Consider the following 230686-nt stretch of genomic DNA (forward strand, 5'->3'; position numbering starts at 1 on the left):
CCCTACGAGCGCGGCACCGTGTCCCTGCCTGCTGCCTTGTGTGACGGGGCCTGGCGGTCATCCACCGGCCGGCCCTGCCCCTGCTACCACCGGCGGCCCATCCCCGACGACCCCCACCTCGGGCAGCACCGTCTCCACGGACACTGACGCGGCAATCCCGTGGGTAAGGCGTCCCACCGGCTTGTTCGGAGGGGCACCTACCGGACGTCGAACCCGGAGCTCCGCGAACGAGAAGCCACGCAGGCGGCGTGCCCTGGAGTTCGAAAACGAATGTTCCAGGGGGTATCGGGTTCACCAGAACTCCACGAGGCGGAGGGTCGCGGACGCGCGACGTGGGACCGGGGATTCTGGGAGGCCGAAGAAGGCACCCCACTTCCTCATCGAGGGGCATGTCTTCGACTGCTACGCGCCCACTGATCCTGTGCAAGCGCGCGCTGTCTGGAGCGCAGTGGCCAAGAAGATCGAGACGGAGCAGACCCAACGTGTCAGGTTGAACCTCCACGACTGGCGGGAGACCTCGCCGTGTCCGGACACCGCGCGCGCCGGACCAGCGGCGCGCCAAGGAACCTGTCGAAACTTCCTAGCATCCGGTGCGAATCGTCGTTACTCCGTGGCGGCGAAACGCTCGACGTTGTCGACGGGGCCGACGACGAGGATGAGATCGCCGTAGCTGAGGGTGGTGTCGGGGGTGGCGTGGGTGAAACCCGGCGTATGGCCCCCGATGCCCGCCTGCGGCTTGACCGCCACCACGGTCACACCCCATCTGCTGCGCAGCCGGGAGTCGCGTAGCGGCATGCCGACCACGTCTCGTGGTGGCGTGGTTTTGATCACGGCGAAGTCCGCGTCCACTTCGACGTAGTCGAGGATGCGGCCGGTGAGCAGGTGGGCGGTGCGTTCGCCCATGTCGTGTTCGGGGGCGATGACGTGATGGGCGCCGACACGCGTGAGGATGTTGCGGTGCTGTCCGCTGATGGCTTTGGCCCAGATGTCGGGGATGCCGAGTTCGGACAGTAGGGACGTGGTGAGGATGCTGGCCTGGATGTCGGTGCCGATCGCCACCACGGCGCGGTGGAAGTCCCCGACGCTGAGTTGCCGCAGCGCTTCGATGTCCGTCGAGTCTGCGGTGATCACGTGCGGAATCTGTCCGACCAGTCCCTGCACGATCTTCGGGCGGTGGTCGATGCCGAGGACTTCGGTGCCCCGCTTGACCAGTTCCAGGGCCAGGGCGGTGCCGAAGCGGCCCAGACCGATCACGACCACCGGTTCGCTGCGGATGTCAGCCAACGATCGTCCTCTCCTCGGGTAGCTCGAAACGTCGGTTGCGGTCGCGTAGGGCCAGGGCGGAGGCCAAGGTGAGGGGCCCGATGCGGCCCGCGAACATCAGCAGCACGAGCAGGATGTCGGCCTGCGGGGGCAGGTTGCCGGTGATGCCGGTGGACAAGCCGACGGTACCGAAGGCGGAGACGACCTCGAACAGCACCGCGTCGAGCCGGTACGGGGTGATGGCCAGCAGGATGAAGGTCGCGACGACCACCGCACCGACGCTGAGCAACACGACGGCGAGGGCTTGCCGCTGGTTGCTGGCGGGAATCCTGCGGTGACCGACGTTGACGTGGGTCTCGCCGCGCATCTCCGACCACAGGACGAAGGCGAGCAGTCCGAAGGTCGTCACCTTGATGCCGCCGGCGGTGCCGGCGCTGCCGCCGCCGATGAACATCAACACGTCGCTCGCGAGCAGGCTCTCCGGGCGCAGGGCGCCGATGTCGACGCTGTTGAAGCCGGCGGTGCGGGTCATCGCCGAGGCGAAGAAGCCGGCGAGCAGTTTCTGCGGCCCGTCGAGCGGACCGAATGTTCTCGGGTTCGAGTACTCGGCGAACGTGAACACGACGGTGCCAGCGGCCAGGAGGGCGAGGGTGAGCGCGATGGTGATGCGGGTCGTGACCGACCAGAACGCAGGACGTCGCCAGTTCCGGGTGAGCTCGAACACGACCGGGAAGCCCAGGCCGCCGAGAATGACCGCGGCCGCGACGGTGAGGGTGATCCACGGGTCGGCCACGTACCTCACCAGGCTGTCGGCGCGGGTGGAGAAACCGGCGTTGTTGAACGCGGAGATGGCGTGGAACACGCCGTCATACAGGGCCGACGCGACCGGCTGCTGGTACGTGGTGGCGAATCGGATCGTGAGCAGGCCGGCGACGACGGCCTCGCTGAGCAGGCTGAACAGCACGATGCGACGTACCACGCCGCGCACGTCGCTGAGATTCAGGCTCTTGGTCTCCGCCTGTGCGAGGAAGCGGGCCCGTAACCCGAGCCGACGTGACAGCAGTACGGTGAACAGGGTGGCCAGTGTCATGATCCCCAGGCCACCGGCCTGGATGAGCAGGAGGATGACGACCTGCCCGAAGCCGGACCAGTAGCTGCCGGTGTCGACGGTGATCAGGCCGGTGACGCAGACCGCCGAGGTGGCTGTGAACAGTGCGTCCACGAACTCGGCACGGTGGCCGGAGCGGGTCGCCACCGGCAGCGAGAGCAGGCCCGTACCGACCGTGACGGCAGCGGCGAACCCTGCGGTGATGACCTGCGCCGGGTGCCGGAACCGGTCGCCACCACGCTGCCAGGCCGGCCGACGGGTCAGCAACCGCACCATCCGACGCCAGGCCCCCTGGCGCGGCGTCGCCGGCTCCCGGGGAAGCGTGCCAGGGCGGTCGGCCGGGCCCGAATCCACCCGCGCGTCCGGAGGCCGATGCCCCGCAGGCTGCTGGTGGTCAACACGGTGCGCATCCTGCCATGCCTGCTGCTGGTACGCAGGTGGAACTCCGGCGTCCGGCAGGGTGTTGCGGGGCGATTGAACAAGCGTTTAATCTGGTGTCGTGGACTCGGCGGGCGTGGGATCTGCGGGTGACGGGGGGCAGTTGGCCACCGTGAGCCGGATCCGTGACGCCGCCGTCGCGCGGTTCGCCCGCGACGGATTCCGGGCTGGGCTGCGGACCATCGCCGCTGACGCCGGCGTGACCGCCGGTCTCGTCGTCCACCACTTCGGTTCGAAGGACGGGCTTCGTCGCGCCTGTGACGAGCATGTCCTCGCGGTGATGCGCGAGGAGAAGACCAAGGCGCTGACCGACGGCACGGGAACGATGCTGCTGGCGCAGATGGCGGCGGTGGAGCGGTTCGCGCCGATGGTGCGGTACCTGCTGCGCAGCATGCAGGCCGGTGGTGAGTTGGCACTGAAGCTGGTCGAGCACATGATCGCCGACGCGGAGGAGTACCTGTCGGCGGGCGAGACCGCCGGGGTGATCCGGCCCAGCCGGGACAGGGCGGCCCGCACACGGTATCTGGCCTATCAGGCGACGGGCAGCATGGTGCTGTGGTTCACGCTGCATGGCGCCGACGCCGAGCCGGCGGAGTTCGCCGCCCTGTTCCGCCGGTACGTCGAGGGCCTCGCACCGCCTGCCCTGGAGTTGTTCACGCAGGGTCTGCTCGTCGACCGATCGATGCTCGACGAGTACCTGATGTACGTGCCGGACCCGCCGGCGGCAGCTGACGTCGACAGCACTGCGAGCTAGTGCCACCACGCCCCCTGCTGGGCTTTCCCTGCCGCGAACGCGCGTGATCGACCACACCAGAACCCCGTATCGCCCGGAGTTCTCCTTCTGACGAGGTCCATGACGATGACCGCTGCCATCGATATCCGTCACATCGACAAGTCCTTCGGCCGGGTCAAGGCCCTCGACGGGCTCGACCTGCGTGTCGAAACCGGCACCGTGCACGGCTTCCTCGGCCCCAACGGCGCCGGCAAGTCCACCACCATCCGGATCCTGCTCGGTCTGCTGCGCGCCGACGCCGGCCAGGCCCGCCTGCTCGGCGGCGACCCGTGGACGGACGCGGTGACGCTGCACCGCCGACTCGCCTACGTGCCCGGCGACGTCGAGCTGTGGCCGAACCTCACCGGCGGTGAGGCGATCGACCTGTTCGCCCGGCTACGCGGCGGCACCGATCCGGTCCGCCGCGACGAGCTGTGCCAGCGCTTCGACCTCGACCCGCGCAAGAAGGGTCGCACCTATTCGAAGGGCAACCGGCAGAAGGTGGCCCTGATCGCGGCGCTGGCCAGCGATGTGGAGCTACTCCTGCTCGACGAACCGACTGCTGGGTTGGACCCGCTCATGGAGGCGGTGTTCCAGGAGTGCATCCGTGAGGCCAAGGAGGCCGGCCGCACCGTGCTGCTGTCCAGCCACATCCTCGCCCAGGTCGAGGTGCTCGCCGACCAGATCTCGATCATTCGCCACGGCACCATCGTCGAGACCGGCTCGCTGACCGACCTGCGGCATCTGACCCGGACTTCGGTCGACGCGATCACCGACCGGCCGGCCGGTGCCTTGGCCGGCATGGCCGGCGTGCACGGCCTGCGGTCGGAGAACGGCCATGTCCGCTTCGAGGTTGACGGCGACCACCTCGCCGCCGTGGTCCGCCGGCTCGGCGACCTCGACGTGCAGGGCCTGACCGTCCGTCCGCCGACGCTGGAGCAGTTGCTGTTGCGCCACTACGGCGACGAGCTCGCCCGTCACGGTGCGGCGGAGGCGGCGTGATGACGACGGCAACGGTCGGCCACCCGGTGCACGTCGGTGTCGGCGGGGGCAGCGCCATTACCGGAACCGGCACGATGCTGCGGTTCATGCTGCGCCGCGACCGGATCCGCTTTCCCGCGTGGACGCTCGGTCTGACACTGCTGATGACGTACTTCGTCACTGCGCTGGACACGCTCGTCGAGCGCCCGGAAGACCTGGAGGGCCTGACCGCGTTCTCCCGCAGCCCGGCCGGTGCGCTGTTCGGCGGACCGGGTTTCGGCTTCGATGAGCTGACCATCGAACGGTTCCTCGCCGGCCAGTACGGGCTCTACGTGGCCATCGGTGCTGGCCTGATGGGCCTGCTCACCGTGGTGCGGCACACCCGGGCCGAGGAGCGTTCCGGCCGGGCCGAACTGATCCGCGCCAACGTGGTGGGTCGGCACGCCCAGCTCACCGCCGCGCTGATCCTCGCAGCCACGATGGCGGTGTTGGTCGCTCTGCTGATCGGTGCGATGCTGACCGGCCGCGGCTTCGACGCGGGCGGGTCCCTGCTGTTCGGTGCCTCTGTCGGCGCGGTGGCCCTGCCCTTCGCCGGTATCGCTGCGGTCGCCGTGCAGGTGTCGGAGTATCCGCGAGTGACCTCCGGGATGGTCGGTGCCGCGCTCGGCGCCGCGTTCGTCCTTCGTGGACTGGGTGACATGGCCGCGGTACAGGGCAGCGGGCCGTTCTGGCTGTCCTGGCTTTCACCTGTTGGTTGGTCCCAGCAGACCGCGGCGTACGTTCACAACCGCTGGTGGCCTCTTGCTGTCTCGCTGGCCTTCTCGGTGGTGGCCGTCACCGCCGGTTACGTTCTGTCGGCGCGGCGGGATCTTGGCGCCGGCCTGATGCCACCCCGGCCGGGACCGTCGCGGGCCGCGACCTGGCTGGCCAGCCCGTTCGCGCTCGCGTTCCGGCTGCATCGGGCCAGTCTGCTCGGGTGGACCACGGCCCTGCTGGCTGCGGGTCTGGCCTATGGATCATTCACGCAGCCGCTGCTCGACGGTTTCGAGAACGCACCCGAGGACCTGCTCGCCGTCATGGGCGGATCGGAGGATCTGCTCGCCGGCTACCTCGGCATGATGGGGCTGACCATGGCCCTCGCTGTCGGCGTCTACGTGGTGCTCGCCGTTCAAACGCTCCGCGCGGAGGAGACTGAGGGTCGCGCCGAATCTGTGCTCGCCACCTCGGTCAGCCGGCCCGCCTGGCTCGGCAGCCACGTCGCCGTCGCGGCCCTCGGCGTACCGTGGCTGCTGCTCGTCGCCGGTCTCGGTGTGGGCGTGGGGGCGGCGGTGAGCACCGGCGACGCCGAGGTGGTCGGCGACCTGCTGATCGGGCACGTCGCGCACACCCCAGCGGTCTGGCTGGTCCTCGCCGTCGCCGCGCTGCTGTACGCGGTGGCCCCCAGGGTGCAGCCGGCGGTCTGGGTCGTGGTCGGCTACGGGCTGGTCGCAGGCTACTTCGCTCCGATCCTCGACATCCCCGACGCCGCGCTGCGCCTGTCACCGTTCGAACACGTCGGTGACTACCCCCGGGAGGACGTCAGCGCCGTCGCGGTCGTGGTGGTGACCCTGCTCGCTGGCGTGCTGCTCCGGGCCGCCATGATCGTGTTCCGCCGTCGCGACATGGCCAGCGGCAGTTGACAGTTCCGGTGCCGCCGAGGAGCCGGCGCGGGGATATGTGGCTGCGCTGGGCGTCGGGCGACGGCCACCGTGTGGTCCTCCGGGACGACCAGGTCGTGAAGGACCACGCGGTGGCCGCATCTGGTCCGCGCCGGGGCGAGCGACACTCCCCGGCGTCGTCGGCCTGGATCTGGTGGGGGGTGGCCCGGCAGCCACCGGCGGGGACGGCAGGGCAGGTCCGCGCGGCGGTGCGGCAGAGACCGGTGTGGGGCGGGCGCTCGGGGCGACGCCCCGGGGCCCGAGGACGACGAGGTCGGGTCGTCCTCCGTACCACGCCGAGGGGTTGTTACCGCGGCGTGGTCAGGTGGCAGTCGGCGTGACCGCACTTCGTCGACGCGCCAGGACGACCAGCAAGGCCCCGACGACCAGGAGCACCGCCCCGGTGCCGGCGGCGGTCACCACCCACCCCGTGCCGGTGCGCGGCAGCGGTCCGCCGCCGCTGTTGTTGCCGTCCACACCGTCGTCTCCGCCGGTTGAGCCGTTGTCACCACCACCGAAGCCGCTGTCCGGATCGGTGCTGTCACCCACCGCGATGGTCAGCTTCTTCGTGTCGCTCACCGGATCACCGCCCGTGGTGCTGCCGCTCATCTGCACCGTGAGTCGGTAGAGGCCCGGCTCGCTGAATGCCCAGTTGCCGTGGGCGTGGGTGTTCGGCGCGATGTCGATCTGCTGCGGGAAGGGCTTTGCGGAGTCGAAGAGCACCTCGGGTGTGCCGAAGGCGCCGGTCAGGAACAGCGCGTAGCGTCCGGGTCCGTCCACTCCCCTGAGGGTCCAGGTGACATTGCCCCTCGTGCCGGAGGTGACGGACTGGTGCTGCGTGTTCCAGCCGGGCCAGACGATGCCGGCCTGCTGGGACTGGGGCAACATCCAGACGGTGTCACCGGGCTTGCCGAGGAAGTCGACCCCGGCCGGAACATCGATTTTCGCGTTGTCCTTCACCTGGAGCACCACGTCGGCCATGTCCCGCCATACCGCCGGGCTGACCGTGTCGTCCTTGATCCGGATGACGAAGCGGCCGCGTTCGAGCTGGGGTCCCATGTCGACGTGCCCGTCGGAGATCACCTTCCGGGCACCCGTACGGGCGGTGGAGGGAGCCGCTCCGGAGGACACCTGTGGGGCGGCCATGACCTGCGGGGCCGCCGACGACGGCTGGGTGGCCGCTTGCTTCCGTGGGGGGATCGGCACGGCAGCCACCGCGGGCGGTGCGGGCGGGGGTGCCGCCGAGGACACGACGATCGGAGGGACGACGATCCGGTAGGTCTGCTCGGTGGAGGCGGTGCGGCCCTCGCGGAGAGCAACCGAGGCGGTGAGGGTCAGCCGGTGTTCTCCCGGCGCGTCGAACATCCACACGGTGGGACCGGTGCGGGCCGCGGCGGGTAGCCGCACGGCTTTCGGTGCCTCGGGTGCGCTGCCGAGCAGCAGGGTGGGGGCACCGAGCGGCGAGAGGCCGTGGACAGTGACCCGGCCTGGCCCCTCGGCTGACCGTAGGGAGATCCGCACCGTGTCGTCGACGGTCGCCGTGGCGGGTACCCCGGTGGCGTCCAGCAGGGGAAAGCCGTGCGATCCGTTGGTCAGTGACCACACGGCGTGACCGGGTTCGCCGAGGAAGGCGAAGGTCTCCCCGGCCGGGACGCGGGCGGCCGTCCCCGTGCTGGTATCGATTTCGACCTCTTCCGGCTCGCGACCGGTGACGCCCTGGTTCGCCTGCACCGCGTCACGGATCCGCAGCGAGAGGTCGCCGTCGTCGAGGGACACCGACAGCAGGTCCGCGCCCGCCGGTGAGACGGTCGGCGCGGCGGTCGGCGCGGCGGCGGCGGGGGTAGCGGCCGGCAGTGCGAGGAGCCCGAGAACGAGGACGGCGCAGATTCCTCGGTGTTTCATGCTTTCCTCTCCTCCCGGCCGCGGAACTGTCTCGGCGGGGAATCTGTCGTGAGGTGACTGTGGACGGTGTGGGTGCCGGCAGCGGTGTCCGGTCCCGTTCGGTGACGGTGCTGCGCCCGGTTCCGGTGGCGGACGTCAGACGGGGTCGCCGACGGGGGTCGCCGACGAAGGCACCCGCAGTCTGCGTCGACACCCCGGTGGCGATCGCCGCAGCCGCCCGGTTGTCGCGGCTCGCCAGAGCGGGGCTCCACGGGCGGCGCGGATGGCGGCGTCTCACGGCTCCTCTTCGTCCGTGCGGTGCCCGGCGGCCGGGTCGCTCCGCGCCGGGGACGCGGCAGCGACCGGCGTGGCGGACGCCGGGTCGCCGGCGGCCTCGGCCCGGCCCGCGGCACGGGCCTGCTCGATCGCGAGGGAGATGCGTCGTCGTTGCCGACGGCGCACCGTGACCGCGGCCCATCCGGTGAGCGCCAGGAGCAGGAGCAGGATCAGGTGGGGCCAGGGTGGGGCCCAGAAGTGGCTCTGTGCGGTGGCGGTGGCCGGGAAGGGATCGAGCACCTCCTCGCCGACCGGCTGGGGGCGGACGGAGGTGAGGGCGGCCATGCGTCCCAGGGGTGACGCCCCGGTCAGCCGGACGGTGGTGCGCAGGGAGTCGCCTGGCAGGATCTCTGGCAGGACGCCGGTCTCGGTGCTCCGGGGGAGGAGGCCGAAGGGGCCGGTCACCCGCAGCGAGGGCACGCCCTGGAGACGGACGTTGCCGGTGTTGCGCACCGTGAAGGTCGCGGTGACCGCGCCTCCGACGAGGGGGTTGAGCGACCCGGTGTGTCGGACGTCCAGGTCCTCGACGCTCAGGGCGGGGGCCAGCTCACCGGTCACCCGCAGGTAGATGCGGGAGCCGACCCGGTGGTCGACGGTGACCTGGTTGCCGTCGGCGTCGCTGCTGGTGCCGGCGAGGGTGGCGACGATGCCGCCCGCGTGGTCACCGGGGGTGGCGTTGGTCGGGACGGTCAGCGTGAAGGGGATGTCCAGGCGGGAGGTCGACGGGATGGTCACCGTCCGCTGGGGCAGCCGTACCCAGGCGCCGACGTGGGTCGGTTCGCGGTCGGCGGGCAGTAGGTCGTATCCGCCCTGTGCCGTGGTGAAGGCGTCGCTGGCGTACACGGCGACGGTGACCGGGCGGGTCGAGTGGTTGACCACCCCGACGTGGTCGGTGACGGTGGCGCCCGGGTCGAGCTTGTAGGTGAAGTTCGAGCGGCCGTTGGGGCCCTTCGCGGTCGACGGCGCCACCCCGATGGTCACGACCCCCGGGGGGACGTCCGCCGAGGGGGTGGCGCGGGTCGGGGGTGGGGAGGGGGACGGCGCAGCCGCGAGTCGGGAGGTGGCCGGGGCCGCGGGTGGTGACTGCGCGGCGGGCGCGGACGGTGTACCGGCGAGGACGAGGGTTGCGGCGACGGCCGCGAGCGCGCGCATGCGGTCGGTTTTCCGTTCCAGGGGCAGGAGGGCATGACGGGTCCCGGGGTGGGACCGGTGCGGGTCCCACCCCGGGAGACATCAGATGGCGGTGAGGGTCAGGGTCGCGGTGTAGGTGCCCGGAGTGGTCTCCGTCGGCAGGCTCAGCCGCAGCCCGGCGCCGAGCTTCGCCGTGCCCCGACCCGCTCCGTCGGGAGCGGTTCCGAGGACAGCGCTGTTGCCCAGGCCCCCGCCGGCACCAACGACGTACGGTGCGACCGCCGGCCCGGCAGTGACGCCTTGGCCGGTGCCCTGGCTGAGTACCTGGGGCGTCCAGCCGAGGTAGCCGGCGCTGAAGCTGGCACCGTCCTCGGCGACGAAGTCCTGCGGGATCTGGCCCGAGGCGCTCCAGCCGGGGCTGGCGGAGCGGGTGTCGGTGACCGTCACCGGCCGCAGCTCGCCCTGGCTCTCCCATCGCTCGCCGCTCGGGTTGAGCTGCGCGGGCGGAAGGACTACGGCGCGGTCGTCGGGGTTCACGCTGATGGTGAGCGAGCCCGCGGTGGCGTCGATCGCGGCGGTGATGGTCTGGGAGGCTCCGTCACCCCCTGGAGGGAACGCCACCCACAACGACACCGGCTCGCTGGTCGCGACGACGCCGTGGTTGTCGTCGTAGAGCTTGGCCACGTACTCGCAGGCGTTCAGCTCCCGGGTGGCGGTGAAGGTGTAGCTCGGGCCGGCCTCGCCCGGGATCACCGCGAACTCGTCGCGGCCCGGGCACCTGCTGAACCAGTGGTAGTGGTCCAGGTCGGTCTGGGGCGTCTGCACCGTGTGGAGGGTGACGGTGTCGCCGGGCTGGTACTCGTCGGCCATGCCGGTGACCCGCAGGGACACGTCCGGATCGCTCACCGCGTCGCCGACGAGGAAGGAGTACTCCACGGGGCCGGTGCTGACCTTGGTGCCGTTGGCGAGGGTGCCGTCGGCCTGGAAGGTCAGGGTGTAGCTGCCCAGGGCGGTGAACGCCCAGTTGGCGTGCGCGTGGGTGCCGACCGGCACGTCGAGGGCGTCCGGCAGACCGTCGTCGCTGCGGAACTTGACCAGCGGGCCGCCGAACGCGTCCTGCATGAACAGGGTGACGTCGCCCGGGCCCGACACGTCGACCAGCGAGAGTCTCACCTGGTTGCCGGCGAGTACGCCGGAGGCGAGCCGGGTGGTGTTCCAGCCGGGCCACAGCAGGTCGGGGTTCTGCGTCATGGGCAGCAGCCAGACCTGTGAACCGGCCGGGCCCAGGAACGCGAACCGCGGGTCGTTCGGCACCGGGGTGGCCGCCTGGGGCAGCACCTGGAAGGTGACGTCCGCGGGGTCGCGGGTGACGGCCGGGCTGACGGTGTCGTCGTGCACCTTCAGGATCAGTTTCCCGTCGGTGTAGTGGACGTCGACCGCGTCGGTGTGTCCCTTGGACAGCACCACGCGGTCGGCAGCCGACGCCGTGGCCGGTGCCAGCACCACGCCGGCGGCGACCACCGCCCCGGCGATCAGGGCCGCGATTCCTCGCGGCCGGGTAGTGATACTCATTTCTCCCCTTCCAGGGCCCACACCGGTCGGTGGGGCCGACGTCGCACTCCCGGTGACCCGCCGGTCGGCGCGGTCACCAGGACGCCTTGCGGATGCCCGGCAGTTCTCCGCGCAGGGCCATATCGCGGAACCGGACCCGGGACAGTCCGAAGCGGGTCAGGACCCCGCGCGGGCGGCCGTCGACGACGTCGCGGCTGCGCAGCCGTACCCGGCTGGAGTCCCGGGGCAGGCGGGCCAGCCGCCGGACGGCGGCGTCGCGGGTTGCCGGATCGGTGTCCGGGTGGGCGATGGTCCGCTTGAGTTCGGCGCGGCGGTCGGCGTGCCGGGCGACGAGGGCGGCCCGGCGGGCCTGCCGGTTGACCAGGCTCGTGCGCGCCATGTCAGCGGGCCTCGCGGAACTCGACGTGCCGGCGCGCGATCGGGTCGTACTTGCGCAGCGTCAGGCGGTCCGGGTCGTTGCGGCGGTTCTTGCGGGTGACGTACGTGTAGCCGGTGCCGGCGGTGCTGCGCAGCCGCACGATCGGGCGTAGTTCGGTCTGCCGGGCCATCAGATGCGCACCCCACGGCCGCGGAGCTGGGCGACGACCGCCTCGATGCCCTTGCGGTCCACGGTCTTGAGCGCCTTGGCGGTCAGGGTCAGCCGCACCCAGCGCCGCTCGGAGGGCAGCCAGTAGCGGTGGTTCTGGATGTTGGGGTTCCAGCGACGGCGGGTGCGCCGGTGCGAGTGGGACACGGCGTTGCCGAAGCTCGGCTTCGCCCCGGTGACGTCACAGCGTCGGGACACGGGTCACTCCTTCGGTCGAGTTGAACAGTAACGACAATCATTTTCATTTCTACATCGTCTGATCGGGCAGCCTTCATCCGGGGCCACCCTCCACCTGCACGAGCACCGCCGGATCGAGCCGGTACCCGACGCCCCGCACGGTGCAGATCACCGGCAGGTCGGCGCCGACCTTCGCCCGCACCCGGCCCACATGGACGTCGACGTTGCGGGCGCCGACGCAGGGATGACCCCAGACCCGGTCGAGCAGTTGCGCCCGGGTGAACACCCGGCGCGGGTGCTCGACGAGGTGCCACAACAGATCGAACTCGCGCCGGGTGAGCACGACCTCCCGGTCGCCGCGGTAGACCACCCGCGCCTGCGGAAGCACCCGCAGCCCCTCCCACCGCCCGACGGCCGGAGGGCCGGGTTCGGCGGCGTCACCCGGCCGGGCGGCGAACTGGTCCACCAGCCGGAGCAGGCGGGTCACGTCAGCGTCGGCCGCGCCCGCCACCAGGGGCACCCGGACCGCGATCACCACCCCACCCCCATCGCCCACCAGCCCCGCAACGCCACCGGGAGCAGCACTCGCCTGACCCTCGTCATCGACCACGTGTTTATAATGACAATCGTTTTCAACAAGTGTCGAGAGGTTTGTGATGTCGACGTCCCCGCTCGCACCGGCCGGCCCCGGCGTCCCGGCGGCCGACCTCCGCCCGTCGCTGACCGTGCTCAGCGGCTTCTGGCCGTCCGCGACGTACGCCCTCGCCCGCGCGCTGCTCGTGGCGGACCCGTCGCTCGTCCTCGTCCGCCACGAGCTGGCGGACCTCGACGACGGGATCGTGCACCGCACCGTGCGCGACGGTGCGGGCGTGCTCGAGGACGAACGGATCACCCTGGCGCACGGGTGCGTCTCCTGCACGCTGCGCGAGGACGTGCTGCCCACCCTCGCCCGCCTGGCCCGCGCGGACCGCGACCGCGACCTGCTGTTGATGCTGCCCGAGGTGGTCGAACCCGAGGCGGTCGCCGCCGTGTGCGCCCACTGCCTCGTCGACGGCGCGCCGATCACCGATCTGCTGCACGTCGACTCCTACGTCACCGTGGTCGACGCCGAACACCTGCTGGACGGCCTGGCCAGCACCGACGACCTGAGGACCCTCAACATCCAGGCCGCCGGCAACGACGATCGGGCGCTCGCCGACGTCGTCGTCCGGCAGATCGAGCACGCCGACACCCTCGTGCTGTGGGGGCAGTCCCGCGAGGGGGCCTACGACACCACCCGACTGTCCGTCCTCCTCGATCGGATGGCCCCGTGGGCGACCCAGGTCCGCGTCGACGCCGACCTCGTCGACGCCCACGCGCTGACCCGCCAGCTCCGCCGTACCCGCCGGCACCACCCCGAGAACCCCGGCGTCCTGACCCGAGGGCTGGAGGGCCACGCCCTCGGCGTGCACGAGCCGGAGCCGGACTGTGGCGTGGTCTCGGTCGTGTTCCGCGCCCGCCGCCCGTTTCACCCCCGGCGGCTGCACGACGTCCTCGAGGAGGTCAACGCCGAGGTCATCCGCTCACGGGGGCACATCTGGCTGGCCAGCCAACCCGACACGGTCATCGCCTGGGAGTTCGCCGGCGGCGGTCTCGGCCTCGGCTCCCTCGGCCGGTGGCTGACCGCTCTGCCCGACCCCCGGTGGGATGAGGTCTCCGACAACCGCCGGCTCGCCGCCGCCCTGGACTGGGACCCCTACTACGGCGACCGGCACCAGCACCTCGTCCTGATCGGCCTGGACCTCGACCCCGTCGAGACGCACCGCACCCTCGCCGGCTGCCTGCTCACCGACGCCGAACTCGCCGACGGCGAGGCCGTCTGGCGGACCTACGACGACCCGTTCACCGACTGCTTCCCGCTCGCCGAACCCGGCAGCACCGACACCGAAGGAGAACCAGCATGAAGCCCGGCATCCACCCCGAGTACCGGCCCGTGGTCTACCGCGACCGGGCGGCCGACTTCGCCTTTCTCACCCGATCCACCGCCACCAGCGAGCAGACCGTCGAGTGGACCGACGGCCACACCTACCCTGTCATCGACGTGCAGATCTCCTCCGCCAGCCATCCCTTCTGGACGGGCAGGCAGCGCCTGCTCGACACCGAGGGCCGGGTCGAGAAGTTCCGCGCCAAGTACGCCCGCCACGCTTCCCGGCGGTCGTGACGACCAGGGCCCGCGTCGGCTGAGCGGGTCACCGGGCGCCACCCCGGCGGTCGGCGGCGGTGCGGCACCGGGGCCTGTGCGCCGGGATGCCGCACCGTCGGCGCCGACGCGTCGATCGCCGGGACGAACTCGACCGGCAGCCGGTCACCGGGGGAGGCAGGCGGCGCAGGTACCCATGATCTCCAGGGTGTGGTTCACGTCGGTGAACCCGTGCCGGCCGGCGACGCGGCGGGTCCATGCCTCGACCGTGGGGCCGGTGACCTCGACCGTGCGCGCACAGTGCCGACAGACCAGGTGGTGATGGTGGGTACGGCTGCATCGGCGGAACAACTGTTCCCCCGAGGGCAGGCGCATGGTGTCCACCTCGCCCGCCTCGACCAGGCTCTGCAGGGTGCGGTAGACGGTGGTGAGCCCGACCGTCACACCCTGCTCACGAAGGTCGGCGTGCAGGCGTTGCGCGCTGCGGAACCCGTCGCAGCGGTTCAGCAGCTCGATGACCTCCGCCCGCTGCCGGGTGTTGCGAGCCGCACCCGGCAGCGGCCCGACGGTCACCGGCCGCCCCCGTCCGGTCCGGCCGCCGGCTGGGCCGACCCGTCGGCCCGGAGGGCGGCGACGGTGACGCGCACCGCGGTGGTCAGGGACAGTCCACCGTCGTCGACACGGGCCGGCTTCAGCGCCCGCGCCGCGTCGGCGGTGGCCGCCTCGAGGCGGTCGGCGGGTACGTGCCGGAGCAGCGCCCGCCCGCCGTGCGACCACATCCACTCCATCCAGTGGTCCACGTCGCGGAACCGGCTCTCGACCCGGTGCTCACTGATGGCGGTGACCGCGAGGCCCGCCTCGGTCATGGTCGCCCGGATCGTCCGCTCGTCGGCGAACGGATCGGCCTTCGGCACCGGCCATGGCTGGTCTGCGGGCAGGTGCGTGGCGAGCGCCTCGACGGCGGCCACGTGGGCCGGGTCCGGGGCGGCGAAGGTGCTCACCGCCAGGCGGCCCGGCGGCCGCAGCAGCCGCGCGTACGCCCGCAGCGCCCGCTCGGGCTCCGGCAGCAGGAAGACGACCATTCCGGCCAGGACGACATCGAAGCCGCCCGGCGGAAGGTCCGGCTGCTGGGCGTCACCGATCCGGACGTCGACGTGGGTCAGGCCGGCGCGGGTGACGTCCTGCGCGGTGAGCGACACCATCGCCGGGGCGAGATCGATGGCCGTGACGTGCCCGGTCGGCCCGGTGGCCTGGGCCGCCGGAAAGAGGACGGCTCCCCGGCCGGAGCCGACGTCGAGAACACGCTCACCCGGCCGGATCCCGGCACAGCGCACCAGCTCGGTGCCGAGCGGCCCGAAGAACGACACGCCGGTGCGGTCGTAGTGCGGGGCAGCCTGCTCGAACGCCTCGACCGTCGGGTTCGGCCATCCACGGCTCGTCATCGACGCTCCCTTCCCGCCCGCCTGTTCGCCGTCGGTAGCGATCCGACCGCAGGTGGGTCGCCCACGACGACGCGCTATTTGGTAATGAAAATCCTAACCGATAAGTCGCCCCGCCGGCCACGAGCACGTCGACGGCTCAGCATTCCGGCAGCTCGGACGGGATGAGGTCGACGACCGCCCGCAGGTGCCGCAGTTCCTCGACCGGGCCCATCGACATCCCCCGTCCGCCCACCGGCTCGACACCGCAGCAGGAGCGGGGCCGGGGCACGCTCGCTTGCCCCGGGCACGCTGCCCGGACCAGGACGCACTCCGGCTGGACCGCACCGCCGCCCGGGGTGACCGGGCCTGATCCGCCGCCACCGGGTGACCTCGTCGAGGGTGGGGTGACGGGCCTGGTCAGACCCGAGCCGATTCGGCGTGGCCCCGGTCGTGGTCGTGCAGGTCACCGAGGTCCCAGGCGGGGAACGGGTCGGGCAGGTCCCGCCACCCGGACTCCCCCACGGCGATCTCGGCGTCGGTGAGCAGGCAGGTGGTCAGGGCGGCCCGAAGGCCCTCCCCGTCCAGTCCGACACCGATGAGGACCAGTTCCTGCTGCCGGTCCCCGAAGACCGGATGCCAGCGCCCCTCCAGCTCCGCCCGCTCGTCGGGATCCTGCGGCCACTGCCCGGACACGGCGACCGGGATCCCGACCGGGTCGCAGCGCCCGGACGGGCCGGCCTGCGACCAGAGGGCCTGCACGTCCGGGCGGCTGGCCAGCCAGAGGAATCCCTTGGACCGCACCACACCGAACGCGTCGAGCCCATCGGCGAGCAGATCCCACAGCCGCCGCGGGTGGAACGGCCGGTGGTCGCGGAAGACGACGCTGGAGATGCCGTACTCCTCGGTCTCCGGCACGTGCTCGCCGTTGAGCTCGGCGACCCAGCCGGGTGCGCTCTCCGCCCGCTCCAGGTCGAACCGGCCGGTGTGGAGGATCTCCACCGGTGGCACCCGCCCGTGGACGGCACGGATCTGCCGCGCGGCCGGATTCAGACGGGTCAGCAGCGCCTCCACCAGTGCCACGTCCGCGGGGGCGACCAGATCGGTCTTGTTGACCACCAGCACGTCGGCGAACTCGATCTGGTCGACCAGCAGGTCGGCGATGCCGCGGTCGTCCCCCTCGTAGGCGGCCAGCCCGCGCGCCTGCAGCGTCTCCCCCGCCTCGATGTGGGCCAGCAGGGCCGCCGTGTCCACCACCGTCACGGTCGTGTCCAGGCGAGCGAGGTCGTCGAGCACCTGCCCGTCCTCCACGCCGAAGGCGAACGTGGCGGCCACCGGCATCGGCTCGGAGATGCCGCTGGACTCGATCAGCAGATAGTCGAAGCGGCCCAGTCGGGCGAGCCGGGCCACCTCGTCGAGCAGGTCGTCCCGCAGGGTGCAGCAGATGCAGCCGTTGGTCAACGCGACCAGGCGCTCCTCGGTCCGCGACAGGGCGCCCCCGTCGCGGACCAGCGCGGCGTCGATGTTCACCTCGCTCATGTCGTTGACGATCACCGCCACCCGCAGCCCGTCCCGGTTGGCCAGGACATGGTTGAGCAGGCTGGTCTTTCCCGCCCCGAGGAAGCCGGAGAGGACCGTCACCGGCAGCCGGCCGGTCACCCCTCCCCCACCACCTGGCGCCCCTTGTACAGGCCGCAGTGCGCGCAGGCCCGGTGCGGCACCACCATCTCCTTGCGGGGGCACGGGCAGGGGGTCAACGTCGGCGTGCTCGCCTTCCACCGCGCCCGTCGGTGCCGCGTGTTCGACCGCGACATCTTCCGCTTCGGTACGGCCATGGGGGTCTCCTTTCCGAGGGGGTCCACCCAGCATAACGAAACTGGTTTTCGTTTTCAGATTCGCCCCGCACCGGACCGGGGGAGGACGAACACCGAGGTGAGCCGTCCAATCGACGGTCGGCGCCTGGAACCTCAGCCCACCACCTGGTCGGGGACCTCCGCGGCGGGGGCGACCCGTGGCGCTCCGGTGCCGCCGCGGGCGCGTACCCCGCGCCACCGCCCGGGTACGAGACCGTGCCGGGGGGCGAACAGCCAGGCCAGGACGAAGGCGGCGGTGGCGACCAGCACGACGGTGCCGCCGACCGGCAGGTCGTAGCTCCACGACAGGTAGAGCCCCACCAGGGCCGACCCGCCACCGATGACGGGGGCGAGCAGCATCATCACCGCCAGCCGGTCGGTGAGCAGCCGGGCGGTGGCGGCGGGGGTGATCAGCAGCGCGAGGACCAGGATGTTGCCGATCGTCTGCAGGGAGATCACCACGGCGAGGGTGACCAGCACGTAGAGCGCGATGTCCAGCCAGAACACCCGCAGACCGATCGAGCGGGCCATCTCCCGGTCCAGGCAGACCGCGACCAGCTCCTTGTGCAGCACAAACGCCACCGCGAGGATCGCCAGGCCGGTGAACCCGACGGTGTACAGGTCCCGGTCCGGGATGCCGGTGATCGAGCCGAAGAGGAACTGTTGCAGGGACCCGGCGTACCCGGGCGCCCGGGAGATGATCACGATGCCGAGGGCGAAGGCGGCCACGAAGAACACCCCGATGAGGGAGTCCTCCCGGATCCTGCGGTGCTGGGCGAACACGGCGATCAGCAGCGCCGTCACGATGCCGGCGACCGCGCCGCCGAGGACCAGGCTGCCCTGCAGCACGAAGGCGACCGCCAGGCCGGGGAAGACCGCGTGGGCCACGGCGTCGCCGATGAAGGCCATCCCCCGCAGCACCACGTAGCAGCCGATGACCCCGCAGACGATGCTGGACATGACGGCGATCGCCAGGGCCTTGGGCAGGAAGGCCAGGTCTGGGTTGAGGAGATCGTTGAGGAAGTCGGTGATCGGCATCAGTGGGCCCGGACCATCCTCAGCAGCGGAGAGCGGTCGCTGACCCCGAAGGTGCGCATCCACACCTGCGGGTCCTGCAGCTCCGTCGGTTTCCCCTCCGCGACGATCCGCTGGTTGAGCAGGATCAGGCGGGTGCAGGACGACATCGCACCGATGAGGTCGTGGGTGGTCATCAACAGCGCTTTTCCTTCTGCTGCGAGGCCGGTGAACAGGTCACCGAGCAGTTCCTGGGTGGGCAGGTCGAGCCCGGTGAACGGTTCGTCGAGCAGCAGCAGCTCGGGTTCCAGGGCCAGGGCCCGCGCCACCAGCACCCGTTGCCGCTGGCCGCCGGAGAGTTCGGCGACCGGCCGGCGGCGCAGGTCACCGAGGCGTACCCGGTCGATGGCCTCGGCGGCGGCCCGCCAGTCGGCCACCCCGGGGCGGCGCAGCAGACCGATGCGTCGGGTGCGGCCGGTGAGCACGGCCTGCTCGACCGAGATGGGGAACTCCCAGGCGAACTCGTGCCGCTGCGGCACGTACCCCACGGCGGAGCGGCCCGGCCGGCTGGGTACGCCCGCGACCAGGACCTGCCCGGCCCTCGGGCGCAGCAGCGCGAGCACCGACCGCAGCAGCGTCGTCTTGCCGGCGCCGTTGGGCCCGATCAGGCCCACCAGTTCACCGGATTCGACCCGCAGGTCCACGCCGCGCAACACGGGCCGGCCACCGAGGTCGACGTCGAGGCCGTTCACCACCAGCGCACTCACGTCAGCTCCCGCTGCCGCTCGGCGCTCCGCCGGGCCGCCCGGCCACGGAGCAGGACCACGAGCAGGGCCACCGTCAGACCGACGGCGGTCACCGCCAGGGCGGCGACGAGCCAGGTGGCGGTGTTCCCGTCCGCCTCCTCCGCGCTGGTCGCGGCGGCCTCCGACGAGGAGGGGGCCGGCACCGTGGGGGGTACGACGGCGAGGGCGGCGTCGCTGCTGGTGGCGTCGCCGACGGCGAAGCGGAGATGTCTCGTGGCGGTGACCTGCTCGCCGCTGACCAACGTCGCGCTGACCCGTACCGCGACCAGGTAGACGCCGGGTGCGGTGAACACCCAGTTGGCGTGGGTGTGGGTGTTCACCTCCACCCACATCGGCTGCCCGGGAGGCTCGGTGGAGCGCCACAGCACCTGCGGTTCGCTGAAGGTGCCGGACTGCACGTACATGGTGACCGTGCCGGGGCCCTCGACCCCGGCCAGTTCGAGGGTCACGCCCCGGTCGATGGTCCGCATGACCCGGGGGTCCTGGGTGTTCCAGCCCACCCACACCACCTCGGGGTGCTGCACCTGCGGGACGACGTGCACCGGGGTGCCGGCCGCGACGCCGAGGAACTCGTACGCCGGATCGTCCGGTACGGGCTGGATCGCCGCGTCGGTGACCCGCAGCACGGTGCGGTCGGGATCGCGCCACACGGCCTCGACCGCGTCGTCGTGGATGAGCAGGGTCCACTGGTCGTCGACGTAGCGGGGGCCGATGTCGACGTGACCGGCGGAGAGCACCGCAGGCTCGGGGGAGATCGGCTGGTCGGGCGCGATCGACTGGTCCAGGGCCGCATCCGGTGACGCGGGTGCGGGTGCCGCGGCGGCGGCGCCGCTCGGCCCGGCCAGCGCCAGCAGGACCACCGGTACCACCGTCAGCAGACGACGGGCTCTCACTCGTTCCTCCTTCATGTCGCCAGGCAGTCCCGCAGCGACTCGGCGTTGAAGCGCATCATCTGCGCGTAGGTGGTCACCCGGTCGTCGAAGGTGTCGCCGTAGATCTCGCACACCCGCACGTCGAGGGCCCGGGCGACCTCGGTGAGGGTCGAGGAGCGGGCCCGGAGGTTGGGTTCCAGGAACACCGCCGGTACCCGCAGGTTGCGGATCGTCTCGGTGAGGCGGCGGCGGTCGGCCAGGCTCGGTTCGGCGGCCGGGTGCGGGGTCACGAAGCCGGAGATCTGCACGTCGTAGGCGGCGCCCAGGTAACCGAAGGCGTCGTGGGTGGTGATCAGGTGCCGGCGGTGGGGCGGGATCTGCGCCAGCGTGGTGCGGACGTAGGAGTCGAGGGTCTCCAGCTCCGCGGCGTAGGCGGCGGCGTTGTCCCGGTACGCCGTCGCGCCGGCCGGATCCACTCCGATGAGGGTGTCCCGGATGAGTTCCACGTAGGCGATGACGTTGCGGACGTTCTGCCACAGGTGGGGGTCGATCTCACCGTGGACGTGCTTGCCGAGGACCGCCTGCGGAAGTTGGTGGATCTGGGTGCCGGGACGGCCGAGGAAGCGGAAGGCCCGGTCGGCCGGTACCGGAGCCAGGGCCTTGTTCGGCACCTCGATCACGGTTCGGGCGGGATCGTGGATCCGCTGGTGGGCGTCGCCGCCGCCGTGGGGATCGGCGAGCAGGTAGAGGGCCGGTCGGCCGGTCGCGGCGGCGTCCAGGTCGACGGTCACGTCGGCGTGCCCGGAGCGCAGCACGGTGGCTCCGGTCATGCCCGGCACGGTGTGCGGGTCGATTCCGACGGCGAAGGTGAAGGTCTGCTCGCCGAGCGGGACCGGGCGCGAATCCGGAGTGACCGCCAGCCGCGCCGACATCGACAGCCGGTACACCCCTGGCTCGGCGAAGACCCAGCTCATGTGGGTGTGGGCGTCCGGGGGCAGGATGGCCGTGTCGTCCCGGTACCCGGTGGCGGGGTCGAAGCCGTCCGCCGAGTTGAGGTAGAAGGTCGGGTTGCCGAACGACTCGGTGAGGTAAGCGGCCATGACGGCCGGGCCGTCCACGGCGGTGGCGTTGAGCAGGACGTCCGAGGTGCGGTTGGCGCCGTAGGCGGCACCGGCGCCACGAACCCGCATACCGAGCCAGATCGTGTCCAAGCCGGCGTCCTCCACCAGCGGGATGATCTCGGCCGCGTACTTGACCGCCCCCTCGGCGAGGGAGACGTTCGGCACCCCCTCGCGGAGATTGGCGTCGAGCGCCTTGATGACGGCGTGCTCCTCCAACAGCAGGTAGTTGCTGAAGGCCAGATCGGCGTAGACGACGTTGCGCACGTCCCGCAGGGACGGTTCGTAGGAGTGCGGGTCGGCCCTGTCGGGCACCAGGGAACTGACCGCGACCCGGTCGCCGCCGACATTGGCGACCAGGTCCCGCAGGATCCCGGTCGTCGTCACGACCTGGACACGACCATCGCGGTCACTGAGCACCTCGCCCGAAGAGCAACCGGCCAGGCCGACCGCCAACAGCACCAGCAGGACCAGCCCGCGCGCGTTCGGCACCTGTTCACCCCTTCGACGATCCGCAGGCCCGCACGCTACCACGCTAACGGAAACGATTATCATGTGTATAAGCAGGCACCGTGGGTGCGACGGACCGCGCCCGACCCCGGGTGGGATCGGGCGCGGCGCAGACGCGGCCGGGAGAGTCAGCCGACCTGGAAGGTGAACTGCTTCGTGGTGCTCACGGCCTGGCCGTCGGCGGCCCGCACGCCACTGACCTGGAAGGTCACCAGGTAGGTACCCGCGACGTCGAAGCCCCAGTTGACGTGGGCGTGCGCGTTGCGGTTGACGTTGAGGCTGTCCGGCAGTCCGTCACCGCTGTCGAACAGCACCGTCGGGGTGCCGCCGGAGGCGGTGTAGACGCTGAAACCACCCGGCCCCTGCACATGGGTCAGCCGGAACACGACCCGGTTGTTCTGCAGGGCGCCACTGGCCACCTGGGTCGTGTTCCAACCCGCCCAGAGCAACCCGCTGGTGTTGGCCTGGGGCAGGACGTACGCGTGGCCACCGCTGCCGAGGAACGACCAGGCCGGACCCGACGGCACGGCGCTGTAGGCCGCCGGGGGGACCTTGAAGACGACGGTGGCCGGGTCCCGCTCCACCGGGACCGAGCCGGTGTCGTCACGAACGCTGACCACGATCGGTCCGCCAGCGGTGTGGTTCACGTCGATGACATCGACGTGCCCGCTGGTCAACTCGACGATGGCCGCCCTCGCCGGGGTGGCTACCGTGAGCGACGACACTCCCGCCAGAACGGCCGACACGGCCCCGGCGAGCCACCGGCCATACCGGATTCTGATCACGTCCATCCTCCTGGTGTCCGGGGCCGTCAGGGCAGAACGACGAAGCGCAGGTAGACCGAGTCGGACCCGATCACGGTTCCGGTGCCGGCCAGGGTGGCACCGACCTTCGCTTTGAGCAGGTAGATGCCGGGCTTGCTGAAGGCCCAGTTGGCGTGCAGGTGGTCCCCCACCGGCAGCTCGACGACGTCCGGCAGTCCGTCACGGCTGTTGGCCAGCACCGTCGGCTGCCCGAACTGGTCCTCGGTGTAGATGGCCACCTGCCCCGAGCTGGGCGCGCTGATCAGCTGCTGCACCGTCAGGTCGACCGAGTCGGCCTCGAAGACACCCTCCTCGAGTTCCTCGGTGGCGATCCCGGCCCAGAGCAGGTCCTCGTTCTGCGCCTGCGGCAGGACCCATACCGGCGAGCCGGCACGCCCCAGGAAGCCGAAGGCCGGGTCACCGGGAACCGAGGTCCTGGCCTGCGACGTGACGACGAAGATGACGTCGGAGTGGTGGCGGTGCACGCCGGGCTCGACGGTGTCGTCATGCACCCCGAGCTCGAGCACGCCGTCCTCGTACTCCACCTCGATCACGTCGACGTGGCCGGCGGAGAGAACCACCGGCGCTCCGACGCCGTCGGCCCGCGCCGGTGCGGCGGTGGCTCCGAGCACCGCGACAATCGCGGCACCGGCGACCAGGACCTTCCCGACCCGAGGGCGGATTGCGGTCAACACGAGACGACCTCCTTCACGGTGGCCAGCCCCAAGCAGGCCACGTGATGACAATGATATTCGTTTTCATCGAGGCGCGATAGAGGGCCGGCGCGACACACGACCCACCACCCCTGCGCCGTTGACACGGAGCCGAGGTCACCCTGCGGGTTCGTGGGCGCGGTGTTGACGTCGATGCCGATGTACCGATGTGCGCTGGTATCGCTCCAGCACCCCGGGAACCTGTTCCCGGAAGGTCTGCCGGCAGCCGCGCGTGGGGCACACCGGACGCCGCACCCGCACGCGGACCACCACCCGGCGCTCGTCAACCGGCACACCGGCCACCGTCCGGTCCACACCCTCGAACGCGACCCCGTCTCCAACTGAGTTCTCGGCTAACCGGAACCCTCCGTCACCACCGTCCGTAGGACACCGCCGGTTCCGGGCAGGCCCCTGGAACCTGCCCTGCGCCACGGCGCCGCGCCGAGCCTGCCCGACCTCCACAACCAGGCCATCGACGGGATCGCCACCGGCGAGGGTGTGGGCTCCTGCGGCACCGCCGCCCACCGGCGGGAGCCGGTCATCGTCACCGACATCGCCACCGACCCGTCTGGGACGACTTCCGGAGCCTCGCCGACAGGGCCGGGCTGGGTGCCTGCTGGTCGATGCCGAATCTGGCCCGTGACGGCAGCCTGTTGGGGACTCTCGCCATGTACCACCGCGCGCCCCGTGCCCGCAGGACACCGACCTCGCCCTGATTTGGGAATTCACCGGCACGGCGGCCCTGGCCATCGAGAAACCACCACATCGAGCAGGCGAAGACGGCCGCCGAGGCCCCGCGCCAGAGCCGCTCCCGACGAGTTGGCCAAGGCGGTACGCGCCGAGCAGAAACTGCGCGCCGAGGCCGAGCAGCGTGCCGCCGCGGCACTCGCCGCCCGGATGCGGTCTGCTGCCGCCGCGCAAGCCGCCCGGCCCCGCCCCGGAAGCTGTCAGGTCGGCGGTGCGGTGCCGAAGGATGCACCGCGGCGGCCGAGATCACATCGCCGACTCGTGGGGTGACTCAGCGTGGGGTTGCCCCGTCCACACCGAGAAGGCCATCCTCAACGTCCGGTCGGTGTTCATCGCCGCTGATGGTCAGCTGGGATTCGGGCAGCGGTGCGATGCGGATGTCGGTGTTCTCGGCGTGGGCGAACAGTACGGCAAGGGCGGCGCTGTCGAGGTCGTCGATCTGGGTGAGATCGACCGCCAGCGGGCGACGGTCGGGTTCGACGGTCTTGGCGAGTGTCTGTCTGAAGGTGCCGGCGTTACTGGGGTCGGTTTCCCGACGGCGGTCACCATCGGGCGTGCCGTCGGATGTATGGCCAGTCGTCAGGCGCAGGAAGGTGGTCATGAGGTGATCCCTGTCGACATGTCGACGGTGGTGCCCGTCACGTCGTGCGGTGGCGATGCTCATCACGGACAACACTCCGCCAGTGTCAGGCACTGGTCTAGCGTGTCGCTGTGGCGCTCGAACTTCGTCCCCTCACACTCGATGACGTCGCCGCTGTCCACGACTGGGCCCGTCTACCGGAGTCGTGCCGGTATCAGGTGTGGGGACCGAACACCTATGAACAGACGCAGGCATACGTGCGGGCCGCGGTCGCGGCGGTGCCGGGCCGGATGGTGTTCGGGGTGCTCGTCGATGGCGAGGTCGTGGGCACCGCAGAGCTGAGACTGCACGGGCCGAGCACCGGCGAGGTCGCGTACGCCGTGCATCCGCGACTGTGGGGGCGGGGCATCGCGACGGCCGCGGCGCGGCTGCTGCTGCGCAGGGGGTTCCACGAGCACGGGCGTCACCGCATCTTTGGCACGTGCGACCCACGTAACGTTGCCTCCGCAGCGGTGCTCCGCAACATCGGTATGCAGTACGAGGGCCGGATGCGCGGCACCGCGTACGTTCGGGATGGCTGGCGCGACTCGGACCTCTACGCGATCCTCGCCGACGACTGACCTCCGATGGCACGACAGGTTTTCACCTGCGCAACACGATCGGGTACATGGCTGCCGTGACCAGGCCCCACGCCGCGAAGACGGCCCATGGAGCCCAGCCCGGGAGCCCGCCTCCGAGGTCGAGCAGCCAGCCACCGCCGAGGTTGCCGGCCAGCCCGCCGACCGCCAGGGCGAAGCCGTTGGCGCCGAAGTAGGAGGCGACCGCCCCGGGCGGGGCGAGCCGGGAGATGGTGCCGTTGAGGGTGGGCAGGAGCAGCACCTGGCCGAGAGTGAAGACGATGACGCCGGTAACGACGCCGGCCGGCCCGGGCAGCAGGCCCAGCAGCAGCAAACCGATCGCGAGTGCACTCGTGCCCAGGGCGAGGGTGTGCCCCGTACGCAGGTGCCGCTCGGTGAGCCGGGTCAACGGGACAGTGGCGCCCACCATGACGACCGCCGCCGCCGTGTAGACCAGGCCCAGCGACGCCGTCCCCGGTAGTACCTGCCCCACCCGGACCGGCACGGCGAGGTAGAGCTGGCTGAACAGCGCCCAGGTGACGGCGCTGACCAGCGTGAACCGCCGGAAATGGGCGTCTCGGGCAACGGTGCGCAGCAGGTGCAGCGGCGAGGTGCGGACGGCGGCGCCGGCTCCGGACCGGCCTGGGCGCAGACCGAGCCAGGTGATGACCCCGGCGAGCAGGAACAGACCCGCCGCGACGAGGCACAGCACAGTGAAGTTGGTGCTGGCCAGGACACCACCGATCGCCGGGCCGAGAACGAACGCAACGTTGCTGGCCATCTCTCGCACCGCGTAGGCACGGGTGCGGTGCGGCTCGGGAGTCAGCTCGGCGTACAGGGCGTAGCTGGCCGGATGGAACAGGGATCCGCCGAGCCCGGCCAGGACTGAGGCCACCGCGAGGCCGGGCACCGAGTCGACGACGCCGAACGCGGCGAAACCGGCGGCCCGCAGCAGCACACCCAGGCAGATCGCCCGGCGATGACCGATCCCGTCGGCGAGCACTCCGGACCAGAGCATCATGCCCTGCTGGCTGGCCGACCGTATGCCAGCGAGCAGACCGGTGAGCGCGATGCTGAGCCCGACGTCGTGCAGCAGGTGGTATGCCAGCAGCGGAACCAGGGCGTAGAAGCCGAGTCCCATGAGGAAGGTGTCAGCCACCATGATCCGCAGGTCGGGCGACCACCAGGTGCGGCCCGGCTCTGGGGCGTCCCCCGGCGCGGGAGTCAGATCCTCGCGCCGGGGGTTCGCGCCGGTCTGCCGGGTGGGCTTCAGCGCCGTACCCGTGCGCCGGATCCGGCGGTGAGCGCCTCGACCTCCGCCAGACTGGCCATCGAGGTGTCCCCCGGCGTGGTCATCGCCAGGGCGCCGTGGGCGGCACCGAACTCGACCCCGGTCCGCAGGTCCTCGCGCTCCATCAGACCGTAGATCAGCCCGGAGGCGAAGCTGTCCCCTCCGCCGACGCGGTCCAGGATCTCCAGACCCGGCCGAAGGGTCGCGGTGACGAATCCGGTCTTGGCGGACCAGCCGACGGCACCCCAGTCGTTGACCGTGGCGGTCCGGACCGTTCGCAAGGTGGTCGCCACCACCGCGAATTGGGGATACGCCTGGGTGACCTGGTCGATCATCTTCTGGAAGTTGTCCACCTCCAGGTGGGACAGATCCGCGTCGGTATCCGGCACCTCGAAGCCGAGGGCGGCGGTGAAGTCCTCCTCATTGCCGATCATGACGTCGACCATCCGGGCCAGCCGTTGGTTGACGTGTCGTGCGCGCTCCTGCCCTCCGGCATCACGCCACAGGCTGGGCCGGTAGTTGAGGTCGTACGAGATGACCGTTCCATGTCGGCGGGCGGCGGCCATCGCCACCGCCGCGGTCTCTGCGGACACCTCGGACAGGCCGGCGTAGATGCCGCCGGTGTGCAGCCAACGCACGCCGAGGTTGCCGAACAGGTGCTCCCAGTCGACATCGCCCGGGCCGAGTTGGCTGGCGGCGGTGTGCCCCCGGTCGGACGTGCCGACCGCCCCGCGTACCCCGTGCCCGCGTTCCGTGAAGTTGAGCCCGTTGCGGGTGGTGCGGCCGATCCCGTCGTAGGGCGTCCACTGCACCAGAGATGTGTCCACTCCGCCCTGAAGCATCAGATCCTCGACGAGCCGGCCGACCTCGTTGTCGGCCAGGGCGGTGACGACAGCGGTGCGCAGGCCGAAGCAGCGGCGCAGCCCGCGCGCGACGTTGTACTCGCCGCCGCCCTCCCAGACCCGGAAGGTACGGGCGGTGCGTACCCGGCCCTCCCCGGGGTCGAGGCGCAGCATCACCTCGCCGAGGGAGACCAGGTCGTAGCGGCACTCTGCGGCGGGGCGGACGTTCAGCGTCATCGGTCACCTTCTCGGGCGGCGGCCAGGGCCGCGGCGGTCAGCGTCGTCACGTCGTCCCACCGGCCGGCGGTCAGCAGCCCGGCGGCGACCATCCAGGTGCCCCCGACGGCGAGCACCGAGGGGTGGTCGAGGTAGCCGCGGAGGTTGGCGGTGGTGATCCCACCGGTGGGAACGAAACGCAGGCCGGGGTAGGGTGCGGCCAGCGCCTCGAGCATCGGAAGGCCGCCGAGTCGCTCGGCGGGGAAGAACTTGAGCACCGAGAGCCCGGCGTCGAGGGCCATCTGAATCTCTGTGGGGGTGGCCACGCCGGGGATGACCGGCACCCCGTGTTTCTGGCATCGCCGCACCACGGCTGCGGAGAAGCCGGGACAGACGACGAAGCGGGCACCGGCGTCGACCACCTGGTCGACCTGGTCGGCACTGGTGACCGTACCCGCGCCGACCACCAGGGCGGTGTGATCGGCCAGTGCATGGATCGCTGCGACAGCCGCCGGGGTGCGTAGGGTCACCTCGACCGAACGCAGGCCGCCGGCCACCAGCGCCGCACCGAGCCGTGGTGCGACTTCGGCGTCGTCGAGGACGACCACCGGCAGGAGGCGGTCGCCGGCGATGACGTCCAGGACGGTGGTGCCCGCCTCTGCGGAGGCCAGAGGTCCCGTCATCGGTTGCTCCCGCAGCGGGTGGCCGGGGCGAAGAGGTCGCCGTAGTCGCCGACGCTGTCGCCGCCGGCGTTGCCGTACATCAGGTTCCCGCAGACCCGCCCCTGCGGGTTCGCCTGGAATTTGATCCCGCCGTAGGTGTTGTTGGTGAGCACGTTGCCGTAGGCGTCGTTGTTCGTGCCGTCGGTCGGGGTGTCGCCGCCGAAGCGGATGCCCGCGCCGAGGTTGCCGGTAGCCACGTTGTAGCGGAAGGTGTTGCCGGACCCACGAGCGTCGTACGCCGCCGACTTGTCGTCGAGCTGCCCGGTGCACCAGTTGAACTCGACCAGGTTGGCGGTCGAGTTCTCCTTGATGTCGACGCACTCGTTACCCTGGGTGTCAATTCTGTTGTGATGGATATGGTTGTATCGACTGACGTCGGGCCGAGCGTCCGGCGCGCCGTTGAGGCCCTGCTGCTCGGGGGCGGTGCCGAGGTAGATCGCCTCGCCGTTCTTGCCGCCGCCGTTGAACACGAAGTCGTCCACCCCGCACGGGCCGATGTCGTTGTGCGACACGTCGGCCTTTGTGATCAGGTAGCGCATCCGCAGGCATTCACCACCCGCGTTGGTCAGGCGCATGCCGCGAACCCGCAGCCCGTCGACCCCGTCACCGGCGGTCGTGCTGATGACGTAGATCAGTTTGTCGCGGTAGCCGTCGCGGCTGTCCGCCGCGCCGTGCAGGCCGTCCACGGTGAACCCGGAGAGGTTGGTGCGGTCGTGCTGCACCTGGAGGATCCGGGCCCCGCCGCCGCCCTTGACCACCGCGCTGCGCGGCCCGGTGATGGTGACGCCGGGCCGCCGGGTCACCGCATCCTGCAGGTAGGTGCCGGCCGCGAGGTGCACGGTCGCGCCGGTCGGTGCGACGTCCAGCGCGTGCTGGATTGTCGCGAACGGCGTTGCTCGGGAACCGGGCCCGGTATCGTCCCCGCCTGGGCTCACCCACAGGTGGCCCACCGGCGCGGCGGTGGCGGCGGTCGGGAGCGCCGCCATGGCGGTTCCGATGGCCAGCGCGAGGGCGGTGCCGGCAAGTCGTCGTGTCGTCATGGCTTCCTCTTCCGGTCGGGCGGGGTGCAGGGTCGTGGACGGTCGGCGAGCCGCAGGCCGACCAGCAGTGGAAGGGTGCCGCCGAGGAGCAGCGGGCCGAACGCCAGCGGGGCGGTCAGCACCGGCGCCGCGACCGCCACGCCGAGCAGCCCCAGGCCTCGGCGGGGCGAGGCGAAGGCGAACAGCAGGGCGCCGCGGGACCAGCGCCGCACGTCGCCGCCTGGGTTTCGGGCAGCGGTCACCGCCAGCGCCAGGTGGTACGGCACCGCGGCGAGCACCAGCCCGATCTGGAGGGCCAGCAGGGCGAGGGCCGCGGCGCCGGTGCGGGTGGCGAGGAAGACGACATTGGCCGCCAGCACGGCACCGGCGACGGTCGACAGCAGCGCGTGCCGCCACAGCCGCCGCCAGTAGCGCCCGAAGGCTTCCAGCGTGCCGAGGAAGGGCCGGCCCCGCCCGTCGTCGCGCCACTGTTGCAGTGCGTATGCGGCGGCGGCCAGCGCCGGTAGCCAGGTCACCACGCCCAGGCAGAGCAGGAGCAGGGCGCAGCCGGCCAGCGCCGGGTACGCGACGAACTCCAGCATCCGCAGGGCTGTGTCCTCCCAGCCGGTCCGCCGCTCCCCGACCGGATGGCGCCGGCCCGGCGTGGACCGGCTGATCCGCGTGCCGGCGGTCAGGCTGGCCACGGCAGCATCCGGGTCACCGGCTCCGCGCCGTCCAGCAGGACCCGGCCGGCCAGTTCGACGTGGGTGGCACCGACCACCCCCACCCGGGCGGGGTGACCGTCGGCCGCCGGCACCAGGATCACGGCAGCGGCATCGGCCCATACGTCGGCGTTCTCGATCCGCCGCCCGGTCGGCGCGAGCAGTACCGTCTCACCGTCACCGAACCGGATCCCGGTCCCCGCTGCGCAGCCCGCCGTCTCGGCGGTGGCTGGTGTCGGGGTCAGCGCGGTGGTCGGCTCGATGGTGGTGAGGATCCGGGTGCGCGGCGTGGGCGCGACCCTGACGCGGACGGTGTGCAAGGTACGGACGATCCGCAGGCTCGGGGTGCTGGCGGTGGGATTGGCCTCGATCTCGGTCGTGCCCTGACTGACCGTGGCGTCGTCCGGGGCGAACCGGCGCACCTGGGCCTGCGCCGGGCCGGAGCGCAACACGACGTCGCCGTCGATGAACTCGGCCGGCCAGTCCGAGTGCAGCAGAAACGTCCACTCCCGTGGCTGCTCTGCGTCGAGTTCGTCGAGGATCACCAGCCGGCCGGACGGGGTGAAGACCAGTGTCCGGTCGACCCGCCGGACGCCGAGGGCCGGATCGAACATCGCGGCCGACTCGGCGGTCGCGTGCACCAGGCCGCCGTCGGCGAGCACATCGCGCAGCCGGGCCTGCCGCCCGTACGGCAGGTCCTTGTAGACGTGGTAGCGGTCCTCGCCGGCCCAGCCCTGGCCGTCGACGAGGACGAGATTGTGGTGGGCGGCCCGCTTGCGGTTGCAGTAGCCGTCGTCCACGGCGAGGAACGCGCCGTGCGCGCCGAACACGAACGATCCGGCGTCGGGGTGGTGGTGCCCGGCGTTGAGGGTCTCCCAGCCCTTGTCGCGGCGGAACCGGTCGGCGGTCTCCCAGGCGGTGTGCCCGCCGCCGGGCGCCGACTTGAAGCTGACGAAGGCCGCGCCGTCGTGCCAGCCGGTACGGGCGGTCACCTGGCCGAGGTCGGGGAAGTGCGCGGTGGTCGGCACCGTCTCCGCCGGGTCCACGGCGGGCACCTGCGGGTCGTACCAGAGCAGTTCGTAGCCGGCCTCGGGCATCACCCCGGGCCGCACCCCGGAGGCGTACGCCTCCCGCCAGTAGTGCCGCTCGGCGACATGGTCGGCGAGCCAGCGGGCCCGGCCGTCCCGGTAGGCGGCGGCGAGCTTGTGGTAGAGCGCCACGCTGTGTCCTGACCGGCGGTCGTGGCAGTCACCGTGGTCGACGTTTTCCTCGAACCCGGGGGCACACTGGTGCAGCCGCCATTCGAAGGTGTGCCGCAGGAAGCCGCCACGCTCCCACCAGTCGACGCCCTCGGCGTGCTGGAGCAGGTCGAGGTGGACAGCCAGCCACGGCACGCCGTACCGCCAGTAGACGACGCCCTCGGAGTCGGACCCGTCCGCGGGCATCAGGTCCAGCACGGTGCCGAGGTTGTCGCGGGCCCGGTCACTCCACTGTGGCTGGTCGAGGACGTAGCCGGCGGCGGCCAGCCCGGTGTAGCAGATCCAGTTGTGGTTCTGCCAGTAGCTCGACGACCACCAGCTTCCCTCGGTCTGCACCGCGAAGTCGTACATCCGCTCACCCTGGAGCAGCAGCTTGGCGCGCAGCGCGTCGGCCTCATCGCCGGGCAGGTCGTCGCGGAGCCAGGAGTACGCCAGTGACAGCCCGTGCAACAGCCATCCGGCGTCGAGGTCGTGGTCGGGCAGCTTCGCCTTCCCCCAGTGCGGGAAGGACACGGCAATGCTGGTCCACCGTCGGGCCTCCGCCAGGTAGCCGGGCTGCCCGGTCAGGCGGTAGGCCAGGGCGAGGTTCATCGCGGCCGGACCGAAGTAGGTGATGCTGGCGGTCGGATGCTCGGTGGGCGGGCTCTGTCCGCGGTACCAGTCGCACTGCTCGTACAGTCGCCGCCACTGGGCGGCGTGGGTGGTGGTGAGCGCGGCCCGCAGTTCGTCGAGCCGATCGCCGATCAGCAGGGGTTGCATCAGGTCCCCATCCGGTAGACGGAACGGAAGGTCACAGCGGTGGCGTCCGGCACGGTCCAGTCGACCCAGGTGCGAACCCGCTGCGGGTCGTTCGCCGGCCCGGGGCCGGGCCGACAGAGCACGTCGGCCGGCACCGAGGCCGCGTGCGCCCCGAGCAGCTTCTGCCGGCCGGCCCAGTCCGTCTCCAGCGCGCCACCGGCGCTGGGCCAGACGGTGAGGTCGACGTCCGGACGCAGGTGGGCGACGACCAGGCGGGGCCGGTCCGTCTCGACGGTGAGTTCGTCCACCAGCGCGCCGTCACGCAGGGCCAGCTCCCGGCGGGCCGTCACCCCCGGATAGGCCGTGTCGCAGCCGACAGCTACCGACCGGTTGTCGTGCCCGATCAGGTATCCGGCGCACTCAGCCTGGTCCGACCCATCGACGCTGAACGTCGGGTGCGCGGCGGTCGAGGCGTAGTGGCGACGCCACCCCCGGTGCGCGTACGGCACCTGGCCGGGGTCGGGCTGCCAGGGGGTGTCCGCGCCGTAGAGGTACAGCGCCAGCTTGTCCAGGTGTCCGTGCGAACCGCCGTGCGGGCCGAAGTCCACCACGGCGTGCAACCCCGCGCCGCGCAGCACCGCGTAACCGGCGTCCCGGTGCAGCGTGACCGGCTCCGTCGTGGTGGGCAGCGCACCGAGCAACGGCAGCAGCTCCCTCAGCTCGGTCAGCTCGTACGCCGCCGACGGGCGGTCGTACGGGCCGTCGTGCAGGGCGGGCAGCAGACCGCCCAGAGTGGTGAGGGATTCCAGCACCCCGGCCATCGCGGTGAGTCGGTCCCGTACCTCGCCGGGGACCTCGACGTGCCGCACCGCGTGCAGCGCCAGCAGGTACGCGCGCAACACGAAGCCGTGGTAGTAGGTCGACCCCTCCCACTCCCATCCGTCCGGCCGGACCGCTACCGGGACGTGGGCGTACAGGCCTTGCGGCCCGGTCAGCCACTCCGGCCGGCCGGAGCAGACCGCCCCGGCGGCGATGAGCCAGGCGGTGTAGTTCGAGTCGAAACGGCCGGCACGGATCAGGGCGTCGCGTGCCTGCCCGGCCGCCGCGACGAGCGCGCGCAGGAACTCCGTCACCTCGGCGGGCAGGGGGTGCCCGGCCTCGCGCAGTGCCCGGGCGGCCTGCCCGATGGTCACCGCCCAGATGGCCTCGGTGAGCGCCTGGTGGAACAGCCGGCCCCGCAGCATCCACTCGGCGGCACCCTCGTGGGGGGCCGCGCCGAGTGCCGCGTACTGCCGGGCGTATCCGGTCAGCAGGTCGATGGCGGTGTGGCGGTCGGCGGCGTGCGGGGACCTGGCGAGCGCCCGGATCTGCCGGGCGCAGGCCTGGTGGGCCAGCACGGTCCAGGCCCCCCGTACCGCGGGCTCGTCGACCCGGCAGCCGTGCCGGCAGCGGGCTCCAGCATCGGGGAAGGCACCGGAGAGCAGCCCCTCGTGTTCGAGTTCCACACCGTGCACCGGGCAGACGTAGGCGTGCCACCAGCCGCCCCGCTCCGCCGGCGGCACCGGCCGGATGGTGGACGGTGGAGCGGTGCCGGTCACCGGAACCACGCGCCACCGTCGATGTCGATGGTGGCCCCGGTGACGTAGGAGGCGGCGTCGGAGGCGAGCCAGACGACCGCGCCGGCCACGTCGTCCGGGGTGCCGCCCCGCCCGAGCGGCACCCCGCCGATGATCGCCTCCTGAGTGGCCCGAGCGGTGAATGTGTTGTGGAAGTTGGTACCACCGATGAAGCCCGGAGCGACCGCGTTGACGGTCGCTCCACTGGTCGCCAATTCCTTTGCCAGGCCCTTGGTCAGTGCCCGCACTCCCGCCTTCGCCGCCGCGTAGACGGCCGAGCCGGCGCCCCCACCGTTCTGCGCCGCCAGCGAGGACATGGTGATCACCCGCCCCTGAGCGCCGGCCGACCGCAGGTGCGGGATCACAGCACGGACGGTGCGGAACGTGCTGCCCAGGTTGAGGTCGACGACCGCGGCGTAGTGCTCGTCGGTCATCTCCGCCACCGGGCTGCGGCCGACCATGCCACCGGCGTTGCAGACCAGGATCTCCAGTCCGCCGAGGAAGCTGGTGACGTCGTCGACGAGGTCGCCGACCTCGCCGGTCCTGGTGAGGTCGGCCTGCCGGACGACGGTCTTGCGGCCCAGCGCCTCGATGGCGGACGCCACCTCGCCGGCCGGGCCGGCCGAGTGCCTGTGGTGTACGGCGACGTCCGCCCCGGCCTTGGCCAGCCCCACGGCGATGGCCGCGCCGATCCCGTGGCCGGCGCCGGTGACGAGAGCCCGGCGTCCGGTCAGGTCGAAAGTCATCAAGGTGCTCCTTATTTACTTGATTCCGGCGGTGGCGAAGCCCTGCACGAAGTACCGCTGGGCGATCAGGAACAGCACGATCATCGGCACGGTGGCCAGCGTCGAGCCGGCCATCAGATAGGACCACTCGGTCCGCTCGGCCTGCTGGAAGGCGGCTAGGCCGACCTGGATCACCCTCAGGTCGTCACGCGTGGTGACCAGCAACGGCCAGAGGAAGTTGTTCCAGCTGTTCTCGAAGGTGACCAGAGCGACGGTGGCGATCGCGGGTTTCACCAGCGGGGTCATCACCCGGGCGAAGATCCCGAACTCACCCATCCCGTCGATGCGGGCCGCTTCTTCCAACTCCCTTGGCAGCGACAGGTAGAACTGCCGGAACAGGAAGATCGCGAACGGGGTCAGCGCTCCCGGGACGATCAGGACCCACCACGAGTCGAGCCAGCCGTAGCCACCCCGCCCGAGGTAGTCGTTGCCGCCGAAGAACGGCATGCCCTTGGCGATCAGATACTGCGGGACGATCTTCGTGTAGGTCGGGATCATCATCATCGCCAGTACGGCCATGAACACGACGGTCCGGCCCCGGAACGGCACCCGGGCGAGGGCGTACCCGGCCATCGTCGCCAGCATCAGGTTGATCACCGTGTGCCCGATGGCGATCAGCAGGCTGTTGCGGAAGTACGTCCCGAACGGGGCGTAGTCCAGCGCGGCCTGGTAGTTGCTCCACACCCACTCGTCGGGCAGCAGGTTCGGCGGATAGGCGGCGATGTCGGCGCGGCTCTTGAGCGACGTCAGGATCATCCAGACGAATGGCACGATCATGACCAGGGCGCCGCCGCCGAGCAGCAGGTGCAGTACCAGGCGGGGAGCGAGCTTAGGCTTCATCGGCTTCCTTCCCGGTCAGCCGGCGGCCGATCACCGTCAGGACGAGCAGGAAGGCGAAGAGCACCAGGCTCTGCGCGCAGGCGGCCGAGATGTCGAACTCGCCGAATGCGGTCCGGTATATCTCGTACGTCATCACGGTGGTCGAGTTCGCCGGACCGCCGTCGGGAGTCAGCACGTACACCTGGTCGAAGACCTGGAAGGCGTCGATCATGGAGACGATGAAGACGAAGAACGTGGCGGGTTTCAGCAGAGGCAGGGTGATCGCGAAGAACCGGCGGAGGCCCGAGGCGCCGTCGAGGTCCGCCGCCTCGTAGAGGTCGTGCGGGATGTTCTGCAGGGCCGCCAGATAGATCAGCATCTTGAGGCCGATGCCCTTCCAGATGCTGACCAGGATCACGGCCGGCATCGCCCAGTCGGGGTCGGACAGCCAGGCCGGCCCGTTCACCCCGACGCGCTCCAACAGCAGGTTGAACAGCCCGAGGGTGGGCTCGAACATCCACATCCAGACCAGCGCGATCGCGACGGTGGCGGTGATGTGCGGCATGAAGAACGCCGCGCGGTACCAGGCCCGCGCCCTGATCTGCTGGTTCAGCAGCACCGCGATGAACACCGCGATCGCCATCGCCACCGGCACCGTGAAGAAGGTGAAGACGATCGTGTGCCAGATCGACCGGTTCCAGATGTCGTCGGCGAAGATCTCCCGGAAGTTGTCCAGACCGGCCCACTGGATGGTGCCGGCGATCACGTCGTAGTCGGTGAAGGCCAGGCCGAAGGTCGCCACCACCGGCAGGCCGATCCACCAGACCAGGTGGATCACCGATGGGGCCAGCATCAGGTAGGCCGCGCGGCGGCGGTCGGCGCCCAGCCGGCGGCGGCGGGGCGGGCGTGGCGTCCGGCTCGCGGACGCCACGCTCACGGATTCCAGGGTGGAGGTCATGTCAGCCCTTGGCGATCGCTGCCTGCGCCTTGGCGGTCAACTCGTCGAGCGCCTGCTGCGGGGTCTTCTGACCCAGCAACGCGGCCTCGATGGCCGCTTTGAAGTCACCCCGGATCTCCAGCCAGGCCGGCACGCCGCCCTCGGAGAACGCGGCGTCGAGGTTCTCCATCGCGAACTGCGCGGCCTTGTTGCTCTTCACGTACTCGGAGTCGGCGAGGCTGTTGAGCGCCGGGACGTTGCCCCGCTGCTCGTTCGCGGCGAGCGATGCCTGCTCGTCGGTGAGGAAGCTGACCAGCGCCTTGGCCGCCGCGGGGTGCGAGGACTTGGCGGAGACGGTGGCGAGGGTGCCGCCCTGGAACATCGCGGGCCGCTCATTTCTGATCATGAAAAAGCCGATCTTGTCGTCCTTGATCAGCTCCGGTTCCTGCTCCTCGATCGCCAGCAGGTGGTTGTTGTGCCCCACCATCATGGCCGCCCGCCCCTGTGCCAGCGGAAGACCGGTGGCGCCCGGTTGGGTGAAGCCGAAGTCCTCGGACTTGTCGGTGCGGATGATGTCGGTCATCAACTGCAACGCGCCCACAGCCTGCGGGCTGTTGAAGGCCGGTTTCCCGTCAGCGGTCCACAGCTCGCCACCGTTGGCCCACATCAGCGGAAGGAACGTCTGCCGCAGGTCGTTGGAGAGGATGTCCACGCCGGCACGGGTGAGCTTGCCGCTGCTGTCGCGCACGGTCAGCTTCCGACCGATCTCCCGCAACTCGTCGAAGGTGCTCGGCGGAGCGCTGATGCCCGCCTCAGCGAAGATGTCCTTGCGGTACAGCCCGAAGCGGGTATCCAGCATGATCGGGAGGCCGTAGACCTTGCCCTGGTAGATGCCGGGCTCGACCACGCGCTCGTTGTACCGCTTGGTCAGGTCCTGCTTGCTCTCGTCCAACTCGGCCAAGGCGCCCTTGGCCGCGAACGGCGGGATCCACCCGACTCCCATGAGCATCACGTCGTACGGCCGGCCGCCGGCGATTGAGGTGGTGAGCTTCTCGTTGAGCTTGCCGTACGAGGTGTAGTCGACCTCGACCGCGACATCGGGGTACTTGCTCTTGAAGTCGGCGAGCTGCTTGTCGAGCACCGCCTTCCCGTCTGCGCCCTCGAAGATCGGCGTCAGCAGGCGCACGGTCCCGCTGACCTTGCCGTCGTCGTCCTCGCTGGGGGCCGGTCCGCCACAACCTGCGGCGAGCAGCGCCGCCGTCAGTACCGCTATCACGGGGCGCATCCGGCTCCGCCTGGTTCCTGTCATCATCTCGTCCCTTCCGCGGCGCGAAGGCGCCGCCTGGGTCACTGCGACGTCACGGGCTCGGTAGCCGTTTGATGCATCGATTTACTGGTGGAACGATGCAGCAAGGCTAGGAGCGAGGTGCAGGCATGTCAATGGGTGGACACAAGCCAGCAACACGCGCTTAACTAAGCAGGTACGGAACCGCCACGAGACGGTAAACCCATACACTCCTTGCGTTCCGGTCCCCCGCGCAGCACAGGAGAGCCACGGTATGGCTGGTGTGACGATCTACCAGGTCGCAAGGGAGGCTGGGGTATCCCCCAGCACCGTGTCGAACTTCCTCAACGGGCGCCCGGGACGGATGCTCCCACAGACCCGCGCCCGGGTGGAGGCGGCGATCGAACAGTTGGGATACCGGCCGAACCGGGCGGCCCGCCAACTCCGTACCGGCCGGATCCAGGTGATCGGCCTGGTGGTCCCGTCGGTGGCAAACCCCTTCTGGGGCAACTTCGCCCGCTACCTGGAACGGTCGGCCCTGGCCAACGGTTACCACGTCCTACTCTGCAACAGCGAGCGGGAGCCCGACCGGGAGCTGCGGTACCTCGAAGAACTGTGGGGCGACGGCATCCGCGGCGTCGTGCTCTGTTCCTCACTACCCTCGCTGGAGCACGTCCTGCCCCTGGTCGAACGCGGTCTCGGCCTGGTCGCGTTCGACCGCACCGCCCAGGCCGGCGACCCCGCGGCGCTGGTGAACATCAGCGTCGACAACGTCGTCGGTGCCCACCTCGCCACGGCCCACCTGCTAGAACTCGGGCACCGGCGGATCGCCTTCGTCTCCGGTTCGCTGCGCAGCATCAACCGCCGGGAACGCTTTCGCGGGTTCACGAACGCCTTCGAGCATGCTGGCCTCGATCCGACCGAGGCGATCATCTGGTCGGGCAACGCCGAGCACGAACCGTACGGGGACCTCGACGCCGCCGGCCTCGGCCGATCCGCGGCCCGCGACCTGCTGCACGGCCAGGAACGACCGACGGCCATCGTGGCGATCAACGACATGTGCGCGCTCGGGGTCAGCGCCGGAATCCGCGACGCCGACCTGCAGGTCGGTCGGGACGTCTCGGTGGTCGGCTTCGACGACATCGTGCTCGCCGACCTCGCCGCGCCGCCGCTGACGACCGTCCGGCAGCCCATCGCGGACATGGCGGCGACGGCGTTCCGACACCTCCTCGCGCGCATCGAGGACCCGGACGGCGGGCCGAGCCAGTCCCTGCTACTGCGCCCGGAACTGGTCGTCCGCGCGTCCACCGGGCCCGCACCCAACCCCCTGGAGTGAGGAACGACCATGACGACAGGCGGCGGCGTCACGCGGGTCAAATCGGCGGACCGGACAGTGGAACTGCTGGAGCTGCTTGCCGCATCGCCCGACCGACGCACGCTCGTGGACCTTGCCCGGGATCTCGGCATCCCGAAGAGCAGTATGCACGGGCTGCTCCGTACCCTCGTGCAGCGCGGCTGGGTGGAGACCGACTCCGCCGGCCTGCGATACGGCCTCGGCGTGCAGGCCCTTAGGACCGGATCCGCCTACCTGCGCACCGACCGGTCGATCCGACGCCTGACCCCGGTGGTGGACCGGCTGCATCGCGAACTCGACGCCACCGTGCAACTCGGCCGGGTCACCGGTGGTCAGGTCGTCTGCCTGGTCAGCAGGGAGAAATTTGGCGCGACGCCGGCGATCGCGGCGGGCCGGCACGCACCGGCCCACGCCACCGCGCTGGGCCGGGCGGTGCTGGCCCGACTCGCAGCCCCCACCCCGTCCCGCCCCATGGACGCCCCGGGGAACAGCCACCATCTCGACGACCTCGCCCGCACCGCGAAGCGCGGCTACGCCGTCGACTGGCATCCGGACGGGGCGACGACCTGCTCCTGCGTCGCGGTGGCGGCCCCACCGAAACTCGGCCCGTACGACGCCATCGGCGTCTGCGTGGCGGGTGGCCGGCTGACCGAGGGACGGGCGAGCCAGATCGCGGGAGCCATCGAATCGGCGATCACCGCAGCACTGACCGGCAGAACGCCCGCCGGCAACCGATTCGAAATCCCCCGTTGACGTCACAGTCATCACCTTCTATGGTCACCCGGCACTAGTGCCGCATAGTTCACATACGGGAACTACCACCAGAAGGATCAAGTAATGCGACGAATCGGAATCCTCGCCCTACCCGTCCTGCTCGCCGGTGTCAGCGCCGGCCTGCTCGCCACCCCGGCCCAGGCCGCCACGGCCCTGCCGGTGACGGCGGTGACGGCCAGCTCGAACGACGGAAACGTGCCGGCGAACACCCTCGACAACAACCTCGGTACCCGGTGGTCCGCCCAGGGTGACGGATCCTGGATCCGTTTCGACCTCGGGTCGAGCGTCCAGGTCGGTTCGGTGGCAATCGCCTGGTACCAGGGCAACCAGCGCGCGAGCAGCTTCGCCGTGCAGACGTCGACCAACGCCAGCACGTGGACCACTGCCGTCAGCCAGCGCCAGAGCAGCGGCAGCACCCTTCAGCTCGAGACGTACGACTTCACCGACCGGAGCGCGCGCTACGTACGGGTGGTGGGCTACGGCAACACCGTCAACACGTGGAACAGCATCACCGAGGTCGGGGTCTACGGAGCCGACGGTGGCAGTGGCCCCTCCTGCGCCGTGCCTGCTGACGTGCTCAACCTGACCAACTGGAAGGTCACGCTGCCGACCGGATCCTCCGGCAGCCCCACCGAGATCAAGCAACCGGCGCTGGACAGCTACCAGGTGTCCCCGTACTTCGTGACCACGGACTCGTGCAAGGCGGTCCAGTTCCGCGCCCCGGTCAACGGCGTCACCACCAGCGGATCGAGCTACCCCCGTAGCGAGCTGCGGGAGATGGCGAACAACGGCACGAGCAACGCGAGCTGGTCGTCGACCTCCGGCACCCACACCCTGGTCGTCGACGAGGCCTTCACCGCGCTGCCCTCCACCAAGCCGCACGTGGTCGGGGCCCAGATCCACGACGCCGACGACGACGTGACCGTGTTCCGGCTGGAGGGCACCAGCCTCTACATCACCAACGACAACGACACCCACTACAAGCTGGTCACCAGTAACTACCAGCTCGGCACCCGGTTCCAGGCCAAGTTCGTGGTCAGCGGCGGCCAGATCAAGGCCTACTACAACGGTGTCCTGCAGACCACCATCACGAAGAGCTTCTCCGGCGGCTACTTCAAGGCCGGCGGCTACACCCAGGCCAACTGCTCCAACTCGTCGCCCTGCTCGAGCTCGAACTACGGCGAGGTCAAGATCTACGGCCTGACCGTCACCCACTCCTGACGAGCGTTCCGCCCGGGGGTTCAGGCCCCCGGGCGGGATCCCCGCGCGACCCGTCGGATGGACGTCGCAGCTCCGCACCTGGCCGCCACCACCTCCCCAGCTGCGACATGACTGCTGAGCTACAACTCCCCGTCCCGCTTGGAGAACCTCATGAGCAGCACAAGACTCGGCGCGCGCGGCACGATCGTGGTCACGGCGCTCACCGGTAGCGCCCTCATCGCGATCCCGGCCCTCGCTGCCACCGGCAACCATGGTTCACTCGCCGGCCGGGCAGGGCTGCAGATCGCATCTCCCCTGCCCATCTGCGCGACCAGCGCGAGCAGCGACGACGGCAACGTTCCGGCGAACACCCTCGACGGCAGCCTCGACACCCGCTGGTCCGCCAACGGCGACGGTGTCTGGATCCGCTACGACCTGTGTTCCACCGTCACGGTCGGCACGGTCACCATCGCCTGGCACCAGGGCGACCAACGACAGACCACCTTCACGGTCCAGACCTCGACCAACGGCTCGACCTGGACGACCGTGGTACCCGCCCGGAACAGCTCGGGAACGACGCTGCAACCGGAGACATACGACGTCACCGACCTCGCTGCCCGTCACCTGCGGATCCTGGGCTACGGCAACACCGTCAACGCCTGGACCTCGATCACCGAGACCGCCGTCCTCGGGGCTGGTGCCGCTCCGACGGTGACCCCCACCGCCTCCCCGACCGCCAACCCCACCACCCCGCCGCCCGGCGGCACCGTCGTACACGTCTCCTCGACGGCGCAGCTGACCGCCGCGATGGCCGACGCCGCGCCTGGACACACGATCGTCCTCGCCGACGGCAACTACTCGATCGGAAAGTTGAACGCCAGGAACGGCACGGCCGCCGCGCCCATCACGATCACGGCGGCCAACCAGGGCAGGGCCGTCATAACCGGCGGTCAGCTCGAGGTACTCAGCTCGTCGTACGTGACGGTCTCCGGGCTGAAGTGGACGAATTCCCACACGCTGAAGATCACCAGCTCGCACCACATCCGGGTGACCCGCAGCCACTTCCGACTGACCGAGTCGAGCTCGTTGAAGTGGATCATCATCCAGGGGGCCCCCAGCCATCACAACCGGATCGACCACAACCTGTTCGAGGAGAAGCACCAGCTCGGCAACTTCATCACCATCGACGGGTCGTCCAACCAGCAGTCCCAGTACGACCTCATCGACCACAACCACTTCCGCAACATCGGGCCGCGGGCCACCAACGAGATGGAGGCGATCCGGGTCGGCTGGAGCGCGATCTCCCAGTCGAACGGGTTCACCACCATCGAGCACAACCTGTTCGAGAACTGCGACGGGGACCCGGAGATCGTCTCCGTGAAGAGCAACGACAACACGGTGCGGTACAACACCTTCCGGACGTCGCAGGGCACTCTGTCGCTGCGCCACGGCAACCGCAGCCAGGTGCACGGCAACTTCTTCCTCGGCGGCGGCAAGGCCGGCACCGGCGGGGTCCGGGTCTACGGTCAGGACCACAAGATCTACAACAACTACTTCGAGGGACTGACCGGTACCGGGTACGACGCGGCGCTCCAGCTCGACGGCGGTGACGTGGACACGTCCGGCGCGCTCTCCTCGCACTGGCGGGTGTACCGCGCGACGGCCGTCAACAACACCTTCGTCAACAACGTCTCGAACATCGAGATCGGGGCGAACTACAACCTCGCCCCGGTGGACAGCGTGGTGGCCAACAACATCGTCGTCGGCTCCCAGGGCAAGCTCATCAACGAGCTGAAGAGCCCCAAGAACATGACGTACGCCGGCAACATCGCCTGGCCGACGGGTGCTGCCGTCATCGGCGTGGCCGGCAGCGTCACCATCGCCAACCCGCTGCTGGTGGCGCAGGACGAGGTGAGCCGGATCGGCGCGGGAAGCCCGGCGATCGACGCGGCCGTCGGCGGCTACGCCTTCGTCACCGAGGACATGGACCGACAACCGCGCAGCGGCACCGCCGATGTCGGTGCCGATGAACGGTCGACCGCCCCGGTGACGAACAAGCCGCTGCTACCGGCCGACGTCGGCGTCGGCGCCCCCTGACCGACCCGCAAGGTGACCGGTCAGGGCCGCGCGGAGCGGCAGGTCTGCCGCTGCTCGCCGAGCCCCTCGATCCACGCACTCATCACGTCCCCCTCGGCGAGGTAGGGGAATCGGCCGGACATCGCGACGCCCTCGGGCGTTCCGGTGTTCACCACGTCGCCCGGCTCCAGCGCCAGGTACTGACTCAGATACCAGACCAGGTATCGCACGTCGAAAACCATGTCCGAGGTGCTGGACGCCTGCCGTTGCTCGCCGTTGACACAGCTGCTCAGCGCGAGGTTCTGCGGGTCGTCCACCTCGTCGGCGGTGACCAGCCATGGCCCCAACGGGTTGAACGACTCGCAGCTCTTGCCCTTGGCCCACTGCCCGCCGGTGTCATCCGTCTGAAACCCCCGCTCCGACAGGTCGTTGGAGACGGCGTACCCGGCGATGACGTCCGCGGCATCGGCGGGTGATTCGAGGTAGTGGGCGCTGCGACCGATGACGACCGCGAGCTCGACCTCCCAGTCGGTCTTCGCCGCCCCCTCGGGAGCACGATGTCGTCGTACGGGCCGACCACGGTGTTGGACGCCTTGAGGAAAACGACCGGCTGTACGGGTGGGGTAACGCCGGACTCTGCAGCGTGTCGGACGTAGTTAAGCCCGATGCATGCCACCGTGCCCGGTCGGGCGATCGGCGCCCCGACCCGCAGGCCGGAGGTGTCGATCTCCGGTAGCTGACCGGCGTCCAGCGCGGCCCGTGCCCGCTGGATGCCGTCGCCGGCCAGGAATGCGCCATCGATGTCACCGGTCAGCCCGGCCAGATCAAGGTGACGGCCGTCCTCGGTGAGCAGGAACGGTCGTTCACCACCTCTCGGACCAACACGCACCATTCTCATGCGTGGAGCCCCGTCGCTTGGGCGACGCCGCCGAACCGGGCGAGACAGCGCGGGGGCCTGCGGAGCTGAGGGTGCTCTCCTCAGGATTGCCCGGTGGAGGGCGTCGTAGCGAAGTCTTCGTTCTGGTGGTGACGCCGACGGCGGCGAGTGCGCAGCAGGTGGCTACGGCGGTGATCAGGGGCGTAGCCGTCGACGGTGTGCAGGAACCCGGCGGCGGCCATTGGTGCGGTGCTTTGGCGACGGTGACGGGGGTGGCGAGGTTTCCGGCGATGGTGGATCAGGCGTTGGTGCCGTACCGGGCGGTGAGCAGGTGGAGGTGGCGAGGCTGATGTTGCCGAAGCCGACCACTCTGACGATCGCGCCGGCTGCCGTGGCTGCTCGACGCGCAGCCGGGCACGGTGCCCAACCTCAACGTGGCCGACATGCCGGCCAATGATGTGGCCGGGCTGTGCCAGGCGACCCTCGCGCCGTCCGGCCAGGTACAGACGCCCGTTGCCGAGAGCGTCCACGGCTACGTGCGCACGGCCATCGAGGAACCAGGCACCCGCCAGTTTGCCCGGCAGCGACCTGGCATTCCTGGCCGACGGCCTCGCCGCCGTCACCGCCATCCGAGCCCTCGGCGACCGACCGGACGTACGGGTGCCGACGGCAGCAACTCCCACCTTCGGGAATCGAGCGCCGAAGGCGACAAGACGTAGTGTGGTGTTGACACTCACGGCGAGAGCCTGTGGAAGAGCGGGGCCGCCCGCCGGTGGTTCGCGGCGAGCCGCCCCGATCCGGACGCGACAGCCCATTGACAGCACGACCGCCCACGCTGGGCCGTCCCACGAGGGACGGCCGACGTGGGCGGGGCCGGTGTGACGTCGGGCAGCTACCGCTCATCGTCGCGGACGTCTGACAGGCTGCTGCCGTCACCGAGTTGGCTGCGTGGAATCACGCTGAGACTTCCGTCGGTCTCCAGCACCACGGCCGCGAGGTCGGCAAGGTCGCCGGCCCCCTGGCTGCGGGCGGCCTGCCGCATCTCACTTTCCGTAACCCGTGCACGGCGCATGGTCTGCTCGCGCAGGTGTCCGTCGCGCAGCAGCATGGTCGGCCGGGCCTTGAGCAGCCGCTGTGACAGTGGCCAGCGCACAGCGAGCAGAGCGACGACGTACTGCAGCGCCACCAGCAGCGCAAGCGCGAGGATTCCCTCCACCAGGGAGACGTCGCGGGACAGCAGGATCGTCGCCAACGTCGAGCCCAGCGCCACGGTGACAACGAGGTCGAACGCGTTGAGCTTGGACAGCGTCCGCTTCCCCGAGACCCGCAGGATCATCACGAGCGCCGGGTAGACGAGCGCGGCGACGACCAACACGCGCAGCAGATCGCCCGGATTCTTCCACACCATCACCGACCCGTACCCACGGGCCGCGTCCCTAAGCAACGGCTGCCAACCGAACGGGCCGTCCGACCGAGCACACGTCACCGCTGCGACATGAGTCCCTACAGCTGCGGATCATCCGGGAACGACGGGACGCCGCCGGCAGGGAGGTCACCGGCCCTGCGGCTCCGGCCGTGCCTGTGTCCACCGACGGCGGCGTCCTCGCGGACGCCATCTCGGTTGCGACTACCTGCCGCGGGCCTCGCGGGTGCTGCCGCTGTTGGCCTCGCGGATGGCCTTGACGAGGTCGGCCTTGTTCATTCGTGACCGGCCACGGATGTCGAGCTTACTCGCCAGGTCCATCAGGTGTTCCTTGCTGGCAGTGGCGTCGACCTCACCGGCGGTCCTGCCGGACCTGCGGCCGCTGGCGGCCATCCTGTCGCTCGGTCCCTCCCTGCCCTTGGCCTCCCGGTGGTCGCCCACCTTGTCGAAGGAGTGCTCGACGGCCGCGAACGCCGTCCGGTGGGCGCGCTCACTCTCGCCGTACGAGTCGACTGCCGAGTCGTGCGCCTTGGCGTAGGCGTCCTGTGCCTTCTTCGGTGATCGCTGTAGGGTGCCGGGCACGTCCCTGCCTGCCGGCATCACCGCTCTCCATCCCGTCGGCTCCTGCCGATGACGTGCCCGCACGGTCGCCGCACCAATCACGCGCTCGCGTAGTAGGTGTAGAACGCCTCGCAGTGCTGGCGGGCGTGCTGGATCGACCCGAACCGGTCCGGGAACGTTGGGTCGTACTTGAGCGTCTTGGAGCTGGCCTCGATGTACGGGTTGTCGTTGGAGGTCTTAAGCCGGCTGTGACTGCGGCTGATCCTCAGATCGGTCAGCAGTTGGGTGACGGTCTTGCTGGTCATCGCCGCGCCGCGGTCGGCGTGCACGATCAGCTGGTCCGGGTTCACGCGTTCCCGGTCGAGCTCCCGGGCCCACACCTGCGCGGGCGCCAGATCGGCGAATTCGGGCCGGTCCAGCAGCTGCAGCACCTGCTCACGTTCGGCTTGCGACAGTGCCGGCGGCGGCTTGCGCGGTGCCCGAGGCCGGTTACCAGCGGTGGAGCATGGCGGCGATACAGCGTGGCCCGGGAGACGCCGGTCAGCCGGCAAGCCGGCGCGATACCCCACAACGGGGTCAGCGCCGCCTGCGCCTCGGCGAGGACGGGCTCGACATCGCCGCGGTGTCCGCGCTCTCGGAGAGCAGTTCCCGGGCCTGCGGCACCCGTTCAGGGCACCCGGGCGTTGACCTGCTTCTACCAGGCCCTGATGGTGCTGATCTGGTTTCGGCAAGGGTGAGGACATGACCCTCCTGGCCGCCGGATTCGGCATCTCCCGGGCGACCGCCTACCGCTACCGCGACGAGGGCGTCACGGTCCTCGCCGCCCAGGCGACCGACCTGCATACCGCGCTGCGTCGGGCCGCCGCCGACGGCTGGTCGCACGTGATCCTCGACAGCAGAGTGTTCGACTGCGACTGGGTCGCCGGGACGGCCCTGATGCGAGCAGGTCACGCATTGCACCAATTGCCCGCCTCTGTGGTTTTTGGTCTATAAAGTCGGTTTGCCTTCTCGATGGTCGAGAAGGGCTGAATGAGCAGAGGCGAGAACGTGAGACTAACCCGGCGAATCTCCGCCACCGGAGCGATGGCGATCGCCGTCGGTGCCGTAGCACTTTCCAGTGCGGCCCCGGCGCTCGCCGCGCCCGGCGACGCCAGCGCCCGCGGCGTCGTGATCGACCTGTCCGCAGCCGTGGCCGGCATTCCGGTCATCACGGCCGACGTGGTCATAGGCAGCGCGACCGCACCGGCCGGCGGCGGCACGGACACCGACACCGCTCTGGCGATCACCATCCCGGGCGCCCTAGGCGTGACGGCCACGGGCACGGTGGTCGAGGTGAGTGCCACCCGGGGCGAGACGGCTTCATCGGCCAACGCCGAGATCGCCGACCTGACCCTGGCCATCCTCGGCACACCCGTCATCGACGCCGAGGTAATCACCGCGGCGGTCAACTGCCCACAGACCGGCGCACAAACAGCGGACACCACCTTTACAGGGCTCGAACTGTTCGGCGAGCCGGTAACCCTGGTGCCGAACTCCCCCGGCGTCACTGCCAGCGCAGCGGTCACGGTCCCGGGCCTCACCGGCGCCGCGCTGAACGCCACGCTCACCAACGTCGAAACCGTGACTGAAGACGGTGCTGTCGCCATCGCTGTGCAGGCGACCCTACGGTTGACAGGCTCCGTCGTCGGCGGGCCACTGCTGGACATCCCCGTCGGCACCGTCATCCTCGCCGAGGCGCGCTGCGAGCGTCCGCTCGGCCCGACGCCTACGCCGACGCCGACGCCGACGCAGCCCACGCCTTCGCCGACCCAGCCGACCGCGCCGCCCACGGATGACCCGACCCAACCGCCGACGGCCAGCCCCACCCCGATCCTTCCCGTGACCGGCGCGGACGCCACCGGGCTGTGGTGGCTGTTCGGCATCGGCACCGCGATGGTAACCCTCGGCGGCACCATCTCGCTGATTCTGCGGCGGCGCCGCATGTCACCTAGTGCGTGACGTCAGCCCTCTGAAGTAGGTCACCGCGAGGGGTTTCCGGCCTGCCGGCTGGAAACCCCTCGCTGCGTGTCTCCCGGCCGCAGGGCCGATCCGCGTGGACGGGAGATTCGAACCCGGGCGATGGGCATTCCAACCCTCGGCTTCAATCAGGCCGTGGGCCCCCTGCCCCATCAGCGAGGTAGTCACCTGGACTGCGGGTCGAAGCGGTAGGGCTGTGATCGAGGATCGGCGTACCTACACGGACGTGACACGAGATTTCGGGCTGGTCGCCGGAACCGTGTGCAATTGAATGGATGGCCGAAAGGAAGCAGAATCCGGGAACAAGCGACAAGGCGCGTGAGGCAATCGACCGGGCCCGCGTGTCGGAGATCAAGCGGGCGGTGAGAGCTCGATCGTGGATACGGTCGGAGCCGCCCGAACCAAGGGCACCCGGGTCCGGAGACCGATGCCGCGCGTCACGGTGTTCAACGGCGAGCAGTGGGTCATCGCGTCGCACTGCCGGCGCGGTCCGGCGCCCGGGTGGCTGGAGGCCGCTGCGCCCCTCTCTTCTCTCTCGTTGACGTCCGTGGCGCCATCAACCGCCCCTGCCGGTCTGACGATCCAGCACACGAGGTTGTTTGGGGCTTGTACCGCGGGTATCCGGGGCGAGTTCGGGTGACTGCGCAGGCCGCAGACGGCGTAGTGCGGGGGCAGAGGTTGACGACGGGAGCGACATGGGTAGACGGCAGCAGGACATCCAGGTGGCGGTGGTCACCGGTGCCAGCGCGGGAGTGGGCCGGGCCACCGTGCGGCTTCTGGCCCGACGTAGGATCGCCATCGCGCTGCTGGCCCGCGGACGCCTCGGGCTCCACGCCGCCGCCGAGGAGGTGCGGGCCGCCGGCAGCCGGGCCCTGCCGATCGAGGTGGACATGGCCGACCATGACCAGGTCATCGACGCCGGGCGACGCATCGAGGATCAGCTGGGCCCCATCGAACTGTGGATCAACAGTGCGTTCAGTTCCGTCTTCGCGCCGTTCCAGCAGGTCCGGCCGGAGGAGTTCCGCCGCGCCACGGAGGTTACCTACCTGGGCTACGTGCACGGCACCCGCGTCGCGTTGTCCCACATGACGCCCCGCGATCGGGGTACCATTGTACAAGTCGGCTCCGCGCTGGCGTACCGGGGCATTCCGCTGCAGGCGGCTTACTGCGGGGCGAAGCACGCCATCGTCGGGTTCACCGAATCGCTGCGGTGCGAGCTGCTCCACGAGCGCAGCAAGGTCAAGGTGACGATGGTGCACCTGCCGGCGGTGAACACGCCGCAGTTCGATTGGCTGTTGTCCCGGCTGCCGCGGCACGCCGAGCCGGTACCGCCGATCTACGAGCCGGAGGTAGCCGCCCGCGCCGTCGTTGGAGCCGCGGACCAGCCGCACAGGCGCGAGTACTGGGTCGGCACGTCCACCGCGCTGACGATTCTCGGCAACCGCGTCGCACCGGGGCTGCTCGACCGGTATCTGGCCCGCACCGGCTACAAGTCGCAGCAGACGGGTCGCCCTGCGGACCACAACCGGCCGAACAACCTCTGGTACCCGCTCGACGGGCCAAGAGGGCACGACTACGGCGCGCGGGGTGTCTTCTCCTCGCGGGCGCACGGCCGCAGCCCGCAGGCATGGCTGTCCCGGCACCGGGTGGCGTCTGCGGTCGGCCTGCTCGGCACGGCAGCCGGCGTTCTTGTCTGGCGCCGAAAGTAGCCGAACCAAGCTTGGCCACCGCCGGTCTCCCAGGATCGCCGACCGCGCCGCTGCGGATCGCCGCACGTCGATGGTGTCTGGCTCTCCCCTCCTTTTTGAGGTGTTTGCCGGTCGGTCGCCGTCGGCTTGGCTGAAGATTTCATCAGCCGCTCCGGCCGCAGCCTCTGCGGGTCAGGGTGCCCCGGCGTCGAGGCGGCGGCGTGGGTCCGTTCTTCGAGGGTGAGGTGCTGGTGAGGTCTGGAGAGCCGGCTGAGTCACCCCGCGGGGACGGGCACCACGCCATGTCCTGCCACGAGGTGGTGCTCCTGCTGGGGACGGATCCGCGCGGTGGTTTGAGCCGGGAGGAGGCCGCGCGTCGCCTGGAGCGGTACGGACGCAATGTGCTTTCTGCCGCCGGTGGCGGTGGTGTCCTGCGGCGGGTGCTGCGACAGTTCCACCATCCGCTCATCTACGTGCTGGTCGCGGCTGCGGTGATCACGGCGGTCCTCGACGAGTACGTCGACTCGGCGGTGATCCTCGGCGTCGTGCTGGTCAACGCGGCGATCGGGTATGTGCAGGAGTCCAGGGCGGAGGGCGCGTTGGACAGCCTGCGGTCGATGGTGCGCACCGAGGCGCGGGTGGTGCGCGACGGGCAGGAGCTGATGATCTCCTCGGACGAACTTGTTCCCGGCGATCTGGTCGTGCTGGAGGCGGGCGACAAGGTGCCGGTCGATCTGCGCCTGGTTCGCCTGGCCGAGTTGCGGGTGGACGAGTCGGCGCTCACCGGTGAGTCGGTTCCGGTGACGAAGGACGAGGCGGAGCTGCCGCACGTCACCGAGGTGGCGGACCGGCGCAACATGGTCTACTCGGGCACCCTGGTGACGGCGGGCAGTGGTGCCGGCGTCGCGGTCGCCACCGGCGCCGGGACGGAGTTGGGGCAGATCCACCGGCTGGTGGGTGCAGCCGAGACCCTGGCCACCCCGCTGACCCGCAAGCTGGCCCGGTTCAGCAAGGTGCTGACGGTGGCCATCCTCGTCCTGGCGGCGGTGACCTTCGGTGTGGGTGTGCTGCGTGGCCAGGATGCCGCTGAGACCTTCACCGCGGCCATCGCTCTGGCGGTGGGGGCGATCCCCGAAGGGCTTCCGGCGGCCGTCACCATCACGTTGGCCATCGGGGTGACCCGGATGGCGCGGCGGCGGGCGGTGATCCGTCGCCTGCCGGCGATCGAGACGTTGGGTAGCACCACGGTCATCTGCTCCGACAAGACGGGCACCTTGACCGAGAACCAGATGACGGTGCGAGCGGTGTGGACGCCCGACGGTGAGTTCACCGTCACCGGTTCGGGCTACCGGCCCGAGGGGGAGATCCGTGACGCATCGGGCGCCCCGGCCAGCGAGGCCACCAGTACGGCACTGCACTGGTCTCTGCTCGCGGGTGCGGGCTGCAACGACGCTCGGATACGCGAGGAGGACGGTGCGTGGATCCTTGCCGGCGACCCGACCGAGGGCGCGATGCTGGTGGTCGCGGGGAAGGGCGGCATCGACCGTGAACGGTTCGAAGGCGGCTGTCCGCGTACCGCCACCATCCCCTTCAGCTCTGAGCGGCAGTACATGGCCACCCTGCACGGCGACCGCGACTCCGGACGCGAGGTCGTGCTGGTCAAGGGCAGCGTGGAGCGGGTCGTGTCGATGTGTCGGACCGAGATGGGCGCTGACGGGGACAGCCGCCCGTTGGACGCCGGGGCGGCCCTCCGCTCGGCGGAAGAGCTGGCCGGCCGCGGGCTTCGGGTGCTCGCGACGGCCGTCCGTCCGGGTGACGGCTCCGCCGGCTTCGGTGAACAGGATCTGCCCGGCACCCTGACCCTGACCGGCCTGCAGGCCATGCTGGACCCGCCGAGGAGCGCCGCCGCGCCTGCTGTGCGCGCCTGTCACACCGCCGGGATCGGCGTGAAGATGATCACCGGGGATCACGCGGCGACGGCGACCGCCATCGCCGCCCACCTCGCCGTACTCGGCGACGATCACGAAGGGCAGGTGCTCACCGGAAGGGATCTGGAAGCACTGCCCGCCGAGCGGTCTCCGGAGGCGGTGGACCGCGCTGCGGTGTTCGCCCGGGTGTCACCGGAGCAGAAGCTGCGTTTGGTCGAGACACTTCAGCAGCGAGGCCACGTGGTCGCGGTGACCGGTGACGGGGTCAATGACGCCCCGGCCCTGCGCCAGGCGGACATCGGGATAGCCATGGCGCGCAGTGGGACCGAGGTGGCCAAGGAGGCCGCCGACATGGTGCTCACCGACGATGACTTCGCCACCATCGAGGCCGCGGTCGAGGAGGGCCGCGGGGTGTTCGACAACCTCACCAAGTTCATCGTCTGGACGCTGCCGACGAACCTCGGTGAAGGGCTGGTCATCTTCGTGGCCGTCGTCCTCGGTGCCACCCTGCCGCTGTTACCGACGCAGATCCTGTGGATCAACATGACCACCGCTGTCCTGCTCGGCCTGATGCTCGCCTTCGAGCCGAAGGAGGCCGGCATCATGCGACGACCGCCCCGCGATCCCCGTCGACCGCTGCTGACCGGCGCTCTCGTGGTCCGGATCGGGCTGGTGGCTGGGCTGCTCGTTGCCGGCACCTGGTGGCTGTTCCAGTGGGAACAGGACCGCGGCGCCGGTGTGGCCGAGGCACGAACCGCGGCACTCAACCTCTTCGTCGTGGTGGAGACGTTCTATCTGTTCAGCTGCCGTTCCCTGGTCCACTCGGTCTGGCACGTCGGTCTCTTCTCCAACCGGTGGCTTCTGGCCGGCGTGGCGCTCCAGGCCGTCGCCCAGTGCGCCATCACCTACCTGCCGGTCATGAACCGCGTCTTCGACACCGCGCCCGTCGGCGGCGATGTCTGGCTGCGCATCCTCGCGGTAGGGGCCGCAGCCGCCGCCGTGGTCGCGGTCGACAAGCGACTACGAAGGCACCTGTTGTGACCTCGCGGGAGCCGACGAGGGCTGAACATCCATGTGGCCTGTGCCGCCTGCCCGAGGACGAGTGGCTGCTGCGCTACGAGGGCTTCGACGCCGCCGATGAGGGCACTCGGGAGGCGTTGCTGGCGCTGGGCAACGGCTATCAGGTGACCCGCGGCGCGGCGACCGAGTCCACCGCCGACGGCGTGCACTATCCCGCCACCTACCTCGCCGGGCTCTACAACCGGCTGACCTCCGACGTCGACGGCCGTCGCCGGGTCGACGAGAGCCTGGTCAACGTGCCCAACTGGTTGCCGTTGACGTTCCGCCACCCGGACGGGCCCTGGTTCTCCCGCGCGGTGTTCCACGTCGCGCACCACCACGTGGCGCTCAACCTGCGACAGGGCACGGAACAGCGGGACATCACGGTCCGGGACCCTCATGGTCGGCGCACGCGCATCGTCCAGGAGCGGATCGTGTCGATGGATCGTCCGCACGTGGCCTGTCTCCGAACGACCATCACCGCCCTGGACTGGTCCGGAGCGCTGCACGTCCGTAGCCTTCTGGACGCCCGCGTCACCAACGACAACGTCGCCGAGTACGGCGCGTTCGCCCGGCACCACCTGACGGGTTGTGCCACCGGGTACCAGGGGGACACCTGCTGGTTGACCGTACGGACCACGCAATCCCACGTCCGGATTGCCCAGGCCGCCCGTACCGTGCTCCACCAGCGTGACGAGCCGGTCACCTACCGACAGCTCAGCGACTCCGGATACGTCGGGCACGAGATCCACCTGACCATGACCGCGGGAACGCCGGTCGTGGTCGACAAGATCGTGGCCGTGTACTCGTCCCAGGACCGGGCCATCTCCGAACCGCTGGACGCCGCGTTGGGCGAGATCACCACCGCGCCGTCGTTCCCCGCCCTACGGGACGCGCACCTCCTGGCGTGGGAACAGCTCTGGCGGCGCTTCCACCTCCGCATCGGCGGCCACGACCTGCTCCGGGAACAGCGGGCCCTCAACGTGCACCTGTTCCACGTCGCGCAGACCCTGTCCGGGTACACCGCGGACGCCGACGCGGGCGTGCCCGCCCGCGGATGGCATGGCGAAGGCTACCGGGGACACGTCTTCTGGGACGAGTTGTTCGTCTTTCCACTGCTCAATTTGCGTACCCCCGAGCTGACCCGGGCCCTGCTCCTCTATCGGCACCGCCGGTTGCCCCAGGCCCGCAGACTCGCCCGCGCGCACGGTCTGGCCGGTGCCCTGTTTCCGTGGCAGAGCGGCAGTGACGGCCGTGAGGAGACACCTGAGTGGTTCCACAACCCACTCTCACAGCGATGGATGCCCGACAACTCCCGTCGGCAACACCACGTCAACCTTGCCGTGGCCTACAACGTCTGGCAGTACCACCAGGTCACCGACGACATCGACTTCCTCGCCACCTACGGTGCCGAACTTCTCGTGGAGATCGCCCGGTTCTGGGCAGCCATCGTCGACTACGACCCTCGGGACGACCGCTACCACATCCGGGCAGTGATGGGCCCGGACGAGTTCCACGACGGCTATCCCGACCGCCCGGGGTCAGGTATCGACGACAACGCCTACGTCAACGTCATGACCGCCTGGACGCTCACCCGGGCGGCCGACGCCTACCGCATCCTCGGTGGGCACCACACCGACGACCTGTGGCGGCGCCTGGGGGTCGAGGACTCAGAGGTCGCCCGCTGGGACGACCTCAGCCGGCGCCTGTACGTCCCGTTCCTGCCCAACGGCCTGATCAGCCAGTTCGAGGGCTTCGCCGACCTCGACGAACTGGACCTTGACGCCTATCGCGACCGGTACGGCGACGTCGGCCGCCTCGACCTCATCCTGGAGGCCGAGGGCGACCACACCAACCGCTACCAGACGTCGAAGCAGGCGGACGTCCTGATGCTCTTCTACCTGCTCAGCGCGGAAGAAGTCACCGCGCTTCTGCAAAGACTCGGCTACGACTTCGACCCCGCGACCATCCCGGCCACCGTCCACCACTACCTCACCCGGACCACCCACGGGTCGACCCTCAGCCGGGTGGTGCACTCCTGGGTCCTCGCCCGCTCCGCCCGCTCCCAGTCCTGGCATCTCCTCCGTGACGCACTCACCACCGACCTCTCCGACACCCCGGACGGCACCACCCGTCAGGGCATCCACCTCGGCGCGATGGCTGGCACCGCCGACATCCTCCAGCGCTGCTACACCGGCCTGGAAACCCGCGACGACGCACTCCACCTCCACCCACAGCTACCGGACACCCTCACCCACCTCGACTTCGACCTGCGCTACCGGGGACACTGGCTGCGCATCCACTGCAGCCACCACGTCGTGTCTGTGCGCGCGCTCCCCACCGCCGCCCCGCCCGTGACCGTCATCATCAACGGCCAGGCGTACCCGCTCACCGGCGAAGGCTACGTGCGCCAGGAGCTCGCGACCCGGCAGCCACGCCCGTAGGTGATCGTGGTCCACCCCCGCGCGCCCACCACCGCGACGGCCGGGGCGGACGCCACGACCGGGATCCCGGTGCCGCACCGCGACTGAACGCCGATCGGCACCGATCACGCCCCGGTCGTCGCCGGTGCCGACGGCTGCGCAGGAGCGGACCGCGCGGTGCGCCAGCCCACCCGGGGGGCGGGCTGGCGGGTTCTGGGGAGGGTCCACGCCTTCATCTGGCCACAAGGTGCCGCTGCACCGGCCGAGGCTGGAAGATCGGCCCCAGCTGCCTCTTCGGGACCGGCGACTGGAAACGCCCGTTCCATGGTTGAACGGTGCGGCAGCATTTCCCCATGGCACGACGGTCACCACGAGACGGCGAACAGCTACCTGCCGGGCATTATCCGGGCAGGTGTCGCCACACTGGCGGCACCGTGTCATGAAGGTCGGAGAGCTGATCGGGTGAGTGCGTCCACCCGGGGACCACGGAACAGGTCGACGCCGCACGGGCGGCATCGGGAGCGGCGAGCCCGGCGGTGGCACGTGGAGGTCCCGCATGGGCTCGCGGGCGCCGAGGTGCTGGCCCGCCTTGACGTCGACCCGGAATGCGGTCTCGCCTCGGATGAGGTCGATCGGCGACGGTCTGTGGTAGGGCGCAACGCGCTGGCCCTGTCCACGCAGCGATCAAGCTGGCGAATCCTGCTCGATCAGGTCCGCAGTGTGGTGGTCGTGCTTCTCGCCGCCGCGGTCGTGGCGGGCCTGGTCATCGGTGAGACGGTGGAGGCCGCTGCCGTCGCGGTGGTCATCATCGTCAACACCATCGTCGGCTTCGTCACCGAGTTGCGGGCCCTGCGCTCGATGGAGGCGCTCCGCCACCTCACTGCGGCCCGAGCCGACGTCGAACGTCAGAACCGCCGCGAGGAGATCGACGCGGCGGAACTGGTGCCGGGCGACCTCGTTTCGGTCGAGGCAGGTGACCAGGCGCCGGCCGACATACGCATCCTGGAGGCCGAAGACCTCACCGTCGAGGAGTCCGCCCTCACCGGCGAGAGCGAGGCCGTGGTCAAGAACGTCGACCCGGTGCGGCCGGACACCCCGCTTGCCGACCGCACGAACATGCTGTACAGCGGCACCACGGTCCGCGCCGGTCGTGGTCGGGGAGTCGTGGTCGCCACCGGGCCGGCGACGGAGGTCGGCCGTATTGCCGACCTGGCGGCGTCGACGGAGACCGTGCAGGCGCCGCTGAAGGCCGGCCTGGAACAGCTGGGCCGAATACTCTCGCTGGTCGTCGTCGGCCTGGCCGCCGCCCTCGCCGGTCTGGGCCTGGTACGCGGTCTGGACGTTGAGGAGGTCGTCGAGGTCGCGATCGCTCTGGCCGTCGCCGTCGTCCCCGAGGGCCTGCCCGCCGTGGCCACGCTCACCCTCACCGTCGGGATGCGCCGCATGGCCCGCGAACACGCTCTCGTCCGCCGGCTACCCACCGTGGAGACCCTCGGCAGCACCAATGTCATCGCCGCGGACAAGACCGGCACCCTCACCGCCAACGAGATGCAGGTGGTGGAGGTCGCGCTCGCCGACGGCGTCGACGAGCGGGTGCTGTGGGAGAGCGCGGTGATCTGCAACGACGCGGACGTCGCCCCCGATGGCACTCCGGTCGGTGATCCCACGGAGCTTGCCCTCCTTCTCGGCGCGCAAGCCAGCGGACTCGACTGGCGCACACTTCGCGCCGAGCACACCCGTCGCGCCGAGGTTCCGTTCGACCCGTCCACCAAGCGCATGGCCGTCGTCACCGACGGTGCCGTGCACGCCAAAGGTGCCGCAGAGGTGCTGCTCGACCCACAGCAGCACGCCGCACTCCTCGCCCGGGTGGACGACATGAGCGGCCGGGCACTGCGTACCCTGGCCATCGGTGCCGGCCGTCCGCCCGCTGACAGCGCCAGCGACGACGAGCTGTTCGGCGCGGTCGGCCCGCTCGGCGTGCTCGGCATGATCGACCCTCCCCGCCCAGCAGCGGTCGACGCGGTCACGACCTGCCACCGGGCCGGTATCCGAGTGATCATGATCACCGGCGACCAACCGCGCACCGCCGCCGCCATCGCCCGCGAGGTGGGGCTGCGCGCCGGGAAAGCCGTCACCGGCGCCGAGCTCGACCGGCTCGACAACGACGCGCTCGCCCACGAGATCAGGAACAGCGACGTGTTCGCCCGGGTTGCGCCGGAGCAGAAGCTACGCCTCGTCCGCGCCTTGCAGGCCGCTGGCGGGATCGTCGCCGTCACCGGCGACGGAGTCAACGACGCACCCGCCCTCCGCCAGGCCGACGTCGGCATCGCCATGGGCCGCACCGGCACCGACGTCGCCCGCGAAGCCGCCGACATCGTCCTGACGACCGATGATTTCAGCACCATCGAGAGAGCCATTCAAGAAGGCCGGCGCATCTTCGCCAACGTCCGCCGCTTCGGCCAGTTCCTGTTCTCCTGGCACCTTTCCGTGGTACTCGTCGTCACCGCCGCGCTCGCCCTGGGCCTCGACGCCCCCCTCGTCGGGCTCATGATCCTCTGGAACAACCTCATCATCGACGTGATCCCCTCGTTCGCCCTGGCCCTCGAGCCCAGCAGTGACGAGGCCATGCGCGAACCGCCGCGCCCCAAGGGTGAACCCGTGCTGGGCGCGGGTACCGTGCGCCGCATCCTCATCCACGGCTCACTCGTCGGTGCCGTCGCCTTCACCGCCTACCTGCTCGCCACCAAGGTCATGAACCTTGACCTCGACCAGGCCCGCACCATGACGTTCGTCACCCTCACGTTCGCGCAACTACTCGCAGTATTCAACGCCCGCACCGATACCGGCTCCGGCCTCCGCGGCGCCACCAGGAATCCCTACCTGTGGGGAGCTCTCGCGCTGACCGTCGCACTCGAATCGCTGGCCCTCGGCGTGCCGGCCATGCGGGACCTGCTCGGCCTCACGACTCTCCACGCCCGCGACTGGGCCGTCGCGCTGTCCCTCGCCGCGATCCCGGTCGTCCTCGTCCAGACCGTGCGTGTCATCCGCGCCAGGCCGACCTCCGACTCCGCGGTGTGATCGAGTCGTCAGCAAACGTCTGGCTCGCACTCGCACGGTTTCGTCGGGCCAGGCCGGGTAGGTGAACGGCGGACGCGAGGGCCGACGACTACACGTCGCTCGCCGATGGGGTGCTGTTGGTTGCGGTGATCACCGGTTGAGCGTACGTGCTCGTTGGAGCTGGCCCACATTGTCCCGCAGCCGCCCCGGACCGACCATCCGGGGCTCCCTGATGCTGGTGCGAAACAGCCGTCTCCTGCGTCGCGACAGCACCCCCGGGTTGGAGGCGACGAGGGGGAGAACGGGCGGAGTTGTACAGCCAGCTCCGCCGACAGGGCGTCGAGGCCTGCTCAGGACGTCAAGGAGGTTCGGATGGAGTCTGACTGTCAACGCCGGCTCAACCTTTTCAGGCGGAGCCGACACAGACTGACGACAGGGGGCGGGTGAACGCCAGCCCCTCGCTCTCACGGCGAGGTCGACATGGGTGACCGGGAGAAGCTGATGCCGCGAAGTCCGGCGAAGGGCTGCTCGTCCTCGGCACCGCTCCGTTCATCGGGGAAGGCTTCGACGCCCGCCCTCGACACTCTCTTCCTCGCCGGCCCGGTGGCGCTGGCCCACCCTCTGGCTGCCACCCCGGCTTCGCCAGCGCTGGGAGGAAGCCTTTCCCGAACTCGCCGCTACCCGTAGCAACACGACGTAGCCGTGGACCCCTTCCACGAACCGCCTCGCCGACGTGGCCCGCAGATCGAACATTAAATGACCGCGCACCGAACGCATCTGGTGCCGCAAACCGAAAGCCAAGGTCCTCGCAGATCGAAAATGCGGACGGTTACGATGACGCCGTGACCACAACGCATCTAATCCCCCGCCGCGCCGCCGCGCAGGTCAATGCCGCTCTGGCGGACACCCGCGTCGTCTTGATCAGCGGAGCACGCCAAGCAGGCAAGAGCACCTTGGTCCGCCTCGTCGCCGGCGATCGTCTAGCCGAGCGCCGCGATCTTGATCGGGCTCAGGACCGGGCGGCGGCGATCGCCGATCCCGTCGGGTTCGTGGACTCCTCCGAACTCCTGGTCATCGACGAGATCCAGCGCGCTCCGGAACTCCTGTTGGCCATCAAGGCTGCGGTCGACGAGGATCCCCGTCCTGGCCGGTACCTGCTCACCGGCTCGTCTCGCCTCTTCGGCATGGTGGCTGCCCCGGACGCGTTGCCCGGCAGGATGGAAACCGTCGAACTCTGGCCGTTCTCCCAGGGCGAACTCGACGCAGCGCCGGACGGATTCATCGACGCCGTCTTCGCGCTCGGCCCGGACCTGCGACACGAGTCGGACGTGACCCGCGCCGACTACGCGGCCCGCATCGTGCGTGGCGGCCTGCCCGAGGCGACTACCCGCACCGACCCACGCCGCCGCCAACGTTTCCTCGACGCCTACGTCCAGGCGCTCATCGACCGCGACGTCCGCCAACTGTCCGACATCCAGCACAAGGGCGAGCTACGCCGGCTGGTACGCCTCCTCTCGGCCAGATCCGCGACCATCATCGCCGCAAACTCCCTCGAATCCGCCCTCGGACTGAGCCGGCCGACGATCGCCCGCTACCTCCAGGCACTGGAGGAGACCTTTCTGATCAAACGGATCCCCGGCTGGTCCCGCAACCTGGGCACCCGCGCCACCGCCGCGCCGAAACTGATCTTCGTCGACTCGGGCATTGCCGCCAACGAGATCGCGATCGACGTCCGGGCACTGCTCCGGCCGGGCGCACCGTTCGGTCCGCTGCTCGAATCATTTGTCCTGTCCGAGCTGTCCCGGCAGCTCACCTGGTCCGAGCAGTTCGTCGACCTGTCCCACTACCGCGACCAGAGCAGGTACGAAGTCGACGCGGTGCTCGAGAACCGAGCTGGTCAGGTGGTCGGGATCGAAGTCAAAGCAGCCGCCACCGTCGGACCCGACGACTTCCGCGGGCTACGCCGGCTCGCCGAGCGCCTCGGCAATGACTTCGTCGCCGGCATCGTCCTCTATACCGGAACCTCCACGCTGCCGTTCGGCGACAGCCTCCGCGCCATGCCGGTCAGTGCCCTGTGGCAGACTCCCGCCCCGACAGCAGACTGACCTCGCCCGCAGGTCGCTCCTCAGCCGTCAGGGCCGCCGAGGACCGAAGGGCGTGGTCTGCTGACCTTCAGCAAGCGGTCGCGACTGGACCGCGCAGCGACCGGCACACGAGGCCAAGGAGCGAAGAGCCGCAGAGTATCGGCCTACGGACAGCGGCGGAGCGTCGGGTGAGGAAACCGATGCTCTATCCCCTGAGTTACGAGGGCGCGAGGGCCCAGTCTCGCGACTTGGGCGTTCACCTGGGATGGCAGGGAGTGGTCCACGTTCACCCCCGTCACCCGGACCCCCGTTGTCGCGGACCAGGACCACCACCCGAGCACCCGAGCACCGGTTTGCGACCAGCAGTCAGCCGCGGTGACCCGCGTTGGCACGGGGTTGGCATCCGCTGGGGAGCACACACCGCGCACATCATCGATGGTCATAATGCCACCGACTCTCGGTCGAGGAGTCGGCTGGGGAGTGGGCGCTGAGGCGGCAACCCTCCGCGAGCCTCGAACTCGCTTACGGCTGGAAGAACGTGGTAGTCAGGTACACCGAGATGCCCCCGATATTCCGGACGTCTGCGCGGAGCGGCATGGGAGGCTCTTGCGTCGGCGCACTGCGCCTCGCCCCAGTGTCCGGGGCGGTTTGGCGGTAGCGGACGTGCGTGCGCTCGCCCGGAACCGGCCGGCCGTTGGTGACCCGGACGGGAGGGCCGGGCCGCGGCTACCGTAGCCGGTGCACAGCGGCCCCGCCGCGGGGTCCGGTGGGTGGTCACCGTCCGTCTCACCTCCCCACCGTCGGCGTGCCGAGGCGACTCGGCCACGCGTTGCTGACGTTCCGATCTGGCTCTGCGCGGCTCACAGCAGCGTGGTCAGCACACCTCCGTCGACGCGCATAGCCGATCCGTTGATCGCGGAGGCGAGGGGACTGGCGAGGAAGGTCACCGCGTTCGCGATCTCTTCCGGTTCGATGAACCGCCCCAGCAGGGAAGTCTCGTTGGCACCGATGACCGCCGCCTTCATCTGCTCCTCGGGGATGGACTGCGCGTCGGCCAGCGCCTTGACCGTCCCGGCGACGCCGTCGGAGTACGTCGGGCCGCCCAGCACCGAGTTGACGGTCACCGCGGTGCCCTTCGTGAGCTTCGCCAGTCCGTTGCCCACCGAGAGCATCGCCGTCTTGGAGGTGCCGTAGTGGATCATGTTGGCGGGGATGTTGACGCCCGATTCGCTGCTGACGAAGACGATCCGTCCCCAGTCCTGCTCGAGCATCGTCGGCAGGAGCCGCCGGGCGAGCCGGACGCCGCTGAGGACGTTGACCTCGAAATAGCGCCGCCAGTCGTCGTCGGAGATCAGCTCGAAGGGCTTGAGCTCGAAGAGCCCGACGTTGTTGACCAGGATGTCGACGCTCGGGATCTGCTCGCACAGCCGGTCCACGTCGGCGGTGACCGCGAAGTCGGCGGGCAGGCCGGTGACGGACACGCCGGGCACCTCGCCGCGCAACGCTGCCACGGCCCTGTCCAGCTTCACCGCATCGCGGCCGTTGAGGATCACGTCGCAGCCCTCGGCGGCCAGGGCCCTGGCCGTCGCGTAGCCGATGCCCTGACTCGATCCGCTGATGAACGCGGTCTTGCCCTTGATTCGCAGGTCCATGTGTTCGTTCCCCTCGGGAATGGCCGCCGACCGGAGCCGGGACCTCGTCACCCCGCCGGATCTCGGCAGCGGCAGGTCCGATGCTGTCAGCGGCCGATGAGCATGCGATGAGCGAACAGAGCAGGATGGGTTCCCGAGGCGGCCCACGCCTGCTCAGCACCTGATCACGCGCGATCCGGCCGGGCCCCGGCGCCACGATCCCGGCCTTCGGCCGTGTTCAGGGCCGGTACCGGGCGATCATGGTCTCCACCGCTTCCGCCACGGCCCGCTCGATCGCGGAGGGTTCGGGCGCCCAGTCGGTCAGCAGGAGGGTGGGCCAGAAGACGAAGTTGGAGATCATGCCGAGAAACTGGGTCGCCGCGAGGGTGGGGTCCTCGACCGTCGCGGAGCCGGCGACGTGTGCGGCGGCCAGGTACCGGCTGACCGACTCGAAGTAGGGCAGCTTTCCCTGGCTGAACTGGGCTTCGCCGAGTTCGGGGAAGCGCGGCAGCTCGGCGATGACGATGCGGAACAGTGCGGTCATTCCGGGGCGGGTGAGCAGTTCGACGTACCGGTGACCGATCGCGGTCAGGCCGGCCCGCAGGTCCTCGGCGGACGGGTCCGGGGCCCCGGAGTCCTCGACCCTCCAGGATTCGGTCACGATGGCGTCGAAGAGAGCCGCCTTCGTGGGGAACTGCTTGAAGAGGGTCGCCTTCGAGACCCCCGCCGCCTCCGCGATCCTGGCGAGCGAGGTGCTGTCGTAGCCGGAGGCCAGGAACAGGCCGGTGGCGGCCGCGAGGATGGCCGCGCGCTTCTCTTCTGCCACGCGTCGGTGGTACGCCGAGGGTTCGGTGCGCATGGGTTCCAGTATGCCCGATGGCGAGGTGAGTCACTTGACTCACCTCCACCCGGTCAGTAGCGTTCGATGGTGAGGTGAGTCGGTCAGCTCACTTACTGATCCATTGAAGGGGTACCCATGACACGCTTCACCCACCAGACCGCCCTGATCACCGGCGGCACCGGCGGACTCGGCGAGAGCCACGTACGGGCGTACCACGCCGAAGGCGCGAAGGTCGTCATCGGCAGCACGGCGGGCGGTCTGAGCAGGGCCACGCAGCTCGCTACGGAACTGGGCGACCGCGCCCTCGCGGTCCGCCTCGACGTCACCAGCGAGGACGACTGGGCCGCTGCGGTCACCGCCACCGAGCAGGCCTTCGGCACGCTGACGATCCTGGTCAACAACGCGGGCGTCCAGAACTCCGCCACCACGATCGAAGCCACCGACCAGGCCCGCTGGGACCGCGCTCTCGCGATCAACGTGACCGGCCAGTTCCTCGGTATCAAGACCGTCACCCCGGCGATGCGGCGCGCCGGCGGCGGTTCCATCGTCAACATCGGATCGACCATGGGGTACGGGGGAACCGCACTCTACGCCTCGTACGTCGCCAGCAAATGGGCGGTCAGGGGCCTGACGCTGAGCGCCGCCCTCGAGTTGGGCCGCGACAACATCCGGGTGAACGCCATCCACCCCGGTGTCATCTCGACCAGGCTGATCCACGAACCGGCCGCACCCGGTGAGCGGCCCATCTCGGACTTCTACGACCCGGAGCCGTTCGCGATCCCCCGACTCGGCGCCCCGGCGGACGTGAGCGCGGCACTGCTCTACCTGACCTCACCGGAGGCATCGTTCGCGACCGGCACCGAGCTGGTGCTCGACGGCGGCCTGCTGCTCGGCCCGGCGCTGCCGGCGGGGGTCGCCGAAGCCGCCTGACCTCCTCGATCCCGCTGCGGTCGCCTCTGAGGAGAGGCCACCGCGCCAGGCGAGGTCCCGCCCCGGGCCCCGGTCCGCCACTCGGAACCGAGGGCGGCGTGCGGGTCGGCCTGGTACACCCGGAGGCACGCGACAGCTCGACCGCTGCCGGTCGGCGACGATCGCAGCTACCCCACCCCCTACCGGCGTACCACGTCAGGGTCGCTACCCCGGTGTGATGCCCCACCCCGTACCGCTTCCCTACCTTCTCCTCGTCACCACGGACGAGACAGAGGGAGACGGACGGATGCGCCGCTTCGGGACGTTGCTGACCACCGCGGTAGTGACCACCCTGGTGATCGGCGGCACGCCCGGCACCGCCTCGGCGACCAGCGGGAGCGCGCCGGACGGTCCGCTCCCGGGCACCGCCGCCTGGCTGGCCGACGACTCACTCGGCAGGCAGCTACCGGACCCGGCCACGGCCAGCCCGCCGGAGGTGGCGGCCTTCTTCGCCGGCCTCACCGACGCGCAGCGGCAGCGGCTCGTCGAGGAACACCCCACCGTGGTGGGCAACCTCGACGGCGCACCCGTGGAGCTCCGGTACGAGGCCAACGCCGGCGTCGGCGACCAGGTGCTGGCGTACGATCCGCGTGGCCGTGGGCTGATCACGCAGGTCGTGGGTGACCTGAGGCGCGCCGCCCACGTGGCGGTGGTCGTCCCCGGCGCGGACGTCGACGCGGCGAGGTTCGACCGTACGGTACGGCAGGCCGCCGACCTCCAGGCGGAGGCGGGCGACGACACCGCCGTCATCGCCTGGGCCGGCTACCGCACCCCCTCCGGCGTCGGCCTCGACCTGGCGACGGGCCGGCTCGCCGCGACCGGCGCCGAACGCCTCGCCCGTTTCGTCGACGGCCTGGACGCGGCCGGCCTCCCCGACCCCGTCCTGTTCTGCCACAGTTACGGCTCGGTGGTCTGCGGCCTCGCCGCCGCCGGCACCGACGCGAGCGACATCGTCGTCCTGGGCTCGCCCGGCCTGCGCGTCGACGACGCCGCCGCACTGGGCACCGGGGCGCGCGTCTGGGCGGCGAAGTCCCCGCGGGACTGGATCGACCGGGTGCCCAACGTCGAGTTCCTGGGTCTGGGCCACGGCGCGGACCCCACCTCGCCCGGTTTCGGCGCGACCGTCCTGCCCGCCGACGACGTCCCCGCGCACGACGCGTACTTCACTCCCGGCACCGCCACCCTGACCGCCTTCGCGGAGATCGCGGGTGGAGGCCGGCGATGAGGGTTCCCACCACGTGCGCGACGCTCGCCGCCACGGTCGACGCCCGGACCCCCGCCCACCGCGACCGCGCCGTCGACGGGCTGCGCGCGCTGGCGCTCCTGGCCGTCCCGACCGGCCACTGGCTGGTCGGGGGCTTCACCCTCGACGCCGGCGGGGGACTGCACAACGCCAGCCCGCTGGCCACGTTCGGGGCGCTCGCCCCGGCGAGCTGGATCCTCCAGATGCTGGGCATCTTCTTCCTGGTCGGCGGCTACTCCTCGTACCTCTCCTACCAGCGCCGCGCGGGCTCGGTCCGCGAGTGGACGCTCGGCCGTCTGCGGCGCCTGGGCCGTCCGGTCCTCGGGGTCACCGCCGGGTGGGCGTTGCTGCTCCCGATCCTGTACTACGGCTTCGGCTTTCCTACCGTCACGCTGCACACCGCGTCGACCCTGGTCGTCCAGCCCCTGTGGTTCGTCGGCGTCTACGCGGTGATCACCGCCCTCACGCCGTACTGCGTCGGCGCCTCCCGGCGGCTGGGCTTCTGGGCCGCCGCCCCGCTGCTCGGCTCCGTCGCGGTGGTCGACCTCCTGCGGTACGGGCCGTACGCGGACGCGGTGCCGTCCTGGCTGGGTCTGCTGAATCTGCTCGCCGGCTGGATGTTCGCCTACCAGTTGGGGGTGTCCTGGGCGGACAAGCGGCTCAGTCGCCGCCAGGCGTGGCTGCTGCTGGCGGGTGGCGCGGTCCTGTTCGCCACGCTGCTGCTCGCCTTCCGGTACCCGGTGTCGATGGTGGGCGTGCCCGGCGCGGTCCGTACCAATTCCCATCCGCCGTCCCTGCTGGTGCTGGCGCTCGCGGCCACCCAGTCCGGTGCGGCGGTCCTGCTGCGCGACAGGCTGGCGCGCCTGCTGAGCCGCCCCGCCCTGTGGGCCCCGGTGGTGGTCATCAACCTGCTGGCGATGACGATCCTGTGCTGGCACCAGACCGCGATGCTCGCCGTCGCGCTCCCCGCCTCGTCCGTCGGCGAGATCGCCGGTCTGACCGAGGCGCCGGAGACGGCCGGGTGGCTGCTGGCGCGGCTGGCCTGGATGCCGCTCTTCGCGGGGCTGTTCGTGGCGATCGCGAAGGTCGCCCGGCCCCTGGACGCCCCGTGGGAGCGTACCGGCATGGCCCGCCGCGTGGCGGTGGGCGTGCTGGCGGCGGGCTTCGGCTACTTCGCGTTGGCGGCGTGAGCGATGGACCCGCGCCCCACCTCCACCCGATCCACCGAACGAAGGAGTACACCCATGTCCTCGGCCGTCGACACCGTTGCGCCGCAGCCCGGCAGCACCCCCGCCGGAGCACTCCCCCGCAGCCCCGGCAGTGAGTTCACGCCGCTGTTGCGCGCCGTCAAGGAACGGGGACTGCTCGGTCGGCGCACCGGCTGGTACGCCCGCACCATCGTGACCAATGCTCTCGGCCTGGCCGCCGTCGTCACCGGTATGGCGCTCGTCGGCGGCTCGTGGTGGGTCCTGGTGTTGGCCCCCGTCCTCGCCGTCCTGTCCGCCCGCACGGCGTTCATCGGCCACGACGCCGGGCACGCCCAGATCAGCGAGAACCGCGCCACCAATCGTCGGATCGGGCTCATCCACGGCAACCTGCTGCTCGGCATGAGTTACGCGTGGTGGAACGACAAGCACAACCGCCATCACGCCAACCCCAACCACATCGACAAGGATCCCGACGTCGCCGCCGACATCCTGGTCCTCACCAGCGGGCAGGCCGCCACGCGCACGGGCCTGCGCGGCTGGCTCACCCGTCACCAGGCCTGGCTGTTCTTCCCCCTCACCCTCCTGGAGGGGATCGCCCTGAAGGTGTCCGGACTCCGGTACCTGCGCCGCCAGACCGGCCGTGCGCGGCTGGTGGAGGGCGCGCTCCTGGCCGCCCATGCCGCCGGTTACGTCACCCTGCTCCTGGCCACCCTGCCGCTGGCCCACGCGATCGTCTTCACCGCGATCCACCAGGCCCTCTTCGGGCTGCACCTGGGGATGGCCTTCGCACCCAACCACAAGGGGATGGAGATGCCCGACCCCGACGGCGAGAAATGGGGGCACCTGCGGCGTCAGGTCCTGACCTCCCGCAACGTCCGGGGCGGGGTCCTCACCGACTGGTTCCTCGGCGGGCTCAACTACCAGATCGAGCACCACCTGTTCCCCGGCATGCCCCGCCCCCACCTGAGGCTCGCCCAGCCCATGGTCCGGGCCCACTGCCGTGACCTCGGCATCCCCTACGCGGAGACCAGCCTCGTCGACTCCTACCGCCAGGGCCTGCGACACCTGCACGCGGTGGGAGAACCGCTGCGTGCCGACCTCACGCCGACGCCCCGCGCCTAGGGTGGTGGCCATGACCGCAGCGCAGGAGGACGACCCGCGGGCGCTCCTCGCGGATGCCCCCCGTCGGTGGGTACGGCTGCTGCCGTGGGGGGTGGCGCTCGTGCTCTGCGTCGTCCTGCTGCCCACCACCATCGGGGTGCTCACCGCCACCTACGGACTCGGCGGCGGCATCGCGAGCGCGCTGGCCGTCGCGCAGACGGTACCGCTGCTGCTCGCCGTCCTCCACCCACTGCGGGCCTGGTACGTGGTCTTCGTCGCCGACGTGGCGGGGGCGCTCGTCCTGCTCGGTGCCGGCTTCGAGGCGGGGCTCCCGTGGCCGTTCCCGCCCATGGAGATCGTCGGGTACGTCGGCCTCTGCCTCGCCCTCGGCCTGCGCGAGCGGCGCCGGACGCTGCTGCGGGTGTGGCTGGCGACGGCGGGCGCGGGCGTCGCCCTGGCGTTCCTCGCGCCCGACGGGACGAGCGGTAACGGCGTCCTGCTCACCATTCTCAGCGGGGTGGCCCTGCTGCTCGCCGGTGCGCTCCGCGAGTGGCACGAGGTGCGGCGCAGACTGGTCGTGCAGGAGACGATCAGCGAGGCGGAGCGGGGCCGGCGGACGCTGCTGGAGGAACGCGCCCGCATCGCGCGTGAGCTGCACGACGTGGTGGCGCACCACATGTCCGTCATCACGGTGCAGGCGGGCACCGCGGAGTACCGTCTCGACGGGCTGACGCCGCAGGCGAAGGAGGAGTTCACGGCCATCGCGGCGACCGCGCGGGAGTCGCTCGGCGAGATGCGCCGGCTCCTCGGCGTGTTGCGCAGCGAGGAGACGCACGGCGAGCTCGTGCCCCAGCCGGGCCTGCAGCAGGTCGGGCACCTGGTGGAGGCGACAGCGAGGGCCGGCGGACCGGTGGAGTTCACCCCCTGCGACGCCGACGTTCCCGAGGCGGTGGGCCTCTCGGCGTACCGTATCGTCCAGGAGGCGCTCGCGAACGTCGTGCGGCACGCGCCGGGCGCCTCGACCCTGGTGTCGCTGTCCCTGTCCGAGGACGGGGAGCAGCTCACCGTCCTGGTCGTCAACGACGCGCCGCCGGTGCCGCCCACCGTGCCGCTGGAGGTGAACGGCACCGGGCACGGCCTGGTCGGCATGCGGGAGCGGGTACGGCTGCTCGGCGGCAGCCTCGACGCGGGGCCGCTGCCGGACGGCGGCTTCCGGGTGGCCGCCCGGCTTCCCCTGACGGAGAGGGACTGACGTGACGACGCGGGTCATCATCGTCGACGACCAGGCCATGGTGCGGGCCGGTTTCGCCGCGCTGCTCGGCGCCCAGAGCGACATCGACGTGGTGGGCGAGGCCGCCAACGGTGCGCAGGGCGTCGCGCTGAGCCGCCGTACCCGCCCCGACGTCGTGCTGATGGACGTCCGCATGCCCGAGATGGACGGCCTGGAGGCTGCCCGCCAGATGCTCACGCCGTCACCCGGTGTGGCGCACCGGCCGCGCGTCCTGATGCTCACCACGTTCGACGTCGACGACTACGTGTACGAAGCGCTCCGGGCGGGCGCGAGCGGCTTCCTGCTGAAGGACGCCCCGCCGGCCGACCTCATCGCGGCGGTACGCGTCGTGGCCTCGGGTGACGCGCTTCTCGCTCCTTCCGTGACGCGCCGTCTCATCGCGGACTTCGCCAGGCAGCGTCCCGTCGCGAGGGGCAGGCCCGCGCTGCGGCTCAAGGGTCTGACGGAACGCGAGACCGAGGTGCTCACCCTGGTCGCCCGGGGCCGCTCCAACGCGGAGATCGCGAGCACGCTGGTACTGGCCGAGCAGACGGTGAAGACCCACGTGAGCCGTGTCCTCACCAAGCTCGACCTGCGCGACCGGGCCCAGGCGGTCGTCTTCGCCTACGAAGCGGGCCTGGTGACCCCGGGCGAATAGCACACCCCCTACGCCAGAGACCGGACCTGGACCCCTGGTTCCGCCGCCTCCGCACCCGCTGGGAGATCCGTGACGGCATCGATGCCTTCCGCGCCCTCGCCTGCGCCGTCATCTGCTGGCGTGGACCCCAACGCTCGAAGAGTCAGGAGCTGTCAGCCGATATCGTGCCCGCCAATCAAATCGCGTCGCTGACGTGGCCACACTGCGGAGGAGAGCGAGCGTGCCGGGATCGCTGCCGTAGACGAGCAGGTGCTGGCCGCTCGTTTCGGGAACGGCGAAACTGTGGTGGGTGAGCACGATCCGGCCGATCGCCGGGTGGTGGAGGGCCTTGTCGCCGGGCGGTTTGCCGGCCACCGTGTACACCCCTAGCCGTGGGTGGCGAACAGGGTCGCAGGGCCGAACCTCCAGTCTTCGACCGCTTCCACACCCCAGTGCGGGACGGTTCCTGCTCGCTGGAGCAAGTTCAGCGGCAGGTGTGGGGGTCGGCGGCCAGGTGAGGGTGTCGAGGTGGCAGACGAGGCACCGCCCGCAGGGCATCGCCCTGTCCAGTCGGGCGTCCCCGACGTGACGCGCGACCGTGGCCGGGGACGGTGGCGTGACGGCCTGGCCGGTGACCTCTGGAAACAGCAGTGCCATACCGATGACCATGAGCAAGAGAGAGCGCGCCTTCCGTGGGACATGACGACTGGCGTCGGCGGCCGGTCAGTCGGCCGGTGGCGGTGGTCGGGGTGCCGGTTGTGTCTGGTCGCGGACTGGCGAGACCGCCGCTGTGACTCGACCGGCCGTCTATCGGTGGCAGGTGTGTTGGAGGCGGCAGGCGGTTTCGTCGGCGATGCGGCGGTGCAGGTCGGCGAGTTGCTGGTCGGTCATGCGGGTGAGGTCCCTGTCGTTCGGGGCGGATGACGGGCTAGGGCGTTCGCCTGGGCTGGGTGCGCGGTCGGGTGCGTAGTGGAGGCCGGGGCCGTTGCCGTGGGTGTTGGCGGTGCTGCCGCAGCGGAGGATGGTGCCGTCGGTGTGGTGGAGGCAGGTGGGTGTGTCGCCGGTGAGGGTGCCGGTGCCGGTGGCGCGGTAGAGGATGGTTTGTCCGGTTCCGAGGGTGGCGGTCCACCGGTCGCGGCCAGCAGGGATGACTTCGTAGATGGTGATGGTGTGCCAGTTGGGGAGGTCCTGGTAGTCGGCGCGGATCCGGTCGACGATGGCCGTCGGGGACACCCAGGCGGGGTCGAGGCGGTGGACGGTCAGCGGCGCGAGGCGGAGGCCGGGGTGTCGGGCGGGCAGGGTGGTGATGGCGGAGATGGCGGTGGCGGATCCGCGTGCGGTCATCGGGGTGACGTAGGCCGGCCGACCGCTGCCGGTGGTGGTGAGGGTGTATTCGGCGGTGTTGGCGGAGTTGACGTCGTCGTCGGGGAGTTCCCATCCGGTGCGGCGGAACAGCCAGTCGGTGAAGGACCCGATGCCCGTGGTGGCGGCGCGTTGCTGCGCGGCGAGGCTCAACGGGTACGACGGGCCGGGTACTCCGGTGGTGTCGGTGGTGATGGTCAACTCGCCGGTCTTCCCGTCGTAGAGGGCCACGCCGGCGGGTTTCTCGGTGACGACGAGGATGCCGGTCTGCCGTTTCAACGGCACGACCACGACGGGCCGGTCGCGGTCGCAGTAGGCGTAGATGTCGTCGGCGGCGAAGCGGACCCACCGTTGGTGGGTGGAGATCTGGCGGCCGAGGTTGTGTGCGAACAGGCCGCCGGCGCGGGCGTCGGCCCGCTCGCGGTCGAATTCGCACTGCTCGGCGGTGCCCTGCCCGCCGATGGTGAGGACGGTGGAGTAGCCAGCGAGCATGCCTCGCCGGGTGATGAGGCTGGCGTGGCGGTCCTGGTCGGGTAGGTGGGCGTCGCTGACGATGTCACCCCCGTCCGGCAGGGAGGCGCGGGCCTGTGCCTGGGCGACCTGGAACGGGGTCCGGCCGGCGAGGTCCGGCACCGGGTCGGTGGTGACGGTCAGGGTGCCGGTGAGGGTGCGGTCCTGCTGGTACTGGGTGTGGGTGATCCACCCGACCGCCACGATCGCACCGATCAGGCAGCCGAGGAGGCCGAGGCCGATCATCGGCCGGTTGTCGTACTCGTCGAGGTGGGCGCCGAGGCTGCCGAGGCCGGCGGCGATGGCCAGGCCGACGGTGGCGGCGAGCGCGATCGGGAGGATGGGGCGGAGTTCCCACACGGCGATGGTCGTGTAGTAGGGGGCCATGCCGAAGCATCCGGCCGCGAGTAGGACGGGGCCGCCGAGCAGGAGCGCGGGCTTGAGGGTGCGGTTCACGCGGAGGCCTCGGCAACGGCTTCGGTGCTGGTGGTGGGGTGGGGTGTGGGGGGTCTGCGCAGGAGGTAGCGGATAGCCGAGGCCGTGACCGGGGGGAGCAGGCCGACGGTGTGCCACCGGGTGTCGGCGGGGTCGACGTGGTAGCCGTGGCCGGCGAGTTCGGCGGCGATGCCGGGTAGGTGTGCGGCGCCCCACACCATCACCACGTTCCCGTCGGTGGTGGTGGCGGTGTTCACGGCGAGGGCGGTGCGGGCGTCGAGCAACACCCGGTCCAGCGCCTCTTTCCGCGGGTCCGGGTGGGGGCGGGGTCCGTGGGGATCGTTCCCGTGGGCGGCGGCCCGCGCGATGTGGCGCACGCCGAGGGCGAGCAGGGCGTGGAAGCGGCAGTGCTGCCAGGGTTGGGTGTCGGGCCAGTCGAGGCGTTTCCGGGTGGTGGTGAGGTGGGCGCGCATGGTGTCGTGGCCGACGGCGCGGATGATGTCGAGGTCGGCCATGTCGACGGTGCGCCAGGTAGGGCGGTGCAGGACGGAATGTTGGGAGACCCAACCGAGCACGCTCATGCGCCGGGTGTCGAGGTCACGGCTGGCCGCGAGGTCGTTGAGGACGGTCTGCTCGTCGGCGGTCGGGGTGTCGGCGGGGGTGAGGTGCTGGGAGCCTTCGTGCTGCACCTGCCAGCCGTCCCGTTCGTGGGCGGTGATGTCGTCGAGCAGCGCCTGGTAGTAGCCGGGTTCTCCGAAGTGGAAGGTGGATGCCACCTGCAGCCGGTGTCCGGTGTCCGGGTTCCGGAAGCAGGTGACGGGGGTCTGGAAGGCGAGAGGGCGGCGGCGGCTGGTGGGCCGCACGCGGATGTGGGGCAGGGTCATGGTCCTCAACTCGGTAAACAGTCGGGGGTCGGTGCCCGAACCGTCGACCCCGGCCGGTGCCGGCGGGGGCGAGGCGAACGACGTGGCCGTTGCCGGAGGGTCGGCTGCGGTTCAGCGGGCAGGCGCGGGGTGGGCGGGCAGCGGGCGGCCGGTGCGGCGCAGCGGCCACAGCGCGGGCCCTGCGGGTAGGCGTAGGGGCAGGTCGGGGTGGTAGCCGCACGCGGTGAGGTGGTCCCGCAGGGCGGTGGTGGTGACGACCGTGTCGACCGGCAGCCCTTCCTCGTCGGCAATTTGGTGGCGGTGGTCGAGCAACTGCCGGCCGGCGCCCAGCCCGCGAAGGCTGGGGTGGATCCACAGGTAGGTGAGCCAGTGGTGGGGTGCCGCGGACCGGTAGCTGTCGACGGTCGTCTGGAGTTGCGCGGAGCGGACGGCCGCGCGTCCGGTGTCGGGGCCGAAGTGGTGTCGCGGGGGTGGGGTGGTGTCGGGGTGGGCGTGGTGGTGCCACACGGCGACGCCGGTCACGTCGTCGAGCACGTCCACATCCCCCAAGTCGACGGCGTGGGCGACCTCTGCGGCGAACAGGGGATGGAGCTGGTCGTAGCGGTCGCGGGGAGTGGCGTCACCGGGGAGCAGCCACCGGGTGAGGGGGTCGTGGACGGCGGCGGCGGTGAGCATCGCCGCGATCACGGCCACATCGCCGGGCAGGGCCTGCCGGATGTGGTGGGTTACGGGCACGGTCATCGGATGGGGTCCTCGCGGAAGCAGTCGACAGGTGGGGTGACGGTGCTCGGGAACGCGGCGGGCAGCCCGGCCGGCCCGGGACGCCACATGCGCCAGACGGCGGGGCCGTCGGGCAGGGTCATGGGCGGGCAGGTGTGGTAGCCGAGCCGCTGGTAGAGGGCGGCGCGTGGGTTGGTGGTCGCCAGGTAGGCGGCCACACCCTGCGCGTCCAGACGCCGGTGGTGGTGGTCCAGGAGGGCGGTGCCGAGGCCGCGGCTCTGCCGGGCGGGGTGGACGGCGAGGTGGGCGAGGTGGTGGTGCGGCTCGTCGGGGTGACCGACCTCGAACAGCGCCTCCATCAGCGCGAACAGCGGCCCGTACCGGCCGGTCGCCTCCGCCAGCACCGCCTGATGCTCTGCGGTGGGTGGGGGTGGCGGGCGCAGGCGGGCGTACCAGACCGCCACCGCGCTGCGGTCGGCGACCGTGTCCACGTGCCCGTGCTCCAGGCCTTGGAGCAAGGCCGCCGTGAAGTAGCGGTGGTAGATGGTGTGGCGGTCGGTCGGGTCGGGGATGAGCCAGCCAGCGACCGGACTGCCGTGGAACGCCTCCGCGAGAACGTCCGCGAGGGCATCGACGTCGTCGAGCGTGGCGGGTTCGACGGCCACCGTGGTGGTCATCGGGGTACTCCCGGTCTCGGTCCACCAGCCGCAGGCAGGCCGGTGTTGACCATCGCGGCAAGGTCGGTGAACAGCTCATGCACCGGCGGCTGCACATCAGCGACCACCTCGCGCAGATGCACCCGGGCGTTGAGCGAGGCACCGGCCAGAAGCGCGGTGTCCAGGTGAGTGTGCAAGACCAACCCGGCCAGGATCCGATCGCTGTCACCCAGCGGAGTGCGATCCCGTAGCTGCTGGGACAAGCGCACCCACGGCCACGCCGCATCGAACCGGTCAGCGGGCCGATAGCCGGACGGCCTCCCCCGCCGCCACCACCGACGGGCCGGGTAGGCAGTCAGCAGCCCGGTCTGACACAGCCGGTGCTCGACCTGCCGGTGCGCCGACTCGGCGAGGAACGCCAGCCACACCCGCGTCGGGTACGGTCCGACGGCGGTGATCCGGTCCAGCAGCACCCCGTGCACCACGTCGACCGGCCGGTGACGGTCCCGCACGACCACCTGCCCCTGGTCGAACGTGACCCGTCCGCTGGCGTGCAGCTCCGCGAGCAGCGCGGCGGCCAACCCGTACGCCGCCACCGGACGGGGCAGACGCGGCTGACCGGTGTCGTCGTGAGCGAGGAGGTGGAACTCGTCGGCGAACCGATACCCCTCACCACCCCGCACCTGAAGACAAGCGGGTGCGGGGGTGGGGCGGGCGTGGCGGGGCGCATGCGCGCGGGCGGCGGGGCTTGTGATCACCGCAGCGGACCTTCCTGAATCGAGGCGGACTCGTCGTGAGGGATGTCGAGTTGGTGGAGCAGGAGACGGCCACCCGGGTAGCCGGCCAGCTCATGGACCGCCCACGCCTGTTGGGGGCAAGGGTCGCCGGTCGGGCAGGAAGGGCAGGCGCCGCTGTCGGCGTGGGCGCGGACGGTGCGGGACGCAGCGGTGAACCGGTCGGTGAGGTGACCGCTCTCCTCCAGGCGCGTCACGACCCACCCACAGCGGGAGGGGCCGGCAGCGCCGCCGGGTCGAGGTCCACCACCACCGGCAGGTGATCACTCGCCGCCCGACTGACCGGCGTGTCCACCACCGCCACCCCCGACACCGCCCGCAACACCGGCTTGCTCGCGTGCACCATGTCGATCCGACGGGCGATACCCCGCACGCTGTACGGACACGACGGCCAATGACCGGTGGTCGCCTGCCACGAACGGCGCGTGTGCGCGGCCACGTCATACAGGCCGCCGGCCTCCCACACCGCCGCCGGCCGCCGGTCCGCCCGGTGGCTGGTTCCGGGGTGGGTGGGCTCGTGGCACTGGTGCACCAGATCCGGCCACCACGGATGCCCGGTGTACGGGTCAGGGTCGTAGAAGTCACCGTTCACCCGCGCCGCACCGACCGCGTTGAAGTCCGACCCGACCAGCACCGGACCCGCCGGCCCGGTCACCGCCGCGAGGACGGTCTCGGCCTGGTCCAGACGACGATGCCGACCGCACGCCGGCGCGTGATACGACGCGAACGTCACCGGACGACCCGCCACCACAAACCCGAGACGGACCAGCGAGCCGTAGCCCACACCCCGCCACCCGCCATGGTGATGCACAGCCGGACTGTAGGTACGGAACGTTTCCGGCAGCGGGGTGAGGCCGGGACGCCACAGCAGCGCCACGTGCAGGGTTTGATCACCGACCGCGACCGCGTGGGCCGCCCGGCCGGCTGACTCCTGGACGGTCGCGGTCAGACCGGTCAGCTCCCCCACCTCGGCCACCAGCCGGCCGGCACGACCGGGCGGGCACTTCAGCTCCTGCACCGCGATGACGTCGGGTTTGATCGCGCGGATGGTCTGGATGACCTGCCGCTGCCGCTCACCCTCCTGAGCGCTGTCAGGGGTGAGGGTCAGGTCGAGCAGGTTGTAGGTCGCGAAACGCAGCCGCTTAATCACAGGGTTCTCCTGATGGATGGGCCTGGTTCGGGTAGGTCGATGGAGGTGCCGTCCCGGCCCGGGAAGGCCGGAGCCACAGGGGGACGGGTCGGGGCGGCATGTTCAGGTGGGCCGCTTGACGGCGTCTACCAGCAGGCGGCCGGGGTGCTGAGTGCGTTCTTGAAGTGGGTCACGTCGGCGGTGACCATCGCCCCTCGGTCGGGCTCTCACTCGTAATACGCTGCCCACATTTGATCTGTCGGGTACCTGCTGGTCCTAGGTGCCACCGTCCAAGGGAGAACTTCGCGTTGGTGTCCGGTGTGGCCGGCAGAAGGGCGAGCCTTTGGCGATGGGCACAACCAGTCCCTTCCTGGCGCAAGGATTGCGTGGCATTCAGATTCAACAGTCGATGACCGCAGGGATCTGCGATGCGGCGGATGCTTGCGAGTCAGTGAAGAGGAATCCGGGCCATGTCGGACAGGGCGTCCGGGCTGCTATGACATTCGGCAGCATTCCCGCCAACATTCGCCGCTGTCGCGCTTTTGTCACTGCAAGATATCTCATTGTCAATGGATTGTTGCTGCGCTCATTGCGGTGCTTCCCGACAGTGGCGGGTCAGGTTTTTACTCGGAGAGGAGAAGGCCGGGTTAGCGCCGGTCAAATTGTCGGCGTGTGAAGCTGTGGGAGGTCGCTGTGAAGCGGTTGATCGTTGATACGCACGCGTCGTCGTGTTACTTCCGCACGTCGGTGGGGGGTGACGGCCGTAAGGCGTTGGTGCAGATCACCGAGCGGTGCAATCTGCACTGCGCCCACTGCTTCGTGTCGTCCACCGCCGTTGGGGCCGACCTGACCCTGGGTGACTTCGTGGACCGGGTGTTGCCTCGGCTGATGCGGGCGCGTGTCGAGCGGGTCACCCTCACCGGTGGGGAGCCGTTCGTACATCCGGATGTGCTCGCCATGTGTCGTGCGGTCATCGACCAGGGGCTGCCGGTGGGAATCTGCACGAACGCCACTCAGACCAGTGACGCGGATGTCGCCGCGCTGGCGGGGATGGGCGGCGTGCATGTCAACGTGTCCTTTGACGGTTTCCGGGCCGCCAGCCACGGCCGGTTTCGCGGTGACCGGTCGTCGTTCGACACCACGGTCGCCACGACCCGCAAGCTCGCGGAAGCGGGTCTCCTCAAGGGGTTGCTGTCGACGCCCAACGCGCTGACCAGACCGCAGGAGTTCGCCGACCTGTGCGCCTTCGCTGTCGAGGTCGGTGCCGAGTACGTGCTGATGAATCCGCTGTCTTCGTTCGGACGCGGTGTCAAAAGTCGTGGCCGGCTCGCCGCGACCACTGATGCGATGACCGCGATCCGAGCGGTGACAGACCGCTTCGCCGACCAACTGGACCTGGTGCGGATCCGGTTTCCCAACGACGCCCTGCCCTTGGGCGGCTGCGACGCGGGCAAGCTCATCTACGTGTTCGTCGACGGGCAGGTCGCCGTCTGCCCGTACCTCGTCTTCGCCGCCCGCACCCCCGCGTCCCGTCATCGCGACAGCGAGTTCCTGGCCGGCAGCATCCTTGACGACACCACCGATACCGCCCTCACCCTGGACCAGCATCCCTTCCACGCCGCCTATCAGCCCGGCGCGAACCCGACCTGCGGGTCGTGTGCGCTGACAGACCAGTGCGGGAAGGGCTGCCCCGCAGCCGTCGTCGCTGCCGGCGGGCGCATCGGCGCCGTCGACGCCGACCAGTGCCCCGTCACCACACCGGGCAGCCGGCCTCTCCTCCCCGTCACCGTCCGGTCGAGGTGAGGGCCCTGTTCATCGCCGTGGAAGGTCCCAACGGAGTCGGGAAGACCACCATCGCCCGTCTCCTGGCCGACCGCCTCGCCGACACCAGCCCTGCCGGCGTTCACCTGACCGCCGAACCCACCCGCACACCGCTCGGGCAACTCCTCCGACGCCAGGAAGCGTTCCTCCACGGCAGAGCGTTCGCGCTCGCGGTCGCCGCTGACCGCGCCGCGCACATCGACACCGAGATCATTCCCCGCCTCGATGACGGCCTGCACGTTGTCACCGACCGGTACGTCGCCTCGTCCCTCGTCCTGCAACGTATCGACGGCCTCGACCTCACCGAAATCTGGTCCTACAACCGGTATGCACTCCCCGCCACCGTCGTCTACCTCGAAGACGACCCTGACGTCATCCAGGCCCGCCTGACCGCACGACCACACCTGACCCGACTCGAAGCCACCGGCACTCCCGCCAAGGAACTCGCCCTCTACCGCGATGCCGCCCGACACCTACAGCGACACGAATGGCGTCAACACACCATCACGTGCGACAGCCTCACCCCGGAACAGATCGTCACCACTATCCTCGGCCTGCTGCCCACCCACTGCCCTGACCAGTGAGGCCCTTTCACGTGCTGTCGTTCCTGACCATCAACGTCCAGGCCGCCGCGCCCGCGCGCGCCCAACGGCTACTCACCTGGCTCCTCGACCGCGACGACCACGTGATCATCCTGACCGAAACCAGCAACGGCCCCGGAACACACCACCTCCTCGCCCACCTCCGCGCCGCCGGCCTGCACATCACCCACCAACCCTCCACCGACGGCGACCGCGGCTGCGCCATCGCCAGCCGCATCCCCACCCAACCCGCACCCCACCTCACCCGAGGAATCAGCCTCCCCGGACGCGCACCCGCCCTCACCCTCGACACCGACCCCACCATCACCGTCCTCGGCCTCTACGTCCCGTCCAGCGACCGCACACCCGCGAAGATCGCCAAGAAACGCGCCTTCCTCACCACCGTCCGCGACCGCCTCACCGCCCTCCCCACCACCGACCGCACCCACCTCGTCATCGGCGGCGACTACAACGTCATCCACCGCGACCATGAACCCCGCTACCCCGGATTCCTCCCCTTCGAATACGAATTCCTCGACACCCTCACCACCCTCGATCTCACCGACACCCACCACCACCTGAACCCCGGAGTCCAAGCCCACAGCTGGATCGGCAGGAACGGCAACGGCTACCGATTCGACTACCTCCACACCGGCCCCGGACTCCAACCCCACCTCGCCACCGCCACCTACCTCCACGAACCACGCCTGACCGGCCTCACCGACCACGCCGCCCTCACCACTCTCCTCACGATCCCCACACCAACGCTCCTGACCAACCATCGTCAGCAAGCCACCACCCTCTTCTGAGCAAGAAAACAAGCCACCAGCCACAGCGGCTCGTCGGCACAGGCCAAGCAAGCCGCTCCATCACCGCTACCGTGAAGCCCACGGATGGTTACAACTGAGCCGTACCGATACCTTGACCAACTGATCGTGAGGGCGTCGTGTCAGGATCGTCACCAACGGATCTCACACAAGCCAGGGCAGAACTCGGCAAACATCTTGCGCAAGCCCGCAAGGCCGCCGGTTACACGCAAGAGACGTTGGCGCCATTGACCCACTACGTGCGCAGCACCATCGCAAACGTGGAACGCGGTCGCCAGAACGTCAACCGCGACTTCTGGGTCCGTTGCGACACCATCCTCAACACCGGCGGTTCGTTAGCCGCCGGCTACGATCGCCTACGGGAGATCGCCAGCGGCACCAGCACAATGCGAGAAAGTGACGCCCGCGCTGTTGTCCGCTTACCAGAAGCGGGGAGTGAAATCCCTGACAGGCACCCTGAACGCCACGACCCTGGCGATCAGGACCCTTTCGGTTCGTCGACAGCATTTTCAGTAGGCACAGCAGATCCCTCACTTGTTCCGCACTGGATGGGAATGCTCCGGATCCTCGCAGCCTCTCACGACGTCTTTGGGCCGCGCCGAATCTACGATGTAGTGCGCGGCGAGATCGCTATCATCCATCAGGCCGTCGCTACCACCACTGGACGAAGCTTGTCCGAGCTGCAGCGGGTGGAAGCCCGGTGGGCCGAGTTGGCCAGTTGGACCGCCGACAACCTTGGCGATAGCCAGAATGCCGAATACTGGTTGAGGCATGCTCTGGCGCTTTCCACTGCCGCGCGCGACCGGCGGACGGCCGCCTACGTCCTCATGCGCCAAGCACAGCGCGCGGCCGAACGACATGATGCACCCCGTGCCCTAGCGCTCGCCCATGCCTCAACTCACAACAGCACGCTCACAGCCAGAGACCAAGCTCTGTGCGCCGTTCGTCGAGCCCAGGCACACGCAATCGCTGGCGACTCCGCCGCCTGTGGAGCTGCCCTCCAGGCAGCACACAAGCTCGTCGCGGTAGCCAGCGACGGCGATGATCCGGACACCATTGGGCACCACTGCGGACTCGCCTACATCGTTGCGCACGAAGGGCAGTGCCACACCCTCCTCGACAGGCCAAAGCAAGCGGTCACGATCCTCAACGAGGTTCTCCGGAGCTGGCCCTCGACCTATCGGCAGGATGAGGGCTTGGCACGAGTGTGGCTGGCCACCGCCTATGCCCTGCTCGGGCACCTCGACGAAGCCATCGATCAGGCCGAGCAGGCCCTCTCACTTGCTGCAGAGGCAGGGTCTCTGCGCCTCACCCGTGCACTACGTCGTGTCGATGTCCTGCTCGCTCCCCACCGCGCCAAGCCTCAGGTAGAGCACTTCCGTGCTCGCTACGCCCTCGCCCACCGCCTCAGCGGCACAATGGCACCGTGAACCTGTGGACCACCGCGACGGCAGCTGATGAGAAGCGACGTAACGCGACAGTCGCGATCCTGCCCATCGGCAGCATGGAACAGCACGGACCGCACCTGCCACTGACCACGGACACGATCGTCGCCAGCGCCATCGCATCCGCGCTGGCCGACCGCTACCCCACGTTCTTGCTCCCGCCGGTCACCATCTCCTGCTCCCACGAACACGCCGCCTGGAAGGGAACCGTGAGCATCAGCTCCAGCACCCTCCACGCCATCATCACGGACGTCCAGACCTCCCTACGACACCAGGGCATCGACCGCCTCGTCCTTGTCAACGGTCACGGGGGAAACTACGTCCTTTCCAACGTCGTTCAAGAGGCCAACTCGGGGCAGCGGCGGCTTGCGCTGTTCCCCGGTCGCACGGACTGGGACCGGGCCCGCAACGACGCGGGCCTCGCCACCAGCAGCCACGACGATATGCACGCCGGAGAACTCGAGACCTCCATTCTTCTGCACGTCTTGCCCCACACGGTCCGTGACGGCTTCGACACCGCCGACCACCTCGCAGAGCGGCCCCACCTGCTCATGCTCGGCATGAGCGCCTACACCGACACTGGCATCATCGGCAGACCTTCCCAAGCCAGTGAAGTGAAAGGCCGTGTCATCCTCGCCAGCCTCACCACCGCGTTCGCCGAAACTCTCAGCCTGCTCACTCAGTAGCCCGAGACGCCTGGAAACGGCGACACGTCATCAAGGTTGCGACAAAACCGCGACATTGCGACTTGCGCAGCCCTCCGTGCAGTACTGGAGCTGCCGCACATGCCCTGAACTGCATCCTTCACGGGTGACCCGGCCCTTGACCCAGGAGATCGGAAGGTCCAAAGGGCAACACGCACCGTCCGAGGCCGTGTCAGTGTGCACAGGAAAACCCGAGGGGCAACACAATGGGTCGCAGGTGGGCCGATCGACACACTGGAAGGTAGGGCGGGTAGTGGCCGACACGAGGGGTCCGGACGACATCCGCGAGGCGAGACGCAGGCTCGGTCAGCAGCTCGCCGCGCTACGAAAGGCAGCTGGTCACACCCAGCACTCGTTGGCTCCCCTCACCCTGTATGGGCGCAGCACCATCGCGAACGCTGAGACTGGGCATCAGCGACCTGACCGCACCTTCTGGCAGCGCTGCGACGACATCCTCTGCACCGGCGGAACTCTCACCGCTGGTTACGACCACATCGTGGCCTTGGAACGCGGATACCAGAGGGCTAGTGGCATGGGGTGGGCGGCGGCCGGTCAGCCCGACCCACCCGAGGGCAGTAGCGACCCGAGCGAGGCACAGCGTCAACCCCTATCCGGTACGGCGCCGGTGCTGCGCCGGCTGGTACTCAACTACCGATGGCGCGGCATCGCGGAGCCAAGGTCCCTCGACGAGATCGAAGCTGAGGTCACTTCCTCGAACATCGCATACCAGGCAGCACAGTACGAGACGCTGCTCCGACTTCCCGACCTCGCCGCCGCGGCTGAAGCGTTGGTGCCGTCGCTGTCCGGCCAGGATGCCACCCGTGCTGTCAGCGCAGTAGCGTGGTCACATGTGATCATCGCCAAGCTCGCGACGAAGCTCGGCGACGGCAGCCTGGCATGGATAGCCGCCGACCGTGCCGCCACCTGGGCAAGCCATCTGGGCGACGCCGCGCTGTTGGGCGTCGCCGCTTACCAGAGCGCCTGCGCCCTCGCGAAAACCGCCGGCCGCGCCGCCGACGCCGAGGAGGTCGCCCTCGCAGGCGCCGATCGCCTCGCCGCTCATCGGCAGCACGCCGAACCCCGCTACGCGTCGGTGCGAGGAGCCCTCCTACTACATGCGGCAGTGATCGCCGCACGAAACGGCCACTACCACGTCGCTCACGACAGACTGGCCGAAGCCAACCGGCTCGCGCACGACCTTGGGCACGACGGCAACGAGATGTGGACCGCCTTCGGCCCCACCAACGTGCTCCTCCACCAGCTCACCGTCGCCACCGCACTCCACGACCAACAGCAGGCGCTGCACCTCGGCAGCCAGATCGACACCTCGAAACTGCCCACCTCCCTGGTGAGCCGGCGCGCCCAGATGCACCTCGACCTCGCCACCATGCACAGCACCACCCGCAACAGCGACCCCCAAGCGGTGCTCCACCTCCTCGAAGCCGAACGAATCGCTCCCCAAGCGATCCGCCACAAAGCCACCGCGCGAGCGCTGATCACCCAGCTACTCGGACGTGAACGACGCAGCGAGACACCCGGACTACTGGCCTTGGCTCACCGCGCAGGAGCGGTCGCATGACCAGCCACGCCAACCCGGTGCTCCTACTCGTCGTCACCGCAGCCCCACCCGCGGCACAGATCGGCCAACTGGTGGCGAAGCTACTCGATGACCATTGGGACGTCACCGTGGTTGCCACCCCCACGGCGTTGTCATGGATCGACCCCGATGCGCTGGCCCACCAGACCGGTCATCCCGTGCGGTCGCAGGCCAGGCAACCCGGCGAGCCGAAGTCCCTCCCACGAGCGGACGCCATCGCGGTCGTACCCGCCACCTTCAACACCATCAACAAATGGTCGAGCGGCATCAACGACACACTCGCCCTGGGCATCCTCAACGAAGCACTCGCCGAACCGGTGCCCATCGTCGCCGCGCCCTACGCCAAAGCAGCCTTGAGCAGCCACCCCGCGTTCCCCCGCAACCTCCAGACACTCCAGAACGCAGGTGTCGACCTCATCCCCAACGAAGCCATACGGCCCGCTACCCCCGACGACCCCTTCCACTGGGACATCGTCATCGACAGACTCCGACAGTGCCGACCCACCGCCTGAACGCACCGCGATCCTCGCAGCGGCACGACGAGCCGGGACGGTCACCAATACGGCGTGCAGGGCGGCGAGCGGTGGCGATGAAAACAGCCGTCAACGGCCTGACCGGTCACCCTCGCTCCGACACCCGCGTCCGATCCGATCGCTATCCCTGACCGGCCCTGAGCAGCGAGTCGTAGGTCTCGGTCACCCGCTCCACCGGCACACCCCACGAACACACCCACCCGTGCAGACGCTCCTGGGTCGCCTCACCCGACCCGCCCGCCGCGACCAGCGCCTCCACCTCCACGAACACTCCCAGGCCGTCCACCACATCGACGCACACCGTCGCGTCGCCCCACGACCCCACCCGCCGGGACTTCACGATCCGCACCGTCGGCGCGAACCCCATCACCAGCAACGCCCCGTGCATCTGCTCACGATCGGCGACCACCGTCTCGTGCTCCACACACACCAACTCGTTCGACACCGGCCGCTTCACCGTGAACAGGTGCCGGCCCTCCTGCGTCCGCAACCGCCCGAACGGCACACCCCGCTTCGACATCCCGTACCGCCACCCCACCGGAGCGAACGCCTGATCATCCTGGATGACCGGCGCCGACAACACCACACCCCGCACCCGCAAAGCGGCCAGCAACGCGTCCTCGTCCAACACCCGGTACTTGACCTCGATCTCCTGCGTCACCCGCACCTCGACCACGCCGGCAGCCTAACCACGAGAACGACGCCGCCCCGACCACGCCACGCACACCGTTCACGCCCGCCCCCGGCGGACTGGCGGAAAAACATAAGGGCCGGCGAGCCCAGGCCCGGCGCAAGAGCACGACGGATACTCTGAGCTTGTGCACGCCCCCCTGGCTCGGCCCGCGGGTGGCGCTCTCCGGACCGCGACACCGCCGTCGCTCGTGGATACCGTCGCAGCCGTCCTGTTGGTCTATCTCACCGCGCATTCGCCGCTCGACCCGCCGGGCCCGGCGTTCGAGGGTCCGCCCTGGATCGTATGGTCGACCGCTGCCCTTTTCGGCGTTCCGGTCGGAATCAGTAGACGGGCCTACCCGATAGATCCGCAGAACTGGCGAATTACACGATCTACGTTCCAACACGAGGCGCGAGGTCGTGCCCTTCAGTGCACGCCGCATTCCACATCAGGAAGGATCATCGTGGTAACTACCGCCGCCGCTGGTTCGGCGCGTGCCGACGCCCTCCGTCAGGTGCTGGTCGAGGAGCTCCTGGCCGCAGGATCGATCACCGCGCCGGAGGTGGCGGCGGCCTTCCGCGCCGTTCCTCGGCACCTATTCGCGCCCGAGGTGCCGCTGGAGCAGGCGTACGCGAACGACGTCGTCCGGACGAAGCACGACGAGCGCGGGGTCACGATCAGTTCGGTGTCCGCGCCGTGGTTACAGGCGGTCATGCTGGAGCAGGCGCGGATCACACCGGGGATGCGGTGCCTGGAGATTGGTTCCGGTGGCTACAACGCGGCCCTGATGGCGGAGCTGGTCGGACCGGGCGGTGAGGTCACGACGGTGGACATCGACGCCGACGTGACCGACCGGGCCCGCCGGTTCCTGGACACCGCGGGTTACGGACGCGTCAACGTGGTCCTCGCCGACGCCGACGGCGGGGTACCGCAGCACGCGCCGTACGACCGGATCATCGTCACGGTGGGGGTCTGGGACGTACCGCCGGCCTGGTGGGACCAGCTCTCGGACGACGGCCGGATCGTCGTGCCGTTGCGGATGCGGGGGTTGAGCCGCTCGCTGGCGCTGGTCCGGGAGGGTGACCACCTGGTCAGCGTGGATCACGAGATGGCCGGCTTCGTCGCGGTGCAGGGCGCCGGGGCACACGCCGAGCGGCTGGTGACGTTGCACGGTGAGGAGGTCGGCCTCCGCTTCGACGACGACCAGCAGGTCGACGTCGAGGCCCTGCGTACGGCACTGCGCCAGCCCCGGGTGGAGACGTGGTCCGGAGTCCGGTTCGGCGGCATGGAGCCGTTCGACGGGCTGTTCCTGTGGCTCGCGACCAGCCTGGACCGGTTCTGCCTACTCAGCCGGGCCCGCACCGACGCGGCCCGCGAGCTGGTCGACCCGGCCTCACCGATCGCCACTCCCGCGCTGCTCGGCGACGGGGGGTTCGGGTACGTCGCCTTCCATGAGGTCGACCCGCAGGAGCAGACCTACGAGTTCGGCGTCTACGGCCACGGGCCCGATGCGGACAGGCTCACCGACCGGCTGGTCGAGCAAATCCGGGTGTGGGATCGCGAGCACCGCCACGGCCCGGCCGCCCGCATCAGCATCCACCCCGGGCCGCTGCCCGCCGCCGAGCACCCCGCAACCCGGCTCATCCCGAAACGGCACACCACCGTCACGATCTCCTGGCCCTGACCGGCGACGGCAGGGCCGGGCGTTCCACCCTGACCGCACACGGAGAGGATCCCCGTCATGTCCACGACGATCGCGGCCACTGCGCCCGAGACCGGCCCCGACGACCTGTTCGACCTCGACATCAGCGTCATCGAGTCCGGGCCGGTGATCCCCGAGCTGCTGCGCAGCACCAGCGACAACTGTGGGGGCACTTGCGCGTCGGCCTGCACGAGCTGCAAGTCCTGACCCGCTTCGGTGGGTCCGGCGCCCGTTGACGTCGGACCCACCGCCACCCCCGGAGGCATCGGTGTTCCAGGTACTCGACGCACTGCTGATCCGTGCCTCGACCAGTCCCGTCACCTTGGGTCTTCCTCCGTGGCCGGACCTGACCGGGGAGCTTGTTCTCGATCAGGTCAGCGGCTGGCTCACCGCGGTGTGGAGCCGTCCGGAGCTCGCCGTCGCCATCACGGCCGCGAGCCCCGCGTTGGCCGATCAGGTCCAGCGGATCCGCACGGGGCAGTGTCAGGACCCGCGGCAGCTCCGGCGGGCCGTCGTATCGACGGCCCGGTACCTGCTGCGGATGACCGGGCGGAGCACTCCGTTCGCGCTCTTCGCCGGAGTCGCTCCCGCCTCGCTCGGCGGGAAGCCGGCCGTGCGGTGGGGCGGGCTACACCGGGCCGGACGGCGAGGCGACGGGGCATGGCTCGCCAGCGTCATCGCCCTCTTGGAGGAGTGCCCGGCGCTGCTGCGCCGGCTGCCGGTGGTGCTCACCGACCTGGCCGAGATGCGTGAGGACCGCGTGGTCGTACCGTTCCAGCGGCCTCCCAGCACCCCCGGCCGACCGGGTGCCGCCCCGACGCCAGTGGAGGTAACGGTTCGTCGCACTGCCGTCGTCGCGGCCGTGACGACCTACGCCCGTAGGCCCATCGTTGTCACGGATCTGATCACGAAGTTGTGCGAGGACTTCCCGGGTTGCACGGCGTCGGCCGCCGAGGCGTCCATCGCGCGGCTGGTCCAGGTCGGGGTACTGCTGACGGCGCTGCGGCCACCTATGACCGCCCCTGACGGCCTCGCACACCTCCTGGGGCAGCTCGAAGCCGTCAAGGCGGACGCGATTCCGGAGGTGGCGGACACCCTTCAGGCGTTGGTGGCCATCGGAGAGCACCACCGTGGCCTGACCGCCCCGAGCGGGGAGTTCCGTCCCGCACTCGTCGAGCAGATGAAGGTGGTCTGTGGCGACGTGGGCCAGCCCGCCGCCGTCGACCTGAGACTCGACGCCACCGTCACTCTGCCCGACACCCTCGTCAGGCACGCCCGCGAGGCTGCGGCGGCGTTGACCCGGCTGACCCCGTACCCGCGTGGACTCCCGGCGTGGGAGGAGTACCACGGCGCGTTCCTCGAACGGTACGGCCCCGGCGCCGTGGTGCCGTTGCTGGACCTGGTTAACCCGGAGATCGGGCTGGGCTTTCCCGCCACCTACCGAGGCTCGGACCGGACCCTTTCGGCGGCCCCGCTCACCGAGCGGGACCGCAGCCTGCTGCGGCTGGCCCAGCAGGCGACAACGGACGGCGGCGACGAGTTGCTGCTCGACGAGCGCACGCTCTCCGACCTCGCCGGACCCCACCAACCGCCCGCGCAGCCACCACCCCACATCGAACTGTTCCTGCAGGTCCACGCGACCGACACCACCGCCCTGCGGGAGGACCGGTACACGCTGGTCGTCAGCGGCGCGGCCCGCGCCGCCGGAGCGACCACCGGTCGGTTCCTGCATCTGCTCGACGCCGCCGAGCAGGGCCAGTTCCGGGACGCCTACTCGACGGTCGCGAGCATGCGCGCGGGAGCGGTGCCGGTCCAGTTGTCCCTTCCGCCGCTCCAGGCATCCTCCGATCACCTCGCTTCCGCCTCACCGATGCTGCCGCTGGTGCTCTCCGCAGGCGAGTTCCCCGACGATAACCAGGCCCTCCGGGTAGAGGACATGGCCGTCGGGGGCGACACCGAGGGGCTGTTCCTGGTGTCGCTGCGCCACGGGCGGCTGATCGAGCCCACGGCGTTCAACGCCGTGGAGTTCCGCTACTTCACCCACCCCCTGGCGCGTTTCCTCTGCGAACTGCCCCGCGCCGGCGCGGCGGTCTACATGCCGTTCTCCTGGGGCGCTGCGGCGGCGCTGCCATTCCTCCCCCGCGTCCGGTACGGACGCACGGTGCTGGCCCCGGCTCGGTGGAACCTCACCGCCGGGGACCTACCGCCAGCCGACGCCCCTCGGCGGCAGTGGCGAAACGCGCTGGCCGAGTGGCGACACCGGTTCCGCCTGCCCGACCGGGTCCACCTCGTGGAGGCAGACAACCTCCTGCCCCTGGACCTCACCGAGAACCTGCACCAGGAGTTGCTCCGCGCACACCTCGGCCGTCATGGCCACCTCCGGCTCGAAGAAGCTCCCTCCGTTGATGCCTACCGGTGGCTCGACGGGCACGCCCACGAGATCGTCATCCCACTCACCCGCACGACCCCGCAGACGCCAGCCCCACTTCTGGCCGGGCTCCGGGCCGTCGCGCACGACGACGGACACCTGCCTGGCAGCTCCCCCTGGCTCTACGCGAAGCTGTACACGTCCTCCGGCCGGATCACCGACCTTCTGCACGAGGTACCGGATCTGCTCGGGACGTGGGACGGCCCCACCGAGTGGTGGTACCTGCCGTACCGCGATCCAGACCCTCACCTGCGGATACGGATCCGGCTACCCGACGCCGACGCCTACGGCCCCGCCGCCGCGCGGGTCGGCATCTGGGCCACTCGCCTCCGACAGCGGCGGCGTCTCGGCCGGCTTCAACTGGACACCTACCACCCCGAGACCGGCCGGTACGGCTACGGCACTGCCATGGCCGCCGCCGAACAGGTTTTTGCCGCCGACTCCGGCACAGCGGTCGCCGAACTGAACGCCGCCGCCACGACCCCGGTGCCGCTGGAGGCGCTCGCAGCAGCGAGCGCCGTGGACATCGTCATGGCAATCGCCGGCGACACCGGCACCGCGATGGCCTGGCTCACGACCCACCTCCCCCGGGAAGCCGCTCCGGCGACACGAGCTGTGCACGACCAGGCCGTCCGCCTGGCCGACCCGGCAGCGGGATGGTCGGCGTTGCGCTCCAGCGTCAACGCCGACCATCTTCTGGATTTCTGGCAGCACCGCCGAGCCGCGTTGGAGAAGTACCGCGACCGTCTCGCCGCGCAACGCGACCCCTGGTCCGTCGTACCGTCCCTGCTGCACCTGCACTGCATCCGCCTGCACGGCATCGACCCCGACCGGGAACGCCTCATCCGCAAGCTGACCCGCGCCGCAGCCCTACGCTGGTCCGCTCTCCACGGCGCGGAGACCCGATGAACCCTGCCGCGTCCACCCCGATCGCCCGTATCGACAATGCCATGGCGGCCGTCGCCGGCCGTCTCGCTGTGCCACCCACGCCACCAGACCGGCCCGGACAGGCCCAGTCACTGGCGGACGGGGCCGCTGGAGTCGCCCTGCTGCACATCGAACGGGCCCTCACCGGCACCGGTACCTGGAACACCGCACACGACTGGCTGCGAGCCGCCGCACACGGCGGGGTCCTCGCCGACGTCGGCAGCAGCCTGTTCCGTGGGGCACCTGCCCTGGCCTTCGCCCTCCACGCCGCCACGACCGACAAACCCGGCCGCTACGACAAGGCACAGCCCGCACTCCACCGGGCGGTCACCGCGCTCGCACACCGCCGGACCGACCACGCCCTCGTCCGCATCACCCGCGCCGAACTACCCCGGATGGCCGAGTACGACGTCATCTCCGGCCTGACCGGCATCGGCGCCCACCTCCTCCGACACGCCCCGGACGACGATGCCCTCGGCCGGATCCTCACGTATCTCGTGCGGCTCACCGAGCCACTGCACCATCACGGCGAGGTCGTTCCCGGTTGGTGGACCGAGCAGGACCCCCACGCGCGCAACTCCCCTGCCTTCCCGGGAGGCCACGCCAACCTCGGCCTCGCCCACGGCATCACCGGGCCCCTGGCCCTCCTCGCTCTCGCCAAGCTGCGCGGCACCATCGTCCCCGGACACCTCGACGCCATCGAACGCATCAACACCTGGCTGGACCGCTGGCGACAGCACGACAACAACGGAACCTGGTGGCCCCAATGGATCACCCACCAGGACCATCGAACCGGCCGCCCAGGACAGCCCGGCCCACTGCGGCCGTCCTGGTGCTACGGCACCCCGGGGCTCGCCCGCGCCCAGCAACTCGCCGGCCTGGCCCTGAACGACCCCGACCGTCGTCGGCTCGCCGAAAACGCCCTGGCCGCCTGCCTGACCCAACCGGACCAGCTTCAACGCCTCAGCGACACCAGCCTCTGCCACGGCTGGGCCGGCCTCACCCTGACCGCGTGGCGAACGGCCGCGGACGCCGCGGATCCGATGATTAGCACCCTCCTCCCAGCCGTCATTGACCAACTGCTCCATCACGCCACGACGACAGCGGACTCCGGCGACGGATTCCTCGAAGGCCGGGCCGGCGTCGCTCTCGTGATGTGCGCCATCGCGCAGGACGCTCCACCGACTTCCGGATGGGACGCATGTCTGCTGATCACCTGACCCCCGTCCCCGGCAACGAAACGGCCCGGGACGACCGGCCACCAGCAGCTCCACCGCGAACCGGGACGCCCCCAATTCTTCTGACGCTGGAGCCGGCGGTGCTGGCCCTCCTCGCCGGAACACCACCACAGCTCGCCGCCGACCGCGCCTCGGTCCCGGTCGCCGAACTCACCGAGCTTGCCGAGCGCTACCAGGCCGCCGGGCGAGCCGCCATCGCATCGGATCCAGCCGCCACCGACTGGCACCAGGTCGAGATCGAGTTCCCCGACCGGTACACCGCCGAACGCACCGTCGCGACACAGGTCGCCCCGAGGCTGCGCCAAGCCGAAGACCAGGGATTCCTCACGTCCTGGTGGTACATCCGGAAGACTCCGCACTGGCGGCTGCGGCTCCGCACCAACGAATCCCCAGCGCGGATGCGGGCGTTCGTCACGCAGATGCTCGACGAACTGACGTCGAAGCAGCTCCTCGTCGCCTGGTCACCCGGCATCTACGAACCCGAGAGCTGTGCATTCGGCGGCACCGAGGGCATGGAGCTGGCCCACCGGCTCTTCCACGCCGACAGCGCCCACGCCTTGGCGTACCTCCGGCACTCCGGTACTCAACCAGATCCGCAGTCTCCGCTGCTCGGCCGCCGAGAACTGTCCGTGCTGCTCTGCTCTGCGCTGCTCCGCGCCACCGGCCAGGACTGGCACGAACAAGCAGACGTCTGGCAACGGGTGACCCGAATGCGCCCCCTGGACACGAAGGTTCCCCGCAACCGGCTACTCGGCATGGCCGGTCAGGTACATCGCCTTCTCGCTCTCGACATCGAGCGAACCGCCGGGTCGATCGACGGCCAGGACCCACTCGCCCCCGCACGGCCCTGGTTCGGCGCGATGACCGAAGGCGGTGTGGCGCTCCGCAGCCTCGCGCGCACCGGCCTTCTACGTCGAGGGCTGCGTGACGTACTGGCCCACCACGTGATCTTCCACTGGAACCGACTCGGCCTGACCACAACGGTGCAAGCACTTCTCGCTCATGCGGCAACCGTCACCATGCTCGATACCGCCGTCGATGACACTGCCGGGACTAGGTGGTGATATCTATGTGGCCCGTACCACCCGATCCTGGAGTCGCCCTACGCATGCGTACAGCGCACGCCCGTGCCCGCGCGGCCCTTCACTCCCACCCCGCGCTCGGCAGTGCCGAGGCGTGGGGCTGGAATGGCCGCACCTTGGGCATGCCCGTCGTCACGCTCAGCAGACCGGCGTGGTTGCGGGTGGCGAGCGCCCCGACCGACCAGATCGCCGACACCTACTGGAACGGTGCCATCGAGGCGCAGGACTCTCTACCACCGTCGATCCCACGGCCCCAGCTCTGGCGCTGGCACGACTGGTCCGACCCCACCTGGGCCTACCGGAGCGAACTGTACGAGTACGTCGCCGACAGCACGGTCGCCGCCCCCGCCGTCATCACCGCCCCACCGAACCTGCCGGCCGGTTGGTGGAGGGGAGTACGGGCGGCGCTGGAGGTCATCGCTGCGATCCGTACCACCCGCGTAACCATACAACCGGGATTCCTCGCATGGGCGATGCCGCACTACCTTGGTGTCCCCGCCAGCGACTACGCCACGCTCCCGTGGACGCCAGCTCACGGCGACTTTCACTTCGCGAACCTCTGCGCACCTAATCTCCGAATCCTCGACTGGGAAGGATGGGGACACGCACCAGCCGGATACGACGCCGCGATGCTCCACAGCTACAGCCTGCTCACACCTGAGACCGCTGATGAGGTCGAACGTGAAATGGCCCACCTACTCACCACTCCTGCAGGCCGCTACAGCGAATTGGTAGTCATCACAGAACTCCTGCACGCCGCCAAGCAGGGAACAAATCCTGAAATCGCTGCACCACTCCGTCGCCGCGCCGCCTCAATCTTGGGACGACCAACGGTCGCGGCGAGAGGCTCCGGATAGGGGGCCACACCCGATGGCCGGGCCGAGGCACAGGTGCCCGACGATCTCGACGCCATCGGTGGTCTGCTCGCGTTCTCCCAAGCCAAACAGAACTACTACGCCGCCGGAACGTACGCCCACCTCGACGACGAACACGACCGGGCACAGGCCGAAACGCTGGTCGTGCACGGCCGCCCTCTGTCTGTCTCAGTCGGACCGCCCGTACCGCCACGTGGCCTCCTCGAGGTAGTCCTGGTGCTGGGCCGTCTCCCACTCCTCCATGCTCGGATACCGGTCAGCGCAGTACCGCTGGCGTAGGTGCTCACAGAATCGGGTGGCCTCGCCGTCACCGGACAACCGCAGCCCATAGTCGTGCTGCCTGCCTGGAGCAGGTAGCTGCCGTCGGGGTTCGTCGTCTTGGTGACCCAACCGCAGCCCGGCCCGGGAACCTGCGCGGCGAGGTAGGCGAAGTAGATGTACCGGTAGTCGAATTCAAGATGCTTGTCGTGCACCCACCTGAGCCAGCGGTCCACCTCACGCATCGTCCAGGGCTGCTGCACGTCATCGACTCCTTTCCACCTGCTACCACTTCTACGGGACAATCACATGTTCGACCGAAGCGGTTCCCCCAGCAACGGATTCCGGGGCCCGCGAAACCGACGTGGGAAGGGGTACCCGGTGCCGGAGAGGGTCACCGTGGAGAAGGTCCTGTGCTACATCGTCCGCGACGGGAGGTTGCTGGTCTTTCGGCACACCGATCACCACGACGAGGAGGTCGGCATCCAGGTGCCGGCCGGCACCATCCGCCCGGGCGAGACCCCGGAAGCGGCGGCACTGCGGGAGGCTCGGGAGGAGACCGGGTTGCGGGACTTCACGGTCGTGCGGAAACTCGGCGAGACCGAGTACGACATCAGCCCGTACCGTTTCGAACTTCAGCACCGGCATGTCATCCTGCTGGAGCTGGCCGAGGCGACCCCGCCGCGGTGGACGAGCCAGGAGGACCACGACGGGCACCGGCCACCGACGCGCTTCGAGTGCTTCTGGATCCCCCTCGAGGCCGCCCACATCCTCCAGTCCGGCCAGGGCGCCCTACTGGGACGCATTTTCGACTGATCCCACCCGGCTACGGCACCCCCGGATACCAGCCCTCCCGGGGTGTCCCATCGCCGCCGAGCCACATGGCGTCAGGCCATCGACCGCCGCCGCGACTGTTTCTCTGAGCTTTTGCGTGGCCTGGTCGCTGCGGACAAGCCTCCGCCCCGAGTCCTACAACAACGAGCCGTCGGGTGACCTGCCGAAGGGCTTCTTGTATCCCTAGGCGTGGGCGTTGTTATCCATCAGGGCCGAGGCCGCAGGTTGTCGGGCAACGGGCAGTGCGGTAGCAGGCACGGCTTCGGTGGGTCGCCCACTCGGTGGTCCAGGCCGCGAGATCGTGGACCCATCCCAGGTTGCTCTCCCGGGACTTGGTCGACCACTTCGAGGCGCTTCTGGTGGCGAAGTCGTTCAGGACCTCGGGGTCGGTTGCCGTCCAGGCGGGGAACTGCGCCAGCCACTTCTCGGCCTGGCTGGCGGTGTGGCCGCTGCCGATGAGCCACTGCACGAGCAGCGCCAGCTCGACCCACGGGGCCGATCTGGTGGCCCAGGCCCAGTCGACGATGCGCAGCCCGCGTGTCGTCACGATCAGGTTGGCGGGGTTGAGGTCGGAGTGAACGAGCATCCCGCCCTCCATCGCCGGATGGGCGAAACCGAGCCGGTTGGCCGGCGTGAACCAGCGGCCGTCGGGGGCAGGCGTTTCCTGAAGGCCCTTCAGTGCGGAGGCCAGCAGGTCCAGATCGGCGCTGCCGGGCGACAGGTCGGGGTGGGAGCCGTCCAGGTGCTCGACTCCCACCACCAACCAGCCGCCGCACTCGAAGTGCCACAGCACCTCAGGCGGATACCCGGTGATCGCGCTGGTTGCCGCCAGCTCGAAGCGAAGCGACCGGACGCCCAGGTCACCCGAAGCCGCCTTGACGAAGACCTTCCTCGCCGAGCCGGTGACGGTCGACGCGATCTCCGCGTGGTTGCCGCTCGGAGCCGGGTCCACGTCGATGATGCCGCCGACTCGTTCGGCGATGCGCGCCGTCACAGCCTCGGGCAGGGTGGTCCAGTCGCTTCGCACAGGTTTCCTCCGTCAGTTGCCCGGGTTGGGCGGGCAGCACGACTCCGCCTCGCCGGCCCAGAACTCCATGTCCACCCGGTAGCCGGTCTGGTGGAGCGCCGCCAGCGTGAACGTGACGGCGGTCCCGTCCATCATCCCCTCGGTGAGGACGGGGATGTGGTGTACGAAGCCGCCGGCGATCTGCTCGCACGCGGCGACGTACGGCACGGTGTGCTGCAACACCGGGGGCAGGCCAGATCGTCGTAGCTGCCCGGTGGCCCTCGGCGGGGCGGGGAGTTGAACCTGGTAGGCCCGGTGGCCGTGGTCGAATCTCCAGGCACCGTTCGAGCGTCCGAACGGCCCCGCACAAGCCCGATGGCATCCTTCACGCGAGTGTCAACGGTCCTCACAATTCTCCGTCACCACGCGTGTGCGACGGGGCCGGAACTATTGGTCGAACAGCCCCTCATCGAGGTACCCCGTGACCGGCCCTGCCCGGTGATCTCCGTAGCGGGCCAGATGACCGCCGCCGGGCAGTCGGCTCATGATGGCACCTGCCACCGGTGGGGGCACAACAGCATCCGCAGCGCCGTGGCGGCCTGCTGGGGGATGACGCCGTTGCCGAGGATCCGCAGCGCGGCCGTTCGGGGCAGTCCGAGCACGGGATCGGTGACCCAGTGCTCATCGAGACCCATGAGCCATTCCACGAACGCTGGTGCCAGGACCGGCTTGGCATGCCGGCCCGGCTGGGTCGGCTCCGGCACACCACGGCCGAGCAGCAGCTCCCACCGCGCGACGGCGGCCGCGTAGATACCCCACCGGTCGGTGTCGGGCTGGCCGAGCCCGGCGATGGTGGTGCGCAGGTCCGCCCCGCCGTCGCCATGCTGGCCGGGTCCGCGGGCGTCGGACGCACGCGGTGTGGGCAGGGTCCGGGCTGGTACCCGCACCGCCGCCGACGGAAGGGTGAGGTCCCCGTGGGAGCCGCGCTGCCCGGGGCAGCCTTTGGTGCCGTCAGTGGCCTTCGGCGTGGGCAGAAGCACCTGGGACAGCGGTGGCCGGAACCCGGTGCCGGCCCGGCGTCCTGGGGTGCCGGTGTCGCTGGCCCTAGGGATGGGCAGCAGGCGGCCGATGGCGGTAGGGCGGATGGTCGAGGGCTGGGTGTCGGGTGGGGGTATGGGCGCTTGCGGGTCGTGGTCTGGCCGGTTGCCGCGCGTGCCGGGGTCGGCGCGGGGCCGCCGGGTGGGACGGTTGGTGGCGCTTGTGGGGCCGGTGGCGGCGTCGGCGGTCGGTGTGGGCGGGAGGTGGTGGGCGGTGATGCCGGCCAGGCTCGGCCGGCGGATCGCTCCGGCCGACGGGGACGTGTGCGACCCGTAGGCCACGGCGGTGGGGGTGGGCAGGAGGCGGTGGGTGGTTCCGGTGGGCTCGATCAGGTCGGGCAGTCCGTGCTGGTGGCCGGGGCCCTTGCCGTCACGGGCGCAGGGTGTCGGCAGCGTCCGTACCTGCTTCCGGCCGTCGGGTAGGTGTGGCGAGCAGGAACAGGCGGTCTCGGCGGTGGGCGGCGCCGATGTCGGATGCGCGTAGGCATGTCCAGCGTGTGTCGTACCCGAGCGCGGCCAGGTCGGCGTGGACGACGTCGAAGCCTCGGCGGAGGAGCGCGGCGACGTTCTCCACGAACACGATCGGCGGTCGAAGGTGGCGAACGGCGTCGGCGACGCTTGTCCACAGGCTGCTGTGGACGCCGTGGATACCGGCGCGGGTGCCGGCGTTGCTGATGTCCTGACAGGGAAATCCGGCGGTGAGGACGTCGACCGGGGCGACGGTGCTCCAGGCGACGGTGCGGATGTCGCCGAGGTTCGGAACGTCCGGCCAGTGGTGGGCGAGGACGGTGCGGGCGTGGCGGTCGGTTTCGGCGTACCAGGTGAGCTGGCCGCCGAGCACCAGTTCGACGGCCAGGTCGAGGCCGCCGTATCCGGTGCACAGGGATCCGATCCGGGGCGGGGACTGGAGGTCAATCACGTCACCTCCCGACCGGGCGACGGGTCGGAGGGGTGGGGGCAGGTCCAGGGTCCGCAGCTCGGTGTGTCGTCCGGACTCTGTTGGCGGGGGTGGAGGGTGACCTGGTCGAGGGGGATCCGCTGCCGGTGGAGGTAGAACTGTCCGCGCAGGGGTTGGCCGGCGGCGGTGGCCCTCGCCGACCCGGCGCGGATGCGGTGGTCGAAGTCGACCGCGGTGGCCCACTCGGCTGGGCTGTGGGCCTTGAGGTCGGCCCAGAATCTGTCGTCGTGGAACGGGCAGCCCACGCACGACGATTTCGGGGTGTCGGCGAGCCCGTGGGCGGTGAGGTAGGCGAGGCAGTCGTGGCGCCGCCAGCCGAGGTCGAGCAGCGGGAACGTGTTGCGCATGTAGGCGACGTCGGCGTCGCGGGCCCTGCCGATCTCGTCGAGGCTGATCCCGATCGCCATCTCGGCGGCCACTCCCGTCGGGACCCGGGCGGGGTGGGGGTAGCCGAGGCGGCGGCGTACCTCCGCCTTGATGGGGCGGATCTTGTACTCGCTGGTGCACTGTCGGCGGGCCATGCCCCGCTCGCCGTTGGGGCCGAGGGTGAACAGGGGCATCGAGGCGAACCGGTGCCGCGGGTCGAGGGCGTCGGCGCGGATGTCACCGGCGCTGACCCGCACCACCTCGATCCCGGCCCGCCCGGCGATGTCCCCCAGTCGGTCCAGGTGCCGGTACACCGCGACCGGCTCCCACCCGGTGTCGGCGAAGATCGCCGCGTCGAAGGCGGGAATCCGGCCGTGGACGGCCAGCAACAGCAGCGTGGAGCTCTGCACCCCGGCGCCGAGAGACAGGAAGCGGTGGGTGGGCGCGGTCATGCGACCACCCCGCTTCCGTCTCCCGTCGGCAGTTCGACATCGCTTGAGTTCGTCGGCGTGTGTCTGGTGGTGAAGGTCCTTGAGCTTGTGGTTCTCGGGATGTGGATCAAGGGTTGTGTTCTGACCCTTCCTCGGGAATCTTGAAGCTGCTTCGGATCGTCCGGAGCGGATTCGGATGCCGTGAACGTGAGGTTCTTGAGTTGGGGTTGGCGGTCGTCCGGGATCTGCGTGATCGACGTGCGCCTGCATCCGTCGAGGAGATCGAGCGGTTCGAGGTGGATGTGCTGGCCGGGTTCGTGCTGGCGCGCGCTTCGGCCGGGTTGACCGACGGCACGGTGCGTGGGGATGTCAGCCAGCTGGAGCAGATTCGGGACTGGTTCGGCCGGCCGTTGTGGGAGATGGAGCCGGCGGACGCGGACGCCTACTTCGGGCGCGTGTTGCGGAATGCGCCCTCGGGCACGAGGCTGGCCCGTTCGCAGGCGCTGCGGATCTACTTCGCGTTCCTTGAGCTGCGGTTCCAGGCGGAACTGCACGCGCTGACCGGCCGGGTCGTGGCGTGTCCGATCGACGAGATGAACCGGCCGCGGGGGCGTAAGGACGCCAAGCTGCGGATCCCACCCAGCGTCGAGGAGATCGACACCTTGTTCACGGGGTGGGCGGCGGAGCTGGCCACCTGCCGCAAGTTCGCGCCGACGGCCCGCAACTACACCGCAGCACGGTTGATGGCCGATGTCGGACTGCGGGTCAACGAGGCCCGCAGCCTCGACCTGGACGACATCAAGTGGGACCTCGGCCCGTTCGGCAAGCTCCACGTCCGCTGCGGCAAAGGCGCCAACGGCTCCGGCCCGCGCGAACGCATGGTGCCGTTGATCAACCATGCCGGCCGCACCCTCGCCTGGTTCATCGAGGACGTGTGGGCGCACCTGGGCGGCGACTACCGGACGCCCGGCGCACCGCTGTTCTGCACGGAACGCTCCGGCGGCGGCCGGGTCGGCTACGACACGATGCGCGCCGGACTCGCCGCCGCGGTCACCACGCACCTGCCCGCCTGGACAGACAAACTCACCCCGCACGTGCTGCGGCACTACTGCGCGTCGCAGATGTACCTCAACGGAGTCGACCTGATCGCGATCCAGGAGATGCTCGGGCACGCCTGGGTCGCCACCACGATGAAGTACGTCCACGTGCACCGCACCCGCATCGAACAGGCGTGGCTCGACGGACAGCGACGCGCCGCCCGACGACTGGAAGGACTCGCCTGAATGCGGTGGAACATGCGCCTGGTCGCGGCTCAACGCGGCATCTGGAAGGCCTCCGAGCTGCAGCAGGTGTTCGCCGAGCACGGCCTGGTCATCTCCGCCGGAAAGATGTCCGGGCTGTGGTCCGGCCAGCCGGTGACAATCAAGCTGGCCGACCTTGATGTGATCTGCGTGGCGCTGGACTGCCAGGTCGGAGACCTGCTGATCGCCGAACCCGACACCGTGTCCCGCGCCGTCCCGGACGCCGCGAAGCCCGCCGCCGACGCCACCGCACCTGTCCCGATCACCCGGGTGGTGCCCCGCCGCCGTGACGGCCGGTCCCTGCCGCCGCGCTGACCGGTGGGCGCCCGCGACCATGACGGCACGGTCGTGCCGCGCACCGTCACCAGCTGCGCGCACTGCTTCGCCTGGGGCATGACCTTCGCCCAGGGCATCTGCCAGCCCTGCTACAACTTCGCCGCCCCGCACAAGGGCTACCCCAGGGGCGAGTGCGCGGCCTGCCACCGGACACAGCGGCTCAAGCAGGGCTACTGCCGCCTGTGCTGGTGCCAGGCCCGCGACGAGCGGGCGAGACTCGCCGACGACGCGCGCTCCGCAGTGCTGCTCGCCCCCTACCTGACCGGCATCCGCTGGCAGCAACTGTTCCTGAGCCTCAGCGACCGTCGGCAGGCACCACCACGCACGACGCCGCGCCGCTACGGCACCAAAGGGCGACCACACAGGCAGCCACCACCACACGCCGGCCGCCCCCGCAGCACCTGGCTGCAGGAGCCGCTGCTGCCACCGGGACCACGCAACTACCGCGCTGTTGTTGATCTGCGCACCGGACCGCCACCGGACAACCCGTGGCTGGCATGGGGCCTGCACCTGGCCCACACCACGGCCGAGGCACGCGGATGGGAACCCACCGCGCAACGCGCGATGCAACGTGTCCTCGTCACGCTGCTCGCCGAACACCGTGAACCCGACCGCATCCGCGTCAGCGACTTCGCGGCCGTCGCCGCGCGGCAGTGCATCAACCTCGACTACGTCATCGAGGTCCTCTCGACCATGGACATCGTCGACGACGACCGGCCCGCCAGCCTGGAGGGCTGGATGGCCACGAGACTCGCCGGCCTGCCCGGACCATGGCGTCGAGACCTGAGCAGCTGGGCGCGCACGCTGCGCGACGGAAGCCCACGAAGCCGGCCCCGCACCTACAGCACGGTCCGCGCCTACACAGCTGCGGCGATCGACGCCGCCGCCACCTGGCCACAACGCGATCACCTGCGTGAAGTCACCCGCGCCGACGTCACCACCCACCTCGCCACGCTGCACGGCCGACGCCGTGAAACGGCGACGACCGCCCTGCGCGCACTGTTCCGATGGGCCAAGACCCACAAACTGGTCTTCCGGAACCCCACCCATGGTCTGCGCGGCCCGAAGGTGCCCGACCCGATCTGGCCACTGCTGGAACCCGACGACATCAGCGCCAGCGTCACCGCCGCCACGACCATCCAGGCGCGGCTCTGCGTCGTGCTGGCCGCCGTCCACGCCGCCAGACCAGGACAGATCCGCGCCCTGCACCTCGACGACATCGACCTCGCCGCCCACCGGATCGCCATCGCCGGCAACAGCCGACCGCTGGACGACCTCACCACCCAGACACTGCTCGACTGGCTGGCCTACCGGCGCGGACGCTGGCCCCACACCGCCAACCCGCACCTGCTCGTCAGCTCCGCCAGCGCCATGGGACACGCACCCGTCAGCGCCACCTGGATCCTGAACCTGCGCGGCCTGCCCGGCACCCTCGAACGACTGCGCATCGACCGGCAACTCGAGGAAGCCGTCACCACCGGCGCCGACCCGCTGCACCTGGCCGCCGTCTTCGGACTCAGCGAAGGCACCGCCATCCGCTGGGCGACCAACGCCCGACAACTCATCGGCGACCCTCACCCGGACCGCCTCCCCGAGATTCCGTGAACCCCAGTGCCCGCATGGCACGATGTCCCCTCCGGACACCCGGATTCGTGTGGCGAACACTTGGGTTCGGCCGAACTCCCGGAGATCTGGGGTTTGCCGAGGACCAGGACGTCCTCGTGGGCGATGAGGTGCATCGGCACCCCGCCGGCCCGGGCCTTGCGGACCTGCTGGAGTTGGAAGAACGACGGCCGGGCGACCAGCGCGCCGTCGCGGACGGCGGCGAGCAGCGCGACGCACCGCTCGAGGGGTAGGAGGCCGGCGGCGGTGCCGGCGGCCAGGACCGCGGAGGGCAGGTCGACCAGGTCGCCGCGCTTGCGCCAGGGGCGGGCGGTGACCACGACGACGCCGCCGGGACGTAGCAGGGTGTGGCAGCCGCGCAGGATGTCGGTGAACCCGTCGACCAGTGCGGCCAGGGATGAGCGGTAGGCGAGATTGCCCTTGTCCTCGCCGTACCGGTCGTCGGTTTTGACGACGCCGCCTGCGCCGGGCCGGACGAGTCCGTGCACGGTCGGCCCGTACGGCGGTGAGGTGACGACGAGGGCGACCTGCCCGGCCAGGGCGGTGGGCAGGAGGGCGGTCAGGCGGGTGGCGTCGCCGCGGATCACGGCTCCGCGGCCGGTGGCGCCGTGCCGGTGGGCGTGGGCGATGTTGAGGTCGGCGATGTCGGACCAGCGGGACTCGTATTCGAGGCCGAGGCCGTCGCGGCCGGCGTGGATGGCTTCGACGACGGTGGTGCCGATCCCGCACATCGGGTCGAACACCAGGTCACCGGGCCGGGTGTAGGCGTGGATGGCGTGGGCGGCGATGGCGGGCAGCATCCGGGCGGGGTGCCGGACCGACTGGGGGACGTAGCGGCCTCGGCGCTGGACCGGTCCCGTTTGTTGGGCGGTGGCCCAGACGGACAGGTCCTGCGGCCACACCGGGTTGGTGCCGTCGGGGTTGCTGGGGGTGGTGTCAGGCATGCCGGTCACCGCCCTGCTTGTGGGTGAAGACGAGCAGGTCGGCGTGGACCTTGAGGTGGAGCAGGAACTCCTGCGGGCCGGTGGTGCGGGTCAGGGAGAGCAGTTCCTCGTCGGTGGCGTGGTAGGTGAACCGGTCGCCGTCGGTGTCGGCGGCGACCGCGACGATGTGCTGCAGGTAGCCGAGGCCGGCGGTGGCGGCGGCCTCGACGACGGGGGTGAAGTCCTCCGGGGTCGTGGCCGTGCCGGCCGGGACCGCGACGACGAGGACCAGGCACCCGCCGGGTCGCAGCAGCCCGGTGCAGGCGGCGAGCAGCCAGGCCAGGCGGACCCGGTTGCCCGCGTCGCTGCGGTCGTCGAGGGGCCAGGTGGCCACGACGAGGTTGGCCTGGCCCTGCGCGTCGGCACCGTCGTCGACGGTCGCGGGCGGGGTGTCGCCCGGGATCGGGTCGGGGTCGGTGAGGTCGTCGCCGAACCACGTCGGCACGTCGTCCGCCTCCACCTGGCCGGAGTCGGAGGTGTCATCCGTGTGCGGGGTGAGGTGCTGCGGGGTGGGTGGCCCGACGACCAGCGTCGGGGCGTCGGTGAACCAGGCCGGGTGGTGCAGGCGTCCGCCGCGCCGGCAGGCGGCCTGCAGGACGTGGGTGTCGGTGAGGTCGATGACCGTCTCGCCGGTCCGGCTGTACGCGGCGGTGAGCCGGTAGGCCAGCCGGTGGGAGATGGTCGTGCTCTGGTCGTCGCCGTGGCGGGCGGTGCGCCAGACGGTGATCGGCACCGGCGGGTCGCCGGCGATCAGGTCGATGGCGGGAATGTGGAGGGTGCCGCCCGGATGGGCGGGCTGCGGCGTGGAGTGCTCGCTCATGTGGTGTCGGCTCCGCGCCGCGCCGTGATGCGCTGACGTCTACCAATCGGTGGTTGTCAGTCGTGGCGCACACGTGGCGCTCTGACAGCGGCCCCGACCCGCCTGACAGCCCACGTCAGTTTTGTGTCCGGTCGTCGTCGCCCGGTCCGGTCCTGGTTGTGTCCTGACAGACGCGTGGCGCGTCTGTCAGAGGTGGGTTCGACGATCTTGAGTTGATCTATGCTGTGCGTCCGTTTGAGAGTCTTTGATCGGGTCCACCGTTGATGGCTGGCTCTCGGTGCCGCGGAAGGTGCATCACGGTCGTGACCTTCGGTTCGCGGCGGCGTTGGGTCGGTCATGGGTGATCGGAAGCCGTACCCAGTGATGTCACCGACGCGCAGTGGGCGCTGATCGGGACGTTCCTGCGGGCGTGGAAGGCCAAGCGGGTCTCGGTGTCGGGGCATCAGGGCGACTACGACCTGCGGGAGATCGTGAACGCGATCCTCTACCAGAACCGGACGGGCTGTCAGTGGGCGTACCTGCCACACGACCTGCCGCCGAAGTCGGCCACCTACTACTACTTCGCCCTGTGGCGGGACGACGGCACCGACCAGGCGATCCATGATCTGCTGCGGTGTCAGGCGAGGGGAGGGCCGGCCGTCGGGAGGATCCGACCGCGGTCGTGTTGGACAGCCAGTCGGTCCGGGCGGCGAACCATGTCCCGGGGGCCACGACCGGCAAGGACGTCGGCAAGAGGGTGCCCGGTCGCAAGCGCGGCCTGGCCGTGGATACCCTCGGTCTGGTCATCGCGGTCGTGGTGACCGCCGCGTCGGTCATCGACAACGCCATCGGCATCCGGCTGCTCGACAAGGTCGTCGAACACACCCCGACGGTCACCCGCGCCTGGGTCGACGCCGGCTTCAAGCAGGACTTCGCGCTGCACGGCGCCGTCCTCGGGGTCGACGTCGAGGTCGTCAGACGATCCGACTCCCGCTCCGGGTTCGTACCAGTACGCAAGCGGGGGATCGTGGAACAGACCTACGGCACGCTGATGCTGCACCGCCGGCTCGTCCGCGAGTACGAGAGCCGCCCAGAATCCGCCGTGTCACGGACGTTGTGGGCGTCGATGGCGACCATCGTGCGTCGGCTGACCGGAACCAGCACCCCGTCCTGGCGGCACGGGTGAACCTCACCGTGATCCTCGACCTGATCACCGCACGCCAAGCCACCGCCCGTCAGGCCGCCGCCCGGCTACGCGAGCAGATCACCGCCCTCACCACCGAACTCACCCGCGTCGAGGGTGAACCGGCCGCACTGACCACCCGCACCGCCCTGAGCGCCCTCACCGCCGCCGAGTTCACCGTCGACGACCCGACGATCGCCAGCGCCCCCTACCAGCAGATCCTGGACATCCTCACCACCACGCCCACCGGCATGCGCGCCAGAGCAATCTGCATCGCACTCGACGTCGAGCCCTCACCGAACCACGTTGAGAGCACCCGCGCAAAGCTGAAACGAATGGTCCACCGCAACGTCCTGACCCATGACGAACCCGGGCGTATTCACCCTCACCTCGATACGGACCTATCCTTCGAACCGCCCTCCGACAGCTTCGTCCCCGCAGCGGCTATTAGTCGTTGCGGAGATACCTAGACTCAGGACATGCGCACTCGCATCATCGCGGTCGTCGTAGCCGGCATGCTGGCCGTGCAGGGTTGTGCTGCCGGGCAGCCCACCCCCGCCGGGCATCCGCCGACCGTGGGCCACCCCGTGGTGTTGGACGCGCGTGTACCCGGCTGGGAGACCTCCGCCTGGTTGGCCGAGGGCTCGTTCTGTGTACGCGCGGCACGCACTGGCGGAAAGCACGAGGAGGGCAAGGAGAACGAGAGTGTCTTCTGCGACCCCGCGCCCTCGGCCCTCGACACCATCGGTTCACCGCTGCTGCCCGCCAAGCCGCTGCCCTACCCCGCGCCGCTGGACCCACAATCGCGGAAGATCATTCTGGTAGGGGCCGTGCGCGGTGCTGTCACCAGCGTTTCCGTGACCATGTTCGGCCAGACCGCCACGGCCGCTGCCCACCCGCTGCCCGCGACCGACGGTCGCCAGGTCGGCGCTTATGCGGTCTGGCTTCCGCGCGGCGACGCCGATCCCGACGGGATGAACCTCGCCGATGTCACTGCCGTCGTCGGCCGCGACGCCACCGGACAGATCGTGGCCCAACTCGACTGATCGGCCTCGTAATGGCCGTGAACATTGTCGATGCTGCTCACGGCGTAGCCGTTCTGCTCAGGTCCGCAGCGAGGGTCAGTCGGTGGTCGACGAACATGTCACTGCTCCTGGATGCCCTGCCTGAGCGTGTCGTCCAAGACACCCTCGTAGCTCGGGTGGTGCCAGTCGCTCGCGTTGTGCAGCCGTAGCCGGCCGTTCATGCGGGTCAACATCAGCCAGTCGCCGTTGAGTGTCAGAGCCGCATCCTCCGTCCGTCGGTGCAGCACGGCGGCGACCGTACGGAGCATGTGGAGGCGAGCCTGCTCCCGGTCTGCGAACTTGTTCATGTGGAAGGTGACGGCGACGCTCCTGCCCGGTTCCCACTCCCACCTCTGGCCGTTGTCGCTCTCAGCCTCGCAGTATCCATCTCGTTCCTCGATGATGCTGACGCCGTAGCCCTGCGCGCTGTCGGTCGGCGTGCTCAGGAGTCGAGCACCGCTGAACGATGCCCTCTCGGTCGCGCCGGGCGCGGCCAGCGCCGCCAACTCGTCCAGTGGGATGTCACCAGCGAGCGTCAGGTGGTACTCGATCCCCATGGTCAGCTTCCCCCTCGATGACGTGGTGTTATCTGCTTGATCTCGCCGTCGCGGGTGAGCACCACCAGTTCCTTGAGATCAGGGAGCGGCCACCTGTCGAACTGCCGCTGAAGCCGGGTGAGATCTCCGTTCCAGTCCTGAGCGTTGATGACGATACGCTGGGACTGACCCTGATCAACCTTCTTCCGCACGGCGCTCCACACGGAGCGGGTGGCGGTGGCCTCTCTCGGTGAGTAGCAGTCGAAGACGTGTCCCTCGATCAGATAGTCCGGGTTCCGTCCGGGGTCGCCCACGTCCCCGTTCTGCCTGCGGGCCTCCGCGACCTGCTGAGCGCCCGGATTCTGGTGAATCCGGTAGCCCGCCCCAGCGATCGTATCGGCACAGAGGTTCTCCAACTCATAGGAGCGGCGTTCTGCCAGGTCCTCGTTCGGAGAGATGACCGTGCGGTGGCCGGTGGGTCGGCCGCCAGGGACGCCCGTCGGTCTTCTGGACCACGGTGGCAGGGGTTCGGGGTCGTTCGTCGCGTGGGTGACCGGGTTGCTCGCGGCGTCGTCCGGGCGGGCGGGGCTGGCCGGCGGTGTGCCGCCAGCCCCGGTCAGTTTCCCTGGTCGCCGAGGCGGCGGGCGTGGTCGATGGTCGCCTCGACCGCCTGCTGGGTGCTGTGGGTGCGTTGCACGAGCAGTACCAGGGTCTGCTTGATGGCGTCGAGGGCCTGGAGCAGCGGGCCGGGTTGACCGCCCTGCAGGGCTGCGGTGACGAGCTGCTTGGCCGCGTCGACGTGACCGATGGTGGCGGTGCAGGACTCCCGGGCGGCGGTGACGCCCTGTTGCACAGGGCCGAGCGCGGCGATGGTCTCCTGCGGGGTGGCCTCGCGCGGTACGGCTGCGGTCGCCGTGAGCGCTTCCCCGCCGGTGGTCGCGAGGGCGGCGAGGCCGCCCTGGATGGTGACGATCGCGGAGCGTACCCGGGCGAGACCGGCGGCGACGGCGACGAAGCCGGCACCCGCCGCCCGGGTGGCGATCCCCTGGGCCTGGTTGTCGGCGGCGGCGGCCAGACTCTGCGCCCGCTCGACCCCGGTGAGCAGGGTACGAAGCTCACCGGCGATCGCCTCGACAGTGGACACGGGCACCTCGCGCACAGGTTGAAGGGTGGTAAGTGCGAGAGGTGAAAGATACCCGCTTACCGGGGGTGATGGCCGCTGTGGATCTCGCCCGCTACTGTGCCGGGGTGGGCACGGTCAGTAGGCTGCCGTCAGGGCGCTGGCAGGCCCGGACGTCGCAACCCCACCGAGATCCAGGGCAGGCGGTTCGCGATCGTCGTCGAGGCCCACTCCTCCCAGTCCGGCGCCGCCGCCAGCTCGGTCCGCGACGTGCTGCGTGACCTCGGCCTGGACCCCGACTCCCCGGACCCCGGAGCGACCAGCGCGCCAGCCGAACCCGACGTCGGGAAACGGCTGAGGGCCCGAGCGCGGAGGCGGCAGCGGGCGGCCAACCTCTCCTACTTCGCATTCACCGCCACGCCCAAACACAAGACCCTCGAAGGCTTCGGCTCGCTGGGCGAGGACGGGAAGTACCACCCGTTCCACACGTAGAGGGCTTCATCCTTGACCCGCTGCGCAACTACGTCACCTACGACACCTACTGGAAGCTGGTCAACGGCAACCCGGACGAGCGGAAGGTCGACCGGGCCAAGGCGAACCCGCTGCTGGCCCGGTACGCGCTCACCCACGACTCGACCGTCGCCCAGCACGCGCAGGTCATCGTCGAGCACTTCCGCGCGCACACCGTCGGCCGGCTCGGCGGTCGGGCCAAGGCGATGGTGGTGACCGCCTCCCGGCAGAGCGCCGTGCAGATGGCCCGGTCGATCAGGAAGTACCTCGGCCACCGTGGCTACCGCGACCCCGGGGTCCTGGTGGCCTTCTCCGGCACCCTCAGTTACGACGGGGAGGAGACCACCGAGGCGAAGGAGAACGGCGGCCTGGCGGAGAGCGCGTTGCCGAAGGGCTTCGCCTACACCCGGGCCGACGACAGGACCGCCCAGGCCGGCGGTTCCGGACAGCCGGAGTACCGGATCCTGGTGGTGGCGGAGAAGTACCAGACCGGCTTCGACCAGCCATTCAGAACGCGGTGTCGGACCGGCCGCTCGCTGGCACCTGTCCTAGGCCGGCCGTGGCCATCGCCGTTGGCCGGCAGGACCGGCGGTCATGCGGGGACGGGCGTGGTGTCCGGCATGTGGTGTCCGTGTCAGGGGTGTCCGTGGCGGCGGCGTGACCGTGTCGTCCGGCAGCATCGGTGGCACCGGTGTCCGAGCCCCGCCGGTGGACATGACCGGTGCCGCCGTCAGGAACTCGTCCGGCGGATCGTGTAACCGAGCCCTGGCGGTCGGACAGGGTTGTCCACGCCGGGGACGGGTGCCGTGGCCGGGTGCGCGGTCTCCGCGCGGCGAGGCGCGGCTTCTGACAGCGGCACGACGCCGGTGCGTCGCCGCGACCCGGGGCCATCGCGGAATGCGGACTGAGCTGCGGCCGACCGCGACGCCGGGGCGCCGGAACTGACAGCGCAGCGTGGAGCGGATCTGTCACCGGTGCGGCCGTCGGTGGGCGAGCGGCGAGGGGCGGCTGTCAGCTCCCGGTGGCGGGGATTGGGCGGCGTCCTTGTCATGGCCGTGTCAGAGACCCGTGGCGTACTGCCGGCACGGGCCTCGCCCGTGTCCGTCGGCGGCCTGACGCCGCCACCCCTTCTGGCATTGGAGTTCTGACATGTCCATGTCCGACATCCCGGCCTGGCCGACCTCGCACCTGTCCGCCGCGGACGCCGCGTACGGGGCGCTGACCTGCGGCCCCCGACCGTTGACGCTCGACTGTGACGGCCTGACCTGGGACATCGGCAACGGCGCAGACGTTCGCCTGCCGTCCGGTGTCGTCGCCCTGCCGGTGCTGCGGGACTGGCTGCTGGCGCACCCCGGGGACCACGCCGCCCGTGACGTGGTGTGGCGGGAGCTGGTGCTGCGCGCCCGGCTACGCGGCAAGGAGTGGACGATCGCGGCGGTCGGCATGGCCATGCCCGCGCTCGTGCGGATCGCCGGCCGGTTGTCGGCCGGGTACCAGGGCGACCCGGCCGACATCGACAGCGAAGTGGTGACCGGGTTCCTGGAGGCGCTGCGCGACCGTGTCGACCTCACCCGGCCCGCCCTGTACGCGTCGCTGACCATGGCCGCGTTCCGGGCGGGGCGGCGGTTGCGGCTGGCCGACGACCAGACGGTCCCGGTCGAGGACATCGACCATGTGGTGGCCGCGTCCCGGACGCCGAAGGTCCCGTACGGTCATCCGGACCTGCTGGTCAGCCGCGCCGGGACGGTCGGGATCATCGATGACGCGGACGTGCAGCCGTGGATCGAGGTCCGGTTGGGCCGGCGGGCGCCCGAGCCGATCGCCGCCCGGCTCGGGATCACCGTGGACGCGCTGCGGATGCGGCTGGGCCGCGCTGACGAGCGGCTCGCGCGGGCGGTCACCGACGGCAGCCTGACCGAGGCCTGCTCGACCGAGGTCGTTGAGCGGACGGCGGCGCTGGCGAAGCGCCGCCGCAGCATCCGCGCCGGCAGGGCCCGGCGCCCCGCCGCCGGGAAGGACGCAGCGGTGGCCGTCTGACAGCGGCCTCGTTGTCGCACGTGACGGTGGTGGGCCTGGGCGCGGTGCGCCAGGCCCACCACCGTGTGTTTTCGCAGGCTGCGATGGCCCTCCGACCTGCCGGGACAGGCCGTCCTGCTCGGGTTGTCAGACGGCGGGGGCGGCGGTGGGACCGCTGTCAGGCCGTGACGTGTTCGCCACGTCTGACACCCGCGGATTGGAAGGTACGGAACCCACCGAACCAGCCCCCCGTGGTGCTGGTCCGGGTTCCGTCCGCCGTCGAGTGCGGGGGACACGTGCCGTGTCGCCCCGGGTGCCGCGCCATCGCATGCGCTGACACCTCATCGATGACCGCAACCACCCAACAAGGGAGGACAGGTTCCCCCCGGGGTGGGCACGGTGCCGGCCTCGCGCTCGACGGCGGCGTCGTATCCGTTGCTGAATGTCGCTCCGGCGCCGGTCCCCTGCCTGGGGGCCGGCGCCGGAGCAGGAGGAGACCTTCCATGTTTCGCATCCGTGCCGTTCCGCCCGTCCCGTACTCCCGTCTCCGCCGTGTCGTGCGCGTCGGCGCGGCCGTCGGCGTCGCCGCAGTGGTTCTCTCCGTGCCCGCAGCCGCCCAGGCCGATCCGGGCGGTAGCAGCGTCGTGGCGGCGAACAGCCTGCCGGTCGTCATCGCCAACCTCCGGAACCTGATCATGGGGTTGCTGGCGGGGATCGCCACCCTGTTCCTCGTCCTCGCCGGTCTCTACTGGGCCACCGCGGGTGGGGATCCGACCCAGGTCGAGCGGGCTAAGGGCGCGCTGCGCAACGCCCTGGTCGGCTACGGCCTGGCGGTGCTCGCCCCGGTCCTGTTGCAGGTCCTGCGGGGCGTCGTCGGGGGCTGACCATGATGACCTGGTTCCTGCTCGACCAGATCCTGGACTGGATGGCGCAGGCGTTGCTCGCCACCCTGGACACGCTGTTCGGGGTGATCAGCCGTGCGCTGCTGATCACCCCGAACGTGACCGCCCTGCCGCAGGTGCAGGCATTGACCGGCCGGTCGGTGTGGGTCGTCGAGACCGTGTTCGTGCTGGCGTTCGTGGCCGCCGGGGTCCTCACGATGACCGCCGGTGGAAGCGAGACCACCCGCTACACGGTCAAGGACCTCGCCCCCCGCCTGGTGGTCGGTTTCGTGGCGGCGCACTTCTCCCAGCTGTGGTGTGGCACGCTCATCAACCTCGCCAACGCCGTGGGCCGGGCCCTGACCACACCGCAGGGCGACCCCGATGGGGCGCTGCGCACCATCCGCGGCCACATCACCGCCGGGCAGGGCGCCATGACGCCCCTGCTGTTCGTGGCGTGTGTGGCGATCATCGCCGCCCTGCTGGCCGCCACCGCGTTCAGCGTGATCGTCCGCTTCGCTGTCGTGCTCGTGCTCACCGCTGTCGCCCCGATCGCCCTGGCCTGCCACGCCCTACCCCACACCGACGGCGTGGCCCGCCTGTGGTGGCGCTCCTACCTCGGGGTCCTCGCCGTACCCGTCGTCCAGGGGTTCACCCTCTACGCCGGGCAGTGGATGCTCACCGACCCCGCCCGGCTGCTGCCCGCGTTCGGCCTACCGGCCGATCCGGGCGGGGCCATCAACCTGTTCGTCGTGATGGTCATGCTGTGGACCACCCTGCGGGTGCCGGCCCTGATCCACCGCCACGTCGCCGTCCCCGGCGGCGGCCGAGGGACCACGGTTCTCGGCGGGGCGGCGCGGGTCCTCGTCGTACAGCACCTCACCCGCGCGGTACCCGGTCTCAGCCCAGGGCTGCGGGCGGTGGGCCGATGACCCACCACGACGACAGTGAACCGGGGCGGGCGCGGATGCCCGCCGACGTCGACGCCCCCGACAAGGTGGCCTACGGGCTGACCTGGCGGCAGCTGGCCATCCTGGCGGTCACCGGGACGCTGTTCTACGGCGCCTGGAGCATCCTAGGCAGCATCGTCGCCCCGCAGGTCTTCCTCGCCGTCGGGGCGATCGTCGGCGGTGTCGCGGTCGGCGTGGTGCTCGGCCGCCGCGACGGCCTGCCCCTGGACAGGTGGCTGCTGCACGCGATCCGCCACACCGGCGGCCCGAAGGCGCTGTCACCGTCCGGGGACACCACCGCACGGGTGCCCGACTGGGTGCAGCAGCCGACAACACGAATGCCGCTGCCGGCGCCGCTGCGGCTACCCGCCGACGCGATCCACGACGACGGCACCATCGCCGTCGGCGACGCACGGGCGGCGATCGTCGCGGCGACGACCATCAACCTGACGCTGCGCACCGCCCGCGAGCAGGCAGCCCTGATCGACGGGTTCGGCCGGTGGCTCAATTCGCTGTCCGCGCCGACGCAGGTCGTGGTCTGCGCCCAACCGGTCGACCTCGCCTCCCACGCCCGCACGGTCGCCGACGCCGCCCGTACCCAACCCCACCCCGCCCTGGAGGCGGCGTGCGCCGACCACGCGGCGTTCCTCGCCGACCTGGCGGCCCGCCGGGATCCGCTGCGCCGCCAGGTCCTCGTCGTCTGCCGCACCGCCCCGGGCGAGCAGGGTCACGCGGCGCGGCGGCGGGCCGACGACACCGTCCGCGCGTTGTCCGGCCTCGGCGTGACCGCCCGAGCCCTGGACGGCACGGCCGCCACCGCCGCGCTCGCCGCCACCGCCGACCCCTACCGGCCGCCCCGCCCGGGCGGCCTGGCCGCCCCCGACACCGTCATCACCGCCACCACCGCACCAGCAGAACGAACGGAGGGGAACACGCCGTGAAGAGTCTCCGACGCCACCGTGCGCACCCTGTACGCACCGCGACCCTCGGGCGGTCCGACGCGGGCCTCGCGGCCACGGTCACCCCCGCCTCGATGGAGGTGACCCCACGCTGGCTGCGGGTCGGTGACGGCTACACCGCCACCCTCGTGGTCACCGGCTACCCCGCCGAGGTCGGACCCGCGTGGCTGGAACCGCTGCTGTCCTACCCCGGTCGCGTCGATGTCACCCTGCACATCGACCCGCTGCCCGCACCCGTCGCCGCCGACCGTCTCCGCGCCCAGCGGGCCCGCCTGGAATCGTCGCGGCGCGCCGACGCGCAGCGGGGCAAGGTCACCGACCCCTACACCGACGCCGCTGCGGCCGACGCCGGCGACCTCGCCGACCGGCTCGCCCGCGGTGCCACCACCCTGTTCCGCGTCGGCCTCTACATCACCGTGCACGCCCGCTCCGAGGACGACCTGCTGCAGGCGTGCGCGCAGGTGAAGGCCGCCGCCGCGTCCACCCTCCTCGAGGTCCAGCCGGCCACCTGGCGGCACCTGGCCGGCTGGACCACCACCCTGCCGCTGGCCGCCGACGGGCTGCGCATGCCACGCACCATGGACACCGCCGCGCTGGCCGCCGCGTTCCCCCTCGCCTCCCCCGACCTGCCGGCGCCGCTGCCCGGCGAGCCTGCGGCCACCGGCGGGGTCCTCTATGGCACCAACCCGGCCGGCACCGGTGTGATCTGGTGGGACCGCTTCGCCCAGGACAACTACAACAGCGTCGTCCTCGCCCGCAGCGGCGCCGGCAAGTCCTACTTCGTGAAGCTGGAGGCACTGCGCCACCTCTACACCGGCACTGAGGTGGCGATCATCGACCCCGAGGACGAGTACCTGCGCCTCGCCGACGCGGTCGGCGGCAGCACCGTGCGCCTCGGCCTGCCCGGTGTGAAGATCAACCCCCTGGACCTGCCGGCCGGGGACCGCCGCCCGGACGCACTCACCCGCCGTGGCCTGTTCCTGCACACCCTCATCAGCGTGCTGCTCGGACAGCAACCCCCACCGGCCGAGCGGGCCGCGCTGGACCGGGCCATCCTCACCGTCTACCGGCAGGCCGGCATCACCCCCGACCCTGGCACCCATCACCGGCCCGCGCCGCTGCTGCGCGACCTGGTCGACACGCTGCGCGGTGACGACGACCCGGCGGCGGTGACCCTGGCCGCCCGGCTCACCCCCTGGGCCAGCGGAAGCTTCGCCGACCTGTTCGACGGGCCGACAACCCAGGCACCGGTCGGCCACCTCGTGGTCTGGTCGCTGCGCCACCTGCCGGACGAGCTGCGGACCGTCGGCACCCTGCTCGCTTTGGACTCGATCTGGCGCACCGTCGACGCCCCCACCCGTCCGTCGCGGCGGCGGCTCGTGGTGGTCGACGAGGCGTGGCTGCTGATGCGCGACGGTGAGGGCGCCCGCTTCCTGTTCCGCATGTCCAAGGCGGCCCGCAAACGCCACGCCGGGTTGACCGTGGTCACCCAGGACGCCGCGGACGTCCTCGCCACCGACCTCGGACAGGCGGTGGTGTCCAACGCCGCCACCCAGGTGCTGCTCCGGCAGGCCCCGCAGGCCATCGACGCTATCGGGGAGGCGTTCGGTCTCACCGGCGGCGAGCGGCGGCTGCTGCTGTCGGCCCGCCGCGGTCAAGGGCTGCTGATCTCCGGTGTGCACCGCACCAGCTTCGAGGCGATCTCCTCGAAAGCCGAACACGCGCTGTGCACCACAACCCCGGCCGAGCTGGCCGACCTCGACGAGGAGGACGCCTTGTGACAGCACCCGGTGCGCTGACAGCAGCGCTCACGCCGCCGTCGGCGCCCGGCCCGCCTGTCGGGCCGGGCGCCGACGACATCGCGCCACCGACCGGACTGGTCGGTGCCCTGGTCGACGCCGCCGCGTGGGCGGCACAGCGGCCCTGGCTGGCCGCCGTGGCCGCCGCGGTGCTGGCCGTCGGGGTCGCCGCCCGCGGCCTGGTGCAGGTGTGGCGGCACCGCCACCACGCCCGCGGCGCGCGCCTCGTGACGATCGCGCCGCCGCCGGAGGTCGACCCGCACAGCGCCCCGGCGCTGTGGGCGCACCTGGCCGGCGTGCTCACCCCGGCCCGGTGGCGCCGCCTGCTCTACGGCGCCCCGCACGTCGTCTGGCAGTACACCTGGTCCGGCCGGCAGCTGCTCATCTCCGTCTGGGTGCCCGGCACCGTCCCGCCCGGCGCGGTCGAGGCGGCGGTCCGGGCCGCGTGGCCCAGCTCGGCCACCACCACGGATGGCAACCCGCCACCGCCGATCCCCCCGACAGCGCACCCTGCGGCCGGTGGGCAGCTGCTACCCGTGTACGCGGACTGGCTGCCCCTCGCCGTCGACCACGACACCGACCCGCTACGCCCCCTGATCGCCGCCGGAGCGCAGCTCGCACCTGGCGAGTACGCCTGCGTGCAGATCCTCGCCCGCCCGGCGACACCACGGCGGGCGGGGCGGGCCCGCCGCGCGGCCGGGCGGTTGCGGGCCGGCACGACCGCCGTACCGGCGATCAACCCGGCCGCCCCCATCGTGTGGCTGCTCGACGTGTTCCTGCCCGGCACCGGCGGCACACGTCCCACCCCCACCTCCACCGTCCGGCGGGACCCCACCGTCGAGCGCGACGTCCGGGCGATCGTCGACAAGACGGCGCACCCGCTGTGGCAGACCGGCATCCGGTATGCCGTGGCCACCACCAACCGGCGGCCCGGTGCCGACCCGCGCCGTCGGCTGCGGGGCGTCGCCGACACCCTCGCCTCCGCGTTCGCCGTCCACACCGGCCGCAACCGGCTCACCCACCGGGCCCGCATGCGCGCCCCGGTCGCCGTCCTCGCCGCCCGCCGGCTCGGCTCCGGCTTCCTCACCTCCACCCCGGAACTCGCGGCGCTGGCCGCTCTGCCGCAGGACCTTGCCGTGCCCGGCCTGGACCGGGCGCGGGCGGCGTCCGTGCCGGCGCCGGTCGCGGTCCCCGGCGGCGGGCGGGGGGTGAAGATGCTCGGCGACGCCGAGATCGGCGGCCACAGCGTCGGACTGTCGGTGCCCGACGCGAGATATCACCTGCATGTGATCGGCTCGACGGGTTCCGGGAAGACCACGCTGCTGGTCAACATGGCTCTCGACGACATCAGGGCCGGCCGGGGCACGGTCGTCATCGACCCGCACGGCGACCTGGTCCTGGACATCCTCGACCGGCTCCCCGCCACCGTCGCCGACCGCGTCGTGCTCTTCGACCCCGACCAGGACAACCCGCCGACGCTGAACCCTCTCGAAGGCGACGACCCCGACCTGGTGGTCGACAACATCGTGTCGATCTTCGGCACCATCTTCCAGAAGGCGTGGGGGCCGCGGATGGACGACGTCATGCGGGTGGCCTGCCTGACCCTGCTCCGCCACCACAACGTGACCCTGCAGCACATCCCCCCGCTGCTCAACAGCCCCCAGTTCCGGTCCGCGATGACCGTCGACCTCGACGACCCGGCCGGGCTCAGCGGCTTCTGGCAGTGGTACGACAGCCTCAACGACGGCCTGCGGTCGCAGGTCATCGGCCCGGTCCTCGCCCGGTTGCGGTCGTTCCTGCTGCGCGACTTCGTCAAACGCACCATGCGCTACCCCAAGTCCAGCTTCGACATGGGCCGGGTGCTCGACGGCGGGGTGCTGCTCGTCCGGATCCCCAAAGGCGTGCTCGGTGAGGACACCAGCCGGCTCCTCGGCTCCCTGATCCTCGCGCAGGTGTGGCAGGCCGCCACCGCCCGCGCCGGCGTCGCACCCGAGCGGCGCCGCGACGCCACCCTGGTCATCGACGAGGCGCAGAACTTCCTGACCCTGGCCAACAGTCTCGACACGATGCTCGCCGAGGCCCGCAAGTACCGGCTGTCGCTCGTGCTCGCCCACCAGGACCTCGCCCAGTTCCCGCGTGACCTGCTCGCCGCGACGTCCGCCAACGCCCGCAACAAGATCTACTTCACGGTCGCGCCGGAGGACGCGAAGGTGCTGTCCCGGCACACCCTGCCCGAACTCGGCGAGCACGACCTCACCCACCTCGACGCCTACACCGCCGCCGCACGGCTCGTCGTCAACGGCCGCCAGACACCCGCCTTCACCATGAAGACCCGCCCCGCCAAGCCGATCGTCGGGGAGGCGACCGCCATCCGGCAGGCCGCCGCCGCGGCGGTACCCACCCAGGACACCAGCGCCGTCGACGACCTCGTCGAACGGCTCAGCCGCACGCCGGACAGGCAGCGCCGCCCACCGAAGGGCGACCGAAGCTGACCGGTGTTGCCGGCGGTGGCGTCACCCGGATCGCCCGCCGGCTCATCACCCGGATCGTCACCGGTGCCCGCCGGACACCCTCAGCACAGTGCCGGCCTGGCCTGTCAGTGCCGCACACACCCCCTGACAGACCCCCCGCACCCGCCTTCCCCCCACCAGACACCCCTCCCGATCGGGAGGGGACACCTCATGCCTAGGAGCAACCGTGGTGTACTCCCGTGTTCCCTCCGCCTCCAGCACCCCCGATCCCCTCGCGGTCTTCGGTCGCATCGTCCCCCGCGACCACGACCTGCTCACCCTGCTCGCCGAGCACTACCTGCTGTCCACCGAGCAGATCACCGCCGCCCTGTTCCGCAGCCGCCGCACCGCCCAACGGCGGCTGACGATCCTGCACCGCCTCGACGTGCTGCACCGCTTCGGCCGCAGCGGCGCCCACGGCCGGTACGGGTCGCTGCTCTACACCCTCGGCCGCATCGGCCTGCACCTGTACCCGAGCAGCTACCACGACCCGGGCGGCGTCGGCGGCAAGGCGCCCCGCAGCTCCCTGGAGCGGGCCAAGCGAATCGCCGCCAGCGGCCAGGTCAACCACCTCCTCGGGGTCAACCAGTTCTTCATCGACCTGATCGCCACCGCCCGCCGCGACGGCGACGCCCGCCTGTCGCGCTGGTGGTCCGAACAGCACGCCACCGCCGTCTACGCCCAGGCAGGCATCCGCCCCGACGGCCACGGCGTGTGGACCACCGCAGGCACCTCCACCGGCTTTTTCCTCGAACACGACAACGACACCGAGAACCTCGCCCGAGTGGTGGCTAAACTGCGCGGCTACGAACGACTCACCACCTTCGGGCCCCGCTACCCCGTGCTGTTCTGGGTGCCCAGCCGCCGCCGCGAGGCCAGCCTCCTCGGCGTGCTCGCCGGACTGCACACCGCCAGCCCGATCGCCACCGCCGTCCACGGCCCGGACCCGGCCGGCAAGGTCTGGGCCCTGGTCTCGGACCCCACCCACCGCCGGCACCTGCACGAGCTGCCCTACGACCACGGCCCCACCGCGGTCACCAACCCACAACGCTTCGACGAGTTCTGACCTGTCAGGCGGCGACCGGCCGCGTCTGTCAGCCCACACGCCCGAGTGTCAGAGTCGCGGCGTCTCACAGCGACTGCGTCAAAGAACGACCACAGCGGGCCGGTAACGCTGACAGGGCAGGTCAACCCCGCTTTTCGGCGATCCACTCGCTCGACCGGCCTGACAGATCAGGTCGCTACCGTTCACGGCACTAACAACACCCCAGATATCTCCACCCCGGTTCGGTCCCACCTCGGAACCACCGCCGCACCTACCCGGTGCGCCCCGCCCACCCGCCCCCGCACGGGGCCGGTCGGCGCCGCGCCGCGCGGCGACCTCCAGGTCGCACCGCACCACCTCGCACCACCCCTTCCCCTTCGACCGACCCACGCACCCGGTGGGCCGGTTACCTCCGCGCGTGTTGACGCGCCCACCTGTCAGGAGGACACATGCTCAAGACCCCTCGCACGGTCACCCGCACTCCGGCTGTCAGGCCGAAGGCCACGATCCGCGCCATGGTCCTCTGCCTTCCGGACGAGCTGCCCCGCGAGGCGCTGACCCTGCATCAGCTCGACCGCACCTTCGGCGTTCAGGGCAGCCTGTCGCCCCGATTCTGGGCCAGCCGTGCCCTGCGGGCGTGGCATCACCGGCAGATGATCAGCCTGCGGAAGGGCCGCCCAGTGGCCTGCGCTGGCGGGCCGGTGCGGCTGCTCGACCTCGACGGCATGCTCCAGGCCGCCGGCATGGGGGCGGGCATCCGCCACCAGATGTTCAGCCGGGTCGTGCACGGCACCCGCAACGCCACCCCGTGGCACGTCTACGAGTCCCGCCACCTGGCGGACCCGGACAAGTACCCGTACGACACCGCTGCGGCGGACTTCCACCACCAGCCCCGGATCAACGCTATCCGGATGCACAACGCCGCTACCTATGGCGCTGGGCGGTTCTCCCCGGGCGAGCTGGAGATGTACCAGGCCGGATACATGGCCTACCAGCACTACAGCGCGCTGGCCGCGATCGCGGGCGACGCGCTGATCACCGCCGATGGCGTGACGCTGGCACCGGCCAGCGACGCGATGGCCGACCGGGTGACCTACCTCGAGCAGGCCAACCGCCTGCTCGCCACCATCGACCCCGACCAGCGGCTGCTCGCGGTCGCGCTCTGACCGGACCCGAACAGGAGGGAGACAAGCCCATGGGTCGGGTCATGTTCCTGCTCGACGAGGTCGAGCAGCTCGCCGACGCCTGCGTCCGTGCCCAGCGCCGCGAGGTGCCACCGCCGGTGCCACCGGCGCTGCGCGTGATGCACGACGAGGTCGGTCAGGTCTACCTGACCGGCAACAGCATCTACGCGGGCGAGCTCCACCGCCTGCACCCCGTCACCTACAGCCCATGCGGCTGGCAGGAGACACCGGTGTTGGCCGGCGCCCTCACCGGCAGACGCTTCCGGCGGCTGCACCCGGGCCGTCTCGGCGACATCCCGTTGCACGGGCCGCAACGCACCCTGCACCTCATCCAGTCCGGCGTCGACGCCGGCTGGAGCACCTTCGTCGTCGACTACGTCGACGGCACCGTCATCCCCGGTGTCGGCCGCGGGCGTTTCCAGTCCTCGCACTGACACGGACGTCGGTCGGGTCAGCAGCCGCCATCCCTGTACCCGAAGGATGCGCGCTGCTGCCCGGTCGGCTCCACCAACCGCCTCCCCGCGCCCCGCCGCTCAGAGAGCATCGCCCCTTTGACGATCAGCTCAGCCTTCGCGGATATCCCTACGGGCTGGCGCCCCGCACGCACCTCGGGCTGATCGTGAGGCCCCGCCGGCCGCCCTACGGCAGGGGCACCGGTCACGCCACCGGCCGGCAGAGGCCGCCCTTCCCCTCTTCCACGACCAGAACGGCATCGCCCCGGCAGCCGCCGAGGCCTGGTCATGCCCCACGACAGAAACCGGCGACCCAACCGGCCGCCGCCGTCACCTCGTTGAAAGGACAACGGACCATGGTCCGCATCCCGATCTGCCCCGTCTGCACCGAGCCGGTGGCAGACCAGCCCGCCCAACACTGGACCGACGCCCGACGCGGCGGCGCGGCCCCGTGGTGGCACCTCGTGGACAACACACCCATCTGCCCCGCCGTGGGACGCCACGCCCAGGCGGTATTCGTCGAGGACACGCTCCCCGTCGACAGCGAGACCGACGCCTGGCTCGACGCGATGGAGGGCCTCTTCGCGGCCGACGGCCCTTCCGACCCCGCCCGCCTGGGCAGCGCCCTCACCGCCGCCGAACACCTCACCCGCTGGCTGCACACGGCCACGGGGCCGTTCAGCGCGCTGATGGCCCTGCCCAGACACGCCGACGTCGGGGTCCTGCTCGGGCACCTGCATCGCAGCGCACGGCTGCTCGCCCGAGTGCACGCACAGATCGGCTCCTACCTGCTCGACCGATCGCGCCAGGCACGGCTCACCGGCCCCGACGACAGCGACGGTGCCGGTGACGTGCTCGACACGGTCGACGACGTCCACGCGTGGCTCCAGGCCGCGGCCGACTGGTCCGCCCGGTCCGCGTTCGCCACTGGCGTCGCCTGGTCCGGCGTCCGCGCGGCCGTCGCACCCATGACGACCACCGAGCACGCCGACGAGTACGACCCCGACGGGGTCGCCGACGTCGGCGGCCCCCGACCCGCTGCCTCTGTGGCGCTCACCGTCAAGCAGCTCATCGAGCTGCTGAACGATCTGATCCGCGAGCATCGCGGCAACCCCGTCCTGCGCGATCCCGTGCTGATCGACATCAACGGTGAACGCCGCGTCGTCGGATCTGTCGAGCTCCGCGACATCACCGACGAGTGCCGGCGCACGGACTGCCACTGCGCGTACGGCCAGGACGACCCGCCGGAGGACGCCCCGCAGGCCGGCGTCCACTTCGCGGTCCTCCTCCACGCCGCCTCCGACTGATCCCGACCTCACTCCCGGAACCCGGCACACCTGCCCCGGCGCCATGCCCGGCCCGGGGCTCCGTCATTTCTCCATGGAAGGACAACCCTGATGGCAATCGAGACGATCTTCGTGGTCACGGACGACCTGGACCGCAGCACGGACAACGTCGGCACCCACCGCTTCGCCCTCGACGGCGTCGAGTACGAGATCGACCTCGCCCCACACAACCTGGCGCGGATGCGGGACGCGTTCGCCCCGTACATCGCGGCCGGGCGGCGGCTCCCGAAACGCCCCACCGCCCGCCGACGTGGCCCCGGCGCCCGCGACGGCCGCTCCGGCGACGCCGAGGTCCGCGACTTCTGGGCCACCCACCAGCAGCGGCTCGGCCTGCCGCCGCACCGCAGCCACGGCCCGATCCCCCGCGACGTCCGCGACGCCTACCGAGCCGCCCACTGACCCGAGATCCCTACTTCACAGGAAGCCCAGACGAGATGCGTGCCATTACTGCGCTGCCGCGACCGGCCGGGAAGTTCCACCCCATATCCACGGCGGCGACCATCCACCGCGAGTCGGTGGTCGTCACCTGGTGCCGGGACATCGCGACCGACATCGCCACCGCCGTCGGCGTGCCCTTCGACAACGCCGAGTACCTCCTCCAGCTCTACCCGCACGGCTGCGCGCCGTACCTGCTCTACAGCTCGTTCCTGATCGCCGGCCGCACGGTGGCGGTCTCGGTGCTCTGGGACGACCTGTGGCGCGAGCCCGGATTCGCCCTCACCATCGACGACCAGCCCGTGCGCCTGGACACCACGAGCCCCGCACGCCCGGCGGCCGTCATCGCCTACGCCGCCTGGAAGGCCATCCTCGCCGCCGGGCCGACGGACCGGGAGGCGCACTGATGGGACGCCGTCCGGTCACGGTCCTCACCCGCGTGGGCGCCAGCGTCAACGCCCGCCCGGCCCGGCCTGGTCCCGCCGTGGCGGTATCTCAGGCGCCCCCACCGCTCCTCGCGCGGATCAACCCGGCCGGGTGGCCGGCGGCGGCGGCCGATGCTGACTCCTGACTACGAGCCGCCACGGGGCAGCACGGCTGTCTTCTCCGGCCGGTGGCTGCGCTACGAGCCGGTTCCCGGCTTCCACCGTTACCACGAGGGCTACGTGGCGACGGTGATCGGCTGGTGGAACGGGGCGGTCGAGATCAGCCTCGACCACGAGGCGGTGACCGCCCTGACCCAGACGTTCGACGCGATGGCCCCCTACGTGGGCGGCGACTGGCGCACGCTCAGCTTCGACGGGCAGACCCTCACCGTCGCCCGGCCGCTGTCCCTCGGCGGCGGAGTCCACCTCGTGCAGCCCACCGACGGGCGGTACCGGATCGGCTGGGGCCTGCCCTGGCTACCGGCCGACCCGGGCCGCTGCGACCGCGTCTTCGGCCAGCCGTAACCCCTCATCCCCGTCCCGGCAGGGCGCGGAGCGTGCCCGCGCGACGGCGGCTGTCCCGAGATCCGGGCACCGCACTTGATCAGGGGCGCTGTCGGAGCGTGCATGAGTGCACACCTCATCCCATCAGTAAGCAGGGAGGTCAGATTGGACACCACCTCAGACCCGGGCGCGGAAGCGAGCGCTCTCGACAAGGTCGCCGCCGCTCTGGCGGATGTCGGCCCGGACACGGCCGCCGCGATCGCACAGCGCGCCGGCGTGGGCTACTCGACGGCCACCAAGCGCCTGCGCGTCCTGGAGGACACCGGCCTGGCCACGTCGGTGCGCGCCGGCGACGGCCGCACCCTCTGGCAGCGGACCGACCGCGCGGCGGCCGACACCGGCGACGACGCGCCGGTCACCACGACCGGTGCCGACCCACCCCGCACACCCGCATCCGACGAGGCGGAGGCACGCCCCGAGCCGCCGGATGGGGCCCCGGCCCCGGAGGAGGGGGATGCGAGCAGCCCGGTCGCCACGGGAGATGTCGACGGGCCGACCGGCGGTGGGCCCGACGGCGTAGACCCGCCGACGTCGGGCAACGCGAACCGGCCAGCCTCGGAGAACCCGCCGGGCCAGCCCGACGGCGCCCCGAGCGGACCAGCCGTAGCCGACATCGACAGGGAGGGCGAGAAGGCCGCCGCCGCGGGAACGGCCCACCACTCGGTCACTGTCGACACCTCTGGTGCGGCGGCGGGCCCCGGCCACGCCCCGGCACCAGCAGGCACCCATCACCCCACCCCGCCTGGCAGCCCGGCCGAGGCGCCGACCCCGTCGGGTGGCGCAACGTCACGCCGCTCGAAGGGCAGCCTGCGCGGGGCCGTCCGCGACGTGCTCGAGGCCCATCCCGACCGGCCGTTCAAGACCAGCCAGTTGTGCCGGGCGATCGACACGGCGAACGAGGGCAGCGGCTCGGCCAAGGCCAGCGCGGGTGCGGTGGTCAACGCCGTGCACACGCTCGTGGCCGCTGGCATCGCCGTCCAGGTCGCCGAACGGCCGGCGGCCTTCCAACTCGCCCCGAAGACCGACTAGAGTCTGTCCGCCCCTGGTAGCCCGGGGTGGGCGTCGAACGTGGAGGCTCACGCCCACCCCGGTGCTCCTTCACACACAAGGAGCTACGCCGAGTGTCTCACCTGAATTCGTATCTGACCGCGGCCGGCGGAGTGGTCGCCGGTGTCGCCGCCGTAGCGGCCCTGCTCGTCTGGCAGCGGCGGATCATCCGCCACCAGCACCGGACGCTGACCGCCCGCGACCGCGACCGGGCCCACTGGTACCACCTGGCCACCCACAGCGACACCACCGACCTGCCGAACCGGCGGGCCCTGCTCACCCACCTCGAGGCCACCTTCTCCCTCGGGGAGCCGCTCGGCCTCGTCCTGGTCGACCTCGACCGGTTCAAGCTGGTCAACGACATCCACGGCCACGAGGCCGGCAACGACCTGCTGCACGAGGTCGGCCGCCGTCTGGCCACGCTCGGGCCGCCGGTGGCCCTGGCCGTGCACCTGTCCGGCGACGAGTTCGCCCTCGTCGTCCACGGCGACCACACCGACGCCGCAACCGCCGCCCAGGCCGCCCACGGCCGCATCTCGGCAAGCCCGTACGGCGTCGCGAACCAGCAGATCACGCTCACCGCCAGCGTCGGCTACGCCACGGCGGCACCGGGCATGCTGCCCCGCGACCTCCTGCACGCCGCCGACCAGGCCATGTACCTGGCCAAACGCACCCGCGGCGGCGCACACCCGCACGACCCGATCCACGACCCGCCCCCGGGCATCGTCACCCGCTACCGAGACCTGCGGTAACCCCGCCCCCTGTACCGCCAGAACCCCCTCTTTCCATACCGAGGAGCCCCGCAGCCCGTCCGGCCTGCGGGGCTCCATCCCGTGAAGGAGCCACCCCGGATGTTGTCCTTCGCCGCCGTCCGCACCCTGACCCGATTCCTCCTGGACGTCGAAGCCGACGCCGACGATCTCGGCTGGGGCCACCCACCCCTGCTGCTGCTCGTCCAGGACCGGCCCGCACCGTCGGCCACCACCAGCACGAGACGTCAGATGCGCGCCGTCCAGCTGCCGCTGCGCGCGGCGCGGGTCGGCCGGTACCGCGCCGGACTCCCCGACTTCCTGACGGATCTCGCCACGGCGCTGCGCACCGACCGCCCACTCGGGCGCCCCACCCTCGCGGCCTGCGTCGACCTCGGCCTGATCGTCGACCTGGTCGCCGAGCCCCTGCCCGGGCTCCGGCTGGTGGCCTGGGCCATCTGCTACGAGGACGTGCTCGTCGCACCCGACGACCTGCGCGAGGTCCGGCGCGTCGACGCCGTCGACGCCGACGGTCGCGGCTACCGGATCACGAGGGTACGGGGCGAGCAGCGCCCGGTGGTCGCCATCGACGAGCAGTCCGACGACCGCGACGAGCCGACGCGAACCGGGCTGACAACCCTGATCGGCGCCACCACCCGGCGCGACCCACAGCCGCCCCGCACGCCCTGAAGACAAGCTCGGTCGGAGCGTCGCCCACCCACCGCACTCGGCGCTGGGCGCTGGGCGCTGGGGCGCTGGACCCCGTTCCAGATGAACGACTTGACCTTGGGCGATAGGTGAGCGTGGATCAAATGGGTCATCGCCGAGCCGGCCATCAGGCACAACGCAGCCAACCGGCCGAACGGTGACCCCTGCCCAGACCCCGACAGAAAGGCCACCGGCGTCATGCCCAACCAAAGCCGAGCCCGCCCGTCCCACCGCGCCCGCGTGCCCCGCGACGTCACCGACCCCCTGCTGTGGCGGCTCGCCGTCGACGTCCTCACCGCCCACCAGGCCGGACCCGGTGACCGGTGCGTCAACCTGCAGTGCGCCGACCAGACCGGGCCATGCGCCCCCGCCCGGCAGGCACAACGGGCGATGGTCGCCGCGCGAGCCGCAGCACGCCAGCCGCCGCCGGTCCTGGAGACCGTCACGGCCCATGACCGGGCGGGCCGGCGGCCTGCTCGCCCGGCCAGCGGGTTCGTCGGCTGGTTCACCGCCGGCCTCGCCACCACCGCCGCGCACCTGCGATCGCGGATCCCGCCCCGGCTGCCCCGCCGGATTCCCGGCGCGACCCTCACCGGTGCGTCCACCGCGTAGCCCTCGGCCTGACCGCCCCGCCTCAGCCGGGCCGGTCGGTCACCGACACCTACCGCGCCGCAAAGACCCGCTGCTTCGAGCAAAGGCAGGTGCCTGCACCGGCCGTCACCGCGACCTGTTCCTCGGCGACAACCGGTGTCTCACCCCTCTCACCACCCCGGATCCCCCCATGAGGAGCCCATGTCGTCCCTCGACGAGTTCTTTGACAACCAGCAGCAGCACATCGACAGGTTCGGCTGGGCGGTCACCGCCGTGCTGCCGTTCACCGGGGAGACCGACACCCACATCGCGTACACCGTCGGCCTGACCGAGCACGACGTTCCCGAACTGGTCATCGCCGGCCTGGAACCCCACATCGCCCACGCGCTGCTCAACGACCTGGCCCGACGCGTCCACGACCACGCCCACCGGCTCACGCACGGGCAACAGATCGACGACCTGCTCCTCGGCTACCCGGCGGTGATCGTCGAAGGACCCGCCACCGAGGCGCTGCATCCGGGAGCGGCCCACGCCCGCTACGGGGCGGATCGGGTGCGGCTGCAACAGATCGTGTGGCCGGACCGGCAGGGCCGGTTCCCCTGGGACGACGGGTACGAGTACCCCGGGTACGTGCAGCCGCTGCTCGGCCGCCCGTAGCAGCCGGAGCACCGGTGCCACCATCCGCCCTCCCGGCAGGGCATCCGCTCACGCGCCCTCGGCCGAGTGGCCCAGGGCGCTTTCCACATTCGAAGGAGAAACGGTTGAGGACACTCTGGTTCGACCTGCGCGAGTCCATCGGGCGGATCGAGAATGCGATCGCCGGCCACCAGGCCGGCCGGGCGAGGCCACCGTGGCTCGTCCTGGACCTCAGCGCCGCACAGGTGTGGTGCACACCGGTCACCGGGCCACCGCCGTACCAGGCCGCGGTCGTGGCCACACACGTCAACGGGCCGCCCCCTGCCGACACGGAGTGGCCGTTCTGCTGGCTGCCGGTGACCCGACCCGACGCCGACGGGCACCGGCTGATCGACCACCTGCGGGTCGCGGCAGGACAGGGCCACCGATGGCTCGTCGCGGACATCGACGCCACGTCACGATGGCTGCGCACCGCCGCCGTCTACGACACCGCCGCCCTGCCGGACATCGCGGTGTGGGCACCCGCCTGGCTCACCGCCGGGGACCTCGGCCCCTACCCGGGGCAGATCGCCCACGGCTACGCGCACCACGGTGCTGTCGTCGCCCGCTTCACCGCAGCCACCCTGCGGCGGATCGCCGCCGACACCGACGCCCACGCCCGGCGGTTCCCCACGCGGGACGCCGACCTGCTGCTGCTCCACGACGACGGCACCCACCTCGAGGCGGTCCTGGTCCGCGCCGCCGCCGGGCCCGCCGGCGGCATCACCCGCCTGGCGCCCGGGACCGACGTGGCGCATGTGCGGGCCGACTCCGACGGCTGGTACCGCCTCACCGACCGCCGGTGGCCGTGGCGTCACACCGCACCCACGCCGGCCGGCGCACGCGGCCCGGGGGCTCGTCGCTGGCCCGAACCCCAGGTGGTCTCGCCGGACGGGCCAGCCGGCGACAGGTGCACGGTGTGTGCGGCGACCGGCTACGACATCGCTCACCACGAGGTGCCGTCGATGGCCGGGTACGGCACCGACGTCACCACCTGGTGCCGGATCTGCCGGTCCTCGGACAGCTACGCGCAGGAGATCGGCTGGACCAGCCGACGGACCGCCTGGCCGCCGGCCCTGCAACCCATACCCGCAGACGCAGCGGACAGGACGGGGACACAGGCGTGATCGACGACGACTACCTCCCCGGCGAGGGCGACATCATGCCGGCGGTGTGGTGGCGCGTCGCGGACCACGTCGGCCTCGTCATCCGGTGGCGCGGCGGCGAGATCCCCGGCCACCCGCTGATCGCGTTCGCCGACGAGTTCACCTCGACGCTCACCATCGACGGCCCGCTGTACGTGAACCTGCGCCACTGGACGGCCTGGGACACCACCTCGCCGCACCACCCCCGCACCCGGCACACCTTCCAGGCCCTCACCGACACGTTCCCCGGCATGTTCAGCACCGTCATCGCCACCGGCGGCGGACGGGAGGTGTGGCTCGTGCTGCGCCTGACCCGGCTCACCGACCGGATCGCCACCGCCCTGCTCGACCACCACCGCCGGGCCCTCTGACACCCGGTACGCCCCGGGCCGGCGCGAATCGCTGTCCGGCCGCGCCACCACACGGTAGGCGCCCCACCCGCCATCTGCTCCGCGTAGCCACACCACGGCTACGCGCGCTCTTCCCGCCCGTCGCGGCCCCGTTCACGCCGCCGCGCGCCCCCGGGAAGGGGCGCGCGGCGGCCTTCCCGCCAAGGAGCACTCATGTCCCATCCGACACCCACCCGGAGCCGGGCGCTGACCACGCCGGCACCGCCCGCCCACCCCCACCGGGACGACTTGATCACCGCCCGGCGCGCGGGTACCGGTTGCACGCCACCCGCAGCCGTCGATGGAGGTGCCCGGTGACCTCGCCCGCACGACCCCCGAGGCCGAAAGCCAAGCCCCGCCCCATGTTCGGGCCGGTCCTCGCCCTGCTCGTCACCGAGCCGCACCGCGCCTTCTCCATCGGCGACGTCGGCAAGGCACTACCCGGCCGGTCATCCGGGGCGATCGGCTCCGTCCTGAACCGGCTCGTCGACCGGAAGTGGGCCACCGTGTCCACCGGAACACCGCGCCGGTACACCATCACCGCCGACGGTATCGAGGCGTTCAAGCACGGGGCCGGCGCCAGCCGCTCCCCCGCAGGCACCGCCCCCACCGGCGCGCCCCCGGCGCCTGCCGCTCCGGCGCCCACCCCGGCCGGACCGGTTCCGCCGCGTCCCGGTGCCGTCCTACGCCCCAACGGCGTCTGGTACCTGCCCCGGCGACTCGGCGACAGCACCGACGTCGAGGTGCTCCGGCGGCTACGCCGAGACACGATCACGGTCCTGCTCTACGGGCCACCCGGCACCGGAAAGACCAGCCTCATCGAGGCCGCCTACCCGGACGCGATCACCGTCGCCGGTCACGGCGACACCACCGTCGAAGACCTCGTCGGCACCTACGTGCCGCTGCCCGACGGCGGCTTCGCGTTCTCCCACGGGCCCCTCGTGACCGCGATGCGCGAGGGCCGCGCCCTGTTCATCGACGACGCCACCCTCATCCCACCCCGCGTCCTCGCCGCCCTCTACCCGGCGATGGACGGCCGGGCGACCATCACGATCACCGCCCACCACAACGAAGTCGTGACCGCCGTCGACGGGTTCTTCGTCTGCGCCGGCCACAACCCCGGCGTCCACGGCGCCGTCCTCACCGAAGCCCTCGCCAGCCGCTTCTCCGTGCACATCGAGGTCACCACCGACTTCGACCTCGCCCGCTCCCTCGGCGTACCCGCCAGGGCCGTCGACGCGGCGATCGCCCTCAACCAGCGGCTCCGCAAGCACGAGATCGACTGGGCGCCCCAACTCCGCGAGCTGCTGGCCTTCAAACGCGTCACCGTGAGCCTCGGCCTCACGGCCGCCGTGGCCAACCTCGCCGCGGTCGCGCCCGAACCCGACCGGCAGGCCGTCGTCGAGGCCCTCCAACGCGCCTACCACGGCACCACCATCACCCCGCTCACCCTCGGCAAGCAGAAAAGGCCCACGACATGACCAGCGTCGCCGCGCACCTGACCACCCCCACCCCTACCCCCGCGCTGGCCGGCTCGCCGTGGACGCCGTGGGCGGCGGCCTGGACCCGACAGGCCGCGCTGCTCACCAGCCGGCCCGAGACCACCGTCACCGTCGCCCCCGCCGCCGGCGGCCCACCCGGACACAGCCACCCGGCCACCGCACAGATCCACGTCGACGCCGACCTCATCGGCGACCCGGCGATCGCCGACCCCCGACGCCCCGGCCACAAGGCGAAGGTTCCCGTCGCCTACGGCGTCCTGCTGCACGAGGTCGCCCACGTCAACCACTCGCACTGGAACCCGCCACCCGACGTGCCACCCGTCGTCCGGGAAGCAGCCCTCCTGCTGGAGGAGTCCCGCATCGAACGGCGCCACCGCGACACCCGACCCCGCGACCGCCGGTGGTTACGCCGCGCCGTCACCAGCATCATCGACCCCGCCGACACCCCCACCGACACCCCGTGGAGCGCCGCCTACGCCGCCGGGCTCCTCCTCGCCCGCGTCGACGCGAAGGTCCTCTACCCCGGCGACGTCCGCCAACCCCGACGCGCCATCACCCGGATCCTCGGCCGCCGGACCCTGAAAGGGCTACGCGCGATCTGGACCGAAGCCCACACCGTCGACGACACCGACACCACCCGCATGATCGACCTCGGGCGGCGGTGGTGCCACCTGCTCGGCATCGACCCCACCCACACCCCGCACCCGCCGGCCGACGACGCGGCCACCAGCACCATCGCGGCGGCCCTCGGCGACGCCCTCACCACCATCCTCCACAACCCCGCCGCCACACCCATCCCCACCAGCAGCGGCTCCGGGGGACCGGGCGGCCCCGGCCGGCACGTCGACACCGACACCCCGATCACCTGGACCGCACGTGAACCCGACGACACCGAACGTCAGGCCGCCACCCGGCTCACCGCGCACCTACGACGTGCCCGCCACCGCGAACCCGCCCGCACCCGGCAGCCCAGCACCACCCCACCCGGACGGCTGCGCACCCGCGCCGCCGTCACCCTCGCCGCCCAACGCGCCGCCGGCGTCACCCCCACCGCCCAACCGTGGCAGCGCACCGTCCGCCGCCCCGTCCCGGACCCCGACCTGACCGTCGCCATCCTCATCGACGCGTCCGGCTCCATGGGCGCCTTCGCGAAACCCATGTCCTCGGCCGCCTGGATCGTCGCCCAGGCCGCCACCCGCGCCGGCGCGACCACCGCCACCCTCGCCTTCGGCGACCGGGTCACCGTGCTCATCCCACCCGGCCGCCGGCCCACCACCGTCCGCGACATGCGGGCCGACGCCCACACCGAACGGTTCGTCGAAGCCTGCGCCGAAGCAGACCGGCTCCTGCACCTGTCCACCCCCGGCACCGCCCGCCTGCTCGTCGTCGTCTCCGACGGCCACTACGTCGACACCGACGAAGCCCAGGCCACCGTCAACCGCCTCCACCACACCGGATGCGCGGTGCTCTGGCTCGCGCCCGCCAACGACCGATGGCCACCCCAGGCCTACGACCACACCACCGCCATCACCGTCGACGACCCCACCACCTGCATCACCCTCATCGGCCACGCCGCCATCAACGCCCTCACCCAGGCATGACAGGGGCAGGCCGACAACCGAACACGCCTGACAACCCCACACGATCAGCGCCTACGCACACTCCGGCGCACAGTCTCGTGCGATCCGCCTCGCGGGCAGTGAAGCGCGTCCCCGGTGGGCGGCGGACGGTACCCCACCGCAGCCGCACCCACCACGGCGCCCGCGTCTGAGCACCGACACGCGGCGAAGCACAGCAGCCAGTCGCCGCGACTGTCGCGGCTAGCCACTCGCACCCCCTGACAGCAACCACCCCCAGCAGGCCGTTGCCCGGCCACCGCGCACCCGCGCATCCCCGGGCACGGCCGTACGGCCGTGCCCGGGTTTCTCCTGCCCCGAAGGGAACCCCGATGACACTGCCACCGCTGACCCGCCTGGCCAGCACACCCACCTCTTCCGACGGCATCCCGCACGGCCCGCTGCCGCGCAGGCCACAGCCACGCATCGCCGTGGTCGGCGGCTCCCTCACCGGCTGCACCGCCGCGCTCCTGCTGCGGCAGGCCGGCTTCGACCAGGTCACCGTCTACGAAGCCGCGCCCCACAGCGCGCCACGCGGTGGCGGCCTGATCGGCCTGGAACACCCCGCTCTGGACACCCTCGACCGCCTCGGCATCGACCAGGACGAGATCGTCGCCCACCGCTCGGAGACCATCTGGCAGGTCACCGTCCGCGCACGCCAGCACACCCACACAGCCCGGCGGACCTACCCCGGCCGTAACACCACCTGGAACCTTCTACACACCGCGCTCACCGCCCGCCTGCCGGACGGCATGCTGCACACCCACCGCCGGGTCACCGGGCTCACCGGCCGACAAGGACAGCCGCTGCTGCACTTCACCGACGGGACCACCCGCCACGCGGACCTGGTGCTCTTCGCCGACGGCCGCACCTCCACCGGCCGCCGCCTGCTCGACCCCGACCGGCCCCTGCGATACGCCGGCTACGTCGCCCACCGCGGCCACGCCCCCACCCCCGACACACCACTGCACGACTTCCTCCGCCTGGAACCCGAACCCGGCTGCCAGTACAACGTCGCCCCGGTCCCCGGCGGCCTGGACTGGACCTTCTACCTCAACTGCAGCCCCACCGACTACACCCACCGCTTCGGAGCCCCACCCGAACAGCGCGTGTTCGCCCTCCCCCAGCACGTCAGCCCCACCGCCCACGCGCACGTCAACGACCACGCCACCCGCCTGCTACCGGCCGAGCACGCGGCAACCGTGCACACCACCAGCACCCGGATGGCCGTGCCGGTGATGGACATCGACCCACCCACCCGCATGGTCTGGCCCATCGGCAGCGGCTGGGCGGTGCTGCTCGGCGACGCCCTCGCCCCCGTCCGCCCCCACACCGCCCGCGGCGCGAACAACGGCATCGAACAGGCCGCCGGCCTGACCACCGCCCTCACCCAACACCACCGCCACGGCGCCGACCTGGCCGCCGCCCTGCGCGGCTGGCAACAACGTCACCTACCCGCCGCCGTGGCCGCCGTGCTGCGCGGCCCGGCCATCGGCGCCCGCCTCGGCCTCGGCGGCCTCTCCACGCACACCCCTGAACCCTGACCCCGCCGCCACAGGCGTATGCGGCGAGTGGCACCGACCCGCGAGCCGGCATACGCCTGCCACCAGGGACACCTGCACCCGTCCGGCTGACCGTGCAGACCCGGCACCCCTTGACCGATCCCCACACCCAGCAGAACGGACACAAGCGCATGTCGCTGCACCTGTACTTCGACCTCACCGACACGCTGCGGCTGGCCGAACACGCCGTCGCCGCAGCCGAGCACGCTCCGTCGTTCACCGAGACCGAAGAGCAGACCACCTGTCCAGGTGCCCTGGAATGGGTTCACGACCAGGGCATCTACCTGATGTCCAACGGGCTGCCCCGCCTGACGGACCCGAAACGCCCCGACCGCAACCTCACTGTCCACGCCCACGGCTGGAACCCCGACGCCGACGGCTACCGCCGACACCCCCTGGTCGGCGACGACTTCCTCGAGCACCTGCACCTCACCGACCAACCGCGCCCCCTCATCGGCATCCTCCGCGCAGCCCACACGGCCGGCTACCGGTGGCTGCACCTGACCGTCGCCGCCGACACCTACGTGGTTCGAGTCGCCAAAACCCGACGCCACGACTGACAGCGGCCGCCGGACCCGCCCCACCTAGGCAAGGGCGGGCCGGCGGCTTACCCACCCCGTCACGGCGGCCGACGCAGGACGGTTGGGACGTCACCACGAACGCCACCGCCCCGACCACACCGGCCGGTACACACCCATGGGCCGCGCCTGGACCTGGACCGCCGTGGACCCCTACGACTGCGACCGCATCGTCGGCGACACCCCCAACCCCCAACCCACCCACAACCACGGAGAACCCACATGCATGACCACGACAGCGACGAGTACATCCACGAGGACACCCTGCAGGCCCTGATCCGGCACCTGCTCACCACCGCCGACCTCGACGAACTCTGCGACGACGCCGACCTGCCCCACCTCGTGCACGACGGCGAACCGGTCACCGTCACCACCGCCCGCACCTACCACGACGCCGAGGTCCTCACCCTCGACCGCGGCGTGTGGCTGGAACTGTCCGACGGCAGCGCCTTCGGCCTGACCGTGCACATCAACCGCCGCCCACGAGGCGAGGTCACCCTCCACCGATCCCGCCCGTCCTCCCGAGAGGACCAGTCATGACACCCCACCTGATCGGCGTGTACCACAACACCGAGAGCCGGTTCTTCCCGTACGAGCCCGGCCACACTCTGACCCAGGTCTTCTCCCACTGGCGGCACCTGCCCGACCCGGCCGACGCGGAGCAGGCCGCCGACTGGGCCTACCGTGTGTTCAACGCCGACCTCGACCACCTGGAGACCGGCCGTACGACACCCGGCGGGGAGACGGACTTCCTCGTCGCCTGCGCGTACCGGCTGCTGCGGCTGCGCTCACTGTCGACCGGGGACGTCGTCGCCGTCACCTCCGACGGCCACACCACCTGGCTGGCCTGCGAGTTCACCGGCTGGCGGCGCGTCGACACCCCCGCCCACCGCACCGGACGGCCACTCACCGCCGAGACCGTCTACCAGCACCTGCGGGGCGAGCGGGATGCGTGACCACCCGTGCCACCAGCACCCGCCGGGCCACCACACCGACGCGTGCCTGACCGGACCGTGCGGATTCTGCGGCACCGACCTGCGGGCCGTCGCCTCCGGTGAGTGCCGATCCTGCCAGCGCCTCGTGTGCGAGGCATGCGACGGCGGATACGACATCGACCTCGGCCCCGTCTGCGGCCCCTGCGCGCGGCCCGACACCGTCAGCGGCCCCGGACCCGACCTCGACAGCCCAAGTCCGAGCCGACGCCGCCCCGCTGACCGCACCCCAGACGTCGCCGTGAGGCGGCGTGAACCGTGATCGGCCCGCCCGAAGGCGGGCCGTCGCCGTAACCGGGCGAGATCGTGCCGGGCCCACCCACGCGCGACGACGCCCCGATCGCGCCCCGCCCGCACCCCGCACCCCGACGCCGCCCTGTCGCGGCGGTTCGGCGTGGCCACCACCCCTTCCCCGCGAGGTCGCCTCGTTGTCGTACCCAGATCGCGCCCGCAGGAGCCGTTCCGTCATCACAGAAACCTCTGAATGGCCTACTGCCACAGCGCGCATGGTCGTCGTTGACACTGGGCGGCGGACCGACTGGTCCGCCGCCCAGCGCACACCTCGGAGCCGAGGTCAGTTCTGCTGCATCTGCCCGATGAGGCTGATGCCGAGGGACATCACCGTCAGCGAGGCCGCACTGGCGTTGATCATGAGCATCCGGTCGGCGTCGCCGAGATGATCACCATGTACAAGCGGCCGCACGAGATGACTTCCTGGGCAGGGCAGTCCTGCTTCCTACCCCAGGGCCCGCAGCGGGGCCAACCTGCACTACCGCCTCGCCACACCGGACAGGGGAGTGCTTACAAGCGCGACCGGCCTCCGTTTGTTGATCACCTCGGACGCGGTGTCGGGGTCGACTGCCCGACAGCCACGATCTCCGTGACCACCCTGAACCGGGCCGGCATCGCCGCCGACGCATCCGTTCGTGGCTGCGCTGCCGTCTGGTGGTCCACGAACCGCCGCAACCGGGCCAGCGCTCCGCCCGTCCCCAGCACCTCGTCACAGCGGGCCAGGACATTCAGACTGGCCGTCCGCTCCGCCTTCTCGATCTTGCCGAGAAGGTCCGGGCTCACGTACACCAGCGCCGCGAGCCGTGCCAGCGACAACCCACGCTGCTGCCGCCAGCACCGCAACTCCGCCCCGAGAAAGTGACACGCGGACGCGTACGGCCTCAACTCGGCCGGTCGCTGCCCCATCAGACCCGCCTACGCCCGTCAGCGAGTGAGTACACCCGCGCCCCGCTACCGGCGGTCAGCGGCAGCGCCGAAAGTTCAGAAATGTCCCCAGGCACCGTGGTCACGAGGACTCGGACCGGCCCAGGACACTCACTGTCAAGCGAGATTACGACCGCTGCCCCCGCCGCGACACCGAGATGAACGGTGGGGATCGCCTCCGCGTCGCCGGCCGGGGACGTAGCCGGTGTGGGTGCGGGCTCTGCCTCCCGTGCCGGCGGTGCCACCGTCTCCGCCGCTTCGACCGACCGGCCCAGACCGTAGATGACGTACAGGCCGATCGAGGCATCGTCGTCCACGCCGAAGACGGCACGCAGCCCCGCCCGGACGTGCGCTACCGGCCAGCGATGCTCGCCGCGCTCCAACTTGCCGATGTAGGCGCTGCCCAGATAGACGCGTCGTCCCTGGTGCTCCCAGACCCACGCGTTGACCGCCTCGGCAACCTCCTGCCGCGACATCACCCGCCCCGACCCCGTCGGCGACCGCAACCCCAGCCGCGCACGCCGCAACAGGTCATTCGGACTACGGGGAGCCCTCGCGTGAGCGCCCGACACGCCGTCCACCTCCGTCGAGGTCACCAGTCAATGGGAGTGCGGACAGCGAATAGGCCGCCGGTCGGACCGTCCGGCGGCAGCGTCGCCAGCCACACGGGCGTGTCACGCGCGATCGCTGGTTGGCCACTCGCGGCGATCACCTCGATACCACTCACGGTCCCGTCTCCTCCGAACGTGGCGAAGGGCCGATGGCCGGCTGCTGAGGGCGGGGATACCGATGCGTCCAGCCGAGGAACCGGTCGAATACTCCCCCGCAACCGCCCGTACTCCTCCCGTCGAGATCACGCAGATCGTCGATGGCCTCGTGCAGACACGACGACAGGTACAGCGACAACGCGACCCGGTTGCCCTCGTACTCGACAAGAAGCGATTCCCGCGCCGGAACGCACGGCCAGGGGTGGCCGCAGGCGCGGCAGTGCCACCGCGGACGCGACGGCACATGCTCACCCAGCGCTCGGCCACCGCCCTCGCCAGACCCCGGCTTTTGCACGGTCACCGGCGGACCCCCTGTCGGCTCCGCTGCTCGAAGAACCGACGCCAGGCGTAGGTGAACAACGGCGGATCCGCCGCCACCGGCACCGCAGGCAGCGCGGGTGACGAGCAGGGCCGCCCCGGCTGACAGGTTCTCGCGTTGCCGGAGATGTACAGGGTCACGCCCACTCCCCCGCTACGTTCGGGTTCTCGGCAGCGGTGGGCTCGCCACTGGCGAGGCGAGCCCACCGCCACCGGGCGGCGGTTGGGAGCGGGCCGCCGGTCACCCACCCACGCAGCCCTGTCGGCAGTACGCGGACGGGGAGTTGTCCTCGTACGGCAGCGATTCGCGGCGACGCCGTCCCGCCGCCTTCCGCTCGACAACCGCTCGGGTGCATACGTCCACCCAACCGGCACCGGGCGACGACTCCCAGCGCGGCAACGGCGCAGAACTGATGCATCCCCATTGCGTTACGAGGCGTGAGCTGCATGAATGATTCCGTGATGACCGAGGGCCGAGGGAGGAATACGTGGCGGGCAAACGCCGGCACCGGCTAGCCCATTGTCGCAAGACGATCGGGCTGAGCCAGGAACGCCTGGCCGAGTCCCTCGGCGTCGACCGCTCGACAGTCGTCCGCTGGGAACGGGCGGAGACCGATCCCCAGCCCTGGCACCGACCACGCCTGGCAGCGACCCTCCGGCTGTCGATCGAGGAACTGGCCGACCTCCTGGTCGACGTCGGCCAGCCGCCCGCCCCGCCGGACGAACGTCTCGCCTACGTCCTCCGTCATCCCCGTCGCGTCGACCTGGTCGCCGTCGCACATCTGCGGGAGCGCGTGCAGGGCCTCGACCAGCAGTACGATCGCCTCCCCTCCACACTCCTCCTCGCCGAGGCAGGACAGCTCCACGGGCAGGCGATCTTCCTCCGTCAGCACGCCAGCGCCGGACCGGTGCACCGCGAACTGGCAGCAGCCGTCGCCGAATCGGCCACGCTGATGGGGCAACTCGTCTGGGACGCCTCACAACGACGCGACCACCACGCCAGCGCCGCGTACTTCGATCAAGCGATCAACGCCGCCCGCGACACCCGCGACGTCGTCACGGAGGCCAACGCCCTGCTCCGCAAGAGCTACCTGCCCCTCTACGGCACCAAGCAGCCCGCCAGAAGCCTGGTCCTGACCACGAACGCCGCAGCCGTCGCCCGCAACGACAGTCACGTCATCGCCGGCCTCGCACACCTGCACCGCGCCGAGGCCCACGCCATGCTCGGCCAGCCCCGAGACTGCTCCGACGCTCTCTCAGCCGCCGAGAACCACCTCGCCGCAGTCGATGCCCACGATCCAGCCGCCGCCCTCTTCTGCCCGAGTCACCACACCCGGCTCGCGGGTTCCTGCTGGCTGTTCCTGAACAAGCCGGCCGACGCGATCCCGGCGCTGGAGAACGCCCGACACCTGATCGCCGCACGCAGCAAGTCCACCGCCGTCGTCCTGGGCAACCTGGCCCTCGCCAGCATCCTGCAACGCGACACCGACGCCGCCACCTCCTACCTCCACGAGGCCATCGACGTCATCGAACGAACCCGCGCCGGAGGCGGCCTCAACCTCGCCTTCACCGCAGCACGACAGCTACGCCCCTGGCGCGACCAACCCGCCGTCCAGGACGTCAACGACCGACTCCTCACCCTCATGACCCCGTAGGAGCCACCGGTGACCAGCCTCGCCGAGATCGACCACGCCAAGCAGACCGTCCGGCACCACGTCTGGGACCTCCTCGAACGTGAACGCGCCGCCCCACCCGGGGTCCACGGACACATCCCCGACTTCGTCGGCAAGGACACCGCCGCCGACCGACTCACCGTCCTGGACGCCTGGAAGACAGCACGGGTCATCAAGTGCAACCCCGACCGCGCCCAACTTCCCGTCCGGATACGCGCACTCCAGGAAGGCAAACTGCTCTACATGGCCGTACCGCGCCTCGCCACCCCCAAACCCTTCTACCTCCTCGACCCCACCACCCTGACCGCCCCGTATGACACCGCCGCCACCAGCACCGGAGCACCGAAGGTCGCCCCCACCGTGAGCCCGGACGAGATGCGACCCCTCGACCTCATCGTCTGCGGCAGCGTCGCCATCAGCCGACACGACGGCATCCGGATCGGTAAAGGCGCCGGCTACTCAGACCTGGAAGTCGCCCTCCTCGCCGACGCCGGTCTCGTCACCACCCACACCACCATCGCCACCACCATCCACCAAAGCCAACTTCTCGACGACGAACTACCCCACGCGACCCACGACTTCCCGGTCGACCTCGCGATCACCCCCCACGAGGTACTGAGCTTCGGACCACGACGAAAAGCCCTCCCCGGGATCATCGCGACTGATCTCCGCCCGGACCAACTCGACCAGATACCCGCCCTGAACCGCCCAACGCACGGCGCGGGATGACAGTTCGGCCGCGCTACGTGGGGCGCGGGCAGGTCGCCGACGTCCAGGCACAGATGACACCCAAGGAGAGCTACTGCCGTTCACCGGTGCAACACATCGCCAGCGACCCTCTCCCTTACGCCAAGGGCTCGGCCCGCCCCAGGGTCGACCCGTGACCGGCGGCCACCTTCAGATCGTCGTCTGCGGCGCCGGCCCCACCACCGATGTCGCCCACCTCGTCCACGCCGCCCACGCGCAGACCTGGACAGCAGCCGTCACCGCCACACCCAACGCAATGAACTTCCTGAACACGCCTGCGATCGAGAAGTTGACCGGCACCACCGTTCGGTCCAGCTACCAGGCATCCCCGGGCGCCCGCCGGTCACTGCCCACCCCCGACGCCCTGGTCATCGCACCCGCCACCTACAACTCCATCAACAAGATCGCCCTCGGCCTGGCCGACAACTACGCCATGACCACGGTCGCCGAACTGATCGGACGCCGGGTTGCCACCGTCATCGTGCCCTTCGCCAACGCCGCCCTCGCCGCCCGACTCCCCTTCCGCCGCGCCGTGACCAACCTCCGCGACGAAGGCGTACACGTCCTTCACGGACCCGAACACGACTGGGAACCACACCCACCCGGCAGAGGCAATGACCGTCAACGCAGCTTCCCCTGGACAACCGCCTTCGAGATCGCGGCCCGGCATGCCGGCTAACTGGTTCGACCGACCACGTCCAGGATCGATGCCAGCCCGCCACGCGCAGAGCGTGTGACAGCCGTGGGCGTGACCATTCCGCATGCCGCCGGCAAGATCGACAGTAGGGTCAACGCAGTGAACGCTTCCCAGACCGGACCTGGAACGTCGAATGCCGGGACGCTCCGCGAACACCTCGTCCGCACTCTCGAACAGCGCGGCCACATCCGCTCCGCCGCCGTCGCGCACGCGTTCCGGACGGTCCCCCGCGAGCAGTTCCTCCCCGGGGTCGACCTGGAAACCGTGTACACCCGCCGCCAGATCGTCACCAAACGGGACCCCCACGGTGCCGCGTTGTCGTCAGCGTCGAGCCCCAGCCTCGTCGCGGACATGCTCGAACAACTCGCCCCACAACCCGGCCACCGCGTCCTGGAGATCGGCGCGGCCACCGGCATCAACGCCGCCCTGCTCGCCGAGATGACCAGCCCCGACGGCACGGTCGTCACCATCGAACTCGACCAGGACCTCGCCGACGGCGCCCGCGCCGGCCTCGACCGCGCCGGCTACGACACCGTGAAGGTGATCTGCGGCGACGGAGCCCTCGGCGACCCCGACCACGCACCCTACGACCGGATCATCGTCACCGCCGGCGCCTGGGACATCGCCGCAGGCTGGTGGGAACAACTCGCCGACCACGGCCGCATCGTCGTACCCCTGCGCGTGCACGAGAGCGGCCTGACCCGATGCTTCGCCTTCGACCGCACCGGCCCCCACCACCTGGTCAGCACCACAACGCCGCTGGTCTGCGGGTTCGTCCCCATGCGCGGCGCCGCCGAGCACACCGACCACCACGTACGCCTCGACACCGACGTGGTCCTCAAACTCGACGCCACCGACCAGCCCGACCGCACAGCCCTCGCCACCGCCCTGAGCCACCCCCGGCTCGAACGCTGGACCGGCATCCAGGTCAGCGACACCGACCCCATCGGCCACCTCGACCTATGGCTCCTCGTGCACGCCACCAGGCCGTTCGGTCGCCTCGGCGTCGGCGACACCGCCCGCACCAGCGCACTGGTCACCCCCGCCTACCGATGGGCCGGCGCCGCCATCTACCACGGCGGCACCATCGCCTACCTCGCCTTCCAAGACACCGGCGACGGCCACCACGAACTCGGCGCAATCGCCCACGGACCAGACGCCCCCACGCTCGCCACCGACCTGACCAACCGACTCGACCAGTGGGACGCAGCGAACCGCCCCAACCAGCCCACCGTCACCGCCCACCGCACAGGAACCCGGCCCGCCGGGCCCGACGACCTTCGCCGATCCGACACGATCCTCACGATCTCCTTCTGACCGCACCCACGCCGGGGCGATCCTCCAGATCATCCGGCGAGATTGAGAAAGGGAAGGTCCTCATGGGCGTGGAATTTCGCCTGATCCTGGCCGGCGCCCCTCCCGTCGACGAGGTCGCCGCCCTGACCGCCGCCACCCCCGACGAGACACCACAGCCCGCGTCGAAACCGGGCCTACTCACCGCCCGCCTGTACGACCAACGCGGCTACGCCATCTCCGTCCGCGCCGGCACCCACAGCTACTACGGGGCACAAGCCGACAACGACGCCCTCTGGGAATGGGAACCCGACACCTACGTCAACGTCACCTTCTCCCTGCGCGCCGACGACCTGGCCGACAAGGGAATCCCCAACATGGCGGCAGCGGTGCTCCGGATCCTGGCCGGACGAAGCGAGGACGCGGCCCTGATCCAGGACGGCAACTACCTCCTCCTCACCCGAACCAACGGTGTCACCCGCACACACCGCACGCACTGGTGGAACCACTACCACCTGGACCACCTCATCACCGGTTGACCTCTCCCGTTCCCGCCAAGGACACGGTCCAGTGGCAGGCCACATCCCGAAGGGGTCATGGAGAACACCAGCAGCAGAGGTCATGACGAGAATCGGCTACCAGCTGACCCTGGCCGGGACAGGTCCCTACAGCAGGAGGCGAAGCTCGTCGCATCCAGGAGTCTCGGCATCATCTCGAATCTGAGGCGAGACTGAGAGTGGGCGGCGCATGGGCATCGATTGTCGACTGACCCTGGCCGAGGGACATCCCGCTGGAGCAGGTCGCGGTGCTCGTCACACCGGAAGGGTCCTGTAAGAGCACCGACGCCGGCTCCCCTCGCCTGCTCACCGTCGACCTCACCACCGAACGAGGATTCGGTGTCAGCGTCTTCGCCGGCAGCAACGGCTGCCTCGGCGCCGAGGACGACGACGGCACCCAGCGGCAATGAGAGCCCGACCGGTACGTCAACGTCATCTTCGACATGGTCGACAACGACCAGCCGGACACCGCCACCGCCGACATGGTCGCCACCTTGGCCCGAGTCCTGGCCGACCGGCCGGAGGACGCGGCGCTGGTCCTCGCCCTCCCATCTCGGGCATCTCAGCCGATCCTTCGAAATAACTTCGTGACGAATATATGCTCGCCACGATAATGTCTGCGCATGAAGACCCCGCTACAGGAGCCCGCGTTCCTGATCCTGACCGCTCTGGCCGCGGGACCCATGCATGGCTATGGGCTGATTCTCGAGGTGACGGAGTTGTCGCAGGGGCGACTGTCCCTCCGACCTGGCACGCTGTACGGCTCCCTCGACCGGCTGGCCGACGAGGGACTGGTGACAGTCGACAGGAAGGAGATCGTCGACGGCCGCGCCCGGAAGTACTACCGCCTCACCGACGAGGGGACCACCTTGCTGCGTACCGAGACGGATCGCATGCGCCGGGCCGTCGAGGCGGCGACCAGCCGCCTCGCTGGTCGTGGGGCGACGCAGCCGTTGACCGCGTCCCGCAGTGCGCGTCTGGCCGGTGGTGTCGCATGACGTCCGTGCTGCGTCAGCGTTACAGCGGCGCCCAGCCGACACGGCAACCGAGTCACCGCCGTCATCACCACGGTCATCACCGCTTTCGCCCTCGCAACCGCGGCGACAACGGTGCTGATCGGGCCGCGCCATAGCGTGCGGTACGAAGCGGTTCTCGGCGTGATGCTGTTCCTGACGCTCATCGCCACCGGTGCGGTCCTCACGGCCCGGCGAGACCAGCGCGCCTGGTGGCCCGCGATCCTGCTACTCGGGCCGGTGCTGCTGCTCAGTCCGAGATTCGGCCTGTCCGCTGTGCAGGCACTACCCGCGTGGGGCAGCCGGCAAGTAGCCATCGCCTGGACCCTGATGTCCCTGGTGGTAGCGGTGGCCTCGCTGCTGATCGCCGTCAGTTGGCAGACGAGACGAGCCCGACACCGGGACAGCCTGGCAACAATGACCGCCACCGGCCGAACGGGCGGCGCGGGTGCCGGCTAACTGACGGCCCAGATGACCGGCCTGTTCGGGTGCCGGCACGAGCCTGGGCGAGGTGCTACGCGTGGGTGGGTCGGTTCGGCCGGTGGAAGCCGGGTGGCAGGTTCCGGCGCACGGTGCGCTCCGTCCGGCCGATGCGTCGCGCGATCTCCTTGTACGAGAGGGTTTCGTCGAGCCCGAGCCAGTAGGCGACGGCGGCGGCGGTCTCGCCAGGAATCGGTGCCGCCTGCGCAGAACCGCCTGACGTGGGTGGCTCGTCGCCACCACCGTCGTCCGCACGGTCAATCGCGGCGGACTGTGGCACTACGGGTTCGGGCAGTTCCGTCTCGGGGTGCCGCTCGTCAATTCTGTAGGGCTGCTCCGGGACCGTCTCGTCCACTGCGCGTTCGGTGGGCGGGTCGGCGGGCGTTGTGGGCCGGTCGGGGCCGGCGGCCTCCTCCGGCCTGTTGCGGCCAGGGCGCGGGCTCGTGGTGTCCGGGTGTGGCCGTGTGAGCGGAGGCCCGCTCTGCGGAACCTCGCCCTCGGGCCCGGTACGGTCGCCGCCGACGCGAGGCGCGCTTCGCCAGCGGAGGCGTCGCCGCTCGCGTGAGGTGCCGGTGGCGGCGATGAGGGTCGGGGTGAGGTCGGCGGCGATGAGGTTGGTGAGTCCGTCGTAGTCGGCGGTGGCGGCCAGCCGGGCGGCGATCTCGTCGAGGTCGTAGACGTGGACGGCGATGGCAGCGGTGGCCGGGTCGACCGCCGATCTGATCTTGCGGCGCAGGACCGTGGCGATCGCCGCGTCACGGCGTTCACGGCGCAGGTTGATGCGGGCGGCGTCGAGGGATCCGTAGAGGCCGAGCTGCGGGTGGGCTTTGGCCATGGACCGGGCGCGGCGGGTGACCAGCGGGTGCCGGAGCCAGTGGCCGAGCAGTTCGTAGGCGGGCGTGGTGGCGGGGAGGGCACCGACGGCCCGGAGACGGTCCCGTCGCAGGTTCTCGACGTGCATCAGCCACACGAGGTAGCCCAGGGCGGACATGCCCGCGAAGAATCCGGCGACGAGCGGGTCGTCGTGGGACAGCCAGTTGAACGTGACCGCCGCGGCGGCGACGGCGGCGGACAGGATCCGGGAGGCGACTGCGTGTTCGCCGAGGCGGCGCCGGACGTCGGCGTTGGCCATCACGACGACGCCGCCGAGTTCCAGGGTGGCGACGGCGGGGATCGCGAGGAGCGGGTGGATGTCGAGTTTCTGTGTGGCGCCGATGACCTGCCCGGCCAGGGCCACCAGGAGCACGAGGACGTAGAAGACGGTGCGCATCCGCGCGGCCCGGCGGACGGCCTGTTCCAGCTCGGCGTCCAACCGGCCGGCACCCGACGGTGGGGCTGCCCGGCTGTGGCGGGTCGTGTCATGTGGGGGTTTTCCGGGTTGGGTGAGGGTGGGCCAGCCGGTGCTGGTGCGGCACCCGCCGCCCACGTCGATGCTGGTCACGTGGCTTCACCCCTGTCCGTTGGTGCTCGGGCGGGTACGGCGGAGGCGGGCGGTGAGGGTGGCCGCCAGGGTTGTCGTGTCGTCGCTGACCTCGGTGTCGATCTCGCGGAGAGCACGGGCGAGCTGGCGGTGCAGGTCACGGATCGCCGCAGCGTCGTCGAGAGCGGCGTGGACGCGCATCGCGGCCTGGTACAGCGGCTCCGCATAGGGGTGGAGGCCGATCGCGGTCGTGAGCACCGCCAGGGCCTCGGCTGGCTGGTCGTGGAGGGCATCGGCCAGGGCGAGGGCGGCGTCGGCGGCCTGCCGGCGGATCGCCTCCCGGTACGGTCCGAGCCACTCGTAGCTCTTCCCGCCGGCGAGAGGCCCCTGGTAGGCGTCGACGGCGCGACGCAGCGCGGTGATCCGTTCGGTGGCAGTGGTGGCGCGGTCGGCCTGGTCGAGGGCGTCGGTCATCCGCCACAGGTCCACGTCCAGGGTGTCGCGGTGCAGGACGTACCGCCGGTCGGGGTGGGACAGGTAGATGGCCGGGCCGCCGGTGTGTTTGAGGACGCGGCGCAGGTTGTAGACGTAGGTGTGGAGCCGGTGCGGGGCCTTGCTGGTCGTCGCCTCGGGCAGGAGGTCCTCCAGGATGGCTTCCTGGCTGGCGGTACCGCCGCGGACGGCGAGGTAGACCAGCAGTTCCAGGGACTTGGCCCGCAACGGCTGGGTCGCATCGACGTCGACGACGCGGGCGTCACCGAGCACCCGTACCTCGACCCGGGCCACAGCGGCGCCCAGCGGCGGCGTGCCGGCGTCCTCGTCGCGGTCGCCTTCATCGCTCGGCTCGGTGCCCCGGGCGTCGTCGGTCTCGCCTGCGGGAAGCTGGTGCCGTACCGGGGGCTGCGGCTGCTCGACGGGCAGCCCGTCGGCGGTGACCGGTACCGGCTCGGGTTCGTGGTCGGGCACGGCCGGTCCGAGTGCGAGGCCGCCGCCGTTCTCGTCGTCGGGAGATGCGTCCCCCGTACTCGACAGGTCGTCGCGGTGACGGGCGTCGGCCTGCGGGATCGGGGCCGCCACGGCGGGTGCCGGTGGCTGGCCCGTGTGCGCCTCGGCGAGGACGCGTAGCAGCTCGGCGGTATCGGTCGGGTCGAGGACGGTCAGCCGGCCGATGTCGGCGGCGTGGCGGCCATGCCGTGGGGCCCCGTCGGCGGCGGGGCTGGTGGTGCCGTCCTCGGCGACGGCGACGCTGTCCCCGTCGGGCCAGACGCCGAGCAGGACGCCGTGGATGTCGAGACGCTGCCCCTGGGCGAGCAGCGCGGAGATACGGGCCCGTTCGTGCGCGGCGGTGACGTCGGCGATGAGCACCACCGGCGGCAGTGGTTCGACCGATGAGGCTCCGTCGCGCAGCCCGGCGACGGTGTCGACCTCGTGGTCGAAGCAGAGCCGGGTGCGGTGCAGGATCTGCTCCTCCAGGAACGCGAGGGCGTCGGTCAGGCCACCGGCGACGGTCAGGCGAGGCGTGGCGACCGTGACGGCGGTTCCCGTCAGGGTGGCGAGGACGGCTGCGGGAATGACCACGTGCCCGAGCCGGTGGGGCTCCTCCGGGCTGTCGGCGGCGAGCGCGGACACCAGGATGCCGCGAGCGGCCCCCTGCGCCCCCGGTCCGGTCAGGCCCAGTCCCTCTGGCGGACAGACGTCGATCGTCGGGCTGGCCAGCGCCGGCGTGACCAGGGAGTCGACCGGTCTCGTCGGGGTGTCGGGGGCCGGCTGGGACGTACTGTCGGGAACCGCGTTGATGACGGCGGGGGCCGGTGGTGTCTGCTGGCGTAGGGCACGGCGGATGCGGGTCACGACGGGCGGCACGGTGGCCGGGTCCGGATCTTGGCGCTGGCCGTTCGGGGCCGAAGCGTGGTGGGTGTGGCGGCGCTGGCGACGCGTCCAGGCGAGAGCGACAGCGGTCAGCACCGCAGCGGCCAACGCCGCGTCCACCCAACCCCGATCACCCAGGGAAACGCCGGGTCGGGCACATGCCGGCGACGACCCGTTCCCGGGCGCGACGGGCGCCTCGGCGATGTCGGGCGTGGGGGACGAACTGTCGGCTCCGTCGTTGGGTGCCGATGCCGGGGGGTCGATGTGGTGGCCTGGGCCGGGTTCGGCGCGCGGAGGCGAGGCCGGCGCGGGCGGGGGCGGAGGCGTGTTCGCGGCGACGGGCAGACGCAGCCTCCAGCCCGGACGGATGAGGTCAGGGTCGGTCAGCGCACCGGTGTCGAATCGTGTGCCACGGTTGAGGGTGTAGATGTCCCGCCACCGGTCGGCGTCGTCGAGCCTGCGCGCGGCGATCCTGGACAGGCTGTCGCCCCGCCGCACCGTCACGGTGCGCCGCTGGGTGGCATCGCCGTCGTCCGGCTGCGCCAAGGTCTGCCCAGCACGGGCCGGGCGGTCACTGTCGGCGGGCGGTAGGGCGGGTCGGTCCGTGGGGTCGGCGGCCGTGGCGGCGAGCGCGGCGGAAGCGGTTCCGCCGACGCCTGCGGTCACGGCGGTCGCCCCGAGCAGCGCGGCGGTCAACCCCTGCAACGGCCCCGGCAGCCGCACCTGGGCAACCCACCGCAACCGGCGGCCGGCACGGTCGTACAGGCCTGTGAGCACGGTGGTGGCCAGCAACGCCCAGAGCGCCCACCCGGCCATGATCCCGAGAACGGCGAGGAAGCCGGGTGTCAACGGCTCCGCGATCCACGCCCGCGCCTCGTCACCGGTCGGCCACCGCATACCGGGGCGACCGAGCACCCACAGCGGTACCGCGGGAGCGCCTACCACGGCGAAAGCGGTCACGGTCCTGCCGACACGAGCTGCTGTCCGGATGCCCATGACGTCCCTTCCTGCCAACCGGGTGTGGTGTGCGGGGAACGCTAGGCCCGAACAGGCAGGGATAGACGGTTTCGGCGGTTCACAGAACCTCACAGCGCCTTACACGACCTTACAAACGCAGGTCAGGATGCAGATGGGTGATCTTGCCCGCCCGCACGCGCGCCTGCGTCGCCGGGCGAGCAGAGCGGTCGGCGGAAGCTCGGTGTCCGTACTATCGTCACGCCACGACCAGGTTGGGCCCGCATTCGTCTCGGCGTCAGGGTGGTGGTCATGACGGCGATCGACAGGATCGGCGACGAGGTGCGGGCCCTGGTTGACGGTGTCGGCGGGGCGGCGCAACGGACGCGGGCGGTCGACGACGCTATCGAAGGGATCATCGTTCGGGCGGCCGGGGCGGGGTTCACGGGCACCGCAGCCGGACTGGGTCGGGCCCGTCAGGCCACGGCACAGATTCACGCTCTTCTGGTCGCCACCAGCGGGGTGCTGGCCGAGGTGTCCCGCGCGGTCACCGCCGTGGCGGACCAGGCCACACCCGGCGAGGTCATCTCCACGCTCACCCGGGTGGGAACGGAGCTGGCCGCTGTCGACATCAACCTCACCTCGGCGGTGGCCCGTATCGAACGCACCATGCGGCTGGTCAACAGCGCCCTGCAGGGTGGACAACCCGACGAAACCCTGTCGCGGTTGCGGCAGTTGGGACAGGGCATCGCAGCCATCCTCACCAGCACCCGGCGGGTCCGGCACTAGGTCGACGACGCGGTAGCCCAGGCCCGGCAGACGGGCGGCGAGGTGACACCGGCCACCGCGACCGGCTTCCCGGATCTGCCGTCCACCGGCAGCCCACCCCAGCCCGCCGAGACGAACTCCACCGCACCGGCGCCGGTGGAAGCCATCTGGACCCGTACCGACCCCGCCGCCCTGCCCGCCACACTCCGGCCCGCCATCGACCGCTTCGAACCACGACCGGCTGGCAGCAACCGGCCCACCCAAGGGCTGCTCGACGGCACACCGGTCACCTCCGGCGGAGGAGACCGATCCGTCGCAGCCGACCTCGATCACGATCCGCTACGCGGGCCGCCGGTCACCTTCTACGACCACGTGGAGTCCAAGGCCGCCGCTCGACTGCGCCGCACCGGTGCCGCCAGCGGTGACCTGGCCATCGACAACACCGTCTGCGGCACCAACGACCGTGACCAGGCCTACCCGTGGACCTGCGACAAGGTGTTACCGGCGATCCTTCCCGCCGGAAGTCGACTGCGGGTGTGGGTCACACGCGACGGCGGTGCCACATGGTGGCACCGTGAGTACACCGGCACCGGAGAAAGGATCACCCGCCCATGACGCTGCAACTCCGTGACTACCACGGCCACCCCTACGACCTGCCCGACCCAGAGGAGGCCGGTCGGCGGTTCGACGAGCAGGTCGAGGCGGTCATGCCCCACGGCGGCTGCGGACAGACCCTCACCATCGGCCCCGCCGGCCAGCCCGTCCTCCGCGTCGACATCGACATCGACGCCGACCGGGCCGCAGCGCGGTGGATGCCCGACAACACCTACGCCACCGCCGTGGACACGGCGGACGGCATCACCGTCTACGAGTCCCCTGACGCCGGTCTCGTCGAGATTCCCGCCGCTGTCGTCCGCCTCGACAGGGCCACGGCACGCAGGCTCGTCGTCGAGTACGCCGCCACCGGGCAACGGCCGGCGATCGTGTCCTGGACGCGGGAGATCTGACCGGCGCCGTGACACGGCTGTCCGGCCCCGGACGCTCGGGTCAGCGTGCCGGATACCGGTGGGAGCACACGACCTTGCCGGTGGTGCTGTCGACAACCACCATCACGCGTGACTGTGCCGGGTCTCCTGCCGCGACGATCTTCGCCGAGTCGGGCTGCCGATCGCAGGTCGCGATGGGACTCGTCGGGGTCGGTCGGGTGGGCTCGCCGGGAAGGACGCCAAGCGCCGTGATGCTCAGGGCCAGGACGGGGGCCAGCCGGTGCGATCGGCGCGGTGCCAGTCGCGGCGAGTTGGCTGGTGGGGCGCTGAGATCGATGACCCGGGTCTCCTGCGGGGACATGCCAGGACCCTACGCGACGATCAACGCCGATCCGCACCCTCCGGCCGGGCACGGTACGTATTCGTGGATGACGTGAATGTGATCCTCATGTTTGACTGATCTCTATGTCGGGGCGGGTACGGCTGGCGATCGACTACGGCGGCACCGCCACCGTGGGGGTGGTCGCCTGGCCGGACGGCCGCTGGGCGCCGGTGACCGTCGACGGTTCGACGGTGGTGTCGAGCGCGGTCCTGATCGCCGAGGACGCGAGTGTGTGGACCGGTGAGCAGGCGTGGCAGGCCGCCGCGCGGCAGCCGGACCGGTTCGTGCCGGCGCCACGCCGTTCGGCGGAGCAGCAGATCAGTGTGGGTGGCCGGCAGGTGGAGGCGGCGGACCTGGTGGCGGCGACGCTGCGGCGGATCGCCGGGCAGGCGCAGCTTCTGGCGGGCGGGCCGGTGGAGGATGTGCGGCTGGTCGTACCGGCCGGGTGGGGGCCGAGGCGGCGGACGTGGATGCGGCACGCGGCGCACCGCGCCGGCCTGGGACAGGCCAGTCTGGTGGAGGCGCCGGTCGCGGTGGCCGTGCACCTCCTCGCGGCCGGCACCCAGCTGCCGGTGGGCGCGTACCTGGCGGTGGTCGACGTCGGGGGTGGAGCGGAGGCCACCGTCCTCCGCCGCGGTCCCGCCGGGTTCGAAGTCCTGGCGACCCTGGCCGATCCCGCCGCCGGCGGCGACGCCATCGACCACGCCCTCGCGGCGGCTCTCACCGACGGCGGTGACGGTGGCGGGTGGGAGTGGGCGGCGAGCGTGCGGACCGCGAAGGAAGGACTCTCCCGGCACGCCGCAGTCACCGTGCCGCAGCCGGATGGGACGGCGGTGGTGGCCACCAGCGGAACGCTGGAGCAGGTGGCGCGGCCGGTCCTGGACCGGGTCGGGCAGCTCACCATGGACACGGTCGTCGCCGCCGACCTGACCCCGGCGGACCTGGCCGGGGTGTGCCTGGTCGGCGGCACCGCCCGGCTGCCCCTGGCCGCCGCCGTCGTCGCCGAGCGGACCGGTCTCACCCCACAGGTGGTGGACGACCCGGTGCTGGCAGCCGCCCGAGGCGCTGCCGGCGCCAGCACCACCACCGCCGGTGACGGCACGACGGACGCGGAGCCGGTGGTACCGCCGGCACGACGCGCGTTAGACGTCGCGGTGCCCGGGTTCATGTCGCTGGCCATGCTCGTCCAGATGTTGCTCACCGTCTACCGGGGCGGGGTGTACCCGAACTCGTGGGTGGAACCGTCCTGGGGGCAGTTGGCCATGGCGTCCGTGTTCGCGGTCATCGCCTGTTTGTCCGCCGGGACCCTCCTCGGATCCCTGGCCGCCACCCACGGGGGCGCTATGCCGGGTGGGCGGGCGTCGACGGTGAGCGTGGGCATCCTGTCGGCGATGTCGATGGGCACCGCCATAGCGGCGTTGTACGCGGTGGTCGCCGCCCAGTACCTCCAGATGCCCGTCGGCCCGTTCCTGCGCTGGTCCCTGCTGCCCGTCGCCCCCGTGGCGGTCCTCGCCCTGGTGGCGGCGGTGGTCGCCGCCCGCGCATGGCGTACCCCACCCGGCGGATGGTCGGCCCTCCTGTCGTTCCCCACCGTGTCGGTTCTTACCGCGGGAGTCGGCATGGGCCTCGTCCAGTACTCCGCGACCGCCGACCGGTGGCCCCACATGATCCTCTGGATCGACCTCGCCGGCCGCCTCGGCGGCCTCCTGATCGGCATCGGCGCCATCACCGCACTGATCCGCCCCTGGGTCCTGCGGCTGATCATGGGCGCGCCCCTCGCCGTGACCACCGCCGCGATCACCTCCCACCGCACCATCGGAATCCTCGCCGGCATCTACGCCACCGCCGTCACCGCATGGTGGATATACCGACTCTGGACCCGCCTCGTCCGCAACCCGCCCACACCCCATGCCCCCTAACCCCCACCGCCACCCGGCCGACGGTTCTCCGGCTCGCGGACGGGGGTGGGCGCGGTGAGGTGGCCCCGCCAGGTCGCCTCAGCCGCAGGACTACTCGTCATCCTGGCCGGCCCGCCGGTCGTCCTCACCTACGGCATCGGATGGCCCCTACCCGCCCGCCCCACCCCGGACCAGTGGGAACAGTGGGTCAGCGAACCCCTGACCGAGGACACCCTGATGGCGGGCCTGATCCTGCTCGCCTGGATGCTGTGGCTCCTCACCGCCACCATCACCCTCCACACCGCCGCCGTCCGAGTGAAAGCAACGATCCGCCGGCTCCGGCGGGTACCGCTACCGACCCCGATGCAGGCCACCGCCACCGGCATGGCCGGCGCCGCCGCCCTCTGGACACCCACCACCTCCGCCGTTCCCGTCGACGAACCCGCCGCCCCCACCACCAGCAACCTGCACCACAGCAACCCCCAGCGGACGGCAGCTGCAGGGGTGGACGTGCCGGGCGGGTGGATACCCGCCGAAACCGCCCAGCAGATCGCCGCCGCCGGCGCCTTGGTGTGGCTCCGCCGCCGCCGCGCCTACCAACCCCCACCAACGGCCCAACGCCGTGACGACAGCGACCTGACCCCACTCCCCGCCACCGTCACCACAGTCCAGGCCGCCCTCGCCACCACCCCCACCCCACCCGCCGCCGGCCCGCCGGCGCGGATCCCGCCCGGCGGAGTCGGCCTGACCGGCCCCGGAGCCGCCGACGCCGCCCGAGGCATCCTCCTCACCACCCTGCTGCAAGCCCTCCGGCCCACCGAACTTCCCACCACGGCCCTCATCACCACCCGAACCGACCTGCACACCCTCCTCGGCCCACACGCCCCACCCCTGGACGGCATACCGGGACTACTCCTCACCGACACCCTCGACCAGGCCCTCACCGCACTCGCCCGTCCGGACACCCCGCCGGGACCGCGGCCGACACTGCTCACTCACCTACCGGATGGCTCAACCACCACCGACATCGGCGAAGTTCTCACCCACGCCACCGCCGTCCTGATCGGCACCTGGACCCACGGCCCCACCTGGTACGTCGAAGCCGACGGACACATCGAGACAAGCGGCGACCGCCGTCGGCTGTGCGTCCTCACCCCCACAGCCGCGACCGATCTCCTCGCCGTCCTCTCCCCCACCCCGACCACGACACCAGCCACGACAACCGCACCCCGACAACGGCCACCCACACCCGTTCCGCCACCCGAACCACCTCGACGAAAGCGCCTCCACCTACAGGTCCTCGGCGACGTCGCCCTCCGGTCTGACGACACACCCGTACCGATCCGCCGCAGCGCAGCCCTGCAGATCCTCGTCGCCCTCACCATCCGCCCCGAAGGCATGACCACCCGAGACCTGGCCACCACCATCTGGCCCGGCCTACCCCCGATCACCATCACCCGCCGCCTCTACACCACCCTCAGCGACCTCCGCAAAGACATCACCACCACCGACAACCCCGACCCCATCCACCACGCCGACGACCGATACCGCCTCGACCCCCAGCACCTCACCGCCGACCTCTGGCACCTCCACACCGCCATCGACCACGCCACCACCGCGCTCACCGACCACACCCACGCCCACCAGGCCGTCATCGACCACTACACCGGCGACCTCGCCACCAACCACACCTGGCCCTGGCTCGACCCCACCCGCGAAACCATCCGCCGACACGTCATCGACGCCCACACCGCCCTCGCCACCACCACACCCGACCCCGGAACCCGACTGCACCACCTACAGGACGCCCTCCGCATCGACCCCTACAACGAGCACCTCCACCACCTCGCCGCCGACACTCTCACCACACTCGGCGACCACCAAGCCGCGCACACCCTTCTCACCCGCCACCGCCAGCGACTCACCAACGCCGGCCTCGGCCGTCCTTCCATCCCCCACAGCAGTAAGACCTGGCCCTGACAACGAGCCTGCCCATAGGGCTCTGACCATGCGATCCAGGCTTCGCGACACGTCCAACCGTCCGCTCCGTAGCAGGGCATCAACGCTCGAGAAGCGAACTCGGCGCCCTCCGCCGTGAAGAAGTCGACAATCGGCAGACTGCTGCAGGCGACTGGCCGTCGCAGGAACTCCACATCCAGTAGGGCAGAATTCGGTTATGCCACCAGCGCCGGTACCAGACCAAGCGCATCTTCTCTGGCCTACCGTTCAGGCCCTTCGCACCCTCGGTGGGTCAGGTTCCATCGACGAGATCGTCGAGACCGTTCTTGATCAACAGGGTTTCACAGAGGAGCAGCAACAGGTCCTGCACGGCGACGGACCAAGAACCGAGATTGAGTACCGCCTTGCCTGGGCACGGACATACCTGAAGTTCATGAACCTGCTCGTCAACAGTCACCGTGGGGTGTGGACCCTCACCGAGCGTGGGCGGACGGTCCGCCGAGAGGAGATCCTTGGCCTACATGCTGGGGTCGTCGCTCGGCAGCGCGAGGAGTTGCGTGCCAAGCGCCGAGCCCAGCGGTCAAAGGTTCTACCGGCCGGCGTCGAGCAGCAGGTCGAGGATGAGCAGGACTGGCGAGAAGAGCTGCTGGATGTCCTGATGTCGGTGTCGCCGGCCGCCTTCGAACGACTTGCGCAACGACTCCTACGCGAGGCCGGATTCATCAGCACGACGGTGACGGGACGCACGGGCGACGGCGGTATCGACGGCATGGGGGTGTACCAGATGTCCCTTGTTTCGTTTCCGGTCTTCTTTCAGTCGAAGCGGTACCGAGGAAGTGTGGGAGCGGGTGCTGTCCGTGACTTCCGCGGCGCGATGGCGGGGCGTGGTGACAAGGGCTTGTTGATCACTACCGGCACCTTCACGGCGGACGCAAAGGCAGAGGCAACGCGGGACGGGGCACCTCCCGTGGATCTGATCGACGGACGACGCCTCTGCGACCTCCTTAAGGAGTACGACCTTGGTGTACGCACCGAGAAGCGCATAGTGGAGGACATAAGCGTCGAGAAGGATTTCTTTGTTGACCTATGAGTGCATCTCGGACTGCCGCTCGGGCCAACCCGGAAACTGGGGACACCTCGCGGACCCGGTGGGTCGGTCGAACCGGAACCCGAGCCCCGTACCGTCGGCGTCGTTCGACGCGAATGGCCCGTGGTGGGGTCCATGACGGTTGTCCCAGGGCCTGAAGCCCGACCTCCGGCAGACCGGTCGGGCGGTTGGGTCGCCACAGACAAGGGCGCACACCTTCGGGGGCGCCGTACACGTAACACAGCACCCGAAATGACCCTACGTCGGGCGGTGCACGCTCTAGGCCTTCGTTACCGACTGGGACGCACCCTGGTGAACCGCAGTCGGCCGGACATGGTCTTCCCTGGTCCCCGTGTCGCAGTCTTCGTCGACGGATGCTTCTGGCACGGCTGCCCACAGCACGGACCCTCCCGGTTCAGGGGCCCGAACGCCGAGAGATGGGCGACGAAGATCGCCGGCAACAAGCAACGGGATCAGCGGGTTGAGGCAGAGTTGACCGCGGCCGGCTGGCGGGTGGTCAGGGTATGGGAGTGCGAGGTGCGTAAGGCAGTGACCGAGGCTGCCCGCAGGGTTGCCCGGACAGTGCGCGGTGAACCAGCCCCGGTCGACCCTTCAGGCTCTCGAACCGAGTAGCAGGCCTCGGGCCGACTCCGAGGGACTGCTCACAGGGCTCGATGGCTGGTAGCCCCGATGCAGAGCAACACCGCGGAATCGCGCAGGCATTGAAGCCAGAGGCAGCCACCTCGGCACCCCGGTTACACAGCGCAGGTTCGCGATGACAACAACGAAAACCGTAGAACTTGTGTTCTAATGGCGCTGCGCCCACGCCGGCAGACAAAGGTGGAGACCGTCCGACCCACCGCTCACTGCGGTGTGCCGCGCCCACGTGCAGGAGTGGCACCAGAAGTTGCCGCAGTTCGTGAGGAAGTCCAGAGGACAGCCGGCGTGGGCGGGTTCGGGTGCGTCCCGTCTGTGGGCTCCCGGGTGAGTGTGAGATCCTGGTGCCCGTCGTCGTCGAACGGAGGAAGCGTCGTGAGCGCACGGAACCTGTACAGCGTGGCCCCTTCTGCTGCACGGTTGACCGACTCGCTGCGTGACATCGGATACGACTTCCCGACGGCGGTGGCCGACGTTGTCGACAACAGCGTTGCCGCAGGTGCCAGTCGAGTCGAGATCGACATCGTGTTCGACGGCGCCGACTCGTGGGTGATGATCGCTGACGACGGCGAGGGCATGAGCGCCAACGGGTTGTTGGAGGCGCTGCGCTACGGCAGCCGACGCGACTACGGTCGCGGTGACCTCGGCCGGTACGGGCTGGGGTTAAAAACCGCCTCGCTGTCGCAGTGTCGGTCTCTCACGGTGGTGAGCCGTCGGAGGGCGGCCACGGCCCGAACCGTATCGCGGATGATCGACCTTGACCTCATCGCCGAGGTGGACGACTGGGTGGTCGCCGAGCCTGCGTCCGACGACCAGACCGCCCGTGCCCGCGAGACGGTGGCAGACACGGGTGGAACCGTGGTGCTGTGGCGCGGACTCGACCGGGTCCTGCCGGAGCGTAATCCGGATGGTGGGTGGGCCCGCCGCCGGTTGGAAACGCTGGCGGGCAGGACGGCGGATCACCTCGGGACGGTTTTCCACCGTTTTCTAGAGGGTGAGGTCGGTGGCGGCCTCGTGATCACGGTGAACGGTGAGAAGGTCCGGCCGTGGAATCCCTTCGCCCCGGACGAACCGGCCCGCGAGATCCTTCCCCCGCTGCGCTTCGAGGTCACTGTAGGTGAGGCCACCGGTACCGTGGCGCTGCAGCGTTACGTCCTGCCGTCCCGTGACCAGTTCACGTCGCAGTCGGAGTTCGAGCGGTTGTCGGGCCCACTGAACTGGAACCGGCAGCAGGGTCTGTACGTCTACCGTGCTCAGCGGCTGGTCCAGTGGGGTGGTTGGAACGGGATGCGGGGCATCGACGAGCACACCAAGCTTGCCCGGGCTTCGCTGGACTTCGACACCGACCTCGACGTGGTCTTCAATATCAACGTGGCGAAGATCAGGGTGGCGATGCCACCCCAGCTACGTCAACTGCTCGAGCGGCCTGTGCACGAGCTGTGCATGCGGGCCGACGACGCCTACCGCAAGAACTCGCGCATCGCCTCGGAAGACGGAGGAGGCGCTGCCCCGGAACAGCTGGCTGCTCTGTCCCGGGGCGAGGCGTCCGGGGCGGCGCCGCCCATGCCTGTCGTCGGACTGGCACTGCGCGCTGCAGCGATGCGGGCCGGTGAGTACGAGGCCCTGCGGCGGATCGGCGAGACGCTGCGGGCCGAGGCTCCGGACGTCGCCGCCGCCCTGGGCTTCAGGGGCTGACCACGGGCTGCGGCGCCCTCCAGTTCCCGGCTGTGGTGGCCGCGCTGCAGGCTTGGTTCAGTGGGCAGCGTGGGCATGCGGGATCGGCCGGGCGGCAGACGGAGACCGCGATCTCGATCAGGCCGAGGTGGGCCCGGCGCGCGTTGGTGTCGTCGCCGACCATGCGGGCCACCGCCAGCCGCCCGGCCGTCATCTTGCTGCTGCGTTCGACGTGCTCGGTGTCGTTGGTGAAGCGGGCGGCGACCCGGTGGATACCCTTGGTGATCAGCACCGGTTCCTCGGCGTCGTCCTCACCGCGTGTGGGAACCGCGAGCACGGCAAGGTCGACCACGGAGGACTCGATGCCCTGCAAACCGTAGATGCTGTCGTCGTCCAGCGGGTCCCCCTGCTGGCTGGCAAGTGTCCGGGCCAGTTCGAGTAGCCGATCGGCCCGCTGCTCTCGATTGACCCACCGCCCCATCTCGAGTAGTTCGTCACCGGCGTCAACGGTGTTCTGCGGTTGCTCCCACCGTTCGACCAGAGGCCAGAGGAACCGCACGAGGTCCGGCGCCGCCCTGTCGAGCAACATCTCGGCGGACACGACCTGCCAGCGCGTCCGGGCACGGAGCCACGGAATGGTCGGCTCCCTGAGCGCGTCGAACCACTCGGCGAGCTTTTCAGCGATGTCTTGAGTACGGTGGGTCACCGCCGTCCCGGCGTCCAATGCTGTCACCACGGCGCGTCCGAGTTCGGTGCCGAGGGCGGGCGGAACGGCGTTGCCGATCTGGCGGAACGCCGCCGAGGGCGGGCCGGCGAAGCGGAACCAGTCCGGGAAGGTCTGCAGCCGTGCGGCCTCCCTCACGGTGAGGGTTCGGTCTTGGCGCGGGTGGATGTACCAGTAGCCGTCCTTGGCGATGTGCGCGGTGATGGTGCGGGAGTAGGTGTCCTCGCTCAGGCGCTTGTACTTGTCGTCGAAGATGTCGTCGCGGTAGCGCTTGACCTCTTCCGGCAGGTCCGAGTACCGAGTGTCGGCGCCCATCATGTCGAAGGCGCGTTGGTCGTCCTCGCGGACGGGTCTGGTGATGTGGTCGAAGACCTTAGCCGCATCCGACGGTGGTACGCCGCGGCGCATTTTCCTCTGGAAGGTCGACTCCGGACCGGCGTAGTCCGTCCAGCCGTCCGCACCTCCCGCGGGTCGCCAGCCGCCTTCGACCTCGGGTAGGTCACCGATCGCGTTCCAGACCGAGACCCGGTCCGGCACCTCGGCCGGCCAGTCGAAGGCGATGCCGTCTCGGAGTGCGACCAGGATCAGCCTCTGCCGGAACTGCGGTACGCCGTAACGGAGTGTGTCGACGACCCTCTCCTCCACCGCGTACCCGATGGACTCGAGTTCGTGCACCATTGTGCGCAGGATGAACATCTCCCGGTCGAGAGCCATGTCCGGCACGTTCTCCATGATCACGGCAGCCGGTCGGGCCAGCTGGATGACCTCCAGGAACGAGCGCCAGAGATCCCGACGTTCGTCGTGGGGTGGACGCAGACCGTGACGGACCTGGTGGCGGATCAGTGAGCGGCCCGCTCGGGAAAAGGGCTGGCAGGGCGGCCCGCCGGCGAGGAGCTCGATCTCCGCAGCCTTGACCAGGTTCGCGATCCGTCTGACGTTGGCGGTCTCTCCGAGGTCGCAGTCGAGCGTGAGGCCCGGGTAGTGGTGTCGGTGGGTCTCGACGGACTCCGGGTCGCGGTCTGCCGACAGAACCACGCGGAACCCGGCCGCGTCGAGACCGAGGCTCAGGCCACCGGCGCCGCTGAAGAGGTCTGCGGCGAGCCGCTCGCCGCGCCCACGGCACTCCGCCGCGAAGCGGAGGAACTCATCGTCGCTCGTGCATGCCTGGGGATGTGGCGACAGTCGTACGAACGGGCCACGTACCAGCTTGACGCCGTAGCCTGCCCGACGCCGTTCGACGGCATCGTCGGTCATCCGTGTCACCTTCCCGATCGTCATGACGCACTGCGCAGGTTACCTCTGGGCTCCGACGCCGCATGTCGGGCCGCCCCCGGTCGTCGCCGTCTGATCGTTCGCTCGACCGGGCCGATCGGGCATTCGTCGGCCATGCGGTCGGCCGGAGGTTGATCGGCCGACCCGAAACAGGCCCGATGCGGCATCACGCCTCAGACCAGTGGGTCTTGTCGGTCCTGTCCAAATCGTGAAGAGTTGGTGCCAGCAGCAACTGGGTCGGCGCGTACTGTGACGGCACATGTCGAATGATTCTCCGGAGAACTGCATGCCCCTGACGAGTCCACCTGGGATGTGTGGCCCGCTCCACCGTGCCCATACCCTGCAACCCGGGGGCTCCCGTGGCTGAACCGGACATCGGCACCTACGCGCACGCACTCATCGGGGATGTCAGGACGCAGGCCGAGATCGAGGGTTGCGACCTCCACGAGGCGTTCACCCAACTGATGCTTGATCATCTGGCTGCTGACGGCCACACCGAGGACGCGGTCGCGGTGCACTTCAAGGACCACGGGGTGGAGGTCAGCGGGTACGGCACGGCTTCCGACGACCGGTCACTGGACCTCTTCCTCACCCACTACAGTCCCCGTGCCGACGACGACCACAAGATCGGGCGAGCGGACGTCGAGGCCTCGTTCAGACGGCTTGAGAAGTTTCTGGCCAGCTGTGTCAACGGCACGCCGAACAAGCGGGACCACTCCTCGGAGGTCGCCGGGATGCGAGCCGCCGTCGCAGAGAGGTTCAAGCGGGTCGAGTCGGTCCGGCTGGTGCTGATCACCAACGCCCGCAGCGTGGTTCGGGACGGCATCACCCCGGCCCTGTTCGAGGGTCGGCAGCTCAACCGGGAGCTGTGGGACCTTCGACGCCTGGCCAACTGGTCGGCCTCGGGGACCAAGGCCGAGCCGATTGTGGCCGAGTTCCCGGAGGGACTGCCCTGCCTGGCCACCCCCCGCACCGACGAGGACTACTCCGTCCTCCTGGCCATCGTGCCCGCCCCCGGTCTGGCCGACCTGTACTCCACCCACGGTGCCAGACTGCTGGAGCTGAACGTCCGCTCGTTCCTGCAGGTACGTGGTGGGGTCAACCGCGGGATCCTCGAAACCCTGAAGAGCAACCCGGAGCGGTTCCTGGCCTACAACAACGGCATCGCCGCCACCGCCTCCAGGGTGGACTTCGACGAGACCGACTCCGGCCAGCGGGTGATCCGCCGTATCCACCACCTGCAGATCGTCAACGGGGGCCAGACAACCGCGACGATCCACCACGCCCACCGCAACAAGGTCGACGTCGGCTCAGCACACGTACAGATGAAGCTGACAGTCATCTCGCCGGACCGACTCGACGACATCGTCCCGCAGATCTCCGCCTACTCCAACACGCAGAACCGCGTCACCGCCTCCGACCTGAAGGCCAACAGCGCCTTCCACGTCGACGTCGAGCGGATCATGCGAACGCTGTGGGCACCACCGAGTCCCGCACACCCCCACGACACCCACTGGTTCTACGAACGCGCCCGCGGTCAGTACGCCAACGCCCTCACCCGCGAGGGAACCCCGGCCCGGCAGAAGGTGTTCAAGGCTGCCAACCCCTCCACCCAGAAGTTCACCAAGTCCGACCTCGCCAAGTTCGAGCACTCCTGGACCATGGAACCGCACCTGGTCAGCCTCGGCGCGGAGAAGAACTTCACCCTGTTCTCGCAACGCCTCGACGAACAGCCCCCGGCCGTGGACAAGCAGTACTGCCGGCACCTAGTGGCCAAGGCGATCCTGTTCAGGAAGGTCGACAAGCTCGTCGCCAAGCAGAACTTCGGCGGCTACAAGGCCAACATCGTGACCTACACCGTCGCGAAACTCGCCCACGCGACCGGCCGAAGGATCGACCTCGACCGCGTCTGGCGCAACCAGGACCTCACCCCCGTGTTGCAGGACGCGATCACCGACCTCTGCCCGCTCGTACAAAAGGTCATCACGTCGCCGCCGGAAGGACGCACCAACGTCGGCGAGTGGACCAAACGACCGGAGTGCTGGACGGCGGTACGCGATCTCGACTGGGTCGTGCCACCTCAGTTGGAGGCGGAGCTCGTTGTCGTCGACACCTACGGCGACGACTTGGAGTTGGTTCGGGGAATCGGCACGGCCAACTGGACCGAACTGACCGTCTGGGGAGCCACCACGGGCCTGCTGAACGCCGAGCAGCGGCGGTCGACGACCGAGGTGACCCAGGCCCTGGAACAGGGCTGGGACCCCGCAGGACGACACCTACACGACGCACTGGAAGCCATGCGGCACGCCCGCCGCAACGGCTTCCGTCCGGCCGACCGGTTCTGACAGTCCGCCGGAGCACCGGCCACCACCCCCTGGAGCACGAATGTCGACCTGGTCTCGGGAGGTTCCCACCGAGGGAACGGTCAAGCTGCCACCGAACCCGCGGGCCATGGACGCACTGGGGCGCAACCACTCGCTGGAGACCGCTCTGGCCGACCTGGTGGACAACTCCGTCGACGCCGGCGCCAGCGACATCCTCATCCGCTTCGTGCAACAGGACACCCGGCTGGTCGGGCTCTACGTCGTCGACAACGGCCGAGGCATCGAACCCGAACGCATCGACACCGCGATGACCGTCGGCGGACAACGCCACTACGTCGGCACGGAACTCGGACACTTCGGCGTCGGCCTCAAAGCGGCATCGTTCAGTCAGGCCGCCAGCCTCACCGTCCTCTCGCGCGCTGCCGGACAGCCAGCCGTGGGCCGAAGGTGGCAACTCGCCTCCGGCAGACGGGACTACACCTGCGACATCGTGCCCGCCAGGTTCGCCGCCGCCGAACTTAAGCGGAAGTGGCAGTTGCCGAAGAGCGCGTCAGGTACCGTCGTCCGCTGGGACCAGGTCAGCGGCCTACCCACCTCGGACGACCCCGACCAGGTAGACGAGTTCCTCAGCCGCACCATCTCGCACCTGCAGGGACACCTGGGTCTGACCTTTCACCGCATCCTCACCGACCGTAACATCCGGATCGTCATCGACGCCGAGGACGTACGGGTCGGCGCGGGTGTCCGCCACCCGGTGGCGCCCATTGACCCGTTCGCGTATCCAGACACGCTGTCGGGCTGGCCGAAGGACCTGAAGGTCCGCGCCGACGGAAGCGACCTGCTCATGCGCTGCCACATCTGGCCACGCCGGTCCAGCACCCCGGAGTACCGGCTACCGGGCGGGGCGGAGACGCGGCAGGGTCTCTACTTCTACCGACGGAATCGGCTGCTCCACGCCGGCGGCTGGGAGGGCATTCACGCCCCTGACACCAAGCTTCAGCTGGCCCGGGTTGCCATCGATATCGACGGAGACACCAGCGGCCTTTTCGTGATGAACCCCGAGAAGTCGCGCGTGTCGGTCGGTCCCCGCTTCGCCCGGGCCGTGGCCACAGCCCGCGCCGACGACGGCACCACCATCAACGACTACCTCCAAGCTGCCGAGGCAGCCTGGATCACCGCCAACCGCCGCACCACGGCACGACGCAAGCCGGTGTTGCCACCAGGCAAGGGCCTCCATCCGAAGGTGTCCCGCGAGATCCGCAACGAACTACCACTCCTGCCGGAGGAGCCCCTCAACATCCAGTGGAGGCGGTTCACCACTGACGCGTTCCTCGAGTTCGACCGCGCCAACAGGACGCTGTGGCTCAACCGGTCCTACCGCCAGGCGATTCTCGGCGGACGCCGCGGCAGCGGCAACGACGCGCCGGTACTCAAGGCCTTGTTGTTTCTCCTCGCCGGCAACGTCTTCGAGGGCGCCCACCTCGGCGCCCGAGGTAAGGTCAACATCGAGGTCTGGCAGGAGGTCCTCACCGCCGCCGCCAAGGCGGAGCGGTCCACCTTCGAGGCGCGCCCGTGACGACACCGGTAGACCGTCACCTCAGCGCCGACAGTTTCGCCGACTACTTGGAAAGCCAGGTTCCGATCGATCATCCGATTCCCGGCTCGCCGCGGCTCGTGCTCTTTGTCGATCCGCCGAACAACCGTATCGGGCTACGCGGACCTGCAACCTCGCACGAGGTTGCACCGGCCGGGCTGGAACACCTCGCCGTCCGCGCCGTGCATCAGCATGGGAAGCGGATGATGGAGGTTGTCGTCACCGACCCGAGGCTCTTCGTCGATGCCTATCCCCTGCTGTGTTCCGTCGCTGACCGGGTCCAGTTGGACCAGCAGACCATGACCGCCGCGCTCGCCGAGACCGTGCGGCGTCTCGGGCACCTCCTGAGTACCGAGAACGTCCTGTCACAGGAGAGGGAGATCGGGCTTGTTGGGGAGCTAGTCCTGTTCGTAGGCCTCGTACACGCCGCCGGGCCCGACGCGGCGATCGCATCATGGCGCGGTGGGCAGGCCGAAGAACACGACTTCGGACTTCTTGACCATGATGTCGAGGTCAAGACCACCACGTCAGAGCGCCGGTCTCACTGGATCTCGTCGCTGACACAGTTGGTCGAGACCGGGGATCGGAACCTCTGGCTGGTGTCCCTGCAGATCACTGCCGCAGGCACCACAGGCCGCACACTGCCGGACCTCATCACGATTACCCGCGACTGTCTGTCGTCTGCGACTCACCGCACCGCGTTCGATGACCTCCTGCGCAGCTCGGGCTGGCGGGATCGTTACGAGGCCACCTGCCGACGCCGATGGCGTCTGCGCACTCCACCCGAAGCCTTCCGGGTGTCTGAAGCATTCCCCCGTCTCACGCCTCGCCTCCTGACCGACGCCGGCGTGGATACCAGACACGTCACCGATGTCCGCTACCAACTGGACCTGACCGGACGAAGCGGCGATCACATGCCGCAGATCCTCATCGACGCTCTTAAGAGGGGACAGCGGGAACTGTCATGAGCGACACGGCCACCACCGCCTACAGCGCCGCACTCGACGCCATGCAACGACCCGGCCCCAAGCCCCTGCATGCTCTGGCCGCAATGCTGGGTGCCGATGCCAACGGAATTGCCGACGGGTCTGTTCTCTTGGCCCACCTGCGTGATGCCGGCCCGGAGGACGCCCTGCGTCAGCAGTTCGCCCACGCCCTCGCCGCCTGGGACCACGAGCAGAGCGGTGCCCCTTGGACCGGCGGCACCAGTCACAACACTGCCGCACGCCGCGCGGCGGTGATCGCCGCTCTCGGCATCGACGAGCAGACAGCGGAGCTGTTCGCCGACCTGTTTCCCTTCGCCGCCGCCGACGGCCCCATCGTCATCGCAGACGACTGGGAGGAGTGGCGCACCCCCCAACGCCGCACGGAACGCAGCTTCTACTGGTCCCACTACCAGCGCTACCTGCTTCACAAGTGGCGCAACCCCGACGCGATCGCCGACCTTGACAAGGCCACCGAGGAAGTCGTTCGCCGCCTCTCCGACCCGACCCGGACGTCGGCGTACCAGGCAAAGGGCCTCGTCGTCGGATACGTCCAGAGCGGAAAGACCGCCAATTTCACCGGCGTCGTCGCCAAGGCCATCGACGCCGGGTACCGTCTCGTGATCGTGCTCACCGGCACCACCAACATGCTCCGCGCCCAGACCCAGCGACGTCTCGACATCGAGCTGTGCGGCCGAGAGAACATCGAGCGAGAAATTTCCCCCCACGACCAGAAGGCCCACGAGTACCAGGACGACCCCGACTGGAAGCGTGACCGCTTCGTCCGCCACGGCGGACGGCCGTCCGACGCCGGCTACCCGGACATCCACCGTCTGAGCAACCACGCCGGCGACTACAGGCGCCTCAAGATGGGTTTCTCCGCACTCGAGTTCAGGGGACGAGAGCGCAACCGGAAATTCTTTGACCCTGCGAACCTTCACACCAGCGATGCCCGCCTCGTCGTGGCCAAGAAGAACGCCTCCGTCCTGGAAGCGCTGGTGGCAGACCTGGGCCGCATCAGCGAACGCCTCGGTGAGGTGCCGGTCCTCATCATCGACGACGAGTCGGACCAGGCATCGGTCAACACGGTCAGCCCGAAGAAGTGGAAGGAGGACAGCAAGAAGCGCACCGCGATCAACCGACTCATCGGTCAGCTGCTGCGGATGATGCCCCGCGCGCAGTACGTCGGATACACCGCCACCCCGTACGCCAACGTGTTCATCGACCCGTCCGACGTCGAGGACATCTTCCCCCGCGACTTCCTCATCTCCCTACCACGGCCAGACGGCTACATGGGCGCCGAGGACTTCCACGACTTCGATGCCGAGCTACCCCTCGACCAACGCCCTCTCGAGACGTCGAAGGAACGGGCACACGTGCGGTACCTCGGCGACGAGCCCGACGAAGGCGAACTGCGCCGCGCAATGGACATGTTCGTCCTCACCGGCGCCGTCAAGCTGTACCGACAACGACACGGAACCACCTACCGGCACCACACCATGCTCGTCCACGAGGCCATGGGCAAGGACTCCCACCGGCAGACAGCCGAACTGATCGGCCACCTGTGGAACACCGCCGGCTACTACCGGCCCACCGGCTTGGCCCGGCTACGCGACCTGTACCTCACCGACGTCCTGCCCGTGTCCCGCGCACAGGCACCCACACAGCTCACACCGGCCGACTTCGACGACCTACGCGACGACATCGGCGAAGCGCTCAGGCTCATCAGCCCCGCCGACCGTCACGGCAGCCCAGTTATTGTCGTGAACAGCGACACCGACCTTGAGAGGCAGCAGGAGAGCCTCGACTTCGACAAACGCGAGATCTGGCGCATCCTGGTCGGCGGCAACAAGCTCGCTCGCGGTTTCACGGTGGAAGGGCTGACCGTGACCTACTATCGACGCGCCACCGCACAGGTCGACACACTCATGCAGATGGGCCGGTGGTTCGGCTTCCGACCCGGCTACCGAGACCTCGTCCGCCTCTACACCACCCCCGACCTGCACGACATGTTCGAAGCCGCCTGCCGCGACGAGGACTTCCTGCGACGCGAACTGCGCCAGTACGCGACCCCGACCGACGGCACACAGCAGTTGACTCCCCGGCAGATCCCACCCCTGATCGCCCAGCACCGCCCGGATCTGCGACCCACCGGCCGCAACAAGATGTGGAACGCCAAGCTCGTCCTCAAGAGTTCACCCGGCCAGCCCATGGAGCCCGTGGCTTATCCCTCTGCCGGATCCAAGATCAAACACAACCTCGAACGGTGGGAGCCGCTACTCGCTGCCGCAGCCCAACGGTCCGCCAGGTTCGCGGTGCCGGGCGCCAGAACCACCTACGAGGCGGGGTTTGCAGTCGTCAGTCACACAGCGCTTCTGGCCGTGCTCGGCAACCTCAAGTGGCTGGCCGACGACACCTTTCAACCCGAACTCGCCTGGCTACGCCGCCTGAACGACGATCAGCTCTCACAGTGGATCGTGCTCCTGCCTCAGCAGACGAGGTCCACCACACGACGCCTCGTCGCCGGGCATGGGCCCTTCAGCATCTTCGAACGCCAACGCACCTCGTCCAGCGCCTCGTTCCGGGTGTTCAGCGAGGAACGACACCGAAACGCAGCGATGAGGATCGCCGGCGTAGACACGCCGACCCAAGATCCCGAAGCCGACACGCTCAGGGGTGACTCCACCGGAGCGATCATCCTCTACCCGACCGTTGAGAAGGGCAATCTCTCCGGAAGTGAAGGGCAAGCCATCGAAGACGAAAGGATCACAATCGGGTTCCACCTCGTCACCCCAATTTCCACGGCGCCGGCCGGTGGCAAGTTGATGCACTGGGTGACGGTGGACAAGACAAACCCGTACGCCTTGGTCGTGGATACACTATGAGACCTACTGAGCCTCGATCCACCGATGCGGTTGCCGCTGATGGCCAATTGATCTTTTTGTGATTGGTGATTCGGCAGGGTGTGTGGGAGCCGCCGATTACGTGATCGGCTTGCTCCGGTTGGGTGGTTCGGGGCGGGTAGCGGGGGTTGTGGCCTGTGGTCGGGCCGCCTGGTTCCGGCTGGTGGGTCGTGGTCAGCCGGGTGCCGGCCCGACGGCGGTGTAGAGGTTGTCGAGCGCTGCTTGCCAGGGCCAGTGCTCGGGTAGGTGCACGATGATGGTGCGGGCCCGGTGGGCGAGGCGGGCGGCGACGTTGATGATCCGGGTGCGGATGGTGGCCGGGCGGGCGGTCGCCCAGGCGCCGGCGGCGAGGTGTCCGGCGGCGCGGGTGAGGTTGTGGGCGATGCCGGCGCAGGTCAGCCAGGTGTCGTTCGCGCTGAACCGGCCCGAGGGCAGGTGCGCGAGGGGTCCGGCGATCAGGTCGGCGTTGACCTGCTCGATGATCGCGTGTTGGCGGTGCTGGGCTTCGGCCTGCACGAGCGTGTAGGGGCTGTCGGTGAACACCGCGTGATACCGGTAGGTGGGCAGCAGTTCTTCCTGGCCCGGGGCCTGGGCGGGGTCGTCGCGGCGGACGCGGCGCACGATCAGCCGGGCGGTGATCTGGTGGCGGGTGCCGGCGAACGCGGTGTACTCGGTCTCGGCGATCTGCGCGTCGGAGATCCACCTTCCGGCGTCGTCGTCCCAGACGGCCTGCGGATACTTGATGTCGATCCACTGGGCGTCCGTGATGCTCTCGCAGGCGGTGCGGATCTTCGCGTCGATCCGGGTGGTGAGTGAGAACCGCACCTTGCGGCGGCGGCAGGCGGCGATGACGGTCTTGGCGTAGAACGCCGAGTCGGCGCGCACCACGATCTCCCCCGTTGCGCCGCACGAGCGGGCCGTGGTGATCGCCTCGGCGATCATGCTGGCCGCACCGCGGGCCGAGCCGGCGTTACCGGCGCGCAGTCGGGTGGCGGCGATCACCGGCACCGACAACGGCGTGGACAACGTCGCCACCACAGGGTTGTAGCCGCGCAGCCAGACGTTGTAGCCGCCGACCTTGGCGTGGCCGAACCCGATGCCCTGCTTGCGCTTGCCGAACACCCGCCGCAGCATCGAATCGATGTCCACAAAACACAGCGTGTCGGCGCCGGCCAGCAGTGGTGCCCGCCGAGCCAGGCCGATCAACGTGTCTCGGGCGGCGGCCTGCAACTGCCGCACATGCCCATGGGTGAACGTGCGCAGGAACGAGCCGAGTGTCGAGGGCGCGTACACGCTGGTGAACAGCGACCGCATGCCGCCGTGCCGGGTCACGTCGAGGTCGTCGATGCTGTCCGCACCGGCGAGCATCCCCGCGATGATCGTGGCGACCTTCCCGGCCGGGTTCGCGCCCTTGTCCGTCGGCAGGCTCAACCGGTCGGTGACCGCGTCATGCAGACCGGCCCGCTCGGCCAGCCGCATCACCGGCACCAGCCCGGCACACGACACCAGATTCGGATCATCAAACGTCGCGCGCACCACCGGCGCGTCATGGCGTAATCTCACCTGCGAGGTGCCCTTTCGAGCCGAACGATAGAAGCGTGAGAACTCCTATCCTTCCAGCTCAAGGGGCACCTTCTGTCTACGGGGTCTCGCCAACCCAGCCTTCATCGGTGGATCGAGGCTGAGACGCCTTGGCAGGGCTCCTTTCGCGGAGTCCTGCCAAGGAAGGACCGGACGATGAGCTCCCACAGGGTGTGTTTCGAGGTTTGACCAGGGCTGCGGTGACGAGCAGTGGATGCCTGTCAGGCGTCATCGGTCTTCACCGCCGAGGGGTCGTCGGGTGGCTGGACGCCCAAGCGCTGAGCGCGCCGTCGGCGGGAGCGGTGCTCATTGGGGTCACCATGTGGAAGGCCAGGGTGGTGGCCTTCTCGTCGGCTGGCCCACCGGTGCCCCCGTCTGGGGCAGCCTCCGCGACGGCGTATACCAAGAGGCAGCCGGTGGCCGGCCCGCTGAGCCGGTCCGCGACATTGTCAGCGACCGGCGATGAGAGGCCGGCGATCCGACGTGCGGCCTGCCGGTGCTGCGGGGTGGAGATGAATCGGAAGGCGCCACTTTCGGTACGCCGGCGGACCGAAATCGTAAAAGGCCCGCTGCCCCGGATTGTCCGGGCGCCATCTGGGCGCAGATGCTCGGGAAACACGATGACCCATTGGGCGAGCTGACGCTCGGTCAGGCTCCGCAACCAGGTCAGGTGGGGCCGGAAGGCATCCTCCGTCAGCCAGGTCAGCCCGCCGAGCACGGACATCAGTGCCCGATGGTTGACGACCGAGACCAAGGCCGAGAACTCTCCGGATCGAGTCCCCGTACGGAAATGCTGCCTTGTTCGTGAGGTCCGCAGCACCGGCTCCCAAGCCCGGAGATTTCGGCGGATCGCCATGCCGTCGACCGGGTAGGCTACCGGCTCGATCGTGCGCCCCGGTGATCGCAGCTCGAGTAGGTAGGCGTTCCAGTTCCGGTCCCGGCGCTGGACCTGGATATCGGGGCGCAGGGCGACCAGTGCCTGCGGCAACCGGCTGGGCGGGAGCGGGCCGAACGTCGCGAGGCCGCGCCGGGCGGCGGACTCTGCTCGAAAGGCCGCCAGTAAGGGACGGTGCAGGGCCGGCCTCGTCACGAAGCGGATTAGATCCCGGTACGCCGCGTGGAACCCCAGCGACTGTCCCGCCTGGGACAGCCGGTCCAGCGAGGCCGAGGTGTACCACGCGTGCGTGATCACGGTGTCGCTGGACACGGTGGTCCGACGCTCGCCGGAGAGCACCACGACCGACCATCCCGATGCTCGGCCTGCTGGCTCGTGGTGAGTACTCAACTCGGCCTGCACCGGCTGCTCACCGATCAACCGGAGAGTAGTGGCCAGATCGGCCTGCAGATCGTTGAAGTCCGGCGGCATTGGCAGCTCGGGAGCGATCGACCGGCTGACCGAGAGGACATCGGTCTCGTACCGGTGCCGCAGCCTCCGACCCCGGTCACTGTCGTCCTCACGCCAGAGTGCCTCGATGCGCTCTGCGACCAGCCGGTGCTCGTCGATCCGGCGCGGGCCGTGAACGAGCAGGATGTGATCTTCGACCGGGCCGTAGCCGAATCGTTCGCGGTATCGCCGGACCGCTCCGGTGAGGACCCAGAGGTCCAGCGCGGCCTGCAGCGATTCGTCCCGCTCGTCCTCTTGAAAGAGCCGGACGTGGGCTGGCCGCTCGGAGACCGCCGCCGGGTCGGCGGATGCCAGCGCTTCGGGGTCGAGGTCTCGCAGGATCTCCGGCCCAATGCGATCGTCCGGTGCCGGAAGGCACATCACAAGATCCCGGGGGAACAGTTCCGCCGGATGTGCCGGATCCACCAGCGCGTTCGTGAAGAGAGTCTTGCCGAAAGCGACATACGCTGCTTGAGGCAGTTGCCGGGTCAGTAGCCGATGTAGCAGCCTCGCGAGTGAGCCCTCGGCTCGCGCCGTGTGCTCCCAGTCCCGGCGAGGCATCGCCGAGACAGTAGCCTCGTCGGTCAGGTCGTCGATGACCAGGGCCGGCCAACGGAACGTCCCCTCGCTGTCGATATCGGCGAGCAGCCTTCGCAGCACCGCCGCGTTCTTCTTGACGACAAGGATTCGGACCTTGGCCGCCCCGTCCGTGACGCCGAGGGTTCGCTCGATCCGGTGCCGCGTCTGCTGTTCCTGCGGATTCAGCGGGCCGGTCAGCACGATGACCAGGCGGTAGCCCCGGTCTAGCGCCATCGCGACGGTGGCGACCAGACAGGCTGACATACCCTCGCCTAAATGACCGACCACAAGGCCCCGGAAAGGCCTCGCCGACTCGGCCGAGGGCATACGACGGATCAGCTCCGCCGACTGCGTCTCGACCGCAGACACCGTTGCGTGGGCAAACCCGGAGTCGACGATCAGTTGGTGTCGGCACTGCCGCCAGGCGGGCCCATGGTCAATCCGGTCTGGCGCCGGCGAGCTCACGTCCTCGAAGGTCACCGTCTCGGGCGCGGGTTCGGCGGATCCGGTCTCGGGCTCAGTTTCGGGCCCGGCCAGATCGTGCAGCTGCTCGGCGGCGAGCAGATGACCCTGCTCGGCGGCCCGCTGGTACCAAAGACGCGCGTACTCCGGCTCCTCCCGCTCTTCCATCAGCAGGCCCAGGTTGTACATCGCGTCGGTGTTCCCGGCCGCAACTGCCTGCCGGTACCAGTAGGCGGCACCGGCGTGGTCCCCGCCAATCTTCCGGAGCACGCCCAGGTTCGTCATCGCTGTCATGTGCCCGTGATCGGCGGCCCGCCGATACCACTGGGCCGCCTCGTCGTCCTCGCCAGACTCCCGCAGGATCATCCCCAGGTTCACCATGGCGGCGGTATGGCCGGCGTCCGCAGCGCGCCGGTACCAGTCCATCGCCTCGTCCCAGGCCGTCCGGCGGCTGATCAGGACCGCCAGGTTGAACATCGCGAGCGGATCCCCGGCGTCGGCCAGCGGGCGCATCGCCGCCTCGGCTACGTCGTGCTCGCCCCGGGTGTACGCGGCGGCACCGATCAGGAAACGGGTCTCGGATTCGGCCCGCCCGAGCAGCGCGTCCCAGACGATCCGCGGGACCGCCGCCTTGGCGAGCCGGCCCTCCCCGTGATCGGTGCGGTCGACGAGATAGTCGGCGACCTGGTATCCGCCACCGGCCCCGGGCCAGAGGCAGGAACTCGCGCCAAGAAGCGGTTCACTCGCCCAAGCCAGTCCGGCCGCGGCCGGCGGCAGGTCACCGCGCTCCCGCAGGGCCGGCGTCAGGTAGTGCCGGAAGACCGCGGTCAGCAGATCCTCAGGGATCGGCTTGGACCATCCGGCGCGGCGGCAGTCCACCGCGGCGCTGATCAGTGCTTGACCCAGGTCCGCTCGCCGGTTCTCCTCGGCCGTCCAGCGCTGCATCAGCTGCGGGCCGGCGGCCAGGTACTCGGCGAAGCCCGCGTCCGCCCCGGCCGCCGCCACGATCCGGTCGTCGTCGCTGCGCTGGGCGAGTCGCTGCTCCATCGGACCCAGGTATTGATCGATGCGGACGCGTCGGTCCTCCGGGATGCGTTCGAGCACCCCGACACCGGTCCAGAATTCCTCGGCGGCCGGCGCGCTGTCCGGATCAGCCGGTCGCCGGTGCAGCCGGTCGAGTTCCTCGCCCCGAATCGTGGCCAGGACGACGACCTCGGAACGACCGGGTGGGCACAGCCGCTCCAGCACGCTGCGGTCAAGCCCTTGCGGCGTTAGGTAACGCTCGAGGTCGTCGAGCCAGACGACGACGTTCCGCAGTTCCTCCCCGGACTCGGTCAGCTCCCGAAGTGCCCGGCCGGACTCAGGCACCAGCAGTCCGTGCTCCGGCCGCAGGCGGTTAATTGCCTCGTAGGCGGTACGGGTCTTCCCCGCAGCGGCGCGGCCGTGCACCAGCACCACGCCCCCGCCGGCCACCAACCAGTCCAACTCCTTGTCCGCCTCGCGTTCGAGGTAAGGGAGGGCATTCCGGGCGGTCGGCCCGGTGGACCCGATAGCCGTCTTGACCCCGAGCTGCGCCGGGCGCACGTCGCGGACCCGGGGCAGGTCACCCTCGGATAGGTGGAGCGCGCACCGTCGCAGGACCTCGCGCCGGACCTGCCGTTGCGGCCGACCGCGCGCCTGCAGGACGAGTTGTCCGAACAGCACCGACGTGCCGACGACTCCGGCCAAGCCGCCGAGGATGCTCATCCACTCGTCCGCCTGGCTGCGGCCCTGCCGGGTCAGGAAAAGAACAAGCAGAAGAAATCCGAACGCTGCGATCCCGGTGAACCACCAACGCACCCACCCATCCTGGCGGGTGCGGCGGCCCGGGGCAAACGGCCGGCGATTCCGCCGGTCTGACAGGCCCTCGGTATAGGCTTTGCCCTTCCCTCGTAGCGTGGAGGCCAGAGCTTGAGGGATAGTGGTTCCTGGCTGAGACGCGAAAGCAGTTCGATCCGGAGTTCCGGGCGGGCGCGGTGCGTATCGTGCGGGAGACAGGCAAGTTGATCGCGCCGGTGGCCCGTGACCTGCGCGATCAACAGCGAAACTCTGACCAACTGGGTGAAGAGGGACCGCGAGGCTCGCGGTGAAGAGCCGCCGCCGGGCAGCCGGCCGATCACGCGCTGAGCCGCTCGCGCGGCGGGCCGACCACCAAGACTCATCTGGCCTGCGATCAGGGACAGAAGGTCCTCTCCCTGATCGTGACCGCCGGGCACCGGGGTGACAGCCCGCAGCTCATTCCCGTCCTGCGCCGCATCCGCGTGACCCGTCTTGTACGCGCTCGGCGGTCAGGGATGAGAACAGCTGAGGAATCTCTGCGATCTCTCTGAGTTAACCTACACCAGCAACAAGGCCGATCGCTGGTGCCGATACCGTGCCGGGAGGCGCCGCGGGGGTGTCCGCCTGGGAGCAAGGACGGCGCGAATCTCGCCGTTCACCGCCAGATCCGCGACCGCTAAGTCGATGCGAGGCGTCCGGCCGGGTAGGGCGAAGCGATCGATCTCTTCTAGCGACAGGAGGACTTGTTCTAGGAGCTGCGTGTAGGCGCGTACACGCATCGACCGGGGCGGGCCTTCGACCGCAACCTCGACGCGCACATCATGGTCTGCCCAGACAGTCTGGGTGTTGCTCATTAGACACCCCCTCCCGCCTGCGGCCAGCGTATCGGATCTTGCTCGTGACCGTTGTTGCTCCTGCAGTGAGATGCTTCTATAACTGTCAAGGGGTGGTTCCTGTCGTGTGGGCGGCGGTCAGGGTCCGGAAGAGTTGCCTGCTGATGTAGCGCTTGAGGTTGCGCATGATCTCGCGTTTGGTGTGGCCTTCGGCGGTGCGGCGGGTGACGTAGGCGCGGGTGCGGGGGTCGTGGCCCATGCGGACCAGTGCGACGGTGTAGAGGGCTCGGTTGAGGCGTCGGTCGCCGCCGCGGTTGAGTCGGTGTCGGGTGGTGTTGCCTGATGAGGCCGGTAGTGGTGATGCGCCGGCGAGGGCGGCGAACGCGGCCTCGGAGCGGATGCGTCCGGGGTGTGACCAGGCCAGTAGGACGGTCGCGGCGACGACGGTGCCGACGCCGGGTAGGTCGAGCAGTTGCGGCGCCTGCGTGGTGACGGCTTCGTACAGGGTGGTGTGGTTGGCGGCGAGTTCGGCGTCGAGGGCCCGGATGCGCCGGGCCAGGCGGATGGCCTCGGCTCGGCAGACGGCCAGGGTCGGATTCTCGTCCCGGGTGCGCCAGGTCGCGATGGTGGTGATGGTCGTGGTGGTCAAGGCGCGGCGGGCGTCGATGCCGAGGTTGACGGTGCGTAGCAGGGCGGTCAACGCGTTGACGGCTCGGGTGCGTTCGCCGCTCATCTGTTCGCGGGCGACGGTCAGGACCCGCAGGGCGGTGCGGGCGCCGGTCGCGCGGGGCCAGCGCAGTTCGTTGATGTTCAGGCCGCGGGATGCTTGGGCCATCGCGATGGCGTCCAGGGCGTCGCTCTTGCCGTGGCGGCGCCTGTTGATGGCCGGGACGTCGGGTGCTTCGGCAACGGTCAAACCGGCTGCGGTGAGCTGTTCGGTGAAGGTGGCGCCGTAGGATCCGGCGCCGTCGATGACGATCAGTGTTGTCGTGTCCTGGGTGTGACGCTGGATCCAGGCGGTGGCGCGGCGCAGCCCGGCCGGGCTGGTCGGGAACTGGGCCTGCTGCTGGACCGCGCCGGTGCTCGCGGTGATCAGCGCGAGGGTGTGTGAGGCGGCATGGGTGTCCACGCCGATGACGAAGTCGTGGTGGTCTGCGACGATGGCCATGGTGGAGTCCTGCCTTTCCAGGGGAGACGTCGTGGTGGCGCCGGCCCGGGATGTGCTCTCGCGGCAGGACTGTGATGGGCCACGACCCGCGGCCACGGGTCGGGCAAGCTTCTGATCAAGCCACCGAGAGGGGCAGGGCCGGCGCCCCGACCTCGAACCGGGTGGGCAGATCTCACTGAGAGCACCCCGCGGGGGCCACCATTTTCATGAGCCACACCCAGGCCCGCGATCATGACGCCGAACTTGCCAGCCAGCCCCAGGCCAGCCAAGAACAACCTTCACAGGCCTTTTCATCGTGATTGGCCTGGTCACGGTGGGCGCGGCGGGGACCTGGTGTCGACATAGGACGAGGCTCCCGGTAAGACAGCAGTCGACCAAAACCCGATGCCCCAACCGGGAGCCTCGCTGTGCTGTCTTACCCGTCCTCGATCGCGCTGTCCAGCCGCACCCTGAACCACCTCGCCGACCTCATCCGCGCCGAACGCACCCGGCGCGAGGGCCGGTGGTGGCGTCTCGACGCCGGCCGACAGGCCCTGCTCGCCCTCGCCCATCTCCGTAACGGTGACACCATCACCCGCCTGGCCTGCGGCTTCACCGTCAGCGTCACGACCGCCTGGCGGTACGTCCGGGAAGCCATCGACCTGCTCGCCGCACACGCCGAGGACCTGAACGCGGCCATCCGACGTATCGGCCGGCTCGCGTACGCGATTCTCGACGGCACCCTGATCCCGATCGACCGGGTGGCCGACCAGCGCCCGTACTACTCCGGAAAGCACAAGCGCCACGGGGTGAACGTGCAGGTCATCGCGGACTGCGCCGGACGCCTCGTCTGGGCCTCGCCCCGCCCTGCCCGGCGCCGTGCACGACCTGACCGCCGCTCGCACACACGGCCTGATCGACACGCTGACCAGCGCGAACGTCATGACCTTCGCCGACAAGGCCTACCAGGGCGCCGTCGGCGGCGTCCGCACACCGTTCAAGCGCCGCCGGTACCGGCCCCGGCTGTCCCGCCGGCAGAAGACCGTCAACCGCCACCACGCCAAGATCCGGGCCGTCGGCGAACGCGCCGTCGCCACCCTCAAGGGCTGGAAAGTCCTGACCAAGCTTCGCTGCTGCCCCCGACGCGCCACCGCGATCGTCCAGGCCATCCTCGTCCTACATCACGTCCAGACCAGCCGACCCCCACGATGAGAAGCGCTCAGTCTCTGTCATCGGCGCGGCGTACGCCACCCGCCGAACCGGCGATCTGACCGGCGCTTCCCATACCCCGGCCATCCTGCGGATAGGAGACGGACAGCGACCCAGTTCGTTATCGCGCCCCTATTGCTCGACGAAGTCGGGGCCCTTGGCGATCTTGTCGAGCGAGTTCCCGAGCAGGTGCTCGACGAAGTCCGGGCCCTTGGCGATCTTGTCGGGCGAGTTCCCGGTTCGCTGCTCGTACGCGGCGAACTCCTCGCGTAAGAACGCCAAGGCCGCCGTTAGATCCGCGTCGACCAGCGGGGTACCGGCCGACGCTAGGCGACTGAGCTGCTTCGGCGACCGCACCGGCTGCCCCACGAGCTTCGCCGTTGCCACCATGGCCAGGTGGAAGCGGTAGTTGTTTCGGGTTGGCACGCCGACAAGGGCAGCCTCCGATGCCAGGAACGCGTCGATCTCCTTCTGAGCCCGAGCGACCCAGAGGTAGATCTCCACGGGGATCTCCTTGGAGAAAATCCGCCGGTACTCTTCGTCACGCTTGAGAAGGCTGGAGGGCCGGGCTCGGGAGTTGTCGGGACGGCTGAGCCCCATTGCCATCACAGCCTGCGCGAGCAGCGAGATGCTCACGATCCGTTCCGCGCTGCGTCCGCTGTTACGGTAGAAGTTTTTCCGCCGGTCGTAGTACCAGTCATGCCCGAGGAAGTACGCCTCGATGTCGCGTTGGATGTCGTCGGTGGCGCGCAACGACGCGGCCGGGACCGACGTCTGCCGGTTGGTCGCGCGGATGACGAGGTCCCGGGTGGCTAGATCGTCGCCCGTTACCAGGATGCGGACGAGCACCGAGCGGTCGAACGCCGGGTGGTCCGTCGGCGCCGTTCGCAGGAAGTTGAAGATGGTGTGCGAGGACTGTAGGCCGTTGACCACCTGCACGTCGTCTAGGGAATAGGTCTTGCCGACTGCGGTGGCCTTAGAGCAGACGATCGTGACGCCGTTGTTGAGCCACCAGAACTCGGGGCCTTCCGGGTCCTCCAAGGATCCCCGGATCTCCCGGTTCACCTCGACGTCTCCCTGGTAGTCGCGGACGTTCCAGTCGAAGATGTGCCGTCGGAGCCGGCCGTCCTCGTCGGTTAGGAAGGTCATGTAGTCGCGCAGCTTGACCAGGGCGACGTGGCTGTTGCCGCTGGTCGCGTTCTCCTGATATGTCAGCTCCGTCGTGTATGACGGCACGGTGTTCGCCCGTCGCCACAGCTCGGCGGCCCCGAGGAACTCGACATAGCCTTTGGCGCCCGAGATCACCCCAGCAAGCTGAGCTTCCAGGTCACGTGCCTTGATGGCCACCTTGGTGTTGATCGAATTCGAGCCGGTGGCGCGGCCCCGGGTTGCGTACACGAAGTGAATCTCGACTTGAGGGTGGCGTGTGGCCAGCACCCGAAGAGCCTTCCGGAAGAACCCCGTCCGCGAGACGGTTCCCGGCGAATAGAGCTTCAGAAGATCTTCCTCGTCTTCCGAGAGGTCCAGCAGCCGCGCAAGCGCGCTCGCCGCCTTGTCGATGGCCGTCTCAGTGAACGACGTCTCCCGCTTAGCCTGCACCAACCAGAGCTCGAGTTTTATGCCGCGCTGCAGCCTGCCCGCAGAGAACCCTTCCTGCAGCACATCGCTGTCCTCGGAAAGGAGCATTCCGTCGATGAACACGTAGATCGCGTCGATCGCTCCGTCGTTGCTGCCTCCGATGACACCGTCGGCCACCTCCTCCGAGGACAGCTGCCGTGCCGTAAGCGCCTGCTCCGCAGCGAAGAGCTCGAAGGCCTCGTCTTCGCGTACCGGCACGGGCCGCTCAGCCTGCCGCTGGACCAGGATCTGATCGAGCAATACCTGTTCGTTGTCGGCCACGCACGAAGTGTAGGCGAACCGCTTCACTGCGACCGCCCGAGCGGGCCGGACTGTTTCGCAGCGTACGACCCGGGCTGGCTCCCACGCGGCCGGCGCGACCCGAACCCGCAGCGTCACGCCTCCTGAGCCGGGCGCGATGACGGCAGCGCGAAGGTTCAAGCCTGCCGTCATGTCGGACGATGTAGCGCAACCGAAGTTCACGCAGTGGTACAACCGGGTGCTCGACGTTGGACCGGCCGGGAACCAGGCACTTGTGGTCGAACGTTCTAGCGGGCTTGGTGCAGCCCGAGTGACGGTGACGGCAGCGCAAACAGGGGCATTCGGGGCAGGTCACCTCGGTCCTACAGGGCGGCACCCAGCTGGTCGATGGCGGCGGGGCCCAATCCTGGACCTCGGCGCTGGTGGCGGCCGTCAGGCCGGCGGCGATCGGCGCAAGTGCCCCCTTGAGCACCTTGACGGCCCGGCGGATTTTGCCGGTGTTGGGCTGCTCGGTGGGCCTTACGCTGCCATTGCCGCGTAAGGCGTTGGGGGTGGGTGAGGGCGGGATGTCACTGACCGGCACGGTAGGTGCCGACCTGCAGGCGATGGCAGCGGGTGTGGCCCGAGCGCAGCAGGTGGCCGCTGCGGTCGATCACGTTGTCGAGCAGACCGCCGCCCGCGCGGTGGCCTCCGGTTTCGCCGGCGTCGCGGCCGGTCTCGCCCGGGTGCGAAAGGTACTCGGGCACGCCCACTCCCAGCTGGTCGAGGCCGCGGACGTCCTGGGCACGGCCTACCGGTCCGTCGACGCGGTGGCGCACCAGCCGTCGCCACAGGAGATCATCGCCGCGCTCACACCTGTGGCGATGGCGGTGACCGCAGTACAGGGTCGGGTGACCAGCGCGGGGTCAGCGGTCGACGAGGCGCGGCGGCTCGTCACGGCGGTGTTGCAAGGAGGGCAGCCGGGCCCGACGCTGGCGGGCCTGGAGCAGATGCTGGAACTCCTGGCAGCCGTTCTCAGGCGGAGCACCGAGGCCCGGGAGCACGTCGGAGAAGCGCTGGCGCGAGCTCGTCAGACCGGCGGTGCGGAAGGAGTGGTAACGGGAGGTGGAAGCGACATCAGCCGACCGCCTATCACACGCGACGTCCCCACGACCACGACCGACGGACCGGCATCCTCCGAGCCGCTACCCGCCTGGCTGCCGGAGGCCGCTCGTAACCTGCCTCGGCGAGAGGCGAAGGACCCCACCTCCGGTGTCGCCTTGATCGGCGGCCAACAGATACCGATGAGATCCGGCCGCGACCCGGCTGCCGCCGCCGACCTCAAACCGGCCTACCAGCTCATCGCCACCACGACCGACCACCTAGAGGCCAAGCTCGCCGCACGGATGCGCCGCGAACACGTCACCGACGCGGCCGTCGTGACGAACAACCCGCCCTGCGACTACACCCCCTACGGCTGCGAGAAGATCCTCTCCCGGCTCCTCCCCACCGGCGCACGACTGACCGTCTACGTACGCGACGATGACGGACAGGTACGCCACTGGCGCACCTACACCGGCAACGGAAAGGCGATCGCATGAAGGTGACCTGGACCTATGACCGAGGCGACCACCGCGACAACCACGAAACCGACGTGACCGAACCCGCCACCCTGGAAGCTGTCCTGAGTGAGATCCACGAGGCTGGCGAGCCCGTCGTGGTCACCATCTTCTCCGACCTCGCCGACGATCCCGACGACCTGCCGTCCGGCCTCCAGGTCGGGCTCGGCCATCCCACCCACGCCTTCGCGGTCCACATCGCCGACGACGGCGGCTACCTGCACGACCGGTCCGTGGATGCCCCGACTCAAGGGATCCGCTTCGATTTCGGCGGAGTGCCCACTGAATACCCGGTCGAACACCTATGTCTAAATCCGGAGACGGCCATAAAGGTCGCAGGCACCTTCCTCGCCACCGGCGGTGACCCGCCTCACGTACCCGCCGCCAGCGAGTAGTCGGACGGCGAGCCGGGTGACGTCGGCCCGCAGGGCAGGATCAACTGTTCAGGCCCGGCCGGCAGCACCTCACGGCGGCCAGTGGGGATTACCGGAGAGCTGCTAGCATTGCGCACAAGGAGTCCGCCAGCTCTCACCGACGCGCGTGCAAGCCTGTCAATATGTTGGACACGTCGAACCAGGTTGCAAGCCCACCCGCAGGACACCTCGGTGTCTGTCCGTCGTGGTGTGTGGCGGACCATGCCGGTGAGGAGCTGAGCGGTCGCGCGCGTCGGCCCTACTGGCTGAAGCGGCCGTGCCCGCCCTGGTGCATCGCCACCCACGAGGACGCCGACGACATCGAGGACCGGATCCACTGGCCAGACGAATCACCGCCTGTCCTGTTGTCGCTGCACAGTTCGGTGCGAACGGCCGGCGAGTCGTGCGCCCACCAGGCGTACCGGCCGCGGCAGCTGGAGATCGACCTGGAACAGCACGTGGACGCGGTCGAGCCGGTGGTGAAGTTTGTGATCGAGGGCGCGGCCGCGGTGCTGCGCCTGACCCTGGACGAGGCCGAAGAGGTACGGACGGCGATCGGCCAAGTCGCGACCGTGGCGCGCGACGGAGGCAACCAACCAGCTAGTGGTGCTCGGTCACCGGCCAGCCCAGCGGCCGTGCCAGACCGGGGTGACCTCGGATGGGTCGTGTTCGACCGGGTGGTTCAGGACGAGGGCCTCACTGCCGACCAGAAGATCAGCGTGCTGCGCGGGGTGGTCGCCGAGCAACTCACCCGACAGGACCTGAGTCTTCCTGAGCAGGCTGCGGAGCTGAACTGCACCGAGGACCAAGTGGCGGATGCGATGGTGGACTTCGCGACGTGGTCACACGCCGGGTACCTGCTGCCACCCACGACGTCGACCGAGTCGCCGTGCCCGGTGTGGTGCGATGGGACCTGCCTCTTCGAGGACGGCGTCCGCCTGCACAATCGACACGTCCTGGCCGTGCACGGCCAGGACGTCGAAGCCGCCGACGGCACCAAAGTCGCGACGGTCGACCTTGAAGCATTCAACGCGCCCGACGGGCAAGGCGACGAGCCGCCGTCGGTGACGTTAACGATCAACAACCCGGAACAGCGCACTGCCGACTACAGCAAGCTTGACGGGTTGGACCCTGCAACGGTCCGGAGCTTGGCCGCGTCGTTGCTGTCGGGTTGCTGGGAAGGCGCGGCGGTCCGGTTCAATCCCGAGAAGGCCGCGGAACTCGGTGCGTCACTGATCGCTGCGGCTCGCGCTACTTCCGGAGACATGACCGTCAGGACCTGAACTCGACGAGGCTGTGGGTGAAGCGCCCGGACCTCTACACGATGAGGTCCGGATCGCTCACCTTGATCGCGGTCATCTATGGATCATTCGGCACGATCCGACCGTCAGATGCCCTCGCCGGCGAGGTGAAGCAGAAAAGCCAGTGACCGGGAAAAGCTCAGTTGACGGAGAATCAGCGGGCCTCCAGCCGCGCATTCATAGATGGCAGACAATCATTAGAAAACCGATGCTCTATCCCCTGAGCTACGGGGGCGCGAGGGCCTAGTGCCTCGTCATGCAGCCTTTAACGGGTAATCCGGGTGGCGGATCTTGGAGCCGGTGGCGAATCCGGTCTTGGGTCGGGCGCGTTGGTTGCGCCAGCGGATGTAGTCGCCGAGGGCGGCGTCCTGCTCGGCGTGGGTGCGATGGTCGGTGCCGTTGAGGGCGAAGTACCGCACGGCGGCGAACTCGGCCTCGATCCAGTTCAGCCACGAGGCATACGTGGGTAGGAACACCAGGTCGACGCGGTTGGCGGCGCACCAGGCGCGGACCTCGGGGTGCTTGTGCGGCGAGAAGTTGTCCAGGATGAGATACAGCTTCTGGTCGGGCCAGCGGGCGCGCAGGGTCTTGAGGAAGGCCAGGAACTCCCGCCAGCGTTTGCGGTCGCGGATGCGGTAGTGCAGCTTGCCGGTAGCCAGGTCCAGGGCGGCGATCATGTGCCGTACGCCCTGGTCGCGGGTGTAGGTGGCCCGTAGTCGCACCGGGTGTGCGACGGGTCGCCAGGCCCGTCCGGGGCGGGGTTGCAGATTCAACGGCCCGAACTCGTCAACGCAGAGCACCCTGCCGTCGGCGGGTGCGTAGAGGTCCAGAATCCGGCGCATCTTCGAGGTGAAGTCGGGGTCGGTGCTGGCCTTCCACGTCTTGGTGGCCTGCCACGTCACCCCGCGTTCGTGCAGGACACGGCGCACGGTCTCGACGCTGATCGTCGTGACATAGCCGGCGGCGATGAGGTAGTCGCGCAGCTTGGCCAACGACCAGCAGGAGAACGGTTGGCCGAGGAAGCGGGGGTCGCACCGGGCGATGACACAGATCCAGTCGCGGGTCTGCTCATCGATCCGTCTCGGTGCGCCCCCGCTCCATTTTGGGGACAGGGCGTCGAACCCCCGCTCGTTGAACGCGTGGATCACATCGCGCACGTAGTCGTCGGTCACCGTCAGCAGGTGGGCGATGTCCGGGGCTGGCTGCCCCTGGGCGGACATCAGCACCACGATCGCCCGCCGCAGCTTCACCGGGTCCCTTGCGGTCCTGGTGATCTTCTGCAACCGCTGACCCTCGGCCATCGACACCTGTCGGACGAACACCTCCCGCCGTCTGCCCACCGGCCATCACCTCCCACCACGAGTGCTGGGAGACAGCCTGCCCGATCCATCCTCAGAAACCGACGGATTACCCGTTCGACGTTCCAAGACGAGGCACTAGTCTAGCGACCTGGGGGTTCACCTGGGGTGGCAGGGCGTGGCCCGCGTTGACCCGCGTTCGCCGGGGTCGTCCGGGGGCCTGTTCTCCCAGCCAGGACCGCACCTGGAGCACACGTACCCCGGTTTTCGACCGGCGGTCGGCCCGTCGTGGCCCGTGTTGGTACCGGTTGGCCCGTGGTGGTTTCTGCTGGAGAGCACACGGCGCGCACATCGGCGGAGATCAGATCTGGCGGGACGCTGTGTGCGTCGGCGCGGCGCACGCGCCGGGAACGTCCTCACGCCTGTCGATGCGGTGCTCACGGTCGCCGAGGGCGGGGTGGGTGCCAGTGGGGTGGGGGGATTGTCTGCGGTGCGGTAGCCGGTGAGGTGGCGGTGGTGGTGCGTTCGAGGTTTCTGACGCCACCGATGGTGGTGTCGAGGCGGCGGCGGTCTGGTTGACGGTGAGGCCCTGCCAGTGGCGGAGATAGAGGTATGCGCGGTAGCGGGGGCCGAGGTAGTGGTAGACGGCGAGGGCTTGGTGGAGTTCGTACTTGCGGATGACGGCTGACTCGGCGCTGGTGCTGTTCTGGGGTTCTGGGGTGTGGTAGGCGTCGGTGAGGCCGGCGGGGTGTTCGTAGCGGGCACGGCGGGCTTTGGCGTGGTCGAGGACGAGGCGGTGGGCGATGGTGGTGAGCCACCGGATGATCCCGCCCTGGTCCTGGACAACAACTGGCTCCTGCTCACCCGAACCGCCGGCAGACCGCGCACACACCGACCCGCGTGGTGGGACAACTACGGGCTCGCAGAAACCTTCACCCGATAACACCGCCCGCCGAACCCGGACCTTCGAGACGGCATGAGGACGTGCGTCAGGTGTCGAGGCCTGCGAGGGCGAGGCGTTCGAGCAGGCTGGGCTTGCGAGCGTGCGTCGCCCGTATCTCGGCCAGCCGCTGGGTGAAGGGCCCGCTGTCTCCGTCGCGTTCGGCGAGGTCGCGGAGGTCGACGAGGAGTCGAACCGCGGTGTCGTACTCGCGGGGCTTCTTCGTGGCGATGAGTTCGTCGATCCGCCGCCAGGCGGCGGGTCGATCAGCCGCGAGGGTGTCGAGGTGCCGTTGCCGGGCTGCCGCGGCAGATTGTTCCCGGCGGATCCGCTCGCGTTCGCGCTGCTCGGTGTCGCGTCGTTCCCGTTCGGTGCGCAGATCTGCGGCGGTGGCGAGCAGTTCCCCGGCGGTGCGGGCGGCTGCCGGGGTGGGGGTATCGGTGCGGTGTGCGTCGCGATACCGGCGCAGCAGTCGGCTGCGCAGGTGGCTGTCGCTGCCGGTGATCAGGTCGGTCAGGATGGCGTCCTTGTCCCGGGGTGGCAGCCCGACGACCCAGGTCCGTAGTTGCGCGGCGGTCGGTTCGTCGGAGACGGGCGGCGCCGATCCGGCCGCCGCGACCTTGATCAGGGCGGGGTCGATGCGCAGGAACTCGGCGACGGCGGTGAGGGACGCGTCGAGGGTGCCCAGTCCGGCGGGGACGGGCGGTTCGGGCTCGTCGTCGGCGATCTCCTCGGACTGTACGCAGCGGAGCCAGGCCAGGTAGAGCAGGCGTAGGTCGCCGGCGGCGAGGCTGGCCCGGACCGGGGTGATCGAGGCGAGCAGACCGTGGCCATCGAGCTCCCACTCGTCGGTGCCGTCCTCGTCCTCGTCGTGGAGGTCGATGACGAGATGTGTGCCGGCGGTCCACGCCGACGCGCTGCCACCCCGGCAGTACCGGGCCACTGTGGCGGGGTCGAGCACCTGTTTCGGTACCCGCAGCATGAGCTGGCGGGTACCCCAGTTCGCCAGGTACAGGTGCGCGTCGAAGTACCTTTCCATCAGCTTGCGCGGGTCGCCTTTGAAGTCGCCCCACTCGTAGGTGTTGACGAAGCTGGTGGCGGTGATGTCGGCGCGGGTCGACAGCGACCGCAGCTCGGCCCGCTCCCGGCCGGCGAGGGGACGGTCGACGGCGGTGAACTCGTAGTACTGGTACTCGCTCACCGTGGCCTACCTTCCGGCCCAGTGCCGGTAGGCGTCGATCCACGCGGCGCCCTCTGGCACGGGGATGGGCAACGGCAGGTCGAGCAGGTCGACCCGCTGCCGGTGGCGGCCCCGGGCACAGAGCGCGACGATGCTGTCTGCAGTCAGGTCGATCTTCTGCACCGTCACCCCGACACCGAGGACGGTGGTGGGGAACGGCACCGCCAGGTACTCCTCGATCATGGTGGACAGGCCGGTGAGCTGCTCGTCGTCGCCGTACGCGTCAACCGTGGCTGCCGCGATCATCGCCTCCAGCGCGGCATTCCCCATCGACACCATCGGCGGAGGATACCGAACCGGTGTCGAGGTGTTCGGAGCCCCGATCCGCGAGGGTGGTCGGTATGGGCACGGTAGCCGAGTTCGTCGATCTTCGGCGGGAGGTGGAGCGGTGACGGGCGGAGAACGCCCGGCTGGGACGCCTGCTGGAGCTGCAATGCTAGGACACGACTGTGGCGCCGGAGCAGTTGTCCGCGCCGGTCGAGCCGCCAGGGCTGGTCACCATGGCTTCGCCGCCGCAGGACAAGCTGGCGTTGTTCGCCGACCGGTTCCGAGCACGGGCCGACGTGTACGCCGTGCGGTGGGACAACGCCCGTACCGGTACTGGCGGTTGGATGCCCGCGGTCGCCGGAGGCTGGCGCAAGGGTATGGACCGGCGCGGTGCCACCTACCTGCCCCGCACGACGGAGGTCGTCGCGGCGCATCTCGTCGGCGACGTGTTCATGGGCCTGTACCCGCTGATGCCCGGCAACACCTGCCACTTCGTCGTGGCCGACTTCGACGGGCCGACCGCGATGCTCGACGCCCTCGCGTACGTGAAGGCGGCACGAGCCAGCGCCGTGCCGGCCGCGCTGGAGATCTCCCAGTCAGGCCGCGGAGCCCACGTGTGGGTCTTCTTCCCCGGCGCTGTTGCCGCGGCCACCGCGCGCGCCGTCGGCACGGTCCTGCTGCGCGAGGCGATGGTGCTGCGCGGGTCGATGGACCTGCGGTCGTACGACCGGCTGTTCCCCAACCAGGACGTGCTGCCCGAGGGTGGCTTCGGCAACCTCATCGCCGCGCCGCTGCAGGGCCGCCGCCGCAAGGACGGGCTGACCACCTTCCTCGACCTCGGCACCCTCGAGCCGCACGCCGACCAGTGGGCGTTCCTGTCGACGCTGGACCGCCTCAGCACCGGCGACGCCGAACACGTCGCCCGGCAGGCCAAGCAAGCCCTCACCGGTGCCGACATCGCCACCATGAGCCGGTCCGCCGCGACCCAGGTCCATCCTCCGCTTCCTGCGGTGGTCCACGCGGAGGCCGGCGCCGGGCTGAGCATCGACGCCAGGCAGCTCACCCCCGCCGCACTGGCGACGTTCAAGCACGCCGCCGCCATGGCCAACCCGAAGTTCTACGAGCTGCAGCGACTCCGCAGGTCCACCTGGGACACCCCACGCTTCATCCAGGGCTACGACCTCACCCTCGATGACCGCCTGGTCCTCCCGCGGGGCCTGCGGCACACCATCGCCACCATCGTCGAACGCGCCGGGTCGCGACTGGCCGTCACGGACGTACGACACTCCGGGACCGAGTTCGACACCGCGTTCACCGCCGAACTCACCAGCAGGCAGGCCGACGCGGTCGGCGCGCTTCTCGCCCACGACGACGGGATCCTGGTCGCCCCACCGGGCTCCGGCAAGACCGTCATGGCCTGCCCCGTGATCGCCGAACGCAACACCTCCACCCTCGTCCTCGTCGACCGCAAAGCCCTCGCCGACCAGTGGCGCACCCGCATCCAACAGTTCCTCGACATCAAGCCCGGTCAACTCGGCGGCGGCCGACGCAAGCTCACCGGCACGGTGGACATCGCGCTGCCGCCCTCCCTCGCCCGGCGCGACGAAGTCGCCACCCTGACCCAGGGGTACGGGCACGTCATCGTCGACGAATGCCACCACCTCGGCGCCGCAGCCTACGAGCACTCGGTCAAACGGATCGCCGCGCAGTTCTGGCTCGGCCTCACCGCCACACCCACCCGACGCGACGGCCTCGGCCAACTCGTCACCTGGCAACTCGGACCCGTCCGCCACACCCTGACCGACGAGGAACAAGGCACCCTCGCAGCCGCGATGCACACCGACGCCGGACCCCGTCGAGCGCTGTTCATCCACGAGACCACTTTCCAACCCGGCGACGTCGACCTGGACGCGCCCGGCGCACTCGCCGAGGTGCACCGACGGCTGGCCCTCGACGAACCCCGCAACACCCAGATCGCCGACGAAGTCGCCGCGGCCCTGACCCCGGTCGCAACTGTCTCGTGCTGACCCGCCGGGTCGCCCAGGTCGAGGCACTCACCGCCCTGCTCGCCGCACGCGGACATCAGGCGCTTGTGCTCCAAGGCGCGATGAGCACCCGCTAACGGCGGGCCATCGTTGACCGGCTCGACGGCACCAAGGCCGGCGACGGCCTGCTCGTCATCGGCACCACACCGTTCATCGGCGAAGGCTTCGACGCCCCCGCCCTCGACACCCTCTTCCTCGCCGGCCCGATCTCCTACGACGGCCTACTCGTCCAATGCGCCGGCCGCGTCGTCCGCGCCGCGCCCGGCAAGGATCTCGCCGAGGTCCACGACCACCACGACCCGGCCACACTCATCCTCGCCGCCTCACTCCCACGCCGCATGCCCGGCTACCGGGCCCTCGGCTTCCCCAGAACATGAGCGCATCCCATCGCGATCATCATGACTGGTTCGCCGGCTACAGAGATGCGACGTAAGCCAAGCGTGCTGGGCCTAGCCTCATAGGCTGACGGCCATGGGCCGGTTCTCCGAGGACGAGCTGCACACGGTTGTCTCCCGGTACGAGGCGACGCGGGCACAGGCGTTGACCGAGCGGGACGAGCAACTGCGGGCGTTCCACGCGGCCGGGTGGCGGCCGGTGGATCTACAGCGGGTCACCGGTTACAGCCGGGAAACGATCCGTCAGGCACTACGACCGGAGGTCCGACGAGCAACCAACCTCAGCCGGCGCAGGATGTCACCCCAGCCGCCGGCGGACTACCGGCCCTACGGCGACCGGAAGCCCTACGTGGTGGCCGAAACCCTCGCCGCGCTGCACGGCCCCACCAAGGGCATGGTGACGCTTCCGCGTCACCTCGACTGGTCCGGACGCGCCGAGTACGACCTGAACCGGCCCGCGCGCCTGGCCAGCATGTACAAGGTGGTGCTCACCGAAGCCAGCACCGTCGAGGACCTGCACACCTGGCTCAGTGCCGACCTCCTTCGGCGACTCTGGCCCACCCTCTGGCTGCCACCCCAGCTCCGGCAGCGCTGGGAGGACGCCTTCCCCGAACTCGCCGCCACCCGCAGCAACGCGGCGTAGCGGTGGACCCCTTCCACGAACGCCTCGCCCGTACCGGGCTCGGGGCGGCCGATCGATACGGCTTCGCGCTGGCCGGCGGTTACGCGGTTCAGGCCGCCGGGCTGCTGGAGCGGCCCACGGCTGCCGCCCTCAGTCACGCCGTAGACGTCTCAGCCGCACACCAAGTGTGAGCGGATCGTCACGAAGCTTGTGATTACCTGCTTACCTCGTGCTGGTCGCGCAGTTGACGGGCATTCGGACAGCCCTGCTCGCCCCCGTCCGCTGGCAGTTTGGGGCGATGGTAGTCCCTAATGTGCGTTTCAACGTCTGACCGCAGCCAGATCGCGCTGGCCTGCAAGATCTGGAACGGGCGCGGGAACTACGGCTGCAAGATGATCTGCCCGAACCGCGACCGGATTACGCCGAGCATGTCCATGATCTCCCCCGGACCAACGAGCGTCCCCGGGACCTCCGGTTCACCCATGCGCACGGCGGTAGACGTGAGCATGCCCAGCGGAGCTGAGCTCGGTGGGGCGGGGCACCGTAGTACCCCGAGCCCGGGGCAACCACATTGGAACTCCCGGATCTGCGACTGGTTCGCGTGGCGAGAGCGTATGCGTGGAGCCGGGGACCCGGTCCGCCCAGGTCCTGCCACGCGGCGTTCTCGCTGAGCCGGTCGGCAGGTTCGGCCGCCTGCGTAGGTGGGCGGCGGGGTGGTCGGATCTCGCTCGACGCGCTGTCCATCGATCGGGAGACTGGCGGTCGTGAGAGCCGAGATGGTTTTCCCGGACGGCGCGTGGCAGGAGGTCAGGTTCGGTCTGTTCGAGCCGACCCTCGACTACAGCGGCAGCGCATGGGATCGGGACGTCCTCGACCCGTGGGTTGCTACCCACTCGTCGATCCTGGCAGCGTTGCGGCAGGTCGGCGAGGCGAGGATGGCCGCCGTCGCGTTGGTGCAAGAGGACCTGTGGACGTTGTATGCGGTGAGCAGGGTGATGGAGTTGCTGATCCTGCCCAGCCAGCCGCCCGCCACCGATCCCGACGACCCCACGGACTGGCTTGCGTCCTCGGCGTACCGGCGGTTCGTCGCGGCGATCGGCGGCACGTTCCCGGCGGGGGAAGGGTTCCATCCGTTCCTGCACGAGATCGTCGAGGTCGAGCCGGCGGACGATCCGCAGGCGTCGCCGGTGCTGGCCGGGCAGTGGTGGCCGGGGTGTCTGGTCGGGTCGCTGCTGCTCATGCGTGGCGGTATGAGCGTTCGTGCCGGTGTCGACCACCTGGATCCCGGGCTCGCCGCGAACTCGACGTTGTACTGGGCGTGGCGGCGGCGGTACCGGCAGGTGGCCGACCTGTCGCACGGCTGGGGCGGCAACTCGCAGTGGCGTACGGGATTCCGCCGTGACTACCGGCTGGCCGACCGGCTCGTCTACAACGCGGACGCGGCGCTGGACCCGACGCCTCCGCATCCCGGCGGCCCGGACCGGAGCACGGACGTGGACCTGCTGCGTTACCGGTGCAGCACCCTGGTCGACCACGGCGACGACCAGTGGGTCTGGGACAGCCACCACGTCGAACCGACAGCACCCACCGTCACACCGTCTGAGTAAGCGATGCACCCCGAGCGGGGATCGCCCTGGCCGGGAGGGTCCCCGGCTCCGGTCACGAGCTGGTCGGGGTGAGTCGTAGTTCGGGGAGGTGTTCGGTGGCGGCGTCGATCACGGCCCGGGCGAGGGTTGCCGGTAGGCCGGCCTGCGCGGCGAGGTCCTCGATGGTGGTGTGCTGCTGGTTGAGGAGGTCGACGGCCCTGCCGAGGAGGGAGGGTTGTTCGCGGGGGCCGAGGTCGCCGGGTTCGGGGTGGCCCCACTGGGCAAGCAGGCTCATCCCGCGCCGGTAGGTGTGGTCCCGGTAGATGCCGAGGTCGTGTCCCCGGTAGACGAGGGCTTTCAGGCTGATGCCCCAGCGGCGTTTCAGCTCGTGCAGCCGGTCGAAGTCCAGCCGGGCGGGAAGCTCGCCGGCGAGGGTCGTGCTGGGGGCGAGGAACTCGGAGGCGAAGGCGGTGGCCTCCCGTTCCAGGAGTTGGCTGCCCGGCTCGGCGTCGTGGTGCAGCAGCAGGTGGCCGAGCTCGTGGGCGGCGTCCATCCGGGAGCGGGCCTTGTCGTTCTTCGCCGGGTTGAGGAAGACGAACGGCCGCTGGCCGTACCAGTGTGAGAACGCGTCGACCCGTTCGGAGGCGTCCGGTAGGGACAACACGATCACCCCGTGCGCCTCCAGCAGCCGCACCATGTGCGGCACCGGCCCGTCGTCGAAGCCGAACTCCGCACGTGCCGCCGCGGCGACCGTGCGGACGTCCTCGGCCCGCGCCGGTTCCGGCCAGTCGAGCTGCGGCAGCCGCAACTCCGGCAGCCGCAACTGCCGGCCCACGGCCTCGACCACCCGCCAGGCGACCTTACCGAAGACCGTGGACCGGTACTCGAAGGAACCGGCGCCCCGCCAGACCGCCAGCAGCGTGTCCTGGACCGTCTCCTCGGCGCGGTGCCGATCGGCCAGCAGCCCGTCGGCGTAGGCCAGCAACGCGGGCCCGTGCCGCGCGTACAGCCGTTCGAGCGCAGCCTCGTCCCCGGCGGGGCCACCAGACGCAGCAGCCGCCGGTCGACATCCTGCTCTCCCTCGACCATCCCGCCCATCTCCCACCTGAGTAGCGGTGACGGGCCGGCACGTTCACACTTGCGAACCAGATGTGACACAGGCCACGCAGCGGCCGGACAGCGTCACCGCAGCACCTCGGCGTTCCGAAGGTAACGAGGTCGAGCCGGCTGCTCAGCCGGTCCGGCGGGGCCGCCCCTCGGTCACCACGCCACAGCAAACGGCTGCGTCCGCAGAGTCCTCCCCTTTGCGGACGCAGCCGCCCAGCGGCCGAAACTGACCTTGGCGCTGGTGCCGCCGGCCCAGCCGGTGGCCTGGGCGGTGACCCAGGTGGCAGCGGCAATTCGGGCCGGCGAAGGTCTGCACGCCCGGTGGCTTGAGCGTGCGTCGAAGCGGTATGCGCGCCGGGCGACGGTTACGGCCCTTGCGGCGGGTCGGCCGGGCGGCTGCTGGCGTTGTACGAGTTCTTGGCGGCGACCACGGCCGCCTGGACGTGCTCGGGGGCGACGCCGTGGACGTTGAGCGGCGGGCGCAGCCGCCGGACAAGTTCGGCCTCGATGGTCGTCGGCTCCGCGTCCTCCGCCCAGGTCAGGCGCAGATGCGCGGACATCCACGCCGTCAGCCGCGTCTCGTCCGCAGGGACCAGGACCACCCGATCGGTCCAGGTCGTCCGGTATCCCTCGGACACGAGAAGTCCGGCCAGGGTACGGCGCAGCGTCGAGCTGCCCGATCGCCTCAGATGGTTGCGCAGGATCCGGCCCCGCAGGCTGGTGGCCCGTCCGACATACAGCAGCCGTAGTGACGGGTCGCTGTCGTTCGGCGGCCCAGGGAGGTCGGGGAGGACCGAAGGATCAGCCCACCAGGCGTAGACGCCACTGCCCCGGCTGAGCCGCTTCACGGCGACCTCGAGTCCGACCGGCGCGCCGCAGAGCAGCCGCAGGGCCTCCTCGACCCGGGCTCCGTCGGATGGAACATCGTCGGGTCGTTTCTCGGCAGTGCTCATCGAGACCATCCTAGGCGGCGTCCCCGGGGCGGACGGATCGTGGCCCGGGAGCACGGACGCGGGATGCTCCACGCACGGTGCGGCAGCGCCGCGAAGGGCGGCCACGGATACCGGCAGACCGATCAGCAGGCCGCGCACCGTCGGCGGCGGGAACGGTCCCGCTGAGGAGTAGCCGGAATGGGAAGTCAGCCTCGACAAGACGGTCGCCTCGTACGAGGCGTTGGAGAGGCTGCCGGCCGACGGTGCGGTCGGTGTGGGCTCCTGCCGTACGGCTGGACGCCCCGTTGGCGGAGACCGACGTCGTGCCGGCGGTCCACCAGATCGAGCCACACCCGTACACAACATCCGCCCCGAGTCGCAGGCGGCGGGAGCCGCCCTCGGCACCGCCGGTCACGCACAGCATGCCGGTCGCCGGCCCGGTGTGAAGAGGTACGACGAGCGGGATCACCAGGACCGGGGCGGGGACAGGGCCGTCGCCTGGCGAGCCGGTCGGCCCATCGCCTGCCGACGACCTCGCAGGAGGGCGTGCTGGCCAGTCCTGTCGCCGCGGCCCACGCTACTGCTTCTTGTTCTGCCGGAGGGCTTCCTCGAGTTGGTCTTCCAGGATGATGATCCGGCAGGCGGCCTCCAGAGCGGTGCCCTGGTCAACCATCTCCCGGGCCCGGGCGGCCAGGCGAAGCTGGTAGCGGGAGTAGCGGCGGTGCCCGCCGCCGGAACGGTGCGGGTTGATCAACTTCGCCTCGTCCAGACGGCGCAGGAAGTCCTGCGTCGCGCCGAGCATCTCCGCGGCCTGGCCGATGGTGTAGGCCGGGTAGTTCTCATCGCCGAACATGTCATCGGGGTTTTGCCCCATTTCACCTCCACGTCGAGGGCCCCGGCGCTTAAGCGCCGGGGCCCAGGGTTACGGGTCAGGACACCATCTGCCGACAGAGACGTCGGCTTGTCGTATCCGCACCAGCCCTCACTGACGGCTTCGGGTGCGAGGATCGCATAAGCGTGACCGGAGACCACCTCTCGTTCGATGGAAACTGCGGTGTCCGCCCGGCCTGACATGACGGCCGACGGCGGGCGATCCAACGGTGTACGGCCCTCCCTTTCCTCTGCTACTTCTTTCCCTTGCTGTCGTACGGTCCACCGGCACCGGAGCCCACGCGACTTCATGACCCCGACACGCACGGCGAACATCAGGTGGAGCCCCACAAGAACCTGGCCCCACCTGCACCCCGGCGTGTGTCACGCCGGGGTTGACGTGCTCCTACTGCCTGTCGGGAGGGACGGTGAAGCGTGCCCCTCTCCTCGCCACCCGTCGTGACCTCACGGCCGGGCGGCCCGTCTGCGTCGTGACGGATCTTTCCTCTCAACTCGAAGAAGAGTATGCCACACCGCAGAAGATGTCTAGTCCCAACAACCTAGATTTCCTGTCCGCCGGTCATCAGGACGACCGGCCCGCCGAACAGGCATGAGCGCGAGCCATCGCGACAACGACCCGACGACGAAGCTGCCTCCTGGCCGACGAACGCCGTCGCACGACCCAGGACGACCCGGGCCAGCCGAGGTGGTCGCGCTCACCGCCCGTCACGCGCGGCAATCCGCAGGCCTTCCGGGCATGCAGGTACGGCCCCCAGGCGCGGATTCTTCGATGCCCGGAGAAACGTCTCGGTGGTGATGTCCTCGGCCGATGGCCGTTGGTGGGGCCGACGCGGGTGATGGCGTAGCCGACGACGCGGTCGTGGTTGTGCCGGTGAAGCCAGCCGAAGGCGTGGGCGTCACCGCGCCGGGCACGGCGCACAGCCCTTCCCTGCGGGTTGTCCGGTCGGTCGTCGAGCCAGCGACGTCCTACGGTGCGGGGGCTGAAGCTTGACGGGCACCGGGTGCTGCGGGTGCGGAGTCCCGCCGCCCCGACCGCGATCGGGGCGATCCTGCTCAGCCTGCGCGACGCCACCGGCATCCGCCCACACGCCCATGTGGGAAACCCCGTCGGGCATGTGCTGCGGCATCTCATCCTCGGCCGGGGTGATACCCGTGGTACGGGAGATCCTGCGCAAGACCGAGCGGGATCCGGCACGCCGGCCCGGCATCCACGTCGGCGGTTGACCCCGCGGCGATCCGCTCGACACGTACAGGCGGATCGCAGGCCGGCGAGCGCAGCACCGCGGATGGCCCGTCGGCGTCGCTGTCGGGTCTGTCGCCGGCCCTGCGGGCTGGCGCTCCGCAGCGCCCCAACCGCGCCTGCCGAACGGGTCAACCCGCACCGCAGGTCACCCGGAACACCTGGTCAGGGCCGGACCCGGGACACGGCGGGACGTGGGACGAGAGAGGAGGCCGTACGGTCGCTCCGCCCGGCTGGTCGGGTGGCATCGGGCCGGGTTGATGGCGCTTCTGGCCACTCTCGGCGGTCGGCACATCGTCGTCACGGCAACGCGATGACGGCGAGGGCCAGCAAGGCGGGTACGCGGAATGCCGGTCCCGATCGCGGCGGTCCGCACGTTGCCGGCCGGTGTTCCGGGCTCGGTGCGATCCCTGGGCCTGACGTGTCTCTCCTCTCGGTGGTCAGGGGCGGTAGCGGTAGCCCATGCCGGGCTCGGTGATGAGGTGCTGCGGACGAGCGGGGTTGTCTTCGAGCTTGCGGCGCAACTGGGCCATGTACTGGCGCAGGTAGCCCGTCTCGTCCTGGTAGTCCGGGCCCCAGACGTCGTGCAGCAGTTGGCGTTGGGTGATCAGCTTGCCGGGATGGTGCAGCAGTTTCTCGAGGACGCCCCACTGGGTGGGGGTCAGCCGGACCTCGACGCCATCGTCGCGGGTGACGACCCGGTCGGCCAGGTTGACCGTATGGCGTCCCACCCGCACGAGAGCGCTTGCCGGGCCCGTGGTGTCGCCGGTGGCGTTGAGTCGACGGGTGACGGCGCGGATGCGGGCGAGGAGTTCGTCGACGCCGAAGGGCTTGGTGACGTAGTCGTCGGCGCCGGCGTCGAGTGCGTTGACCTTGTCGTCGCTGCCGGCCCGGCCGGAGAGCACGATGATCGGAACGGTGGTCCAGCCGCGTAGGCCGCGGATGACGTCGACGCCGTCGAGGTCGGGCAGCCCGAGGTCGAGGACGACGAGATCGGGTGGGTGGCTGGCGGCGGCCTTGAGCGCGGCGGTGCCGGTGGCGGCGACGTTGACGTCGTAGCCACGGGCGCGCAGGTTGATACGAAGGGCGCGCAGGATCTGGGGTTCGTCATCGACGACCAGGATGCGATTCATTCCTGCGGGCCCTCCGGAGGGTCGGTCGGTGTGGCGGCGGGTAGCCGCAGCACCATGGTGAGTCCTCCGCCAGGGGTGGTCTCGGGGGTGATGCTGCCGCCCATGGCCTCGGCGAGTCCGCGGGACAGGGCGAGGCCGAGGCCGACGCCGGTGGTGTTGTCACGGTCGCCGAGACGCTGGAACGGCAGGAACACGTGCTCCCACTGGTCTTCGGGAATACCGGGGCCGGAGTCGATGACGCGGACTTCGACCTGGCCGGTGTGGGCGCTGGCGGTGATGGTGGGCGGGTGCCCGGGTGGGCTGTGGCGCAGCGCGTTGGCGGCGAGGTTGACCAGGACCCGTTCCAGCAGGCCGGGGTCGGCGGTCGCGGCCGGCAGGTCGGCCGGGATGTCGGTGCGCACGTCGGCCGCAGGCGGGCCGAGTTCGTCGAGGGCACGGGGTACGGCATCCTCCAGACCGATCGGTACGGGGTGGACGCCGAGCGCGCCGGCCTGCAGCCGGCTCATGTCGAGCAGGTTCGCGACCAGCCGGCTGAGCCGGTCGAGGGACTCGTCGGCAGTGGCGAGCAGTTCGGCCTGGTCGTCGGGGTCGAAGTCGACGTCGTGGCTGCGCAGACTGGAAACAGCGGCTTTCGCCGACGCGAGGGGGGTGCGTAGGTCGTGGCTGACGGCCGCGAGCAGCGCGGTGCGCATCCGGTCGGCCTCGGCCAGGGGACGGGCAGCGGCGGCCTGCTCCGCGAGACGTTGCTGGCGTAGCGCGACGGCGGCTTGGGCAGCGAACGCCTCGACGATGCGCCGGTCGACGGCCTCCAGGCGCCGGCCGGAGAGCACGATGGTGAGCCGGTCGTCGACGGGTACAGCCGTCTCGCCCGCGCTCGGGCTGCCCGCTGGCGACTCGCCGACGCTGGCGACGACCCGCCACGCGGTGTCCTCACGGGCGCGGCCGGGGCGTTTCTCCGCATCGGTGGCCAGTTCCAGGACGCTGACCGCGCGCAGGGCGAAGGTCTCCCGGAGCCGGTCGAGCAGCGCCGGCAGGGGGCGCTGCCCGCGCAGCACACTGCCGGCGACGGTGGCGAGGGTCTGCGCGTCCGCGGACGCCCGGGCCGCTTCCCGGGTACGCCGCGCGGCGACGTCGACGACCCCGCTGACCGCGACGGCGACGCCGACGAAAACGCCGAGGGCGAGCAGGTTGTCGGTCTCGGCGATGGTCAGGGTGTAGTAGGGCGGGGCGAAGAACCAGTTGAGCAGCAGGGAGCCGCCGAGCGCGGCGACCAGCGCCGGCCAGAGCCCGCCGACGAGCGCGACGCCGACGACGGCGGCGAGGAAGATCAGGATGTCGTTGGTGAGGGTGAGGTCGGGTAGGACGTTGAGGGCCGCGGTCAGGGCGGGCACCCCCAGCCCGGCAAGGGTGAAGCCGAGCAGCCGGCGACGCCGGGACAGGGCGGCGGGCACCGCGGGGGCCCGCCGGCCGCGTCCGGCCTCGGGGTGGGTGACCAGATGCACGTCGATGGTTCCGGACAGCGCGGTGGTGGTCACGCCGACACCGCGGGAGAACAGGTGCGCGAACCGGCCACGGCGGCTGGCACCGAGCACGAGCTGGGTGGCGTTGACGCCCCGGGCGAAGTCGAGCAGCGCGGCCGGCACGTCGGTACCGAGGACCTGGTGGTACGTGCCGTCGAGACTCTCGACGAGCACCCGCTGCCGGGCGAGGTGGGCGGGGTCGGCCCCGGCCAGGCCGTCGCTGCGGGCCACGTGCACGGCGAGCAGGTCCGCGCCCTTGCTGCGGGCGGCGATACGGGCGGCCCGGCGGATCAGCGTCTCGCCCTCGGGGCCGCCGGTGAGCGCGACCACGACCCGTTCGCGGGCCTCCCAGGTGGCGGAGATGCCCTGCGCGGCGCGGTAGGCGTCGAGTTGCTCGTCGACTTTGTCCGCGAGCCAGAGCAGGGCCAGTTCACGCAGCGCGGTGAGGTTGCCGACGCGGAAGTAGTTGCCGAGCGCGGCGTCGATCTTGTCGGGGCGGTAGATGTTGCCGTGGGCCATCCGGCGACGCAGCGCCTCCGGGGTCATGTCCACCAGTTCGACCTGTTCGGCCGCGCGGACGACGGCGTCGGGGACGGTTTCACGTTGGGTGGTGCCGGTGATCTGCGCGACGACGTCGTTGAGCGACTCCAGGTGCTGAATGTTGACGGTGGTGAGCACGGTGATCCCGGCGTCGAGAAGTTCCTGGATATCCTGCCAGCGTTTGTCGTGCCGGGAGCCGGGCACGTTGGTGTGCGCGAGTTCGTCGACGACGGCGACCTCGGGCCGGCGGGCGAGTACCGCGTCGAGGTCCATCTCGGTGAACTCGGCGCTCCGGTAGTGGAGTGTCCGCCGGGGCACGATTTCCAGGTCGCCGATCATCGCGGCGGTGTGTGGGCGGCGGTGGGTTTCGACCAGGCCGACGACGACGTCGGTGCCACGTTCGGCGCGGCGCTGCGCCTCTTCGAGCATGGCGTAGGTCTTGCCGACGCCGGGTGCGGCACCGAGGTAGATGCGCAGTTCCCCTCGTGGCACAGCAGGAGTCCTCTCCCAACGAATCGGTGGGCTGACCGGCGCCGGGCCGGGGTCCGGTCCCGGTCCGGCGCCATGGTGTCAGCGTGCCGGGAACTCCTCGTCGAGGGCGAGGTTGAGTTCCAGCACGTTCACCCCGGGTGAGCCCATGAAGCCGAACGTCCGGTCGGTAGTGTGCGCCTCGATGAGCTTCCGGATCGTCGCCGGGTCCGTGCCACGCTCCCGGGCCACGCGGTCGACCTGGATCCGCGCGTACGCCGGGGAGATGTGCGGGTCGAGGCCGCTGCCGCTGGCGGTGACCGCGTCGGCGGGCACCACCGGATCGGCGGGGGCGTCGCCGCGGACGGGAACGATGGTGGCTCCGGCGGCCCGGTAGTCACGGCCGGGCTCAGCCAGTTCCACCGGCACGCCCTGGTACTCGGTGACGAAGGGGGTGGCGGGTGCCGTCTGGTTGACGCTGACGACCCGGGTGACCACGCCGGTGAGGCCGTCGGCGCGGAACACGGCCAGCACCGCGCCGACGCCGTCGGCGGTGCAGTAGGGGCGGCGGCCGTCCACGCCGTCGAGTTCCCCCACAGTCTTGCTGCGGGCGCAGACCTGGGTGAGCAGGCTCTGCGTCGAGTCGTCGGGGTCGGTGGCGGTGGTGTCGACGATGTCCTCCGGGCCGAGATTGCTGGCCGAGGTGGAGGTGGGGTCGTAGCCGTCGCCGGCGGCCGACGGGCGGGACTGGAAGTAGCGCGGGACGGGGTTGCCGTCCGCGTCGGTGAACGGCTGCCCGATCAGGCTGCTGCCGACGGTCTTTCCACCGGCGGTCACGAGCGAGCCGCCGGCCTTGCCGTCAAGGCCGGGGAGCCGGCCCACGGCGACCAGCGCGAGCGGATAGGCCAGGCCGAGCAGCACGGTGAAGACGAGCAACGCGCGCAGGGCGGCCAGGTGCTGGGCGAGCCAGGTGGGTAGGTGCATCACGAGATCCCCGGGATGAACTGGATGAGCAGGTCGATGAGTTTGATGCCGACGAACGGCACGATGATGCCGCCGAGGCCGTAGATCAGCAGGTTGCGGCTGAGCAGTTTCGACGCGGCAGCCGGACGGTAGCGCACGCCGCGCAGGGCCAGCGGGATCAGCGCGACGATGACCAGCGCGTTGAAGACGACTGCGGACAGGATCGCCGACTCGGGGCTGTGCAGCCGCATCACGTTGAGCGTGTCCAGGCTCGGGTAGATGCCGGCGAACATGGCCGGGATGATCGCGAAATACTTCGCGATGTCGTTGGAGATCGAGAAAGTCGTCAGCGCGCCCCGGGTGATCAGCAACTGCTTGCCAATCTCGACGATCTCGATGAGCTTGGTCGGGTCGGAGTCGAGGTCGACCATGTTGCCGGCCTCCTTCGCGGCCGACGTGCCGGTGTTCATGGCCACGCCGACGTCGGCCTGGGCGAGCGCCGGCGCGTCGTTGGTGCCGTCGCCGGTCATCGCGACCAGCCGGCCGCCCTCCTGCTCCTTGCGGATCAGGGCGAGCTTGTCCTCCGGGGTGGCCTCGGCGAGGAAGTCGTCCACGCCGGCCTCGTCGGCGATGGCCTTCGCGGTCCGCGGGTTGTCACCGGTGATCATCACGGTGCGGATGCCCATCGCGCGCATCTCGTCGAAGCGCTCCCGCATGCCGGCCTTGACCACGTCCTTGAGGTGGATGACGCCGAGGGCTCGGGCGGGTTCCCCGTCGAGGTGCTCGGCCACGACGAGGGGGGTGCCGCCGATGCCGCTGATCTCGTCGACGAGCTGACCGACCTGCTCGGTGGGGTGACCGCCGTTGTCGCGTACCCACTTCATCACTGCGACGGCGGCGCCCTTGCGGATACGGCGCACCGGTCCGGTGGCTCCGCCGTCGACGCTCACATCCGGAGTCAGGTCGACGCCGCTCATCCGGGTCTTCGCGGTGAACGGCACGAACGTGGCGTGCGGGATGAGGCCGGGCTCACGTTCGCGCAGCCCGAACTCGTTCTTGGCCAGCACCACGATCGAGCGCCCTTCGGGGGTTTCGTCGGCGAGGCTGGACAGTTGCGCGGCGTCGGCGACCGTTGCGGCGTCGAGGCCGCCGACGGGCAGGAGCTCGGCGGCCTGCCGGTTGCCCAGCGTGATGGTGCCCGTCTTGTCCAGCAGCAGGGTGTTGACGTCTCCGGCCGCCTCGACGGCCCGGCCGCTCATGGCCAGCACATTGCGCTGCACGAGGCGGTCCATGCCGGCGATGCCGATCGCGGACAGCAGCGCGCCGATGGTGGTGGGGATGAGGCAGACCAGCAGCGAGACCAGCACGATGCCGGTGACGCCGGCGTCGGTGACCGCGCCCGAGTCCGACGCGGCGGCCTGGAAGTTCTTGGAGAAGATCGCGAGGGGCTGGAGGGTCACGACCGCGAGCAGGAAGATGATCGTCAGCGCGGCGAGCAGGATGTTGAGGGAAATCTCGTTAGGGGTCTTCTGCCGGTTGGCCCCCTCGACCAGGTTGATCATCCGGTCGATGAAGCTCTCGCCCGGCTTCTGGGTGATCCGGACAATGATCCGGTCGGAGAGGACCTTCGTGCCGCCGGTGACCGCGCTCCGGTCCCCGCCCGACTCGCGGATCACCGGGGCGGACTCGCCGGTGATCGCCGACTCGTCGACGCTGGCGATGCCCTCGACCACGTCCCCGTCGCCGGGGATGATATCGCCGGCCTCGACCACGACGACGTCGCCCTGCCGCAGTTGCGGCGCGGGGACGCTCTCGGTGCGGTAGGTGCCGGGGCCGGCACCCGTGCTCCAGCCGAGGGCGCGGGTGGCGACGGTGTCGGTCTTCGCCCTGCGCAGGGCGGCGGCCTGGGCCTTGCCGCGCCCTTCGGCGACCGCCTCGGCGAGGTTGGCGAAGATGACGGTCAGCCACAGCCAGACGGTGATCGCGAGCGCGAACACCGACGGGTCGGCCACCGCCAGGACGGTGGTGAAGGCCGCGCCGATCTCGACGATCAGCATCACCGGGTTGCGCCACAGGGCGCGCGGGTCGAGCTTGCGCAGCGCGTCGGGTAGCGACCGGAGCAGCTGCTGAGGGTCGAGCAGACCGCCGCCCCGGTTGCCCTGGACGGCCGGTGTGCCGGCGGTCGCCGCGTCGGCGGTGCCGTGCGGTGCCGGCGTGGAGGTGGTCATGTCCTTCTCTCTCATGGTGGTCACAGCCCTTCGGCCAGCGGGCCGAGCGTGAGGGCGGGCAGGAAGGTCAGCGCGACCAGGATCACCGTGACGCCGACGACCATCCCGACGAACAGCGGCCGATGCGTGGGCAGGGTGCCCTCGGAAGCGGGCGTCGGCTGCTGACGCGCGAGGGAGCCGGCCAGGGCGAGCACGAGAATGATCGGTAGGAACCGGCCGAGCAGCATGCACAGGCCCAGCGCGGTGTTCCACCACTGCGTGCTGACCGTGATGCCGGCGAACGCGGAGCCGTTGTTGTTGCTCGCCGAGGTGAACGCGTAGAGCACCTCCGACAGGCCGTGCGGGCCGACGTTCAACGCGGTCGAGTCGTTGCCGGTGGCGAACGCCGCCGCCGTGCCGATCAGCACCAGCGCCGGGGTGACCAGAAAGTACAGCGACGCGATTTTGATCTCCCGCGAGCCGATCTTCTTGCCGACGTACTCCGGGGTCCGGCCGACCATCAGGCCGGCGACGAACACCGTGATCACCGCCAGGATCAGCAGGCCGTACAGGCCGGCACCGACCCCGCCGGGGACCACTTCGCCGAGCATCATGTTGACCAGCAACGTTCCGCCGCCCAGGGCGGTGTAGGAGTCGTGGAACGAGTTGACCGCGCCGGTCGAGGTCAGCGTGGTAGCGGCGGCGAACGTCGCGGAGTTCGACACGTCGAACCGGACCTCCTTGCCCTCCAGCGCCGCGCCGACCGCCTGCGGCACGGTGCCGTGGCCGGCCAGCTCGAACACGTTGGTCAGGGTGATGCTGGCCAGCGCCAGGATCGCCATCACCGCGGTGATCGCGTAGCCCTGCCGGTTCTGCCCGACCATCCGACCGAAGACGCGGGGCAGACTGAACGGGATCACCAGGATCAGGAAGATCTCCAACCAGTTCGTCCACGCGGTCGGGTTCTCGAACGGGTGGGCGCTGTTGACGTTGTAGAAGCCACCACCGTTGGTGCCCAGCTCCTTGATCACCTCCTGACTGGCCACCGGCCCGCCGGTGATCGTCTGGGTGCCGCCGGTCAGCGTGGTGACGTCGGTGCCGCCGGAGAGGTTCTGCACCACGCCGCCGACCATCAGGGCGAGCGCGCCGAGCACCGCGATCGGCAGCAGGACGCGCAGCAGGATCCGGGTCAGGTCGACCCAGAAGTTGCCCAACTCGCCGGAGCGGCTGCGGGCGAAGCCTCGAACCAGGGCCACCGCGACGGCGATGCCGACCGCGGCGGAAACGAAGTTCTGCACGGCCAGGCCGGCCATCTGCACCAGGTGACCCATGGTCGACTCGCCCGAGTACCACTGCCAGTTCGTGTTGGTCACGAACGACACCGCCGTGTTCCACGCGCCGTGGGTGACCACTGGGTCGAAGCCCAGCGACAACCACAGGTGGTTCTGCAGCCGCATGAACCCGTAGAGGAACAGGACCGACACGGCGGAGAACGCCAGCACGGCGCGGGCGTACACGCTCCAGGTCTGCCCGGCGGCCGGATTGACCCCGACCAGGCGGTAGACCCCCTGCTCGACACGGGAGTGCCGGGTGGCAGAGACCACCCGGTACAGGTAGTCGCCGAACGGCTTGTGCACGGCGACCAACGCCGCCACGAGGGAGAGGATGAACAGCGCACCGGCTGTCGTCACGGTCATCAGAAGCGCTCCGGAAACAGCAGGGCGACCACCAGGAACACGGTCAGGCCGATCGCCAGCACCAGACCGATCGCGTTGACGGTGCTCACAGCCTCTCCACGCCCCTCACCACGAGGGCGAGCACTGCGAACAGCGCCACCGTCAACACCACGAACACCACGTCAGACACGCTGACTCCTCAGGAACCCGGACTCGTTCACCGCGGCCGCCGATCGGCCGCGCCGGGCAATCACAACGCCACCCGACCCCTCAACGACAGGGGCTATAACGCGACCATCACGGCGATCCGGCGCTTTTTCACGCCCTCTTCACGCCGTCCCAGGATCGAGTGACCCGGGCCACGCTGCGGGGTGCGGATCAGGCGAACCGGCCCCACGATGGCAGCAGCGGCGGCAGGTCCCCCACCATGGCCGTCGAGCCGCGGCCGGGGCAATGCCTCGGGGGGTCTGTCAAGCTGACGGCTGATCACGGTTGTGGAGGTGGTCAGTCGTTGGCCGGGGTGAGCCGGCCCTCGAAGGCGATCTGGAAGGCTTCCAGCGGCGCCTTCCAGCGCATGGTCCACCGCCGGCGTCCGGTGCCGGTGGGGTCGAGGCGCATCAACGCCATGTACACGCACTTGACACGGCCGCGACCATCAGGTGATCGCCGGCGGCCGCGACGAACCGGACGCCCGCCCACGGGTCTCGGTCAGCCCGGCTCCTCCAACTCCCGGTACGCCCGACCGACGGTGTTCACGGCGAGGCCGAGGTCGGCCGCGAGCCGGCGGATCGTCGGCAGTCTCGTGCCGACGACGAGCGAGCGCTCCTGGATCTGCCGCGCGAGCTGGGCCCAAAGCTGTATGTACGGCGGCGGCGTCGGTGAGGCCGCGTCGATGACGACCATCGGGCGGCCAAAGCCCGCCGCGCCGCCGTCCCGACACCCGCCGTCGAACTCGCTGCCATGCCCAGCCGATTTGTCCGTTCGACGAGGGAAACCGCCGCCGCTCGTCGGCGACGGACAGGCCGCCGGTCGTGCACAAGGTCCCCCAGGCAGCGCCTCTAGACTAAGCCCGCCCGTGAGCTGCGCAACCGAGAGCGGAGAGCCCCATGCAGGTGACCGAAGTCCTCGACGTCGTGACCGCGCTACACGTCGCGGCCGCGCACCCCGACGTCACGGCCATCGTGCGCTACGGGTCGGATACCCGCCCCGGCGGACAATCCCCGTGTGGCGTGAAGGTGACCTACCGGTCCGGAACCTCGGCGATGCTCTGGGCGGCTGAAGCGCCCAAGCCCGCTCCTGCGGCGGTGCCGCTGCCGGCCGAGATGCCGCCACCAATCGAGCGGGCAACGCGAATGCTCATGTTCACGACCGCACTACTCGACACCGCGCGCCCGCCGTCCCTCAGAAGCTGGGAGACGTGCGGTTACCCCGGTGCCCACCTCTCGCCGTGCGCCCTACGGATCGTCGCTGCTGACGGCGACACGACTTACCTCCGGGTCACCGTGGCGTCCGGCCCCAGCCGAGAGCCGGGCCGAGACCCCCATCCTGAATATCAGATCCCCGAAGGAGTCCGTGAATGGCCCCCCAGAGCTCCTGTTCCGTCTGCGGCGCCCAGGTAGGCGTCGCCCCGGGTCGCCCCTGCCCCCCGCACCAGGCCATGGGTAGCAGGGGCACCTGCCCCGGCTCCGGGCGACCCACTTCCTAGCGCACCTGATCAGGCGGGCAATGCCGGAGGGCACTGGCGGCTGGCGGACTCGTCGTACTCGGGGACAGGCCGGGCTTGCGCTTCTTCGAGGGTCTCGGCCACTCCGTTGCGCCGGATGTCCTCGATAAGCCACTCCATCTCGGAGATCTCCCGCCGCTGCGCCTCACTGATCTCCACGGCAAGCTGACAGACCCGCACGTCGTCGAGGTTGGCGCGCTCGGACCGGGTGATGGCCATTGAGTGATGCGGGATCATGGAGTTCATCCAGCCGCTGTCGTCCACGGTGGCCTGGCTGCGGTCGAGGACCACGCCCGTGCCGAACAGGAGAACGCTCGCCGCGACGACGCCCAGGTTCGCCTTGGTGTTGCGGTACATGTTCCGCATCCAACCGAGCATGACCACACCCATCGCGCCGCCCATGGCGAACGCCATGAACATGCGGCTCTCGCTGAAGCGGATGTCGCTCCACCGCCAGGTACTGAGATACATCACTCCGTACATGACCACCATGGCGGTCAGGATCATCGCCCCGAACCGCAGGTACATCCCCATGTCGCGCGACAGCGCCTCGCCGCGGCCAGAACCTTCTGAATTCTGCTCGTACAACACCCTTGACGCTCCCTTCCTGCCGTCCTACCCGGGAGCCGACCACACGCGGTGGTGGACGGCCTCCGCAAGGCCATCCTGCCCCACTCCCCTGGCGCCGGTGTCGAAGTCGGTCACAGTGAGCCGTCCTCATCGTGATCGAGGCGGTTGATCAGGCGTACCGGGGTGTGGCGCTGCTCCGGATAGGCGAAGCTCCCGGTGGGACGGCAGTCGACCAACGCCACAGCACGGAGGCCTCGTTGCGGAGACCCGTCCTGCCAGCACCCCGCTGTCCACGCGCGGCCTGACCCGTCTGACGGAACTGATCCGCGACCGGCGCCACGCTCGGTGGGCGATGGCGACGGTTGTCCGCGTCGTACCGCCATACGCGAGAACAAGGCCTGGTGATCACCCCTCGCCCCGCCTCCCGGCGTCGTCGCTCAAGTGGGTGCGCCAGCCTCGCCCGCCGATCATCGTCACCCTTCCCGGCAGCTCCCACGCACTGGGCGATTTCTGAGATCCACCGTCCGGGGGTTGCCTATGGTGGAGGAGACGCGACGGGCTAGCGTCGGCCGGTCGCCACCGAGGACGATGGACAAGCAGCATGGAGCGGTTCCTGGAGGCCCTCTGGGACACGAGCAGCGTGAGCGGTCGCCTCGTGACCAGCATCGTCCTGCTCGTGCTGGCCGTCGTCATCGCGATGCTCGCCGGCCGCCTGGCGACCATCCGGGTGGCGGACACCACCAACCGATACTACCTGCGCAAAGCGGTGCACTACCTGACCGTGGTCGCGTTGCTGCTCGCGTTGGCGCTGCTGTGGCGACCGTTCGCCGGCCGGGTCGGCGTGGTCTTCGGCCTGCTCGCCGCCGGTCTCGCGCTGGCCATGCAGGAGGTCATCGGCGCATTCGCCGGGTGGATCAGCATCCTCACCGGCCGGCAGTTCCGCGTCGGTGACCGGATCCAGATGTGCGGGGTACGCGGTGACGTCCTGGATATCACCCCACTGCGTACCCGAATCCTCGAGAGCGGCTCCTCCTCGGACCCGGAATCGTGGATCCGCGGCCGCCAGTACACCGGGCGGGTGGTGTCCCTGTCGAACCGCTTCGTGTTCACCGCACCGGTGTTCAACAGCAGCACCGTGCTGGATCACCTGTGGGAGGAGCTGACCCTGCCCGTGCCGTACGAGGCGGACTGGCACCTGGCGGAGCGGATCCTCTGCGAGGAGGCAGAGCGCACATCGTCGACGGCCGAGGCGCAGCGCGCCATCGAGCAGATGCGCCACCGCTACCCCGTCGCCGGTGCCGAGGTCGACCCCCGCGTCTTCGTCCGGGCCACCCCCAACTGGGTCGAGTTGTCCGCCCGCTTCGTGGTACCGGTGCGCGCCGCCCGGCAGGCCAAGGACCAGGTCACCCGGCGGGTGCTGGACCGCTTCGCGGAAAGCGGCATCCGGGTGGCGTCGGCGACGCAGGACATCACCATCCATCCGTCTCAGGCAACGAAAGCTGTCGCCGTGGTCCCGGCTGACCGCCGATGACCAGTCACGCGTCATGAGCCGGCCTCGCACCGTGTCCGCACGGCTGGCCGAGATACGGGAGAGTTTCTGGCTGGTGCCGGCGATCTTCTCGATCGGCGCGGTGGCAGTGGCGATCGGGCTGTCGGCACTGGAACTGCAACTGAATCTTCCCGTCGGGGGGATCCTGCCCAGCGGACCCGCCGGCGCCCGGTCCCTACTGTCATCGATCATCACGGCGATGATCTCCTTCACCGCGCTGGTCTTCTCCATCACGGTCGTGGCCCTGCAACTAGCCAGCAGCCAGTACTCGCCCCGGGTCCTGCGCACCTTCCTGCAGGACCGGATCATCCAGGCGACCCTCGGTACGTTCGTCGCCACCTTCCTGTTCGCGATGGTGGTGCTCGCCGCGTTGCCGACCCAGGAGGACCAACGGCTGCCGGAACTATCCCTCGCCGTGTCAATAGCCCTGGTTCTGGCCAGCAGTGCCACCTTCATCTACTACCTGCACCACATCACCACTGTCATGCGGGTGTCCCACATCATCGGCGCCATCGGCGCGCAGACCCGGCGGTCGATCGCCCACCTACCCCCACCCGACGCACCGCCGTCCGCGGTACCCGAGAGGGTCACACGAAGCGTGCCGGCCACGCAGCCCGGCATGATCAGCAACGTCGATCTCGCCCTGCTCGGACGACTGGCCCGCGAGCACGATTGCGCCATCACCGTCGTCCCCACACCAGGTGACTTCATCGTCGCCGGAGCACCACTGCTACTCGTACACCGGACAAACGGCGGTACGCCTCGCCTGCTGCCGACAGAGGCGGCCGAGCAGTGCGTGACCATCGGCGTGGAGCGCACCCCCGGTCAGGATCTCGGTTTCGGCTTCCGGCAACTGGCCGACATCGCCGAACGCGCGCTGTCCCCGGCCGTCAACGACGTCACCACCGCCGTACGGACCGTGCAGGAAGCACACGACCTCCTCCGCCGACTCGCGACCCGCCCCGACCCCACCCACGTCATCCGCGACGACGACGGCACGGTCCGCGTCCACATGAACGGCATCTCGTACGACACTCTCCTGGCCACGATCATCGACGACATCCGCCTCGTCGCCAGCCAGCAACCGCGCGTCATGCGACTACTGGACGCGGTCGTCCGCGACCTGGCGACCGTCGCGCTCCCCGTCCACCAGACGGCAATCGCGCGGCGGCTCCCGTCACCGGCTGACGGCAGCCACAACGACGGACGTCCGCCCACCGGCAAAGGTCCTGATCTCTAACCACAGCCGCTGTTCGGGACCCTGCTTGAGGGTTCGGGGTTGAGGCGGCGTGTGTAGTGGGCTCGTGGGGCTCGGGACAGGCCGCCGCTGTGGCACCGAGCGGAGCGGACCAGCCGGCCACAACGAGCCGGGTAACGCCTGCCAGCCCTTACCCGGCTCCGGCCGCACGTAGGTCGGCGATGAGCCGGTCGAGCAGCCGTTCCTCCATCACCGCTCGGCCGTTACGCCGCATCGACTCGCCCAGCGAAGGATCCCAGGGTGTTTCGGTGGGCGTACCGAGCAGGGCTGTGCCGGTGCCCGCCGCCGGCAGGTAGTCGGCCGCAGTCATCCGCCACGGGACCGCACCCGGATACCGCTGGAGAGCCGCCGCCGTCAGTCGCACGCCGGTCCAGTCGAAGTCGTTGCGCCACCGAATCACCGCTCCCCGAGCGGCGTACAGCAGCGTGTGAACGGCGACCGAAGGCACCCCTTCGGTGCAGATCAGCGGCGGGGCCTGGGCCCCGAGCGCGGTGGTGGCCGCGCGCAGCACGGCGGGGTTCTCACAGACGTAAACCTCGCTGCAGGTCAGGGCCAGCGGTGCCAGGCGCAGTTGGTGCAGAGTGATCCGCACCGGCACGCCCGCCTGCGCGGCCTCCGTCAGCCACCGCCCGAGCAGGCCGTCGGTGGCCGGCATGTTGAGCACCAGCACCTGGCTGGCGAGGTCGTCCGGGACCAGCCCGACTGATTCCCACAACGCCCGCTCCCGCTCACCGTCGACCGGGAGCGCCACCTGCTGCCAGGTGGCGACGGCACGGAGGACAAGCCCGCGCAGCGGCCCGTCCGTGAGGGCCTTCGTGTCCTCCAGCACCCGGTCGGCGAAGACCGGGATCGGCTCGTCGGCGGCGGGCAGCGCGTCCAGGACGCGAATCACGTTCTCGAACGGCAGCCCGGTGCGGACGATGCGAGTCAGGGTGCCATCGCGACGCAGGCCGTCGAGCCATTCGGTGTACCACGCGGTGTTGGCGTGCCGGCCGTCGTCAGCCACAGCGAGGACGGCGTCGCGGGCCACCGCCTCGCGTCTGAGGTCGGACGGTCGGTTGCGCAACGGCGCCGTCGTGGCGAGCACCTCGATCAGACCGACTCCGTGCGCGACGTGTAGGTGCTCGTCCACGTCGGCGAGTCGGACGCTGAGACGGGCCGCTGCGGCGGAACGGTAGGTGCCGGTGATGCCGATGATCACGAGACGTTCGTCGTCGGTGGGGGTGGCGAGCGTCACGATCGTGTCGAGCCGGCCACCGGTGCGTTCCAGATTACGCCGGGCGGCCGCCAGCAACCGCCGCCAGCCGGGCTGGTCCACGAGATCCGCCGGACCGCCCGGCAGGTGCCGCCCGGTCGGCACAAGCGACGGGTGCGCAGCGGACCGGTCCGGCGGCCGCACGCCGTGCCCGTCGGTCATCGGTCTGTGAGGTCGAGCAGGACGCTGGTTCCGCCCTGACCACCGGGAGCGCGGCGGGTCTCCGGGGAGCCGAGCGCACGGGCCAGGGTTCCATCGAAGTCGGCGATGTTGGTCGAGCCGTCCCAGACCAGCAGCACCGTGGACACGGCGTGCTCCACGGCAGAGTGCGACAGGTCGTAGTGGGCGGCGCCGCTGACCGCCGGGTGGGTGGCCCAGAGGTCGTAGCCGGTCATGAACAGGTCCAGGTCGAACTGTTTCGCCAGCGCCATCAGTTCACCCCGGCCGGTGTCGTCCACACCGGCGAACGCCTCGTCGAGACCGAGTAGCCGAGGTGCGTCGGGTCGCGCCGAGCCGAACAGCGCGTTGGCGGCGGCGAACAGCGGCAGATGCAGGGAGACCGACTGTTCGCCGCCGGAGAGCTGGCTGTGTCGGGCCCGGGTCAGCGCCTCGGTGCCGCCGCCGGGCCGGTGCAGGGTGAACGCGAACGTCCGCCACTGCCGGTAGTCGAGGACGTCGCCGAGCAGTTCCCGGTAAGGCCGTTCGGGCGCGGCGGCCCGCGCCGTCTTGATCCGGGCGGCGAAATGCCGGCGCATGGCGGTGAGCTGGGCCGGCCCGAGCCGGGCCGGATCGCGTTCGAGCAGCTTGCACACGTCGCGTTGCTCGGCGTCGAGGTCGTCGGCGAGCCGCCAGCCGACGCCGACGGTGAGCCCCGAAGACATGCGCCGGGCGCGCATCTGGCTGTCCATCGCCGCGACCAGGTCGCGGGCCTCGATGGTGCGATGGTGGATCTGCCGGGCGAGTTGCCCGAGCAGGGCGTCCTCCAGCACCCGCTGCTCGGAGTCAGTCAGTAGTTGCTCCTGGTCGCGACGCTCGCGGGCGATCCGGTCGGCGAAGTGCGCGACCGGGCTCAGGCCCTGTTCGTCGGCGACCCGGACCACGATCACCCCGTCGTCGGTGTCCCACTCGGGCCGGTGGTCCAGGCCGGCGGCGGGCAGCTGCGACTGAAGCTCGGTCAGCGCGGTGGTGAGCCGGGTGGCGCTCTGCTTCAGCGACGTCTCGGTGGGATTCAGTTCCCGGGTGGCGGCGAGGACCGCCTCGTGCAGGGCGGCCACCTGCGGATGCAGCTCGTCGTCCGGGGTCTGCGCCGGCCAGCGCAGGTCGGTGGGGCAGCGCAGCAGACCCAGCAGGTCCGGCTGGGCGTACGGACGCAGCCGCTGGGCGTCGTGCTGTGCCTCGGCGACGGCGGCGACCAGGGCCTGCTCGCCCAGCTCAACCCGGGTCAGCGCGGCGACCCGCCGCTCCCGGGCGGCGCCGAGTGAGGTGCGAGCCTGCTCGACGGCCTGCTCCGCCTCGATGATCGCGTCGGCCGTCCGGGCCACGTCGGCCAGTACCCGTTCCGCGTCGGCGCCGACGCTGTCGCGCAACGTCCGGTACGCCTCCGCCTTCTCCTGATGCCGCGCACGGGCCGTACGGGCGGTCTCCGCCGCGGCGCTGAACCGGTCGACCGCCTCGTCGTGCCGCTGCCGGGCCTGATCCTCCTGCTCGGCGGCACGCGCGGCGGCTGTCCGTGCGCCCTCCAGGCGTACCCCTGCCTTCTCGAAGCGGTTCACCGCTTCGGCGGTGTCGTCGAGCCGGTCGACCGGCAGCGACCGTTCCGCCGCGCTCCGGCGCAGCGCGGCCGCGGCGGCGGCCCGCTCGGCCAGGGCCTGGTCGAGGCGGGCGGCGGCGGCCGCGCTGGCCTCCTGCCGGGCGCGCAGCGTCGCGGCGGCCCGGTCCAGCTCGCGCAGCGCCGTGTGGACCGGTGCGGGTGCCGGCAGTTGCGCGGCGGCCGCGTCCACCGCCGCCAGCAGCGCCTCGACGGACACACGGTCGTGGTCCACCGTGCCGAGGTCGGCGTCGATGACGGCCAGCAGCCGCTCGCACTCGGTGACCCGGGCGGCGCGGCGGGCGGCCCGGGCGGTCGCGCCGATGTACTCGCAGGAGGTCTTGGCGAACCGGCCGGCGGCGATGCCCTGGGCGTACCGACCGTCCACGCCGATGGTGACCGGCGAGGCGTCGGGCGTGGTCACGTCGGCCAGCGCCACCGAGGTGAGCACCTCGGTGATCCGCACGGCGGGCACGTCGTCCTGTTCCTCGGGAGCCAGCACGTCGGCGAGGGTGGCCCCGGTGGGCCGCCGGTGCGGCGGCAGCGGCAGCAGGTAGCCGTCCAGGTCGTCGCCGGCCACCGCCGTCGTCGCCGTCGCGGGGTCGGGGTGCAGCCAGGCGTCCAGCAACCCCGCCGCGTGCAGCGCCGCCTCGACGGCCGCCGCGTCCGCGCCCGTCACCGCGTCGGCGAAGCGGACCAGCCGCCACAACGGCGCGCCGGGCCGGCCGGCGCGTGATGCGGGCCGGGTCACCGGGACGGGCGGCGCGTCGTCGTGCTCGGCGGCGATCCGGTCCCGTTCGGCGGCCACCTCGGCCCGCCGGTCGGCAAGCGCCGCGCGCTGCGCCGCCAGCGCCGCGAGCCGGTGCCGCCACTGGGTCACCGCGGCGGCCGTGGCCTCGGCGTACACCTCGCGCAGGGTCCGCGCGCCCGGCTCGCCCGTGACGCTCACGGCGGCAATCAGCCCGGCGGCCAGGTCCGGGCGCGCGATATCGGCCAGCAACCCGGCGTTGCCCTGCGCCCACTTGTCGAGCTGGGCGCGCAGCCGGGCGCGAGCCTGCGCGACGGCTTCCTCGGCGCGCCGCTCGGCCTGCTCGGCGTCGGCGGCGGCGGCGGTGGCACCGGCCGCGTCAGCGGCGGCCCGGGAATGGTCCCGGTCAGCCTGGTCGTGCCGCGCCACCTGGACGCCGACGGCGCGCACGTCGTCGCGGCGGGCGGCGGCCCGCGCGGTGATCCGGGCCGCCAGATCGCCCGGGGCGGCGTCGTCGGCGCCCCACGTGATTCCGGCTGCCTCGGCGTCGAGCAGGAGATCGGCGGCGAGCCGCTCGGCCGCGGTCCGCGTGTCCCGAGCCGCGACCGTCGCCCGTTCTGACTCGGTACGCCGCCGCGCCACCGCGCTCTCCTCGACGACGACGGCCTCGTCGGCCCGCCCAGCCGCCTCGGCCAGGTCGTGCACGTGTCGCTGCAGGTCGGCGAGCTGCTCGTGGGACTGGTACGCCGCCGAGGCCTTCAGACTGTCCAGATGGGCACGGAGCCGTCCGGGCTCGCCCTCGACGGCACGCAGCCGCTCACCCGCAGCGGCCTCCGCCTGCGCCGCCGCGTCGGCCGCGTGACGGGCGTCGCCAAGTGCGGTCGACCGGGTGGCGACCGCGTCGCGGCGGGCGGTCAGGGCGTCGGCGGCGGCCCGCGCGTGGGTCCGCAGGTAGGTCGAGTAGACCGTCAGGAACGCGACCGTGGCACCATCCGCCGCCACCAGCCCTTCGAGGGTACGGGCGACCGCCTCCATGTCGTCGAACGAGCGGGCGGCCTCCACGAGCAGGTGGTCCTCGACCGGACGCAGCCCCCGTTGGAGCGTGCGGGACAGCTCGACCGGGTTGAGGTCCTTGGCCAGTTGCGGCTTGCGTAGGGTCAGCACCAGGTCCAGCAACTGCTCGTAGCGGGCCGGGCCGAGGCCGAACAGCCGGGCGTCGACGAGCTGGCGGTAGTCCTCCGCCGAGTCCCGCACCGCCTCAGCGCCCAGCCGGTCGATCAGGTCCCGGCGGGTCAGCGGCCGGTCATCGGCGTCCAGCAGGGAGAAGTCCACCCCCACCCGGCCGTCGACCACGAAGTGCCAGCGGGTGACCCGGTCGACGTGCCGGTGCGCCCGCAACCCGATGCCGACGGTCACGTACTGCTCGCCGTCGCCGAACTCCATCCACACGTACGCGTGGGTCACCTCCTGCCCCCGGTAGAGCAGGTTCGACTTCATCGTCCGGTCCTCGCTGGCGAACGGATTCAGCCGGCGCGGTTCGATCCGCCCGTCGAGGACGAACGGGAACAGCACCTCCAGCGCCTTCGTCTTGCCGGAGCCGTTGGGCCCGCGCAGCACCAGCCACCCGTCGACGAAGCTGAACTCCTCATCCCGGTAGTCCCACAGGTTGATGATCCCGGCGCGGGTGGGGGCGAACCGGCGGACGGCACGTTGCTCGATCACGATCGACTTCCCTCAGAACAAGGTTTCGGTGGTGGCGCGGGGCTTGACCGCGGCGACGGTGTGGCGGTAGCGGCCGACCAGGGGCCGGACGAGCACCCCGCCCGGCACGGCGGTGACCGCGCCGAACCGCTCCAGCAGCGCGACCGCCTCGACGCGCAGCCGCTCCGGGTCGGCGTGCCACTGGGCACCGAACGCGGTCCCGTACCGCTGCAGGATCTCCCCGACGGCGGTGCGCAGGAAACTGTCGGTGATGAACGGCAACCGGTCGGCACCGTCGCCCTCGTCCTGGTCACCCCGGCCCTCGACGGTCCACGGCTCGTCCGGACCGGCGTCGTCGAGGCGTACCAGGGAGGCCGTGGGCAGACCGGCGTCGATGTGGCTCGCCAACGCCTGCTGCCGGGCGTGCCCGTCGGGCGGGGTCAGCCGTTTGACCCGGCGGCCGTCGGGATCCGCCGCCCGGTCGGCCATCTCCACCGCCAGCAGGACAGCGGCTTGCGCCACCGATCCGGTGCCCGGGAACCGTTCCCCGGTGAAGCCGGCGGTGTCCACCAGCAGCACGCCCTCGGCCCGCCGTTCCACCCGCAGCCCGGTCAGCCGGGCCAGATCGGTGGCGAGCGCGGAGCCACGCAGATGGTTGGCGACCGCCGGCTCGACGTCGGCGTGGTAGACGACCGGCGACTCCACCACCGCCCGCCGGGCCGCCTGGGCCGCCCTCCGGCGCTCGGCGTTGCCGCTGCTGCTCACCGCCCGGTCCAGCAGCGCCGACACCGAGTCGACGTGCTGCAACACCCGGGCCGGCCGGAACAGCGCGAACACCGCGTCCCGTGCCACGTCGTACAGCGCCTCCCCGGCCCCCGGGTCACTGGCCCAGGCGGCGCTGGAGCCGTCGGCAAGCCGGAGCACCCCCCGCTCCTCCAGCCAGCCGACCGCGTCCACGAACGCACGCCGGTCCGGGCCGTGGTCCGGATCCAGTCCCAGGCCAGGGATACGGTTCGCGTCGCCGGCCACCGAATCGGCCAACTCGCTGAGGGTGATCTGGATCCCGGCGCGGCCCAACACCGCCAGGCACAACGACAGGTACGCGTAGCGCTGCCGGTCGAACGGCCGTCCGGTGCGCGACACCGCCGGCTGGGTACCGTCGAGCCGGTCCTTCGCGCGTACCAACCGGGCTGTGGAACCGTGCAGCTCCAGCCGGTACCCGAAAGCCTCGGCGAGATCCCGGCGCAGGGTAGCGGAGAACCGCCGCACCCGGGGCAGCGCCCGCTCGTCGGGCCAGGTCGCGGTGATCAGCGGATGGCGCAGGACCAACCGGACTGCCCGCTGGTAGTCCGCCAACTCCAACGCCGGGACGTCAACGGCGAACCGGTGCGCCGCCGACCGAGGCCCGCCCGCCTCCGCGGTCATGCCGGCACCAGCTCGGGACGGCGGACCGCCGTGTGCTGCGCGGCGGTGACCGTCAACGCGTATCCGTCCAGATGCAGCCGACCCTCGTCGGTGCGCACCGTGGTGAACCGGCCCGGCGTCGGGGTGAGGCTCAGCCGCACGCCGTGCGCGGCGGCCGCCAGCGACACCCCGGCTCTGCCACCCACCCGGGCGGCCAGCGCGATGTCGAGCAGGCGTAGCAGGACCTGGGTCTGCGGCCCGTTCAGCTGGTGGTCGTCCACGCCCACAGTGGCCAGCGCCGTCGCCGCGTCGGCCAATCGACGCTCCCGGGCGAGCTGATCGCCGCGCAACCGGTGCCGCCGCTCATCGACCCGGTCCAACCGGGCCGGCCTTCCCCGGCCCTGCCCCGGTGCCCGGCCGGTGGTCACCAGGGTGCGGGACAGTTCCACCGCCGGCGCTTCCCACCATGAAAGCCGGCTGGCGATCGCCTCCGGATCCGGGTGCGCCACCCCGGCGTGGCGCGGAGCACCGAGACCGAACACGACGTCGAACAGGGCGTGCGCGGCCTCCTGGGTGCCGGTACGGGTGAACCACGCGGCCAGGTGCCGCAACTGCGACTCCCGGCTCACTCCGCCGCGACGCGCCTCGGTGACCCGGCGCAGCAGGGCCAGGACGTCACCGATCGCGGCGACGGTGGCGTCGGACAACCGGTCCGCCTCGCTGGGCTGCTCCGGGCCCGGCGGCGCCAACCAGGACCGCAGCCCCGCCCAGCGCCGCCGCCAGTCCTCCAGCCGCTGCACCGGGGTGTGGAACAGTCGCTCGTCGGCCTCGGCGGCGGCCTCGATCAGCCGGTCCAGGCCGGTCGCCTCGACCTCGTGCACCGCCGCGCGCAGCCGGGGCGTGTACCGCTGCAACTCGTCGTGGAAGTCCCGCAGGTGCGCCAGTAGGGCGTCCTTGTGGGCGAGGAACACCTCCGGCCGCACGTCGTTGGTCCGCCCCAGGTCGCCCAGCATGTGGTAGAAGCGGGCCGCCCGCTCGGCGATATCGGCCAACGCCCGGTCCAGCCGGTTGAACTTGCGGTAGACCTCCTCGGCGTCCCCGGCCTCGTTGGCCGACGCGAGCGCGTTGAGGTCCGCCAGCAGATCGGCGAAGACCAGCCGGGACAGCGTCGAGTCGTCCATGCTCGCCGACAAGACTGCCTCCACCGCCCGGTGTGCCCGGTAACCCGCCTCGGTGAACTGGTACACCGAGTGCCGGTTGCGGTACTCCGCCAACGTCGTGGCCCGGGAACCGTCCTGCCCCCGGTCGAGCACCCCCCAATCCACCAGGGCGTCGAGCAGCCGCGGCAGCTCCAACCGCGCCGGATCCGGGCAGTCGGCGTCCGCCTCGTGCAACGTCGCCAACGCAGCGGCCACGTCGGTGGTGTGCAACACCACGTGGTAGCTGGACCGTGCCGAGTCGAACGCCCGTAGCAACCACAGGTAGGCGAACCTGTTCTCCGCCGTCACGTAACCGAACAGCCGCATCCGGTCGTCGAGAGCGAAGTCGTCGAGCCCGAACGTCGGTTGCGGTGGCTGCCCCGTCATCGTCTCCCTCTCGCCCGCCGTGAACAGCCCCCTACCCTACCCAGGAGAGCCGGCAGGGTGGCCGGACGCGCAGGGTCGGCTGCGGCCTGTCCTGTGGTCGACGTGCGAGCAGGAGGACGAACGCGTCAGTGCTCACTGCGAAGCGGTGGTAACCGGCCTGGCGGCTGACCGGCGCGGACGATTCATCCTCCGCGTCGAGGTCACGGTGCGTAGGAATCGGCCTTGCTGCGGACAGCATCAACCGTCCGCTTCAAGCTCCGCGACGCCGTCGTGCACGCCACATCGGCCTAGCCATCCCAGTCCTCGCAGGCACGAGACCGCCTGACAACAGCCGCCGAATCCAGCCACGAACCACCTCGCCACCCCTGCACCGGCCGGTTAAAGGTGAAGACGCTCTATCAGAGCGGGGGCATCCTGGAGTTCCCCGCGACCCGGGTCAGTCGTCTGCTGGCGGAGGCCGTGCAACCTGTTTCAGTCATCCGTGTCGACCTTCCGGCGAATACGACGACGCTGGCGCTTTCGCGCCCTTGCCGTCTTCCTCCGTCTCTGACCCGTAAGACTTGTTCCAGTCTTTCGAAGCCACGTCCTGCAGGTGCTCCGCGTCGGGCTTGCTCAGCCTCGATCCACCGATGAAGGCTGGGTTGGCGAGACCCCGTAGACAGAAGGTGCCCCTTGAGCTGGAAGGATAGGAGTTCTCACGCTTCTATCGTTCGGCTCGAAAGGGCACCTCGCAGGTGAGATTACGCCATGACGCGCCGGTGGTGCGCGCGACGTTTGATGATCCGAATCTGGTGTCGTGTGCCGGGCTGGTGCCGGTGATGCGGCTGGCCGAGCGGGCCGGTCTGCATGACGCGGTCACCGACCGGTTGAGCCTGCCGACGGACAAGGGCGCGAACCCGGCCGGGAAGGTCGCCACGATCATCGCGGGGATGCTCGCCGGTGCGGACAGCATCGACGACCTCGACGTGACCCGGCACGGCGGCATGCGGTCGCTGTTCACCAGCGTGTACGCGCCCTCGACACTCGGCTCGTTCCTGCGCACGTTCACCCATGGGCATGTGCGGCAGTTGCAGGCCGCCGCCCGAGACACGTTGATCGGCCTGGCTCGGCGGGCACCACTGCTGGCCGGCGCCGACACGCTGTGTTTTGTGGACATCGATTCGATGCTGCGGCGGGTGTTCGGCAAGCGCAAGCAGGGCATCGGGTTCGGCCACGCCAAGGTCGGCGGCTACAACGTCTGGCTGCGCGGCTACAACCCTGTGGTGGCGACGTTGTCCACGCCGTTGTCGGTGCCGGTGATCGCCGCCACCCGACTGCGCGCCGGTAACGCCGGCTCGGCCCGCGGTGCGGCCAGCATGATCGCCGAGGCGATCACCACGGCCCGCTCGTGCGGCGCAACGGGGGAGATCGTGGTGCGCGCCGACTCGGCGTTCTACGCCAAGACCGTCATCGCCGCCTGCCGCCGCCGCAAGGTGCGGTTCTCACTCACCACCCGGATCGACGCGAAGATCCGCACCGCCTGCGAGAGCATCACGGACGCCCAGTGGATCGACATCAAGTATCCGCAGGCCGTCTGGGACGACGACGCCGGAAGGTGGATCTCCGACGCGCAGATCGCCGAGACCGAGTACACCGCGTTCGCCGGCACCCGCCACCAGATCACCGCCCGGCTGATCGTGCGCCGCGTCCGCCGCGACGACCCCGCCCAGGCCCCGGGCCAGGAAGAACTGCTGCCCACCTACCGGTATCACGCGGTGTTCACCGACAGCCCCTACACGCTCGTGCAGGCCGAAGCCCAGCACCGCCAACACGCGATCATCGAGCAGGTCAACGCCGACCTGATCGCCGGACCCCTCGCGCACCTGCCCTCGGGCCGGTTCAGCGCGAACGACACCTGGCTGACCTGCGCCGGCATCGCCCACAACCTCACCCGCGCCGCCGGACACCTCGCCGCCGGCGCCTGGGCGACCGCCCGCCCGGCCACCATCCGCACCCGGATCATCAACGTCGCCGCCCGCCTCGCCCACCGGGCCCGCACCATCATCGTGCACCTACCCGAGCACTGGCCCTGGCAAGCAGCGCTCGACAACCTCTACACCGCCGTCGGGCCGGCACCCGGCTGACCACGACCCACCAGCCGGAACCAGGCGGCCCGACCACAGGCCACAACCCCCGCTACCCGCCCCGAACCACCCAACCGGAGCAAGCCGATCACGTAATCGGCGGCTCCCACACACCCTGCCGAATCACCAATCACAAAAAGATCAATTGGCCATCAGCGGCAACCGCATCGGTGGATCGAGGCTCAGTCCCGTAGCGCGCAAAATGTTGACAGACATGACCTTTATTTGTCCTGCGGCGGTGGCACCTGCCGTCCCGAGCCCGGTTTTCAGCGCGGCTTCGGCGTGACTGGCAGCCCGCATTGCGGCCCGTTGGACGGGTGTGACGGGTTCCGCCTGTGAAGAGAACCCGTCGTCTGCCCGGCTGACGGCGAAAGCCAGACATCGCAGGGAATCGACCAGCCGGTTCGGCAGAGGCTCCTGATAGCGTATGGCCGTTCTGAGGCTCATGCCCAGTGGACGGCTCATCTCCAGGGTCCGAAGCATTAGGCCGGCGCCGTGCTGCCAGCCCTGCAATTCCCTGCGTTCGCGCCAGTACAGTGGTGAGACCGTGACGACCTCAGCAGCACCCGCCAGCGTCGTTTCCAGCTCGTCGGTCCTGACGGCACGCAGCCGGTCGATGACCTGTTTGGCAAGAGTCGCGTCCCGCGAGGCCACGGCGTCGCCGGCTTCGGCGAGGTGTTCGGCGAGTTGGCTCAACAGCGGACCGGCTGCCCTCCGGACCCGATAGATCGGGTTCATTGGCAGCACGACCAGCGACACGACAACACCGACCACACCGCCGACCATTCCGTCGACGAGGCGGGGAGCCGCGAGGTCGGTCGATGCAGGAGCCAGTACAGCGATCACCATGGCGCTACCGCCCACCTGGGCGAGGAATCCTCCTTCACCACTGAGCCTCCCGGCCAGGAATATCGCCACCGCCACGATGAGGCCGATCGTGAGGAAACCGCTGCCGATCAACACCACGAGGAGGTCCGCCACGACGACCCCCACGGTGATCCCCGCGATGACATACGCCGTACGACGGATGCGGTGACCGATCGAGCTCGCGATGGTACTGACCGCGATCGCCGGGGCGAAAACCGGTTGCGGGTTGTGAAGCAAATCCGCCGCGACAACCCAAGCGAGAGCGGCAGCGACACCTGCCTGCACGGCCACGAGCAGATTCGGCCGCACCTTGCGCAGGTGGTTGACAATAGTCTCGCTCCCCTGCCGCCCCAGGGCCGCCAATGCCCCCTCACAATGCTCCCCGCCACGCTCTTTCATTCGGATATCCAAGCCCAGGTGCTCGCCCACCGAATCGACACGCCCGCTCTTACCCGATCGGTCGCGTTCGAAACCAGGTGCCGGGCTCATGGCCTTGTCGGACAAGCGCACCGTAACTGGCTTCCGTCGGGTCAGCCGTCGGCGGTGAAAAGCCCCTGGATGCCAACGATCATCGCGATGAGGCCGAACACCGCGAGGAGCAGGCGGGCACCGCCCGGCGTCCCCGACCGGTCGCCGCGCGGTGCCGACCGCCCAGACAGCCGGGTCCACAGCAGTGCGAGTCCGACACCGATCCCCACCACCTCGAAGTGGAACACCCGGGGACCGGACATCAGGTGGACCATGAGGTAGTAGCCGCCAGTCACGAGCGCGACGACGCCGACCACCCAGGCGATCGGGCGCCCCCGGTCGGCGAGGCGACCCAGGTCGTCGCCGACTCGCGGCATGAGCCGCAATAGCCCGACAGCGAGCAGAAAACCGCCGACGATGTTGGCGAGGTCGAGCAGCAACGCCATGATCATCAACAGCCTCCCACGGTCGGACCTGTGCCGCCGTGACCATACCCACGCCCACAATTGACCAAACGGGACGAGTGCACCGCGACGCGTGCCGGTCGCGGTGTGCTGCCCGCCCCGTGGGTAAGGTCTGCGCCGGAAGCCGCGTAGGAACGAGGCCCGGCGACGCATCCACCACCTTGCGGCCCGACAACCCTGACGCGCCACATCGGGGCCGTGGCCAGGCCACCCGGCCGCGCCCCTCACCACGTCACGATGTCCCACCGTCACCCGGCGGTGCCGCCGGCACCGCCGGGTGACGTCGCCCCCGGTCACGCCGCACTGATCACCATCGGATCCCGGGCACCCGCACCGTCACGGCCCCGCTCCGCCACCGGGTCACCGTCGCCGACCACGATCGGGCGGCGGCAGACGTACACCAGCGCGGGCGGCAGGTTGCTCCAGACGGTCCGGCTGATCACGACCTCCTCGAACCGGGACCGCAACGACCTCAGCAGCCGCCGGGCCGGAGGGGCGTACCGCGCGTGGACGTAGGCGAACGTCGTGAAGACGCCGCCGGGCCGCAGGACCGCGACCGCCTCCGACAGGATCTCGTGCTGGAGCTGGTGGTCGAACGCCGCCCACGGCAGACCGCTGACGATGACGTCGACCGGGCCGACGCCGCGGTGCGCCAGCACGTCCCGCAGGACGGTGGCATCCGTGTTGACCACCTCGACGGACGGGTGGCGTGCCGCCAGGCGTTGCGCGAACCGCGCGTTGACCTCGACGGCGATGTGCCGGCCGCCGCCCGCCAGGCGTCGCTGGATGAGTTCGGTGAACGCGCCGGTGCCGGGCCCGAGTTCGACAACGGTGGGAGAGCCTGTCCGTGGCACCGCGGCCGTGGCCACCTCGGCCAACGCGAGCGAACTCGGCGCGACGGCGCCGACGGTCAGGGGGTTGCGCACGAACTCGAGGAAGAACGACACGGCTCAGCGCACCCCCGCGCCGTGCGCTGCGTCGTCCGGCTGCCGGTGTGCCATCTGCGACTTCCCATCACTCATCGTCGGTTGCCACCGTCGGTCGGGCGGCGCTCCCAGGTTGCCCCAGGATCGGCGGAACTTCCACGGTCTGTCGATCACAGGCTGGGCGGACCCGGTCGCGGGAAGGGGGGATCGCCGGTCCCTGGTTGTCCCTCAGCGGCGGCGGTAGAACGGGGTCAGGGCCACCACACGGCACAGGAGGCAGACATGATCGATCGGGCCGGGCTCGCCGAGTTCCTGCGCCGCCGCCGGGAGTCGCTGCAGCCCGAGGACGTCGGCCTCCCGCGCGGGCAGCGCCGCCGGACCACCGGTCTGCGCCGCGAGGAGGTCGCCCTGCTGTGCCACATCTCCACGGATTACTACAGTCGGCTGGAGCGCGGGCGCGGACCGCACCCGTCCGAGCAGATGATCGCCTCGATCGCGCAGGGTCTGCACCTGTCACTGGACGAGCGCGACCACCTGTTCCGGCTCGCCGGCCACAATCCGCCCACCAGGGGGGCGATCAGTGAGCACATCAGTCCCGGCTTGCTGCGCATTCTCGACCGGCTCGCCGACACACCGGCCGAAGTCGTCACCGAGCTGGGTGAGACGCTGCGGCAGACCCCGCTCGGCGTCGCGCTGACCGGCGACCTCACCCGCTACACGGGGCCGGCCCGCAGCATCGGGTACCGCTGGTTCACCGACCCGGCCTGCCGGGCCCTGTACCACCCGGACGACCACGCGCTGCACTCCCGCGTCTTCGCGTCCGGGCTGCGCGCGGTGGTCACTCTCCGGGGACCCGGCTCGTGGGCCGCCCACCTGCAGAACCTGCTGCTCGACCGCAGCGAGGAGTTCCGCGCCGTGTGGCAGGAACACGAGATCGGGGTCCGGCACGACAACGTCAAACGCTTCGTCCACCCCGAGATCGGCGAGCTCGACCTGACCTGCCAGGCCCTGCTCGACCCGGTGCAGTCGCACCGCCTGCTCGTCTACACCGCCGTTCCCGGCACGGAGAGCCACGAGAAACTCCAGCTTCTCTCGGTCATCGGAGCGCACGACCTGATGGCCACGCCATCCGGCAACCAGGGTCCTTGACCCACCGGCGCGGGCCGGCGCGGAGACCCGCTAGCAGCAGCCCGTCTCCGCGTCCGGGCAGGCCTGCGGGTCGACGGTGAGCACCAGCCCCAGCAGGTCGCCCAGGGCGTGCGCCAACCGCCGGTCGGCCAACTCGTAGCGGCTGCGCCGGCCCTCGGGGACCGCGACGACCAGCCCGCACCCCCGCAGGCAGGCCAGGTGGTTGGACAGGTTCTGCCGGGTGACGCCCAGCAGGTCCGCCAGGTCGGCCGGATAACCCGGGCCTTCCCGCAGGGCCAGCAGCAACCGCGCCCGGGTCGGGTCGGACAGCGCGTGCCCGAACCGTGCCATCACCTGCCCGTGTGTCAGAGCTTCCACGATCGCAATATACACCGCCTTGTGTATTCAGCGAACGCTGAACTAATGTGAGCCCGCACCCAGCGGGTGCACCCGCGCGTCGGCGAAGGACCCGACGGCGACGGACGAGACGACAGGAGCCGGTGATGGGCGACGCATGCTGCGGAGCCGAGCCGCGCCCGACCGGCACCACGGCGGAGCCGCAGGAGCCGCGACGGCTGTGGCAGATTCGTGAGCTGCGGCTGTCCGCGCTGGCCGGGGTCCTGCTGGCGGTGGCGCTGATCGCCGGCTGGGCGGGTGCACCCCCGCCGGTCGCGACAGGGCTCGAGATCGCCGCCCTGGCGCTGGGCGCCGCCACCTTCGTGCCCGGCACGGTACGGCGCCTGCTGACGGGCCGGATCGGGGTCGGCACCCTGATGACGATCGCCGCGGTCGGCGCCGTGGCCCTGGGACAGGTCTTCGAAGCGGCGATGCTCGCCTTCCTGTACTCCGTCAGCGAGGGGCTGGAGGAGTACTCGCTGGCCCGTACCCGGCGCGGGCTGCGGGCACTGCTCTCACTGGTGCCGGCGCAGGCCACCGTGCTGCGGCATGGCCGGGAACAGGTGGTGGCCCCGGCCGAGTTGCGCACCGGTGACGTGCTGGTGGTGCGGGCCGGTGAACGGCTGGCCACCGACGGCGTGGTGCGCTCCGGGCACACCGCGCTGGACGTCTCCGCGATCACCGGCGAGTCGGTACCGGTCGAGGTCGGCGTCGGCACCGCCGTCTACGCGGGCTCGATCAACGGCAGCGGGGTCATCGAGGTGACGGTCACCGCCGCCGCGCAGGACAACTCGCTGGCCCGCATCGTCCGGATCGTGGAGGCCGAGCAGGGGCGCAAGGGCGCCAGCCAGCGGCTCGCCGACCGCATCGCCAGGCCCCTGGTGCCCGGGATCATGGTGCTGGCCGTCCTGATCGCCGCGCTCGGCAGCCTGGTCGGCGACCCGGCGCTGTGGCTCGAACGGGCGCTCGTGGTGCTGGTCGCGGCCTCCCCCTGCGCGTTGGCGATCTCGGTGCCGGTGACGGTGTTCGCGGCGGTCGGCGCGGCCAGCAGGTTCGGGGTGCTGGTCAAGGGCGGTGCCGCGCTGGAGACCCTCGGTACGGTCCGGGCGGTCGCACTGGACAAGACCGGGACCCTGACCCGTAACCAACCCACGGTCGTCGAGGTCGTGGCCGCGACGGGCAGTACCCGTGACCAGGTGCTGGACGTGGCGGCGGCGCTGGAGGCGCGCAGCGGGCACCCGCTGGCCCGCGCGGTCCTGGCAGCGGTGGAGGACATCCGACCCGCCACCGCCGTCCAGACCGTCCCCGGGGCCGGCCTGACCGGGCGACTCGACGGCGCGCCGGTACGCCTGGGCCGGCCCGGCTGGGTCGGGGCCGGGCACCTGGCCGGCGAGGTGGCCCGGATGCAGGCGGCGGGGGCCACGGCCGTGCTGGTCGAGGTCGACGGTCGGGTGATCGGCGCGGTCGCGGTCCGTGACGAGCTGCGCCCGGAGGCCGCCGAGGTGATCGCCCGGCTCCGGCGCGGCGGTTGCCGGGTGGCGATGCTCACCGGCGACAACCTCACCACCGCCACCGCCCTCGCCCGGCAGGCCGGCATCGACGAGGTGCACGCCGACCTGCGGCCGGAGGACAAGGCCCGCATCGTCACGGACCTGCGAGCACGCCAGGTGACCGCCATGGTCGGCGACGGGGTCAACGACGCGCCCGCGCTGGCCACCGCGGACCTCGGGATCGCCATGGGCGCGATGGGCACGGACGTGGCGATCGAGACCGCGGACGTCGCCCTCATGGGGGAGGATCTGCGGCACCTGCCGCAGGCGCTCGACCACGCCCGCCGGTCCCGCCGGATCATGCTGCAGAACGTCGGCATGTCCCTCGGTCTCATCGCCGTGCTCATCCCGCTGTCCCTGCTCGGCCTGCTCGGTCTCGCGGCGGTCGTCGCCGTGCACGAGCTCGCGGAGGTGCTCGTGATCGCCAACGGCGTCCGCGCCGGTCGGGCCCGGGGCCTGCGACCGCTGCCGTCCACCGTCACCCCCTGACCGTGGAGACCACCCCCACACCCGCTACTACCTGACGTAGTAAATATGTGGGAGAGTGGGAGCGGCGACCACGGAAGCGTGCCGACGCGCTCGCGGCGGGCTGGACACGACCGGATTTAACGGTCGGTACCGGGATCGAGCGCCACCAGATCAATACAGCAAACCCTGTACCGTGGTCGGACGAGCGGGCCGCCGCCGGGCCTGCGGCCACGGCGCGACGACCGGTGAAGGACGAGGACATGACCAGGAACACGCGACTGACCCTCGCGGCCATCGCGGCACTGGTGCTGGTGGTGGCCGGCGTGCTCACCGTCGACCGGCGCGACCGGTCCACCACCGTCAGCGCCAGCGCCGACGGCACGGTCGACCCGGCCACGCTCGTCCGCGAGGACAGTCACGTGCTCGCCACCGCCGCCGACGGCAAGGTGACCCTGGTCGAGTTCCTGGACTTCGAATGCGAGGCCTGTGGCGCCGCCTACCCGGCCGTCACGCAGATCCTCGCCGCCTACGAGGGGCGCATCACCTTCGTGGTGCGGTACTTCCCCCTGCCCGGCCACCCCAACTCCGGCCTCGCCGCCCGGACCGCGCAGGCCGCCGCCAACCAGGGGCGCTTCGCCGAGATGTACGCGCTGCTGTTCGAGAACCAGAACGCGTGGGGGCACCGGGAGCAACCGCAGACCGAGGTGTTCCTCGGCTACGCCCGCACCCTCGGCCTGGACGTCGACCGCTTCCAGCGTGACCTCGACGACCCCGCCACCGCCGCCCGGGTCGCCAGGGACAAGGCCGACGGCGAGGCCGCCGGAGTGAGCGGCACGCCGACGTTCTTCCTCAACGGCCGCCCGTTGACCGACCTGCGCGGCCAGGACGACCTCACCGCCGCGATCGACGCCGCCCTCGCCGAGTGAGCGCCGCCACCGTCGCCCCCGCCGGGGCCAGCCCCGACGAGATCCGGTTCATCAGCCGGGTCACCGCGTGGATCCTCACCGTCGGCGGCGCGGTCGGCCTGCTCGCCGCCGCCACCCTCACCGTCGAGAAGATCAACCTGCTCGCCGATCCGAGCTACGTCCCCACCTGCAGCCTCAACCCGATCCTGTCCTGCGGCTCGGTGATGACCACCCCGCAGGCCGAGGTCTTCGGCTTCCCCAACTCGCTCATCGGCATCGCCGGGTTCGCCGTCGTCACCACCGTCGGCGTCCTCGCGCTCGCCGGCGTACCCCTGCCGCGCTGGTTCTGGCTCGGCCTGCAGGCCGGCGTCACCTTCGGCGTCGTGTTCGTGCACTGGCTGATCTACCAGAGCGTCTCCGTCATCGGCGCGCTGTGCCCGTACTGCATGGTGGTCTGGGCCGTCACCATCCCGATCTTCCTCTACACCAGCCTGCGTACCCTCACCACCGTGCTCACCCTGCGCGCGCGGGCGCGCGCCGCGGCGGCCGGCGCGGCCCGGTACCACAGCCTCATCCTCGTCGTCTGGTTCGGCGTCATCGTCGTCGCGATCCTGTTCCGGTTCTGGGACTACTGGCGCACCCTGCTGTAGCGCGAGGATCCCGCCGGACGACGCCCCGCCGGCGACGCGCCGATCGTCCACCACCCTGCGAGGAGCACACCCGGTGTCGCACCCGTCCGGCCTGGTCGCCACGATGGAACGCCGCCAGGTCCCCCTCTACCTGGCGGCGCTGGCGGTCGGGGCGCTGACGGGCTGGGCGGCTCCCGCCGCGGGACCGCTGCTGGAGCACGCCATCAGTCCGGTCCTGGCCGCCCTGCTGTACGTGACCTTCCTCCAGGTGCCCGCCGCCGAGCTGGTCCGCTCGCTGCGGTCGGGCCGTTTCCTGGCCGCCGCGATGGTGGTCAACTTCGTCGTCGTGCCGGTGGTGGTCGCGGCGATGTTCGGTCTCCTCCCCGACGACCGGGCGGTCCGACTGGGCGTGCTGCTGGTGCTGCTCACCCCGTGCGTGGACTACGTGATCGCCTTCAGCGGACTGGCCGGCGGCAGCAGCCGACGGCTCCTCGCCGCGACACCCGTGCTGCTGCTCGCGCAGATGCTCCTGCTGCCCGGCCTGCTGGTGCTGTTCATGGGGCCGGGCCTGGCCGACGTGGTCGAGGCCGGCCCGTTCGTCGAGGCGTTCGTGGTGCTGATCGTCATCCCGTTGACGCTGGCCTGGCTCACCCAGGCCTGGGCGGTCCGCCGCCCGGCCGGGCGGCGGACCGCCGACGCGGCCGGCACCCTGATGGTGCCGCTGATGGTGGCGACCCTGCTGACCGTGGTGGCCTCCCAGGTCCCCACGCTGGGCGACGGCCTCGCCGACGTGGCCCGGGTCGTCCCGTTCTACGTCGTCTTCCTGGTCGTGATGGCCGTCGCCGGGCTCGGCGTCGCCCGCCTGTTCCGGCTCCCGACCGCCGAGGGCCGGGCGATCGTCTTCACCGGCGCGACCCGCAACTCCCTGGTCGTCCTGCCCCTGGCCCTCGCGCTGCCCGAAGCCCTGGCGATCGCCGCGGTGGTGATCGTCACCCAGACCCTCGTCGAGGTCGTCGGGATGGTGGTCTACGTCCGGGCGGTACCCCGGCTGCTGCCCGCCCGCTGACCCCCGCCGCCCGCCGGCTCAGCCCGGTCCGACCGGCCCCGGTGGGCGGCCCCGGCAACGCCGGGCCGGGGGCGACGAGCGCGGACGGGTGGGTGCGGGACGCCACGTCCCACCACCCACCCGCCCGACCGGGACGGTTCCGGTGCGCCGACTCAGGGGGTGAGCACCACCGTGGAGATGCTGCGCGCGCCGACGTTGACGCTGACCTGTCCACCGTTCACGCTGACCGGCTGGCTGGCCGCGTTGGCGTTGATCGAGGTCAGGTAGTGCTCGGCCCGGCTGATGTTCTGCGGCACCTGGATCACGGCGTTGTTGACCGCGCTGGTCGACCGGTTGAGGATCACCAGCGTGGTCTTCCCGCCACCGGTGTAGGCGGTCACCTCCAGGGGGTTGGCCTTGGAACTCTTCGTCAGGGCGACCCGCTGGTACCCGGGCCGGACGTACTTGGAGTACTGCGAGAAGGCGTACCCGCGCTTGAGCGGGGCACCGGCCGTGGTGCCGAAGGCCGACTCACCGTCGCCGATGAACGAGTAGTACCGCTTGCCGTACCACCAGACGTAGGCGGTCCAGTTGGCCTCCATCGACCGGTGCACGGTCCGCATGATGTCGTCGAGGGTCTCGTTCCAGACCGTCTGGTTGCCGGGGTTGCCCCAGATGTTGGAGCCGTTGCCGTCGGCCTCGTGCAGGTTCCACTCGGTCATCCACACCGGCTTGTTGTGCTGGTCCGCCAGCGGGTACGAGCGCAGCCGGCCGGCGGCCTCGGTGCCGTACAGGTGGCCGCCGATGTAGCCGATGTTGTTGCGGGCGGTGGTGTCGTTCAGGGTGGGGTCGGTGTAGGTGTAGTTCAGGTTCACCGCCTCGGCGACCATCAGCTTGGTGTTCTGCACCCGCGACCCGTGGTCCCGGACGAAGTTGCGCAGCTCGGTGCCGCTCCAGTCCATCGAGTCGTAGTCCGGGTGCCAGTCCGGCTCGTTCTGCACCGACGTGACGTCGACGGTCACGCCCTGGTTGCGCATGTACTGGACGTAGCTGTTGAGGTGGTTCGCGTAGTCGTCGTAGTAGTCGGTCCGCAGCTTGCCGCCGTTGATCCGGCTGTTGTTCGTCTTCCACGCCGCCGGGGCCGTCCACGGCGAGGCGAGGATCTTCACGCCCGGCGCGTACGACTTCGCCGTCCGCAGGGCGTTGACGTGGGTCGGCCACTCACCGGAGACCGGTGAGATGCCGGTCCGCACGATCGACAGGCCCAACTGGTTGGCTCCGAGCCCGACCAGGGTCTGGGTCTCCGCCGTCGACCAGGCGCTGCCCCAGATCGACTGCGCGGCCCCGAACCCGTCGACCGTCTGGTACCGGGTGGCGCTGTTGACCGTGATGTCCGCCGGGCCGGTGGGGGGCGGCGTGGTCGGCCCGGTGGTGGGTGGCGTGGTCGGCGGGGTGGTCGGCGTCGTACCGCCGGTGCAGGCCACGCCGTTCAGCGCGAAGCTGGTGGGCGCCGGGTTGCTGCCGCTCCACGAGCCGTTGAAGCCGAACGACGTGGTGCCGTTGGTCGCGATGGCGCCGTTGTAACTGACGTTCCGGGCGGTGACCGCTGCACCGCTCTGGGTCACCGTCGCGTTCCAGGCCTCGGCGACGGTCTGCCCGGCACCGTAGGACCAGGTCAGTGTCCAACCCGTGACCGGATCACCGAGATTGGTGATGGCCACGTTGGCGCCGAACCCACCCTGCCACTGCGACGCCACGCTGTAGTTGACCGAACAGCCGGCGGCTGCGGCACCGGCCGGCAGGGCCACGGCGACCGCGGCCGATGCCACCAGGACGGTGCCGGCCGCCACCAGGGCGGTCTTGGTCACGTTCTTCCTTTTCATCGAACCTCTCTTTCCGGTGGGGGCGACCGCCACCGCATCCGGTGCGGCGCGGCCGGTCCCGTCGTCAGCGTTGAAGGGTGAGCAGACCGGGCCGGTAGGGCAGGAGGCCGTAGTCCCCGCCCGAGTTGGGGTCGCGGCCCTGGTAGAGCAGTTGCAGGTTGCAGGGGTCGACGGTCATCGTCTGGTCGGCGCTGCTGCGGATCAGCTCGCCGTGGCTGATGTCGTTGGTCCAGCTCGCGTTGCTGTTGGCCTTGCCGGCGAAGGGGTTGCTCTCGGTCGCGGCCTGCGGGGTCCACGTGCCGCCCAGGCTGGTGGCCGTGAACGAGCGGAAGAAGCGCCCCCGGGCGCCCATCGCCTCGACGAGCATCAGGTACCGGTTCTGGCCCTGGAGCTTGTAGACCTGGACCGCCTCGAACAGGTTGGCGGTGGTGTCGGTCATGATCGTGGTGTAGTTCGAGCCGAAGTTGCCCGGGAAGTTGCCGATCGGCATGCTGGCCCGGTAGATCCGCCCGTTGTCCCCGGCGAAGAACAGGTACATGTTCTGGTCGTCACCGATCAGCGCCTGGTCGATCGGGCCGGTGCCGGAGTTGGAGATGCTCCCCGTGAAGAGCGTCTGCTGCGCCGACCACGAGTTGACGTTGGTGGGGTCGGTCGAGGTGCGGTAGGAGAAGGCCGTGCCACCCCACTGGTACGCGAGCACCCAGATGTTGCGCGGGGCGAAGTAGAACAGGGTGGGCGCGACGGTGGCGAAGGGCATGGTGTTCTGGCTGGCCGACGCCATGTCGGACCAGTTGGTGAAGAGGCCGAAGCTCATCGAGCCCCACCTGGTGCCCGTGTCGTGGGTGGTGGCGTAGACCAGGTGCCGGCCGTTGTACGGCGCGTAGGTGAAGTCCTTCAGCGACACCCACCCCGCCTTCGGGCTGGCCAGCGGGCCGGTGGAGGCCCAGCGGTAGGTCGACGGCAGGGCGCAGGTGCCCCCGGGTGGGGTGGTCGGCGCGGTGGTCGGTGGCGTGGTCGGCGGGGTCGTGGGGACCGGGCTGCCGGTGCAGGTCACGCCGTTGAGGGCGAAGCTCGTCGGGGCCGGGTTGCCGCCCGGCGAGGAACCGTTGAAGCCGAACGACACCGTGCCGTTGGTGGCGACCGACCCGTTGTAGCTCACGTTCCGCGCGGTCACGGCGGCGCCGCTCTGGGTCAGCGTGGTGTTCCACGACTGGGTCACCGTCTGCCCCGCGCTGAACGACCAGGTCAGCGTCCAGCCGGTCAGCGGGTCACCGAGGTTCGTGATCGTGACGTTGGCGCCGAACCCGCCCTGCCACTGCGACGACACCGCGTAGTTCACCGAACAGCCCGCGGCCGCCGCGCCGGCCGGCAGCGCCACGACGACCACCGCCGCCGACGCCAGCACCGCGACGCCGGCCGACACCAGTCCGGCATTGAAAAGCCTGGATCTCTTCATCGCATGCCCTTCCCGCGAGAGGGCGACCTCACATCCACAGGTCTCGCTCGCGTAGTGAACGTTAACATCTGTGACGCGTACGGTACGGGAGCGCTCCCAGCCCGACAACCATCGATCCAACATGTACCGGTTTCAGTGTTCGCACCACAGGGCTCGGGCCGGTGCGGACGGCCCGGTCGGGTGCCGGTCCGGTCAGCCGCCGACCGCGACCGCGAAGATGTGCATGGTCGGGACGCCGACCGCGGGTCGAGCGCTGATCGCGGGCAACTCCACCCGGGTCACCGGCTTGTCCTGCAGGCGTACCCCGGCGTAGTAGACGCAGGCGGGGACGGTCACCCGCTGGTTGCCGGGGCGGTTCTGGTACGCGGTGACCACGGCGGCGGTGCCCCCGACGTGCGGGCCGCCGTACCAGTCGGGCGCGGCGAGGGTGAAGGCCTGCCGGGTGCCGTCGGTGTAGACCACGGCGGCGGTGCCGGAGACGGCCCCGTACGTGACCCCGGGGTGGGCACGCCGGGAGCCGACGGGGCGAATTCCGGGGTGGGGCGACCCCGGCTCGCCCCACCCCCCGTACGACGCCGCACCGGGGTGACGGCACCGGCCACACCGCAGGGCGACCACCGGTGATGTTACCGTTCACAGTTTATCGGACATGGATAACGGGCGGGCCCCCCGTCCAGGAGGGGCACCCGGGTCACCGCAGGGCGGCAGACGCCTGACGTATCTACCGTGGCGACGGTCGCCGGGGCGCGGGTCCACCGTCACCGGACCGGTCCGAGGGGGCGGCGGCCGACCCCCCGACCCGCCGCGCCAGGTCGTAGGTGCGGATCGCGGTGCCGGCGAAGATCGCCTCCCGCTCCCCGGGCGTCAGCGACGGCAACGCGGCGGTCAACGCCCGGCGCACCCCGGGATAGTCCGACCGGAGCAGGCAGACCGGCCAGTCCGAACCGAACATCAGACGGTCCGCCCCGAACTCCTCGACCGCCACCGCGACGAACGGGCGCAGGTCGTCCACCGACCAGTCCGGCCGGGCCTCGGTGACCAGGCCGGAGAGCTTGCCCGTCACGTTCGGGTTGGCCGCCAGCGCGGCCAGCGGCCCCCGCCAGTCGCGCAGCCCCGCCGCTCCGGCGGCGATGCGGGGCTTGCCGAGATGGTCCAGGACGAACCGCAGGTGCGGCACCGACCGGGCCGCACGGGCCGCCGCCGGTAGCTGGTCGGCGCGGATCACCAGGTCGAACACGAGCCCGGCGGCGGCGACCTCGGCCAGCCCGCGCCGCACGTCCGGCCGGTCGAGGTGGTCCGGGTCGGGCTCCCCCTGCACCTGGGAGCGGACCCCGACGAGCAGGTCTCCGCCGCGCATCCGGCGGTAGCGCGCGATGGTGGCGGCCACGTCGTCGGCCGCGACGTCGAGCCAGGCCACCACGCCGAGGATCGGCTCCGTGTCGGCGGCGTGCCCCAGGAACTCGGCCGCCTCGTCGGGGTGGCAGCGTCCACCCTCGACCAGCACCGTGCCGTGCACGCCGGTCGCGGTCACCTCGGCGACCAGGTCCGCCGGGGTGAACGGCCGGCGGATGGCGGCCAGCCCGGGATCGTCGAGCCAGGTGTACCCGCGCTCCGGCCGCCACAGGTGGTGGTGCGCGTCGATGATCATGCTGGTGCCGTCCCGGTGCTGCGACGTGGGAGAACGGACGTCGACGTGGCCACGGACGAGGCACGCCCGGTCACGGCGCTCCCGGCGGACAGGGCGGGCTGCTGGTCCGTCCCGCAGGTCGCCCGGCCGGCGGGCCACCCGGAGACCCACGGGTGGCTGACGACGGTGGCGCCGGTCACTCGGGACACCGGATGTTACGCACAGGTAACGTCCGTCGTCAATGGACCTCGGCTCCCCAGCGCCTCGTGGACCCGGGAAGGCGCCGAGGGTCCACACCACCGGGAGGGCGGCTGACTGACCGTCGACCACCGGCGGGCGCGCGGACCACGGCGGGGCCGCGCCCTCGCCGGCCGCAGCCGGGATCCGACGTCGGGGCGGGGGCGGGCCGGGCGGGGCCGACGTCGAGGGTTGTTACGCGGACATTTCGGATCAGTCTCGCCGGAAGCCTTGACGATCGATGTTAACGCTCACATCATGGTGACTCCCGCAATGCTCGCGTCTGGAGCTCGCCATGCAGGCTTCCCACGACCCTCCTGCCTCCCCTCGCCACCCCCGGCACCGCCTGGGAAAAGCGGCCGCCGCGGTCCGGGCGCTGATCCCCTCGCCGGGCCGCCTCCGACCCCCGACGGCTCCGCGTCCGTCCCGACGTATGCGCACGGTCTCAATCGTGACGGCCAGCGTGCTCCTCGGTGCCGGCCTGGTGTCCCCCGGTAACCCGGCGCACGCCGCCGAGCCCTGGTCGCCCCGCTCGTCGTACACGTCGACCGACCGGGGCGACGGCACGTACACCGTGCCGCTGCTGCGCGCCGACGTGCCGGACATCGGCGTGGAGCGGGTCCCGGCCGCCGAGAACGCCGAGGGCCGGGACATCTACTACATGATCAGCACGACGATGCACCTGAGCCCCGGCGCGCCGATCATGAAGTCGTACGACCTGGTCAACTGGGAGATCGTCAACTACGTCTTCGACCGGGCGAGCATCGGCGACTCGTTCTCGCTGCGCAACGGCCAGAACTCGTACGGCCAGGGCCAGTGGGCGTCGTCGCTGCGTTACCACGACGGCACGTTCTACGTCGCCTTCAACACCAACAACCTCGGCGGCGCGTACATCTACCGCACCGACGACATCGAGAACGGGGCGTGGCAGCGCACCGCCCTCGGCCGGGGCCTGCACGACCCGTCGCTCTTCTTCGACGTCGACGGCACGCCGTACATCTTCTACGGCAACGCGAACATCAGCGCGGTACGGCTCAACCCCGGGTTGACCGCCATCGTGCAGGACTACCCGAACGTCTTCACCGCGAGCGACTACGCGGGCCAGCCCTTCATCGGCGGCCTCTTCGAGGGCGCC

Annotated in this window: 203 protein-coding genes and 11 pseudogenes (2 of these 214 only partly in view); 116 read left to right on the forward strand and 98 right to left on the reverse strand. The window is 70.5% G+C overall.

What is annotated here, in order from left to right; genetic code table 11:
* Positions 1–147 carry the 3' end of a sigma-70 family RNA polymerase sigma factor gene (locus ACQUFX_RS21535; RefSeq protein ID WP_428962124.1) on the forward strand. 807 nt of this gene lie to the left of the window's left edge, so the window shows 147 of its 954 coding nt (coding positions 808–954); its start codon lies beyond the left edge, outside the window; it ends in the stop codon at positions 145–147.
* Positions 148–253: 106 nt separating this feature from the next.
* Positions 254–511: pseudogene (locus tag ACQUFX_RS21540) on the forward strand (hypothetical protein); the annotation flags it as partial.
* Between the two features lie 92 nt (positions 512–603).
* Here the strand turns inward: ACQUFX_RS21540 and ACQUFX_RS21545 are convergent.
* Together ACQUFX_RS21545 and ACQUFX_RS21550 are read right to left on the reverse strand one after the other, a co-directional pair.
* On the reverse strand, positions 604–1284 hold the full coding sequence (locus ACQUFX_RS21545; protein ID WP_428962125.1) for a potassium channel family protein: 681 nt from the start codon (positions 1282–1284) through the stop codon (positions 604–606).
* Entirely contained in the window at positions 1277–2647 is a 1371-nt protein-coding gene (locus ACQUFX_RS21550) for a TrkH family potassium uptake protein (protein WP_428962126.1), read from the reverse strand. Before ACQUFX_RS21550 ends, ACQUFX_RS21545 begins: the two co-directional genes overlap by 8 nt.
* 274 nt (positions 2648–2921) lie before the next feature.
* On the opposite strand from ACQUFX_RS21550, the pseudogene ACQUFX_RS21555 reads away from it, so the two are divergent.
* The 3 genes and pseudogenes from ACQUFX_RS21555 to ACQUFX_RS21565 all read left to right on the forward strand — a co-directional run.
* Positions 2922–3419: pseudogene (locus ACQUFX_RS21555) on the forward strand (TetR family transcriptional regulator); the annotation flags it as partial.
* 249 nt (positions 3420–3668) lie between these two features.
* A complete protein-coding gene (locus ACQUFX_RS21560) occupies positions 3669–4583 on the forward strand; it encodes an ABC transporter ATP-binding protein (protein WP_428962127.1) in 915 nt (304 codons plus the stop codon).
* Positions 4583–6241, forward strand: a complete 1659-nt coding sequence (locus ACQUFX_RS21565; protein WP_428962128.1) for an ABC transporter permease — start codon at positions 4583–4585, stop codon at positions 6239–6241. The genes ACQUFX_RS21560 and ACQUFX_RS21565 overlap by 1 nt, the downstream gene beginning before the upstream one ends.
* A gap of 339 nt (positions 6242–6580) precedes the next feature.
* On the opposite strand, the gene ACQUFX_RS21570 is transcribed toward ACQUFX_RS21565, so the two are convergent.
* From ACQUFX_RS21570 to ACQUFX_RS21600, 7 genes are all read right to left on the reverse strand, one after another.
* Positions 6581–8161: a TIGR03773 family transporter-associated surface protein gene (locus ACQUFX_RS21570; protein ID WP_428962129.1), complete on the reverse strand. Its 1581-nt coding sequence runs from the start codon at positions 8159–8161 to the stop codon at positions 6581–6583.
* Between the two features lie 273 nt (positions 8162–8434).
* On the reverse strand, positions 8435–9628 hold the full coding sequence (locus tag ACQUFX_RS21575; protein WP_428962130.1) for a WxL protein peptidoglycan domain-containing protein: 1194 nt from the start codon (positions 9626–9628) through the stop codon (positions 8435–8437).
* 81 nt (positions 9629–9709) lie between these two features.
* Complete coding sequence (locus ACQUFX_RS21580; RefSeq protein WP_428962131.1) at positions 9710–11179, reverse strand: choice-of-anchor M domain-containing protein; 1470 nt, start codon at positions 11177–11179, stop codon at positions 9710–9712.
* Between the two features lie 73 nt (positions 11180–11252).
* The gene (rpsN, locus tag ACQUFX_RS21585; RefSeq protein WP_428962132.1) at positions 11253–11558 is read right to left on the reverse strand and encodes a 30S ribosomal protein S14; all 306 of its coding nucleotides are present in this window, start codon (positions 11556–11558) and stop codon (positions 11253–11255) included.
* 1 nt (position 11559) lies between these two features.
* The gene (rpmG, locus tag ACQUFX_RS21590; RefSeq protein WP_428962133.1) at positions 11560–11727 is read right to left on the reverse strand and encodes a 50S ribosomal protein L33; all 168 of its coding nucleotides are present in this window, start codon (positions 11725–11727) and stop codon (positions 11560–11562) included.
* Positions 11727–11963, reverse strand: coding sequence for a 50S ribosomal protein L28 (rpmB, locus tag ACQUFX_RS21595; RefSeq protein WP_428962134.1), 237 nt, complete (start codon positions 11961–11963; stop codon positions 11727–11729). Before rpmB ends, rpmG begins: the two co-directional genes overlap by 1 nt.
* Positions 11964–12036: 73 nt before the next feature.
* Positions 12037–12477, reverse strand: a complete 441-nt coding sequence (locus ACQUFX_RS21600; protein WP_428962135.1) for a winged helix-turn-helix domain-containing protein — start codon at positions 12475–12477, stop codon at positions 12037–12039.
* A gap of 118 nt (positions 12478–12595) precedes the next feature.
* Between ACQUFX_RS21600 and ACQUFX_RS21605 the strand changes: the two genes are divergently transcribed.
* Positions 12596–13885 carry a CobW family GTP-binding protein gene (locus ACQUFX_RS21605; RefSeq protein ID WP_428962136.1) on the forward strand — a complete coding sequence of 430 codons (1290 nt, stop codon included), beginning with the start codon at positions 12596–12598 and terminating at the stop codon, positions 13883–13885.
* On the forward strand, positions 13882–14142 hold the full coding sequence (locus ACQUFX_RS21610; protein WP_428962137.1) for a type B 50S ribosomal protein L31: 261 nt from the start codon (positions 13882–13884) through the stop codon (positions 14140–14142). The genes ACQUFX_RS21605 and ACQUFX_RS21610 overlap by 4 nt, the downstream gene beginning before the upstream one ends.
* A gap of 144 nt (positions 14143–14286) precedes the next feature.
* On the opposite strand, the gene ACQUFX_RS21615 is transcribed toward ACQUFX_RS21610, so the two are convergent.
* The 12 genes and pseudogenes from ACQUFX_RS21615 to ACQUFX_RS21670 form a co-directional block, all read right to left on the reverse strand.
* Positions 14287–14694, reverse strand: a complete 408-nt coding sequence (locus ACQUFX_RS21615; RefSeq protein ID WP_428962138.1) for a Fur family transcriptional regulator — start codon at positions 14692–14694, stop codon at positions 14287–14289.
* Positions 14691–15563 carry a class I SAM-dependent methyltransferase gene (locus ACQUFX_RS21620; RefSeq protein ID WP_428962139.1) on the reverse strand — a complete coding sequence of 291 codons (873 nt, stop codon included), beginning with the start codon at positions 15561–15563 and terminating at the stop codon, positions 14691–14693. Before ACQUFX_RS21620 ends, ACQUFX_RS21615 begins: the two co-directional genes overlap by 4 nt.
* Positions 15564–15959: 396 nt before the next feature.
* Positions 15960–17198: a GTP-binding protein gene (locus tag ACQUFX_RS21625; protein ID WP_428962140.1), complete on the reverse strand. Its 1239-nt coding sequence runs from the start codon at positions 17196–17198 to the stop codon at positions 15960–15962.
* Positions 17195–17374: a 50S ribosomal protein L32 gene (gene rpmF, locus ACQUFX_RS21630; RefSeq protein WP_428962141.1), complete on the reverse strand. Its 180-nt coding sequence runs from the start codon at positions 17372–17374 to the stop codon at positions 17195–17197. The genes ACQUFX_RS21625 and rpmF overlap by 4 nt, the downstream gene beginning before the upstream one ends.
* Before the next feature lie 132 nt (positions 17375–17506).
* Positions 17507–18430, reverse strand: coding sequence for an anchored repeat-type ABC transporter permease subunit (locus ACQUFX_RS21635; protein ID WP_428962142.1), 924 nt, complete (start codon positions 18428–18430; stop codon positions 17507–17509).
* A complete protein-coding gene (locus ACQUFX_RS21640; protein ID WP_428962143.1) occupies positions 18430–19173 on the reverse strand; it encodes an anchored repeat-type ABC transporter ATP-binding subunit in 744 nt (247 codons plus the stop codon). Before ACQUFX_RS21640 ends, ACQUFX_RS21635 begins: the two co-directional genes overlap by 1 nt.
* Positions 19170–20120, reverse strand: coding sequence for a choice-of-anchor M domain-containing protein (locus tag ACQUFX_RS21645; RefSeq protein WP_428962144.1), 951 nt, complete (start codon positions 20118–20120; stop codon positions 19170–19172). Before ACQUFX_RS21645 ends, ACQUFX_RS21640 begins: the two co-directional genes overlap by 4 nt.
* Positions 20117–21694: an anchored repeat ABC transporter, substrate-binding protein gene (locus tag ACQUFX_RS21650; protein WP_428962145.1), complete on the reverse strand. Its 1578-nt coding sequence runs from the start codon at positions 21692–21694 to the stop codon at positions 20117–20119. The genes ACQUFX_RS21645 and ACQUFX_RS21650 overlap by 4 nt, the downstream gene beginning before the upstream one ends.
* Positions 21695–21840: 146 nt before the next feature.
* Positions 21841–22503 (reverse strand): choice-of-anchor M domain-containing protein, encoded by a 663-nt coding sequence (locus tag ACQUFX_RS21655; protein WP_428962146.1) that lies wholly within the window; start codon positions 22501–22503, stop codon positions 21841–21843.
* Positions 22504–22523: 20 nt separating this feature from the next.
* Positions 22524–23210: a choice-of-anchor M domain-containing protein gene (locus tag ACQUFX_RS21660; protein WP_428962147.1), complete on the reverse strand. Its 687-nt coding sequence runs from the start codon at positions 23208–23210 to the stop codon at positions 22524–22526.
* A 165-nt stretch (positions 23211–23375) separates the two neighbouring features.
* Positions 23376–23537 (reverse strand): annotated as a pseudogene (locus ACQUFX_RS21665) (ISL3 family transposase); the annotation flags it as partial.
* 709 nt (positions 23538–24246) lie between these two features.
* On the reverse strand, positions 24247–24576 hold the full coding sequence (locus tag ACQUFX_RS21670; RefSeq protein WP_428962148.1) for an STAS domain-containing protein: 330 nt from the start codon (positions 24574–24576) through the stop codon (positions 24247–24249).
* Positions 24577–24686: 110 nt separating this feature from the next.
* Between ACQUFX_RS21670 and ACQUFX_RS21675 the strand changes: the two genes are divergently transcribed.
* The gene (locus ACQUFX_RS21675) at positions 24687–25175 is read left to right on the forward strand and encodes a GNAT family N-acetyltransferase (RefSeq protein WP_428962149.1); all 489 of its coding nucleotides are present in this window, start codon (positions 24687–24689) and stop codon (positions 25173–25175) included.
* A gap of 22 nt (positions 25176–25197) precedes the next feature.
* Here ACQUFX_RS21675 and ACQUFX_RS21680 read toward each other — a convergent pair whose 3' ends face one another.
* Genes ACQUFX_RS21680 through ACQUFX_RS21730 form a run of 11 tightly spaced genes read right to left on the reverse strand, consistent with a single transcriptional unit; the run spans position 25198 to position 37414 of the window.
* Complete coding sequence (locus tag ACQUFX_RS21680) at positions 25198–26466, reverse strand: MDR family MFS transporter (protein ID WP_428967031.1); 1269 nt, start codon at positions 26464–26466, stop codon at positions 25198–25200.
* Positions 26442–27542 carry a sugar kinase gene (locus ACQUFX_RS21685; RefSeq protein ID WP_428962150.1) on the reverse strand — a complete coding sequence of 367 codons (1101 nt, stop codon included), beginning with the start codon at positions 27540–27542 and terminating at the stop codon, positions 26442–26444. Before ACQUFX_RS21685 ends, ACQUFX_RS21680 begins: the two co-directional genes overlap by 25 nt.
* Positions 27539–28204, reverse strand: coding sequence for a bifunctional 4-hydroxy-2-oxoglutarate aldolase/2-dehydro-3-deoxy-phosphogluconate aldolase (locus ACQUFX_RS21690; RefSeq protein ID WP_428962151.1), 666 nt, complete (start codon positions 28202–28204; stop codon positions 27539–27541). The genes ACQUFX_RS21685 and ACQUFX_RS21690 overlap by 4 nt, the downstream gene beginning before the upstream one ends.
* Positions 28201–29283: a DUF1565 domain-containing protein gene (locus ACQUFX_RS21695; RefSeq protein WP_428962152.1), complete on the reverse strand. Its 1083-nt coding sequence runs from the start codon at positions 29281–29283 to the stop codon at positions 28201–28203. Before ACQUFX_RS21695 ends, ACQUFX_RS21690 begins: the two co-directional genes overlap by 4 nt.
* Positions 29280–29966 (reverse strand): DUF624 domain-containing protein, encoded by a 687-nt coding sequence (locus ACQUFX_RS21700; RefSeq protein WP_428962153.1) that lies wholly within the window; start codon positions 29964–29966, stop codon positions 29280–29282. Before ACQUFX_RS21700 ends, ACQUFX_RS21695 begins: the two co-directional genes overlap by 4 nt.
* Positions 29954–32002 carry a hypothetical protein gene (locus tag ACQUFX_RS21705; protein ID WP_428962154.1) on the reverse strand — a complete coding sequence of 683 codons (2049 nt, stop codon included), beginning with the start codon at positions 32000–32002 and terminating at the stop codon, positions 29954–29956. Before ACQUFX_RS21705 ends, ACQUFX_RS21700 begins: the two co-directional genes overlap by 13 nt.
* On the reverse strand, positions 32002–33579 hold the full coding sequence (locus ACQUFX_RS21710; RefSeq protein WP_428962155.1) for a heparinase II/III domain-containing protein: 1578 nt from the start codon (positions 33577–33579) through the stop codon (positions 32002–32004). The genes ACQUFX_RS21705 and ACQUFX_RS21710 overlap by 1 nt, the downstream gene beginning before the upstream one ends.
* A complete protein-coding gene (locus ACQUFX_RS21715) occupies positions 33576–34343 on the reverse strand; it encodes an SDR family NAD(P)-dependent oxidoreductase (protein WP_428962156.1) in 768 nt (255 codons plus the stop codon). The genes ACQUFX_RS21710 and ACQUFX_RS21715 overlap by 4 nt, the downstream gene beginning before the upstream one ends.
* A 15-nt stretch (positions 34344–34358) precedes the next feature.
* On the reverse strand, positions 34359–35222 hold the full coding sequence (locus ACQUFX_RS21720) for a carbohydrate ABC transporter permease (protein ID WP_428962157.1): 864 nt from the start codon (positions 35220–35222) through the stop codon (positions 34359–34361).
* A complete protein-coding gene (locus ACQUFX_RS21725; protein WP_428962158.1) occupies positions 35212–36138 on the reverse strand; it encodes a carbohydrate ABC transporter permease in 927 nt (308 codons plus the stop codon). The genes ACQUFX_RS21720 and ACQUFX_RS21725 overlap by 11 nt, the downstream gene beginning before the upstream one ends.
* Positions 36139–36160: 22 nt before the next feature.
* Positions 36161–37414 carry an ABC transporter substrate-binding protein gene (locus ACQUFX_RS21730; protein WP_428962159.1) on the reverse strand — a complete coding sequence of 418 codons (1254 nt, stop codon included), beginning with the start codon at positions 37412–37414 and terminating at the stop codon, positions 36161–36163.
* A 283-nt stretch (positions 37415–37697) separates the two neighbouring features.
* Between ACQUFX_RS21730 and ACQUFX_RS21735 the strand changes: the two genes are divergently transcribed.
* The 4 genes from ACQUFX_RS21735 (at position 37698) to ACQUFX_RS21750 (ending at position 42848) form a co-directional block, all read left to right on the forward strand.
* Positions 37698–38759, forward strand: a complete 1062-nt coding sequence (locus tag ACQUFX_RS21735) for a LacI family DNA-binding transcriptional regulator (RefSeq protein ID WP_428962160.1) — start codon at positions 37698–37700, stop codon at positions 38757–38759.
* Between the two features lie 9 nt (positions 38760–38768).
* Positions 38769–39530 carry an IclR family transcriptional regulator gene (locus ACQUFX_RS21740; RefSeq protein WP_428962161.1) on the forward strand — a complete coding sequence of 254 codons (762 nt, stop codon included), beginning with the start codon at positions 38769–38771 and terminating at the stop codon, positions 39528–39530.
* Between the two features lie 84 nt (positions 39531–39614).
* A complete protein-coding gene (locus ACQUFX_RS21745; RefSeq protein WP_428962162.1) occupies positions 39615–40772 on the forward strand; it encodes a polysaccharide lyase family 7 protein in 1158 nt (385 codons plus the stop codon).
* Positions 40773–40922: 150 nt separating this feature from the next.
* Positions 40923–42848, forward strand: a complete 1926-nt coding sequence (locus tag ACQUFX_RS21750) for a chondroitinase-B domain-containing protein (RefSeq protein WP_428962163.1) — start codon at positions 40923–40925, stop codon at positions 42846–42848.
* Positions 42849–42868: 20 nt separating this feature from the next.
* Here ACQUFX_RS21750 and ACQUFX_RS21755 read toward each other — a convergent pair.
* The 4 genes and pseudogenes from ACQUFX_RS21755 to ACQUFX_RS21770 form a co-directional block, all read right to left on the reverse strand.
* A pseudogene (locus tag ACQUFX_RS21755) lies at positions 42869–43725 on the reverse strand (fumarylacetoacetate hydrolase family protein).
* 871 nt (positions 43726–44596) lie between these two features.
* On the reverse strand, positions 44597–45112 hold the full coding sequence (locus ACQUFX_RS21760) for a DUF421 domain-containing protein (protein WP_428962164.1): 516 nt from the start codon (positions 45110–45112) through the stop codon (positions 44597–44599).
* Positions 45113–45331: 219 nt separating this feature from the next.
* Positions 45332–45727 (reverse strand): ChaB family protein, encoded by a 396-nt coding sequence (locus ACQUFX_RS21765; protein ID WP_428962165.1) that lies wholly within the window; start codon positions 45725–45727, stop codon positions 45332–45334.
* Between the two features lie 59 nt (positions 45728–45786).
* Positions 45787–46119, reverse strand: a complete 333-nt coding sequence (locus ACQUFX_RS21770; RefSeq protein WP_428962166.1) for an integrase core domain-containing protein — start codon at positions 46117–46119, stop codon at positions 45787–45789.
* Positions 46120–46429: 310 nt separating this feature from the next.
* On the opposite strand from ACQUFX_RS21770, the gene ACQUFX_RS21775 reads away from it, so the two are divergent.
* The 7 genes from ACQUFX_RS21775 to ACQUFX_RS21805 all read left to right on the forward strand — a co-directional run bounded on the left by ACQUFX_RS21775 (position 46430) and on the right by ACQUFX_RS21805 (position 59964).
* Positions 46430–46681, forward strand: a complete 252-nt coding sequence (locus ACQUFX_RS21775) for a hypothetical protein (RefSeq protein ID WP_428962167.1) — start codon at positions 46430–46432, stop codon at positions 46679–46681.
* Positions 46682–46717: 36 nt separating this feature from the next.
* On the forward strand, positions 46718–47686 hold the full coding sequence (locus ACQUFX_RS21780) for a hypothetical protein (protein ID WP_428962168.1): 969 nt from the start codon (positions 46718–46720) through the stop codon (positions 47684–47686).
* Positions 47687–48399: 713 nt separating this feature from the next.
* Complete coding sequence (locus ACQUFX_RS21785) at positions 48400–49413, forward strand: SDR family oxidoreductase (protein ID WP_428962169.1); 1014 nt, start codon at positions 48400–48402, stop codon at positions 49411–49413.
* 281 nt (positions 49414–49694) lie between these two features.
* Positions 49695–52361: an HAD-IC family P-type ATPase gene (locus tag ACQUFX_RS21790; RefSeq protein WP_428967032.1), complete on the forward strand. Its 2667-nt coding sequence runs from the start codon at positions 49695–49697 to the stop codon at positions 52359–52361.
* Positions 52358–54823: a glycoside hydrolase family 65 protein gene (locus tag ACQUFX_RS21795; RefSeq protein ID WP_428962170.1), complete on the forward strand. Its 2466-nt coding sequence runs from the start codon at positions 52358–52360 to the stop codon at positions 54821–54823. The genes ACQUFX_RS21790 and ACQUFX_RS21795 overlap by 4 nt, the downstream gene beginning before the upstream one ends.
* A gap of 522 nt (positions 54824–55345) precedes the next feature.
* Entirely contained in the window at positions 55346–57880 is a 2535-nt protein-coding gene (locus ACQUFX_RS21800; RefSeq protein ID WP_428962171.1) for a cation-translocating P-type ATPase, read from the forward strand.
* An 821-nt stretch (positions 57881–58701) separates the two neighbouring features.
* Positions 58702–59964, forward strand: coding sequence for an ATP-binding protein (locus ACQUFX_RS21805; protein ID WP_428962172.1), 1263 nt, complete (start codon positions 58702–58704; stop codon positions 59962–59964).
* An 839-nt stretch (positions 59965–60803) separates the two neighbouring features.
* On the opposite strand, the gene ACQUFX_RS21810 is transcribed toward ACQUFX_RS21805, so the two are convergent.
* On the reverse strand, positions 60804–61595 hold the full coding sequence (locus ACQUFX_RS21810; protein ID WP_428962173.1) for an SDR family NAD(P)-dependent oxidoreductase: 792 nt from the start codon (positions 61593–61595) through the stop codon (positions 60804–60806).
* Between the two features lie 217 nt (positions 61596–61812).
* Positions 61813–62400: a TetR/AcrR family transcriptional regulator gene (locus ACQUFX_RS21815; protein ID WP_428962174.1), complete on the reverse strand. Its 588-nt coding sequence runs from the start codon at positions 62398–62400 to the stop codon at positions 61813–61815.
* Between the two features lie 150 nt (positions 62401–62550).
* On the opposite strand from ACQUFX_RS21815, the gene ACQUFX_RS21820 reads away from it, so the two are divergent.
* The 6 genes from ACQUFX_RS21820 (at position 62551) to ACQUFX_RS21845 (ending at position 68864) form a co-directional block, all read left to right on the forward strand.
* Entirely contained in the window at positions 62551–63345 is a 795-nt protein-coding gene (locus ACQUFX_RS21820; RefSeq protein WP_428962175.1) for a glucose 1-dehydrogenase, read from the forward strand.
* A 286-nt stretch (positions 63346–63631) separates the two neighbouring features.
* Positions 63632–64609 carry an alpha/beta hydrolase gene (locus ACQUFX_RS21825; protein WP_428962176.1) on the forward strand — a complete coding sequence of 326 codons (978 nt, stop codon included), beginning with the start codon at positions 63632–63634 and terminating at the stop codon, positions 64607–64609.
* Positions 64606–65817, forward strand: a complete 1212-nt coding sequence (locus tag ACQUFX_RS21830) for an acyltransferase family protein (RefSeq protein ID WP_428962177.1) — start codon at positions 64606–64608, stop codon at positions 65815–65817. The genes ACQUFX_RS21825 and ACQUFX_RS21830 overlap by 4 nt, the downstream gene beginning before the upstream one ends.
* Before the next feature lie 54 nt (positions 65818–65871).
* The gene (locus tag ACQUFX_RS21835) at positions 65872–66957 is read left to right on the forward strand and encodes a fatty acid desaturase family protein (protein WP_428962178.1); all 1086 of its coding nucleotides are present in this window, start codon (positions 65872–65874) and stop codon (positions 66955–66957) included.
* Between the two features lie 10 nt (positions 66958–66967).
* On the forward strand, positions 66968–68188 hold the full coding sequence (locus ACQUFX_RS21840) for a sensor histidine kinase (RefSeq protein ID WP_428962179.1): 1221 nt from the start codon (positions 66968–66970) through the stop codon (positions 68186–68188).
* A gap of 1 nt (position 68189) precedes the next feature.
* Complete coding sequence (locus tag ACQUFX_RS21845) at positions 68190–68864, forward strand: response regulator (RefSeq protein WP_428962180.1); 675 nt, start codon at positions 68190–68192, stop codon at positions 68862–68864.
* A gap of 108 nt (positions 68865–68972) precedes the next feature.
* Here ACQUFX_RS21845 and ACQUFX_RS21850 read toward each other — a convergent pair whose 3' ends face one another.
* The 8 genes from ACQUFX_RS21850 to ACQUFX_RS21885 form a co-directional block, all read right to left on the reverse strand.
* Complete coding sequence (locus ACQUFX_RS21850) at positions 68973–69512, reverse strand: MmyB family transcriptional regulator (protein WP_428962181.1); 540 nt, start codon at positions 69510–69512, stop codon at positions 68973–68975.
* Positions 69513–69650: 138 nt separating this feature from the next.
* On the reverse strand, positions 69651–71171 hold the full coding sequence (locus ACQUFX_RS21855; RefSeq protein ID WP_428962182.1) for a hypothetical protein: 1521 nt from the start codon (positions 71169–71171) through the stop codon (positions 69651–69653).
* The gene (locus tag ACQUFX_RS21860; protein WP_428962183.1) at positions 71168–72034 is read right to left on the reverse strand and encodes a hypothetical protein; all 867 of its coding nucleotides are present in this window, start codon (positions 72032–72034) and stop codon (positions 71168–71170) included. Before ACQUFX_RS21860 ends, ACQUFX_RS21855 begins: the two co-directional genes overlap by 4 nt.
* A gap of 111 nt (positions 72035–72145) precedes the next feature.
* Complete coding sequence (locus tag ACQUFX_RS21865; RefSeq protein ID WP_428962184.1) at positions 72146–72775, reverse strand: GNAT family N-acetyltransferase; 630 nt, start codon at positions 72773–72775, stop codon at positions 72146–72148.
* A complete protein-coding gene (locus tag ACQUFX_RS21870; RefSeq protein ID WP_428962185.1) occupies positions 72772–73431 on the reverse strand; it encodes a GNAT family N-acetyltransferase in 660 nt (219 codons plus the stop codon). Before ACQUFX_RS21870 ends, ACQUFX_RS21865 begins: the two co-directional genes overlap by 4 nt.
* Positions 73428–74168: a GOLPH3/VPS74 family protein gene (locus ACQUFX_RS21875; protein WP_428962186.1), complete on the reverse strand. Its 741-nt coding sequence runs from the start codon at positions 74166–74168 to the stop codon at positions 73428–73430. The genes ACQUFX_RS21870 and ACQUFX_RS21875 overlap by 4 nt, the downstream gene beginning before the upstream one ends.
* The gene (locus ACQUFX_RS21880) at positions 74165–74401 is read right to left on the reverse strand and encodes a hypothetical protein (RefSeq protein WP_428962187.1); all 237 of its coding nucleotides are present in this window, start codon (positions 74399–74401) and stop codon (positions 74165–74167) included. The genes ACQUFX_RS21875 and ACQUFX_RS21880 overlap by 4 nt, the downstream gene beginning before the upstream one ends.
* Positions 74398–75354 (reverse strand): endonuclease/exonuclease/phosphatase family protein, encoded by a 957-nt coding sequence (locus ACQUFX_RS21885; protein WP_428962188.1) that lies wholly within the window; start codon positions 75352–75354, stop codon positions 74398–74400. Before ACQUFX_RS21885 ends, ACQUFX_RS21880 begins: the two co-directional genes overlap by 4 nt.
* Before the next feature lie 651 nt (positions 75355–76005).
* On the opposite strand from ACQUFX_RS21885, the gene ACQUFX_RS21890 reads away from it, so the two are divergent.
* From ACQUFX_RS21890 to ACQUFX_RS21925, 8 genes and pseudogenes are all read left to right on the forward strand, one after another.
* Positions 76006–77136 carry a radical SAM protein gene (locus tag ACQUFX_RS21890; RefSeq protein WP_428962189.1) on the forward strand — a complete coding sequence of 377 codons (1131 nt, stop codon included), beginning with the start codon at positions 76006–76008 and terminating at the stop codon, positions 77134–77136.
* Positions 77133–77738, forward strand: coding sequence for a dTMP kinase (gene tmk, locus ACQUFX_RS21895; protein ID WP_428962190.1), 606 nt, complete (start codon positions 77133–77135; stop codon positions 77736–77738). Before ACQUFX_RS21890 ends, tmk begins: the two co-directional genes overlap by 4 nt.
* A gap of 11 nt (positions 77739–77749) precedes the next feature.
* On the forward strand, positions 77750–78544 hold the full coding sequence (locus tag ACQUFX_RS21900) for an endonuclease/exonuclease/phosphatase family protein (protein WP_428962191.1): 795 nt from the start codon (positions 77750–77752) through the stop codon (positions 78542–78544).
* A gap of 137 nt (positions 78545–78681) precedes the next feature.
* On the forward strand, positions 78682–79992 hold the full coding sequence (locus ACQUFX_RS21905) for a helix-turn-helix domain-containing protein (protein ID WP_428962192.1): 1311 nt from the start codon (positions 78682–78684) through the stop codon (positions 79990–79992).
* A complete protein-coding gene (locus ACQUFX_RS21910; protein ID WP_428962193.1) occupies positions 79989–80693 on the forward strand; it encodes a creatininase family protein in 705 nt (234 codons plus the stop codon). Before ACQUFX_RS21905 ends, ACQUFX_RS21910 begins: the two co-directional genes overlap by 4 nt.
* Before the next feature lie 271 nt (positions 80694–80964).
* Positions 80965–81129: pseudogene (locus ACQUFX_RS21915) on the forward strand (helix-turn-helix domain-containing protein); the annotation flags it as partial.
* Between the two features lie 207 nt (positions 81130–81336).
* On the forward strand, positions 81337–82290 hold the full coding sequence (locus ACQUFX_RS21920) for a hypothetical protein (RefSeq protein WP_428967155.1): 954 nt from the start codon (positions 81337–81339) through the stop codon (positions 82288–82290).
* Positions 82287–82820, forward strand: a complete 534-nt coding sequence (locus tag ACQUFX_RS21925) for a flavoprotein (RefSeq protein WP_428962194.1) — start codon at positions 82287–82289, stop codon at positions 82818–82820. The genes ACQUFX_RS21920 and ACQUFX_RS21925 overlap by 4 nt, the downstream gene beginning before the upstream one ends.
* A gap of 142 nt (positions 82821–82962) precedes the next feature.
* Here the strand turns inward: ACQUFX_RS21925 and ACQUFX_RS21930 are convergent, their stop codons facing one another.
* Complete coding sequence (locus ACQUFX_RS21930; protein ID WP_428962195.1) at positions 82963–83517, reverse strand: class IV adenylate cyclase; 555 nt, start codon at positions 83515–83517, stop codon at positions 82963–82965.
* A 460-nt stretch (positions 83518–83977) separates the two neighbouring features.
* Here ACQUFX_RS21930 and fxlM (ACQUFX_RS21935) point away from each other — a divergent pair, with 460 nt between their 5' ends.
* The 8 genes from fxlM (ACQUFX_RS21935) to ACQUFX_RS21970 all read left to right on the forward strand — a co-directional run bounded on the left by fxlM (ACQUFX_RS21935) (position 83978) and on the right by ACQUFX_RS21970 (position 92840).
* On the forward strand, positions 83978–85198 hold the full coding sequence (fxlM, locus tag ACQUFX_RS21935; protein WP_428962196.1) for a methyltransferase, FxLD system: 1221 nt from the start codon (positions 83978–83980) through the stop codon (positions 85196–85198).
* A 57-nt stretch (positions 85199–85255) separates the two neighbouring features.
* Positions 85256–85423 (forward strand): FxLD family lanthipeptide, encoded by a 168-nt coding sequence (locus ACQUFX_RS21940; RefSeq protein WP_428962197.1) that lies wholly within the window; start codon positions 85256–85258, stop codon positions 85421–85423.
* A gap of 61 nt (positions 85424–85484) precedes the next feature.
* Positions 85485–88553 carry a lantibiotic dehydratase gene (locus ACQUFX_RS21945; RefSeq protein ID WP_428962198.1) on the forward strand — a complete coding sequence of 1023 codons (3069 nt, stop codon included), beginning with the start codon at positions 85485–85487 and terminating at the stop codon, positions 88551–88553.
* On the forward strand, positions 88550–89791 hold the full coding sequence (locus ACQUFX_RS21950; protein WP_428962199.1) for a lanthionine synthetase C family protein: 1242 nt from the start codon (positions 88550–88552) through the stop codon (positions 89789–89791). Before ACQUFX_RS21945 ends, ACQUFX_RS21950 begins: the two co-directional genes overlap by 4 nt.
* Positions 89792–89889: 98 nt before the next feature.
* Positions 89890–90873, forward strand: a complete 984-nt coding sequence (locus tag ACQUFX_RS21955; protein WP_428962200.1) for a thiopeptide-type bacteriocin biosynthesis protein — start codon at positions 89890–89892, stop codon at positions 90871–90873.
* 140 nt (positions 90874–91013) lie between these two features.
* The gene (locus ACQUFX_RS21960; RefSeq protein ID WP_428962201.1) at positions 91014–91748 is read left to right on the forward strand and encodes a phosphotransferase; all 735 of its coding nucleotides are present in this window, start codon (positions 91014–91016) and stop codon (positions 91746–91748) included.
* 33 nt (positions 91749–91781) lie between these two features.
* Positions 91782–92045: a hypothetical protein gene (locus ACQUFX_RS21965; protein WP_428962202.1), complete on the forward strand. Its 264-nt coding sequence runs from the start codon at positions 91782–91784 to the stop codon at positions 92043–92045.
* A gap of 360 nt (positions 92046–92405) precedes the next feature.
* A complete protein-coding gene (locus ACQUFX_RS21970; RefSeq protein WP_428962203.1) occupies positions 92406–92840 on the forward strand; it encodes an NUDIX hydrolase in 435 nt (144 codons plus the stop codon).
* A gap of 217 nt (positions 92841–93057) precedes the next feature.
* Here the strand turns inward: ACQUFX_RS21970 and ACQUFX_RS21975 are convergent, their stop codons facing one another.
* From ACQUFX_RS21975 to ACQUFX_RS21995, 5 genes are all read right to left on the reverse strand, one after another.
* Positions 93058–93885 (reverse strand): phosphotransferase, encoded by an 828-nt coding sequence (locus tag ACQUFX_RS21975; RefSeq protein WP_428962204.1) that lies wholly within the window; start codon positions 93883–93885, stop codon positions 93058–93060.
* A 12-nt stretch (positions 93886–93897) separates the two neighbouring features.
* On the reverse strand, positions 93898–94107 hold the full coding sequence (locus ACQUFX_RS21980; RefSeq protein WP_428962205.1) for a glycine-rich domain-containing protein: 210 nt from the start codon (positions 94105–94107) through the stop codon (positions 93898–93900).
* Positions 94108–94406: 299 nt separating this feature from the next.
* Positions 94407–94811: a hypothetical protein gene (locus ACQUFX_RS21985; RefSeq protein ID WP_428962206.1), complete on the reverse strand. Its 405-nt coding sequence runs from the start codon at positions 94809–94811 to the stop codon at positions 94407–94409.
* A 520-nt stretch (positions 94812–95331) separates the two neighbouring features.
* Entirely contained in the window at positions 95332–95880 is a 549-nt protein-coding gene (locus ACQUFX_RS21990) for a DNA cytosine methyltransferase (protein ID WP_428962207.1), read from the reverse strand.
* A complete protein-coding gene (locus ACQUFX_RS21995) occupies positions 95877–96737 on the reverse strand; it encodes a hypothetical protein (protein WP_428962208.1) in 861 nt (286 codons plus the stop codon). Before ACQUFX_RS21995 ends, ACQUFX_RS21990 begins: the two co-directional genes overlap by 4 nt.
* A 140-nt stretch (positions 96738–96877) precedes the next feature.
* On the opposite strand from ACQUFX_RS21995, the gene ACQUFX_RS22000 reads away from it, so the two are divergent.
* From ACQUFX_RS22000 to ACQUFX_RS22010, 3 genes are read left to right on the forward strand one after another with little or no spacing between them, the layout of a single operon-like run.
* Positions 96878–97999: a tyrosine-type recombinase/integrase gene (locus ACQUFX_RS22000; protein WP_428962209.1), complete on the forward strand. Its 1122-nt coding sequence runs from the start codon at positions 96878–96880 to the stop codon at positions 97997–97999.
* Entirely contained in the window at positions 98000–98332 is a 333-nt protein-coding gene (locus tag ACQUFX_RS22005; RefSeq protein WP_428962210.1) for a helix-turn-helix domain-containing protein, read from the forward strand.
* Positions 98333–98365: 33 nt separating this feature from the next.
* Entirely contained in the window at positions 98366–99958 is a 1593-nt protein-coding gene (locus tag ACQUFX_RS22010) for a site-specific integrase (RefSeq protein WP_428962211.1), read from the forward strand.
* On the opposite strand, the gene ACQUFX_RS22015 is transcribed toward ACQUFX_RS22010, so the two are convergent.
* Together ACQUFX_RS22015 and ACQUFX_RS22020 are read right to left on the reverse strand one after the other, a co-directional pair.
* Positions 99928–100920 (reverse strand): TRM11 family SAM-dependent methyltransferase, encoded by a 993-nt coding sequence (locus ACQUFX_RS22015; RefSeq protein WP_428962212.1) that lies wholly within the window; start codon positions 100918–100920, stop codon positions 99928–99930. The two genes, ACQUFX_RS22010 and ACQUFX_RS22015, sit on opposite strands and share 31 nt — an antisense overlap.
* On the reverse strand, positions 100913–101779 hold the full coding sequence (locus ACQUFX_RS22020; RefSeq protein ID WP_428962213.1) for a hypothetical protein: 867 nt from the start codon (positions 101777–101779) through the stop codon (positions 100913–100915). The genes ACQUFX_RS22015 and ACQUFX_RS22020 overlap by 8 nt, the downstream gene beginning before the upstream one ends.
* A gap of 401 nt (positions 101780–102180) precedes the next feature.
* Here ACQUFX_RS22020 and ACQUFX_RS22025 point away from each other — a divergent pair.
* The 4 genes and pseudogenes from ACQUFX_RS22025 to ACQUFX_RS22040 all read left to right on the forward strand — a co-directional run.
* Positions 102181–102321, forward strand: a pseudogene (locus tag ACQUFX_RS22025) (transposase); the annotation flags it as partial.
* Positions 102322–102440: 119 nt separating this feature from the next.
* Positions 102441–102944 carry a transposase gene (locus ACQUFX_RS22030; protein ID WP_428962214.1) on the forward strand — a complete coding sequence of 168 codons (504 nt, stop codon included), beginning with the start codon at positions 102441–102443 and terminating at the stop codon, positions 102942–102944.
* Positions 102941–103411, forward strand: a complete 471-nt coding sequence (locus ACQUFX_RS22035) for a hypothetical protein (protein WP_428962215.1) — start codon at positions 102941–102943, stop codon at positions 103409–103411. Before ACQUFX_RS22030 ends, ACQUFX_RS22035 begins: the two co-directional genes overlap by 4 nt.
* 9 nt (positions 103412–103420) lie before the next feature.
* Positions 103421–103987, forward strand: coding sequence for a hypothetical protein (locus tag ACQUFX_RS22040; RefSeq protein ID WP_428962216.1), 567 nt, complete (start codon positions 103421–103423; stop codon positions 103985–103987).
* Between the two features lie 98 nt (positions 103988–104085).
* On the opposite strand, the gene ACQUFX_RS22045 is transcribed toward ACQUFX_RS22040, so the two are convergent.
* From ACQUFX_RS22045 to ACQUFX_RS22055, 3 genes are all read right to left on the reverse strand, one after another.
* Positions 104086–104562, reverse strand: a complete 477-nt coding sequence (locus ACQUFX_RS22045; RefSeq protein ID WP_428962217.1) for a SitI3 family protein — start codon at positions 104560–104562, stop codon at positions 104086–104088.
* Between the two features lie 2 nt (positions 104563–104564).
* A complete protein-coding gene (locus tag ACQUFX_RS22050) occupies positions 104565–104957 on the reverse strand; it encodes a CdiA C-terminal domain-containing protein (protein ID WP_428962218.1) in 393 nt (130 codons plus the stop codon).
* 200 nt (positions 104958–105157) lie between these two features.
* On the reverse strand, positions 105158–105685 hold the full coding sequence (locus tag ACQUFX_RS22055) for a DUF6244 family protein (RefSeq protein WP_428967033.1): 528 nt from the start codon (positions 105683–105685) through the stop codon (positions 105158–105160).
* A 246-nt stretch (positions 105686–105931) separates the two neighbouring features.
* Between ACQUFX_RS22055 and ACQUFX_RS22060 the strand changes: the two genes are divergently transcribed.
* Complete coding sequence (locus ACQUFX_RS22060; RefSeq protein ID WP_428962219.1) at positions 105932–106153, forward strand: hypothetical protein; 222 nt, start codon at positions 105932–105934, stop codon at positions 106151–106153.
* Between the two features lie 46 nt (positions 106154–106199).
* Here the strand turns inward: ACQUFX_RS22060 and ACQUFX_RS22065 are convergent, their stop codons facing one another.
* The gene (locus ACQUFX_RS22065) at positions 106200–106322 is read right to left on the reverse strand and encodes a hypothetical protein (protein ID WP_428962220.1); all 123 of its coding nucleotides are present in this window, start codon (positions 106320–106322) and stop codon (positions 106200–106202) included.
* 91 nt (positions 106323–106413) lie between these two features.
* Between ACQUFX_RS22065 and ACQUFX_RS22070 the strand changes: the two genes are divergently transcribed.
* From ACQUFX_RS22070 to ACQUFX_RS22200, 27 genes are all read left to right on the forward strand, one after another.
* Positions 106414–106929 (forward strand): hypothetical protein, encoded by a 516-nt coding sequence (locus ACQUFX_RS22070; protein WP_428962221.1) that lies wholly within the window; start codon positions 106414–106416, stop codon positions 106927–106929.
* A 391-nt stretch (positions 106930–107320) separates the two neighbouring features.
* The gene (locus ACQUFX_RS22075; RefSeq protein WP_428962222.1) at positions 107321–108208 is read left to right on the forward strand and encodes a hypothetical protein; all 888 of its coding nucleotides are present in this window, start codon (positions 107321–107323) and stop codon (positions 108206–108208) included.
* Between the two features lie 482 nt (positions 108209–108690).
* Entirely contained in the window at positions 108691–109071 is a 381-nt protein-coding gene (locus ACQUFX_RS22080) for a pilin (protein WP_428962223.1), read from the forward strand.
* A 5-nt stretch (positions 109072–109076) separates the two neighbouring features.
* Positions 109077–110000: a hypothetical protein gene (locus ACQUFX_RS22085; protein ID WP_428967034.1), complete on the forward strand. Its 924-nt coding sequence runs from the start codon at positions 109077–109079 to the stop codon at positions 109998–110000.
* Complete coding sequence (locus ACQUFX_RS22090; protein WP_428962224.1) at positions 109997–110959, forward strand: PrgI family protein; 963 nt, start codon at positions 109997–109999, stop codon at positions 110957–110959. The genes ACQUFX_RS22085 and ACQUFX_RS22090 overlap by 4 nt, the downstream gene beginning before the upstream one ends.
* A gap of 92 nt (positions 110960–111051) precedes the next feature.
* Positions 111052–112758, forward strand: coding sequence for a VirB4 family type IV secretion system protein (locus tag ACQUFX_RS22095; RefSeq protein ID WP_428962225.1), 1707 nt, complete (start codon positions 111052–111054; stop codon positions 112756–112758).
* Complete coding sequence (locus ACQUFX_RS22100; protein ID WP_428962226.1) at positions 112755–115268, forward strand: type IV secretory system conjugative DNA transfer family protein; 2514 nt, start codon at positions 112755–112757, stop codon at positions 115266–115268. Before ACQUFX_RS22095 ends, ACQUFX_RS22100 begins: the two co-directional genes overlap by 4 nt.
* 208 nt (positions 115269–115476) lie before the next feature.
* Positions 115477–116352, forward strand: a complete 876-nt coding sequence (locus tag ACQUFX_RS22105) for a replication-relaxation family protein (protein WP_428967035.1) — start codon at positions 115477–115479, stop codon at positions 116350–116352.
* Positions 116353–116780: 428 nt separating this feature from the next.
* On the forward strand, positions 116781–117497 hold the full coding sequence (locus ACQUFX_RS22110) for a hypothetical protein (RefSeq protein WP_428962227.1): 717 nt from the start codon (positions 116781–116783) through the stop codon (positions 117495–117497).
* Positions 117498–117526: 29 nt separating this feature from the next.
* Positions 117527–117949: a hypothetical protein gene (locus ACQUFX_RS22115; RefSeq protein WP_428962228.1), complete on the forward strand. Its 423-nt coding sequence runs from the start codon at positions 117527–117529 to the stop codon at positions 117947–117949.
* A gap of 374 nt (positions 117950–118323) precedes the next feature.
* Complete coding sequence (locus tag ACQUFX_RS22120) at positions 118324–119274, forward strand: hypothetical protein (protein ID WP_428962229.1); 951 nt, start codon at positions 118324–118326, stop codon at positions 119272–119274.
* A gap of 90 nt (positions 119275–119364) precedes the next feature.
* Complete coding sequence (locus ACQUFX_RS22125) at positions 119365–119712, forward strand: histone-like nucleoid-structuring protein Lsr2 (RefSeq protein ID WP_428962230.1); 348 nt, start codon at positions 119365–119367, stop codon at positions 119710–119712.
* A gap of 35 nt (positions 119713–119747) precedes the next feature.
* Complete coding sequence (locus ACQUFX_RS22130) at positions 119748–120155, forward strand: hypothetical protein (RefSeq protein ID WP_428962231.1); 408 nt, start codon at positions 119748–119750, stop codon at positions 120153–120155.
* A gap of 150 nt (positions 120156–120305) precedes the next feature.
* A complete protein-coding gene (locus tag ACQUFX_RS22135; protein ID WP_428962232.1) occupies positions 120306–120698 on the forward strand; it encodes a hypothetical protein in 393 nt (130 codons plus the stop codon).
* A gap of 102 nt (positions 120699–120800) precedes the next feature.
* A complete protein-coding gene (locus ACQUFX_RS22140) occupies positions 120801–121766 on the forward strand; it encodes a winged helix-turn-helix domain-containing protein (protein WP_428962233.1) in 966 nt (321 codons plus the stop codon).
* Between the two features lie 92 nt (positions 121767–121858).
* Positions 121859–122536, forward strand: a complete 678-nt coding sequence (locus tag ACQUFX_RS22145; RefSeq protein WP_428962234.1) for a diguanylate cyclase domain-containing protein — start codon at positions 121859–121861, stop codon at positions 122534–122536.
* 99 nt (positions 122537–122635) lie between these two features.
* The gene (locus ACQUFX_RS22150; RefSeq protein WP_428962235.1) at positions 122636–123223 is read left to right on the forward strand and encodes a hypothetical protein; all 588 of its coding nucleotides are present in this window, start codon (positions 122636–122638) and stop codon (positions 123221–123223) included.
* A gap of 216 nt (positions 123224–123439) precedes the next feature.
* Entirely contained in the window at positions 123440–123853 is a 414-nt protein-coding gene (locus ACQUFX_RS22155; RefSeq protein WP_428962236.1) for a hypothetical protein, read from the forward strand.
* 180 nt (positions 123854–124033) lie between these two features.
* Positions 124034–124489 (forward strand): DUF4262 domain-containing protein, encoded by a 456-nt coding sequence (locus ACQUFX_RS22160; RefSeq protein WP_428962237.1) that lies wholly within the window; start codon positions 124034–124036, stop codon positions 124487–124489.
* Between the two features lie 104 nt (positions 124490–124593).
* The gene (locus ACQUFX_RS22165; RefSeq protein ID WP_428962238.1) at positions 124594–125634 is read left to right on the forward strand and encodes a hypothetical protein; all 1041 of its coding nucleotides are present in this window, start codon (positions 124594–124596) and stop codon (positions 125632–125634) included.
* Positions 125631–126023: a hypothetical protein gene (locus ACQUFX_RS22170; protein WP_428962239.1), complete on the forward strand. Its 393-nt coding sequence runs from the start codon at positions 125631–125633 to the stop codon at positions 126021–126023. The genes ACQUFX_RS22165 and ACQUFX_RS22170 overlap by 4 nt, the downstream gene beginning before the upstream one ends.
* Positions 126024–126403: 380 nt before the next feature.
* Positions 126404–127522 (forward strand): AAA family ATPase, encoded by a 1119-nt coding sequence (locus tag ACQUFX_RS22175; protein WP_428962240.1) that lies wholly within the window; start codon positions 126404–126406, stop codon positions 127520–127522.
* Entirely contained in the window at positions 127519–129144 is a 1626-nt protein-coding gene (locus tag ACQUFX_RS22180) for a VWA domain-containing protein (protein ID WP_428962241.1), read from the forward strand. Before ACQUFX_RS22175 ends, ACQUFX_RS22180 begins: the two co-directional genes overlap by 4 nt.
* Positions 129145–129491: 347 nt before the next feature.
* Positions 129492–130703 (forward strand): FAD-dependent monooxygenase, encoded by a 1212-nt coding sequence (locus ACQUFX_RS22185; RefSeq protein ID WP_428962242.1) that lies wholly within the window; start codon positions 129492–129494, stop codon positions 130701–130703.
* Between the two features lie 110 nt (positions 130704–130813).
* Positions 130814–131281: a DUF3085 domain-containing protein gene (locus ACQUFX_RS22190; protein WP_428962243.1), complete on the forward strand. Its 468-nt coding sequence runs from the start codon at positions 130814–130816 to the stop codon at positions 131279–131281.
* A 240-nt stretch (positions 131282–131521) separates the two neighbouring features.
* Positions 131522–131839, forward strand: coding sequence for a hypothetical protein (locus tag ACQUFX_RS22195; RefSeq protein ID WP_428962244.1), 318 nt, complete (start codon positions 131522–131524; stop codon positions 131837–131839).
* Entirely contained in the window at positions 131836–132255 is a 420-nt protein-coding gene (locus tag ACQUFX_RS22200; RefSeq protein WP_428962245.1) for a hypothetical protein, read from the forward strand. The genes ACQUFX_RS22195 and ACQUFX_RS22200 overlap by 4 nt, the downstream gene beginning before the upstream one ends.
* 610 nt (positions 132256–132865) lie before the next feature.
* Here ACQUFX_RS22200 and ACQUFX_RS22205 read toward each other — a convergent pair.
* The 4 genes from ACQUFX_RS22205 to amcA form a co-directional block, all read right to left on the reverse strand.
* Positions 132866–132994 (reverse strand): hypothetical protein, encoded by a 129-nt coding sequence (locus ACQUFX_RS22205; protein ID WP_428962246.1) that lies wholly within the window; start codon positions 132992–132994, stop codon positions 132866–132868.
* 128 nt (positions 132995–133122) lie between these two features.
* Positions 133123–133488, reverse strand: coding sequence for a helix-turn-helix domain-containing protein (locus tag ACQUFX_RS22210; RefSeq protein WP_428962247.1), 366 nt, complete (start codon positions 133486–133488; stop codon positions 133123–133125).
* Positions 133488–133985 (reverse strand): hypothetical protein, encoded by a 498-nt coding sequence (locus tag ACQUFX_RS22215; RefSeq protein WP_428962248.1) that lies wholly within the window; start codon positions 133983–133985, stop codon positions 133488–133490. The genes ACQUFX_RS22210 and ACQUFX_RS22215 overlap by 1 nt, the downstream gene beginning before the upstream one ends.
* 585 nt (positions 133986–134570) lie before the next feature.
* Positions 134571–134732 carry a multiple cyclophane-containing RiPP AmcA gene (amcA, locus tag ACQUFX_RS22220; protein WP_157527241.1) on the reverse strand — a complete coding sequence of 54 codons (162 nt, stop codon included), beginning with the start codon at positions 134730–134732 and terminating at the stop codon, positions 134571–134573.
* Between the two features lie 347 nt (positions 134733–135079).
* Between amcA and ACQUFX_RS22225 the strand changes: the two genes are divergently transcribed.
* From ACQUFX_RS22225 to ACQUFX_RS22260, 8 genes are all read left to right on the forward strand, one after another.
* On the forward strand, positions 135080–136246 hold the full coding sequence (locus ACQUFX_RS22225; RefSeq protein ID WP_428962249.1) for a helix-turn-helix transcriptional regulator: 1167 nt from the start codon (positions 135080–135082) through the stop codon (positions 136244–136246).
* 9 nt (positions 136247–136255) lie between these two features.
* Entirely contained in the window at positions 136256–136993 is a 738-nt protein-coding gene (locus ACQUFX_RS22230; RefSeq protein ID WP_428962250.1) for a 5-formyltetrahydrofolate cyclo-ligase, read from the forward strand.
* Positions 136994–137144: 151 nt separating this feature from the next.
* A complete protein-coding gene (locus ACQUFX_RS22235) occupies positions 137145–137690 on the forward strand; it encodes a flavoprotein (protein ID WP_428962251.1) in 546 nt (181 codons plus the stop codon).
* A 117-nt stretch (positions 137691–137807) separates the two neighbouring features.
* The gene (gene fxlM, locus ACQUFX_RS22240; protein WP_428962252.1) at positions 137808–139025 is read left to right on the forward strand and encodes a methyltransferase, FxLD system; all 1218 of its coding nucleotides are present in this window, start codon (positions 137808–137810) and stop codon (positions 139023–139025) included.
* A gap of 62 nt (positions 139026–139087) precedes the next feature.
* Positions 139088–139540, forward strand: a complete 453-nt coding sequence (locus ACQUFX_RS22245) for a SitI3 family protein (protein ID WP_428962253.1) — start codon at positions 139088–139090, stop codon at positions 139538–139540.
* Between the two features lie 266 nt (positions 139541–139806).
* Positions 139807–139968 (forward strand): hypothetical protein, encoded by a 162-nt coding sequence (locus ACQUFX_RS22250; RefSeq protein ID WP_428962254.1) that lies wholly within the window; start codon positions 139807–139809, stop codon positions 139966–139968.
* A gap of 213 nt (positions 139969–140181) precedes the next feature.
* Positions 140182–140556, forward strand: coding sequence for a PadR family transcriptional regulator (locus ACQUFX_RS22255; RefSeq protein WP_428962255.1), 375 nt, complete (start codon positions 140182–140184; stop codon positions 140554–140556).
* Positions 140557–140667: 111 nt separating this feature from the next.
* Positions 140668–141030, forward strand: coding sequence for a hypothetical protein (locus ACQUFX_RS22260; protein ID WP_428962256.1), 363 nt, complete (start codon positions 140668–140670; stop codon positions 141028–141030).
* Between the two features lie 55 nt (positions 141031–141085).
* Here the strand turns inward: ACQUFX_RS22260 and ACQUFX_RS22265 are convergent, their stop codons facing one another.
* Both ACQUFX_RS22265 and ACQUFX_RS22270 read right to left on the reverse strand, forming a co-directional pair.
* Positions 141086–142492, reverse strand: a complete 1407-nt coding sequence (locus tag ACQUFX_RS22265) for a hypothetical protein (protein ID WP_428962257.1) — start codon at positions 142490–142492, stop codon at positions 141086–141088.
* A gap of 6 nt (positions 142493–142498) precedes the next feature.
* The gene (locus ACQUFX_RS22270) at positions 142499–145285 is read right to left on the reverse strand and encodes a BTAD domain-containing putative transcriptional regulator (RefSeq protein ID WP_428962258.1); all 2787 of its coding nucleotides are present in this window, start codon (positions 145283–145285) and stop codon (positions 142499–142501) included.
* Between the two features lie 321 nt (positions 145286–145606).
* On the opposite strand from ACQUFX_RS22270, the gene ACQUFX_RS22275 reads away from it, so the two are divergent.
* Genes ACQUFX_RS22275 through ACQUFX_RS22285 form a run of 3 tightly spaced genes read left to right on the forward strand, consistent with a single transcriptional unit; the run spans position 145607 to position 147069 of the window.
* Positions 145607–146083 (forward strand): DUF6244 family protein, encoded by a 477-nt coding sequence (locus tag ACQUFX_RS22275; protein WP_428962259.1) that lies wholly within the window; start codon positions 145607–145609, stop codon positions 146081–146083.
* Between the two features lie 42 nt (positions 146084–146125).
* Positions 146126–146677 (forward strand): DddA-like double-stranded DNA deaminase toxin, encoded by a 552-nt coding sequence (locus ACQUFX_RS22280; RefSeq protein WP_428962260.1) that lies wholly within the window; start codon positions 146126–146128, stop codon positions 146675–146677.
* Positions 146674–147069: an Imm1 family immunity protein gene (locus tag ACQUFX_RS22285; RefSeq protein ID WP_428962261.1), complete on the forward strand. Its 396-nt coding sequence runs from the start codon at positions 146674–146676 to the stop codon at positions 147067–147069. Before ACQUFX_RS22280 ends, ACQUFX_RS22285 begins: the two co-directional genes overlap by 4 nt.
* Before the next feature lie 40 nt (positions 147070–147109).
* Here ACQUFX_RS22285 and ACQUFX_RS22290 read toward each other — a convergent pair whose 3' ends face one another.
* The gene (locus tag ACQUFX_RS22290; RefSeq protein ID WP_428962262.1) at positions 147110–147409 is read right to left on the reverse strand and encodes a hypothetical protein; all 300 of its coding nucleotides are present in this window, start codon (positions 147407–147409) and stop codon (positions 147110–147112) included.
* A gap of 104 nt (positions 147410–147513) precedes the next feature.
* Here ACQUFX_RS22290 and ACQUFX_RS22295 point away from each other — a divergent pair, with 104 nt between their 5' ends.
* The 5 genes from ACQUFX_RS22295 (at position 147514) to ACQUFX_RS22315 (ending at position 154726) form a co-directional block, all read left to right on the forward strand.
* On the forward strand, positions 147514–149349 hold the full coding sequence (locus ACQUFX_RS22295; protein WP_428962263.1) for an Hsp70 family protein: 1836 nt from the start codon (positions 147514–147516) through the stop codon (positions 149347–149349).
* A gap of 54 nt (positions 149350–149403) precedes the next feature.
* Positions 149404–151308: an AfsR/SARP family transcriptional regulator gene (locus tag ACQUFX_RS22300; protein WP_428962264.1), complete on the forward strand. Its 1905-nt coding sequence runs from the start codon at positions 149404–149406 to the stop codon at positions 151306–151308.
* Between the two features lie 196 nt (positions 151309–151504).
* Complete coding sequence (locus tag ACQUFX_RS22305) at positions 151505–152377, forward strand: restriction endonuclease (RefSeq protein ID WP_428962265.1); 873 nt, start codon at positions 151505–151507, stop codon at positions 152375–152377.
* A gap of 132 nt (positions 152378–152509) precedes the next feature.
* Complete coding sequence (locus ACQUFX_RS22310; RefSeq protein WP_428962266.1) at positions 152510–153007, forward strand: very short patch repair endonuclease; 498 nt, start codon at positions 152510–152512, stop codon at positions 153005–153007.
* Positions 153008–153406: 399 nt separating this feature from the next.
* A complete protein-coding gene (locus ACQUFX_RS22315; RefSeq protein ID WP_428962267.1) occupies positions 153407–154726 on the forward strand; it encodes an ATP-binding protein in 1320 nt (439 codons plus the stop codon).
* Here ACQUFX_RS22315 and dcm read toward each other — a convergent pair.
* Complete coding sequence (gene dcm, locus ACQUFX_RS22320; RefSeq protein ID WP_428962268.1) at positions 154716–156683, reverse strand: DNA cytosine methyltransferase; 1968 nt, start codon at positions 156681–156683, stop codon at positions 154716–154718. The genes ACQUFX_RS22315 and dcm overlap by 11 nt on opposite strands.
* 377 nt (positions 156684–157060) lie before the next feature.
* Between dcm and ACQUFX_RS22325 the strand changes: the two genes are divergently transcribed.
* From ACQUFX_RS22325 to ACQUFX_RS22340, 4 genes are all read left to right on the forward strand, one after another.
* A complete protein-coding gene (locus tag ACQUFX_RS22325) occupies positions 157061–159046 on the forward strand; it encodes an AIPR family protein (RefSeq protein WP_428962269.1) in 1986 nt (661 codons plus the stop codon).
* 106 nt (positions 159047–159152) lie between these two features.
* A complete protein-coding gene (locus ACQUFX_RS22330) occupies positions 159153–160601 on the forward strand; it encodes an ATP-binding protein (protein WP_428962270.1) in 1449 nt (482 codons plus the stop codon).
* Positions 160598–161587 carry a PD-(D/E)XK motif protein gene (locus ACQUFX_RS22335; RefSeq protein ID WP_428962271.1) on the forward strand — a complete coding sequence of 330 codons (990 nt, stop codon included), beginning with the start codon at positions 160598–160600 and terminating at the stop codon, positions 161585–161587. Before ACQUFX_RS22330 ends, ACQUFX_RS22335 begins: the two co-directional genes overlap by 4 nt.
* On the forward strand, positions 161584–164487 hold the full coding sequence (locus tag ACQUFX_RS22340; protein WP_428962272.1) for a Z1 domain-containing protein: 2904 nt from the start codon (positions 161584–161586) through the stop codon (positions 164485–164487). Before ACQUFX_RS22335 ends, ACQUFX_RS22340 begins: the two co-directional genes overlap by 4 nt.
* Before the next feature lie 192 nt (positions 164488–164679).
* On the opposite strand, the gene ACQUFX_RS22345 is transcribed toward ACQUFX_RS22340, so the two are convergent.
* Positions 164680–166068 (reverse strand): IS1380 family transposase, encoded by a 1389-nt coding sequence (locus tag ACQUFX_RS22345; RefSeq protein WP_428962273.1) that lies wholly within the window; start codon positions 166066–166068, stop codon positions 164680–164682.
* 256 nt (positions 166069–166324) lie between these two features.
* A complete protein-coding gene (locus tag ACQUFX_RS22350) occupies positions 166325–170350 on the reverse strand; it encodes a tetratricopeptide repeat protein (RefSeq protein ID WP_428962274.1) in 4026 nt (1341 codons plus the stop codon).
* Positions 170351–170655: 305 nt separating this feature from the next.
* Here ACQUFX_RS22350 and ACQUFX_RS22355 point away from each other — a divergent pair.
* A pseudogene (locus ACQUFX_RS22355) lies at positions 170656–170823 on the forward strand (IS5 family transposase); the annotation flags it as partial.
* 445 nt (positions 170824–171268) lie between these two features.
* Here the strand turns inward: ACQUFX_RS22355 and ACQUFX_RS22360 are convergent.
* Positions 171269–172330, reverse strand: a complete 1062-nt coding sequence (locus tag ACQUFX_RS22360; protein WP_428967036.1) for an IS110 family RNA-guided transposase — start codon at positions 172328–172330, stop codon at positions 171269–171271.
* A gap of 407 nt (positions 172331–172737) precedes the next feature.
* Here ACQUFX_RS22360 and ACQUFX_RS22365 point away from each other — a divergent pair.
* Positions 172738–173521: pseudogene (locus ACQUFX_RS22365) on the forward strand (transposase family protein).
* A gap of 129 nt (positions 173522–173650) precedes the next feature.
* On the opposite strand, the gene ACQUFX_RS22370 reads toward ACQUFX_RS22365, so the two are convergent.
* Entirely contained in the window at positions 173651–175417 is a 1767-nt protein-coding gene (locus tag ACQUFX_RS22370) for an AIPR family protein (RefSeq protein ID WP_428962275.1), read from the reverse strand.
* Positions 175418–175860: 443 nt separating this feature from the next.
* Here ACQUFX_RS22370 and ACQUFX_RS22375 point away from each other — a divergent pair, with 443 nt between their 5' ends.
* The 3 genes from ACQUFX_RS22375 to ACQUFX_RS22385 all read left to right on the forward strand — a co-directional run bounded on the left by ACQUFX_RS22375 (position 175861) and on the right by ACQUFX_RS22385 (position 178690).
* A complete protein-coding gene (locus tag ACQUFX_RS22375; RefSeq protein WP_428962276.1) occupies positions 175861–176976 on the forward strand; it encodes a DUF6244 family protein in 1116 nt (371 codons plus the stop codon).
* Positions 176973–177389 carry an Imm1 family immunity protein gene (locus ACQUFX_RS22380; protein WP_428962277.1) on the forward strand — a complete coding sequence of 139 codons (417 nt, stop codon included), beginning with the start codon at positions 176973–176975 and terminating at the stop codon, positions 177387–177389. The genes ACQUFX_RS22375 and ACQUFX_RS22380 overlap by 4 nt, the downstream gene beginning before the upstream one ends.
* Before the next feature lie 230 nt (positions 177390–177619).
* Complete coding sequence (locus tag ACQUFX_RS22385) at positions 177620–178690, forward strand: DUF6907 domain-containing protein (RefSeq protein WP_428962278.1); 1071 nt, start codon at positions 177620–177622, stop codon at positions 178688–178690.
* 272 nt (positions 178691–178962) lie between these two features.
* Here the strand turns inward: ACQUFX_RS22385 and ACQUFX_RS22390 are convergent, their stop codons facing one another.
* The 4 genes from ACQUFX_RS22390 to ACQUFX_RS22405 all read right to left on the reverse strand — a co-directional run bounded on the left by ACQUFX_RS22390 (position 178963) and on the right by ACQUFX_RS22405 (position 182465).
* A complete protein-coding gene (locus ACQUFX_RS22390) occupies positions 178963–180048 on the reverse strand; it encodes an IS630 family transposase (RefSeq protein ID WP_428962279.1) in 1086 nt (361 codons plus the stop codon).
* Positions 180049–180367: 319 nt separating this feature from the next.
* Positions 180368–180898 carry an RNA polymerase sigma factor gene (locus ACQUFX_RS22395; protein WP_428962280.1) on the reverse strand — a complete coding sequence of 177 codons (531 nt, stop codon included), beginning with the start codon at positions 180896–180898 and terminating at the stop codon, positions 180368–180370.
* A 97-nt stretch (positions 180899–180995) separates the two neighbouring features.
* On the reverse strand, positions 180996–182147 hold the full coding sequence (locus ACQUFX_RS22400) for a hypothetical protein (protein ID WP_428962281.1): 1152 nt from the start codon (positions 182145–182147) through the stop codon (positions 180996–180998).
* Positions 182148–182153: 6 nt separating this feature from the next.
* Positions 182154–182465, reverse strand: a complete 312-nt coding sequence (locus ACQUFX_RS22405; RefSeq protein WP_428962282.1) for a hypothetical protein — start codon at positions 182463–182465, stop codon at positions 182154–182156.
* A gap of 221 nt (positions 182466–182686) precedes the next feature.
* Between ACQUFX_RS22405 and ACQUFX_RS22410 the strand changes: the two genes are divergently transcribed.
* The 4 genes and pseudogenes from ACQUFX_RS22410 (at position 182687) to ACQUFX_RS22425 (ending at position 187122) form a co-directional block, all read left to right on the forward strand.
* Positions 182687–184480 (forward strand): TOTE conflict system archaeo-eukaryotic primase domain-containing protein, encoded by a 1794-nt coding sequence (locus tag ACQUFX_RS22410; RefSeq protein WP_428962283.1) that lies wholly within the window; start codon positions 182687–182689, stop codon positions 184478–184480.
* Positions 184481–184969: 489 nt separating this feature from the next.
* The gene (locus ACQUFX_RS22415) at positions 184970–185536 is read left to right on the forward strand and encodes a hypothetical protein (RefSeq protein WP_428962284.1); all 567 of its coding nucleotides are present in this window, start codon (positions 184970–184972) and stop codon (positions 185534–185536) included.
* Positions 185537–185538: 2 nt separating this feature from the next.
* Positions 185539–185655 (forward strand): annotated as a pseudogene (locus tag ACQUFX_RS22420) (nucleotidyl transferase AbiEii/AbiGii toxin family protein); the annotation flags it as partial.
* A gap of 624 nt (positions 185656–186279) precedes the next feature.
* A complete protein-coding gene (locus ACQUFX_RS22425; protein WP_428962285.1) occupies positions 186280–187122 on the forward strand; it encodes a hypothetical protein in 843 nt (280 codons plus the stop codon).
* A 52-nt stretch (positions 187123–187174) separates the two neighbouring features.
* Here ACQUFX_RS22425 and ACQUFX_RS22430 read toward each other — a convergent pair whose 3' ends face one another.
* The 3 genes from ACQUFX_RS22430 to ACQUFX_RS22440 all read right to left on the reverse strand — a co-directional run bounded on the left by ACQUFX_RS22430 (position 187175) and on the right by ACQUFX_RS22440 (position 190014).
* Entirely contained in the window at positions 187175–188206 is a 1032-nt protein-coding gene (locus ACQUFX_RS22430; RefSeq protein WP_428962286.1) for an ImmA/IrrE family metallo-endopeptidase, read from the reverse strand.
* A gap of 367 nt (positions 188207–188573) precedes the next feature.
* Complete coding sequence (locus ACQUFX_RS22435) at positions 188574–189161, reverse strand: GIY-YIG nuclease family protein (protein ID WP_428962287.1); 588 nt, start codon at positions 189159–189161, stop codon at positions 188574–188576.
* Between the two features lie 556 nt (positions 189162–189717).
* Positions 189718–190014, reverse strand: a complete 297-nt coding sequence (locus ACQUFX_RS22440) for a helix-turn-helix domain-containing protein (protein WP_428962288.1) — start codon at positions 190012–190014, stop codon at positions 189718–189720.
* A 424-nt stretch (positions 190015–190438) separates the two neighbouring features.
* Between ACQUFX_RS22440 and ACQUFX_RS22445 the strand changes: the two genes are divergently transcribed.
* Positions 190439–190624 carry a hypothetical protein gene (locus ACQUFX_RS22445; RefSeq protein WP_428962289.1) on the forward strand — a complete coding sequence of 62 codons (186 nt, stop codon included), beginning with the start codon at positions 190439–190441 and terminating at the stop codon, positions 190622–190624.
* A 399-nt stretch (positions 190625–191023) separates the two neighbouring features.
* Positions 191024–191255, forward strand: a pseudogene (locus ACQUFX_RS22450) (amino acid transporter); the annotation flags it as partial.
* Positions 191256–191711: 456 nt separating this feature from the next.
* Here the strand turns inward: ACQUFX_RS22450 and ACQUFX_RS22455 are convergent.
* The 9 genes and pseudogenes from ACQUFX_RS22455 to ACQUFX_RS22495 form a co-directional block, all read right to left on the reverse strand.
* Positions 191712–192404 (reverse strand): response regulator, encoded by a 693-nt coding sequence (locus ACQUFX_RS22455; RefSeq protein ID WP_428962290.1) that lies wholly within the window; start codon positions 192402–192404, stop codon positions 191712–191714.
* Positions 192401–194956, reverse strand: coding sequence for a DUF4118 domain-containing protein (locus tag ACQUFX_RS22460; RefSeq protein ID WP_428962291.1), 2556 nt, complete (start codon positions 194954–194956; stop codon positions 192401–192403). The genes ACQUFX_RS22455 and ACQUFX_RS22460 overlap by 4 nt, the downstream gene beginning before the upstream one ends.
* Before the next feature lie 78 nt (positions 194957–195034).
* Complete coding sequence (locus ACQUFX_RS22465; RefSeq protein ID WP_428962292.1) at positions 195035–195916, reverse strand: potassium-transporting ATPase subunit C; 882 nt, start codon at positions 195914–195916, stop codon at positions 195035–195037.
* A complete protein-coding gene (gene kdpB / locus ACQUFX_RS22470; RefSeq protein WP_428962293.1) occupies positions 195916–198123 on the reverse strand; it encodes a potassium-transporting ATPase subunit KdpB in 2208 nt (735 codons plus the stop codon). Before kdpB ends, ACQUFX_RS22465 begins: the two co-directional genes overlap by 1 nt.
* A 20-nt stretch (positions 198124–198143) precedes the next feature.
* Positions 198144–199799: a potassium-transporting ATPase subunit KdpA gene (gene kdpA / locus ACQUFX_RS22475; RefSeq protein WP_428962294.1), complete on the reverse strand. Its 1656-nt coding sequence runs from the start codon at positions 199797–199799 to the stop codon at positions 198144–198146.
* The gene (kdpF, locus tag ACQUFX_RS22480; RefSeq protein ID WP_428962295.1) at positions 199799–199888 is read right to left on the reverse strand and encodes a K(+)-transporting ATPase subunit F; all 90 of its coding nucleotides are present in this window, start codon (positions 199886–199888) and stop codon (positions 199799–199801) included. The genes kdpA and kdpF overlap by 1 nt, the downstream gene beginning before the upstream one ends.
* Before the next feature lie 394 nt (positions 199889–200282).
* A pseudogene (locus ACQUFX_RS22485) lies at positions 200283–200420 on the reverse strand (IS256 family transposase); the annotation flags it as partial.
* Between the two features lie 66 nt (positions 200421–200486).
* Positions 200487–200681, reverse strand: a complete 195-nt coding sequence (locus ACQUFX_RS22490; RefSeq protein ID WP_428962296.1) for a GntR family transcriptional regulator — start codon at positions 200679–200681, stop codon at positions 200487–200489.
* An 811-nt stretch (positions 200682–201492) separates the two neighbouring features.
* Positions 201493–202092, reverse strand: coding sequence for a DUF305 domain-containing protein (locus ACQUFX_RS22495; RefSeq protein ID WP_428962297.1), 600 nt, complete (start codon positions 202090–202092; stop codon positions 201493–201495).
* 580 nt (positions 202093–202672) lie between these two features.
* Here ACQUFX_RS22495 and ACQUFX_RS22500 point away from each other — a divergent pair.
* Together ACQUFX_RS22500 and ACQUFX_RS22505 are read left to right on the forward strand one after the other, a co-directional pair.
* The gene (locus tag ACQUFX_RS22500; RefSeq protein WP_428962298.1) at positions 202673–203602 is read left to right on the forward strand and encodes a mechanosensitive ion channel domain-containing protein; all 930 of its coding nucleotides are present in this window, start codon (positions 202673–202675) and stop codon (positions 203600–203602) included.
* 31 nt (positions 203603–203633) lie between these two features.
* Positions 203634–204860, forward strand: coding sequence for a DUF2254 domain-containing protein (locus ACQUFX_RS22505; protein WP_428962299.1), 1227 nt, complete (start codon positions 203634–203636; stop codon positions 204858–204860).
* A gap of 148 nt (positions 204861–205008) precedes the next feature.
* Here the strand turns inward: ACQUFX_RS22505 and ACQUFX_RS22510 are convergent, their stop codons facing one another.
* From ACQUFX_RS22510 to ACQUFX_RS22525, 4 genes are read right to left on the reverse strand one after another with little or no spacing between them, the layout of a single operon-like run.
* Positions 205009–206238, reverse strand: a complete 1230-nt coding sequence (locus tag ACQUFX_RS22510) for a TIGR02679 family protein (protein WP_428962300.1) — start codon at positions 206236–206238, stop codon at positions 205009–205011.
* 53 nt (positions 206239–206291) lie between these two features.
* On the reverse strand, positions 206292–210410 hold the full coding sequence (locus ACQUFX_RS22515; protein WP_428962301.1) for a TIGR02680 family protein: 4119 nt from the start codon (positions 210408–210410) through the stop codon (positions 206292–206294).
* A 12-nt stretch (positions 210411–210422) separates the two neighbouring features.
* Positions 210423–211814, reverse strand: a complete 1392-nt coding sequence (locus ACQUFX_RS22520) for a TIGR02678 family protein (RefSeq protein WP_428962302.1) — start codon at positions 211812–211814, stop codon at positions 210423–210425.
* Positions 211811–213379, reverse strand: coding sequence for a TIGR02677 family protein (locus ACQUFX_RS22525; RefSeq protein ID WP_428962303.1), 1569 nt, complete (start codon positions 213377–213379; stop codon positions 211811–211813). Before ACQUFX_RS22525 ends, ACQUFX_RS22520 begins: the two co-directional genes overlap by 4 nt.
* A gap of 734 nt (positions 213380–214113) precedes the next feature.
* On the opposite strand from ACQUFX_RS22525, the gene ACQUFX_RS22530 reads away from it, so the two are divergent.
* A complete protein-coding gene (locus tag ACQUFX_RS22530) occupies positions 214114–215502 on the forward strand; it encodes an IS1380 family transposase (protein ID WP_428962273.1) in 1389 nt (462 codons plus the stop codon).
* A 141-nt stretch (positions 215503–215643) separates the two neighbouring features.
* Here the strand turns inward: ACQUFX_RS22530 and ACQUFX_RS22535 are convergent, their stop codons facing one another.
* The 3 genes from ACQUFX_RS22535 to ACQUFX_RS22545 form a co-directional block, all read right to left on the reverse strand.
* Positions 215644–216879, reverse strand: coding sequence for an FUSC family protein (locus ACQUFX_RS22535; protein WP_428962304.1), 1236 nt, complete (start codon positions 216877–216879; stop codon positions 215644–215646).
* A 20-nt stretch (positions 216880–216899) separates the two neighbouring features.
* Entirely contained in the window at positions 216900–217289 is a 390-nt protein-coding gene (locus ACQUFX_RS22540) for a hypothetical protein (protein WP_428962305.1), read from the reverse strand.
* Positions 217290–217594: 305 nt separating this feature from the next.
* A complete protein-coding gene (locus ACQUFX_RS22545; protein ID WP_428962306.1) occupies positions 217595–218248 on the reverse strand; it encodes a class I SAM-dependent methyltransferase in 654 nt (217 codons plus the stop codon).
* Positions 218249–218509: 261 nt separating this feature from the next.
* Here ACQUFX_RS22545 and ACQUFX_RS22550 point away from each other — a divergent pair, with 261 nt between their 5' ends.
* On the forward strand, positions 218510–219376 hold the full coding sequence (locus ACQUFX_RS22550) for a helix-turn-helix transcriptional regulator (RefSeq protein WP_428962307.1): 867 nt from the start codon (positions 218510–218512) through the stop codon (positions 219374–219376).
* Between the two features lie 30 nt (positions 219377–219406).
* Here ACQUFX_RS22550 and ACQUFX_RS22555 read toward each other — a convergent pair whose 3' ends face one another.
* A complete protein-coding gene (locus ACQUFX_RS22555; protein ID WP_428967037.1) occupies positions 219407–219706 on the reverse strand; it encodes an ArsR/SmtB family transcription factor in 300 nt (99 codons plus the stop codon).
* A 152-nt stretch (positions 219707–219858) separates the two neighbouring features.
* Here ACQUFX_RS22555 and ACQUFX_RS22560 point away from each other — a divergent pair, with 152 nt between their 5' ends.
* From ACQUFX_RS22560 to ACQUFX_RS22575, 4 genes are all read left to right on the forward strand, one after another.
* Positions 219859–221790, forward strand: a complete 1932-nt coding sequence (locus ACQUFX_RS22560) for a heavy metal translocating P-type ATPase (RefSeq protein WP_428962308.1) — start codon at positions 219859–219861, stop codon at positions 221788–221790.
* A 239-nt stretch (positions 221791–222029) separates the two neighbouring features.
* Positions 222030–222695: a DsbA family protein gene (locus tag ACQUFX_RS22565; RefSeq protein WP_428962309.1), complete on the forward strand. Its 666-nt coding sequence runs from the start codon at positions 222030–222032 to the stop codon at positions 222693–222695.
* Entirely contained in the window at positions 222692–223324 is a 633-nt protein-coding gene (locus tag ACQUFX_RS22570; RefSeq protein ID WP_428962310.1) for a vitamin K epoxide reductase family protein, read from the forward strand. Before ACQUFX_RS22565 ends, ACQUFX_RS22570 begins: the two co-directional genes overlap by 4 nt.
* A 73-nt stretch (positions 223325–223397) precedes the next feature.
* Entirely contained in the window at positions 223398–224369 is a 972-nt protein-coding gene (locus ACQUFX_RS22575; protein ID WP_428962311.1) for an arsenic resistance protein, read from the forward strand.
* Between the two features lie 152 nt (positions 224370–224521).
* On the opposite strand, the gene ACQUFX_RS22580 is transcribed toward ACQUFX_RS22575, so the two are convergent.
* The 4 genes from ACQUFX_RS22580 to ACQUFX_RS22595 form a co-directional block, all read right to left on the reverse strand.
* On the reverse strand, positions 224522–226231 hold the full coding sequence (locus ACQUFX_RS22580; RefSeq protein ID WP_428962312.1) for a cellulose binding domain-containing protein: 1710 nt from the start codon (positions 226229–226231) through the stop codon (positions 224522–224524).
* A gap of 64 nt (positions 226232–226295) precedes the next feature.
* Entirely contained in the window at positions 226296–227687 is a 1392-nt protein-coding gene (locus ACQUFX_RS22585) for a non-reducing end alpha-L-arabinofuranosidase family hydrolase (protein ID WP_428962313.1), read from the reverse strand.
* A gap of 192 nt (positions 227688–227879) precedes the next feature.
* A complete protein-coding gene (locus tag ACQUFX_RS22590; protein ID WP_428962314.1) occupies positions 227880–228149 on the reverse strand; it encodes a hypothetical protein in 270 nt (89 codons plus the stop codon).
* Between the two features lie 259 nt (positions 228150–228408).
* On the reverse strand, positions 228409–229335 hold the full coding sequence (locus ACQUFX_RS22595) for an amidohydrolase family protein (protein ID WP_428962315.1): 927 nt from the start codon (positions 229333–229335) through the stop codon (positions 228409–228411).
* Between the two features lie 667 nt (positions 229336–230002).
* Between ACQUFX_RS22595 and ACQUFX_RS22600 the strand changes: the two genes are divergently transcribed.
* On the forward strand, positions 230003–230686 hold the beginning of the coding sequence (locus ACQUFX_RS22600; RefSeq protein WP_428962316.1) for a glycoside hydrolase family 43 protein. Its footprint extends 1746 nt past the window's final position; 684 of the gene's 2430 nt are visible here — the first part of the coding sequence; its start codon is at positions 230003–230005; its stop codon lies beyond the right edge, outside the window.

The organism is Micromonospora fluostatini, from assembly GCF_050410825.1.
In the GTDB taxonomy this organism is placed as follows: Bacteria; Actinomycetota; Actinomycetes; order Mycobacteriales; family Micromonosporaceae; genus Micromonospora; species Micromonospora rosaria.

What these genes read in the sequence shown, in the direction of transcription:
- ACQUFX_RS22255 (WP_428962255.1), top strand. Translation starts at nt 140,182, where the DNA reads ATGAAGACCCCGCTACAGGAGCCCGCGTTCCTGATCCTGACCGCTCTG.
- ACQUFX_RS22360 (WP_428967036.1), bottom strand. Translation starts at nt 172,330, where the DNA reads ATGGCCATCGTCGCAGACCACCACGACTTCGTCATCGGCGTGGACACC.
- ACQUFX_RS22295 (WP_428962263.1), top strand. Translation starts at nt 147,514, where the DNA reads ATGTCGGGGCGGGTACGGCTGGCGATCGACTACGGCGGCACCGCCACC.
- ACQUFX_RS21820 (WP_428962175.1), top strand. Translation starts at nt 62,551, where the DNA reads ATGACACGCTTCACCCACCAGACCGCCCTGATCACCGGCGGCACCGGC.
- ACQUFX_RS21560 (WP_428962127.1), top strand. Translation starts at nt 3,669, where the DNA reads ATGACCGCTGCCATCGATATCCGTCACATCGACAAGTCCTTCGGCCGG.
- ACQUFX_RS22065 (WP_428962220.1), bottom strand. Translation starts at nt 106,322, where the DNA reads ATGACCTGCGCGTGCTGGGCGACGGTCGAGTCGTGGGTGAGCGCGTAC.
- ACQUFX_RS21765 (WP_428962165.1), bottom strand. Translation starts at nt 45,727, where the DNA reads ATGCCGGCAGGCAGGGACGTGCCCGGCACCCTACAGCGATCACCGAAG.
- ACQUFX_RS21695 (WP_428962152.1), bottom strand. Translation starts at nt 29,283, where the DNA reads ATGACGACACGACGACTTGCCGGCACCGCCCTCGCGCTGGCCATCGGA.
- ACQUFX_RS22150 (WP_428962235.1), top strand. Translation starts at nt 122,636, where the DNA reads ATGTTGTCCTTCGCCGCCGTCCGCACCCTGACCCGATTCCTCCTGGAC.
- ACQUFX_RS22380 (WP_428962277.1), top strand. Translation starts at nt 176,973, where the DNA reads ATGAAGGTGACCTGGACCTATGACCGAGGCGACCACCGCGACAACCAC.
- ACQUFX_RS22305 (WP_428962265.1), top strand. Translation starts at nt 151,505, where the DNA reads ATGCCACCAGCGCCGGTACCAGACCAAGCGCATCTTCTCTGGCCTACC.
- ACQUFX_RS21610 (WP_428962137.1), top strand. Translation starts at nt 13,882, where the DNA reads ATGAAGCCCGGCATCCACCCCGAGTACCGGCCCGTGGTCTACCGCGAC.
- ACQUFX_RS22275 (WP_428962259.1), top strand. Translation starts at nt 145,607, where the DNA reads ATGACGGCGATCGACAGGATCGGCGACGAGGTGCGGGCCCTGGTTGAC.
- ACQUFX_RS21705 (WP_428962154.1), bottom strand. Translation starts at nt 32,002, where the DNA reads ATGCAACCCCTGCTGATCGGCGATCGGCTCGACGAACTGCGGGCCGCG.
- ACQUFX_RS21565 (WP_428962128.1), top strand. Translation starts at nt 4,583, where the DNA reads ATGACGACGGCAACGGTCGGCCACCCGGTGCACGTCGGTGTCGGCGGG.
- ACQUFX_RS21940 (WP_428962197.1), top strand. Translation starts at nt 85,256, where the DNA reads ATGTCCACGACGATCGCGGCCACTGCGCCCGAGACCGGCCCCGACGAC.
- ACQUFX_RS22440 (WP_428962288.1), bottom strand. Translation starts at nt 190,014, where the DNA reads ATGGGGCAAAACCCCGATGACATGTTCGGCGATGAGAACTACCCGGCC.
- ACQUFX_RS22070 (WP_428962221.1), top strand. Translation starts at nt 106,414, where the DNA reads ATGGCCCGGTCGATCAGGAAGTACCTCGGCCACCGTGGCTACCGCGAC.
- ACQUFX_RS21685 (WP_428962150.1), bottom strand. Translation starts at nt 27,542, where the DNA reads ATGACGCTGAACGTCCGCCCCGCCGCAGAGTGCCGCTACGACCTGGTC.
- ACQUFX_RS22245 (WP_428962253.1), top strand. Translation starts at nt 139,088, where the DNA reads ATGGGCGTGGAATTTCGCCTGATCCTGGCCGGCGCCCCTCCCGTCGAC.
- ACQUFX_RS22435 (WP_428962287.1), bottom strand. Translation starts at nt 189,161, where the DNA reads ATGAGCACTGCCGAGAAACGACCCGACGATGTTCCATCCGACGGAGCC.
- ACQUFX_RS21620 (WP_428962139.1), bottom strand. Translation starts at nt 15,563, where the DNA reads ATGACGAGCCGTGGATGGCCGAACCCGACGGTCGAGGCGTTCGAGCAG.
- ACQUFX_RS21655 (WP_428962146.1), bottom strand. Translation starts at nt 22,503, where the DNA reads ATGGACGTGATCAGAATCCGGTATGGCCGGTGGCTCGCCGGGGCCGTG.
- ACQUFX_RS21995 (WP_428962208.1), bottom strand. Translation starts at nt 96,737, where the DNA reads ATGACCGCGCCCACCCACCGCTTCCTGTCTCTCGGCGCCGGGGTGCAG.
- ACQUFX_RS22120 (WP_428962229.1), top strand. Translation starts at nt 118,324, where the DNA reads ATGGTCCGCATCCCGATCTGCCCCGTCTGCACCGAGCCGGTGGCAGAC.
- ACQUFX_RS21635 (WP_428962142.1), bottom strand. Translation starts at nt 18,430, where the DNA reads ATGCCGATCACCGACTTCCTCAACGATCTCCTCAACCCAGACCTGGCC.
- ACQUFX_RS22015 (WP_428962212.1), bottom strand. Translation starts at nt 100,920, where the DNA reads ATGCCTGACACCACCCCCAGCAACCCCGACGGCACCAACCCGGTGTGG.
- ACQUFX_RS21865 (WP_428962184.1), bottom strand. Translation starts at nt 72,775, where the DNA reads ATGACCGTGCCCGTAACCCACCACATCCGGCAGGCCCTGCCCGGCGAT.
- ACQUFX_RS21645 (WP_428962144.1), bottom strand. Translation starts at nt 20,120, where the DNA reads ATGAAGGAGGAACGAGTGAGAGCCCGTCGTCTGCTGACGGTGGTACCG.
- ACQUFX_RS21860 (WP_428962183.1), bottom strand. Translation starts at nt 72,034, where the DNA reads ATGACCCTGCCCCACATCCGCGTGCGGCCCACCAGCCGCCGCCGCCCT.
- ACQUFX_RS22200 (WP_428962245.1), top strand. Translation starts at nt 131,836, where the DNA reads ATGACACCCCACCTGATCGGCGTGTACCACAACACCGAGAGCCGGTTC.
- ACQUFX_RS21835 (WP_428962178.1), top strand. Translation starts at nt 65,872, where the DNA reads ATGTCCTCGGCCGTCGACACCGTTGCGCCGCAGCCCGGCAGCACCCCC.
- ACQUFX_RS21670 (WP_428962148.1), bottom strand. Translation starts at nt 24,576, where the DNA reads ATGACCACCTTCCTGCGCCTGACGACTGGCCATACATCCGACGGCACG.
- ACQUFX_RS22175 (WP_428962240.1), top strand. Translation starts at nt 126,404, where the DNA reads ATGTTCGGGCCGGTCCTCGCCCTGCTCGTCACCGAGCCGCACCGCGCC.
- ACQUFX_RS22565 (WP_428962309.1), top strand. Translation starts at nt 222,030, where the DNA reads ATGACCAGGAACACGCGACTGACCCTCGCGGCCATCGCGGCACTGGTG.
- ACQUFX_RS22540 (WP_428962305.1), bottom strand. Translation starts at nt 217,289, where the DNA reads ATGATCATGGCGTTGCTGCTCGACCTCGCCAACATCGTCGGCGGTTTT.
- ACQUFX_RS21960 (WP_428962201.1), top strand. Translation starts at nt 91,014, where the DNA reads ATGCCCGTCGTCACGCTCAGCAGACCGGCGTGGTTGCGGGTGGCGAGC.
- ACQUFX_RS22155 (WP_428962236.1), top strand. Translation starts at nt 123,440, where the DNA reads ATGCCCAACCAAAGCCGAGCCCGCCCGTCCCACCGCGCCCGCGTGCCC.
- ACQUFX_RS22555 (WP_428967037.1), bottom strand. Translation starts at nt 219,706, where the DNA reads ATGGCACGGTTCGGGCACGCGCTGTCCGACCCGACCCGGGCGCGGTTG.
- dcm (WP_428962268.1), bottom strand. Translation starts at nt 156,683, where the DNA reads ATGACCGACGATGCCGTCGAACGGCGTCGGGCAGGCTACGGCGTCAAG.
- ACQUFX_RS22285 (WP_428962261.1), top strand. Translation starts at nt 146,674, where the DNA reads ATGACGCTGCAACTCCGTGACTACCACGGCCACCCCTACGACCTGCCC.
- ACQUFX_RS21575 (WP_428962130.1), bottom strand. Translation starts at nt 9,628, where the DNA reads ATGCGCGCGCTCGCGGCCGTCGCCGCAACCCTCGTCCTCGCCGGTACA.
- ACQUFX_RS22525 (WP_428962303.1), bottom strand. Translation starts at nt 213,379, where the DNA reads ATGACGGGGCAGCCACCGCAACCGACGTTCGGGCTCGACGACTTCGCT.
- ACQUFX_RS21825 (WP_428962176.1), top strand. Translation starts at nt 63,632, where the DNA reads ATGCGCCGCTTCGGGACGTTGCTGACCACCGCGGTAGTGACCACCCTG.
- ACQUFX_RS21720 (WP_428962157.1), bottom strand. Translation starts at nt 35,222, where the DNA reads ATGAAGCCTAAGCTCGCTCCCCGCCTGGTACTGCACCTGCTGCTCGGC.
- ACQUFX_RS21785 (WP_428962169.1), top strand. Translation starts at nt 48,400, where the DNA reads ATGGGTAGACGGCAGCAGGACATCCAGGTGGCGGTGGTCACCGGTGCC.
- ACQUFX_RS22020 (WP_428962213.1), bottom strand. Translation starts at nt 101,779, where the DNA reads ATGAGCGAGCACTCCACGCCGCAGCCCGCCCATCCGGGCGGCACCCTC.
- ACQUFX_RS22455 (WP_428962290.1), bottom strand. Translation starts at nt 192,404, where the DNA reads ATGAATCGCATCCTGGTCGTCGATGACGAACCCCAGATCCTGCGCGCC.
- ACQUFX_RS21840 (WP_428962179.1), top strand. Translation starts at nt 66,968, where the DNA reads ATGACCGCAGCGCAGGAGGACGACCCGCGGGCGCTCCTCGCGGATGCC.
- ACQUFX_RS22490 (WP_428962296.1), bottom strand. Translation starts at nt 200,681, where the DNA reads ATGGTCGTCATCGACGCGGCCTCACCGACGCCGCCGCCGTACATACAG.
- ACQUFX_RS21745 (WP_428962162.1), top strand. Translation starts at nt 39,615, where the DNA reads ATGCGACGAATCGGAATCCTCGCCCTACCCGTCCTGCTCGCCGGTGTC.
- ACQUFX_RS22550 (WP_428962307.1), top strand. Translation starts at nt 218,510, where the DNA reads ATGATCGATCGGGCCGGGCTCGCCGAGTTCCTGCGCCGCCGCCGGGAG.
- ACQUFX_RS22045 (WP_428962217.1), bottom strand. Translation starts at nt 104,562, where the DNA reads ATGGGGATCGAGTACCACCTGACGCTCGCTGGTGACATCCCACTGGAC.
- kdpA (WP_428962294.1), bottom strand. Translation starts at nt 199,799, where the DNA reads ATGACCGTGACGACAGCCGGTGCGCTGTTCATCCTCTCCCTCGTGGCG.
- ACQUFX_RS21950 (WP_428962199.1), top strand. Translation starts at nt 88,550, where the DNA reads ATGAACCCTGCCGCGTCCACCCCGATCGCCCGTATCGACAATGCCATG.
- ACQUFX_RS21690 (WP_428962151.1), bottom strand. Translation starts at nt 28,204, where the DNA reads ATGACGGGACCTCTGGCCTCCGCAGAGGCGGGCACCACCGTCCTGGAC.
- ACQUFX_RS21750 (WP_428962163.1), top strand. Translation starts at nt 40,923, where the DNA reads ATGAGCAGCACAAGACTCGGCGCGCGCGGCACGATCGTGGTCACGGCG.
- ACQUFX_RS21740 (WP_428962161.1), top strand. Translation starts at nt 38,769, where the DNA reads ATGACGACAGGCGGCGGCGTCACGCGGGTCAAATCGGCGGACCGGACA.
- kdpB (WP_428962293.1), bottom strand. Translation starts at nt 198,123, where the DNA reads ATGACCACCTCCACGCCGGCACCGCACGGCACCGCCGACGCGGCGACC.
- ACQUFX_RS22410 (WP_428962283.1), top strand. Translation starts at nt 182,687, where the DNA reads ATGGCTTCGCCGCCGCAGGACAAGCTGGCGTTGTTCGCCGACCGGTTC.
- ACQUFX_RS21735 (WP_428962160.1), top strand. Translation starts at nt 37,698, where the DNA reads ATGGCTGGTGTGACGATCTACCAGGTCGCAAGGGAGGCTGGGGTATCC.
- ACQUFX_RS22560 (WP_428962308.1), top strand. Translation starts at nt 219,859, where the DNA reads ATGGGCGACGCATGCTGCGGAGCCGAGCCGCGCCCGACCGGCACCACG.
- ACQUFX_RS22125 (WP_428962230.1), top strand. Translation starts at nt 119,365, where the DNA reads ATGGCAATCGAGACGATCTTCGTGGTCACGGACGACCTGGACCGCAGC.
- ACQUFX_RS22185 (WP_428962242.1), top strand. Translation starts at nt 129,492, where the DNA reads ATGACACTGCCACCGCTGACCCGCCTGGCCAGCACACCCACCTCTTCC.
- ACQUFX_RS22415 (WP_428962284.1), top strand. Translation starts at nt 184,970, where the DNA reads ATGGGCCGGTTCTCCGAGGACGAGCTGCACACGGTTGTCTCCCGGTAC.
- ACQUFX_RS22290 (WP_428962262.1), bottom strand. Translation starts at nt 147,409, where the DNA reads ATGTCCCCGCAGGAGACCCGGGTCATCGATCTCAGCGCCCCACCAGCC.
- ACQUFX_RS22040 (WP_428962216.1), top strand. Translation starts at nt 103,421, where the DNA reads ATGCGCACTCGCATCATCGCGGTCGTCGTAGCCGGCATGCTGGCCGTG.
- ACQUFX_RS21570 (WP_428962129.1), bottom strand. Translation starts at nt 8,161, where the DNA reads ATGAAACACCGAGGAATCTGCGCCGTCCTCGTTCTCGGGCTCCTCGCA.
- ACQUFX_RS22080 (WP_428962223.1), top strand. Translation starts at nt 108,691, where the DNA reads ATGTTTCGCATCCGTGCCGTTCCGCCCGTCCCGTACTCCCGTCTCCGC.
- rpsN (WP_428962132.1), bottom strand. Translation starts at nt 11,558, where the DNA reads ATGGCGCGCACGAGCCTGGTCAACCGGCAGGCCCGCCGGGCCGCCCTC.
- ACQUFX_RS21870 (WP_428962185.1), bottom strand. Translation starts at nt 73,431, where the DNA reads ATGACCACCACGGTGGCCGTCGAACCCGCCACGCTCGACGACGTCGAT.
- ACQUFX_RS22110 (WP_428962227.1), top strand. Translation starts at nt 116,781, where the DNA reads ATGCTCAAGACCCCTCGCACGGTCACCCGCACTCCGGCTGTCAGGCCG.
- ACQUFX_RS22405 (WP_428962282.1), bottom strand. Translation starts at nt 182,465, where the DNA reads ATGGTGTCGATGGGGAATGCCGCGCTGGAGGCGATGATCGCGGCAGCC.
- ACQUFX_RS21715 (WP_428962156.1), bottom strand. Translation starts at nt 34,343, where the DNA reads ATGACTTTCGACCTGACCGGACGCCGGGCTCTCGTCACCGGCGCCGGC.
- ACQUFX_RS21760 (WP_428962164.1), bottom strand. Translation starts at nt 45,112, where the DNA reads ATGGTGTGGAAGAATCCGGGCGATCTGCTGCGCGTGTTGGTCGTCGCC.
- ACQUFX_RS22210 (WP_428962247.1), bottom strand. Translation starts at nt 133,488, where the DNA reads ATGGGGCAGCGACCGGCCGAGTTGAGGCCGTACGCGTCCGCGTGTCAC.
- ACQUFX_RS21580 (WP_428962131.1), bottom strand. Translation starts at nt 11,179, where the DNA reads ATGAGTATCACTACCCGGCCGCGAGGAATCGCGGCCCTGATCGCCGGG.
- ACQUFX_RS22595 (WP_428962315.1), bottom strand. Translation starts at nt 229,335, where the DNA reads ATGATCATCGACGCGCACCACCACCTGTGGCGGCCGGAGCGCGGGTAC.
- ACQUFX_RS22005 (WP_428962210.1), top strand. Translation starts at nt 98,000, where the DNA reads ATGCGGTGGAACATGCGCCTGGTCGCGGCTCAACGCGGCATCTGGAAG.
- ACQUFX_RS21830 (WP_428962177.1), top strand. Translation starts at nt 64,606, where the DNA reads ATGAGGGTTCCCACCACGTGCGCGACGCTCGCCGCCACGGTCGACGCC.
- ACQUFX_RS22465 (WP_428962292.1), bottom strand. Translation starts at nt 195,916, where the DNA reads ATGCACCTACCCACCTGGCTCGCCCAGCACCTGGCCGCCCTGCGCGCG.
- ACQUFX_RS21850 (WP_428962181.1), bottom strand. Translation starts at nt 69,512, where the DNA reads ATGGTCATCGGTATGGCACTGCTGTTTCCAGAGGTCACCGGCCAGGCC.
- ACQUFX_RS22095 (WP_428962225.1), top strand. Translation starts at nt 111,052, where the DNA reads ATGGAGGTGACCCCACGCTGGCTGCGGGTCGGTGACGGCTACACCGCC.
- ACQUFX_RS22135 (WP_428962232.1), top strand. Translation starts at nt 120,306, where the DNA reads ATGCTGACTCCTGACTACGAGCCGCCACGGGGCAGCACGGCTGTCTTC.
- ACQUFX_RS22330 (WP_428962270.1), top strand. Translation starts at nt 159,153, where the DNA reads ATGGACGCACTGGGGCGCAACCACTCGCTGGAGACCGCTCTGGCCGAC.
- ACQUFX_RS22140 (WP_428962233.1), top strand. Translation starts at nt 120,801, where the DNA reads ATGAGTGCACACCTCATCCCATCAGTAAGCAGGGAGGTCAGATTGGAC.
- ACQUFX_RS21925 (WP_428962194.1), top strand. Translation starts at nt 82,287, where the DNA reads ATGACCAGCCACGCCAACCCGGTGCTCCTACTCGTCGTCACCGCAGCC.
- ACQUFX_RS22500 (WP_428962298.1), top strand. Translation starts at nt 202,673, where the DNA reads ATGGAGCGGTTCCTGGAGGCCCTCTGGGACACGAGCAGCGTGAGCGGT.
- rpmG (WP_428962133.1), bottom strand. Translation starts at nt 11,727, where the DNA reads ATGGCCCGGCAGACCGAACTACGCCCGATCGTGCGGCTGCGCAGCACC.
- ACQUFX_RS22580 (WP_428962312.1), bottom strand. Translation starts at nt 226,231, where the DNA reads ATGAAAAGGAAGAACGTGACCAAGACCGCCCTGGTGGCGGCCGGCACC.
- ACQUFX_RS21550 (WP_428962126.1), bottom strand. Translation starts at nt 2,647, where the DNA reads ATGGTGCGGTTGCTGACCCGTCGGCCGGCCTGGCAGCGTGGTGGCGAC.
- ACQUFX_RS21775 (WP_428962167.1), top strand. Translation starts at nt 46,430, where the DNA reads ATGACCCTCCTGGCCGCCGGATTCGGCATCTCCCGGGCGACCGCCTAC.
- ACQUFX_RS22085 (WP_428967034.1), top strand. Translation starts at nt 109,077, where the DNA reads ATGACCTGGTTCCTGCTCGACCAGATCCTGGACTGGATGGCGCAGGCG.
- ACQUFX_RS21790 (WP_428967032.1), top strand. Translation starts at nt 49,695, where the DNA reads ATGTCCTGCCACGAGGTGGTGCTCCTGCTGGGGACGGATCCGCGCGGT.
- ACQUFX_RS22585 (WP_428962313.1), bottom strand. Translation starts at nt 227,687, where the DNA reads ATGAAGAGATCCAGGCTTTTCAATGCCGGACTGGTGTCGGCCGGCGTC.
- ACQUFX_RS22310 (WP_428962266.1), top strand. Translation starts at nt 152,510, where the DNA reads ATGACGGTTGTCCCAGGGCCTGAAGCCCGACCTCCGGCAGACCGGTCG.
- ACQUFX_RS22115 (WP_428962228.1), top strand. Translation starts at nt 117,527, where the DNA reads ATGGGTCGGGTCATGTTCCTGCTCGACGAGGTCGAGCAGCTCGCCGAC.
- ACQUFX_RS22160 (WP_428962237.1), top strand. Translation starts at nt 124,034, where the DNA reads ATGTCGTCCCTCGACGAGTTCTTTGACAACCAGCAGCAGCACATCGAC.
- ACQUFX_RS22340 (WP_428962272.1), top strand. Translation starts at nt 161,584, where the DNA reads ATGAGCGACACGGCCACCACCGCCTACAGCGCCGCACTCGACGCCATG.
- ACQUFX_RS22075 (WP_428962222.1), top strand. Translation starts at nt 107,321, where the DNA reads ATGTCCATGTCCGACATCCCGGCCTGGCCGACCTCGCACCTGTCCGCC.
- ACQUFX_RS22090 (WP_428962224.1), top strand. Translation starts at nt 109,997, where the DNA reads ATGACCCACCACGACGACAGTGAACCGGGGCGGGCGCGGATGCCCGCC.
- ACQUFX_RS22180 (WP_428962241.1), top strand. Translation starts at nt 127,519, where the DNA reads ATGACCAGCGTCGCCGCGCACCTGACCACCCCCACCCCTACCCCCGCG.
- rpmF (WP_428962141.1), bottom strand. Translation starts at nt 17,374, where the DNA reads ATGGCCGTACCGAAGCGGAAGATGTCGCGGTCGAACACGCGGCACCGA.
- ACQUFX_RS22130 (WP_428962231.1), top strand. Translation starts at nt 119,748, where the DNA reads ATGCGTGCCATTACTGCGCTGCCGCGACCGGCCGGGAAGTTCCACCCC.
- ACQUFX_RS21810 (WP_428962173.1), bottom strand. Translation starts at nt 61,595, where the DNA reads ATGGACCTGCGAATCAAGGGCAAGACCGCGTTCATCAGCGGATCGAGT.
- ACQUFX_RS22195 (WP_428962244.1), top strand. Translation starts at nt 131,522, where the DNA reads ATGCATGACCACGACAGCGACGAGTACATCCACGAGGACACCCTGCAG.
- ACQUFX_RS22520 (WP_428962302.1), bottom strand. Translation starts at nt 211,814, where the DNA reads ATGACCGCGGAGGCGGGCGGGCCTCGGTCGGCGGCGCACCGGTTCGCC.
- ACQUFX_RS21780 (WP_428962168.1), top strand. Translation starts at nt 46,718, where the DNA reads ATGAGCAGAGGCGAGAACGTGAGACTAACCCGGCGAATCTCCGCCACC.